This window comes from Tsukamurella sp. DT100 (assembly GCF_049844855.1).
Classification (GTDB): Bacteria; Actinomycetota; Actinomycetes; order Mycobacteriales; family Mycobacteriaceae; genus Tsukamurella.
In genome coordinates this window covers 1-217,279 of sequence record NZ_JBNCLV010000011.1, presented here as the reverse complement: position 1 = coordinate 217,279, position 217,279 = coordinate 1, and the positions used below count along the sequence as shown (strand labels likewise).

Annotated in this window: 212 protein-coding genes, 1 pseudogene and 1 riboswitch; of the genes and pseudogenes, 62 read left to right on the top strand and 151 right to left on the bottom strand. The window is 71.4% G+C overall.

Annotated elements, in window-relative coordinates:
• Positions 1-67: 67 nt before the first annotated feature.
• The 8 genes from ACLQ3K_RS23480 to mqo form a co-directional block, all read right to left on the bottom strand.
• The gene (locus ACLQ3K_RS23480; protein WP_426001869.1) at positions 68-2,398 is read right to left on the bottom strand and encodes an MFS transporter; all 2,331 of its coding nucleotides are present in this window, start codon (positions 2,396-2,398) and stop codon (positions 68-70) included.
• Between the two features lie 220 nt (positions 2,399-2,618).
• Positions 2,619-3,836 (bottom strand): uroporphyrinogen-III C-methyltransferase, encoded by a 1,218-nt coding sequence (cobA, locus tag ACLQ3K_RS23475; protein WP_426001868.1) that lies wholly within the window; start codon positions 3,834-3,836, stop codon positions 2,619-2,621.
• A 30-nt stretch (positions 3,837-3,866) separates the two neighbouring features.
• Entirely contained in the window at positions 3,867-4,454 is a 588-nt protein-coding gene (locus ACLQ3K_RS23470) for a DUF4822 domain-containing protein (RefSeq protein WP_426001867.1), read from the bottom strand.
• A gap of 63 nt (positions 4,455-4,517) precedes the next feature.
• Positions 4,518-5,867, bottom strand: a complete 1,350-nt coding sequence (locus ACLQ3K_RS23465; protein WP_426001866.1) for a cobyrinate a,c-diamide synthase — start codon at positions 5,865-5,867, stop codon at positions 4,518-4,520.
• 55 nt (positions 5,868-5,922) lie between these two features.
• Complete coding sequence (cobO, locus tag ACLQ3K_RS23460; protein ID WP_426001865.1) at positions 5,923-6,540, bottom strand: cob(I)yrinic acid a,c-diamide adenosyltransferase; 618 nt, start codon at positions 6,538-6,540, stop codon at positions 5,923-5,925.
• 105 nt (positions 6,541-6,645) lie between these two features.
• Positions 6,646-8,520 (bottom strand): VWA domain-containing protein, encoded by a 1,875-nt coding sequence (locus ACLQ3K_RS23455; protein WP_426001864.1) that lies wholly within the window; start codon positions 8,518-8,520, stop codon positions 6,646-6,648.
• Positions 8,513-8,962, bottom strand: coding sequence for a GNAT family N-acetyltransferase (locus ACLQ3K_RS23450; RefSeq protein WP_426001862.1), 450 nt, complete (start codon positions 8,960-8,962; stop codon positions 8,513-8,515). The genes ACLQ3K_RS23455 and ACLQ3K_RS23450 overlap by 8 nt, the downstream gene beginning before the upstream one ends.
• A 4-nt stretch (positions 8,963-8,966) precedes the next feature.
• The gene (gene mqo, locus ACLQ3K_RS23445; RefSeq protein WP_224649935.1) at positions 8,967-10,463 is read right to left on the bottom strand and encodes a malate dehydrogenase (quinone); all 1,497 of its coding nucleotides are present in this window, start codon (positions 10,461-10,463) and stop codon (positions 8,967-8,969) included.
• A 161-nt stretch (positions 10,464-10,624) separates the two neighbouring features.
• Between mqo and ACLQ3K_RS23440 the strand changes: the two genes are divergently transcribed.
• A complete protein-coding gene (locus ACLQ3K_RS23440) occupies positions 10,625-11,617 on the top strand; it encodes an alpha/beta hydrolase (RefSeq protein WP_426001861.1) in 993 nt (330 codons plus the stop codon).
• 1 nt (position 11,618) lies between these two features.
• Positions 11,619-13,028: a mycothione reductase gene (locus ACLQ3K_RS23435; protein WP_426001860.1), complete on the top strand. Its 1,410-nt coding sequence runs from the start codon at positions 11,619-11,621 to the stop codon at positions 13,026-13,028.
• A gap of 170 nt (positions 13,029-13,198) precedes the next feature.
• Here the strand turns inward: ACLQ3K_RS23435 and ACLQ3K_RS23430 are convergent, their stop codons facing one another.
• The 5 genes from ACLQ3K_RS23430 to ACLQ3K_RS23410 form a co-directional block, all read right to left on the bottom strand.
• Positions 13,199-14,032 carry an alpha/beta fold hydrolase gene (locus ACLQ3K_RS23430; protein ID WP_336670544.1) on the bottom strand — a complete coding sequence of 278 codons (834 nt, stop codon included), beginning with the start codon at positions 14,030-14,032 and terminating at the stop codon, positions 13,199-13,201.
• Between the two features lie 5 nt (positions 14,033-14,037).
• Positions 14,038-15,567: a cobyric acid synthase gene (locus ACLQ3K_RS23425; RefSeq protein ID WP_426001859.1), complete on the bottom strand. Its 1,530-nt coding sequence runs from the start codon at positions 15,565-15,567 to the stop codon at positions 14,038-14,040.
• A gap of 2 nt (positions 15,568-15,569) precedes the next feature.
• Positions 15,570-16,439 (bottom strand): type I methionyl aminopeptidase, encoded by an 870-nt coding sequence (gene map / locus ACLQ3K_RS23420; protein ID WP_336670546.1) that lies wholly within the window; start codon positions 16,437-16,439, stop codon positions 15,570-15,572.
• Positions 16,436-17,029: a GNAT family N-acetyltransferase gene (locus tag ACLQ3K_RS23415; RefSeq protein WP_426001858.1), complete on the bottom strand. Its 594-nt coding sequence runs from the start codon at positions 17,027-17,029 to the stop codon at positions 16,436-16,438. Before ACLQ3K_RS23415 ends, map begins: the two co-directional genes overlap by 4 nt.
• 258 nt (positions 17,030-17,287) lie before the next feature.
• The gene (locus ACLQ3K_RS23410; protein ID WP_224649919.1) at positions 17,288-19,126 is read right to left on the bottom strand and encodes a penicillin-binding transpeptidase domain-containing protein; all 1,839 of its coding nucleotides are present in this window, start codon (positions 19,124-19,126) and stop codon (positions 17,288-17,290) included.
• A 133-nt stretch (positions 19,127-19,259) separates the two neighbouring features.
• On the opposite strand from ACLQ3K_RS23410, the gene ACLQ3K_RS23405 reads away from it, so the two are divergent.
• On the top strand, positions 19,260-20,552 hold the full coding sequence (locus ACLQ3K_RS23405) for an acetyl-CoA C-acyltransferase (protein ID WP_426001857.1): 1,293 nt from the start codon (positions 19,260-19,262) through the stop codon (positions 20,550-20,552).
• Between the two features lie 86 nt (positions 20,553-20,638).
• Here ACLQ3K_RS23405 and ACLQ3K_RS23400 read toward each other — a convergent pair whose 3' ends face one another.
• Positions 20,639-21,370 carry an SDR family NAD(P)-dependent oxidoreductase gene (locus ACLQ3K_RS23400; RefSeq protein ID WP_426001856.1) on the bottom strand — a complete coding sequence of 244 codons (732 nt, stop codon included), beginning with the start codon at positions 21,368-21,370 and terminating at the stop codon, positions 20,639-20,641.
• A 73-nt stretch (positions 21,371-21,443) separates the two neighbouring features.
• Here ACLQ3K_RS23400 and ACLQ3K_RS23395 point away from each other — a divergent pair, with 73 nt between their 5' ends.
• The 4 genes from ACLQ3K_RS23395 to ACLQ3K_RS23380 all read left to right on the top strand — a co-directional run bounded on the left by ACLQ3K_RS23395 (position 21,444) and on the right by ACLQ3K_RS23380 (position 23,494).
• Positions 21,444-22,424 carry a hypothetical protein gene (locus tag ACLQ3K_RS23395; protein WP_426001855.1) on the top strand — a complete coding sequence of 327 codons (981 nt, stop codon included), beginning with the start codon at positions 21,444-21,446 and terminating at the stop codon, positions 22,422-22,424.
• 64 nt (positions 22,425-22,488) lie between these two features.
• Positions 22,489-22,794 (top strand): hypothetical protein, encoded by a 306-nt coding sequence (locus ACLQ3K_RS23390; protein WP_426001853.1) that lies wholly within the window; start codon positions 22,489-22,491, stop codon positions 22,792-22,794.
• 5 nt (positions 22,795-22,799) lie between these two features.
• Positions 22,800-23,099 carry a type II toxin-antitoxin system PemK/MazF family toxin gene (locus ACLQ3K_RS23385; RefSeq protein WP_426001881.1) on the top strand — a complete coding sequence of 100 codons (300 nt, stop codon included), beginning with the start codon at positions 22,800-22,802 and terminating at the stop codon, positions 23,097-23,099.
• Between the two features lie 20 nt (positions 23,100-23,119).
• Positions 23,120-23,494 (top strand): ion channel, encoded by a 375-nt coding sequence (locus ACLQ3K_RS23380; protein ID WP_426001852.1) that lies wholly within the window; start codon positions 23,120-23,122, stop codon positions 23,492-23,494.
• On the opposite strand, the gene ACLQ3K_RS23375 is transcribed toward ACLQ3K_RS23380, so the two are convergent.
• From ACLQ3K_RS23375 to ACLQ3K_RS23365, 3 genes are all read right to left on the bottom strand, one after another.
• Positions 23,491-23,967: a DUF456 domain-containing protein gene (locus tag ACLQ3K_RS23375; protein WP_426001851.1), complete on the bottom strand. Its 477-nt coding sequence runs from the start codon at positions 23,965-23,967 to the stop codon at positions 23,491-23,493. The two genes, ACLQ3K_RS23380 and ACLQ3K_RS23375, sit on opposite strands and share 4 nt — an antisense overlap.
• Before the next feature lie 34 nt (positions 23,968-24,001).
• Positions 24,002-24,565, bottom strand: coding sequence for a TetR/AcrR family transcriptional regulator (locus ACLQ3K_RS23370; RefSeq protein ID WP_426001850.1), 564 nt, complete (start codon positions 24,563-24,565; stop codon positions 24,002-24,004).
• Positions 24,566-24,686: 121 nt separating this feature from the next.
• Positions 24,687-25,793, bottom strand: coding sequence for an agmatine deiminase family protein (locus tag ACLQ3K_RS23365; RefSeq protein ID WP_426001849.1), 1,107 nt, complete (start codon positions 25,791-25,793; stop codon positions 24,687-24,689).
• Positions 25,794-25,930: 137 nt separating this feature from the next.
• Here ACLQ3K_RS23365 and ACLQ3K_RS23360 point away from each other — a divergent pair, with 137 nt between their 5' ends.
• Positions 25,931-26,245, top strand: coding sequence for a hypothetical protein (locus tag ACLQ3K_RS23360; RefSeq protein WP_426001848.1), 315 nt, complete (start codon positions 25,931-25,933; stop codon positions 26,243-26,245).
• 18 nt (positions 26,246-26,263) lie between these two features.
• On the opposite strand, the gene ACLQ3K_RS23355 is transcribed toward ACLQ3K_RS23360, so the two are convergent.
• From ACLQ3K_RS23355 to dxr, 4 genes are read right to left on the bottom strand one after another with little or no spacing between them, the layout of a single operon-like run.
• The gene (locus tag ACLQ3K_RS23355; protein ID WP_426001847.1) at positions 26,264-27,097 is read right to left on the bottom strand and encodes a GNAT family N-acetyltransferase; all 834 of its coding nucleotides are present in this window, start codon (positions 27,095-27,097) and stop codon (positions 26,264-26,266) included.
• 50 nt (positions 27,098-27,147) lie between these two features.
• The gene (ispG, locus tag ACLQ3K_RS23350; RefSeq protein WP_068524936.1) at positions 27,148-28,296 is read right to left on the bottom strand and encodes a flavodoxin-dependent (E)-4-hydroxy-3-methylbut-2-enyl-diphosphate synthase; all 1,149 of its coding nucleotides are present in this window, start codon (positions 28,294-28,296) and stop codon (positions 27,148-27,150) included.
• Positions 28,297-28,312: 16 nt separating this feature from the next.
• Positions 28,313-29,548 (bottom strand): M50 family metallopeptidase, encoded by a 1,236-nt coding sequence (locus tag ACLQ3K_RS23345; RefSeq protein ID WP_426001846.1) that lies wholly within the window; start codon positions 29,546-29,548, stop codon positions 28,313-28,315.
• 22 nt (positions 29,549-29,570) lie between these two features.
• A complete protein-coding gene (gene dxr / locus ACLQ3K_RS23340) occupies positions 29,571-30,722 on the bottom strand; it encodes a 1-deoxy-D-xylulose-5-phosphate reductoisomerase (RefSeq protein WP_426001879.1) in 1,152 nt (383 codons plus the stop codon).
• Positions 30,723-30,767: 45 nt separating this feature from the next.
• Here dxr and ACLQ3K_RS23335 point away from each other — a divergent pair, with 45 nt between their 5' ends.
• Positions 30,768-31,757: a DUF1707 SHOCT-like domain-containing protein gene (locus ACLQ3K_RS23335; protein ID WP_426001845.1), complete on the top strand. Its 990-nt coding sequence runs from the start codon at positions 30,768-30,770 to the stop codon at positions 31,755-31,757.
• A gap of 86 nt (positions 31,758-31,843) precedes the next feature.
• A complete protein-coding gene (locus tag ACLQ3K_RS23330) occupies positions 31,844-33,670 on the top strand; it encodes an SIP domain-containing protein (RefSeq protein WP_426001844.1) in 1,827 nt (608 codons plus the stop codon).
• Between the two features lie 13 nt (positions 33,671-33,683).
• On the opposite strand, the gene ACLQ3K_RS23325 is transcribed toward ACLQ3K_RS23330, so the two are convergent.
• Positions 33,684-34,229 (bottom strand): Uma2 family endonuclease, encoded by a 546-nt coding sequence (locus ACLQ3K_RS23325; RefSeq protein WP_224651524.1) that lies wholly within the window; start codon positions 34,227-34,229, stop codon positions 33,684-33,686.
• A gap of 75 nt (positions 34,230-34,304) precedes the next feature.
• Positions 34,305-34,622: a DUF952 domain-containing protein gene (locus ACLQ3K_RS23320; RefSeq protein WP_426001842.1), complete on the bottom strand. Its 318-nt coding sequence runs from the start codon at positions 34,620-34,622 to the stop codon at positions 34,305-34,307.
• Between the two features lie 122 nt (positions 34,623-34,744).
• Between ACLQ3K_RS23320 and ACLQ3K_RS23315 the strand changes: the two genes are divergently transcribed.
• The gene (locus tag ACLQ3K_RS23315) at positions 34,745-35,008 is read left to right on the top strand and encodes a DUF2631 domain-containing protein (protein WP_426001841.1); all 264 of its coding nucleotides are present in this window, start codon (positions 34,745-34,747) and stop codon (positions 35,006-35,008) included.
• A 1-nt stretch (position 35,009) separates the two neighbouring features.
• Here ACLQ3K_RS23315 and rlmN read toward each other — a convergent pair whose 3' ends face one another.
• A complete protein-coding gene (gene rlmN, locus ACLQ3K_RS23310; RefSeq protein ID WP_426001840.1) occupies positions 35,010-36,122 on the bottom strand; it encodes a 23S rRNA (adenine(2503)-C(2))-methyltransferase RlmN in 1,113 nt (370 codons plus the stop codon).
• Positions 36,123-36,225: 103 nt separating this feature from the next.
• Between rlmN and ACLQ3K_RS23305 the strand changes: the two genes are divergently transcribed.
• Both ACLQ3K_RS23305 and ACLQ3K_RS23300 read left to right on the top strand, forming a co-directional pair.
• Positions 36,226-36,660 (top strand): LapA family protein, encoded by a 435-nt coding sequence (locus ACLQ3K_RS23305; protein WP_426001838.1) that lies wholly within the window; start codon positions 36,226-36,228, stop codon positions 36,658-36,660.
• A gap of 66 nt (positions 36,661-36,726) precedes the next feature.
• A complete protein-coding gene (locus ACLQ3K_RS23300; RefSeq protein ID WP_426001837.1) occupies positions 36,727-37,986 on the top strand; it encodes an MFS transporter in 1,260 nt (419 codons plus the stop codon).
• A 23-nt stretch (positions 37,987-38,009) separates the two neighbouring features.
• Here ACLQ3K_RS23300 and ACLQ3K_RS23295 read toward each other — a convergent pair whose 3' ends face one another.
• From ACLQ3K_RS23295 to ACLQ3K_RS23250, 10 genes are all read right to left on the bottom strand, one after another.
• Positions 38,010-38,918, bottom strand: a complete 909-nt coding sequence (locus ACLQ3K_RS23295) for a phosphatidate cytidylyltransferase (RefSeq protein WP_374201371.1) — start codon at positions 38,916-38,918, stop codon at positions 38,010-38,012.
• 2 nt (positions 38,919-38,920) lie between these two features.
• Complete coding sequence (gene frr / locus ACLQ3K_RS23290; protein WP_224651509.1) at positions 38,921-39,478, bottom strand: ribosome recycling factor; 558 nt, start codon at positions 39,476-39,478, stop codon at positions 38,921-38,923.
• A gap of 46 nt (positions 39,479-39,524) precedes the next feature.
• The gene (pyrH, locus tag ACLQ3K_RS23285) at positions 39,525-40,295 is read right to left on the bottom strand and encodes a UMP kinase (RefSeq protein ID WP_224651508.1); all 771 of its coding nucleotides are present in this window, start codon (positions 40,293-40,295) and stop codon (positions 39,525-39,527) included.
• A gap of 1 nt (position 40,296) precedes the next feature.
• Positions 40,297-41,220 (bottom strand): SGNH/GDSL hydrolase family protein, encoded by a 924-nt coding sequence (locus ACLQ3K_RS23280; protein WP_426001835.1) that lies wholly within the window; start codon positions 41,218-41,220, stop codon positions 40,297-40,299.
• 10 nt (positions 41,221-41,230) lie between these two features.
• Positions 41,231-41,992 carry a helix-turn-helix domain-containing protein gene (locus ACLQ3K_RS23275; protein ID WP_426001834.1) on the bottom strand — a complete coding sequence of 254 codons (762 nt, stop codon included), beginning with the start codon at positions 41,990-41,992 and terminating at the stop codon, positions 41,231-41,233.
• Complete coding sequence (locus ACLQ3K_RS23270; protein ID WP_426001833.1) at positions 41,989-42,384, bottom strand: VOC family protein; 396 nt, start codon at positions 42,382-42,384, stop codon at positions 41,989-41,991. Before ACLQ3K_RS23270 ends, ACLQ3K_RS23275 begins: the two co-directional genes overlap by 4 nt.
• 198 nt (positions 42,385-42,582) lie before the next feature.
• Entirely contained in the window at positions 42,583-43,407 is an 825-nt protein-coding gene (tsf, locus tag ACLQ3K_RS23265; RefSeq protein ID WP_224651504.1) for a translation elongation factor Ts, read from the bottom strand.
• 44 nt (positions 43,408-43,451) lie between these two features.
• Positions 43,452-44,324, bottom strand: coding sequence for a 30S ribosomal protein S2 (gene rpsB, locus ACLQ3K_RS23260; RefSeq protein ID WP_336670565.1), 873 nt, complete (start codon positions 44,322-44,324; stop codon positions 43,452-43,454).
• 264 nt (positions 44,325-44,588) lie between these two features.
• On the bottom strand, positions 44,589-46,127 hold the full coding sequence (locus tag ACLQ3K_RS23255; protein WP_426001831.1) for an alanine/glycine:cation symporter family protein: 1,539 nt from the start codon (positions 46,125-46,127) through the stop codon (positions 44,589-44,591).
• 103 nt (positions 46,128-46,230) lie between these two features.
• Positions 46,231-46,827: a TetR/AcrR family transcriptional regulator gene (locus tag ACLQ3K_RS23250; protein WP_426001830.1), complete on the bottom strand. Its 597-nt coding sequence runs from the start codon at positions 46,825-46,827 to the stop codon at positions 46,231-46,233.
• Positions 46,828-46,919: 92 nt separating this feature from the next.
• On the opposite strand from ACLQ3K_RS23250, the gene ACLQ3K_RS23245 reads away from it, so the two are divergent.
• Complete coding sequence (locus ACLQ3K_RS23245) at positions 46,920-48,395, top strand: carboxylesterase/lipase family protein (protein ID WP_426001829.1); 1,476 nt, start codon at positions 46,920-46,922, stop codon at positions 48,393-48,395.
• Positions 48,396-48,416: 21 nt separating this feature from the next.
• On the top strand, positions 48,417-49,229 hold the full coding sequence (locus ACLQ3K_RS23240) for an alpha/beta fold hydrolase (RefSeq protein ID WP_426001827.1): 813 nt from the start codon (positions 48,417-48,419) through the stop codon (positions 49,227-49,229).
• On the opposite strand, the gene ACLQ3K_RS23235 is transcribed toward ACLQ3K_RS23240, so the two are convergent.
• Positions 49,218-49,847 (bottom strand): TetR/AcrR family transcriptional regulator C-terminal domain-containing protein, encoded by a 630-nt coding sequence (locus ACLQ3K_RS23235; RefSeq protein WP_426001825.1) that lies wholly within the window; start codon positions 49,845-49,847, stop codon positions 49,218-49,220. The genes ACLQ3K_RS23240 and ACLQ3K_RS23235 overlap by 12 nt on opposite strands.
• 58 nt (positions 49,848-49,905) lie before the next feature.
• Between ACLQ3K_RS23235 and ACLQ3K_RS23230 the strand changes: the two genes are divergently transcribed.
• Positions 49,906-50,811, top strand: a complete 906-nt coding sequence (locus tag ACLQ3K_RS23230) for a zinc-binding dehydrogenase (RefSeq protein WP_426001824.1) — start codon at positions 49,906-49,908, stop codon at positions 50,809-50,811.
• Here ACLQ3K_RS23230 and ACLQ3K_RS23225 read toward each other — a convergent pair.
• Positions 50,801-52,153, bottom strand: a complete 1,353-nt coding sequence (locus ACLQ3K_RS23225) for a dicarboxylate/amino acid:cation symporter (RefSeq protein WP_426001823.1) — start codon at positions 52,151-52,153, stop codon at positions 50,801-50,803. The two genes, ACLQ3K_RS23230 and ACLQ3K_RS23225, sit on opposite strands and share 11 nt — an antisense overlap.
• 43 nt (positions 52,154-52,196) lie before the next feature.
• Positions 52,197-52,682, bottom strand: coding sequence for a nucleotide exchange factor GrpE (gene grpE, locus ACLQ3K_RS23220; protein WP_426001822.1), 486 nt, complete (start codon positions 52,680-52,682; stop codon positions 52,197-52,199).
• Positions 52,683-52,727: 45 nt separating this feature from the next.
• Between grpE and ACLQ3K_RS23215 the strand changes: the two genes are divergently transcribed.
• The 6 genes from ACLQ3K_RS23215 to ACLQ3K_RS23190 are packed head-to-tail and all read left to right on the top strand — an operon-like array spanning position 52,728 to position 61,185.
• On the top strand, positions 52,728-54,407 hold the full coding sequence (locus ACLQ3K_RS23215; protein WP_426001821.1) for an Hsp70 family protein: 1,680 nt from the start codon (positions 52,728-52,730) through the stop codon (positions 54,405-54,407).
• Between the two features lie 12 nt (positions 54,408-54,419).
• Complete coding sequence (locus tag ACLQ3K_RS23210; RefSeq protein WP_426001820.1) at positions 54,420-56,543, top strand: hypothetical protein; 2,124 nt, start codon at positions 54,420-54,422, stop codon at positions 56,541-56,543.
• Between the two features lie 3 nt (positions 56,544-56,546).
• Positions 56,547-57,743: a multidrug effflux MFS transporter gene (locus ACLQ3K_RS23205; RefSeq protein WP_426001819.1), complete on the top strand. Its 1,197-nt coding sequence runs from the start codon at positions 56,547-56,549 to the stop codon at positions 57,741-57,743.
• Between the two features lie 10 nt (positions 57,744-57,753).
• Positions 57,754-58,821: a M48 family metallopeptidase gene (locus ACLQ3K_RS23200; RefSeq protein WP_426001818.1), complete on the top strand. Its 1,068-nt coding sequence runs from the start codon at positions 57,754-57,756 to the stop codon at positions 58,819-58,821.
• Positions 58,818-59,897, top strand: a complete 1,080-nt coding sequence (locus ACLQ3K_RS23195; protein ID WP_224650284.1) for an SRPBCC family protein — start codon at positions 58,818-58,820, stop codon at positions 59,895-59,897. Before ACLQ3K_RS23200 ends, ACLQ3K_RS23195 begins: the two co-directional genes overlap by 4 nt.
• Before the next feature lies 1 nt (position 59,898).
• Positions 59,899-61,185 carry a methyltransferase family protein gene (locus ACLQ3K_RS23190; RefSeq protein ID WP_426001817.1) on the top strand — a complete coding sequence of 429 codons (1,287 nt, stop codon included), beginning with the start codon at positions 59,899-59,901 and terminating at the stop codon, positions 61,183-61,185.
• A 1-nt stretch (position 61,186) separates the two neighbouring features.
• On the opposite strand, the gene ACLQ3K_RS23185 is transcribed toward ACLQ3K_RS23190, so the two are convergent.
• Positions 61,187-61,735: a Uma2 family endonuclease gene (locus tag ACLQ3K_RS23185; RefSeq protein ID WP_426001816.1), complete on the bottom strand. Its 549-nt coding sequence runs from the start codon at positions 61,733-61,735 to the stop codon at positions 61,187-61,189.
• A 140-nt stretch (positions 61,736-61,875) separates the two neighbouring features.
• Between ACLQ3K_RS23185 and ACLQ3K_RS23180 the strand changes: the two genes are divergently transcribed.
• Together ACLQ3K_RS23180 and zwf are read left to right on the top strand one after the other, a co-directional pair.
• Complete coding sequence (locus tag ACLQ3K_RS23180; RefSeq protein WP_426001815.1) at positions 61,876-62,385, top strand: M23 family metallopeptidase; 510 nt, start codon at positions 61,876-61,878, stop codon at positions 62,383-62,385.
• 137 nt (positions 62,386-62,522) lie between these two features.
• Entirely contained in the window at positions 62,523-63,998 is a 1,476-nt protein-coding gene (gene zwf / locus ACLQ3K_RS23175) for a glucose-6-phosphate dehydrogenase (protein WP_426001877.1), read from the top strand.
• A gap of 3 nt (positions 63,999-64,001) precedes the next feature.
• Here the strand turns inward: zwf and ACLQ3K_RS23170 are convergent, their stop codons facing one another.
• The 5 genes from ACLQ3K_RS23170 to ACLQ3K_RS23150 form a co-directional block, all read right to left on the bottom strand.
• The gene (locus tag ACLQ3K_RS23170; RefSeq protein WP_426001814.1) at positions 64,002-64,898 is read right to left on the bottom strand and encodes a tyrosine recombinase XerC; all 897 of its coding nucleotides are present in this window, start codon (positions 64,896-64,898) and stop codon (positions 64,002-64,004) included.
• 75 nt (positions 64,899-64,973) lie between these two features.
• On the bottom strand, positions 64,974-66,260 hold the full coding sequence (locus tag ACLQ3K_RS23165; RefSeq protein WP_426001813.1) for an MFS transporter: 1,287 nt from the start codon (positions 66,258-66,260) through the stop codon (positions 64,974-64,976).
• Positions 66,253-66,939, bottom strand: a complete 687-nt coding sequence (locus tag ACLQ3K_RS23160) for a methionine ABC transporter permease (protein WP_259139893.1) — start codon at positions 66,937-66,939, stop codon at positions 66,253-66,255. The genes ACLQ3K_RS23165 and ACLQ3K_RS23160 overlap by 8 nt, the downstream gene beginning before the upstream one ends.
• Complete coding sequence (locus tag ACLQ3K_RS23155) at positions 66,936-67,982, bottom strand: methionine ABC transporter ATP-binding protein (RefSeq protein ID WP_426001812.1); 1,047 nt, start codon at positions 67,980-67,982, stop codon at positions 66,936-66,938. The genes ACLQ3K_RS23160 and ACLQ3K_RS23155 overlap by 4 nt, the downstream gene beginning before the upstream one ends.
• Positions 67,979-68,848, bottom strand: coding sequence for a MetQ/NlpA family ABC transporter substrate-binding protein (locus ACLQ3K_RS23150; protein WP_426001876.1), 870 nt, complete (start codon positions 68,846-68,848; stop codon positions 67,979-67,981). Before ACLQ3K_RS23150 ends, ACLQ3K_RS23155 begins: the two co-directional genes overlap by 4 nt.
• A gap of 286 nt (positions 68,849-69,134) precedes the next feature.
• On the opposite strand from ACLQ3K_RS23150, the gene ACLQ3K_RS23145 reads away from it, so the two are divergent.
• The gene (locus ACLQ3K_RS23145) at positions 69,135-69,686 is read left to right on the top strand and encodes a YdeI/OmpD-associated family protein (protein WP_224650303.1); all 552 of its coding nucleotides are present in this window, start codon (positions 69,135-69,137) and stop codon (positions 69,684-69,686) included.
• Positions 69,687-69,752: 66 nt separating this feature from the next.
• On the opposite strand, the gene ACLQ3K_RS23140 is transcribed toward ACLQ3K_RS23145, so the two are convergent.
• From ACLQ3K_RS23140 to rpsP, 22 genes are all read right to left on the bottom strand, one after another.
• Positions 69,753-71,060 (bottom strand): mechanosensitive ion channel family protein, encoded by a 1,308-nt coding sequence (locus tag ACLQ3K_RS23140; protein ID WP_426001811.1) that lies wholly within the window; start codon positions 71,058-71,060, stop codon positions 69,753-69,755.
• A 272-nt stretch (positions 71,061-71,332) separates the two neighbouring features.
• On the bottom strand, positions 71,333-72,481 hold the full coding sequence (gene dprA / locus ACLQ3K_RS23135; RefSeq protein WP_426001810.1) for a DNA-processing protein DprA: 1,149 nt from the start codon (positions 72,479-72,481) through the stop codon (positions 71,333-71,335).
• 2 nt (positions 72,482-72,483) lie between these two features.
• On the bottom strand, positions 72,484-73,998 hold the full coding sequence (locus ACLQ3K_RS23130) for a YifB family Mg chelatase-like AAA ATPase (protein ID WP_426001809.1): 1,515 nt from the start codon (positions 73,996-73,998) through the stop codon (positions 72,484-72,486).
• On the bottom strand, positions 73,998-74,366 hold the full coding sequence (locus ACLQ3K_RS23125; protein WP_224650309.1) for a YraN family protein: 369 nt from the start codon (positions 74,364-74,366) through the stop codon (positions 73,998-74,000). The genes ACLQ3K_RS23130 and ACLQ3K_RS23125 overlap by 1 nt, the downstream gene beginning before the upstream one ends.
• Before the next feature lie 108 nt (positions 74,367-74,474).
• Positions 74,475-75,047: a TetR/AcrR family transcriptional regulator gene (locus ACLQ3K_RS23120; RefSeq protein ID WP_426001808.1), complete on the bottom strand. Its 573-nt coding sequence runs from the start codon at positions 75,045-75,047 to the stop codon at positions 74,475-74,477.
• Between the two features lie 39 nt (positions 75,048-75,086).
• Positions 75,087-76,256: an MFS transporter gene (locus ACLQ3K_RS23115; protein ID WP_426001807.1), complete on the bottom strand. Its 1,170-nt coding sequence runs from the start codon at positions 76,254-76,256 to the stop codon at positions 75,087-75,089.
• A gap of 200 nt (positions 76,257-76,456) precedes the next feature.
• On the bottom strand, positions 76,457-76,762 hold the full coding sequence (locus ACLQ3K_RS23110; RefSeq protein WP_040768524.1) for a DUF2469 domain-containing protein: 306 nt from the start codon (positions 76,760-76,762) through the stop codon (positions 76,457-76,459).
• 43 nt (positions 76,763-76,805) lie between these two features.
• Positions 76,806-77,489, bottom strand: coding sequence for a ribonuclease HII (locus ACLQ3K_RS23105; protein WP_224650315.1), 684 nt, complete (start codon positions 77,487-77,489; stop codon positions 76,806-76,808).
• 6 nt (positions 77,490-77,495) lie between these two features.
• Entirely contained in the window at positions 77,496-78,344 is an 849-nt protein-coding gene (gene lepB, locus ACLQ3K_RS23100) for a signal peptidase I (RefSeq protein WP_426001806.1), read from the bottom strand.
• A gap of 111 nt (positions 78,345-78,455) precedes the next feature.
• Positions 78,456-79,079: a hypothetical protein gene (locus ACLQ3K_RS23095; protein ID WP_426001805.1), complete on the bottom strand. Its 624-nt coding sequence runs from the start codon at positions 79,077-79,079 to the stop codon at positions 78,456-78,458.
• A 141-nt stretch (positions 79,080-79,220) separates the two neighbouring features.
• On the bottom strand, positions 79,221-79,562 hold the full coding sequence (gene rplS, locus ACLQ3K_RS23090) for a 50S ribosomal protein L19 (RefSeq protein WP_019203499.1): 342 nt from the start codon (positions 79,560-79,562) through the stop codon (positions 79,221-79,223).
• A 61-nt stretch (positions 79,563-79,623) separates the two neighbouring features.
• Complete coding sequence (locus tag ACLQ3K_RS23085; protein ID WP_224650322.1) at positions 79,624-80,601, bottom strand: hypothetical protein; 978 nt, start codon at positions 80,599-80,601, stop codon at positions 79,624-79,626.
• Between the two features lie 83 nt (positions 80,602-80,684).
• Positions 80,685-83,126, bottom strand: coding sequence for a Tex family protein (locus ACLQ3K_RS23080; protein WP_426001804.1), 2,442 nt, complete (start codon positions 83,124-83,126; stop codon positions 80,685-80,687).
• Between the two features lie 9 nt (positions 83,127-83,135).
• Positions 83,136-83,555, bottom strand: a complete 420-nt coding sequence (locus ACLQ3K_RS23075) for a hypothetical protein (protein WP_426001803.1) — start codon at positions 83,553-83,555, stop codon at positions 83,136-83,138.
• Complete coding sequence (locus ACLQ3K_RS23070; protein ID WP_426001802.1) at positions 83,539-84,423, bottom strand: hypothetical protein; 885 nt, start codon at positions 84,421-84,423, stop codon at positions 83,539-83,541. Before ACLQ3K_RS23070 ends, ACLQ3K_RS23075 begins: the two co-directional genes overlap by 17 nt.
• A complete protein-coding gene (locus tag ACLQ3K_RS23065) occupies positions 84,420-84,698 on the bottom strand; it encodes a hypothetical protein (RefSeq protein ID WP_426001801.1) in 279 nt (92 codons plus the stop codon). The genes ACLQ3K_RS23070 and ACLQ3K_RS23065 overlap by 4 nt, the downstream gene beginning before the upstream one ends.
• A complete protein-coding gene (locus ACLQ3K_RS23060; RefSeq protein ID WP_224650332.1) occupies positions 84,695-84,997 on the bottom strand; it encodes a YbaB/EbfC family nucleoid-associated protein in 303 nt (100 codons plus the stop codon). The genes ACLQ3K_RS23065 and ACLQ3K_RS23060 overlap by 4 nt, the downstream gene beginning before the upstream one ends.
• An 87-nt stretch (positions 84,998-85,084) precedes the next feature.
• Positions 85,085-86,137, bottom strand: coding sequence for a HAMP domain-containing sensor histidine kinase (locus ACLQ3K_RS23055; protein ID WP_426001799.1), 1,053 nt, complete (start codon positions 86,135-86,137; stop codon positions 85,085-85,087).
• 141 nt (positions 86,138-86,278) lie between these two features.
• Entirely contained in the window at positions 86,279-86,989 is a 711-nt protein-coding gene (gene trmD, locus ACLQ3K_RS23050) for a tRNA (guanosine(37)-N1)-methyltransferase TrmD (RefSeq protein WP_224650336.1), read from the bottom strand.
• Positions 86,990-86,997: 8 nt separating this feature from the next.
• Complete coding sequence (gene rimM / locus ACLQ3K_RS23045; protein ID WP_336670591.1) at positions 86,998-87,519, bottom strand: ribosome maturation factor RimM; 522 nt, start codon at positions 87,517-87,519, stop codon at positions 86,998-87,000.
• 4 nt (positions 87,520-87,523) lie between these two features.
• On the bottom strand, positions 87,524-87,772 hold the full coding sequence (locus ACLQ3K_RS23040) for an RNA-binding protein (RefSeq protein WP_013126270.1): 249 nt from the start codon (positions 87,770-87,772) through the stop codon (positions 87,524-87,526).
• The gene (gene rpsP / locus ACLQ3K_RS23035; RefSeq protein WP_426001797.1) at positions 87,773-88,240 is read right to left on the bottom strand and encodes a 30S ribosomal protein S16; all 468 of its coding nucleotides are present in this window, start codon (positions 88,238-88,240) and stop codon (positions 87,773-87,775) included.
• Positions 88,241-88,478: 238 nt separating this feature from the next.
• Here rpsP and ACLQ3K_RS23030 point away from each other — a divergent pair, with 238 nt between their 5' ends.
• The 3 genes from ACLQ3K_RS23030 to ACLQ3K_RS23020 all read left to right on the top strand — a co-directional run bounded on the left by ACLQ3K_RS23030 (position 88,479) and on the right by ACLQ3K_RS23020 (position 92,260).
• Positions 88,479-89,861 (top strand): glutamate decarboxylase, encoded by a 1,383-nt coding sequence (locus ACLQ3K_RS23030; RefSeq protein ID WP_426001796.1) that lies wholly within the window; start codon positions 88,479-88,481, stop codon positions 89,859-89,861.
• A gap of 230 nt (positions 89,862-90,091) precedes the next feature.
• Complete coding sequence (locus ACLQ3K_RS23025) at positions 90,092-91,342, top strand: acyltransferase (RefSeq protein ID WP_426001795.1); 1,251 nt, start codon at positions 90,092-90,094, stop codon at positions 91,340-91,342.
• A gap of 33 nt (positions 91,343-91,375) precedes the next feature.
• On the top strand, positions 91,376-92,260 hold the full coding sequence (locus ACLQ3K_RS23020) for a MerR family transcriptional regulator (RefSeq protein WP_224650346.1): 885 nt from the start codon (positions 91,376-91,378) through the stop codon (positions 92,258-92,260).
• A 3-nt stretch (positions 92,261-92,263) separates the two neighbouring features.
• Here ACLQ3K_RS23020 and ACLQ3K_RS23015 read toward each other — a convergent pair whose 3' ends face one another.
• The 15 genes from ACLQ3K_RS23015 to ACLQ3K_RS22945 form a co-directional block, all read right to left on the bottom strand.
• Complete coding sequence (locus tag ACLQ3K_RS23015) at positions 92,264-93,346, bottom strand: amidohydrolase family protein (RefSeq protein ID WP_426001794.1); 1,083 nt, start codon at positions 93,344-93,346, stop codon at positions 92,264-92,266.
• Between the two features lie 93 nt (positions 93,347-93,439).
• Positions 93,440-95,011, bottom strand: coding sequence for a signal recognition particle protein (ffh, locus tag ACLQ3K_RS23010; RefSeq protein WP_336670596.1), 1,572 nt, complete (start codon positions 95,009-95,011; stop codon positions 93,440-93,442).
• 9 nt (positions 95,012-95,020) lie between these two features.
• Positions 95,021-97,522, bottom strand: coding sequence for a [protein-PII] uridylyltransferase (locus tag ACLQ3K_RS23005; protein WP_426001793.1), 2,502 nt, complete (start codon positions 97,520-97,522; stop codon positions 95,021-95,023).
• Positions 97,523-97,527: 5 nt separating this feature from the next.
• On the bottom strand, positions 97,528-97,866 hold the full coding sequence (locus tag ACLQ3K_RS23000; protein WP_068524879.1) for a P-II family nitrogen regulator: 339 nt from the start codon (positions 97,864-97,866) through the stop codon (positions 97,528-97,530).
• 52 nt (positions 97,867-97,918) lie between these two features.
• Positions 97,919-99,187, bottom strand: a complete 1,269-nt coding sequence (locus ACLQ3K_RS22995) for an ammonium transporter (protein WP_426001874.1) — start codon at positions 99,185-99,187, stop codon at positions 97,919-97,921.
• 189 nt (positions 99,188-99,376) lie between these two features.
• Positions 99,377-99,916 carry an SRPBCC family protein gene (locus tag ACLQ3K_RS22990; protein WP_426001792.1) on the bottom strand — a complete coding sequence of 180 codons (540 nt, stop codon included), beginning with the start codon at positions 99,914-99,916 and terminating at the stop codon, positions 99,377-99,379.
• A gap of 36 nt (positions 99,917-99,952) precedes the next feature.
• Positions 99,953-101,233 carry an RNA polymerase sigma factor gene (locus ACLQ3K_RS22985; RefSeq protein ID WP_426001791.1) on the bottom strand — a complete coding sequence of 427 codons (1,281 nt, stop codon included), beginning with the start codon at positions 101,231-101,233 and terminating at the stop codon, positions 99,953-99,955.
• On the bottom strand, positions 101,230-101,565 hold the full coding sequence (locus tag ACLQ3K_RS22980; RefSeq protein WP_426001790.1) for a YciI family protein: 336 nt from the start codon (positions 101,563-101,565) through the stop codon (positions 101,230-101,232). Before ACLQ3K_RS22980 ends, ACLQ3K_RS22985 begins: the two co-directional genes overlap by 4 nt.
• A 7-nt stretch (positions 101,566-101,572) precedes the next feature.
• The gene (locus tag ACLQ3K_RS22975) at positions 101,573-102,838 is read right to left on the bottom strand and encodes an alpha/beta hydrolase (protein WP_426001789.1); all 1,266 of its coding nucleotides are present in this window, start codon (positions 102,836-102,838) and stop codon (positions 101,573-101,575) included.
• Positions 102,835-103,080 carry a hypothetical protein gene (locus ACLQ3K_RS22970; RefSeq protein ID WP_426001788.1) on the bottom strand — a complete coding sequence of 82 codons (246 nt, stop codon included), beginning with the start codon at positions 103,078-103,080 and terminating at the stop codon, positions 102,835-102,837. The genes ACLQ3K_RS22975 and ACLQ3K_RS22970 overlap by 4 nt, the downstream gene beginning before the upstream one ends.
• On the bottom strand, positions 103,077-103,787 hold the full coding sequence (locus ACLQ3K_RS22965) for a VOC family protein (RefSeq protein WP_426001787.1): 711 nt from the start codon (positions 103,785-103,787) through the stop codon (positions 103,077-103,079). The genes ACLQ3K_RS22970 and ACLQ3K_RS22965 overlap by 4 nt, the downstream gene beginning before the upstream one ends.
• A gap of 29 nt (positions 103,788-103,816) precedes the next feature.
• Positions 103,817-104,587, bottom strand: a complete 771-nt coding sequence (locus tag ACLQ3K_RS22960) for a maleate cis-trans isomerase family protein (RefSeq protein ID WP_426001785.1) — start codon at positions 104,585-104,587, stop codon at positions 103,817-103,819.
• A gap of 172 nt (positions 104,588-104,759) precedes the next feature.
• A complete protein-coding gene (locus ACLQ3K_RS22955) occupies positions 104,760-105,452 on the bottom strand; it encodes a TetR/AcrR family transcriptional regulator (RefSeq protein WP_426001784.1) in 693 nt (230 codons plus the stop codon).
• 42 nt (positions 105,453-105,494) lie between these two features.
• The gene (locus ACLQ3K_RS22950) at positions 105,495-107,039 is read right to left on the bottom strand and encodes an FAD-dependent monooxygenase (protein WP_426001783.1); all 1,545 of its coding nucleotides are present in this window, start codon (positions 107,037-107,039) and stop codon (positions 105,495-105,497) included.
• A gap of 9 nt (positions 107,040-107,048) precedes the next feature.
• On the bottom strand, positions 107,049-108,749 hold the full coding sequence (locus ACLQ3K_RS22945) for an AMP-binding protein (RefSeq protein ID WP_426001782.1): 1,701 nt from the start codon (positions 108,747-108,749) through the stop codon (positions 107,049-107,051).
• A 149-nt stretch (positions 108,750-108,898) separates the two neighbouring features.
• Here ACLQ3K_RS22945 and ACLQ3K_RS22940 point away from each other — a divergent pair, with 149 nt between their 5' ends.
• A complete protein-coding gene (locus tag ACLQ3K_RS22940; RefSeq protein WP_426001781.1) occupies positions 108,899-109,753 on the top strand; it encodes an alpha/beta hydrolase in 855 nt (284 codons plus the stop codon).
• A gap of 74 nt (positions 109,754-109,827) precedes the next feature.
• Here the strand turns inward: ACLQ3K_RS22940 and ftsY are convergent, their stop codons facing one another.
• Positions 109,828-111,399, bottom strand: a complete 1,572-nt coding sequence (gene ftsY, locus ACLQ3K_RS22935; protein ID WP_426001780.1) for a signal recognition particle-docking protein FtsY — start codon at positions 111,397-111,399, stop codon at positions 109,828-109,830.
• Positions 111,400-111,591: 192 nt separating this feature from the next.
• Here ftsY and ACLQ3K_RS22930 point away from each other — a divergent pair, with 192 nt between their 5' ends.
• The 8 genes from ACLQ3K_RS22930 to ACLQ3K_RS22895 all read left to right on the top strand — a co-directional run bounded on the left by ACLQ3K_RS22930 (position 111,592) and on the right by ACLQ3K_RS22895 (position 119,247).
• Positions 111,592-112,188 (top strand): hypothetical protein, encoded by a 597-nt coding sequence (locus ACLQ3K_RS22930; protein ID WP_426001779.1) that lies wholly within the window; start codon positions 111,592-111,594, stop codon positions 112,186-112,188.
• A complete protein-coding gene (locus ACLQ3K_RS22925; protein WP_426001778.1) occupies positions 112,158-113,156 on the top strand; it encodes a hypothetical protein in 999 nt (332 codons plus the stop codon). Before ACLQ3K_RS22930 ends, ACLQ3K_RS22925 begins: the two co-directional genes overlap by 31 nt.
• Positions 113,153-113,998: a hypothetical protein gene (locus ACLQ3K_RS22920; RefSeq protein WP_426001777.1), complete on the top strand. Its 846-nt coding sequence runs from the start codon at positions 113,153-113,155 to the stop codon at positions 113,996-113,998. The genes ACLQ3K_RS22925 and ACLQ3K_RS22920 overlap by 4 nt, the downstream gene beginning before the upstream one ends.
• A complete protein-coding gene (locus ACLQ3K_RS22915; protein WP_426001776.1) occupies positions 113,995-114,873 on the top strand; it encodes a hypothetical protein in 879 nt (292 codons plus the stop codon). The genes ACLQ3K_RS22920 and ACLQ3K_RS22915 overlap by 4 nt, the downstream gene beginning before the upstream one ends.
• Complete coding sequence (locus ACLQ3K_RS22910) at positions 114,870-116,357, top strand: ABC transporter ATP-binding protein (protein ID WP_426001775.1); 1,488 nt, start codon at positions 114,870-114,872, stop codon at positions 116,355-116,357. The genes ACLQ3K_RS22915 and ACLQ3K_RS22910 overlap by 4 nt, the downstream gene beginning before the upstream one ends.
• 1 nt (position 116,358) lies before the next feature.
• Positions 116,359-116,475, top strand: a riboswitch (cobalamin riboswitch).
• A 44-nt stretch (positions 116,476-116,519) separates the two neighbouring features.
• A complete protein-coding gene (locus tag ACLQ3K_RS22905) occupies positions 116,520-117,497 on the top strand; it encodes an ABC transporter substrate-binding protein (protein ID WP_426001774.1) in 978 nt (325 codons plus the stop codon).
• Complete coding sequence (locus ACLQ3K_RS22900; protein WP_426001772.1) at positions 117,494-118,222, top strand: (2Fe-2S) ferredoxin domain-containing protein; 729 nt, start codon at positions 117,494-117,496, stop codon at positions 118,220-118,222. Before ACLQ3K_RS22905 ends, ACLQ3K_RS22900 begins: the two co-directional genes overlap by 4 nt.
• Before the next feature lie 5 nt (positions 118,223-118,227).
• A complete protein-coding gene (locus ACLQ3K_RS22895) occupies positions 118,228-119,247 on the top strand; it encodes an LLM class flavin-dependent oxidoreductase (RefSeq protein ID WP_426001771.1) in 1,020 nt (339 codons plus the stop codon).
• Here ACLQ3K_RS22895 and ACLQ3K_RS22890 read toward each other — a convergent pair.
• The 22 genes from ACLQ3K_RS22890 to ACLQ3K_RS22785 all read right to left on the bottom strand — a co-directional run bounded on the left by ACLQ3K_RS22890 (position 119,213) and on the right by ACLQ3K_RS22785 (position 141,889).
• Positions 119,213-119,578: a hypothetical protein gene (locus tag ACLQ3K_RS22890; protein WP_426001770.1), complete on the bottom strand. Its 366-nt coding sequence runs from the start codon at positions 119,576-119,578 to the stop codon at positions 119,213-119,215. The two genes, ACLQ3K_RS22895 and ACLQ3K_RS22890, sit on opposite strands and share 35 nt — an antisense overlap.
• Positions 119,575-122,025 (bottom strand): AAA family ATPase, encoded by a 2,451-nt coding sequence (locus ACLQ3K_RS22885; RefSeq protein ID WP_426001769.1) that lies wholly within the window; start codon positions 122,023-122,025, stop codon positions 119,575-119,577. The genes ACLQ3K_RS22890 and ACLQ3K_RS22885 overlap by 4 nt, the downstream gene beginning before the upstream one ends.
• 94 nt (positions 122,026-122,119) lie before the next feature.
• Positions 122,120-122,710 (bottom strand): GNAT family N-acetyltransferase, encoded by a 591-nt coding sequence (locus ACLQ3K_RS22880; protein WP_426001768.1) that lies wholly within the window; start codon positions 122,708-122,710, stop codon positions 122,120-122,122.
• Between the two features lie 15 nt (positions 122,711-122,725).
• Positions 122,726-123,856 (bottom strand): HoxN/HupN/NixA family nickel/cobalt transporter, encoded by a 1,131-nt coding sequence (locus ACLQ3K_RS22875; protein WP_426001767.1) that lies wholly within the window; start codon positions 123,854-123,856, stop codon positions 122,726-122,728.
• Between the two features lie 16 nt (positions 123,857-123,872).
• Entirely contained in the window at positions 123,873-124,709 is an 837-nt protein-coding gene (locus ACLQ3K_RS22870) for an urease accessory protein UreD (RefSeq protein WP_426001766.1), read from the bottom strand.
• Positions 124,706-125,317: an urease accessory protein UreG gene (ureG, locus tag ACLQ3K_RS22865; protein ID WP_415677325.1), complete on the bottom strand. Its 612-nt coding sequence runs from the start codon at positions 125,315-125,317 to the stop codon at positions 124,706-124,708. The genes ACLQ3K_RS22870 and ureG overlap by 4 nt, the downstream gene beginning before the upstream one ends.
• 11 nt (positions 125,318-125,328) lie before the next feature.
• Entirely contained in the window at positions 125,329-125,937 is a 609-nt protein-coding gene (locus ACLQ3K_RS22860) for an urease accessory protein UreF (protein ID WP_426001764.1), read from the bottom strand.
• Between the two features lie 146 nt (positions 125,938-126,083).
• Positions 126,084-126,569, bottom strand: a complete 486-nt coding sequence (gene ureE / locus ACLQ3K_RS22855) for an urease accessory protein UreE (RefSeq protein WP_426001763.1) — start codon at positions 126,567-126,569, stop codon at positions 126,084-126,086.
• Between the two features lie 10 nt (positions 126,570-126,579).
• The gene (gene ureC / locus ACLQ3K_RS22850; protein ID WP_426001761.1) at positions 126,580-128,292 is read right to left on the bottom strand and encodes an urease subunit alpha; all 1,713 of its coding nucleotides are present in this window, start codon (positions 128,290-128,292) and stop codon (positions 126,580-126,582) included.
• A complete protein-coding gene (locus ACLQ3K_RS22845) occupies positions 128,289-128,633 on the bottom strand; it encodes an urease subunit beta (RefSeq protein ID WP_426001760.1) in 345 nt (114 codons plus the stop codon). Before ACLQ3K_RS22845 ends, ureC begins: the two co-directional genes overlap by 4 nt.
• Before the next feature lie 7 nt (positions 128,634-128,640).
• Positions 128,641-128,943 (bottom strand): urease subunit gamma, encoded by a 303-nt coding sequence (locus ACLQ3K_RS22840; RefSeq protein WP_224646215.1) that lies wholly within the window; start codon positions 128,941-128,943, stop codon positions 128,641-128,643.
• A 75-nt stretch (positions 128,944-129,018) separates the two neighbouring features.
• Positions 129,019-131,241, bottom strand: a complete 2,223-nt coding sequence (locus ACLQ3K_RS22835) for a heavy metal translocating P-type ATPase (protein WP_426001759.1) — start codon at positions 131,239-131,241, stop codon at positions 129,019-129,021.
• A complete protein-coding gene (locus ACLQ3K_RS22830; RefSeq protein ID WP_068524855.1) occupies positions 131,241-131,522 on the bottom strand; it encodes a DUF1490 family protein in 282 nt (93 codons plus the stop codon). The genes ACLQ3K_RS22835 and ACLQ3K_RS22830 overlap by 1 nt, the downstream gene beginning before the upstream one ends.
• 151 nt (positions 131,523-131,673) lie before the next feature.
• Positions 131,674-132,036, bottom strand: coding sequence for a universal stress protein (locus ACLQ3K_RS22825; RefSeq protein ID WP_426001757.1), 363 nt, complete (start codon positions 132,034-132,036; stop codon positions 131,674-131,676).
• A 1-nt stretch (position 132,037) separates the two neighbouring features.
• Entirely contained in the window at positions 132,038-133,546 is a 1,509-nt protein-coding gene (locus tag ACLQ3K_RS22820; RefSeq protein WP_426001756.1) for a tripartite tricarboxylate transporter permease, read from the bottom strand.
• A 2-nt stretch (positions 133,547-133,548) separates the two neighbouring features.
• Positions 133,549-134,061, bottom strand: coding sequence for a tripartite tricarboxylate transporter TctB family protein (locus ACLQ3K_RS22815; RefSeq protein WP_426001755.1), 513 nt, complete (start codon positions 134,059-134,061; stop codon positions 133,549-133,551).
• Positions 134,058-135,089, bottom strand: coding sequence for a Bug family tripartite tricarboxylate transporter substrate binding protein (locus tag ACLQ3K_RS22810; RefSeq protein ID WP_426001754.1), 1,032 nt, complete (start codon positions 135,087-135,089; stop codon positions 134,058-134,060). The genes ACLQ3K_RS22815 and ACLQ3K_RS22810 overlap by 4 nt, the downstream gene beginning before the upstream one ends.
• 149 nt (positions 135,090-135,238) lie before the next feature.
• Entirely contained in the window at positions 135,239-136,885 is a 1,647-nt protein-coding gene (atzF, locus tag ACLQ3K_RS22805) for an allophanate hydrolase (protein ID WP_426001753.1), read from the bottom strand.
• Positions 136,882-138,876, bottom strand: a complete 1,995-nt coding sequence (locus ACLQ3K_RS22800) for a 5-oxoprolinase/urea amidolyase family protein (RefSeq protein ID WP_426001752.1) — start codon at positions 138,874-138,876, stop codon at positions 136,882-136,884. The genes atzF and ACLQ3K_RS22800 overlap by 4 nt, the downstream gene beginning before the upstream one ends.
• Positions 138,873-139,472 carry an urea amidolyase associated protein UAAP2 gene (locus ACLQ3K_RS22795; protein WP_426001751.1) on the bottom strand — a complete coding sequence of 200 codons (600 nt, stop codon included), beginning with the start codon at positions 139,470-139,472 and terminating at the stop codon, positions 138,873-138,875. The genes ACLQ3K_RS22800 and ACLQ3K_RS22795 overlap by 4 nt, the downstream gene beginning before the upstream one ends.
• 28 nt (positions 139,473-139,500) lie before the next feature.
• Entirely contained in the window at positions 139,501-140,343 is an 843-nt protein-coding gene (locus ACLQ3K_RS22790; protein ID WP_336670634.1) for an urea amidolyase associated protein UAAP1, read from the bottom strand.
• Position 140,344: 1 nt separating this feature from the next.
• Entirely contained in the window at positions 140,345-141,889 is a 1,545-nt protein-coding gene (locus ACLQ3K_RS22785; protein ID WP_426001750.1) for an amino acid permease, read from the bottom strand.
• A 134-nt stretch (positions 141,890-142,023) separates the two neighbouring features.
• On the opposite strand from ACLQ3K_RS22785, the gene ACLQ3K_RS22780 reads away from it, so the two are divergent.
• Complete coding sequence (locus tag ACLQ3K_RS22780) at positions 142,024-142,698, top strand: TetR/AcrR family transcriptional regulator (RefSeq protein ID WP_426001749.1); 675 nt, start codon at positions 142,024-142,026, stop codon at positions 142,696-142,698.
• Between the two features lie 7 nt (positions 142,699-142,705).
• Here the strand turns inward: ACLQ3K_RS22780 and ACLQ3K_RS22775 are convergent, their stop codons facing one another.
• The 7 genes from ACLQ3K_RS22775 to ACLQ3K_RS22745 form a co-directional block, all read right to left on the bottom strand.
• Positions 142,706-143,305, bottom strand: coding sequence for a DUF3558 domain-containing protein (locus tag ACLQ3K_RS22775; RefSeq protein WP_336670637.1), 600 nt, complete (start codon positions 143,303-143,305; stop codon positions 142,706-142,708).
• A 1-nt stretch (position 143,306) separates the two neighbouring features.
• A complete protein-coding gene (locus ACLQ3K_RS22770) occupies positions 143,307-143,687 on the bottom strand; it encodes a hypothetical protein (protein ID WP_426001748.1) in 381 nt (126 codons plus the stop codon).
• A 138-nt stretch (positions 143,688-143,825) separates the two neighbouring features.
• Positions 143,826-145,268 (bottom strand): NADP-dependent phosphogluconate dehydrogenase, encoded by a 1,443-nt coding sequence (gndA, locus tag ACLQ3K_RS22765; RefSeq protein ID WP_426001747.1) that lies wholly within the window; start codon positions 145,266-145,268, stop codon positions 143,826-143,828.
• A gap of 108 nt (positions 145,269-145,376) precedes the next feature.
• Positions 145,377-146,246, bottom strand: coding sequence for a DNA adenine methylase (locus tag ACLQ3K_RS22760; RefSeq protein WP_426001873.1), 870 nt, complete (start codon positions 146,244-146,246; stop codon positions 145,377-145,379).
• Between the two features lie 23 nt (positions 146,247-146,269).
• Positions 146,270-147,778, bottom strand: a complete 1,509-nt coding sequence (locus ACLQ3K_RS22755; protein WP_426001746.1) for a hypothetical protein — start codon at positions 147,776-147,778, stop codon at positions 146,270-146,272.
• Between the two features lie 81 nt (positions 147,779-147,859).
• Positions 147,860-148,063, bottom strand: coding sequence for a helix-turn-helix domain-containing protein (locus ACLQ3K_RS22750; protein ID WP_426001745.1), 204 nt, complete (start codon positions 148,061-148,063; stop codon positions 147,860-147,862).
• Between the two features lie 281 nt (positions 148,064-148,344).
• Positions 148,345-151,431 carry a DUF3427 domain-containing protein gene (locus ACLQ3K_RS22745; protein ID WP_426001744.1) on the bottom strand — a complete coding sequence of 1,029 codons (3,087 nt, stop codon included), beginning with the start codon at positions 151,429-151,431 and terminating at the stop codon, positions 148,345-148,347.
• A gap of 59 nt (positions 151,432-151,490) precedes the next feature.
• On the opposite strand from ACLQ3K_RS22745, the gene ACLQ3K_RS22740 reads away from it, so the two are divergent.
• Positions 151,491-151,922, top strand: coding sequence for a (deoxy)nucleoside triphosphate pyrophosphohydrolase (locus ACLQ3K_RS22740; protein ID WP_426001743.1), 432 nt, complete (start codon positions 151,491-151,493; stop codon positions 151,920-151,922).
• Here the strand turns inward: ACLQ3K_RS22740 and ACLQ3K_RS22735 are convergent.
• Genes ACLQ3K_RS22735 through ACLQ3K_RS22705 form a run of 7 tightly spaced genes read right to left on the bottom strand, consistent with a single transcriptional unit; the run spans position 151,919 to position 159,173 of the window.
• Positions 151,919-152,317, bottom strand: coding sequence for a hypothetical protein (locus ACLQ3K_RS22735; RefSeq protein ID WP_426001742.1), 399 nt, complete (start codon positions 152,315-152,317; stop codon positions 151,919-151,921). The genes ACLQ3K_RS22740 and ACLQ3K_RS22735 overlap by 4 nt on opposite strands.
• Positions 152,318-152,346: 29 nt before the next feature.
• Positions 152,347-155,931 carry a chromosome segregation protein SMC gene (gene smc / locus ACLQ3K_RS22730; protein WP_426001741.1) on the bottom strand — a complete coding sequence of 1,195 codons (3,585 nt, stop codon included), beginning with the start codon at positions 155,929-155,931 and terminating at the stop codon, positions 152,347-152,349.
• 25 nt (positions 155,932-155,956) lie between these two features.
• Positions 155,957-156,415, bottom strand: coding sequence for a DUF350 domain-containing protein (locus tag ACLQ3K_RS22725; RefSeq protein ID WP_224646175.1), 459 nt, complete (start codon positions 156,413-156,415; stop codon positions 155,957-155,959).
• On the bottom strand, positions 156,412-157,617 hold the full coding sequence (locus tag ACLQ3K_RS22720; RefSeq protein WP_336670644.1) for a glutathionylspermidine synthase family protein: 1,206 nt from the start codon (positions 157,615-157,617) through the stop codon (positions 156,412-156,414). The genes ACLQ3K_RS22725 and ACLQ3K_RS22720 overlap by 4 nt, the downstream gene beginning before the upstream one ends.
• Positions 157,617-158,447, bottom strand: coding sequence for a hypothetical protein (locus ACLQ3K_RS22715; protein WP_426001740.1), 831 nt, complete (start codon positions 158,445-158,447; stop codon positions 157,617-157,619). The genes ACLQ3K_RS22720 and ACLQ3K_RS22715 overlap by 1 nt, the downstream gene beginning before the upstream one ends.
• A gap of 3 nt (positions 158,448-158,450) precedes the next feature.
• A complete protein-coding gene (locus tag ACLQ3K_RS22710) occupies positions 158,451-158,711 on the bottom strand; it encodes an acylphosphatase (RefSeq protein ID WP_426001872.1) in 261 nt (86 codons plus the stop codon).
• Between the two features lie 24 nt (positions 158,712-158,735).
• A complete protein-coding gene (locus tag ACLQ3K_RS22705; RefSeq protein WP_426001738.1) occupies positions 158,736-159,173 on the bottom strand; it encodes an OsmC family protein in 438 nt (145 codons plus the stop codon).
• Between the two features lie 93 nt (positions 159,174-159,266).
• Between ACLQ3K_RS22705 and ACLQ3K_RS22700 the strand changes: the two genes are divergently transcribed.
• Genes ACLQ3K_RS22700 through ACLQ3K_RS22685 form a run of 4 tightly spaced genes read left to right on the top strand, consistent with a single transcriptional unit; the run spans position 159,267 to position 161,689 of the window.
• Positions 159,267-159,806, top strand: a complete 540-nt coding sequence (locus tag ACLQ3K_RS22700; protein ID WP_426001737.1) for a DUF1648 domain-containing protein — start codon at positions 159,267-159,269, stop codon at positions 159,804-159,806.
• Positions 159,807-159,816: 10 nt separating this feature from the next.
• Positions 159,817-160,317: a DUF1648 domain-containing protein gene (locus ACLQ3K_RS22695; RefSeq protein ID WP_426001736.1), complete on the top strand. Its 501-nt coding sequence runs from the start codon at positions 159,817-159,819 to the stop codon at positions 160,315-160,317.
• On the top strand, positions 160,314-160,736 hold the full coding sequence (arr, locus tag ACLQ3K_RS22690) for an NAD(+)--rifampin ADP-ribosyltransferase (protein ID WP_426001735.1): 423 nt from the start codon (positions 160,314-160,316) through the stop codon (positions 160,734-160,736). The genes ACLQ3K_RS22695 and arr overlap by 4 nt, the downstream gene beginning before the upstream one ends.
• A gap of 50 nt (positions 160,737-160,786) precedes the next feature.
• The gene (locus ACLQ3K_RS22685; protein WP_426001734.1) at positions 160,787-161,689 is read left to right on the top strand and encodes an alpha/beta hydrolase; all 903 of its coding nucleotides are present in this window, start codon (positions 160,787-160,789) and stop codon (positions 161,687-161,689) included.
• 11 nt (positions 161,690-161,700) lie between these two features.
• Here the strand turns inward: ACLQ3K_RS22685 and ACLQ3K_RS22680 are convergent, their stop codons facing one another.
• The 9 genes from ACLQ3K_RS22680 to ACLQ3K_RS22640 all read right to left on the bottom strand — a co-directional run bounded on the left by ACLQ3K_RS22680 (position 161,701) and on the right by ACLQ3K_RS22640 (position 168,990).
• Positions 161,701-162,516 (bottom strand): alpha/beta fold hydrolase, encoded by an 816-nt coding sequence (locus ACLQ3K_RS22680; protein ID WP_426001733.1) that lies wholly within the window; start codon positions 162,514-162,516, stop codon positions 161,701-161,703.
• Between the two features lie 153 nt (positions 162,517-162,669).
• Positions 162,670-163,263 carry a PadR family transcriptional regulator gene (locus ACLQ3K_RS22675; RefSeq protein WP_426001732.1) on the bottom strand — a complete coding sequence of 198 codons (594 nt, stop codon included), beginning with the start codon at positions 163,261-163,263 and terminating at the stop codon, positions 162,670-162,672.
• 183 nt (positions 163,264-163,446) lie between these two features.
• Positions 163,447-164,304, bottom strand: coding sequence for a bifunctional DNA-formamidopyrimidine glycosylase/DNA-(apurinic or apyrimidinic site) lyase (mutM, locus tag ACLQ3K_RS22670; protein WP_426001731.1), 858 nt, complete (start codon positions 164,302-164,304; stop codon positions 163,447-163,449).
• Entirely contained in the window at positions 164,304-165,083 is a 780-nt protein-coding gene (gene rnc, locus ACLQ3K_RS22665) for a ribonuclease III (RefSeq protein WP_426001730.1), read from the bottom strand. Before rnc ends, mutM begins: the two co-directional genes overlap by 1 nt.
• Complete coding sequence (locus ACLQ3K_RS22660) at positions 165,080-165,658, bottom strand: YceD family protein (RefSeq protein ID WP_426001729.1); 579 nt, start codon at positions 165,656-165,658, stop codon at positions 165,080-165,082. Before ACLQ3K_RS22660 ends, rnc begins: the two co-directional genes overlap by 4 nt.
• A 57-nt stretch (positions 165,659-165,715) precedes the next feature.
• The gene (locus ACLQ3K_RS22655) at positions 165,716-166,507 is read right to left on the bottom strand and encodes a DivIVA domain-containing protein (RefSeq protein ID WP_224646157.1); all 792 of its coding nucleotides are present in this window, start codon (positions 166,505-166,507) and stop codon (positions 165,716-165,718) included.
• Between the two features lie 131 nt (positions 166,508-166,638).
• On the bottom strand, positions 166,639-167,112 hold the full coding sequence (coaD, locus tag ACLQ3K_RS22650; protein ID WP_068742524.1) for a pantetheine-phosphate adenylyltransferase: 474 nt from the start codon (positions 167,110-167,112) through the stop codon (positions 166,639-166,641).
• The gene (gene rsmD / locus ACLQ3K_RS22645; RefSeq protein WP_336670654.1) at positions 167,109-167,669 is read right to left on the bottom strand and encodes a 16S rRNA (guanine(966)-N(2))-methyltransferase RsmD; all 561 of its coding nucleotides are present in this window, start codon (positions 167,667-167,669) and stop codon (positions 167,109-167,111) included. The genes coaD and rsmD overlap by 4 nt, the downstream gene beginning before the upstream one ends.
• A 22-nt stretch (positions 167,670-167,691) precedes the next feature.
• Entirely contained in the window at positions 167,692-168,990 is a 1,299-nt protein-coding gene (locus ACLQ3K_RS22640) for an MFS transporter (RefSeq protein ID WP_374201288.1), read from the bottom strand.
• A 328-nt stretch (positions 168,991-169,318) separates the two neighbouring features.
• Here ACLQ3K_RS22640 and ACLQ3K_RS22635 point away from each other — a divergent pair, with 328 nt between their 5' ends.
• Positions 169,319-170,923: an alkaline phosphatase D family protein gene (locus ACLQ3K_RS22635; RefSeq protein ID WP_426001728.1), complete on the top strand. Its 1,605-nt coding sequence runs from the start codon at positions 169,319-169,321 to the stop codon at positions 170,921-170,923.
• Here ACLQ3K_RS22635 and ACLQ3K_RS22630 read toward each other — a convergent pair.
• Together ACLQ3K_RS22630 and ACLQ3K_RS22625 are read right to left on the bottom strand one after the other, a co-directional pair.
• The gene (locus tag ACLQ3K_RS22630) at positions 170,896-172,299 is read right to left on the bottom strand and encodes an LLM class flavin-dependent oxidoreductase (protein WP_224646153.1); all 1,404 of its coding nucleotides are present in this window, start codon (positions 172,297-172,299) and stop codon (positions 170,896-170,898) included. The genes ACLQ3K_RS22635 and ACLQ3K_RS22630 overlap by 28 nt on opposite strands.
• A 99-nt stretch (positions 172,300-172,398) precedes the next feature.
• The gene (locus ACLQ3K_RS22625; protein ID WP_336670656.1) at positions 172,399-172,779 is read right to left on the bottom strand and encodes a VOC family protein; all 381 of its coding nucleotides are present in this window, start codon (positions 172,777-172,779) and stop codon (positions 172,399-172,401) included.
• A gap of 40 nt (positions 172,780-172,819) precedes the next feature.
• Between ACLQ3K_RS22625 and ACLQ3K_RS22620 the strand changes: the two genes are divergently transcribed.
• The 5 genes from ACLQ3K_RS22620 to ACLQ3K_RS22600 all read left to right on the top strand — a co-directional run bounded on the left by ACLQ3K_RS22620 (position 172,820) and on the right by ACLQ3K_RS22600 (position 176,920).
• Positions 172,820-173,683 (top strand): PfkB family carbohydrate kinase, encoded by an 864-nt coding sequence (locus ACLQ3K_RS22620; protein ID WP_426001727.1) that lies wholly within the window; start codon positions 172,820-172,822, stop codon positions 173,681-173,683.
• A complete protein-coding gene (locus ACLQ3K_RS22615; RefSeq protein ID WP_426001726.1) occupies positions 173,680-174,558 on the top strand; it encodes a virginiamycin B lyase family protein in 879 nt (292 codons plus the stop codon). The genes ACLQ3K_RS22620 and ACLQ3K_RS22615 overlap by 4 nt, the downstream gene beginning before the upstream one ends.
• 109 nt (positions 174,559-174,667) lie before the next feature.
• Entirely contained in the window at positions 174,668-175,198 is a 531-nt protein-coding gene (ectA, locus tag ACLQ3K_RS22610; RefSeq protein WP_068524814.1) for a diaminobutyrate acetyltransferase, read from the top strand.
• 37 nt (positions 175,199-175,235) lie between these two features.
• Positions 175,236-176,534, top strand: a complete 1,299-nt coding sequence (ectB, locus tag ACLQ3K_RS22605) for a diaminobutyrate--2-oxoglutarate transaminase (RefSeq protein ID WP_426001725.1) — start codon at positions 175,236-175,238, stop codon at positions 176,532-176,534.
• Positions 176,531-176,920 carry an ectoine synthase gene (locus ACLQ3K_RS22600; RefSeq protein WP_224646148.1) on the top strand — a complete coding sequence of 130 codons (390 nt, stop codon included), beginning with the start codon at positions 176,531-176,533 and terminating at the stop codon, positions 176,918-176,920. Before ectB ends, ACLQ3K_RS22600 begins: the two co-directional genes overlap by 4 nt.
• A gap of 74 nt (positions 176,921-176,994) precedes the next feature.
• Here the strand turns inward: ACLQ3K_RS22600 and ACLQ3K_RS22595 are convergent, their stop codons facing one another.
• Positions 176,995-177,765: a CbiQ family ECF transporter T component gene (locus tag ACLQ3K_RS22595; protein ID WP_426001724.1), complete on the bottom strand. Its 771-nt coding sequence runs from the start codon at positions 177,763-177,765 to the stop codon at positions 176,995-176,997.
• Positions 177,762-179,753: an ATP-binding cassette domain-containing protein gene (locus tag ACLQ3K_RS22590; protein WP_426001723.1), complete on the bottom strand. Its 1,992-nt coding sequence runs from the start codon at positions 179,751-179,753 to the stop codon at positions 177,762-177,764. Before ACLQ3K_RS22590 ends, ACLQ3K_RS22595 begins: the two co-directional genes overlap by 4 nt.
• A gap of 92 nt (positions 179,754-179,845) precedes the next feature.
• On the opposite strand from ACLQ3K_RS22590, the gene ACLQ3K_RS22585 reads away from it, so the two are divergent.
• Positions 179,846-180,598 (top strand): isocitrate lyase/PEP mutase family protein, encoded by a 753-nt coding sequence (locus ACLQ3K_RS22585; RefSeq protein ID WP_224646145.1) that lies wholly within the window; start codon positions 179,846-179,848, stop codon positions 180,596-180,598.
• Positions 180,599-180,601: 3 nt separating this feature from the next.
• On the opposite strand, the gene ACLQ3K_RS22580 is transcribed toward ACLQ3K_RS22585, so the two are convergent.
• Together ACLQ3K_RS22580 and ACLQ3K_RS22575 are read right to left on the bottom strand one after the other, a co-directional pair.
• Entirely contained in the window at positions 180,602-181,207 is a 606-nt protein-coding gene (locus ACLQ3K_RS22580; protein WP_426001722.1) for a TetR/AcrR family transcriptional regulator, read from the bottom strand.
• A 26-nt stretch (positions 181,208-181,233) separates the two neighbouring features.
• Entirely contained in the window at positions 181,234-182,124 is an 891-nt protein-coding gene (locus ACLQ3K_RS22575) for a hypothetical protein (RefSeq protein ID WP_426001721.1), read from the bottom strand.
• Between the two features lie 97 nt (positions 182,125-182,221).
• Here ACLQ3K_RS22575 and ACLQ3K_RS22570 point away from each other — a divergent pair, with 97 nt between their 5' ends.
• Entirely contained in the window at positions 182,222-183,007 is a 786-nt protein-coding gene (locus ACLQ3K_RS22570) for a hypothetical protein (protein ID WP_426001720.1), read from the top strand.
• A gap of 78 nt (positions 183,008-183,085) precedes the next feature.
• Positions 183,086-183,769 (top strand): annotated as a pseudogene (locus tag ACLQ3K_RS22565) (SIMPL domain-containing protein); the annotation flags it as partial.
• Positions 183,770-183,808: 39 nt separating this feature from the next.
• On the opposite strand, the gene ACLQ3K_RS22560 reads toward ACLQ3K_RS22565, so the two are convergent.
• Positions 183,809-185,164 carry an MFS transporter gene (locus tag ACLQ3K_RS22560; protein ID WP_336670661.1) on the bottom strand — a complete coding sequence of 452 codons (1,356 nt, stop codon included), beginning with the start codon at positions 185,162-185,164 and terminating at the stop codon, positions 183,809-183,811.
• Between the two features lie 13 nt (positions 185,165-185,177).
• Positions 185,178-186,548 carry an MFS transporter gene (locus ACLQ3K_RS22555; protein WP_426001719.1) on the bottom strand — a complete coding sequence of 457 codons (1,371 nt, stop codon included), beginning with the start codon at positions 186,546-186,548 and terminating at the stop codon, positions 185,178-185,180.
• A 112-nt stretch (positions 186,549-186,660) separates the two neighbouring features.
• Between ACLQ3K_RS22555 and ACLQ3K_RS22550 the strand changes: the two genes are divergently transcribed.
• The 4 genes from ACLQ3K_RS22550 (at position 186,661) to ACLQ3K_RS22535 (ending at position 191,224) form a co-directional block, all read left to right on the top strand.
• The gene (locus ACLQ3K_RS22550; RefSeq protein WP_426001718.1) at positions 186,661-187,677 is read left to right on the top strand and encodes a magnesium and cobalt transport protein CorA; all 1,017 of its coding nucleotides are present in this window, start codon (positions 186,661-186,663) and stop codon (positions 187,675-187,677) included.
• 24 nt (positions 187,678-187,701) lie between these two features.
• The gene (locus ACLQ3K_RS22545) at positions 187,702-188,568 is read left to right on the top strand and encodes a Sir2 family NAD-dependent protein deacetylase (protein ID WP_374201287.1); all 867 of its coding nucleotides are present in this window, start codon (positions 187,702-187,704) and stop codon (positions 188,566-188,568) included.
• Positions 188,569-188,604: 36 nt separating this feature from the next.
• Positions 188,605-190,815 (top strand): glycoside hydrolase family 3 C-terminal domain-containing protein, encoded by a 2,211-nt coding sequence (locus ACLQ3K_RS22540; protein ID WP_426001716.1) that lies wholly within the window; start codon positions 188,605-188,607, stop codon positions 190,813-190,815.
• Between the two features lie 61 nt (positions 190,816-190,876).
• The gene (locus tag ACLQ3K_RS22535) at positions 190,877-191,224 is read left to right on the top strand and encodes a helix-turn-helix transcriptional regulator (protein ID WP_336670664.1); all 348 of its coding nucleotides are present in this window, start codon (positions 190,877-190,879) and stop codon (positions 191,222-191,224) included.
• 4 nt (positions 191,225-191,228) lie between these two features.
• Here ACLQ3K_RS22535 and ACLQ3K_RS22530 read toward each other — a convergent pair whose 3' ends face one another.
• The 3 genes from ACLQ3K_RS22530 to ACLQ3K_RS22520 all read right to left on the bottom strand — a co-directional run bounded on the left by ACLQ3K_RS22530 (position 191,229) and on the right by ACLQ3K_RS22520 (position 193,517).
• Positions 191,229-191,813 (bottom strand): ClpP family protease, encoded by a 585-nt coding sequence (locus tag ACLQ3K_RS22530; protein WP_426001714.1) that lies wholly within the window; start codon positions 191,811-191,813, stop codon positions 191,229-191,231.
• Complete coding sequence (locus tag ACLQ3K_RS22525) at positions 191,810-192,427, bottom strand: ClpP family protease (protein WP_426001712.1); 618 nt, start codon at positions 192,425-192,427, stop codon at positions 191,810-191,812. Before ACLQ3K_RS22525 ends, ACLQ3K_RS22530 begins: the two co-directional genes overlap by 4 nt.
• 103 nt (positions 192,428-192,530) lie before the next feature.
• Complete coding sequence (locus ACLQ3K_RS22520; RefSeq protein WP_426001870.1) at positions 192,531-193,517, bottom strand: AurF N-oxygenase family protein; 987 nt, start codon at positions 193,515-193,517, stop codon at positions 192,531-192,533.
• A gap of 191 nt (positions 193,518-193,708) precedes the next feature.
• Between ACLQ3K_RS22520 and ACLQ3K_RS22515 the strand changes: the two genes are divergently transcribed.
• Complete coding sequence (locus ACLQ3K_RS22515; protein WP_426001710.1) at positions 193,709-194,155, top strand: SRPBCC family protein; 447 nt, start codon at positions 193,709-193,711, stop codon at positions 194,153-194,155.
• A gap of 19 nt (positions 194,156-194,174) precedes the next feature.
• Here the strand turns inward: ACLQ3K_RS22515 and proB are convergent, their stop codons facing one another.
• From proB to ACLQ3K_RS22465, 10 genes are all read right to left on the bottom strand, one after another.
• The gene (gene proB, locus ACLQ3K_RS22510; protein WP_426001708.1) at positions 194,175-195,311 is read right to left on the bottom strand and encodes a glutamate 5-kinase; all 1,137 of its coding nucleotides are present in this window, start codon (positions 195,309-195,311) and stop codon (positions 194,175-194,177) included.
• Positions 195,308-196,768 carry a GTPase ObgE gene (obgE, locus tag ACLQ3K_RS22505; protein WP_426001706.1) on the bottom strand — a complete coding sequence of 487 codons (1,461 nt, stop codon included), beginning with the start codon at positions 196,766-196,768 and terminating at the stop codon, positions 195,308-195,310. Before obgE ends, proB begins: the two co-directional genes overlap by 4 nt.
• 124 nt (positions 196,769-196,892) lie before the next feature.
• Positions 196,893-197,156, bottom strand: coding sequence for a 50S ribosomal protein L27 (gene rpmA / locus ACLQ3K_RS22500; protein WP_224651862.1), 264 nt, complete (start codon positions 197,154-197,156; stop codon positions 196,893-196,895).
• 45 nt (positions 197,157-197,201) lie between these two features.
• The gene (gene rplU, locus ACLQ3K_RS22495) at positions 197,202-197,513 is read right to left on the bottom strand and encodes a 50S ribosomal protein L21 (protein WP_224651863.1); all 312 of its coding nucleotides are present in this window, start codon (positions 197,511-197,513) and stop codon (positions 197,202-197,204) included.
• 147 nt (positions 197,514-197,660) lie between these two features.
• Positions 197,661-200,735 (bottom strand): translation initiation factor IF-2 N-terminal domain-containing protein, encoded by a 3,075-nt coding sequence (locus tag ACLQ3K_RS22490; protein ID WP_426001704.1) that lies wholly within the window; start codon positions 200,733-200,735, stop codon positions 197,661-197,663.
• Between the two features lie 320 nt (positions 200,736-201,055).
• On the bottom strand, positions 201,056-201,469 hold the full coding sequence (gene ndk / locus ACLQ3K_RS22485) for a nucleoside-diphosphate kinase (protein ID WP_426001702.1): 414 nt from the start codon (positions 201,467-201,469) through the stop codon (positions 201,056-201,058).
• A 19-nt stretch (positions 201,470-201,488) separates the two neighbouring features.
• Positions 201,489-201,890, bottom strand: a complete 402-nt coding sequence (locus tag ACLQ3K_RS22480; RefSeq protein ID WP_426001700.1) for a DUF4233 domain-containing protein — start codon at positions 201,888-201,890, stop codon at positions 201,489-201,491.
• Complete coding sequence (gene folC, locus ACLQ3K_RS22475) at positions 201,887-203,305, bottom strand: bifunctional tetrahydrofolate synthase/dihydrofolate synthase (protein ID WP_426001698.1); 1,419 nt, start codon at positions 203,303-203,305, stop codon at positions 201,887-201,889. Before folC ends, ACLQ3K_RS22480 begins: the two co-directional genes overlap by 4 nt.
• Positions 203,302-206,013, bottom strand: a complete 2,712-nt coding sequence (locus ACLQ3K_RS22470) for a valine--tRNA ligase (protein ID WP_426001696.1) — start codon at positions 206,011-206,013, stop codon at positions 203,302-203,304. Before ACLQ3K_RS22470 ends, folC begins: the two co-directional genes overlap by 4 nt.
• Positions 206,014-206,074: 61 nt before the next feature.
• On the bottom strand, positions 206,075-207,469 hold the full coding sequence (locus tag ACLQ3K_RS22465) for a neutral zinc metallopeptidase (RefSeq protein WP_426001694.1): 1,395 nt from the start codon (positions 207,467-207,469) through the stop codon (positions 206,075-206,077).
• A 46-nt stretch (positions 207,470-207,515) separates the two neighbouring features.
• On the opposite strand from ACLQ3K_RS22465, the gene ACLQ3K_RS22460 reads away from it, so the two are divergent.
• Together ACLQ3K_RS22460 and ACLQ3K_RS22455 are read left to right on the top strand one after the other, a co-directional pair.
• Positions 207,516-209,159: a DUF2207 family protein gene (locus ACLQ3K_RS22460; RefSeq protein WP_426001693.1), complete on the top strand. Its 1,644-nt coding sequence runs from the start codon at positions 207,516-207,518 to the stop codon at positions 209,157-209,159.
• A 33-nt stretch (positions 209,160-209,192) separates the two neighbouring features.
• Positions 209,193-210,812 (top strand): ABC-F family ATP-binding cassette domain-containing protein, encoded by a 1,620-nt coding sequence (locus tag ACLQ3K_RS22455; RefSeq protein ID WP_426001692.1) that lies wholly within the window; start codon positions 209,193-209,195, stop codon positions 210,810-210,812.
• A gap of 76 nt (positions 210,813-210,888) precedes the next feature.
• Here the strand turns inward: ACLQ3K_RS22455 and clpX are convergent, their stop codons facing one another.
• The 4 genes from clpX to tig form a co-directional block, all read right to left on the bottom strand.
• Positions 210,889-212,166, bottom strand: a complete 1,278-nt coding sequence (gene clpX / locus ACLQ3K_RS22450) for an ATP-dependent Clp protease ATP-binding subunit ClpX (protein ID WP_224645541.1) — start codon at positions 212,164-212,166, stop codon at positions 210,889-210,891.
• 184 nt (positions 212,167-212,350) lie between these two features.
• Positions 212,351-213,016 (bottom strand): ATP-dependent Clp protease proteolytic subunit, encoded by a 666-nt coding sequence (locus tag ACLQ3K_RS22445; protein ID WP_304941264.1) that lies wholly within the window; start codon positions 213,014-213,016, stop codon positions 212,351-212,353.
• A gap of 15 nt (positions 213,017-213,031) precedes the next feature.
• Positions 213,032-213,625, bottom strand: coding sequence for an ATP-dependent Clp protease proteolytic subunit (locus tag ACLQ3K_RS22440; RefSeq protein WP_224645540.1), 594 nt, complete (start codon positions 213,623-213,625; stop codon positions 213,032-213,034).
• A gap of 135 nt (positions 213,626-213,760) precedes the next feature.
• On the bottom strand, positions 213,761-215,173 hold the full coding sequence (gene tig, locus ACLQ3K_RS22435) for a trigger factor (protein WP_259139755.1): 1,413 nt from the start codon (positions 215,171-215,173) through the stop codon (positions 213,761-213,763).
• Between the two features lie 181 nt (positions 215,174-215,354).
• On the opposite strand from tig, the gene ACLQ3K_RS22430 reads away from it, so the two are divergent.
• The 3 genes from ACLQ3K_RS22430 to ACLQ3K_RS22420 all read left to right on the top strand — a co-directional run bounded on the left by ACLQ3K_RS22430 (position 215,355) and on the right by ACLQ3K_RS22420 (position 217,209).
• Entirely contained in the window at positions 215,355-215,738 is a 384-nt protein-coding gene (locus ACLQ3K_RS22430) for a DUF1304 domain-containing protein (protein ID WP_426001690.1), read from the top strand.
• A 92-nt stretch (positions 215,739-215,830) separates the two neighbouring features.
• Positions 215,831-216,352 (top strand): spermidine N1-acetyltransferase, encoded by a 522-nt coding sequence (gene speG / locus ACLQ3K_RS22425; RefSeq protein WP_426001689.1) that lies wholly within the window; start codon positions 215,831-215,833, stop codon positions 216,350-216,352.
• Positions 216,353-216,453: 101 nt separating this feature from the next.
• On the top strand, positions 216,454-217,209 hold the full coding sequence (locus ACLQ3K_RS22420; RefSeq protein WP_224645537.1) for a YoaK family protein: 756 nt from the start codon (positions 216,454-216,456) through the stop codon (positions 217,207-217,209).
• Positions 217,210-217,279 lie beyond the last annotated feature (70 nt).

The window sequence follows — 217,279 nt, the reverse complement described above, 5'->3', positions numbered from 1 at the left end:
AGCTACAGCCCACCACCGAAACACCGATCCTGCTGGCACATCGAGGTGGCAGATCCCATCCTCACAGTCAGTCCTCGAGCCGGTGCCGGCGGGCGCGGCTCACGCGATCGGCCTGCGTCGTCTGCTCGGGGTGGTGCATGCCGTCGGGCTCGGGGGCCGCGTGCCGGCCGCTGCGCGCGCCGGCTGCGACGCCCTCGAACTGCGGCTGCGGCCGGTCGGCGCCGGGGCGCTGCACGGCACCGTCGGGCCGCGGCGCCGGCGGGTCCGCACGGTACTGCTGCGGTGCGGGGCGCGGCGGGCGGTAGTCGGGGACGGACGCCCGGGGCGCGGGCGGCACCGGCGGACGCGGCAGGTCGACGCTCTCCCGCTGGATCGGGCCGGACGGGCGGGCGATGCCGGCGAGGCCCTCGCCCGGGCGGGCGACGGGACGCGGCAGCGGATCGCTGGGATGCGAGTAGGCCTGCTGGGGGGCCGTCGGCGCCGGACGGGTCAGCGGATCGCTCGGCTGCGAGTACGCCTGCTGCGGGGCCGTCGGCTGCGGGCGCTGCTGCGGCCGGGCGACGGGGACCTGCTGCGTCGGGGGCTGCGGAGCCGCGGGCTGCGGGGCGGCCTGCGGCGGGCCCGGCTGGACCCCGAGGCCGGCGAGCGAGGAGACCGACTCGTCGACCTCGGCCCGCTTGATGGCCCGGAAGCGGTCGGTGAAGTACACCGGCTCGGGATCGCCGGGCTGCTCGTTGTAGGCGCGGTCGAAGTCCTCGCGGCGGATCGCGGCGAAGGAGCCCGAGGTGACGTCGCCCTCGAGGGGCTCCCAGTCGTCGTCGACATCGTCGTCATCGTCCTCGAAGGCCTGCGCCGGGAAGGACGTGGACGGGATGGCACCGCCGGACTCGCTGGACTCCTTGGCCGCCTGGCCCTCGGCGATCTCCTCCGGGGTGAAGCGCATGAAGGGGACGACGACGAGGCCTGCCAGGATGAGGATCGCGGCGCAGGCGATGAACGCGAGGCCGTAGCCGGAGGCCAGGGCGTGGATCTGGTCGCCGGTCAGCGAGTCGTGGCGCAGGTGCCCGGTGGTCGGGCCGCCCTCGGCCATGATCCGCGAGGTCACGACGACCTGCACCGAGGCGAGGCCGATGATGCCGCCGAGGTTCTGCGCGACCTCGATGAGCGCGGTCAGCGGCCCGATCTCCGACGGGCGGACGCCGGCGACGGCGCCGAGCGGCAGCGGCACGACGGCCATGCCCACGCCGATGCCGATGAGGAACACCGGGATCGCGATCTGCGGGAAGTAGTCGATGGTGGCCGGGGCCTTGCTCATCAGGGTCGGCACGTACAGGCAGGGCAGGAAGACGATGAGGCCGCCGACGGCCACGAGCCACCGCGCCTGGATCCGGCGCACGAGCGTTGCGCTGACCGCGACGGAGATGCCGAAGCCCAGGGCGAAGGGCAGCAGCGCGAGGCCGGACTGGAAGGGCGTGTAGCCCATGACCAGCTGGAAGGTCAGCGCGACGTAGAAGCCGAGGGTCGGGATCAGCGCGCCGCAGACCAGGATCGCGAGCATCGCCGCCACGCGGTTGCGGTTGTTGAACAGCGAGAACGGCAGGATCGGGTTCTTGGCGGTGCGCTCGACCCACAGGAACAGGGCGAGGCAGATCACGCTGACCACGGCGGCGACGTAGACCGACGTGCTCTGCCAGTGCGCCTCGGGGCCCGCGGTGAGGGCGTAGACACCTGTCACGCAGCCCGTGACCGCGAGCGCGGCGCCCTTGACGTCGAGGGCGTGCCGCCGATCGGCCATCGCCTCGTCGAGGGTGAACCAGCCGCCGATGGCGCAGGCGATGCCGACGGGGACGTTGATCCAGAAGATGAGGCGCCAGTCGATGGTGGCGAGCAGGCCGCCGGCGACGAGCCCGCCGATCGAACCGAGAGCCGCCATGGCGCCGAAGACGGCGAAGGCCTGGTTGCGGGCCTTGCCCGGCGCGAAGGTGGTGGCGATCAGCGCGAGCGCCGTCGGGCCGGCGATCGCGGCGAACAGGCCCTGCCCGACGCGCGCGGCCAGCAGCCACGCCTCGTTGGTCGCGAATCCCGCCAGCGCGGACGCCACGGTGAAGCCGATGACGCCGAGTAGGAACATCTTCTTGCGGCCGAAGGTGTCGCCGAGGCGGCCGCCGAGGAGGAGGAATCCGCCGAAGGTCAGCGCGTATGCGCCGAAGACCCAGACCTTGGTGGCGTCCGAGAGGCCGAGGGCGTCCTGGATCTCCGGCATCGCCACGAAGACGACGGTGCCGTCGAGCACCGAGAGGAAGATCATGCCGCACAGGACGAGGATCGGGATGCCGACGGCGCTGCCCTTGACGCGGTACGTCTGCGCCGGGCTGGAGGGCGCCATCGTGGAAGTCATGATGCCCGAGGCTACCGACTCCCCCGGCCGATCCGGAAGTCGAGAACGGTAACAATTGTGACGAGAGTTATTGAAGTGACAGTTTTCGCTTCTGCGAAAATCCCCTGAATCGGGCGATTCGCGCAGCCCAGAGCGCTGTTCCCCGCCTCGGTCGAGGTTTCCCGCGTGGGGGCGTCACATTTCGCCGACACACACGGAAACCCACACCCGGGGATGCGGGTCAGTCGCCCAACGCCGCCGTGAAGCCGGCCGTCGCACCCACGACGAGCACCGCAGGCGGCACGACGTTCGCGGTCGCGGCGTCCGCCGCGATGGTGGTGAGGGTTCCGCGGACCGTGCGCTGCCCGCCGGTGGTCGCGTTCTCGACCACCGCGGCCGGGGTCTCGGCCGGCCGGCCGCCCGCGATCAGCGCCTCGGCGATCGCCGCGAGCCGCTCCACCGCCATGAGCACCACGACTGTGCCGCGCAGCCGGCCGAGCGCGTCCCAGTCGACGAGGCTGTCGGGATGCCCCGGCGCGACGTGGCCGGAGACGACCACGAACTCGTGCGTCACGCCGCGGTGCGTCACCGGGATGCCCGCGGCCGACGGCGCGGCGATCGAGCTGGTGATGCCCGGGACGACGGTGACCGGGATGCCCTCGGCGGCCAGCGCCTCGAGCTCCTCGAAGCCGCGACCGAAGACATAGGGGTCGCCGCCCTTGAGCCGCACCACGAACTTGCCCTCACGCGCACGATCGATGAGGACCTGATTGATGGCCTGCTGCGCCATGGCCCGGCCGTACGGCACCTTCGCGGCGTCGATGACCTCGACGTGCGGGGCGAGCTCCGCGAGCAGGCGGGGCGGGGCGAGCCGGTCGGCGACCACCACGTCGGCCAGCCCGAGGAGCGCCCGGCCGCGCACAGTGATGAGGTCCGGGTCGCCCGGCCCCCCGCCGACGAGGGCCACGCCCTCGGGCTTGCGGGTGGGGCGCGCGGCCTCGTCGCCGGTCAGGACGGCGCGCAGGCTGTCGCGGACGGCCGCGGACCGTCGGTGATCCCCGGACGCCAGGACGCCCACCTGCAGCCCGTCCGTGGCGACGGTGGCGGGGGTGACGGCGGTGCCCTCGCGGGCGAGGTCGACGCGGACGCAGAAGGTGCGCTGCACCTCGGCCTCGGCGACGACGGCGGCGTTCACCGCCGGATCGTTCGTGGCGGCGAGGGCGTACCAGGCGCCCAGGAGGTCGCCGGAGGCGTACTCGCGGCGGTGCCAGACGATGCCGGGCGTCGATTCGACGGCGGGCGTGGCCTCGGGCGCGATGACGTGGACGTCCGCGCCCGCGGCGAGGAGGACCGGCAGTCGCCGCTGGACGACGGTGCCCGCCCCCACGACGACGACACGGCGCCCTCGCAGATCCAGACCGACGAGGTAGGGATCGTGCGGGGCGCCGTGGCTGTTCATTCCGCTCAGCTTAGTGAGCGGCCTCCGTCACTACGCGCGCGGCTCGGCGTGCTTGGTGGCGGTGTGCACGATGTCGTAGTACACGGCCTTGTTGGAGGCCTCGGGGTACACGCGGTACGTGAACTCCTTCTCGGTGAGGGTCACGATCTCGACGGTGCGCTTGTACTGGACGCTGCCGTCGGCGTTCTTGGCGACGATGGTGCGGGTCTTGCCGTCGGGCGAGACGGTCCAGTCGCCCTTGCCCTTGGCGGAATCGTCCAGGTTGTAGAGGGTGAAGGTGCCGTCCTTCTTGAAGTAGGCCCAGCCGACGTAGTTCTTGACGTTCTTGTCGGTCAGCGCGACCTTGGCGCCCTTCGCGTCCTTGGCGGCGGTGGTCTCCCACGCGGTCGAGGCGAGGATCGCGCTCGGGGTGCTGGCCTTGACCGGGGTGGGCTTCGAAGCCGACGGCTTGGCCGACGCGCTCGCCGAGGCGCTGGTGGAGGGCTTCGCCGACGCGCTGGGCTTGGCGGAGGAGGAGGGCGAGCCGGGTGCGGCGTAGGAGCCGGCGGCGCAGGCGGAGGTGGCGACCACGGCGGCGGCGGCGAAGGTGACGGAGACGAGCTTGATCGACTTGTGCATGAGGCTTTTGTACAGGAAGCTCTCAGCCCGCGCGAGGCCCCCGCTCAGGGTGAGACGAACTCCTCACGCGACCGCTCTGACCAGGCGTTCGACCGCCTCGGGATATCCGGCAGGATGCACGTGCAGATACGAGGAGTGCACTGTGGACGAAAGGAACCCATCGGTCGCGGGACATCCGTCGCCGTCCCTCCACCCCCATGCCGGCGCGGGCCCCGCGGCGAGCGCGGTGCGATGGAACTCGTGCCCCGTCACGCGCTCGCCGGGCGCGAACAACGGGCTCGCGCCGAGGGCGACGGCGTCACGGTAGCCCAGCGTCAGGCGCCGGGTGAAGGTCGCGGCACCCGGCACGATCCCGCACATGGGCACCCCGTCGAGCGATTCCGCGAGGTAGAGCTGCCCCGCGCACTCGGCGTGGATCGCGCCCCCGGCGTCGACCAGGGCGCGCAGCTGATCGCGCAGCGCCGCGTTCGCCGACAGTTTCTCCGCGTACACCTCCGGGAAGCCGCCCGGGAGCACCACGGCGGCCGCGCCGCCGGGCAACTCGTCGGTGAGCGGATCGAAGCGCTCGACCCGAGCGCCGGCGGCGCGCAGCAGCTCCTCGTGCTCGGCGTAGCCGAAGCTGAACGCCGGGCCGCCGGCCAGCGCGACGACCGGCACGCCCGCGCGCGCGACCTCGTCCGACGGTGACCACAGCGGCCCGTCCGCGACCGGCCGGGCCAGCGCGCGGATCCGCTCGACGTCGACGTGCCGCTCCACTAGCTCCGTCATCGCGGCGACCGCGGCGACGGCCTCCGCGCCGCGCTCCGCGGCGGGGATGAGGCCGAGGTGCCGCGCCGGCACCTCCAGCGCCGCGGCGCCGGGGACCGCGCCGACCGCCTCCAGGCCCGCGTGCGCGCAGGCGTCGCGCAGGACCCGCTCGTGCCGGGCGCTTGAGACGCGGTTGAGGATCACGCCCGCGAGCGCGATACCCGGCCGGTAGGTGGCGAACCCCGCGAGCAGCGCGGCGAGGGACTGCGAGTGCCCGCGGGCGTCGACCACCAGCAGCACCGGGGCGCCGAGGATCTGCGCGACGTCCGCGGTGGAGCCGATGCCCTCGGTGGCCGCGCCGCCGGGGCCGTCGACGATGCGTCCGTCGAACAGGCCCATCACGCCCTCGACAACCGCGATGTCGGCGTCGCGCGCGCCGTGCCGGTACAGCGGCGCGATGCGCTGCTCCCCGCAGAGGATCGCGTCGAGGTTGCGGCCGGGCCGACCGGTCGAGAGGGCGTGGTAGCCGGGGTCGATGTAGTCGGGGCCCACCTTGAACGGGGCGACGGTGCCGGTCCGCGCCAGCGCGCCCATCAGCCCCGTCGCGATGGTCGTCTTGCCGCTGCCCGACGACGGTGCGGCGATGACGACCGCGGGAGCTACCACTCGATCCCTCTGCTCTCCCCGGCCACCGCACCTCCCGGGACACGGGAGCCGTTCGTCACCACTCGATCCCCCTCTGTCCCTTCCTACCCGCATCCATCGGGTGCTTGATCTTGGTCATCTCGGTGACCAGGTCGGCGGCGTCCATGAGCGCCTGCGGCGCATCGCGGCCGGTGATGATCACGTGCTGGTTCCCGGGGCGGTTCGCCAGGGTCTCGACCACCTCGTCGACGTCGATCCAGCCCCACTTGAGCGGGTAGGTGAACTCGTCGAGCACGTAGAAGCGGTGCTGCTCGGCGCCGAGCCGGCGGGCGATCTCCCGCCAGCCGACGCGGGCGGCCTCGGCGTGGTCCTGCTCGGCGTCGTCGTCGCGGCGCAACCAGGACCAGCCCTGCCCCATCTTGTGCCACTCGACGGGACCGCCGGCGCCGGTGCGCTCGTGCAGCTCGTTCAGCGCGAGCATCGTCTGCTCCTCGCCCACCTTCCACTTCGCGCTCTTGACGAACTGGAAGACGCCGATGTCGAAGCCCTGGTTCCACGCGCGCATGGCCATGCCGAACGCGGCCGTCGACTTCCCCTTGCCCGGCCCGGTGTGCACGGCGAGCAGCGCCTGGTTGCGGCGCTGCCGGGTGGTCAGCCCGTCGTCGGGGACCGATTCGACCTTGCCCTGCGGCATGGCGTCACTCCTTCGGGTCGGGGCGCTTACGAGACTTCACTCCAGCGAGGCGCGGCGACGACTATCGCCGCGCCGCCCGCCAGGATTCGACTTTCGGAACATACGTCAGGCGACGCGGGCCAGATCCTGCGGGCTCAGGCCGCCGAGCGGGAGCATCGGCGCGCCGAGTGCGGCCGCGACCTTCGCCGCGAGGCCCAGCCGCACCATCGAGGTCTCGCAGTCCACGACGACCGTCGCGCGACCGTCGGCGTGCAGCCCCGCCGCCGCGGCGAGCGCGCGCGGCAACGGATCCCGGCCGGCCGTCGCGCGACCGTCGGTGAGCACCACGACCAGCGGGCGCCGGGCGTCGGGCCGCAGGTCCTCGCGGCGCAGCAGCTTCCGCGCCTCGATCAGGCCCTCGGCCAGCGGCGTCCGGCCGCCGGTGCGGGCCCGCGCCAGGCGCGCGACGGCCACGTCGACGGAGCGGGTCGGCGGCACGAGCAGGGTGGCCTCGGCGCCGCGGAAGCCGATGACGGCCACCTTGTCGCGCCGCTGGTAGGCGTCGCGCAGCAGCGAGACGGCGGCCTCGCCGACCAGCGCGATGCGTTCGCGCGCGGCCATCGAGCCGGACAGGTCCACGACGAAGACGACGAGGTTGCCCTCGGTGGCCTCGCGGATCGGCGACCGCAGGTCCGACGGCGCGAGGTGCAGCGGCCCGTCGACCCGGCCGCGCGCGGCCTGCGCGGGGGCGGCGGCGCGCAGCGTGGCGGCCAGGTGCAGGCCGGCTCCCGTGCCGGCGGGCGCGGCGCGCACGACGCTGCCGCGGTCGGAGCGCGACTTGGAGCGGCGGCCCGTCGCGCCCCCGGTTGCCGTGCCGGGCACGGTGAGCCGGCTGACGGTGCGGTGCCGCGCGGTCGGCAGCGGGGCGCCCTGCGGCTCCGGGTCCGGCGCGACTGCGTCGTCCTGCGACGGCGGTTCCGGCTGCCCGCCGTCGGGGCCGCCCTCGGGACCACCGTCCGGGCCCCCGTCGTCGGGTCCGTCCGGGCCGTCGTCGTCGGGGTCGGGATCGTCGGCCTCGCGGGCGTCGTCGAGGGCGCGGTCGAGCTCGGCGTCGTCGAGGCCGGGCTCGTCGAACGGGTCGCGGCGCTTGCGGTGCGGCAGTGCGAGGGCCGCGGCGACGCGGACGTCGTCCTCGGTGACCTCGGCGGCGCCGCGCCACGCGGCGTGGGCGCGGGCGGCGCGGGCGATGACCAGGTCGGCGCGCATGCCGTCGACGTCGAAGGCGGCGCAGACCGCGGCGATGCGGCGCAGCTCGGCGTCGGGCAGCGCGACGGCGGGCAGCCGGTCGCGGGCCTCGGCGATGCGGCGGGCCTGCTCGGCGTCGGCGGCGGCGTACTCGGCGGCGAAGGCGGCGGGGTCGGCCTCGAAGGCGAGGCGACGGCGCATCACCTCGACGCGGGCGTCGACCTCGCGGCTGGCGCGCACGTCGACCGCCAGGCCGAAGCGATCCAGCAGCTGCGGCCGCAGCTCCCCCTCCTCGGGATTCATGGTGCCCACCAGGACGAACCGGGCCGGGTACGAGCGGGAGACGGCGTCCCGCTCGACGGTGACCCGCCCCATCGCCGCGGCGTCGAGCAGCACGTCGACGAGGTGGTCGGAGAGCAGGTTGACCTCGTCGACGTAGAGGATGCCGCCGTCGGCGTCGGCGAGCAGGCCGGGCGTGAAGTCGACGCGTCCCTCGCCGAGGGCGCGGTGCAGGTCGAGCGAGCCGACGACGCGGTCCTCGGTGGCGCCGATGGGCAGCTCGACGAGGCGGGCGGGCGCACCGTCGGGACGGGGCGGCAGCAGTGGGGCGAGCGCGCGGGCGGCGGTGGACTTCGCGGTGCCCTTCTCGCCGCGCACGAGCACGCCGCCGACGGCGGGCGCGATGGCGCACAGGGTGAGGGCGAGCCGCAGCTCGTCGTGGCCGACGACGGCGCTGAACGGGTAGCGGTCAGACACCGGCGGGCCTCCTCATGGGGACGTGCGGGATGCCGTCCTCGATGAATTCGTCGCCCTCGCGCGCGAATCCGTACTTGGCGTACGTGCTCTCGAGGTGCGACTGGGCCTCGAGCAGGCAGGCCCGACCGTCGAGCTCCGCGAGCGCCGCGGTCATCAGTTCGCCGATGAGGCCGCGCCCGCGGTGCGACGGTGCCGCGCACACCCGGCCGATCGCGGCCAGACCCGGGCCCTCGTCGGTGACGCGCACCGTCGCGATCGCGACGTCGGTACCGCCGGGGGCGGCATCGTCGGGCAGCCAGAGGTGGACCGTCGACGGGGCGAGGTCGCGCCCGTCGACGTCGAGCCACGGGCTCTGCTGCTCGGCGATGAAGACCTCCGCGCGCAGCTTCAGCAGCGCGTAGAGGGTCCTCGCGTCGAGTTCGTCACCGGTGGCGCGGCGCACGGCGCTAGCCCTGCGCGTCGGCCTCGACGCCCGGCGACAGCTGCAGCGTGCGGTTGGTCCAGTCCCAGACCTGGCCGAACAGCTGCTTGTTGTCGTTGAGGGTGGTGCCGTACGACGGGATCATCTCCTGCAGCAGCGGCTTCCACGCCTGCATGTGCTTCGGGAAGCACTTGCCGAGGACGTCGAGCATGGCCGGGACGGCCGTCGAGGCGCCGGGCGAGGCGCCGAGCAGGCCGGCGATCGACTCGTCGTTCGCGGCGATCACCGCGGTGCCGAACTCGAGGTTGCCGCCGCCGGGGCCCTTGCGGATCACCTGGACGCGCTGGCCGGCGGTGATGAGCTCCCAGTCGCCGCCGGTCGCGCGGGGCACGAACTCAGACAGCGTCTTCACGCGGTCGGCGGGCGACTGCATGAGCTCGCCGATGAGGTACTTGGTCAGGCCCATCTCCTTGAGACCGACGGCCATCATCGGGAGCAGGTTGTTCGGCTTCACCGACAGCGGCAGGTCGGTGTACTGGCCGGCCTTGAGGAACTTCGGCGAGAAGCCGGCGTAGGGGCCGAACAGCAGGCCCTTGTTGCCCTCGATGACGCGGGTGTCGAGGTGCGGCACCGACATCGGCGGGGCGCCGACGGCGGCCTTGCCGTAGACCTTCGCGGCGTGGTGGTCGATGAGCTCCGGGTTGGTGCAGCGGAAGAACTGGCCCGAGACGGGGAAGCCGCCGAAGCCCTTGGCCTCCTTGATGCCCGACTTCTGCAGCAACGGCAGCGCGCCGCCGCCGGCGCCGACGAAGACGAACCGCGCGTCCACGTAGGAGATCTCGTGGGTGCGCAGGTTGCGCACGGTCAGGCGCCAGCCGTCCTTGGTGCGCTTGAGGTTGGTGACCTTGGTGCCGAAGTGGACGGCGCCGCCCTTGCCGACGAAGTTGATCAGCTTCTTGGTCAGCGAGCCGAAGTCGACGTCGGTGCCGCCCTCGTACCAGTTCACGGCGACCGGGTCGCCGAAATTGCGGCCCGCGGCCATGACCGGCAGGCGCTCGGAGAACGTGGCCGGATCGGTGAAGAACTCCATGCCCTCGAACAGCGTCTGGCCGGACAGCGCGTCGTAGCGCTTGCGCAGGTACTCGACGTTGTCGGCGCCGTGCACGAAACTGGCGTGCGGGATGGGGTTGATGAAGTCCGACGGCTCGTCGAGCACGCCCGCGTCCACGGCGTACGCCCAGAACTGGCGCGAGACCTGGAACTGCTCGTTGATCGTGATGGCCTTGGAGATGTCCACGGAGCCGTCGGCGGCCTGCGGGGTGTAGTTCAGCTCGCACAGCGCCGAGTGGCCGGTGCCCGCGTTGTTCCACGGGTCGGAGGACTCGGCGGCCGCGGCGTCGAGGGACTCGAAGACGTTGATCGACCAGCTGGGCTCCAGCTTGCGGAGCAGGGTGCCGAGCGTGGCGCTCATGATTCCCGCGCCGACGAGCGCGACGTCCGTGCTGATCACGTTACGGGCCATCTGGTAGTTCACTCCTCGACGTGGGGCGGGGCCACGCATCGGCCCCCTTCTGCGCGAGAACCTTACTCCGGGGCCCTCCGGTGGCGCGCGGCACACCGTGCAGTACCACCGGACCGTCCGTGCGGTGCACCGCCCCGCCCCGCCGTCATTACAGTGAAGCCGTGGCGACCACTGAGCTGACCTACTCCCCCGACATCCTCGGCGACGACTTCGTCGCGCACACCTTCGAGCTGGGCCCCGACCCGGACGGCGAGCCGGGCGGCGACGTCGTGGCCACGCTGGTCAAGCACGTCGTCGGCCCCGCGGATCCCCACCACGCGGTGCTGTGGGTGCACGGCTTCTCGGACTACTTCTTCCAGACGGCGGTCGCGGAGTTCTTCGCGGACCGCGGTTACGCCTTCTACGCGCTGGACCTGCGCAAGTCGGGGAGGTCCCTGCGGGAGGGCCAATCGGCGCACTACGCGACCGATTTCGCCGTCTACGACGCCGAGCTCGACCTCGCGGTCGCGGCGATCGAGCAGGAGCACCCCGGCCTCGGCGTCGTCGTCGCGGCGCACTCCACCGGCGGCCTGATCACCCCGCTGTGGCTCGACCGCCGCCGCAAGGCGGGCCGCACCGCACCGATCGTCGGCCTCGTGCTCGACAGCCCGTGGTTCGACCTGCAGGGCTCGGCGGTGCTGCGCGAGGTCGCGACGCCCGTCGTCAAGCTCATCGGCAAGGCCGTGGGCACCCGCGTCGTCCCGGTCGAGGCCGTCGGCGTCTACGGCCAGACGGTCCACTCCAGCGCGCACGGCGAGTTCGACTTCGACGTCCGGATCAAGCCGATCGAGGGCTTCCCGGTGCGCTTCGGCTGGCTACGCGCCGTCCGCGTCGCGCACAGTCTTCTGCACCGCGGCCTCGACGTCAGCGTTCCGTCGCTCGTGCTGCGCTCGACGAAGAGCTTCGCGCCCAAGGAGTGGAGCGAGGAGGCCGGCCGCGCCGACGTCGTCCTCGACACCCGGCAGATCGCGAAGTGGTCGGGCGCGTTGGGTGGGCGCCTCACGGTCGTGCCCGTCGAGAACGCCAAGCACGACGTCTTCCTCTCCGAGAAGGACGCCCGCGAGACCGCGTACGCCGAGCTGGGCACCTGGCTGGCCCGCGAGATCGAGGCCTGACATGGCCGAGCGCGTCTTCGATCTCGTCATCATCGGGTCCGGGGCCGGCAACACGATCCCCGACGAGCGGTTCGACGATCGCAGCATCGCGATCGTCGACAAGGGGCAGTTCAACGGCGCCTTCGGCGGCACCTGCCTGAACGTCGGCTGCATCCCGACCAAGATGTTCGTCTACCCCGCCGACGTCGCCGACGAGGCCCGCGACGGCGGCGCGGTCGGCGTGGACGCGGAGATCACCGGCACCCGCTGGGCCGACATCCGCGACCGGGTCTTCGGGCGGATCGACCGGTACGCCGCCGGCGGGCTGCGCTACCGCGAGGACAAGTGCCCCAACATCACCGTCTTCCAGCAGGAGGCGTGGTTCCTGCCCGGGTCCGGCGACGGGCTGCACCGCCTCGAGCTGGCCGACGGCACCGTCGTCACCGGACGCGACGTGGTGATCGCGGCCGGCTCGCGGCCCGTGATCCCGCCCGTCTTCACCGCCGACGGCGCGGCGCCCTTCCACACCAACGACACGATCATGCGGCTGGAGGCGCTCCCGGGGCGTGTGATCATCGTCGGCAGCGGCTACATCGCGGCCGAGTTCGCGCACGTCTTCGCCGGCCTGGGCGCCGAGGTCACCGTCGTGGCGCGGGGCGAGCGGCTGCTGCGCTCCCAGGACCAGACCATCTCCGAGGCCTTCACCGAGGCCGCCTCGTCGCGGTGGGACGTGCGCCTGAGCACCGAGGTCACCGCGACCCGGCCGGTGGGCGACGGCGTCGAGGTGGACCTCACCGACGGCTCGACGGTGGCGGGCGACGTCCTGCTCGTCGCGACGGGGCGCACGCCCAACGGCGACTCCCTCGCACTCCCTACCATCGGCATCGAGCTCGACGGTGCCGGTCGCGTCCCCGTGGACGAGCACCAGCGCACCCCCGTCCGCGGCGTGTGGGCCCTGGGGGATGTGAGCACGCGGTTCCCGCTGCGGCACGTCGCCAATCACGAGGCCCGGATCGTCGCGGAGAACCTGCTGTCGGGGTGGGACTCCCCCGCCGCGACGTCCGATCACCGGTTCGTGCCGGGCGCGGTCTTCTCCCGCCCGCAGGTCGCGTCGGTCGGGCTGACCGAGGCGGAGGCGCGCTCCCGCGGCATCGACGTGGCCGTCGCCGAACAGCGGTACGCCGACATCGCCTACGGCTGGGCCATGGCCGACGCCGAGGGCGTGTGCAAGCTCATCGCGGACCGGACGACGGGATTGCTGGTCGGTGCGCACATCGTCGGGCACCAGGCCTCGGCGCTGATCCAGTCGGCGATCACGGCGATGTCCTTCTCCATCCCGGCGCAGGAGTTCGCGCGCGGGCAGTACTGGATCCACCCGGCGCTGCCGGAGCTGGTCGAGAACGCGCTGCTGGGGCTGGCGAAGGACGCGTGATCCTAGGAGCTCCCCGGGGTAGAGTCACATGCATGACTCAGCATGATTCGAAGGTCCCCGGCTGCTCCAACCCGAACTGCACGTGCGAGAACTGCTCGTGCGGCGACAGCTGCACCTGCGGCAGCGACAAGTAGCCCGAGCCGCTCCGGGACGGCCGCGCGCGGGCGCGGTCAGTTCCGGAGCGTCCGCAGCGCGATCTCCGAGGCCAGGGCCGCGGGGGCGCGCAGCGGGAGCCAGTGGTCACCGTCGGGCACCTCGCTGAGCCGGTAGTCGGCCCGGAGGTAGTGCGCGGTGCCCTTGGCCTGCGCGGCGCCGGCGATGGCGTCGCGGGTGCCCCACACCAGGGTGGTGGGGACCTCGATCACGGGGCAGTCCAGCCCCTCCCCGCCCGGCGCGAGGTTCGCCCGGTACCAGTTCAGCGCCGCCGTGAGTGTCGGCTCGTCCGCCAGGGCGTCGATCCCGCCGCCGGGCGCCGTGGCGAGCAGCGTGCGCGCGTCGTTCGCGAGCAGCGCCTTCTCCGCCTCGCCGGACCGCAGGAACAGCTCCAGGTAGCGCGAACGCTGCCGCTGGTCCTGATCGTTGGCCATCGCGTCGCCGAACGCCGACGGGTGGCCGAACGAGACCGCCGTCAGGCTCATGGCGCGCAGCGGATAGGCGGCGGCGAAGTGCCACGCCACCGTCGCGCCGAGGCCGTGGCCGACGACGTGCGCGTAGGGCACCTCGAGCGCGTCGAGGATGCGCGCGGCGTCCTCGGCGAGGTGCTTCATCGTGTACTGATCGACCCCCACCGGGCGGGCGCCCGGGCTGTAGCCGCGCTGGCGGGGCGCGATGGTGCGCAGTCCCGCCTCGTGGAGGCGCTCCCGCACCTGGTCGAAGCACTCCTCGGTCTGCGGGAATCCGTGCAGCAGCAGTACGGGTACGCCGTGCTCAGACCCCCCGACCGACACGTCGAAGGTCCACGAGCCCGCGGGCACCTGCACCGTGTCAGCTGAATCGATCGGCATGGTGGTCAACGGTAGTCACTCATGATCCGGATGGTCGGCAGGATCGCCGAAAACGCGACAGGGGAATGCAAAGGACTCAGGATCGCGTCGATGTCGCAGTGTTCCTCGAGCGCGTCGGCGATGGCGTCGAGCTGGGCGAGGCGGGCACCGTCGAAGCTCGCTACGGGCCCGAGGTCCCGGCCGGGGAAGGTCCGGGCGAGGTACGCCCGGCGGAAATCGTCGGAGCCGAACAGTCCGTGCCAGTGCGTGCCGAGCACGCTCGGCGTGAGCGCCCCCTCCGGGCCGTCCGAGCCGTGCAGCGCAGGGTTTTCCGCGTTCCGGACGACGGTGCCGTGGTGGATCTCGTAGCCCGTCGCCGCCACGCCGAGCCCGGTTCCCGTGACGTTCCGCACGCATTTGGCACGCGCGAACTCGACATCGAGGTCGAGGATCCCGAGGCCGTCGACGCGGGTGCCGGGCGCCGCCTCGACGCCGTTCGGGTCGGCGATACCTCGGCCGAGCATCTGGTAACCGCCGCAGATGCCGACGATCGGGCCGCCTGCGGCCGCGCGACGGACGAGGGCGTCGGCGAGGCCGCGCTCGCGGAGCCAGCCGAGGTCGCCGACGGTGCTCTTGCTGCCGGGGACAACCACCAGGTCGGCGTCGGCGACGTCGGCGGGCCGCGTGGTCCAGCGGACCGTCAGGCCCGGCTCGCACGCGAGGGCCTCGACGTCGGTGGTGTTGGAGACGCGCGGCAGGGCGACCGCGGCCACGCGGATCGGGTCGGGGTGCGCCGATCCCCGGCCGACGAGGTCCGCGCCCAGCGCGGCGAGCGAGTCCTCGGCGTCGAGCCAGAGGTCGGTGAGGTACGGGAGCACGCCGAGGGTGGGTCGCCGGGTGATCTCCTCGAGCTGCTCGAGGCCGGGCGTGAGCAGCGAGACGTCGCCGCGGAAACGGTTGATGAGGAAGCCGTAGACCAGGCGCTGGTCCTCGGGCGGCATCACGGCGACGGTGCCCGCGAGGTGCGCGAGCACTCCCCCGCGGTCGATGTCGCCGACGATCAGCGTCGGCAGGTTCGCGGCCCGCGCGAGTCCCATGTTGGCGATGTCGGTGGCCCGCAGGTTGATCTCGGCGGGGCTGCCGGCGCCCTCGCAGAGCACCACGTCGAACTCCTCGCGCAGGGCCCGCAGCGTGGTGGTCACCTCGTCGAGCAGCCACTGCCGCCGGGTGACGTAGTCGCGCGCGCCCACGTCGCCGACCGGCCTGCCGTGCAGGACCAGCTGGCTGCGGCGGTCGCTGCCGGGCTTGAGGAGGACCGGATTGAACCGGGTCGACGGTGCCAGGCCGCACGCGAGCGCCTGGGTCGCCTGGGCGCGCCCGATCTCGCCGCTGGTGCCGTCGGCCTCGACGGTGGCGACGGAGTTGTTGGACATGTTCTGCGCCTTGAACGGCGCGACGCGCACGCCCCGTCGGGCTAGGAGACGGCAGAGTCCGGCCGTGACGGTGGACTTCCCGGCGTCGGAGGTGGCGCCGGCGAGGAGGAGTGCACCGCGCACGGTTACGCGGTGGGGGCGCTCGGCAGGGTGAGGATCTCGGCACCGTCGTCCGTGACGACGAGGGTGTGCTCGAACTGCGCGGTCCACTTCTTGTCGGTGGTGGCGACGGTCCAGCCGTCGGACCAGATCTCGTAGTCGAGGCCGCCGAGGTTGATCATGGGCTCGATGGTGAAGACCATGCCGGGCTCGAGCACCGTCTCGACGTTGGGCTCGTCGTAGTGCAGCACGACGAGGCCGTTGTGGAAGGTCTCGCCGATGCCGTGGCCGGTGAAGTCACGGACCACGGTGTAGCCGAAGCGATTCGCGTAGGACTCGATGACGCGGCCGACCACGTTGAGCTCGCGCCCCGGCTTGACCGCCTTGATGGCGCGCTCGGTGGCGATACGGGTGCGCTCGACCAGCAGGCGGTGCTCCTCGGAGACGTCGCCGGCGAGGAAGGTGGCGTTGGTGTCGCCGTGCACCCCGTCGATGTAGGCGGTGACGTCGATGTTGACGATGTCGCCGTCCTCGATCACCGTCGAGTCCGGGATGCCGTGGCAGATCACCTCGTTGAGGCTGGTGCAGCAGCTCTTGGGGAAGCCGCGGTAGCCCAGGGTCGACGGGTAGGCGCCGTGGTCGAGCATGTACTCGTGCGCCACCCGGTCGAGGTGGTCGGTGGTGACGCCGGGCGCCACCGCGGCGCCCGCGGCCTGCAGCGCGTCGGCGGCGATCCGCGAGGCCACCCGCATCTTCTCGATGGTCTCCGGGGTCTGCACCCACGGCTCATTGCCCTCGTTCGCCGACGGCTTGTCGACGTACTCGGGTCGCACGATCTTCGCCGGGACGGCCAGACGGGGTGAGACGGTGCCGGGAACGAGTGCAGCGCGGGTCATCCGTTCAGCGTAATCGGCGCCGCACGCTCCCCGTCCGGCCCGGTCGGGATCCAGTAGTGGCAGACGGGTTCGAGGAAGTCGTGGCCGATGCCGAAGTCGTCGACGGGGCGGATCCGGGTGAGCACGCCGCCGGCCGACTCCGCGGTGCGGCGCGAGGCGAGGTTGTTCTCGTCGCAGGTGACGAGGACCTCGGTCAGCCCGAATCCCGCGGCGCGCCGGACCACCTCGCGCAGCGCCGTCGCGGCGACGCCCTGCCGCCGCGCCGAGGGCCGCACGTGGTAGCCGATGTGGCCGCCGAGCTCGGCGAGCAGCGGGCTCAGCTCGTGCCGCAGCTGGATCGCCCCGAGGTACCGGTCACCGTCGACCATCCACCAGCTCGTGGCGGGCACGCGGTCGCCGCTGCGGTCGATCATCGCCTGCTCGTTGATGCGATCCACCCAGGTCGCGAAGTCCGACGGCGCCGTCAGGTCCAGGTCGCGCGCCAGGGCACTGCCGGAGCCCGGGTGGTGCGTCACGTCGCCCCACTCCGCGACGTTGCGCAGCCACTCGTCGTGCCAGTCGGCCGTCGGTGCCATCAGCTCGATGCCCATGTCGCCGACCCTGCCCGATCTGACTCGCACGGGCAATCGCATTTCCCCGGCGTGTGGTCCTGTTCGCCGAAGGGCGGCGCGGGGTCGCGCGCCGCCACATGGCTATGAAATCGTGACCGCCAGTGACAATTCGGACACACGGTCACCGCTGTCGGAATTGTCACTGACGGTCACGATGCCATAGGTCCGACACTGTCCTCCCCGAGCCGGAACGAACCCGCACCAGGTGGGCATTGATTCCCGGGTCGGCACCGATCCTCAGTTGGGCACGGCGGAGACGGGGGCGTCGAAGCGGTCGAAGAACTCCTTGGTGACCGCGACGGCGTTGTCGGAGCTGCCGCCGAGCACGACGAGGGTGGCGAAGGCCAGATCGCCGCGGTAGCCGACGAACCAGGCGTGCGAGCCACCGTCGACCTCCGCCTCACCGGTCTTGCCGAGGATGTCGCCGGAGCCCCGGATCAGCTCGGCGGTACCGGAGGCGACGACCTCGCGCATCATGGCGCGCACGCCGTCGGCGGCCTTCACGTCGAGTGGGGGCCGCTCCCCGTCGACCTTGGTGGGCTTGCCGAGGAGGAGCTGCGGGGTGACCGCGCCGCCGTGCGCGACGGACGCGACGGCGAGCGCCATGGCGAACGGGCTGACCAGCACCTCGCCCTGGCCGAAGCTGTCCTCGACCTGGTTGACCATGGCCTTGGGCAGCGGGTACTGCCCGGACGAGACGGGCAGACCGGCGATGGCGTAGTCGGGACCGATGCCGAGTTCGGCGGCCGCAGTGTTGAGCGCCTCGGGCTTGAGCTTGGCGCCGAGGAAGGCGAAGCTCGTGTTGCAGGAGCGGGCGAAGGCGCGCTGCATCGTCACGTCGCCGAGGGCGAAGCGGTTGTAGTTGGGTACCTCGCGCTCGCCGATGGTGAGGGTGCCCGGGCACGGGACGATCGTCTCCGGGGTGGCGATGCCCGCGGAGATCGCCGCGGTCGCGGTGACGATCTTGCCGGTGGAGCCCGGCGGGTACAGGCCCGAGGTGGCGAGCGAGCCGAGCTTGTCGGCCTCGGGGTTCTGCGCGACGGCGAGCACGTTGCCGGTCGAGGGCTGGATCACGACCATCATCGACTGCCGGTCGCGACGGGTGTTCACGGCTGCCTGCGCGGCGGCCTGCGCGATCGGCGAGATGCTCACCGACACCGCGGGCGCCGGCTGCGCCGCCGTGGTCGACAGCGTGGAGACCCGCGCGCCGGTGTCGGCCTGCGCGATCACCTCCCAGCCGTCCTTGCCCGCCAGATCGCCGGTGACGTTCTGCTTGATCGACGACATGAGCGCGGGCGCGAAGGTGCGGTCGGTGGGCACCAGATCGGCCTGCTCGACGAGGGTGACCCCCGGGAGCGACGTCACGTCGCCGGCGAGCTTGCGCAGGTCGTCCTGATTCACCGAGGCCACCGTGTACGGGGCGCTCAGCGAGGTGGCCTGCTCGGTGATCTGCACCGGGTCGAGGTTGGGCAGGATCGGCTGCAGCGCGCGGGTCAGCTGGCCGGCGACGTCGAGCACCGTCGTCGGCGCCGCGACCTTGGACGCCTCGATCCGGATCCGGGTGATGACGCCCGGCACGAGCACGGAGCCGCCGGACGCCGAGTTCACGGGCGCCTTGTCGGCGGGCAGGGCGCGGAGAACCATCGTCTGGTTCGCACCGAGCCGCGGGTGCAGCACCGACGGCGCCCACCGCACCCGCCACTGCCCGTTCTCCTGGACGCCGGTCAGCGTGCCGCGGTAGTCCCACGACCGGCTCGACCGCCCCTGCTCGGCGGGCAGGTCCCAGATGTACTCGTACTCGACCTGACTGGTCGCCCCGGTGGTCCGCACCTGACCGACCTTGAGCTGCACGCCCCGGGCCTGCAGCCCGGCGAACGCTGCCTGCAGCGCCTTCTTCGCCGACTCGGGCGTGGTCGTCAGCGCCGCCGCGGCGTCGAGGTCGTGGTCGGCGAGCGCGGCGCCGAAGCGCACCGCGAGCGGGCCCGGGCCGTTGGTGTTCGCCGGCGAGCAGCCGCCGGTCGCGACCAGCGCCACGAGGGCGACGATCACGACGGCGCGGCGCATCGGCTTCTTCACCGGCCCAGCGTAGGACGGTGCGCCGCCCGGTTCGGGTTGCCGCGCTGGGGTGTGACCGGTGGGGCGCAGGTGACGGCCGAAACGCCGTGACCGGGGTCACCCACGGGAACTGACTCGTGAGTAAGATCGCCGCATGACCACTCCACAGAGCCGTCGCGCCGTCATCGTCTCCGGCGCGCGCACCCCGTTCGTCCGCGCCTTCGGCGCCTACGTCCACCTCGACAGCATCGCGCTCGCGGACCACGCCGTCCGCGGCCTCCTCGATCGTGTTCCCGCCGTCGCCGACCGCATCGAGGCCATCGTCTGGGGCGGCGTCATCCTGCCCGCGGGCGCGCCCAACATCGCCCGCGAGATCGCGCTCGACCTCGGCCTCGGGCACGGCGTCGAGGGACACACCGTGACCCGCGCCTGCGCCTCCGGCCTCCAGGCCGTCACCACCGCCGCCGCGGCGATCGAGCGCGGCGAGTACGACGTGATGATCGCCGGCGGCTCCGACTCCGTCTCCAACGCCGCGGTCAACCTCCCGCAGAAGCTGGTCCAGGCCGCCGCTCCCCTCGCCCTCGGCAAGCCCTCGCCCCGCGCCTACCTCGACGCCGCGATCGGCCTGGCGCCGTTCACCGGCCTCCTTCCCAGCCGCCCGCGCATCGAGGAGCGGACCACCGGCGAGGTGATGGGCGAATCCGCCGAGAAGATGGCGCGGATCCACGGCATCACGCGAGAGGCGCAGGACGCGTTCGCCGCCCGCTCGCACGCCCGCGCCGCCGCGGCGATCGCCTCGGGCCGGTTCGACCGCGAGGTCGTGCCGGTGACCACGCCCGACGGGACGACCATCGCCCGCGACGGGCTCGTGCGCGGCGACACGAGCGCCGAGAAGATGGCGCGGCTGAAGCCCGCCTTCGAGCGCGAGGGCACCGTCACCGCCGGCAACGCCAGCCCGCTCACCGACGGTGCCGCCGCGGTCCTGATCATGAGCGAGGAGAAGGCCCGCGAGCTGGGCCTCACTCCCCTGGCCGCGATCCGCTCGTGGAGCTACGTCAGCGTCGATCCGGCCGACGAGGTGCTCATCGGCCCGGCGATCTCGATGCCCCGCGCGCTGGACAAGGCCGGCCTCAAGCTGGAGGACGTCGACCTCGTGGACATCCACGAGGCCTTCGCCGCGCAGACCCTTTCCGTCCTCGACGCGCTCGCCAGCCCGGAGTGGGCCGCCGAGCGACTCGGCCGCGACGAGGCCGTCGGCGAGATCGATCCGGAGAAGCTCAACGTGCACGGCGGCTCCGTGTCGATCGGACATCCGTTCGGCGCCACCGGCGCCCGCATGGTCACGACGATGGCCAACGAACTCGCGCTCTCCGGCAAGGACACCGCACTCCTCGGCATCTGCGCTGCGGGCGGGCACGGCGCGAGCGTGGTGCTCGAGCGCGTGTAGTCGTGAATCCGGCCGATTTCCGGTTCACGAGGGCGATATCGGCCTCCTGACGGAGAAATCGGCCGATTTCACGACCGGCCCCAGCCTCAGGTCACCGAGAGGCCGCCGTCGACGCAGAGGTTCTGCCCGGTCACGAAGGCCGAGCCGGGTCCGGCCAGGAAGATCGCCGCGGCGGCGAAGTCCGACGGTGCGCCGAGCGTCCCGGTGTGCGCGCGACGCCGGAAGTACTCGGCGCGTGCGGGATCCGCGAGCACGGCGGTGGTCATCGGCGTCGCGACCAGTCCGGGCGTCAGCGAGTTCGCGGTGACGCCCGACGGTGCCCACGCCTCCGACTGGGAGCGGGTGAGCCCGGCGATGCCGGCCTTGGCGACGCCGTAGGCGCCGCTGTTGCCGAACGCGCGGTGCGCCTGCGTCGATGCGACGTTGATGATCCGGCCCCAGCCCCGCGCGGCCATCCGCGGCCCGTAGTGCTGCCCGAGCTGGAACGGGGCGTCGAGGTTGACCGCGAGGATCTCGCGGTAGAGCGCGTCGTCGATGTCGCCGAGCGGCGGGCGCGGGTTGCTGCCGGCGCAGTTGACCAGGATGTCGACGGCGTTGGCCCGGGCGTCGGCCTGCTCGATCAGCTCAGCAGCGCCGCGCGTGAGGTCGGCGCTGATCCCGTCGGCGCCGAGGCGGTCGCGGTCGCGGCCCGCCCGGAGCACGCGGGCGCCGGCACCGTCGAGCGCCTCCGCGATGGCCGCCCCGATCCCCGAACTCGCACCCGTGACCAGCGCCGTGCGGCCGGTGAGGTCGAACAGTGCCGCCGTATCCCGATGCATGCCGTCACCCTACGGAACCGATCCGGCGGTCCGTGCGTCCAATTGGTAAGAGGAAGAGACGATCGGAGGACCCATGATCAACGAGGTGTCATTCGAGGGCGAGTTCGCGGTCGACCCGCCCCTCACTATGGAGGAGCGAGAGGCGATCGCCGCGCAGAGTCTGCCGGTGCCGGAGCGGGCGAAGGTTCCGCGTGGCGCATGCCACTGGGTGTCCAACCTGGACGGCACGACGATCGTCTGGGATCGGGACCCCGACTTCGATCGCTCGGCGGAGTGGCTCCGATTCCTCGTTCGCCACTACCTCAAGCCGATGGGTCACGTCATCAAGGGCACAGTCGTGGCGCAGGGTCCCGACGGATCGCGGTCGGAGATCCGCGCGACGAAAGCCAGCGTGACGACGCAGTTCCTCAACGGCCCGATCGCGCAGGAGTACGCGTTCGTGATCGGGCCCCGAGGCAGGCGCGAGGGATACGGCTACGACTCCTACGCGCGTAGCTACGAACGCAGCTACGAGTGCCGCGACTGCGGGAGCCGTGATCCGCTGGGCTACAACTACCACAACGGTTTCAGTCGTTCCGACGACCGCGACTACGGCCGCGAGTACGACGCCGCCTTCGATCGCGACCCGGACACCGAATCCCTGTTCAACGGCTACGGAGACTCGGATCGCGACGAGCAGCTCATGGCCGTCCGGCGATTCTGCGCCGACTACGCAGGTGGATTGCACCTCGTCCAGAACATGGAGGTCCGGTGGGGTCGACTCGATACCGAGATCTTCGCCGATGCCGAAAGTGGCGTCGTACTGGAGGTCCGCAAAGGCGGGATCATGGTGATCTCATTCCCGATCGCACCGAACGCGCACCGCATCACCGATGCCTTCGACGAGGTGCTGGCGTTCGCGAACGCGCTCGCCACCGAGTTGCACTGGGTGGTCTGGGACCCGGCGCAGCACCTCGCCGCGCGTCCCGGGACCCGTTTCCGCGACCGGGCCATCGCCTTCCTCGAGCATGGACGGCAGCCCGACTACCCGTTCCGGTCTCGTCGCGCGGCGTAGATGGTCGTGTCGGGCACTGGAATCGTGAACGATATGCACTTGATTCAGGTGTAAAATCATGGACATGAGCAAGCGTGTGAGCCTCATCCTCCGCGACTCGGACGAGGCCGCGATCAGCCCGTTCCTGACAGCAGGGTCGCCCGCAGCGGAGGCATTGCGCCGCTGGGCCTCCGAGCACGGTGCGGGCGACGTGAAGTCCGAGGCCTCCAGCCTCCGCGCCCTCCTCCAGGCCGGAGCGGCGGCGCTGCAGGAGCAGGCCGTTGAAGACGGGTACGCGCAACTCGCCGAGGAGTTCAACTCGTCGGAGCACAACGCCTCGCGGCGGGCCGCCCGCGATCGGTACGTCACGCGACGTGAGGCCGGACTGTGACGGCGTTGCGCGGCCAGGTGTTCCGCACCGACCTCGGATACGGCCCGAAGCCATGGGTGATCCTCAGCAACAACGCGCGGAACCGGAACCTCGACACTGTTCTCGCCGCGCGGATCACGACCACAGGGCGGAACTCGCACGTGCCGACCGTGGTCCCGCTCTCCACCGCCGACCCGCTCGTCGGCTTCGTGCTGGTAGACGACCTCGTCCAGCTCTACCAGGACGAGTTGACCGAGAACGCGGGCACGTTGTCGCCGCAGACCATGCAGATGGTCAGCGCCGCGCTGCGGATCGCCCTTCCCTGACCCGTGGATAGGCTGGGGTCGTGTTGGGGCTGACGCTGATGTTCAAGAGACTCGCGGGCGCGATCCGCACCAGCTGGCGGGAACCGGCGATGCGCGCCGCGATGCTGAGCCTCGTCCTCATCGTCACTGCGGCGACGGCCTTCTACACCCTCACCGAGAAGTGGTCGGTGATCGATTCGCTGTTCTACGCGGTCTCGGTGGGGCTGCCGATGGGCGGCGGGGCGCTGAGCCCCACGCTCACGATCTCGAAGATCTTCACCCTGGTCTACGCGATCCTCGTGGTCGGCCTGTTCGTCACCGTCGGCGGCTCGCTCGCGCGGTCGATCGTGCAGAACAACACGGACCGCGTGACGCGGCTGACCGACAAGCGCGCCCGCGACGAAGACGAGAACTAGGTCAGGACCGCCGCCAGCGAGATCGCGATGGCGCCCAGCGCCCCGGCCAGCTCGATGAGGATGAGCAGGCCCGCGGCCTTCGTGGCGGCGAGCGCCGCCTGCCAGCCGGCCTTCGCGTCCTTCAGCCGGATCGCCTCGGCGGCGAAGGTGCCGCCGATGAAGCCGATGATCAGGCCCACGACGGGGATCACGAAGAAGCCGATGATGCCGGCGATGCCGCCCACCACCAGCGACCACTTCCCCACCCCGGCCTTGGCCATCGTGCGGCCGCCGACGAGGTACTTCACGCCCCACGCGAGCACCATCACCGCCAGCGCTGCGGCGAACACCCACCAGGCGCTGCCGCCCGTGAAGATGGCCCAGATCAGGATGCCGAGCGCCACCAGCGACGACCCCGGAAGGACCGGGACGACGATCCCCAGCAAGCCGATCACCATCAGCGCGACGACCGCCGCGTACCCCCATGCGTTCACGCAGGAAGAGTAGCCGCGGGGCGCCGACCGCGGGTCACCGAACCGGACGCAGCTCCGACTCCACCGCGTCGATCAGCAGCGCCCGGGCCCGGTCCAGCGTGAGGGATCCGCTGTGCCACCGCTCGCTGAGCCCCTCCACCAGGGCCGTGAGCCGGGTCGCGATCCCCGCGGCATCGCGGCCCGCCGCCGCCGGGATCCGCTCGATCAGTGCCGCGACATCGCGGTCCCAGGAGTCGGTGGCCGCGCGCAGATCCTCCCGGAGCGCCGACTCGAAGACGGCGCTCGCGCGGAGCTCCCCCCAGGCGATGCTCGTGGTCCGCACATCGTCGGCGTCCTGGAGCTCGTCGAGCAGCATCGCCTGGAGCTGCTCGCGCGGACCTCCGGCATCGGCCCGCGGCTCCGTGTACGCCTCCGCGGTGCGGTTGATCTGCTCGAACGCCGCGCGCACGATCCCGTCGCGATCGTGGAAGTGGTAGTAGATCAACGCGGTGGAGACGCCCGCCTCGGCGGCGAGCTTCTCCACCCGGAGGCCGCGGACACCGTCGCGCGCGATGACGCGGACCGCGGCCTGCATGATCTGGGTCCGGCGGTCGCTCATGGGGCCTCACAGTATCGGAGCGCTGCCGCGCCTCCTGCCGGGCGCGACGGTGCCGGGCACGACGGTGCCGGGCACGACGGGATCCGGTACGCCCCCGCCCGGATGAACGGTGGCCGGTGCGTCACGCGGGCTCCTGCTGCGTCGTGCAGTGGATGCCGCCGCCGCCCGCCGCGATCCCGTCGATGTTGATCTGGACGACCTGCCGGTCCGGGAACAGCCGCTGCATCGTCGCGCGGGCCGCGGCGTCGGTGTCCTTCGCCCCGAACTCCGGGCCGATCACCGCGCCGTTGCACACGTAGAAGTTGATGTAGCCGCCGGCGAAGTCGTCGCTCGCGAACTCCTCGCGCACGGATGACGGGCTCTCCATCACCTCGACGCGCAGGCGGTTGCCGTGCACGTCCGTCGCGGCGCGCAGGATCTCCAGGTGCTTGCGGGTCACGTCGTAATCGAACGAGTCCCGGTCGGTCTCCAGCCCGGCGACCACGACTCCGGGCCGCGCGAAGCGCGCGTAGAAGTCGGTGTGCCCGTCGGTGATGTCCTCGCCCGCGATCCCCGGCAGCCAGATGATCTTCCTAATCCCGAGCAGCTCGCGCAGTTCGTCCTCCACCTCGGTCTTCGTCCATCCGCGATTGCGGTTGTCGTTGAGCACGCAGCTCTCGGTGATGATCGCGGTCCCCTCGCCGTCGACCTCGAGCGCTCCGCCCTCGAGCACCAAGTCGGTGCGCAGCGGGGGCACGCCGACCCGGCCGGTCACGAACCCGGCGACCTCCCGGTCGCGCCGGTGGCGCTGCTTGGCGCCCCAGCCGTTGAAGTTGAAGTCCACGCCGGCCTTCGCCGGCCCGTTCTTCACGAACGTCGGCCCGGTGTCGCGGACCCACAGGTCGTCGAGCTCGCGCGGGACGAGCTCGACGCGGGAGCCGCTCACGAGGCGCTGCGCCTGCGCCATCTGCCCCGGCGGCACGAGCATCGAGACCGGCTCGAACCGCGCGATGGTGGTCGCGATCAGCGCCAGGTCGCTCTGGACCGTGGGGACCAGGTCGGCACCCCAGATGCGATCGCTCGCGGCGAAGGCCATCCATGTCCGGGCGTGCCGGGTCCCCTCCTCGGGCATCAGCCAGGGCCCGCCGGCGCGGGGCTGCGGCGCGCCTGCGGCATCGTCGGCGCATCCGGTCAGGAGCAGGCCGCCGAGGGCGGCGATCGAGGTCTGCAGGAAGGTGCGACGTCGCATGGTGGGTGTTCCTCTTCGTCTCGTGCACGGCGGTCAGCACCGGTCGGGCCCCTGCCGTCCCTCCACGATATTCCTGACTGAATTTTCAGTCAAGTCGCGGCCGCTAGTCCTACCGCCGAGACGAAGGAGCGTGAAGCATGAGCGATCAGATCCGCGAGGCGCGCCAACCGATGGTGACGTCCCTCGGCATCATCCTGGGATTCCTGTTGAACTTCCTCGCCCAGTGGGCCATTCGCGTCGACGGCAAGGCGCCCGTCGAGAGCGCGACGGACTGGGTGATCGTGGTGACGCTGTTCGGCTCCGCGGCGCTGATGCTCACGGTGCTGGTCGGCGTGCTCAGCAACTCGTACGCGGAGGAGGACGCGCCCCGGCGCTATCGCCGGCTCCTCGTGATCTACGTCGTCGCGATCGCACTGGCCTTCGGCGGCATGGGGATCGCGCTGTTCATCTGACGTCGCCCGCGCGAAGGATCAGGCCAGCAGGACGGTGGCGAACGTCGCCACCTGGCGGAAGCCGACGCGCTCGTACGCGCGACGGGCCGCGACGTTGAAGCTGTTGACGTACAGGCTGGGCAACCGTCCCGAGCGGAGCACCGCCTCCGCGACCGCGGCGGTGCCGGCGCCGCCCAGCCCCTGCCCCCGCAGGTCGGGCCGCACCCAGACGCCCTGGATCTGCCCGACGGTCCGCGAGACCGCCCCGACCTCCGCCTTGAAGGCGACCTCGGCACCGTCGAACAGGACGTACGCGCGCCCGGCGAGGATGGTGTTGGCGACCCGGCGCCGGTAGGCCCGGCCCCCGTCGGCGCCCCGCGGGTCGATCCCGACCTCCGCGGTGAACATGGCGATCGCGGCGTCGAGGTAGCGGTCGAGCTCGGCGAGCCTGGCCGGCCGGACGCCGGCGTGCGCGAACCGGGAGGGCTCGCTCATCGTCATCAACGGCTGCTCGGGGCGGACCTCCCGGGCCGGGCCCCAGGAGCTCTCGAGCCCCTCCCACAGGGGCAGCACCATCTCGGCGCGACCGACGACCGACGCGGCGGTCCGGTGCCCGCGCCCGGCGCGGCCCGCGAAGTAGCGCACGTCCTCGAGGTCGCCGCGCAGCGGCATGAGGTTGGCGCCGGAGAAACAGAGCGAATCGCCCACATCGCGGTGGGTCCAGAGTTCGCCGCCGAGGCGGCCGGGTTCGGTGCCGCACTCCTGCACGCGGCCGGCGACCATGCACGCGGCCACGGGATCGTCGTCGAGGACGGCGAGCACCCTCGGCAGGTCCCGCGACGGGACCGGCCGTTCGTGCAGCATCCTCAACACTGAAGACTCCTCAACCCTGGCACGGCCCGCACGCAGCGGCGGGCCGCGACCTACGACACCGTGACGACCGGCGTTCCGCTCTCACTATCCCCCGACTCCTCCGCGATGCGCAGGGCTTCCTCGATCAGGGTCTCGACGATCTTGGACTCGGGGACGGTCTTGATGACCTCGCCCTTGACGAAGATCTGGCCCTTGCCGTTGCCGGACGCGACGCCGAGGTCGGCCTCGCGGGCCTCGCCGGGGCCGTTGACGACGCAGCCCATGACGGCGACGCGGAGCGGGACCTCCATGCCCTCGAGTCCGGCGGTCACCTCGTTGGCGAGCTTGTAGACGTCCACCTGCGCGCGGCCGCACGACGGGCACGAGACGATCTCCAGCTTGCGCGGGCGCAGGTTCAGCGACTGCAGGATCGCGTCGCCCACCTTGATCTCCTCCGCCGGCGGGGCCGAGAGGGAGACGCGGATCGTGTCGCCGATGCCGTCGGAGAGCAGGGAGCCGAAGGCCACGGCGCTCTTGATGGTGCCCTGGAACGACGGGCCCGCCTCGGTGACGCCGAGGTGCAGCGGGTAGTCGCACTGCGCGGCGAGCTGCCGGTAGGCCTCGACCATGATCACCGGGTCGTTGTGCTTGACGGAGATCTTGATGTCGCCGAAGCCGTGCTCCTCGAACAGGCTCGCCTCCCACAGCGCGGACTCGACCAGCGCCTCCGGGGTGGCCTTGCCGTACTTCTCCATGAGCCGCTTGTCGAGCGAGCCCGCGTTGACGCCGATACGGATCGGGATGCCCGCGGCGCCGGCGGCCTTCGCCACCTCGCCGACGCGGCCGTCGAACTCCTTGATGTTGCCGGGGTTCACGCGCACCGCGGCGCAGCCGGCGTCGATCGCGGCGAAGATGTACTTCGGCTGGAAGTGGATGTCGGCGATGACCGGGATGTTCGCCTTCTTGGCGATGATCGGCAGCGCATCGGCGTCCTCCTGCCGGGGGCAGGCGACGCGCACCATGTCGCAGCCGGACGCCGTGAGCTCGGCGATCTGCTGCAGCGTGGCGTTCACGTCGTGCGTCTTGGTGGTGCACATGGACTGCACCGAGATGGGGCTGTCGCTGCCGACGCCGACGCCGCCCACGTTGAGCTGACGGGTCTTACGACGGGGTGCGAGCGTCGGGGCCGGGGCTGCCGGCATTCCCAAACCTACGGACATTTCCTGCTACTCCAGTTCAGTTGAAGAGCTTGATCGGATTGACGATGTCGGCTGTGAGGACGAGCAACATGTACCCGCCCGCGAGCGCCAGGACGACGTACGTCAGCGGCGCGAGCTTCATGTAGTCGACGGGGCCGCCCTTGCGGCCGGTGACCAGGTCGCGGAGCTTCTCGAAGATCACCACTGCCATGTGACCGCCGTCGAACGGCGGCACCGGCAGCAGGTTGATCAGGCCCAGCATGAGGTTCAGGCCGGCGAGGAGCAGGAAGAACACGCTCCACATGTCGCGCTCGGCGACCTCGCCGCCGATCATCGACGCGCCGACCAGGGACTGCGGGGTGTCGAGGCCGCGCTCCTCCCCCTTGATCGCGTCGATCAGGGCGGGGATCTTCTGCGGCAGCTGGCCGATCGCGACGATCGTCTTGTGCCCCAGGTCCACGGTGAAGGCGGCGGTGCCGCCGATCGCGGTGATCGGGTTGTAGTGCTCGGTCACGCCGAGGGTGCCGACGCTGATGCCGATCGTCGGGCCGGAGACCTCGACGAGCTCCTTCCTGTCCTCGGACGGGCGCCACTTCTTGCTGGTCACGGGGTCGATGGAGACGGTCCGCTGCTGGCCGTCGCGCTCGATACCGAGGACGATCGCGCCCGACGTGTTCTGCAGGGCGTCGAAGACCGTGTCGGCGTCGACCGCGGTGCCGTTGACGGAGGCGATGACGTCGCCCCGCACCAGGCCCGCCTGCGCCGCGGGGCTCGGGCGGCACTCGCCGACCGGGCGGCTGGGCTGCTCCTTCGTCGGCTTGGTGGTGGCGTCGGCGACGCAGCCGGTGGCGGCGACGGCCGCGCGCGGCGTCGCGGTCGTCGACGGCAGGCCCGCGGTGACCGCGACGCCGTAGATCAACAGCGCGCCGAGGATGAAGTTCATCCCCGGGCCGGCGAACAGCACGAACAGCCGCTTCCACGCGGCCTGCTTGTACATCGCCTTCTCCTGCTCGACGGGCGTCTTCAGCTCGTCCAACAGGGTCATCCCGGCGATGTCGCAGAAGCCGCCGAGCGGCAGCGCCTTCACGCCGTACTCGATGCCGTCCTCCGTCTTGGGGCGGCGCACCGACCACAGGGTGGGCCCGAAGCCGATGAAATAGCGCCGGACCTTCATGCCGGTGGCCTGCGCCGCCCACATGTGCCCGCACTCGTGCCAGGCGATCGACGCCAGGATGCACAGCGCGAACGCTGCGATCCCCAGTGCGTACATCATGACGTCCAGAATACCGGGCGGATCAGACCAGCCCGACCAGCTCGGACGCCCGGCGACGGGCCCACTCCTCCGCCGCGAGCACGTCCGCGACGTCGCGCGGCTCAGCCCGCCACTGGGCACCGTCGGCGACGACCTGCGCGACGGTGTCGACGATGGCGAGGAAGGACGTGCGGCCGTCGAGGAAGGCCTGCGCGACGACCTCGTTGGCGGCGTTGAAGACGGCGGTGAGGCTGCCGCCGCGGGTGCCGGCGTCGCGGGCGACGGCGATCGCGGGGAAGGCCTCGTCGTCGACGGGGGCGAAGGTCCAGGTGTGCGGCTGGGTGAAGTCGCAGGCGGCGCTTGCGCCGGGCACCCGGTCGGGCCAGCCGAGGGCCAGCGCGATCGGCAGCTTCATCGACGGCGGCGAGGCCTTGGCGATGGTCGCGCCGTCGACGAAGGTGACCATCGAGTGCACGACGGACTGCCGGTGCACCGTGACGTCGATGCGGTCGTAAGGCACGCCGAACAGCAGGTGCGCCTCGATCACCTCGAGCGCCTTGTTGACCAGCGTCGCGGAGTTCAGCGTGATCATCGGCCCCATCGACCAGGTGGGGTGCTTGCCCGCCTGCTCGGGCGTCACGTCGGCGAGCTCGGCGCGGGTGCACCCGAAGAAGGGCCCACCGGACGCGGTGAGGATCAGTCGGTCGACCTCGGCCGCAGTGCCCCCGCGCAGACACTGCGCGATGGCGGAGTGCTCGGAGTCGACGGGCACGATCTGCCCCTCGGCGGCGCGCTTCAGGACGAGCGATCCGCCCGCGACCAGGGACTCCTTGTTGGCGAGCGCCAGCCGCGCGCCGCTGTCGAGGGCCGCGAGGGTCGGGCCCAGGCCGAGGCTGCCGACGACGCCGTTGAGCACCACGTCCGCCTCGACGGTCTCCACGAGGCGGGTCATGGCGTCCGGGCCGGTCAGCGCACCGTCGAAGCCGGTGGCGCGGGCCGGGTCCGCGATGCCGATCCGGGCCCCGTCGACGCCGACGGCGCGCGCCTGCTGCGCGAGGAGCTCGGGGTTGCCGCCCCCGGCGCCGAGGCCGACCACCTCGAACCGGTCGGGGTTCTCGGCGATCACCTCCAGCGCCTGGGTGCCGATGGAGCCGGTACTGCCGAGGATGAGGACGCGGGTGGTCACGGGGTTCAGCCTAGGAGTCGCGCCCCGTGCGGTCGCGAACGCTACGCTGAATGCATGTCGGAAAACTTCGACCCAACCCAGAGTGAATCGTCGGGGAAGCGGGCCCGCGACGCCGACCGCGAGCAGGTCATGGGCCTGCTCGACGGCGCGCTCGCCGACGGCCAGCTCGACGGTTTCGAGCATCGCGAGCGGGTAGCGCGAGCCCTGCGCTCGGGGACCCTGGGCGAGCTCGGGGCGACCGTCGCGGACCTCCAGGTCCCGACGCCGACCTTCCTCCTGCCGCCCGTGCAACCCCCGACCCCACCGGCGCCCGCCGTGGCGCCGCCGCGTCACCCCGCCCCGCCGGCCGCGCCGCGACCCGCAGCTCCCACCCCGGCGGGACCGTCGTCCGGGGGCACCGGGTCGGACCGGACGACCAGCACGGTCGCGTCGATGCTGGCCGCCGCGGCCGTCGTGATCGTCCTCATCGTGATCGGCGCGAACATCGGGAAGAGCGACGACACCGGCGTCGGCCCCCTCGGGGCGAAGCCGGGGTTCACGATGTGCGACGGTGACGGTAAGAACTGCAAGGACGAGAACGGCAGGTCGGTCCCCGACATGCCTCGCGACCAGCCGCCCATCGACGGCGTGGCCCTCGTGGGCAACCCCATGGCGTCGACGAACGTGCGGAAGGCCTACGAATCGATGGTCACGGCCCTCGCCCCGACCTCGGTGATCTCGCTGTCCGTCACGAAGTGGAGCGCCAACGCCGAAGTGGTGCGCGCGGACGATCCGTCGCGGAGCCAGAAGTGGACGCTCTCCGGCGGGGTGTGGAAGTACGCCCCGTACGACCGGGGCAACGCCGACGCGCCGGGCTTCGCACCCACGGCGATGAACCTCGATCGGATCACCGCCGCGATCGCGGACGCGCCGGGAATCACGCGCGCGGTCCGTGAGCCGACGTCGGTGGAGTTCGCCGCGAGCGCGGTGACCATCGCCTACAGCGGCCCGAACGACGCCTCCCCCACGCTGATCCTCGCCCCCGACGGCACCGTCGTCGACTGACGACCCCGCCCGACGGTCCGCCGTCGGCACCGGTTCAACAGGGCAGGCTAGCCTTGCACGGTAAACCGACGAAAGGGACGTCCACGATGGCCAGCACACTCCGCGACGGCGCGGTGTTCCCGATCTGCCTCCGCGAGTTCGACGTGCTGCGGGTGTCGGACGTGACGCCGGGGATGCGGCGCATCGTCGTCGGCGGCGACGCCATCGGGCCGCACGTGCGCGACGGCGTGGACCTTCCGGCGGTGCACAGCACCGGCTTCGACGACGACGTCAAGGTGCTGCTGCCGGACCTGCAGACCGGCGAGTTCCCCTTCGAGGTGCCCAAGAACACCGACCAGGGCCGCGTCGACTGGACCGACGGCTCGTTCGAGCACGCCCGCACGTACACCGTGCGCGAGTTCGACGCCGAGGCCCGCGAGATGACGATCGACTTCGTGCTGCACGGCACGGGCCTCGCGGCCACCTGGGCACGCCGCGTCGAGGTCGGGTCGAAGGTGCTGATCGCCGGCCCCAAGCACTCGGCCGCGCTCCCCCGCGACACCGACTGGCTGCTGATCGCGGGCGACGAGACCGCGCTGCCCGCGATCGGCCGCTGCATCGAGATGCTGCCCGCGGGATTCAAGGCGACCGCGGTGATCGAGGTGGCCGAGCCCGGGCACCACCAGGAGCTCGCCACCGACGGGGACGTCGAGTTCGTCTGGCTGTACCGCTCCGAGGCCGACGGCGAGTCCCGCATGGTCGAGGCGGTGCAGAACGTTGCGTGGCGCGGCGAGTGCCCCTACCTCTGGGTCGCCGGCGAGACCCTGGGCATCAAGCCCCTGCGCCGCTGGGCGAAGAACGACAAGGGCCTCGCCAAGGACCGCGTCGAGATCACCGGGTACTGGCGCCACCGCGTGGTCGCCACCGTCGACGGCGACGACCAGCTGGTGGACACCAGCCAGGACGAGAACATCCTCTCGGAGATCCACGAGATGACGGAGCTGTTGCCGCCCTTCGCGGTCCGCGCCGCGGTCACGCTGGGGCTGTTCGCCGCGATCGACGACGGGGCGAGCACGGCGGCGGCGATCGCGGCCGCGTGCGGCACGGACGCCCGCGCCACGGAGAAGCTGCTCCGGCACCTCGCCCTGATGGGCTTCGTCGCGCTCGGCGGGAACGGCTACGCCCTGACGGGCCGCGGCGAGTTGCTCACCGACCCCGACGAGCTCCTCGCCGGCAGCCTGCACCACGACCAGGTGCGCACCCGCCTGGACATGTCCTTCGTGCACCTGGTCGACGCGGTCCGCACGGGCACCGCGGCGCCCTTCGAGGGCGGGGATCTCCGCAGCTCGCGGGCCGCGGACGAGAACCTCGCCGAGCAGCTGCATTCCGTCGCGAGTCGCTGGGCCACCTACCGCGCGCCCGCCCTGCCCGAGGCGGTCGACTTCGCATCCGTGCGCACGGTCGCGGTCTTCGGCGACGGCGCCGGCGTGTACGCCGACAACCTGGCGCGCCTGCTTCCCGACGTGACCGTGGCGATCATCGGCATGCCGAGCACCGTCGAGCGGGAGATCGCGGTGGTCGCGCCCGAGCGCCGCGACCGGGTGACGGCGGCGCCCGGCACCGTCTTCGCCGCGCTGCCGCAGCGCTACGACCTCGTCGTGGGCATCGACCTCCTGCAGACGCTGCCGGACGCCGACGCCGAGCTGCTCGTCACCACGCTGCGCGGCAGCGCCGATCGAGTGGTCTTCGTCGGAAACGTGCTCGACCCGGCCACCACCGACGATCACGAGACCGAGGACGACCTGCGGAACCTGTGCCTCTACGGAGGGGGCCTACGGACGGCGGAGGAGCTGGGCGCCCTCGCGGGCGGCGGCGCGCACCGCATCGCACCGCTCGGCTGGGGCACTTTCGTCGTCGAATACAGCGGGGCCTGACCGGCTGCGGCCGTCAGTCGACGAGGTCCGCCGGCACCAACTCGACCGGGAAGGGCTGCTCGATGAGCACCCGTTCTCCGGGACGGACCACGGCCGCCTGCGTGTACTCGTCGTCGACGGGCTCGGTGTGGATCGTGACCGTGCCGTCGGCGTCGACGCGCCAGCAGGACGGAATTCCGGCCTCCGCGAACTTCGCCGCCTTGAGCGTCCGGTCCGTGACCCGCGTGGACTTCGATGCGATCTCGACCACGAGGGCGACGTCGTCGGATTCACTCCACTCCACGTTCGGAGCGGCGCCGGGTCTCAGAGCCACGATGTCGGGGATGAAGTTCCCACCCGGCACCCTGACGCCGATCTCGTAGAGCACGCGCCAACCGTCCGGCACGGCGAGGCGGAGCGCCATGAACAGGTTCCCGCCGATGCGTTGGTGGCCCTGTGACGGTGGTGGCGTCATGAGCAGGCTCCCGTCCACGATCTCGTAGCGGTGCCCGTCGTCCGGCAGATCCTCCAGATCGGCCTCGCCCCAGTAGTCGGGGAACGAGTACGTCGGCTGAGCCATGTCGGCACCTCCTCTCGTGGCGATGACGGTAGATCCTCGGTCTGACAGGTTTCGCCGGCTCAGTCTATGCCGCCATCACTCCGCCGACAGGGCCTCGACGCCGACCACCGCGGACACCGGGATCGGGCCGTAGACGTGCGGGAACAGCTCGTCGACGCCGGGCGCGGGCGGCTCGTACCGCACGTCGAGCCCCGTCGGGTCGATGGACAGCAGCACGAGGTCCGATGCGGGGAGGTCGGCGTAGAACCGGTCCCGCACGGCCCGCCACTGCGCGGCGGTGGAGCAGTGGACGAAGCCGACGTCGGCGAGCGTCGCGCCGCGCGTCGACACCGCGTACTCACCGGCCGCGCGCGCGGCGTCCCAGTCGGTCACGAGAGCCAGATGGAAGATCACCGGCGCCACGGTACCGAGGAATCGCCGCCCCTCGTACGACACACGGTCGTAGCGGGATAGGATTCATCCGTATCCCGGGCCCGGCCCGGTGCTCAGCTGAGGAAGCGACGAAGGAGAAGCGAGTGGCAACCACCGACCTGGAGCGTCAGACCACCTCGAAGGTCGACGAGGCCGACGTGCCGTCGCGCGACTGGGGCTGGAGCGGCAACGCCCCCAACGCGGCGAAGATCGCCGGCGTGCTGTTCGCGGTCCTCCTGCTGCTGATGAACATCGGCAACCACCAGGGCAAGACCGAGGACATCTTCCTCATCGGCTTCGCCGTGGCCATCCTCGGCGTGATCCTCATCAACTGGATCTCCACCCGCCGCAAGAAGTGGAAGCACTGAGCTAATTCTCCTCGGCGGCCAGCTGACCGCAGGCCGCCGCGATCTCCTGGCCCCGCGTGTCGCGCACGGTGCACGAAACGCCCTGCGCGATCACGCGGCGCACGAACTCGTCCTGCCGATCCTTCGGTGAGGCGTCCCACTCGCTGCCCGGCGTCGGGTTCAGCGGGATCAGGTTCACGTGCGCGAACTGCCCCAGCTTCTTGCGCAGCTTCTCGCCCAGCATGTCGGCGCGCCACGGCTGGTCGTTCACGTCGCGGATCAGCGCGTACTCGATGGACACCCGCCGGCCCGTCCGGTCGGCGTAGTACCGCGCCGCGTCCAGCACCTCGGCGACGCTCCACCGGTTGTTGACGGGCACCAGCGTGTCGCGCAGCTCGTCGTCGGGGGTGTGCAGCGAGACGGCGAGCGTCACCGACAGGCCCTCGTCGGCCAGCTTCCGGATCGCGGGCGCCAGGCCCACGGTGCTGACGGTGACGTGCCGCTGCGAGATGCCCATCCCCTCGGGGGCCGGCGAGGTGATGCGCCGCACGGCCTGCACCACCCGCTTGTAGTTCGCGAGCGGCTCCCCCATACCCATGAAGACGACGTTCGACAGCCGGCCCGGGCCGCCCGCCACGTCGCCGTCCTGCATCGCCTTCGCGGCGCTGCGGACCTGGTCCACGATCTCCGCGGTCGACAGGTTGCGGTCGAGGCCGCCCTGGCCGGTGGCGCAGAACGGGCACGCCATGCCGCAGCCGGCCTGGCTGGAGATGCACAGCGTCGCGCGGTCGGTGTACCGCATGAGCACGGATTCCAGCAGCGTGCCGTCGTGCAGGCGCCACAGCGTCTTGCGGGTGGTGCCGCTGTCCGTGGCGATGTGCCGCACGGGCGTCATCAGCTCGGGCAGGAGCGCCTCGCCGACGGTGCCGCGCGCCGCGGCCGGCAGGTCCGTCATCGTGGCCGCGTCGGCCTCGAGCCGGCCGTAGTAGTGGCGGGCGAGCTGATTCGCGCGGAACTTGGGCAACCCCAGGTCGACGACGGCCTGCTGCAGCTCGTCGTCGGTGAGGTCGGCCAGGTGGCGCGGGGGCTTGCCGCGCTTGGGCGCGTCGAATACCAGAGGCAGGGAGGTGCTCATAACTCCCCCATTCTCCCACGTCGACGGCGCGGCGCCGACCAGCGTGATCCGAGCCACCGCGCGTCCCCGCGTGAGGGCCCGCTCGAGGTGGCAGGATGGCGCCATGGCCAAGGACGAAGACCGCGTTCGAGACAGCGAAGAAGCGATCGGGATCCCCGATCCCGACGTCGACGCGCCCGACGCTCGGAACCTTCCCGCGGAGCGGGACGCCGTGGAACCGACCGCCGATCCGGCGGCGGCCGCACCGGCGACGAAGCAGCGGGGCGACACCCGCGACGCGTACGAACAGGTCAAGCACACCCGGTCGGCGTCGCTGTGGTCCGGACTCGTCGGTGGCGCCGTCATCCTGCTCGTGCTGCTCGCGTTCATCGTGCAGAACCAGCAGAACACGCAGATCACGCTGCTGTTCTGGGAGGCGAACCTCCCCCTCGGCGTGTCCCTGCTGATCGCCGCCATCCTCGGCGCGCTCCTCGTCGGCTCGGCGGGCGGCCTCCGCATCCTCCAGCTGCGCCGCGCCGCGAAGAAGCTCCGCGACTGATCTCACCGCGCACCGGTCCGACGGGTCGCGGTGCGGAGGCGGCGCCAGCGATGAAACGATGGGTCCATGCGCGCATGGGTCGTCTGGTCGGTCGCGACGCTCGCGTACGTCGTCGCGATCCTGCAGCGCACGTCCTTCGGCGTCTCCAGCACCGAGGCGGGTGAGCGGTTCGGCGCCGCCCCGGCGACGCTCGCCGCCTTCGTGGTGCTCCAGCTCGTGGTGTACGCGGGCATGCAGATCCCCGCGGGTCTGCTGCTGGACCGGTTCGGCTCCCGTCGCCTGATCGTGAGCGGGGCGCTCCTCATGGCGCTGGGCCAGCTGGCGCTGGCGCTCACGGAGTCCCTCCCCCTCGCCATCGCGGGCCGCGTCGCCGTGGGCAGTGGCGACGCCCTGACCTTCGTCTCGGTGCTGCGCCTCGTCCCGGCGTGGTTCCCTGTGCGCCGGATCCCGCTCGTCACCCAGTTGACGGGCATGACGGGGCAGCTGGGCCAGGTGCTGTCCGCGGTGCCCTTCCTCGCCCTGCTGCACGGCAGCGGGTGGAGCAGCGCCTACGCCTCCGCGGCGGCGCTCGGCCTGTTCGCCGCGCTGGCCGTGCTCTCGACGGTCCGCGACGCCCCGCCCGGCCGGACGGCCCCGCACATCACGGTGAGGGTCGCGGAGATCCCGGGGATTCTCCGCACGACCTGGATGCACCCGGGCACGCGGCTGGGCTTCTTCACGCACATGGGCACGATGTTCTCGGTGACCGCGTTCATGCTGATGTGGGGCGTGCCCTACCTGACGAACGCCCAGGGGCTCTCGTCGGCCACAGCGGGCGGCGTCGTCAGTTTCGGCGTGCTGGCGACGCTGGCCTCGGGCCCCGTCATCGGCTTCCTCACCGGCCGGTTCCCGGTGCGCCGCTCCTGGATGGTGATCACGATCATCCTCGCCAGCGCGGCGCTGTGGACGATCGTCCTGTTGCGCGACGAGCCCTCGCCGGTCTGGCTGCTCTCGCTGCTCGTGCTGGTGATCGCCGTCGGCGGCCCCAGCTCCGCGATCGGCTTCGACTACGCCCGCACGTTCAACACGACGCGGGTGCTCGGCACGGCACAGGGCATGGTGAACATCGGCGGCTTCCTCGCGAGCCTCGTCCTGATCCAGACGATGGGCATGATCATGGGCTCCGGCGCCGGCCTGACCTTCGACGGCTTCCGGGCCGCGTGGATGGCGCAGTACCCGCTGTGGGCGATCGCGCTGATCGGCGTGATCATCACGCGGCGCAAGGCCCGCCGTCGCGAGGGGGTCGTGCCGCGGCCGCTGCGCGAGGCGTTGCGCCGCCGCGCCTGACCCGCCTCAGGACACCATCGGCCTCAGGAGCCCATCAGCGCGGTCAACGCGGCCCACACCACGACGGCGCTGGGCAGCAGCGAGTCCAGGCGGTCCATGATGCCGCCGTGACCGGGTAGCAGGGTGCCCATGTCCTTGATGCCCAGGTCGCGCTTGACCTGGGATTCGAGCAGGTCGCCGAGCGTCGCGGTGATCACCACGACGGGGCCCAGCAGCAGGCCCCACACCGGGTTCACGTCGAGCAGGAACTTCAGCACGAGCACGGCGCCGACCGCGCCGGCCACCATCGACCCGGCGAAGCCCTCCCAGGACTTCTTCGGGCTGATCGCCGGCACCATCGGGTGCTTGCCGAAGACGACGCCCGAGGCGTAGCCGCCGACGTCCGAGCAGACCACGAGGATGATGAGCGCGGCCACGCGCTGCGGCCCGCGGTCCTCGGGGAGTACCAGCATCGCGCCGAAGGACGCGAACAGCGGGATCCAGGCGAGCACGAAGACGGTGGTCGAGATGTCGCGGGTGAAGGAGTTCGGCTCCGCGGTGCTCTGATGCCCCAGCAGTCGCCAGACGATGGCGACCAGCACGGTCGCCACGAACGCGGCGAGCACGCCCTCGGTCCCCAGCGGCCAGCTCAGCCAGATGATGGCCTGGCCGCCGATGAGCATCGGCCACAGCTCCAGGTTGGTGCCGGCGGCGCGGAACCGCTTGACCACCTCCCAGGTGGCGACCGCCATCGCGGCGGCCACGAGCGGCACCCACAGGTGCGGCGCGAAGTACAGGATCGCCACGATGAGCGCGCCCAGGCTCACGCCCACGCCGATGGCGGCCGGGAGGTCGCGTCCGGCGCTGATCTTGCGCTTCGCGGCCTCCTGGCCCGCCTCGGGCGTACCGGGGGTCGGAGCGTCGGAGCCGACCGAGTCGGGGGTATCCGGCACGGCTAGACCTCCATCAGATCGGCTTCCTTGCGCGCCACGAGGTCCTCGATCTGGGCGACGTACTTGGCCGTCGTCTTGTCGAGTTCCTTCTCGGCGCGGGCCACCTCGTCCTCGCCGGCGTCGCCGTCCTTGACGATCTTGGCGAGCTGGTCGTTCGCCTTGCGGCGCACGTTGCGGATGGACACCTTCGCGTCCTCGCCCTTGCTCTTGACCTGCTTGACGAGGTCCTTGCGTCGCTCCTCGGTGAGCTGCGGGATAGCGATGCGGATCAGCTGGCCGTCGTTGGTGGGGTTGACCCCGAGGTCCGAGTTGCGGATCGCGGTCTCCACCGGGCCGAGCTGGTTCGCCTCGTAGGGCTTGATCACCACGAGCCGCGCCTCGGGCGTGGAGATCGAGCTGATCTGGGTGATCGGCGTGGGGGCGCCGTAGTAGTCCACGACCACCTTGGAGAACATCGCCGGGTTCGCGCGACCGGTGCGGATCGACTGGAAGTCCTCCCGGGCCACCGAGACGGCCTTCTCCATCTTCTCCTCGGCGTCGAAGAGCGTTTCGTCGATCACTTGGGTCACACGTCCTTTGCTGCGAAATGAATGGTCGGGTCCGGCGTCACGGCCGGACGAGGGTGCCGATCTTGTCCCCCGCGACGGCGCGGGCGATGTTCCCCTCCTCCAGGAGATTGAACACCAGCATCGGCATCCTGTTGTCCATGCAGAGGCTGAACGCGGTCGCGTCGGCCACCTTGAGGCCCTTCTCGAGCGCCGCGCGGTGGGTGATCTCGTCGAACAGCTTCGCGTCGGGGTTGGTGCGCGGGTCACTGTCGTACACACCGTCGACGGCCTTCGCCATGAGCACGACCTCGGCGCCGATCTCCAGCGCGCGCTGTGCGGCGGTGGTGTCGGTGGAGAAGTAGGGCATGCCCATGCCGGCGCCGAAGATCACGACGCGGCCCTTCTCCAGGTGGCGCTTGGCGCGCAGCGGCAGGTACGGCTCGGCGACCTGCCCCATGGTGATGGCGGTCTGCACGCGGGTGTCGACGCCCTCCTTCTGCAGGAAGTCCTGCAGGGCGAGGCAGTTCATCACCGTGCCGAGCATGCCCATGTAGTCCGAGCGGGCGCGGTCCATGCCGCGGTTCTGCAGTTCGGCGCCGCGGAAGAAGTTGCCGCCGCCGATGACCACCGCGACCTCGTGGCCGCTGCGCGAGACCTCCGCGATCTGCTGCGCCACTGTGCTCACCACGTCGGGGTCGAGCCCCACTTCTCCGCCGCCGAACATCTCGCCGCCCAGCTTGAGCAGCACGCGCTTGTAGCCGTGCCGCACCTGATGCTCCGTGTCCTGATCCGTCTGCTGTCCCTGGGCCGTGTCCGTCACGACGACCATCCTATGCGGGCGGCGCAGTTCCTCGGAGCCGGTCCTCGATCAGGTTGCCCAACGCGCGCTGTCCGGCCACCGTCGGATGCAATCCGTTGGCCTCGGGCTCCTGCTCCTTGAGCTTGATGCCGCCCAGGCGCACGTAGGGATCGGGGTCGCAGGCGGTGCGGTCCATCGGGGGCTGGACGTACATCACCCGACGGTCCGCGGCGACCTCGCGGATGAGCCGGTCGAGACTGCGGTACCAGGTGCGCCAGTGGTCGACGTTCTCCGGCGGGATCCCGGCCCGGTCCAGGCAGGCGAGGTCGGGCGGACCGTCGAGCGGGAACAGCGGGAGGTAGCCGACGAGGACGACCCGGACGTCCGGCGCGGCGGCCTTCTTGATCGCGTCGACGGTGGCCGCGTACTGCGCGCGCACGAAGTTCCAGCCCTGCGAGCCCGGCAGGTCCTGGGTGGATGCGGCGGCGCAGCGGTCGTCGGGGTTGCCGAGGCAGTGCACGACGATGTTGCCGAAGCCCAGGGAGTTCGCGCCGATGATCACGGTGACCAGCCGCGTGAACGGCCCGACGCCGTACAGCTGCGGCGAGGTGTTCGGCTTCGGCGAGGGCTGGGTGAGGTCGTCGAGCGTGGCGCCGGAGCAGGAGCGGTCCGTGAAGGTGTTGGGTTGCAGCCGCTGCGCGAGGACGTGGCCGAGGTCGTCGCCGTTACGGGCGCACAGGTCCATCGGCCGCACCTTGGCGTGGGACCCGGACGCCGCGTAGCTGTCGCCCAGGGAGACGTACTGAGCCCCGCCCGGGAGGTCGGAGAGGTAGCTCACGCCGTTGGTCTGATGGTGCTCGTAGCCGCTGCCCCCGCCGATCGCCGTCGACGCCCCGACGGCGAGCACGAGGCACGCCACGAGGGCGAATGCGATCGCACGCCGGATCCAGGACACCCCGGCGACACTACACAGGCGTGAATTCGCCCCTGCGACGCGCGAGGTACGCGGACGGCGACTGCCCGAGGAAGGCCCGGACCTCGCGGCTGAGGTGCGCCTGATCGGCGTAGCCGGCCCGCACCGCGACGTCGGCGGCGCTCCCGCCCTCCTCGAGTGCGCGGCGCGCGGCGTCGAAGCGCATCAGGCGGGCCGCCTGCTTGATCCCCATGCCGAACTCGGCGGTGAACTTCATCGCCAGGTACCGGGCGGACCAGCCGGATCGCTCGACGAGCTCGGCGACGGTGACCCGTCCCTGCCGGGCGGCGAGGTGGGCCCACGCCGCCGCGGCGTCGGGCTGGACCTCGCGGCCCGACGTCGCGTACCGGGCCAGGACGGCGGCCGCGACGGCCTCCCGGTCGGCGGCGGGGGCCGCCGCCACGCGGCCGTACAGCTCGGCGGCGAGCCCCGGGGAGAGGTCGTCGAGTTCGACCGCCTCTCCCCCGAGCTCCGCCGCGGGGGCGCCGGTGAGGGCGCGGACAAGGCTCGGCTTCACGTCCACCTGGACGCCGCGCTGGAGCCCGTCGTGGTGCACCAGGTACGGCGTGGGGTGCATGCCGGAGAGGCAGAGCCGGAACGTGGTGCGGTCGGGCAGGCCCGGCCCCGTCAGGTCCAGGCCGTGCCCGAGGTCGATGATCATCGTGAGCGTCGGCGACGGGACGGCGAGGTGGGTGCCCGGGAGGACGCCGCTGATGTCGTAGGCGGCCGCGCGGGCGATCCCGGGTGCCGTCACCCCGCGTAGGTACCGAAACTCCACGTGTTGCCCTCCGGATCGGCGACGGAGAATCCCTTGGACCCATAGTCCTCCTCGCGCATCTCCCGCACCAGGCGGGCGCCGAGCTCCTGCGCGCGGGCGTAGACGGCGTCGGGGTCGGTGACGACCACGTAGACGCTGCCGCTGCCGCGCGGCGTGGAGAAGGTGGTGTCCTGCTTGCAGGTGGAGTGGACCATGACGCGGCCCCCGTCGGGCCAGAGCATCTCGGAGTGGACGACCTCGCCGTCCCCGTCGCCCTCGACGAGGATCCCCTCGTCGAAGCCGATCCCCCGCAGCCATGCCCGCGCGGCGAGCGCGTCGTCGTAGGTCAGTCCGGGCCAGATGTTCGTGTCGGTGCGTGTCGTGTTCATGCCTCCAAGACTGGCAGCCGACGGCACCGTCGGGCTTGAAGAAATCCGCACGCCCACCCGCCCCCCGATTGAACGACGTTCTGGAGAGGAAAACCCCAGGTCGGAATCTCCAGAACAGCGTTCAATCACACAGGGCCGACACACGACGAGGCCCGCACCGACGGATCGGTGCGGGCCTCGTGCGCGGGGACGGAGGAGTTACTCCTGGCCGACCTCGAAGCGGGTGAAGGCGAGGACCTTCACGCCGGACTCGTCCAGCACCTGCTGGACCGACTTCTTGTTGTCGGTCACCGACGGCTGGTCGGGGAGGACGGTGTCCTTGTAGTAGGCCACGGTCTTGCCCTCGACGATCTTCGACAGCGCCTGCTCCGGCTTGCCCTCGGCACGCGCGGTCTCCTCGGCGATGCGACGCTCGTTCTCGATGACGTCGGCCGGAACCTCGTCCCGGCTGGCGTACTTCGCCTTGAGCGCGGCGACCTGCATGCCGGCGCCGCGAGCGGCCTCGGCAGCGGCGTCACCCTCGCCCGAGAACGAGACCAGCACGCCCACGGCGGGCGGCAGGTCGGTGCTGCGCTTGTGCAGGTAGACGGCGACCGGGCCGTCGTACCGCGCGATGCGCCGCACGACCAGCTTCTCGCCCAGCTTGGCCGAAGCGGCCTCGATGCGCGCAGCGACGGTCTCGCCGTCGAGCGGCAGCTCCAACACGGCCTCGACGGTGGCGGCGTCCGACGCGGCAGCGGCGGCGACGATCGCGTCGGCGAGCTCCTGGAACTCCGCGTTCTTCGCGACGAAGTCCGTCTCGGAGTTGAGCTCGATCAGCACGCCGTCCTTGGCGGCCACGAGGCCCTCGGCGGTGGAACGACCGGCACGCTTGCCGACGTCCTTCGCGCCCTTGATGCGCAGCACCTCGACGGCCTTGTCGAAATCGCCGTCGGTCTCGGTGAGCGCGTTCTTGCAGTCCATCATCCCCGACCCGGTGAGGTCGCGGAGACGCTTGACGTCAGCGGCGGTGTAGTTCGCCATGTATGCGGCTCCTTGCAGTAGAAGGGAATCGGTCCGAAACCGGATCAGGCCTCGGGGGTCTCGGCGGGAGCCTCGGTCGCAGCGGCCTCGGCCACGGGGGCCTCAGCGGCGACGGCCTCAGCCGCGGGGGCCTCGGCAGCGACGGTGGCGGACTCCAGCAGCTCCTGCTCCCACTCGGCGAGGGGCTCGCCGGCGCCGGCCTCGGGCTTGGCATCGCCGGTGGCGACACCCGCGCGGGCCTGCACGCCCTCGGCCACGGCCGAAGCCACGACCTTGGTCAGCAGCGCGGCGGAGCGGATCGCGTCGTCGTTACCCGGGATCGGGTAGTCGACGAGGTCGGGATCGCAGTTGGTGTCGAGGATCGCGATGACCGGGATGCCCAGCTTGCGGGCCTCGCCGACGGCGATGTGCTCCTTGTTGGTGTCCACGACCCAGATGGCCGAGGGGACCTTGGCCATGTCGCGGATACCGCCGAGGGTGCGCTCGAGCTTGTTCTTCTCACGCGTGAGCATGAGGATTTCCTTCTTGGTGCGACCCTCGAAGCCACCGGTCTGCTCCATGGTCTCGAGCTCCTTCATCCGCTGAAGGCGCTTGTGGACCGTCTGGAAGTTGGTGAGCATGCCGCCCAGCCAGCGCTGGTTCACGTAGGGCATGCCGACGCGGGTGGCCTCTTCGGCGATCGACTCCTGGGCCTGCTTCTTCGTGCCGACGAAGAGGACGGTGCCACCGTGGGCGACGGTCTCCTTGACGAACTCGTAGGCCTTGTCGATGTAGGTCAGCGTCTGCTGCAGATCGATGATGTAGATGCCGTTGCGGTCGGTGAAGATGAAACGCTTCATCTTCGGGTTCCACCGACGGGTCTGGTGACCGAAGTGCGCGCCGCTGTCCAGCAGCTGCTTCATGGTGACGACAGCCATGATGCCTCTTTCGTAGTTGCAGTTGTACACGCCGCGACGACCCTCGTTTCCGCTGGTCAGCGGGCGAGAGGCGATGCGCGGTGTCCTGGTGCTCCGCCGCGCTGCACTCCTTCGAGAAGGAGACCGCGCTGCACGGCACGCCCATCGGGCGCCTGGGGAACACGCGTAGTCACCCCGCCATAGGGACGGAGTGCAAGAGCAAGTGTACGCCCGCCGCGCCGACCTGCGAAATCGCCGGGATTCCGCAGGTCGACGGTGCGCCGGCTACGCGTCGACGGGGTCGGCGCGGCGCGCGGCGGCGCGCTCCTCCCAGAAGGTCGCGTTGACGATGCCCAGCGGTGTCGGGTCGAACTGCGGGTCGACCCCCAGCTTCTGCTGCCGCTCGAAGTCGCGGAGGGTCTTGAAGGCCGCGTTCTGCAGGACCAGGATGCCGATGATGTTGAGCCAGGCCATGAGTCCGACGCCGAGGTCGCCCATCGCCCAGGCGTCCTTCGCGGTCGATACCGCACCGACCGCGACCGAGGCCAGGATCAGCATCTGCAGCAGCATCGTGAGGATGCGGCCGAGCGGGGCGCTGAGGACGGGCACGATCGCGGTGGCCGCGCGGCCGAGGATGAACCGCAGGTTCGTCTCGGCCATGTAGTAGTAGGCGACGATCGTCGTGAAGCAGAAGAAGGCCAGCGAGATCGCGATGAAGCTGGCGCCGGAGCCGTTGAAGACGGTGTCGAAGCCCTGCTGCGCGTACGCGGGACCGACCTCCGGGTCGCCGACGAGCGCGCCGCCGTCGGCGAGCACGCGGCCGGACGCGGAGTCGCCCTCGAAGACGCGGTAGGCGCCGGTGCTGAGGATGATGAACGCGGTGGCGGAGCAGACGAACAGGGTGTCGACGTAGACGGCGAAGGCCTGCGCGAGGCCCTGCTTGGCGGGGTGGCTGACCTCGGCGGCCGCTGCGGCGTGCGGGCCGGTGCCCTGCCCGGCCTCATTGGAGTAGACGCCGCGCTTGACGCCCCACATGACGGCGGTGCCGACGAGCGCGCCGAAGCCGGCGGAGAGGTCGAAGGCCTCGCGGACGATCAGTTCTAGGACGCCGGGGATCGCGCCGGCGTTGAAGGCCATGATGATCAGGGCCGCCGCGATGTAGAGGATGGCCATGAAGGGCACGACCACGGAGGCGAAGGTCGCGATCCGCTTGACCCCGCCGATGATGACGAAGGCCAGCACGATGACGGTGCCGAGGGCGGCGACCCAGGGCTCGATCCCCCAGGCGCTCTCCATGGCGACGGCCATCGAGTTCGCCTGCACCATCGGCATGAGCAGGCCGCAGGCCAGCACGGTGACCGCGGCGAAGAGCAGGCCGTAGACGTTCCCGACCACCGCGTACTTGCCGTGCGCGAAGGCGCGCCGGAAGTAGTAGGCGGGGCCGCCGCGGTACTCGCCGGTGAGCTGGTCGCGCTCCTTGTAGATCTGGCCGAGCGTGCACTCGACGTACGAGGTGGACGCCCCGAGGAAGGCCATCACCCACATCCACAGCACGGCGCCCGGTCCGCCGAAGGCGATCGCGGTGGCGACGCCGGCGATGTTGCCGGTGCCGACGCGGCCCGCCAGGGACATGGCGAGCGCCTGGAACGAGCTCACGCCCGACGCGGATTTCTCGCCGTGGATGAGTTGGCCGAGCATGGCGGGGATCTGGCGCACCTGCACCAGCCTCGAGCGGATCGAGAAGTAGACGCCGACCCCGAGGCACAGGTAGATCAGGGCGGGGCTCCACACGTACTCGTTCAGGGTTGCCAGCAGGTCAGACATGCGAGCAACCCTAAAGGGAACTCCAAGGGATCGGAGCGCATCGACGACCTTTGGTTACTCACAAGTAATCCCACCGCAAAGATTCGCCGTCGCACCGCGCCGCTCAGCGCACGAACAGGTCGTCGAGATGGCGGTCGATCGCGGCGAGGGCGTCGGCCGGCGCGATCACCCGCAGTTCCAGCAGGGGCGCCAGGCCGGTCAGCGCGAGCAGCCGGTCCGTCTCGGTCGATGGTGCGCGGTCCGCCGCGATCCGGCCGTCGGCGATCGCGGCACCGACGAGCTGCTCGACCTGCGCGCGCCCCCGGACCATTCCCTCGCGAGTGCGGGCGCGGATATCGTCGTCGTGCAGCGCCTCGAGGACGTAGGCGGCGTTCATCCGGCTGGTCGCGCGCGAATCCGGGTGCAGCGGGAGCATTTCGACGAGCACCAGGCGCAGCACGGCGCGCGGGTGCGGGTCCGCCCCGAGGTCCGCCAGCCCCTCCGCCACCCGCGCCCCGGTCTGCTCCGCGGCGAAGTCCATCGCGAAGCCGAGCAGCTCCTGCCGCGAGGCGAAGTAGTGCTGCACCTGGCCGTGCGACATCCCGGCCTCCTTCGCCACCTCGCGCAGGCTCAGCCGGAGGACGCCGGAGGCGTCCACCACCCGCCACAGCGCCCGCGCGATCGCCTCGCGGCGCTCCTGGTGATCGACCTGCTTCGGCACGGCGATTCCTCTCGTCCATTCCAATACACTTGAAATAATACAACTGGCTGATAACGTCGAGGGCAGGACACGCCGAGACCGAAGGAGCCGACATGCAGCAGCGACCGAGGATCAGAACGGCGGAGGGCGTCGTCGAGGGCGAACTCGTCGGAGGCACCGCGATCTTCCGCGGGATCCCGTACGCGCAGCCGCCCGTCGGGGCGCTGCGCTTCGCGGCGCCGGCGCCCGTCCCCCGCTGGGACGGGGTTCGCCCCGCGATCGAGTTCGGGCCCCCGCCTCCGCAATCCGGCCCCGGCCCCAAGGCCGAGGCCTCGGACGACGCGAACTGGCTCACCGCCACCGTGTGCACTCCTGACCCCGCGCGGTCCGGACTGCCGGTCCTGGTGTGGATCTCCTGCGGCGGCTACATGGCCGGCACCGCGGCGGATCCCATGTTCGACCCCACAGCCCTCGCGACCGAGGGCCTCGTGGTCGTGATCGCCCAATGCCGCATGGGCGCCGAGGGCTTCGCGTTGCTGGACGGCGCACCGTCGAACCGGGGCCTGCTCGACCAGATCGCCGCGCTCGAGTGGATCCAGCGGAACGTCGCCGCGTTCGGCGGCGATCCCGACGCGGTCACCATCTCCGGCACGTCGGGCGGTGCGGGATCGGTCGCCGCCCTGCTCACGATCCCGGCGGCGCGACCGCTGTTCCGGCGGGCCATCGCCCACTCGGTCCCGGGCCTGAACATCACTCCGGCGCTGGCGAAGGAGATCACAGACGCGCTCGCGGACCGCCTCGGGGTCGCGCCGACCGCGGCGGGGTTCGCGAACGTCGGGCCGCAGCGCCTCGCCGAGGAGGTCACCGCGCTCTGCGCCGACTCGCCCGCGCACAAGGACCGGTGGGGCCGGCTCGCCCACCTCGGGATCGTCGTCTGCCCGATCATCGACGGCGACCTGCTGCCGCAGACCCCGTGGGAGGCGTTGACCGACGGGAACGCCGCCGGCATCGAGCTGCTCGTCGGGCACATGCGCGACGAGTTCCGGCTGTTCAGCGTCATGATGGGCGTCCGCGGCACGTTCACCGAGGAGGACGCCGCGACGGCGCTGGCGGTGTTCGCGCCCGGCGACCCCGTCGAGTACCGCGCCGCGTACCCGGACGCGACGGCGGACGAGATGGTGGAGATCGTGTACTCGGACGCCACGTTCCGCATGCCGTCGGCGCTACTCGCCGCGGCGAACGCCGACGCCGGCGGCACCTCGTACCTGTTCGAGATGCAGTACGCCTCCGAGGTCTACGGCGCCTGCCACAGCATCGACGTCCCCCTCGCCTTCGGGACCCTCGACTGCCCCACCGGCGTCCTCCTCCTCGGCGCGGACGCGCCGGACGGTGCGCGCGCGGTGTCGGACGAACTGCTGCACACCTGGGTGCGGTTCTGCGCCACCGGCGATCCCGGCTGGCCCCGCTACGACGCCGACGGCCGGACGACTCGGCTCCTCGACGCCCCGTCGACGACAGCGCCGTATCCGGAGGAGCGCTCGCGCCGGATCTGGGAGAGCCGCCCGCCGCTGCCGTTCGCCCCCGCCTGAGCGGACCGTCGAGAAGCAGCGATGTCCCCACCGGTCCACGTCACCACCTGGAGGCCCATGGATCCGGGCCGCCGGGCCGCGACGCCCGCGATCTTCGTGCACGGTGTCTTCACCTGGGGCGACGACGACGCGTACGGCTTCGCCGCGCAGCGTCCGCTCGCCGACGAAAGGACGCTGCTGCTGGTCGACCGCCGCGGCTACGGCCGGTCCCCCGACACGGATCGGAGCGACTTCGCCACGGACGCCGAAGATCTCGTCGCGCTCCTCGACACCTGCCCGGACGGCGCGCACCTCGTCGGGCACTCCAACGGAGGGCTCGCGGCGATGCTCGCCGCGGCGCGGCGCCCGGAGGCCGTGCGCTCGCTGGCCCTGATCCAGCCGTCGGCACTGCGGGCCGCGGCCGACCACCCGACGGTGCGCGACCTCCTGGCCCGCGTCCACGCCGGGCCCGCGGCAGGCCCGCCCGACCTGGATCCGGCCGAGTTCCTCCGGCTCTCGACCGAGGGCATGGGGATGACGATGCCGGAGCCGACGCCGCAGCGGCTGCGCGCCGTGAGCACGTCGATGCGCGAACGCCCGGTCTGGGAGGCGGATCCGCCGCTGGAGCCGCTCGCCGCCGCGCCGTGGCCCTCGCTGGTCGTCACCGGCACGTGGGACGACGCTCCCGAGGAGTACCGGCGGTACGCGGGCGCGCCGCTCCTGGCCTGCGCGGACGCGGTGGCCGACCGGATCGGCGCCCGGCGCCTGCGCGTGGCCGGCTACTACCCGCACACCCAGCACCCCGCGGAGGTGAACGCCGCACTGCGCCGCCTGTGGCGGTGCTCAGCCGGGTAGCCGCGCGGCGAGACCGTCGAGCAGGAAACGCACGGCGTCGTCGAAGCGCTCGTCGGGCGCGCCCCACGCGGTCGGTCCGGCCTGTGCCGCGAGGGGGTACTCGTCCGCGCCGATCGCGGTCGCGCGCGCGACGGGGTCGTACCCCGCGGCGGGGGCACCGTCGGGCTCGAAGACCTCCTGCTCCTCGATGACGAACCCCACCACCAGGTCCCGCAGGGTGGACAGGGCGAGCGCGGCGTCGCGCAGCGGGAATCCGGCATCGACCAGCAGGCGCAGGGGCCGCTCGCTCGCGCGCACGACGGCGACGTCGGTGAACTTCGACCCGCTGAAGACCCGGGCGCCGTCGGTGTGCGCGCGGAGTGCGGCGCGCAGCCGACGGGCGCCGTCGGACAGCTCGGTCCGCCACTCGGACGCGGGCGGCCCCGCGGGCAAGGCGCGCCGCATCAGCTCCGTGGCCATCTCGTCGAGCAGGTCGCGCTTGGACGCGACGTGCCAGTACAGCGCCGGCGCCTTGACCTGGAGGCGGTCGGCGATCCGGCGCAGGGTCAGGCTCTCGACGCCGACCTCGTCGAGCACCTCCAGCGCCGCGGCCACCACGTCCGTCCGAGTGAGTCCCACCCCGACAGCTTAACGGTGTTAAGGTGATGTCGAATTTAACGCCGTTAAGGAGACTCGCATGAAGGCAGCACTCGCCACCTACGCCGACGCGCCCGTCTGGGCCGACGCACCCGATCAGGCCGCCGGGCCCGACCTCGTCGCGGTGTCGATGCGGGCCGTCCCGCTGCATAATCTCGCGCGCGGGATCGCGGACGGCCGGCACTACGCCGCCCCCGCGGCGCCGGGCTTCGTCATCGGCGTCGACGGCGTCGGCGTCACCGAGGACGGCCGCCGGGTCTACGTCGCGGCGCCCGGCACCGCGGCCCCGACGGTCGCGGTCCCCGCCTCCGCACTGGTCGAGGTGCCGGACGCGCTCGACGACCTGCAGGCGGCCGCCGCCGTGAACGCCGTCATGTCGTCCTGGATGGCGATGACGGTCCGCACCCGCGTCCGCCCCGGGCAGACCGTGTTGGTGCTCGGCGCCACCGGCGGCTCCGGCCGGCCCGCGGTGGCCGTCGCGCGCCACCTCGGCGCGCGCGTGATCGCCGCGGGACGCAACGCGGACGTGCTCGCGACGGTGGGGGCGGACGCGACGATCGACCTGGGCGCTCCGGAGGCGGAGATCGCGGAGGCGTTGCGCCGCGAGAAGATCGACGTGGTCGTCGACTACCTGTGGGGCCGCCCCGCGGAGCTGACCCTCGCGGCGCTCGAGAAGCGCGGACCTTCGGAGTTCGTGCAGATCGGCACGATGGCGGGCGCCGAGATCGCGCTGACCGGCGCGCTCCTCCGGTCGACCGACATCCGCCTGCTGGGCAGCGGCTTCGGCTCGTTCACCGCGCAGGAGGTCGCCGCGGCGCGGCCGCACATCCTCGCCGCGGTGGTCGAATTGGGGATCGCGATGGACGTCACCGCGGTGCCCGCGGAGTCCGTCGCCGAGGTCTGGCGGGCGGACACCGCGGGCTCGCGGGTGGTGCTCACGCTGTAGCGGGGACCCGGTCCTCGGCCGACTCGTCGACGTAGACGTCCTTGCGCGGCGCGTTGTAGGAGTCCTCGTCGAGGATGCCCTCCTGCTTGGCGACGATGGTCGGGACCAGCGCCTGGCCGGTGACGTTGAGCGCGGTGCGGCCCATGTCGACGATCGGCTCGACGGCCAGCAGCAGGCCCACGCCGGCCAGCGGCAGCCCGAGGGTCGAGAGGGTCAGCGTCAGCATGACCGTCGCGCCGGTGGTGCCCGCGGTCGCGGCCGAGCCGATCACCGAGACGACCACGATGAGCAGGTAGTCCGTGATGCCGAGCGGGACGTGGAAGAACTGCGCGACGAAGATCGCCGCGATCGCCGGGTAGATCGCCGCGCAGCCGTCCATCTTGGTGGTGGCGCCCAGCGGCACCGCGAAGGAGGCGTACTCGCGCGGCACGCCCAGGTTCCGCTCGGTCACGCGCTCGGTGACGGGCAGCGTGCCGATCGAGCTGCGGGAGACGAAGCCGAGCTGCGCGGCCGGCCAGACGCCGCTGAAGAACTGCTTCACCGAGAGGCCGTGCGCCCGGATGATCAACGGGTACACCACGAGCCCGACGATCAGCAGGCCCAGATAGATCGCGCCCGTGAACACGCCGAGGGAGCCGATGGCGTCCCAGCCGTAGGTGGCGACCGCGGTGCCGATCAGGGCGGCGGTGCCGATCGGGGCCAGGCGGATGATCCACCACAGCACCTTCTGGATGATCGCCAGCAGCGAGGCGTTGAGGGCGATGAAGGGCTCGGCCTTCTCCCCCACCTTGAGCGCGGCGATGCCGATCGCAGCCGCGACCACGAGCACCTGCAGCACGTTGAAGCTGAGCGAGACGGAACCGTCGGACGCCTTGGCCTGCAGGCCGAGGAAGTTCGACGGCACGAGGCCGGTGATGAAGGCCCACCACGAACCGGTGCTCGACGGCGCCTTGCCCTCACCGGTGACCGTGGTGTGCGCGCCGGGCTGCAGCACCAGGCCCAGGATGATGCCGATGATCACCGAGATGAAGGCGGTGATGGCGAACCAGAGCAGCGTCTTACCGGCCAGCCGCGCGGCGTTGGTCACGTTGCGCAGGTTCGCGATCGACGCGATGACCGCCGTGAACACCAGCGGCACGACGGCCACGGTGAGCAGCTTGACGTAGCTGGAACCGATCGTCTTGAGCGTGCCGACCAGCCAGTTCACGTTGCCGTCGGCCGCGGGCGCCATGTTCCGGGCGATCAGGCCCAGCACCACGCCGGCGACGAGGCCGACGATGATCTGGAAGCCGAAATTCTTCAGCAGCGCGGGTACGCGCGACGGGGTTTCCACAGAGGACATGTCGGGGTGCAACGACGCGCGGCCGACCCGTGTTCCCTTTCACTCACGCTGAGCGAAAGGCTCGCACCACCACCCGCGCGGGCCGTACATTGCGCGCCGGCACGCTGAGGCCGGGCGCCAGCACCTCCGCGACGGTCCGGTCCTCCCCCGCGTCCTCCGTCGCGACGACGTCGGCCGCCTCCATCACCGCCGGGTCGAAGGCCTCCCCCACCCCGGGGGTCACGACGGTGCCGCCCCGGCCGACGAGCAGTCGCTCGACCCGCACCGCGACCGCCACGAAGGCAGCCCGTTCCCGCTCGGACTCGGCGGTGTCGGCGCACGCCGTCACCTCGCCGAGGAGGGCGAACAGCTCGACCACGAGCGGCAGGTCGGCGCCGGCCCGGTCCCGGGCCTCCCGCGCGCCCTCCGCATCCGCCAGCCGCTCGACGGTGCCGGCCTGGCGGGCCAGGATCCGGGCCAGGTCCTCCACCCGCTCGGCGAGCCGATCGTCGCGGGGCCCGGGCTCCGTCGGGGCGTCCTCTGCGCTCATGCTCGCCAACCCTAGCGCGCCCCCTGCGCTGCTAATATCCCCGCCATGGGGGTCTATGGGATCGACCTGGGCACGACCAATTCTGCGATCGCGCGCATCGGCGCGGACGGTCGCCCGGAGATCGTCCGCGGGCTGGGCGGGGAGACGACGGTGCCCTCGGTGGTGCTGTTCGCGTCGGCCTACGACCACCTCGTGGGCGAGGGCGCCCGGCGCGAGGCGCGCCTCGACCCCGAGCACGTCTGCAGCCTGGTCAAGCGGCGGATGGGCGACTCGCAGTGGCGCTTCCGCGCGCACGGCGAGACCTGGTCCGCCCCGGCGGTGTCCGCGCTGATCCTCAAGAGCCTGGCGGGCGACGTCGCGTTCAGCGGCGGCGAGCCGGTGCGGCGCGTGGTGATCACCGTGCCCGCCTACTTCGGCGACGAGGAGCGCCGCGCCACGATCCAGGCGGGCGTCTACGCGGGCTTCGACGTGGCCGGCGTGCTCTCCGAGCCCATCGCGGCCGCCCTGACGTACGGCTTCGGGCGCCTCGACGGCGGCCTCGACCTCGGCAAGGGCGCCCCGCGCGAGACGGTGCTGGTCTACGACCTGGGCGGCGGCACCTTCGACGCCACCGTCATCGAGCTCGCCGACCGCCGGATCTCCGTGCTCGCGGTCGAGGGCGACCACCAGCTCGGCGGCGCCGACTGGGACGAGCGGCTCGCGCTGCACCTGTCGCAGCGGTTCTGCGAGGCCAACCCGGACGCGGAGGACCCGCTCGACGATTCCGCGGGCTCGCAGGCGCTGGTCCTCGCCGCCGAACGGGCCAAGCACGAACTGACCCTCGCCGACCGCACCGACGTGGTGATCGCGCACGACGGCGCCCGCGCGGTCGTCACGCTGACCCGCGCGGAGCTGGAGGAGATGACGGCCCCGCTGCTGCGGCGCACCGTCGACCTGGCCCGGGACTGCCTCAAGACCGCCGAGAAGCGGGGCGTGCACAAGGTCGACCGGCTGCTGCTCGTCGGCGGCTCCTCGCGGATGCCGGCCGTGGCCCGCGCCCTGCGCGAGCAGCTCGGCCTCGACGGCGAACTCCACGACCCGGACCTCGCCGTGGCCCGCGGCGCCGCCCTGTACGGCGAGAAGCTCGAGATGGAGCGCCTCGTCGCGGCCGATCTCGTGACCCGCGGCCTGTTGCCCGACGGCGCTCCCCCGCTGCACGCGCAGGCGGCAGAGCTGGAGAACTCGATCGCCCGCGTCGCGGCCTCCTTCCAGCAGCCCGTCTCGCTGGTGCGGCGGATGCTCGAGATCCAGGTCGACACCGTGATCTCGCGCGGCTTCGGCGTGCTCGCCGTGCACGATCACGGGGACCTCGGCGTGACGTGGCTGGTGGAGCGCAACCAGACGCTGCCGGTCCGCGTGCGCCGCTCCTTCGGCACCATGCGCGAGGACCAGCAGCAGATCGAGGTCACCGTCGTCGAGCAGCAGGGCCAGGTCGCCTCGCAGCGCCTCGGCGACGCGAAGCTGTTGGTGGAGGGCACGATCCGCGACATCCCGCCCGGTTACCCCGCAGGGAGCGAGGTGCGCATCACCTTCGAGATGGGCTTCGACGGTGTCCTGCACGTCACGGCGCACCACGTGGACGCCGACCTGCCGCTCACCCTGTCCGCGCAGACCGGGGCGATGCTCTCGCAGGCCGACGTGGAACGCGAGCTCGGCCAGGTGCAGCGGTCGCGGCGCCGCGACTGAGAAGGACCCGACATGACGCCGATGCCGCCGTTCGATCCCAACGGCTACCGCAAGCGGGTGCTCGCGGACGTCGCCCGACGTGGCGGCCCCGAGAACGCCGACGCCTTCGAGCTGTACGACCTGCCCCTGGACGATGCCGAGAGCCTCAGCGACGCCGAGGTCGCGGCGCGCCTCGACGAGGTGTGGGGCTTCTGGCAGCGCCAGCGCGACCACCCGAAGTACCGCACCCTGGTCGCGCGGCTCGTCGACGAACACGAGCAGCGCAGCGCCCCACTGCGGTCCGCCGCGAGCCGCGCGTCCGAGGCCGCGCGGGCACGCGCCGAGCGGGAGGATCGGGACGCCGCCCGGTACGAGATCCTCGACACCGCCATCGCGCGGCTCGTCGAACGCCACGCCGGCGTGCCCGCCGAGAAGGTCCCGGGCCTCGAGGAGATCGGCGCGCTCGGCGGGCTGACCGCGGCGGAGGTCGCCACCCGGCTGCGGCGCCATCGTGTGCTGCCGGGCACGGCACCCGCACCCGAGCCCGCGGGTCTCACCGCCCAGCGCCGGGCGCAGATCCGGGCCCTGCTCACGGAGTGGAGCGAGCTCTGCGGCGAGCCCGTGCCCACCCTGTTCGCCCTGCTCGGACTGGGGATCACCGACGCGCACGACGGGGTCGAGATCCGCGAGCGGGCCGACATCCTGCACCGCCGCGCGCGCGAGATGCGCGCCGGCCGGGGCCGCGCGGTGCTCGACGAGCTGGGCGTGCACGTGCGCGAGGTGCTCACCGCCGGCGGCCCGCTCGCCGACGCCTACGCCCGCGCCGTCGTCGAGGACGCCACGGAGGCGCTGCGTCCCAAGGTCCGCGCCGCGATCCTCATCGAGGACCGGCTCATCGGCCCCGACTACGAGTACCTCGCCACGGAGGGCGAGGAGCAGGGGCTCGACCGCGCCACCGCCGAGCGGGTACTCGCCGAGCTGGCCGCCGAGTACGGCGGCGGGGTCGGGCACGCGCCGCCCGCATCGACGCCCGCCCGCACCGCCCCGCCGACGACGTCACCCCGATCGGCACCGACGGCCGCCCCGGCTCCGGCGAGCGGTCCGCGGGCATGGGAGGCGCCGCTCAAGGCGGCCCGCGCGGCCCTGCGCCGCGGCCGCCCGGCGGAGGCGGCGCGCCTGGCCGCGGAGGCCCGGGCGCTCGACGACGGCACGGCCGGAACCCAGCTGCGGACCGTCGCCGACGAGGCGCAGCGCGTCCTCGACGACGCCGCGGGCCTGTGGCGCGAGGTCGCCGCCGCCCGCGCCGCCGGTCGGTACGCCGACGCCGCCCGCGCGCTGGCCCTGCTGCAGCGGCGGGCCCTCGACGCTCCCCCGCCGCCCGGCCAGCCGGCGCTGCAGGACGCCATCGACGAGGTCCGTCGCGCCCAGGAGGGCCCGGCGACCGGGCCCGCCCCGCACACCGCGACCGCGGTTCCCCCGCCGTCCCCCGCCCCGCCGGCGCCGAACTCGCCGGTGCCCGCGCCGCCCACGGCCGTCACCGCCCACCAGGTCGACGGTGCCGTGCTGGTCACCTGGTCGTCCCCGCATCCGGCGGCGGACTTCAAGGTCAGCCGGCAGCGGCCCGACGGTGGCTGGACGGTCGTCGGCCGCACCCGCGACACCCGGCTCGAGGACGGCGGCGCGCCCCGCCGCGCGGTGCCGGTCTACGCCGTGATCGCGATGGTCGACGGGGTCCCGTCGACCGAGGCCCGCTCCGACGCCCGCCCCGCCCCGGTGCCGGCGCCATCGGCTCCCGCACAGCCGCGACCCGTATCCCCGGCCCCGGGCCCGGCGCCGGCACCGTCGACACCGGCGGAGTTCCCGGCGATCGCGAACGTGGCACTCACCGACGGCCGGCTCACCTTCGACTGGCCGCCCGAGGTGACGGAGGTCTACGTGTCCTCGCGGGTCGGGGGGCCGCCGCGCTCGCCCGTCGACCCGACCGCACGGTCGTGGAAGGTGACCAACACGCGCTACCAGATCGACGGCGGCGCAGTCCTTCCCGGCGACCTGCCCCGCCCGGCCCACCTCGCCGTGGCCGCGTGCCGCCGCGGCCCCGACGGCGCGCTGCTCCTCGCACCCGATTTCGCCGCGTCCGCGCACCTGCGGTTGGATTGACGGGTGTCACAACCCCGCGCAGACTCCCGAGGAAACCTGCGGCTGGCCCTGATCCTGGGCTCGCTGTCGGCGTTCGGTCCCATCACGACCGACCTCTACCTCCCCGCCCTCCCCGCCGCCGCCACGGACCTCGGCGCCTCGCAGCCGGCGATCCAGGCCACGCTCACCGCGTGCCTGATCGGCCTGGCCGTCGGGCAGATCTTCGTGGGCCCGCTGTCGGATTCGATCGGGCGGCGTCGCCCGATGGTCGTCGGGATGGCGCTGTTCATCCTCAGCTCGCTGCTGTGCGCGGTCGCCCCGTCCGTGTACCTGCTCGACGTCGCCCGACTGCTGCAGGGCGCCGCGGGCGCGGCCGGGATCGTGCTGAGCCTCGCCATCGTCCGGGACCTGTTCGACGGTGTCGCCGCCGCCCGGATGATCGCCGCGCTCATGGCCGTCGGCGGCGTGGCCCCGATCGTCGCGCCGCTCGCGGGCGCCCAGCTGCTGCGGTTCATGGACTGGCGCGGCCTGTTCGTGGTGCTCGCGGCGCTCGGCGTGGCACTGCTCGTGATCGCCGCCGCCAAGGTGCCGGAGACGCTGCCGAAGGCGGACCGTCGGCCGGTGGGCTGGGCGTCAGTGGCGGGCGGCTTCGCGTCCCTCGCGCGGGACCGGCGCTTCGTCGCGCTCACGCTGACCGGCGGCCTCGCCTTCGCTGCCATGTTCGCCTACATCTCCACCTCCGCCTTCGTCTTCCAGAGCCACTACGGCTACACCGAGTCGCAGTTCAGCATCGTCTTCGCGCTGAACGCCGTGGGCCTGCTCACCACGAACCTCATCGGCGGGCGGCTCGTGGGCCGCGTGCCGGTCGCGTCGCTGGTGCGGATCGGGCTCGCGGGCATGGTGATCGGCTCGATCGCGTCGCTGGTCACGCTGGCGATCGGAAATCCGCCGCTGGTGATCGTCTCGCTGTTCGTCACCGTCTCGAGCCTCGGCCTCGTCATGCCGACGGTGGCGGCACTCGCCCTCGACGACCACGGGAACCTGGCCGGCACCGCCTCCGCGGCGCTCGGCGCGGCCCGGATGGTGCTGGGCGGCGTCGCAGCCCTGTTCGCCGGTATCGGCGGGAACCCGGTGGTGCTCGGCACGGTGATGGTGCTGTGCGCGGTGGGTGCCGCGCTCTCCTTCGCCGCCGCCAAGCGAGCGCCAACCGCGAGCCGGTAACGTGGCCGACATGACCGATTCAGTGTCCCGAAGCTACCGTTCGCTGCCCGGAATCAGCACCCGCGCGTGGGAGCACCCGGCCGACCGCGCGGCCCTCGTCGCGCTGCGCAACCTCAAGGGCTTCGACACCGTCCTCAAGGCCATCTCCGCGCTGCTGCGCGAGCGCCAGCACCGCCTGCTCTTCCTCGCCTCCGGCGTGCGCGTGGACGACCGGCAGTTCCCGCACCTGCACGATCTGCTCACCGACTGCGTCCGGGTGCTCGACGCCCCGTCGACGCCCGAGCTGTACGTCGTGCAGGACCCGACGGTGAACGCCATGACCATCGGCATGGACACGCCCTTCATCGTGATCAACACCGGCCTGCTGGACCTGCTCGACGAGGAGGAGCAGCGCTTCGTCGTGGGCCACGAGCTGGGGCACGCGCTCTCCGGGCATGCGGTGTACCGCACGATGCTCATGCACCTGCTGCGCCTCGCGGGCAGCTTCGGCTGGGTGCCGATCGGCGGCTGGGCGCTGCGGGCGATCGTCGCCGCGCTCATGGAGTGGCAGCGCAAGTCCGAGCTGTCGGGCGACCGCGCGGGCCTGCTGTGCGTGCAGGATCCCGACGTCGCGATGCGCGTGCACATGAAGACGGCCGGCGGCACCAAGCTCTCCGAGATGGACACGCAGCGCTTCCTCGCCCAGGCGGCCGAGTACGAGCGCACCGGCGACCTGCGCGACGGCGTGCTCAAGCTGCTCAACCTGGAGCTGCAGTCGCACCCCTTCTCCGTGCTGCGTGCGGCGGACCTCAACCGCTGGGTGGAGCGCGGCGACTACGGCCGCATCGTCGGCGGCGAGTACCCGCAGCGCGCCGACGACGACAAGGCCAGCCCCGCCAAGGAGTTCAAGGCCGCGGCGCGCGGGTACAAGGACGGCTTCGACGCCTCCGCCGATCCGCTGATCACCACCCTGCGCGACTTCGGTTCCTCCGCCGTGAACACCGTCGGCCAGGGCGTGACCGACGTCGCGACCGGCGTCGGCCGCAAGATCGACGAGTGGCGCCGGAACTCGGCGCGGAAGCGCGACGAGGACGAGTGAGCACGCCCCCGCTCGGGCCGGACGACGCGCCCGAGCCGCCGGAATCCCCGGAGCACGCCGAATCCTCGGCCAACGCGGAGTCCCCCGCACCTGACGCCGAGCCGGCCCCGGAACCGGAGCCGGCCGCTGAGCCGGAAGCGACCGCCGAGCCGAAGACCGTGCCGCTGAGCCGGCGGCCCGCCGTCCTCACCATGCTGGCGCTCATCGTGGTGTGCGTGATCGGCAGCCTCCTCATGCGGTCGATGAACGGCTGGCTCAACCAGACCTCGGTGTTCTACGTCGGGCTGCCGGCACTGTTGGCCGCCCTGCTGGTGATCTCGCGCCCGTCGACGAGCGCCTACGGCATCGTGCTCAAGGGCACGACCCTCTTCCTGCTGATCGCGACCATCTTCGCGGGCGAGGGCGTCGTCTGCGTCCTCTTCGCGGCCCCGCTCGTCTACGCCGTCGCGCTGCTGGTCGCGGCGCTCATCAACGCCGGGCGGAAGTCCGGGCGGGGCGCGCGGGCGATCGTCGTCCCGGCGGTGCTGCTCGCCGTCGCCTCGACCGAGGGCGCCGTGCCCGCGCTGACGCTCCCCGCCGAGAACACCGTCTCCGCCGAACGCATCGTGGCGGCCACGCCCGAGCAGGTCCGCGCCGCCGTCGCCGCGCCGCTGCGCTTCGCCGAGCCCTCGGGCGCGCTGGCGCTGGGCTTCCCCCGCCCGCTCGAGGATCACCCGGAGGGGCTCGATCCGGGCGACGCCCGGCACATCGTCTTCAGCGGCGCGCCGCAGCGCGCCGCGATGTTGCACGGGCACCACTGGGGCACGGCACCGTCGACCCTGACGCTGCGCGTGGCCGCGGCGGGCGACCGCTCCGTGGACTATGTCGCGGAGCACGACGCCACCCCGATCGCCACCTGGCTCACCTGGCGCGCGTCGACGGTGCGGTGGGAGCCGGTCGACGGCGGCACGCGCGTCACCTGGTCGCTCACGTTCGACCGGCGCCTCGCGCCGGCGGCGTACTGGACCCCGCTCGAGCGCACGGTCGCGCAACGCGCCGCGGACTACCTCATCGGCTCGCTGGCCCTGCCCTCCTGACGTGCCCACGGACCTCCCCCTCGACGTGCTGCGCCCGGCGGTCGCCCTGGTGCCGTGGCTCCTCGCGGCCGCCGCGGCGGTCACGGCGGACCGGCCGCGCCGGGCCGGGGCCGCGCTGGCGACGCTGTGGAACGCGGTGGCGCTGCTCGCCGTCAACGCCGCGGCGGTCCGGCTCGGCCTGTGGTCCTTCGGCACCGCCTCGCAGCCGGTCACGGGGTCGGTGTGGGCGGGCGTGCCGGTGGACGTCGTCCACGGCTGGGCGGTGTTGTGGGGCGCGGTCCCCGTCCTGCTCGGCGCGGTGGTGCGGCCCGCGCTCACCGGCGCGGTGCTCGTGGCCGGCGATCTGATCGCGATGGCCTCGCTGGCGCCGCTCGTGGTCCTGCGCCCCGGCTGGCTGTGGGGCGAGGCGGCGGCGGTCGCCGTGGCCCTCGTGCCGGGGCTCCTGCTGGGCGAACTGACGGCGCGCGGCCGCGCCGTCCGGGTGCGGTCGTGGCTGCAGACGGTGCTGTTCACGGCGATCCTGGCGTGGTGCCTGCCGACGGTCGCGCTGGGCTTCGCCCACCGCACCTGGGGCGAGGCGCTCGCCGCGTGGCCGCGGCCCGTCCTGTCGTTGTGGATCCAGGCCGGCGTGCTGCTCGCGATCGTCGCGCAGCGCGCGGTCGCAGAGTTCGCCGAGCACGGCGGCACGCCGTTCCCGTGGGATCCGCCGCCGCGCCTGGTCCGGACGGGTCCGTACGCCTACCTGGCCAATCCGATGCAGGCGTGCGCCGCGGCGATCCTGCTCGTCGAGGCGGCGGCCCTCCTCGAATGGCGGCTCGCCGCCGCCGCGATCGTGGCGGCGGTCTTCGCCGCGGCCCTCGCCGCGCGGCACGAGGACGACGAGCTGACCGCGCGGTTCGGCCCCGCCTGGGGCGCGTACCGGCGAGCCGTGCGCGCGTGGCGCCCCCGCCTCCGGCCGGTCGACGGGAACGCCCCGGCGGAGCTGTGGGTGTCGGCGACGTGCGCGGTGTGCGCGCCGGTCGGCGTGTGGTTCGCGCGTCGCGCCCTGGGACAGCTGACGATCCGTGCGGCGGAGGAGCATCCGGTGGGCCTGCGCCGTGTCCGGTACTCCCGACCGGACGGCACGGGCACCGCGTCGGGCCTCGCCGCGATCGGCCGAGGGCTCGAACACCTCGGCCTGGGCTGGGCGGTCGTCGGCTGGATCCTGCGCGCCCCGGTCCTCGCGCCGGTGCTCCAGGTCGCGGCCGACGCCCTCGGCGGCGGGCCGCGCGAGCTCCGAGGGCGGTAGCTCAGGCCTGCGGGCTCAGCGCGTTCAGGTCGATCCGCAGCGGGCACGGCACCGTCGCCGTGAACGCACCCCGCACGGTCTCAGCGCGGTAGGCACCGTCGACCAGCGTCAACAGGACGCCGGACGGCCCATCGTCGAGGTCGACGATCCAGTACGCGTCGATACCCGCCCGCTCGTATTCGGCGCGCTTGACCACCTGGTCCGTACGCCTGTTGTTCGGTGACAGGATCTCGACGACGAGGCGCACTCGCTCCGCGGGCATCGGCTGGCCGGCACCGCACTCGAACACCACCACGTCGGGTACGCGGATCGTGGGCCGCGCGCCGCCATCGATCACGACCTCGATCTCCGCCAAGCATCGGTGGCTGCGGTCGATCTGGCCCCTGATCTGGTGACACAGTCCGATCATCGCCTCCGCGTGATCCAGCCTCGGCCTCGGCGACACGTCCACGACCCCCCGCACCAACTCGAACCGCGCCGATGTGTCCTCCCCCAAGGCACACCACTGCTCCAGCGACATCGTCTCCGGATGCTGCGGCGCGGCGGTCATGGGTCGCAGTGTACGCCGCAACACCGACGGACCACGGTCCGAAAGAGGCGATCGCAACCGTCCTGTGGATGGACCGTTTTCCTCCACAGGCTCCCCGTTCCGGGCCGGTTCCCGACGGTGCCGTGCGGCACCGTCGGGACATGCGCACGGTCACCCGCTCGGCACTCGCCCTGATCCTCGCCGTCCTCGCCGGCGCCGCGCCCGCACGGGCGGCCGGCGACTACGACTGGCCGCTCGACCCCCGGCCGGCGGTCGCGCGGCCCTTCGCGAACCCGGAGAAGCGATGGCAGCCGGGGCACCGCGGCGCCGACCTCGCAGCCGCCCCCGGGCAGACAGTGCACGCCGCGGGCGCCGGGCGGGTGCACCACGTCGGGCGCGTGGACGACCGCGTCGTGGTGTCGGTGCTGCACCCGAACGGCCTGCTCACCACCTACGAGCCGATCGAGGAGCCCGCGGTCCGCGCGGGCGACGAGGTGGGGATCGGGACGCCGCTTGGACGGGTGGCCGCCGGACACGAGGGCTGCCCCACGGCCGCATGCCTGCACTGGGGGCTCCGGCGGGGCGCTGGCCACGCGGCGCAGTACTTCAACCCGCTCCTGCTCGTCGGCGCCGCCCCGGTCCGACTGCTCCCGGACGAAGGCACCGGCTGAGGACCGACCTACCTGCCGGACGGCGCGCGAGCACCGTCGTCGGGTGCAACGATGGGACCGTGACGGACGAGACCACGCCAGCAGCGGACACCGGCGAGACCGACGACGCGGCCGACCGGCTACAGGAGGCACAGACCATCGCGTACCCGAGCAGTTACTCCGGGCGCCAGCGCAAGGCACCGGAACACGACCCGACCGTGGTGGTGCTGTTCGGCGCCACGGGCGACCTGTCGCGCCGGAAGCTGTTGTGCGGCCTCGGTTATCTCGCCGTGTCGGGGCTCGGCCCGGACATCCGGGTGATCGGCACCAGCCTGGACGAGATGGACGACGCCCAATTCCGCGAGTTCGCCCGCACGGCGATCGACGACGTGGGCGCACGCAAGCTGACGCCCGAGCAGTGGGCGGAGTTCGAGCCCGACCTGTCGTACGTGAACACCACCGCCGGCCCCGAGGCGCTCGCCCGGGCCGTGGCGGAGAAGGAGCGCGAGCTCGGCGCCGACAAGGGCGTGCGCGTGCGCCGGCTGTTCTACCTGAGCGTGCCGCCGAAGGCGGCCACCACCGTGATCGACACCCTCGCGAAGGCGGGCCTCACCGAGGGCTCGCGCGTGATCATGGAGAAGCCCTTCGGCGAGGATCTGGAGTCGGCGCTGGCGCTGAACGCGGAGGTGCACAAAACCTTCCGCGAGAAGCAGATCTTCCGCATCGACCACTTCCTCGGCAAGGAGGCGGCGCAGAACATCCTCGCGTTCCGCTTCGCCAACGGACTGTTCGAGCCGATCTGGAACCGCAACTTCATCGATCACGTGCAGATCGACATCCCCGAGTCGCTGGGGCTCGACGCGCGCGCCGCGTTCTACGAGCCGACCGGCGCCTACAAGGACATGGTGGTCACCCACCTCTTCCAGGTCATGGCGTTCGTCGCGATGGAGCCGCCAACCGCGCTCGAGCCGCGGGCGATCTCCGAGGAGAAGAACAAGGTGTTCCGCTCGCTCGAACCCATCCACCCCGACGACGTGGTCCGCGGCCAGTACTCGGGCTACCGGCAGGAGAAGGGCGTCGATCCGGAGTCCGACACCGAGACCTTCATCGCCCTGAAGGCGCGCATCGACAACTGGCGCTGGGCCGGCGTGCCGTTCTACCTGCGCACGGGGAAGAAGCTGGCGCAGGGCATGCGGATCATCTCGATCGCCTTCAAGGAGGCGCCGAAGTCGATGTTCCCCGCCGGCTCGGGCATCGGCCAGCAGGGCCCGGACCACCTGACCTTCGACCTCGCCGACGAGTCCAAGGTGTCGCTGAGCTTCTACGGCAAGCGCCCCGGGCCCGGCATGCGGCTGGAGAAGCTGTCCATGCAGTTCTCCACCGAGGAGACCGACCGCGCCGACGACGTGCTCGAGGCCTACGAGCGGCTGATCCTCGACGCCATGCACGGCGACCACACCCTGTTCACCACGGCCGAGGGCATCGAATCGCTGTGGGAGCGGTCCATCCCCCTGCTGGACGATCCGCCGCCGGTCAAGCTCTACGAGCCCGGCTCCTGGGGGCCGAACTCGATCCACCAGCTGATCGCCCCGAACGCCTGGCGCCTGCCCTTCGAGGGCAACTGGCGCGACTGAGCGCTACGCGCGCGGGTGCGCCTGCTCGTGCGCGGCGCGCAGCCGGGCGACGGAGACGTGCGTGTAGAGCTGCGTCGTCGCCAGCGAGCTGTGGCCCAGGAGTTCCTGCACGACGCGCAGGTCCGCGCCACCGTCGAGCAGGTGGGTGGCGGCGGTGTGCCGGAGGCCGTGCGGCGCCACCTCGCGCCCGCCCGGCACCGACCCGGTGACCTGGTGCACGACGGTCCGCGCCTGCCGCGGGTCGAGCCGCCCGCCGCGCGCCCCGAGGAACAGAGCGGTGCCGGAGCGCTCGGCGACGAGGGTGGGCCGGGCCTCGTCGAGCCAGCGCCGCAGGGCCGCGGCGGCGGGTGCGCCGAAGGGCACCGTCCGCTCCTTGTCGCCCTTACCGATCACGGTGAGCACCCGCCGGCCGTGGTCGACGGACCCCAGGTCGAGCCCGCACAGCTCGCTCACGCGGATCCCCGTGGCGTAGAGGGTCTCCGCGATCGCGAGGTCGCGGACCGCGAGGGGGTCGCCCTCCGCCGCACCGGAGGCGGCGTTGCGCAGCGCCTGCCCGGCATCGTCGGAGGAGAGCACCGTGGGCAGGGTCCGGTGCGCGCGTGGGGCTTTGAGCCGGACCCCGGGGTCGGCGTCGAGGTGGCCCCGTCGGGCGGCCCAGGCGGTGTACGTGCGGGCCGACGAGGCCTGTCGCGCGAGGGTGGTCCGGGCGGCGCCGGCCGCGGCCCGCTCCCCCAGCCAGGCCCGCAGCGTCGCGAGGTCCAGACGGTCCGCCGCCACCCCGCGCTCCGCGGCGAAGGCGAGCAGGGCGGTGAGATCGGCGAGGTACGCGCGCACGGTGTGCTCGCTGCGGCCGCGCTCGAGCCGCAGGTACGTCTCGTACTCCGCCAGCGCCTCGCTCATACCCCCACCCTAGCCCCCGAATTGAACACCGTTTCGGACCGGAAAGCCGCAGGTCGCGATGAACAGGAACGGTGTTCAATCGGGCAGGGGCGTGTGCGCGGTCTCGCGGCAGCGGTGGACCACGGGCAGGGCGACGAGGTGGAGCACCACCAGGTAGACCGGGAAGGCGAGGTCGAGGCCGCGCTCGTGCAGCGCGGTGCCGATGGCGGGGATCGTGCCGCCGAAGATCGCGGTCGCGAGGGCGAAGGCGGTGCCGGTGGCGAGCACGCGGATCCGGGCCGGGAACATCTCCGCGAGGGCGGTGCCGAGGCTCGCCATCATGAGCGCGGTGATCACCATGCCGGCGCACTGCACGGCGAGCACCGTGACGAATGCGCCGGAGAGCGCGAGGAACAGCGGGATCGTCGCGACGGCCCCGACGACGAGGAAGGCGTACATCAGGGGCTTGCGGCCGATTCGGTCGGAGAGCAGGCCGAGCGGGATCTGGACGAGCCCGTACACGACGAAGGCGATCGCCGAGACGGTCACGGCGCTCTCCTTGTTCAGCCCCTCGGTGAGGATCGCCCACGTGGGCACGAAGGTGCTCCACGCGTAGAAGACCGCGGCCGTGGTCGAGGCGAGGACGAAGGCGCGACCGAAGTCGGCGCGGTGGCCGGTGAGGATCTCGCGGTACGGGTTCGTCCCGACGGACGCCCCGGGATCGGCGAGGGTCTCCGCGGCGCTGCGCCGGATCCACCAGGCGACCACCGCGAGGACGGCACCGAGGAGGAACGGGACGCGCCACGCCCAGTCCGCCATCGCGTCCGCGCCGACGGTCCCGACCAGCAGCGTGATGGCGAGCAGGCACAGCACCTTGCCGAGGCTGGAGCCCACGTTGACGATGCTCCCGTACGCGCCGCGGCGGTCGCCGGGGGCGGACTCGACGAGGAAGGCGGTCGCCGTGGAGAGCTCGCCGCCGGTCGACAGGCCCTGGATCAGGCGCGCCACCACGAGGATCACCGGGGCGAGCACGCCCACCTGCGCGTACGTCGGGGCGACGCCGATGAGCAGGCTGCCCAGCCCCATCATCGCGACGCCGACGGCCAGCGTCGGCCTGCGCCCGTACCGGTCCGCCATCCGGCCCATCAGGACGCCGCCGATCGGCCGCGCGAGGAAGCCCACCGCGAACACGGTGAAGGTCGCCAGCAGCGGCACCACCGACTCCGCGTCGCCCGGGAAGAACTGGCGGGAGAAGTAGATGGCGAGGAAGGAGTAGGCGCTCCAGTCGAAGTACTCGACGAGGTGCCCCACCGTCCCGGTGAGGATCTGCGTGCGCCGATTCGGTCCCGTCGCGGGCGACGTGACCGTGCCGGTCTCAGTCACGGTGCTGCAACCGGCGGGAGAGCCAGTTGCCGAAGAACTGCGCGATCTGCACCACGACGATGAGCACCACGATCACGACCAGCGTGAGCTGCCAGTTGTTCTGCTGGTAGCCGTACTGGCGGGCGAAGTCGCCCAGGCCGCCGCCGCCGACGTAGCCGGCCATGGCCGACATGTCGACCACCGCGACGAACATGAACGTGTAGCCCAGGGTGAGCGGCGCGAGGCCCTCCGGGATGACGACGGTCGCGAGCGTGCGGACCTTGCTCGCCCCCATCGACCGCGCGGCCTCGACCACGCCGGGATCGACGGTCACCAGGTTCTGCTCGACGACGCGGCCGATCACGAAGGTCGCCATCACGGTCATCGCGAAGGCCGCGGCCTCCACGCCGATCCGGGTGCCGATCACCTCCTTGGTGATCGGTGCGATCGCCGTGATGAAGATGATGAACGGGATGGGCCGGATGATGTTGACCAGCACGTTGAGCACCGAGAACACCGCGCGATTGGCGAGCAGGTTGCCGGGCCGGGTGGCGTAGAGCAGCGTGCCGTAGACGAGCCCCAGCAGGCCGCCGACGATCATCGTGATGCCGACCAGGCGGACGGTCTCGCCGATGGCGTCGATGAAGACGTCCTGCGTCCCGGGCGGGAAGACGTCGTCGAGGAAGGTCGGGTAGGTCATCGCACGATCTCCTGACCGGTCTGCGGGTCCTTGACGTGCGCAAGGGCTCCGAGCTGCGCGACCGCCGCGGCGACCGCGGCCTCGTCGCCCGTCACCGAGTAGGTCAGCGAGCCGAACGGGCGGCCGCCGACCTCGGCGACGCCGCCGTAGAGCACGCGCGCGCCGGTGCCGTGCGCGGCGAAGACCTCCGCCGCGTCGAGCGCGTCGGGCTCGTCCCGCACGTCGACGGTGACGACGGTGCCGGGTCGGGCCGCGTGCAGGCGCTGCAGCGTCTCCGGGGTGACGTCGTCGCCGACGGCCGCGTGGACCAGCGACGTGGTCGCGGGCGACGTGGGCGCGGCGAAGACGTCGTACACCGGGCCGTAGTCCACGAGCTTGCCGTGATCGAGCACCGCGACGGTGTCGCAGATGCGGCGGATCACGTCCATCTCGTGGGTGATCACGACGATGGTGGTGCCGAACTCGCGGTTGACCCGCAGCAGCAGGTCGAGGACCTCGCTGGTGGTGCCCGGGTCGAGCGCGCTGGTGGCCTCGTCCGCGAGCAGGATCTTCGGGTTCCGGGCCAGGGCGCGGGCGATGCCGACGCGCTGACTCTGCCCGCCGGACAGCTTGTTCGGGTACTGCTTCGCCTTGTCGCCGATGCCGACGAAGTCGAGCAGCTCCGCGACGCGCGTGCGGCGCTCGTCCTTCGACATGTCCCCCAGCGTGAGCGGGTACTCGACGTTCCCCGCCACCGTGCGCGAGTTCATGAGGTTGAACCGCTGGAAGATCATGCCCACCTGGGCGCGCAGCTTCTGCAGGTCGCGCTCGCCGAGCGTGCCCACCACGGTGTCGAGCACACGCACCTCGCCGGAGGTGGTGGACTCGAGGCCGTTGATGGTGCGGATCAGCGTCGACTTGCCGGCGCCGGACTGCCCGATCACGCCGGTGATCGATCCCTCGGGGATCGCGAAGCTGACGCCGTCGAGCGCCTTCGTCGTGCCGAAATCCCGGGTGGTGTCGCGGAACTCGATCGCCACCCGGGTATCGGTCGCGCTACTCACTTGCCGCGGGCCTTGACCTGCTCCTGCAGCTTGACCGTGATCTGCTGCAGCTCGTTCGCGGGCTTCTGGATGAGGATGAACGTGTCGCCCTTGTCCTTGCGCAGCGCCTCGACGACCTTCTGGTCCTGGTACAGCTTGGCCAGCTGCAGGTACTTCGGGTTGTCCTTGTCGGCCTCGCGGACGACGAAGGCGTTGATGTAGGGCTCCGACGCCGGGTTGGCCGGGTCGTCCTTGGCGATGATCAGGTTCTTGCCGAGCTTGGCGTTCTCGGCCGGATCGTTGTTGACGACGGCGCCGTCGACGCTGTCGAGGCTCAGCGCGGTCTGGTTGGCGTCCACCGTCTTGACGGTGACCTTCGACGCGGCGGTGTCGATGTCGGCCGGCGTGACGAACGGGTTCTGCTCGACCTTGAACTTCACGAGGCCGGCCGAGTACAGCACCAGCAGCGCGCGGGAGAGGTTGGTCGGATCGTCCGGGACGACGATGGTGCCGCCCTGCGGGATCTCGGCCACCGACTTGTGCTTCTTCGAGTACAGGGGCAGCGGGTAGATCGCGGTCGCGCCGATCGGCACCAGCTTGGTGTTGTTCTTGGCGTTGTAGTCGGCCAGGAACAGCAGGTGCTGGTACTCGTTGATGTTCAGGTCGCCGTCGTTGAGCGCGGCGTTGGGCTGCTTGTAGTCGCTGAAGTTCTTCAGCTCCACGTCGATGCCCTGGTCCTTCGCGAGGCCCTTGTAGACCTGCCAGAACGCCTGGGCACCGTCGGTCACGCCGATGGTGACGGCGTCACTGCTCGAGCTCGAGCCGCACGCGGCGACACCCGAGGCGAGGGCGATGGGCACGACCAGGGCGAGCGCGAAACGCTTCATCTTCACGGTTGATGTTCTCCAACTCGACGGCACCGGGGATCTCCCAGCTGCGTGAACGATACCTACTGGTTAGTACATCGGTGGGACAAGCGCGCGGTTGGGCCCGGCGCGCGGTTCCGTGACCAGGTTCGACGGTCCGCCGCCGGTTTCGCTCATGAGTGCACCGAATGATCGGCCGCCCCCGGACGGGCGCATCGGACCGGATCGATCACGAATCGAGAAGCCCGCCCGGTCGGCCGCTCGTAGTCTCGGTGGTGAACCCGAGGACCACCGCGAGGAGAGCACCATGACCGCCCGCAGCGCCACCGCCGTCCGCTTCACCGCCACCGCCGAGCTGCTCGGCGAACGGACCCTCGTCCGGCTGCCCGCCGAGGCCAGCGCGGCGCTCCCGTCGCGCGGCCAGGTCGCCGTGACCGGCACCCTCGACGGCGGGGACTTCCGCACCGTCGTCGAGCCGGACGGCCGCAAGGGGCACTGGATCGCCCTCGACGACGCCCCGGTCGAGGCAGGAGACGAGGTCGCCCTGGACCTCGTGCCGACGAAGGAGTGGCCGGAGCCGACGGTGCCCGACGACCTGCGGGCGGCCCTCGACGGTGCGCCGGACACCGCCGACGTGTGGAGCGACATCACGCCGATGGCCCGGTGGGAGTGGGTCCGGTGGATCGGCGCCACGAAGAACCCGGCGACCCGGGCCAAGCGCGTGGACGTGACGATCTCCAAGATGCGCTCGGGCAAGCGCCGGCCGTGCTGCTTCGATCTCGCCTCGTGCACCGATCCTGAGCTGATGAAGAACGGCGAGCTGATCGCGCCCGAGGACGCGGCGCTCCGCCCGGCGTAGCCCCCCGAACGCCGCACCGGCCGGTCCGCGAGATGCGCAGGCCGGCCGGTGAGCGGTCGTTCGGATTCAGTTCTGGGGTGGTTGCTGTCCGCCCGGGCGACCCGGATCCTGGGGGTCCGGGCCGGGCCAGCGCTCGGGGTCGGGTCCCGGCTGCCAGCCCTGCTGCCACCCCTGCGGCTCGGCGCCGGGATGGCCGGCGTGCTGCCCGGTGTGGGTGGTCTCGCCCGGCTGCCGCGCCGGAGGCTCGGGGACCTGCCGGTTCCAGGCGTCGGGCCCGCTCTGCCACCCCTGTGGGTCGACGCCCTGCTGCCACGCCGGCGATTGGCTCGGGGCGCTGTGCTGCGGCGCCCGGCCGCCGTACTGGTGCTGCCCGGGTTGGTGCTGGCCCGCGGGCTGCGCGGGCAGTCCGACGGTGGGCGGCTGCCCACCCTGCGCGACGGGTTCGCCGGTGCCGGGCGCGGCCTGCGGCACCGCCTGGGTCGCCTGCGCGGACAGCGGCGCCTGCGGGGCTTGGGGCGGCAGCGGGGCCTGGTAGCTCTGGGCCTGATAGGCCTGGCCCTGGTAGGCCGCCTGCGCCAGGGGCTGCTCCCCCGGTGCCGGCTGCGCCGTCGAAGGCTGCCCCGTCGCCTGCCCCGCCGGGCTCTGGGCCCTACTGGTGCGGGCGGCCTCCTTCGCGGCCTCCTCGCGCTCGGCGCGTCGGGCCGGGATCTCGGTCTCGACCTTGCTCAGCCAGCCGTCCCAGCGCTGCTGCATCGGCTTCACCAGTCCGCCGCCGACGCCCACGACGATGACGCCGCCGATCGTGGCGAGCACGGCGACGAGGACGGGGGTGGTGACCGTGGTGGCGACGCCGATCTGGTTCAGTGCCGCGATGATGCCCGCACCCCAGATGAACAGCGAGGCGATGGTCGCGAGCAGCGGGCCGTAGGAGGCGCTACCGAGCGCGCCGCCGACGATGTCCTTCACCGCCTTCGCGATCGCGGCGACGATCACGATGATGAGGATCGCGACGAACAGCTTGGGCAGCCACGCGACGAACCGGGACAACAGGTCCCCGATCGGATTGGGGCCGAAGACCCCGATCGCGAGCTGCAGCGTGATGAGCAGGACCGCGTAGTAGACGACCTTGGCGAGCAGGGTCGAGGCGTCGTAGTCGCTCTTGGCGAGGACGCCCTGCAGGCCGCTGCGCTCGGCGAGCCGGTCGAAGCCGACCTTGGCGAGGATCTTCGCGATGATCTTGGACAGGATCTTCGCGACGATCCAGCCGATGATCAGGATGACCAGGAAGGCGGCAAGTTTGGGAACGAAGGTCGCGACGGAGCTCCAGGCGTCCGAGAGCCCGGCCCCGTAGTCGATGGCGAGTTGGGAGGTCATGGGTTCACCTCTCGATCAGCGATACCCGGGCACGCCGAACGCGTGGCGGATATCCACGGGAAGGACTTGGGGACCACGCCGGTTACTGGACACCGCCACCCTGGGGCCAACCCTAGGCACTCCGCGTGCCGATCTCGCGTCAACACCCCCAACTCCCGCGACAAGCGATCGCATTCACGACATTTCACCCGGTCGCATCGGGTTCGACTGAGGCGTTTGCAAATTCCAGCGGGTGCGACTTCACCGGATCTACACCCCGCGGCGAGCACCGGTCAGCCGTCCAGGCGCCACAGTGCGCCGTCACGCCGCACCAACCCCTTCGTCTCGAGCAGGGCGAGCTGCCCCATGACCGCGCGGGCGGGCAGCCCCGCGATCACGGCGATCTCCGACACCGGCAGCCCTGATTTCGCCGGGAGCGCGCCGTGCACCCGCAGCGCCGCCCCGTCGAGCCCGTCCGTCGGACGCGCGGGCACCGGAAGCTCCAGCGCGAGCTCACCGATCCGGCCCACCTCCTCGATCACCTCGGCCGACCGGGTGACCAGCACGCCCCCCTCGCGGATCAGCTGATGGCAGGTCACGGAGGTCGCCGCTGTCACGGGGCCGGGCACCGCGCACACCGGCACCCCGCGACGCCGCGCCCACGTGGCGGTGTTCTTGGTGCCCGACCGGAACCCGGCCTCCACCACCACGACGCCGCCGGTGGCGGTGCCCACGATCCGGTTGCGGTTCAGGAACCGGTGCCGCGCGGGCACGCCGCCCGGCGGGTACTCGGAGACGAGGAGACCCGTCTCCGCGATGCGCCGGAACAAGCCGGCGTGGCCGGCGGGGTACGGCCGGTCCAGGCCGCCCGCGACGAAGGCCACCGTCGGGCCCTCCGCGGCGAGCGCCGCGCGGTGCGCCGCCCCGTCGATCCCGTACGCGCCGCCGGAGACGATCGTGAACCCCTCGGCCGCGAGGTCGCCGGCGAAATCGTCCGTCACCCGCTCCCCGTAACTCGACGGCGCGCGGGTCCCCACCATCGCGACGGACCGCTCCAGCAGCTCGTCGAGACGTCCCCGGCCGACCACCCACAGCGCCACCGGCCGCAGCTCGCGGACCTCGTCCTCGTGCTCGGTGTCCTCCGACGGCAGGCGCTCAGCGAGCCGCCGCAGGGCCTGCTCGGGCCACTCGTCGTCGTCCGGCGTCACGAGCCGACCGCCGAGGTGCTCGATGTGGGCGAGATCGGCGACGGCCCGATCCTCCTGCGCCCGGCCGACGGTGCCGTCGGCCACGTCCTCGAAACCGTCGGCGAACTCCCGGCGGCGCACCATGTCCGCCGCGGCCACCGGTCCCACCTCCTCGACGAGGGCGACCAGCGGCCCGCACGGCGGCTCCGCGACCCGGCTCAGATACGCCCACGCGCGCCTCACGTCGTCGGTCATCGTCACTCCTTGTCTCGGAACTGCAGGGCCTGCACCACTTCCGGCTCGCCCGGCTTGTCCAGGCCGAGCAGATCCGCGAGGGTCCACGACAGGCGCAGGCAGCGGTCCGCGCCGCGCGCCGTGATCTGCCCGCCCCGCAGGTAGAGCTCCAGCGGCCGAAGAGCCTTGGCCGAGAGCCGGAACCGACGACGCAGCACCACGCCGGGGACCTCCGAGTTCGTCAGCCAGCCCTCGGCACCCCAGCGGGCCGCCGCCGCCTCCCGCGCTCGGCGTACCCGGTCCCGCACCGTCGCACTGGATTCCTCCGCGACGCCGTCCTCGTGCAGCGCGCCGGTGCCGGGAGGTTCCATGCGCACCCACAGGTCCACCCGGTCGAGCAACGGCCCGGACAGGCGGCCCAGGTAGCGGCGGCGGACCGTCGCGGTGCACGTGCAGTCCTGGTTCCGGGCGGGCGCGCACGGGCACGGGTTCGCGGCCATGACGAGCAGGAACCGCGACGGGTACTTCACCACGCCGTCGCGGCGCGCGAGCCGGATCTGGCCCTCCTCCAACGGGGTCCGCAGCGCCTCGAGCGAGCGCGGCCCCATCTCGGCGCACTCGTCGAGGAAGAGCACGCCGCGGTGGGCGAGGGAGACGGCTCCCGGCCGTGCCAGCCCGGTGCCGCCGCCGACGAGCGCGCTCACGGACGAGGTCTGGTGCGGCGCCACGAACGGCGGCACCGTGATGAGCGGCCGGTCCGGCCGCAGGTTGCCGACGATCGAGTGGATCGCGCTGACCTCGAGCGCCTCCCGCCGTCCCAGCGCCGGCATGATGCCGGGCAGCCGCGACGCGAGCATCGTCTTCCCGATGCCCGGCGGCCCCGTCATCATGATGTGGTGCGCGCCGGCGGCGGCCACCTCGAGCGCGTACTTAGCCTCGGGCTGCCCCACCACGTCGGCCAGGTCCGCCACCGCGGGATCGCACTCCTCGGCGACGAGCGGCCCCGGCTCGGCGAGCCGCCCCTCCCCGGCGAGCCACGCCACGACCGCGGAGAGGTGCGCGGCGCCCAGCACCTCGATGCCGTCCACCAGGCCCGCCTCGTCGAGGTTGGCCAGCGGCACGACGGCGCGGGTGAAGCCGGATTCCTTCGCGGCGAGTACCGCCGGGAGCACCCCGCGCACCGCCCGCACGCGGCCGTCGAGGGCGAGCTCGCCGAGGAGGACGGCACCGTCGATCCGCCCCACGGGCACCCGCTCGGCGGCGACGAGGATCGCGATCGCCAGGGGAAGGTCGTAGACCGAGCCCACTTTCGGCAACGTCGCAGGAGACAGCGCGACCGTGACCCGCGTATCGGGGAACCTGATCCCGATGTTGACGATCGCGGCGCGGATCCGGTCGCGGGACTCCTTGAGCACCGTGTCCGGCAGGCCCACGAGGTGCACCGCCGGCAGGCCCGGGCCGATGCAACCCTCGATCTCGACCACCGCACCGTCGACCCCGGTGATCGCGACCGAGTGCACCTTGCTCAGCGCGGACATCACGCCACCCCGGCCCGGTACTCGAGCGTGACCGGGCCGCCCGGCGGCGTGTAGACCGACGCCACGTCGATGCGGACCTGCGCGAAGGCGCCCTCCGTCTCGGCCAGCCAGCGCGACGTGAGGGCCCGCAGCTGGGCCACCTTGCGCGGCGTCACCGCGTCGAAGCCGGTGCCGAACGCCGTGCCGGACCGCGTTTTCACCTCGACGATCGCGAGCATCCCGTCCGGCGCGCGGGCGATCACGTCCAACTCGCCGCGCAGGCCTCCGCCCGAGTACCGCCAGTTCCGCGCCAGCACCGTCCACCCGCGGTCCGCCAGGAAGCCGCAGACCACGTCCTCGCCGGCACGCCCCGTCTCGTTGTTCCCCATGGCCTGATCGTGCCGCCGGCGCACCACAGGCACCGTCCGCGAAGACGGTGCCTGTGGAGAAAAAAGGTTATGTACGCAAAATTGTGGATAACCGGCCCCGACGGGCGATCACTGTCGGACGAACCGCTCCGCGATCGACGCCACCTCACGACGGTCCGGAACGGCGCCCTGCACCAGGATCCGGAAGACGACCGGACCCACCAGCTCGGCCGCGGCCACCGTCGGATCGAGGTCCGCGGCCAGCCGCCCGGCGGACCGGTTGCGGTCGATGACGGCCCGGGCGGCATCGCCGAGCGGGTCGGCGCCGGCCATCAGTTCCGCGACCTTCGGATCGTGCTGCGCCTCGCCGATCAGGGCCCGGTAGGCCAGTCCGGCATCGGATTCCGTGAGGAAGACCACGACCGCGGCGAGGAGGTTCTCAACGTCCTCGCGCACCGTCGGCCGGGGCTCCACCGCGAGCTCGAGGACCGCGTCCGCCGCGCTCGCCTCCAGCAGGATCTCGGCCTTCGTCGACCACCACCGGTAGACGGTCTGCCGGCCGACCCCGGCGCGCTCGGCGATGCCCTTCATCGTCATCGCGGCGTAGCCCTCGTCGACGAGCATGTCGTCCACCGCCCGCAGCACCGCCGTGCGCGCCACCTCGCTGCGGGGCCGCCCGACCGGGCGCTCGGTCTGCGTCATCGCGTCACCGTAACAGCCGACTCCGCCCCTGATCCCCCGTCACGCATGCGACGCCAGGGCGCGGGCGCGCGCCGCCGACCGCGCCTCGACGGCGCACACGACCGCGCCCAGTGCTGCGACGACCGCGCAGAAGACCAACCCCGCGGTGCGCAGGCCGACCGCCGCGGAGAGCGCGCCGACACCGATCGCCGGGAAGGCGAGCATCACGTACAACCCCGCGAAGAAGGACGACGAGACCTCGGCGCGGTGCGCGGGCTCGACCTGCTCGACGGTGGTGGCGATGCCGGCGTTCATGCAGAGTCCGCCGAACAGGCCCAGCACAGCGGCCGACAGCAGCAGCGCGGCGACGGACTCCGCCGCGAGGGCGACGGCGAGCAGCGCCGCGGCCACCACCAGGCCGCCGCAGCCGACCACGAGCGCCGTGCGCGGCACCATCCGGCGGGCCACGAGCTGCCCGATCGCCATGCCCGCGAAGGCGAGGAAGACGACGAAGCCGGCGAGGGTGTGTCCGGGCAGGTGCAGGAAGCGCGCGAGGAAGATCGCGGAGACCGCGGTGAGCACACCGGTCACGGCGAACGCCGAACCGGCGGCGAGAACGGCCCGCACGAAGGCGCCGTGGATCTCGCTCGGCACCCGCAATCGCCGGGGACGCAGCCGCACCGAGCCGGCGACCGCGGTCCTCGGGGCGAACGCCCACAGCCCGGCGAAGGCGGCCACCGAGAGCACGAGGTGGACGACGAACGGCACGACCAGCGGCGACGCCGAAACGTCGGCGACGGCGCCCGCCAGCAGCGTGCCCACCGCCAGGCCGCCTGTGTTGACCGCGACAGCGAGGGTCCCGGCGGTCGCCCGCTTCTCAGGGGCGAACAGGTCGATGACCGCCGCGGTGCCGGTGCCGCTCATGAGCCCGGCCCCGAGGCCGGAGACGATGCGCGCCACGATGAGCAGCGGCAGCGACGGGGGCAGCAGGAAGAGCAGGGCACTGACGATCGCCAGCGTCACGGCGACGAGGAGCACCGGGCGGCGCCCGATCTCGTCGGAGAGCCGCCCGAAGACGGTGAGCGCGGCGACGACGCCGAGGGCGTACACCGCGAACAGCACGGTGACGGTGAGCGAGCTGAATCCGAACTGCGCGGAGTAGATCGAGTAGAGGGAGGTGGGGAGGGTGGTACCCCCATCATGACCACCAGGAACGCGAAGGCCGTGCACACCACGGCCGGCGCGACGCGGTAGGGAACCGCGGTCCGATCAAGCAACATGAGCTATTCCTTCTATATCGAGACAATGTGACTCGTTATGGAACGATAGCAGGTATGGTATTCGAGACACTGTGCACCGTTAATTTTCCGGCGGAGACGCCGCAGGCACCGTCCCCGACGGGAACGGTGCCTGCAGCAGGATCGACCGGCTCACTCCGGGAGTCGCAGCTCCGGCTTGTCGAGCTCCTCGATGTTGACGTCCTTGAACGTCACCACGCGGGCCTGCTTGAGGAAGCGCGCCGGGCGGTACATGTCCCACACCCAGGCGTCGGTCATCCGCACCTCGAAGTAGACCTCGCCGTCCGCGTTGCGCGGGATCAGATCGACCCCGTTGGCGAGGTAGAAGCGGCGCTCCGTCTCCACCACGTAGGTGAACTGGCTCAGCACGTCCTTGTACTCGCGGTACATGGAGAGCTCCATCGCGGTCTCGTACTTCTCGAGATCCTCTGCGCTCACGTCGTCCTCCTCACCTGATGTCATCTGTCGTAACCGCTCCAGATTACCGCGCCGCCGCGGTGTTCCTCGACGACGCGTCCAGCGCGGCCCGCACGTTCTGGTACCGCATGCGGTGCTGGGTGCTCGGCCCCAGCTCCCCCAGCGCCGTCATGTGCACCGCCGTCGAGTAGCCCTTGTGCACCGCGAAGCCGTATCCGGGGAAGTCGTCGTCCAGCTCCGTCATCACGCGGTCGCGTGTCACCTTCGCCAGCACGCTGGCCGCGGCGATGCACGAGGCGGAGGCGTCGCCGCCGATCACCGGCAGCGACGGGATGCCGAGGCCGGGCACGGTGAAGCCGTCGATGAGCACGTATCCGGGCCGCACCTGCAGGCCGGCGATCGCGCGCCGCATCCCCATGATGTTCGCGACGTGCACGCCGATCCGGTCGATCTCGGGGGCCGGGATCGACACGACCGACCAGCTCACCGCGAGGTCGAGGATCTTCGGATACAGCTGCTCCCGGGCGATCTCGGTGAGCTTCTTCGAGTCGTCGAGACGCGCCAACGACGGCGGTATGCGCGCCGGCAGGATGCAGGCGGCCACCGTCATCGGGCCCGCGCAGGCGCCGCGCCCGGCCTCGTCGATGCCCGCCACCGGCCCGAGCCCCGCCCGGCCGAGCACGGTCTCGAGCGTGCTCAGGCCCGACGATGCCCGCACCACCGGTCGCGGGGGCCATCGGTCGCGCATGTGCCCCTAGCCCTGCTGCGGGTTGATCGAATCCACCGTCTGCCAGCGGCTGAACGGGAAGATGATCGCGACGACCTTGCCGCGGATATCGGCCTTGGGGATGGTGCCCTGCAGTGGGTCGTTGTCGATGTGGAAGCGCGAGTCGCGCGACATGGTGCGGTTGTCGCCCATGGCGAAGACGTTGCCGTCGGGGATCGTGACCGGCCCGAAGGGCACGCCCCAGCAGGCGTCCTGCTCGGCCTGCTGCTTGGCGGCGTCGGCGAGGTAGGGCTCGACGATCTTCTTGCCGTTCACCGTCACGCCGGTCTCGGGCCGGCACTGGATGGTCTGCCCGCCGACCGCGATCACCCGCTTGACGAGGTCGTTCTCATTGGGCGGCTGCAGGCCCACGTACGACAGCGCCTCCTGGACACCGCGGATCACCGTGTTGTTCGAGCGCACCGGCGTCACGGGCGCGAGCCCCCAGGACTCGGTGGGCGCGCGGAAGACGACCACGTCACCCGGCTTCGGGTCGCCGGTGAAGTAGCTGATCTTCTGCGTGACGATCCGGTCGCCGGTGCAGCCCTCGCACCCGATTAGGGTGGGTTCCATCGACTCGGACGGCACGTACCACTGGCGGCCGACGAAGGTCTGCAGGCAGAAGCTGAGCACCAGCGCGACCAGCACGATGGCGCCGACCTCGAGCGGCCAGTTGGTCTTCTTGTCCTTCTTCGCCTTCGCGCCCTTCCCGTCCGTGGGCGCGTCGGAGCCGGTGGTCCCCCGCTCGTCGCCCGACGGTGCCGGGTCCGGTGCGGCGTGGCGGCCGCCCTTGCGCAACGGCTCGGGGGTCTCCGGGGAGTTCGTCTGCTCGGGCACGGGTACACACTACCGAGCAGGCGGTGCGGACATCCGATCGCGGAGCCGCTGGGCGGGCGAGTCTGCCGCCGCGGACAGCATCCGTCGAACGCCGGCGAATCCGCGTCGCCGTCACATGTGCGCGTAGACGATGCGTGGACGAGTCCCGATCGCGCGCAGGAGGTCGGCGTCGAGCCCGGGCACGAGCGACAGGGTCGGCCAGTTCCAGAGCGCGACCGTGCAGTCGGTGAAGTAGGTTCCGCCTTCGCCCTGCCAATCGCCGATGAGGCCCGTGGTTCCGCAGTTGTTGCACGTCACCGTCGGCTCGACGCGACTGTCGAACCACTGCTGGCACCACTCGCCCATCGGAATCTCCGTGAAATCGCGAGCGCATCCCGGGCATCGGGGATCGTCCGTGGCCTCCACGGCGGTGACGCAGCCGAAGCCCGGGTCGATCTCAGGGCGCTGCGGGTACATCGATCGCCACCGGGAGATGGCCAGTTCCTCCAGCGCGTCCGCGTCGTAAGCTCCGTCGCGGAAGTCGGGCGAGGCGTCGATGACGCCTCGATAGGCGTGCCCGCACAGTTCCATGATCCGCGGATCCGCTCGAGCCTCGTCGAGGCACCATCTGGCGTCGGCGAGCCTCAGCTCGGCCCCACGACGCTCCGCGATCTCCGCGACCGCCTCGGCGCGCGCCCGTCGTCCCGGGTCGCCCGGCGGTGCCACCGAGATCACGTAGATGCAGCTCTCGCTCAACTGCTCCCCCTTGCCCCGCGCAGAGTCCGTTCTCGCCGTCGAGCCTAGGCGGAGACAGACGAGCGCCCCACGATCCGCGGGATCGTGGGGCGCTCGGGAGGTGCTACGCGGCGGTCACTCGGATCGCCGGCGGCGCTGGTGTCAGCGCTTCTCCTTGATCTTGGCGGCCTTACCGCGCAGGTCGCGCAGGTAGTACAGCTTCGCGCGACGCACGTCACCACGGGTGAGGACGTCGATCTTGGCGATGTTCGGGGAGTGCACGGGGAAGGTGCGCTCCACACCGACGCCGAAGGACACCTTGCGCACCGTGAAGGTCTCGCGCACGCCGCCGCCCTGGCGGCGGATCACGACGCCCTTGAACACCTGGACGCGCTCCTTGCTGCCCTCGATGACCTTGACGTGCACGTCAAGGGTGTCGCCGGGGCGGAAGTCGGGCACATCGCTGCGCAGGGACTGCTGGTCAATGAAGTCGAGCGTGTTCATCGCTGGATCATCCGTTTCTTACATGTCTTCGTGAGCAGAGGACCCTGGCGGCCCGTCGCGACTACTGCCGCGGGGGTTCGACCGGTTCGTACTCCTGTCCTGCCGGCCGCTCCGCAGCCGGATACGCCCGGGTAGCACGCAGCCCGGGCAACCTGTTGATTGTGCCAGATCGCCGCCGGTTTCTCGAAATCGTGAGGCGCCGGGCCATCGACCGGGGCCGACGGGGCGGCGCCGGCGCGGGCACGACGGTGCGGTCCAGCTCCTTCTCCGCGTCCTCCCGCAGGTGCGGCAGCAGGTCCGGGCGGCCCGCCATGAGGTCCTGCACCGCGATCTTGGCGCGGATCAGCGGACGGCGGAGCCGGCGCTCGCGGCGCAGGGCGCGGAGCATGCGCCGCGAGTCCTGCTCGTACCGCCAGCGGGCCCACGGCGCGCCGGGACGCGAGAGCCGGATCGCGCCGATCAGCAGCAGCGGGAAGAAGAACAGGCCGATGAGGCCGGTCCAGATCTTGCCCTTGAGCAGCACGATCGCCGCCGTCCCGAGGCTGATCACGCCGAAGCCGATCTGCGCGGCCCGCTCCGGCGAGTCGCGGAACCCCGCGAAGTCCACCAGGTCCAGCGGCCGCAGTCCGAGGAGCAGCAGGCCGCTCATGGCGATCGCCACGAAGACGGCGTCCACGGAAGCGCGGCCCTCCTCCTGCCAGTAGACGTCGCGCAGGTAGAGGATCAGCGCGAACTCGTCGAGGATCAGCGCCGCCCCCAGCCCGAACACGCCCGCGAGCACCGCCGCCGTCGTCTGGGTCGCCTTGTCGAAGTTCGCGATGAGCCCGATCGCCGAGCCCAGGCACAGCACCACGCCGAACACCATGTGGTGCAGGTGCAGGCCGCCGGGCTTGACGTTGCCGAACCACCAGCTCACGTCCGCCCGGATCAGTCGCACGCTGATCCGGATCCCCATGAAGCCCACGATCAGACCGACGCAGAAGGAGAACAGCGGCAGCCGTCCCCCTGCGACGATGTCGTTCGCGAACCAGGTGGACATCCCTCCAACCTAGCGCCGCGCACCGTCGCCCCAGGTCGGAACGCCGCCCCCGATGCAGGCGCCCGCGCACGCGGCGCGCGGAACTACCTCCCGAAGCCGGCCTTGCGCAGGGCATCCGCCATCGACCCCGACGGTGCCGCCTGCGCGCCTCCGCGCGACGGCCGGTTCTGTCCGCCGCCCCGCTGCCCCTGGCCGCGGTTCTGGCCGCCCTGACCACCCTGCCCGCGCTGGCCACCACCCGGCTGCCCGCCGCGCGCGTCGCCGCGGGGACCGCCGCCCCGCTGGCCGCCGCCGCGCTGCGCTCCCCCGCCGCGGGGCCCGCGCTCCTTGGGGGCGGCGTCGTCGTTCAGACGCAGCGAGAGGCCGATGCGCTGACGCTCGACGTCCACGTCGACCACCTTGACCTTGACGACCTGGCCGGACTTGACCACCTCGTGCGGGTCGGAGACGTACCGGTCGGACATGGCGGAGACGTGCACGAGCCCGTCCTGATGCACACCCACGTCGATGAAGGCGCCGAAGGCCGCGACGTTGGTCACCACGCCCTCCAGCACCATGCCCGGCTTGAGGTCCGAGACCTTCTCGACGCCGGCGGCGAACGTCGCCGTCGCGAAAGCGGGCCGCGGGTCGCGGCCCGGCTTCTCCAGCTCGGCGAGGATGTCGGTCACCGTCGGGACGCCGAAGCGCTCGTCGGCCAGCTCGGCGGCGATGTCCGCGGGCCGCAGCTTCGCCAGCGCCGGGCCGTTGCCGATGAGCTCGGCGAGGGCCAGCCCGGAGCGATCGAGGATCTTCCGCACCACCGGGTAGGCCTCGGGATGCACGCCCGAGGCGTCGAGCGGATCGTCGCCGCCGCGGATCCGGAGGAAGCCGGCGCACTGCTCGAAGGCCTTGGGGCCGAGGCGCGGCACGTCCAGCAGGCCCTTGCGGCTGCGGAAGGCGCCGGCGCCGTCCCGGTGCGCGACGATCGCGGCCGCCAGGTTCTCGGTGACGCCGGAGACGCGCGCGAGGAGCGGCGCCGACGCGGTGTTGAGGTCGACGCCGACGGCGTTCACCGCATCCTCGACGACCGCGTCGAGCGACTTGGCGAGGCTGGCCTGCGAGACGTCGTGCTGATACTGGCCCACGCCGATCGACTTGGGGTCGATCTTCACGAGCTCGGCGAGCGGGTCCTGCAGGCGTCGGGCGATGGAGACCGCCCCGCGCAGGGAGACGTCCATGTCCGGCAGCTCCTGCGAGGCGTACTCCGACGCCGAGTAGATCGACGCGCCCGCCTCGCTCACGACGGCCTTCGCCGGCACCTTCGCACCGGCCTTCTTGATCTCGCCAAGCAGCTCGGTGGTCAGCGCGTCGGTCTCGCGCGACGCGGTGCCGTTGCCGATGGCGACCAGCTCCACGTCGTGCCGGGCGATGAGCGCCGCCAGCAGTGCCTTGGACTTGTCCCACTGGTTCTGCGGCTGGTGCGGGTAGATGATCAGCGTGTCGAGCACCTTGCCGGTGCCGTCGACGACGGCGGTCTTCACGCCGTTGCGGAAGCCCGGGTCGAGGCCCAGGGTGGGCCGGGTACCGGCGGGCGCCGCCAGCAGCAGGTCCTTGAGGTTGGTGGCGAAGACGTGCACGGCGTCGTCCTCGGCGCTCTGGCGCAGCCGGGTCCGCGCGTCGACGGTCGCGGAGACCATCAGCTTCGTGCGCCAGGCCCACCGCGCGACGGTGCCGAGCCACTTGTCGGCCGGGCGCCCCTGGTTCGAGATCCCGAGCGTGGAGGCGACCATCGCCTCGTAGTCGGCGTCCTCACCGCCGTCGAACTGCAGCGAGAGCACCTCCTCCTTCTCACCACGGAGCACGGCGAGCACCCGGTGCGAGGGCATCTGGTCGAGCGGCTCGGAGAACTCGAAGTAGTCGCGGAACTTCTGCGCCTTCTGCGGGTCGGCGCCCTCGCGCACGCCGGTGCGCAGCGTGGAATCGGCCCAGAACTTCTCGCGCACGGTGCCCACCAGCTCGGCGTCCTCGGCCGCCCGCTCGACGAGGATGTGCCGCGCGCCCTCGAGCGCGGCCGCGGCGTCGGCGACGTTCTCGCCGAGGAACTCCCCGGCCAGCTCCTCCGGAACCAGCGTGGGATCGGCCAGCAGGCGCTCGGCGAGCGGCTGCAGGCCGTTCTCCCTCGCGATCTGCGCCTTGGTGCGGCGCTTGACCTTGTACGGGAGGTAGATGTCCTCGACGCGAGCCTTGGTCTCGGCCGCGAGCAGCGCGGCGCGCAGCTCGGCGGTCAGCTTGCCCTGCTCCTCGATGGAGGCGATCACCGCGGCGCGGCGGTCGTCGAGCTCCCGCAGGTAGCCGAGCCGTTCCTCCAGCGTGCGCAGCTGGGCGTCGTCGAGGCTGCCGGTGACCTCCTTGCGGTACCGGGCGATGAACGGGACCGTCGACCCCTCGTCCAGCAGCCGGATCGCGGCGGCCACCTGGTTCTCCGCCACCGAGAGCTCCTCGGCGATGCGGGCGGATACGGACTTCACGGGCGCGCTCGAATTCACGCGGCCACCCTACCGGCGGGCACCGACGAGTTCGGCGATCACCGGCTCGGTGGCGCCGCACACCATCACCGCCTCGTAGGCGACGTCGGCCAAACCGGCGCCGCCGTCGCGCACGAGGAAGTGCAGCGCCGCCATCACCCGCGCGGACTGGAAGCCCAGGATGTAGCCGGTGTGGTCGCCGTCGAGGCGGCGCGCGTGCGCCTCGCGGTCCAGGCGGTCGGCCGCGGCCGCCAGACGGTCCGCCTCGCTCCCCCGCGAACCCGGCGCACGCCGCTCGTCGAGCAGCACCTCGCCCGCGGCGTCGAGAGCGGGGTCGGCGGCGCGGTCCAGGGCCCCGGCGACCAGCGCGACGCCCGCGGCGTGCCGCTGGTCGGCGGGCACCGCGGCGACGGCCTCGGCCAGGTCGGGCAGGCTAGTCGAGCGATGCATAGGCGTCCTCCCAGCCCACGGACCACGCGTCGGACGACCACATCGGCGCGAAGCCGGCGGCGCGCAGGTACTCGCACACGTCGGGCGGCGGTTCGACCGCGCCGACCACCGGCCCCGGCGCGAAACCGTGTGCTGCGCAGAAAGTCGCGATGGACAGCTCCGGCCAGACCTCGTTGCCGGCGGCGAGCTCGCCGTCGCGCAGGATCATGCCGGGACGGAGATAGCCGTCGAGCTCGGTGGTGCCGATCAGCCGCCACGGCCGCCCGGCCTCGTCGGTCACCTCGGCGACCGCCATCCGCACCCAGCCCCGCGCCGGCCCGGTCACGGCCCCGCACACCTCGCGCAGCCGCAGGTCGAGGTCAGCGGGAGCGGCGATGGGTACCGCGTACTGCGCCGCGCGGTGGGCACCGTCGGCGCCGAAGGACCTGCCGAGCATGCCCATCCCGGCCAGGGGCGCGAAGGAGCCGACCGCGGCGCCGTGCCCCGCGGCGAGTTCGGCGGACCGTCGGCGGGCCTCCTCCGCGGCGTCCTCGGTCTCGGCGCGGCCCCGCTCGTCCGCGAGGTCGGCGGACTGCTCGGCCCCGGGATCGCCGGGCGGGTTCTGCCCGCGGGCCTCCAGCCGGGCCAGGGCGGTGCGCGCGGCCACGTCGGTCATGCGGGCGCGGGTGTCGCCCACGAGGCGCGCGTAGTCGGCGTGGAACCGCGCCCGCGCCCCGTCCAGTTCGGCGGCCGTGACGAGCGCGCCCGACGGCGGGGGCATCCCGAGGCCGGCGGCGATCCGCCGCGCCGCGTCGTGCGCGGCGAGGAACTGCTCGCCCGTCGCGGCGTAGGGGCCGGGCTCCTGGGGCCAGAACGCGGGATCGGTCACCGGACGGCCTCGATCGCCTCGGCCGCGGCGCGGTCCGCCCCGGCCGCTCGGCGGGCCCGGTGCCGGATCAGCGCCGCGAACGCGCGCAGCTCGGCGACGGCGGCGGCGTGCAGCTCCCGCGCCGCGGCGTCGGACGCGCCGGGGACGTCGCCGAGGGCGCGCGCGTACCGGTCGTCGGGCAGCGGCAGGGGCTCCGGCGCCGGCAGGGAGTCCGCCAGCGCGTCGACGGCGCGCGCCTCCCGCTCCCACGCGTCCGGCTCGAGTTCGAAGATCATCGCGGCACGCGGGTCAGCTCGGCGCGTCGCTCGTAGTGCTCGCGCAGCGTGCCCGCCGCGCGGGCCGCGAGCTCGGCGATCAAGGGGCCCAGGCGTTCCGGCGGGTGCGCGCGCGGCGTCCCGGGCGCCAGGTCCACCTCGACGACGTGTCCTCGCACGTCGACGGTGACGGCGACGGTCCGGTCCTGCGACCGCGCCGTCACGCGGGCGGTGCGGAACTCCTCGTCGAGCCGCGCGAGCTCCGCCTCGCGGCGTTCGACGTCCGCGAGCAGCGCGGCGGCACCGCTGATCTCAGCCATGATTCCCCCGAATCCGCGGGCGCCCCCACGCCCGCTGCGACCATCATGCCGTGCGACCGCGCCCCCCGGGTGCGGATTCCGCGTCAATCAGCGCACGCCGGGCGCCGGGGACTCCCAGTCCGGCAGCACATCGCCCCGCACCGCGGGGAACTCCACCCGCAGGCGCGACCCGCCGCGCGGCGAGTCCTCGATGCGGATGGAACCGCCGTGCGCCCGGACGATCTCGTCGACGATGACCAGCGCGAGTCCAGTGCCGTCCGCGCGGAGCCGGTCGGGATCCTCGAAGGGCGCGAAGGCCCGCGCACGCTCGGCGGCGGGGATGGGCGGTCCGTCGTCGTCGACGCGGAGGACGACGGCGTCGTCGAACGTCGCGATCCGCAGCACGACGGCCGTCTCGGCGTGCCGCGCGGCCTCGTCGAGGAGGTACTGCATCAGCACGGTCAGGTGGGCGCGGGCGCCGAGCACCAGGGTCGCGAGGTCGCCCTCGACGGAGAAGGTCGCCCGGGCCGGGGCGCGCACGTCTGTCATCACCTCGAACCACGGGAGGATCTCGCGGCGCGGCCGGTCGCCCGCGCGGAGGCGGGCCAGCAGCAGCACGTCGGCGGCGGCGGTCTGCAGCCGGTCGGTGGCGGCGAGGCCCCGCTGGACCGCGTGCGCGGGGTCGGGGCCACCGGGCCGGGTCGCGGCGAGGAGGTCCGTGTGGACCGCGGCCAGCGGGCCGCGGAGTGCGTCCGCGGCGTCGCCGACGAAGTCGAGGCGCCGCTCGGCCCCGCGCTGGCGGCGGTCGAGGGCGTCGTTGAGCGTGCGCGCCAGGCGGGTGAGCTCGTCGTCGCCGGCTGGCTCGTCCACGCGCAGCCGGGGATCACCGTCGGCCAGTTCGCGGAACCGCTTCTCCAGCACGCCGACCCGCCGCAGGACCCGGTCCGCGACGAACCATGCGACGAGGGCGGCGACGAGGCCCGCCAGGACCGCGGTCGTCAGGACCGTGACGGCGGTGGAACCGGGGTGGGCGTCGGAGACCCGCAGGGTCGCCCAGGCGACGACCGCGGCGCCGAGGGCCACGACGGCCCCGGCGAGGAGCGGCAGGCGCGTGCGCGTCGATCCGAGCGCGGTCGCACCCGGCGCCGGTGTCCCTGCCACGCGTCCTCCTCCCGGGGCGCCGATCGCCGCGGCCGCGGCGGTGCGATCGCGTCGGCGCTGTTCCCCGGGTTGACGATACCGATCGGCGATCCGTTCCCGGCGTTGATCGCGCCGGGGACGTGCGGCGTGGCGGACCGTCGGTCAGGCGGTGGTCTCGCCCGCGCCGGGCGGCAGCAGGTCCGGTCGACGGTCCGCGGTCCGCGCGAGGGACTGCTCGCGGCGCCACTGCCCGACCTTGGCGTGATCGCCCGAGAGGAGGACCGGCGGCACGGTGAGGTCGCGCCAGGTCTCGGGCCGCGTGTACGAGGGCCCCTCGAGGAGGCCGCCGGCACCGTCGGAGAAGGAGTCGTCCTGGTGGCTGAGCTTGTTGCCCAGCACGCCGGGGATGAGCCGGCCGAAGGCCTCGACCATGACGAGGACGGCGACCTCGCCGCCGATGAGGACGTAATCGCCGATCGACACCTCGACCACCCGCACGCGGCGGGCAGCGTCGTCGAAGACGCGCTGGTCGATGCCCTCGTACCGGCCGCAGGCGAAGACGATGTGCTCCTCGCGGGCCCATTCGTGCGCCATGGCCTGCGTGAACGGGACGCCCGCGGGGGTGGGGACCACGAGCAGGGCGTCGTCGGGGCAGACGTCGTCGAGGGCGGGACCCCAGACGGTGGGCTTCATGACCATGCCGGGCCCGCCGCCGTAGGGCGAGTCGTCGACGGCCTTGTGCACGTCGTGGGTCCAGTCGCGCAGGTCGTGCACGCCGAACTCGAGCAGGCCCTTGTCGACGGCCTTGCCGAGCAGCGCCTGCCGCAGCGGCGCGAGGTACTCGGGGAAGATCGTCACCACGTCGATGCGCATGTCAGTCGCTACTCCGGATCGAGAAGACCCTCGGGCGGGTCGACGGTGACGACGCCGCCGGCGAGGTCGATGTCGGGGACGATGGCCGTGACGAACGGGATGAGGATCTCGCGGCCGTCGGGTGCCTTCACCGACAGCAGCTCTCCGCCGGGCGCGTGCAGCACCTCGGCGATGGTGCCGACGTCCTCGCCCCCGACGGTGCGGACGGCGAGGCCTTCGAGTTCGTGGTCGTAGAACTCGTCGGGGTCGTCGCTCGGTTCGACATCGGCGGAGTCGATGAGGAAGAGGGTGCCGCGCAGTTCGTCGGCGGCGGTGCGGTCGTTCACGCCCTGCAGACGCACCAGCAGCCTCCCGGAATGGTTCCGGGAGGCTGCCACGGTGTACGTCTGGGTGTTCGTCTCGCGGGGGCGCCGGCCGGTGAGGACCGCGCCGTCCGCGAAGCGGAGCTCGGGCGAATCGGTGCGCACGTCCACGACGATCTCGCCGCGGATGCCGTGCGACTTAGCGACACGCCCGATCACGAGCTCCATCGGGTCAGCGGACCCGATCGGTGTCGACGACGTCGATCCGGATGCCCTTGCCGCCGATGCCGGTGACGAGGGTGCGCAGGGCGGTGGCGGTGCGGCCACTACGGCCGATGACCTTGCCCAGGTCGTCCGGGTTCACGTGAACCTCGATCACGCGGCCGCGACGGCCGGTGATGAGGTCGACGCGGACGTCGTCCGGGTTCGACACGATGCCGCGCACGAGGTGCTCGACGGCATCAGCGACGACGGCACTCATTTACTCGCCCTCGGCCGGAGCCTCGGCGGCGGCCTCGGCCGGAGCCTCAGCAGCCTCGGCGGGAGCCTCGTCGGCCTTCTTCTCCGCCTTCTTCTTGGGCGTGGTGGCGGCAGCGGCCGGCTCGTTGTCGGCGGCCGCGAGGGCCGCGTTGAACAGGTCCAGCTTGGACGGCTTCTCGGCGGCCGTCTTCAGGGTGCCCTCGGCGCCGGGGAGACCCTTGAACTTCTGCCAGTCACCGGTGATCTTCAGCAGGGCGAGGACGGGCTCAGTCGGCTGCGCGCCGACGCCCAGCCAGTACTGCACGCGCTCGGAGTCGATCGCGATGAGCGACGGCTCCTCCTTGGGGTGGTACTTGCCGATCGACTCGATCGCGCGGCCGTTGCGGCGGGTGCGCGAGTCGGCGATGACGACGCGGTACTGGGGGTTGCGGATCTTGCCGAGCCGCGTGAGCTTGATCTTGACAGCCATGTGCCTGTGGTTCCTTCGTGTGTAGTCACGTGTGCAATTCAGCGATGCGTCAGGATGAACGCACCCGGTTTTGCCGTCTGGTTGCGTGACCGCCGGGGCGGTATCTCAGCCGCTGCCGGTCAGCAGCGTTCCATTCTGCCACGCCGTGCGACCGGCGCGAAATCGCGTGACCGCGCTCCCGCCGTCGTCCGCCGGTTCTCGGCCTGCCGCGGCGGGCTCGCGGCGGTAGCGTGCGGCCATGGGCACGAATCCCCTCGACGACGACGCCTTCCTCATCCCCGCTTACGCCGGACGGCTGGGTACCGACCCGCTCCCCCGCGCCCGGCTCGCGGACGGCGAGACCACGCCGTCGGAGGCGTACCGCTTCATCCACGACGAGCTCATGCTCGACGGCCAGTCGCGGATGAACCTCGCGACCTTCGTCACCACCTGGATGGAGCCGCAGGGCCAGGCCCTGATGTCCGAGTCCTTCGACAAGAACGCGATCGACCACGACGAGTACCCGGCGACATCCGCGATCGACGCGCGGACCGTGGCGATCGTGGCCGATCTGTTCCACGCCCCCGGCCTGGATCCCGCCGACCCCGCCTCCGCGACGGGCACGTCGACGATCGGCTCCTCGGAGGCCGTCATGCTGGCCGGTCTCGCGCTGAAGTGGCGCTGGCGGAAGGGGCGCCGGGCGCGGGGCCTGGACGCGAGCGCACCGAAGCTGGTCCTGGGGTCGAACGTGCAGGTCGTGTGGGAGAAGTTCTGCCGCTACTTCGACGTCGAGCCGGTGTACCTGCCGATCGAACCCGGGCGCTACGTGATCACGCCGGAGCAGGTGCGGGCCGCCGTCGACGAGAACACCATCGGCGCCGTGACGATCCTCGGCACCACGTTCACGGGCGAGTACGAGGACGTGGCGGGTGTCTGCACCGCGCTCGACGACCTCGCGGCACAGGGCGGCCCCGATGTCCCGGTCCACGTCGACGCCGCCAGCGGCGGCTTCGTCGCCCCCTTCCTCGACCCGGACCTCGCATGGGACTTCCGGCTGCCGCGGGTCGCGTCGATCAACGCCTCGGGCCACAAGTTCGGGCTGACGTATCCGGGCATCGGGTTCGTGGTCTTCCGCGACCGGGCGGCCCTCGACGACGACCTGGTCTTCCGTGTCAACTACCTCGGCGGCGACATGCCCACCTTCACCCTCAACTTTTCCCGCCCCGGCGCCCAGATCATCGGCCAGTACTACAACTTCATCCGCCTCGGCCGCGACGGGTACACCAAGATCATGCGCGCCCTGCGCGGAACGGCGACCTGGCTGGCGAAGGAGGTCGCCGCTCTGCCGCATCTGCACGTGGTCACCGACGGCACTGCGTTGCCGGTCGTGACGCTGACCGTCGACGACGACGCACCGTTCACCGCGTTCGACGTCTCCCACGAACTCCGCGCCTACGGCTGGCAGGTGCCGGCGTACACGATGCCCGCCGACGCGCAGGACGTGACAGTGCTGCGGATCGTCGTCCGGGAGGGTTTCTCCGGCGATCTCGCGGGCAAGCTCCGCGACGATCTCGCCGCCGCCCTCACCCGGCTGTCGCGGACCGACGGGCCGGAAGAGCAGCGGACCGCCTTCCACTACTGACTCCGCGACACGCGGCTCCGGGCCGCGATCCCGCCCGGCCGCTAGGGTCGAGGTGAAGACGGTCCCCATCGCGTGACAAGCGCCACTTCGGTGCCGATGTTGCGAAAGCAATGGTTACCGACGGGTAAACTCAACCCCGTTGTTGCCTGCGCGATGCACCGTCAGCCCGGTGTAGCCCCCTGCCAGGCCGCGTTCAGCACCCTCGCAGGAACGGACCGCAGACTCAGCCCATGGCCACGCATCTGGATCGACCCACGGCGTCCCCGGTAGTCACCGGGCGCGCGGCGGCCGCCCCGTCGCGCGGCGGCTATCTGTACCAGCTCGACTTCGTCCGCACGATCACCTTTCTGCTCGTGGTGTTCATCCACACGCTGACGAACACCAACGACGAGGTCAACGGCACCGTCACCAACGCGATCGCGATGAACCTGCACTTCACCCGCAACGCCTTCTTCGCGCTCACGGGCCTGGTGCTGGCGTACGGCATCGTGGAGCGCGGGGCGCGCCTGAGCCCCGTGCAGTTCTGGCGCAAGCGCCTCACCCTGGTCATCACGCCGTTCGTGCTGTGGGCGTTCGCCTACTGGGCGTACGACATGGTGGTCGCCGGCAACGGCGGCCGGATCCCCACCGAGCTGGGCGACTTCTGGAACAGCCTCAAGTGGGGCGGCACCAACGGCTACCAGCTGTACTTCATCTTCGTCACGCTGCAGATCTACCTGCTGTTCCCGCTGATCTTCGCGTTCGTCGAGCGGACCCGGCGGTTCCACGTACCGATCCTCGCCGTGAGCGCGGTCCTCCAGGTGGGCATCTACGTCGCCGCCACCTACTGGAACCCGACCACCGGGTGGTGGGGAGAGAACTTCTGGCACCTGTACGCCACGTTCGTGCCGTACCAGTTCTTCATCCTGCTGGGCGTCGTCGCGGCCTTCCACCGGGAGCGGATCGAGGCGGTCCTGCTGCGGCACGCCCCGCTGATCTTCGCGGCCGCGGCCCTCGTCGCGGTGGGCGCGCAGGTGCTCTACCGGGTGCGCCTGGGCGACGAGACCGCGCCGATCGTGGCGTCGGCCGTCTTCCAGCCGGCGAACTTCGTGCTCTACGTCGTGCTGGTGGCGGCGGTGTACACGGTGGGCCTGCTGCTGGCGCGCAACCGGCACCGACTGCCCCGGCTCACCCGCTTCGCCTCCTACGGGGCCAAGCGCTCCTTCGGCGTCTTCCTGGTGCACGTCATGGTCCTCGAGACGCTGCTGCTCCCCCGCACTGCCGACGGCGCCTCCTGGCTGACGACGGTGCTGCCCTCCCCCTTCGGCACCGCGGTCGCGTACGTGCTGACGATCGCGATCACGCTCGGCATCGTCGAGCTGCTGAGCCGCGCGCCGAAGGCGCAGTGGTGGGTCGGCCGGCCGAGGCCGAAACGGAAGCAGGCACCGTCGGAGCCGAGCGGGCAGAGCCTCGCCGGCATCGCCCGCCCCAGAACCCCTTGACTCTCCCCTCACTGGAGACCGCAGGCTGATCCCGTGACCGACGACAGCGCACTGTTCAGCATCGGCGACGTCGCGGCCCGGACCGGGGCGTCGGTGAAGACGATCCGGTTCTGGTCCGACGAGGGCCTCGTCCCCACCATCCGCAGCGCGGCCGGATACCGGCTGTACGACGCGGAATCGGTGGCGCGGCTCGAGCTGGTGCGGACGCTGCGCGCGCTGGGCCTCGACGTGAAGACGGTGCGTGCCGTTCTCGCGGAGCAGGTCGGCCTCGCCGCGGTGGCCGACGCGCATGCGAAGGCCCTCGACGCCGAGATCCGCACGCTGCGGATCCGGCGGGCGGTGCTGCGGTCGGTCGCCACCAGGAACAGTACGACCGAGGAGTTGAGAATCATGCACGAGATGGCGACATTGTCCGCGGCGGAGCGCCAGCGGATCATCGACGCGTTCGTCGACGAGGCCTTCGCCGGCATCGCCCCGGACGCCCCGGGCGCGCACATCGCGAACGGGATGCGGTCGATGCCCGCCGAACTGCCCGACGATCCGACGCCCGCCCAGGTCGACGCGTGGATCGAGCTGGCGGCGCTGGTCGCGGACGAGGGGTTCCGGGCCCGGGCCCGCGAGATGGCGGTCACGGGCGCCGCGGCGACGGAGGCGCCGGTGATGGTGGACCTCGAGGCCGCCCGCACGGCGGCGGAGAACGGGACCGCGCCGGATTCGGCGGAGGCCGCGGCGCTATTGGCGACGCTCCTACCGGAGGGCACGGACCGCGCCGCGATGGCCGATCAGATGGTGACCTTCACCGACGCGCGGGTCGAGCGCTACTGGTCGCTGCTGGGCGTCCTGAACGGCTGGCCGCCGCGCCCGGCGATGGTGCCGGCGGCGGAGTGGGTCATCGCCGCGCTCCGCGCGCACGCGTAGCGGCTACCGGGGCAGGTCTGCGAGCTCGCCCCGGACCACCACGGCCGACGGTGCCGGCAGGGCGCCGTGGGCGAGCGCGACGCGCGGGTCCTCGTCGTAGATCACCAGGTCGGCAGGGGCCCCGTCGTCGATGCCGGCGAAGCCGAGCCACTGCCGCGCCCGCCAGGACGCGGCGGCGATCGCCTCCTCCGGCGGCATGACGGCGGCGAGCGCCTCGATCTCCCGGGGCATGGCGCCGTGCACGTTGAAGCCGCCGGCGTCGGTGCCGGCGTACATGGCGACGCCGGCCTCCCAGGCCGCCCGGAACGTCGCCTTGCGACGGTCGTGCAGCGCCATCATGTGCCGGTGGTAGGTGGGAAACTTCTCCGCCGCGGGGGCGGCGATGGAGGGGAAGTTCTCGATCTGGATCATGGTGGGCACCAGGCCGATCCCCTTCTCGACCATGATCTCGATGGTGTCGGCGGCGAGGCCCGAGCCGTGCTCGATCGCGTCGACGCCGGCGGCCAGCAGCCCGGGGAGGGCGTCCTCGCCGAAGACGTGCGCGGTGATCCGGGCACCGGCGTCGTGCGCCACGGCGACGGCCTCGGCGAGCACGTCGTCGGGCCACAGCGGCGCGAGATCGCCGGCGGACCGGTCGATCCAGTCCCCCACCAGCTTGATCCACGGGTGTCCCTCGGCGGCGCGCCGGCGGACGGCGTCGACGAGCTGCGACGGGTCCTCGAGCTGCTCGCCGAGCCCGCGGGTGTACCGCTTGACCAGCGCGATGTGCCGGCCCATGCGGACGAACCGCGGCAGCCCCGGCTGTCCGTCCAGCGGCGACGTGTCGAGGTCGGAGCCGGGTTCGCGGATCACGGTGACGCCGACGGCGACGTCCTCCAGCGCGAGGGCGCGGCCGCGCACCAGGTCGGGCTCGCCCTCCTCGACGATGCCGACGTGGCAGTGCGCGTCGACGTAGCCGGGGATGGCGAAGCCGCGCAGCTCGGTGGCGGGACCGCCCGGATCCGACAGGTGGACGACACCGTCGGACACCCAGAACTCGCCCTCGCCGCCGGGTAGGACGGCGCCGGTGAAGTGCAGATCGCTCACCCGGGCAACCCTACGTCGTGAAACCGGGCGATTTCGACGGTACGAGGCCATTTGTGGCCTCGTACCGCAGGATTCCGCCGATTTCGCGAGGTGCTACCGCTTCTTGCGGAGCTGCTCCTCGAGCGCGGCCATGTCGATGCCCTCCAGGCCGGGGGGCAGCTGGTCGAGGCCCTTGGGCATGCTCGACAGGTCCATTCCGGCGGGCATCCCGGGCATCCCGGGGAAGCCGCCGCCCATGCGGGGCCCGGCGGGGCCGGTCTGCCGGGCGCGGTTGTTCTTCTTGCCCTGCTTGCCCTTCTGCTTGCGCTTGGACAGCCGCTTGGGGGCGCCGCCACCGAAGCCGGCCATCTGCGACATCATCTTGCGCGCCTCGAAGAACCGGTCCACCAGCTGGTTCACGTCGGTGACGGTGACGCCGGAGCCCTTGGCGATGCGCAGGCGGCGCGAGGCGTTGATGATCTTCGGGTCGCTGCGCTCGGCCGGGGTCATGCCGCGGATGATCGCCTGGATCCGATCGAGCTGGCTGTCGTCGACGGCGGCGAGGGCGTCCTTCATCTGGCCCGCGCCGGGCAGCATGCCCAGCAGGTTCCCGATGGGGCCCATCTTGCGGATCATCAGCATCTGGTCGAGGAAGTCCTCGAGGGTCAGCTCGCCGGAGGTGATCTTGGCGGCCGCCTCCTCCGCCTTCTGCTGATCCATGTGCTGCTCGGCCTGCTCGATGAGTGAGAGCACGTCGCCCATGCCGAGGATCCGGGAGCTCATCCGATCGGGGTGGAAGACGTCGAAGTCGTCGAGCTTCTCGCCCGTGGACGCGAACAGGATCGGCTTGCCGGTGATCTCGCGGACCGAGAGCGCCGCGCCGCCGCGGGCGTCGCCGTCGAGCTTGGTGAGCACGACGCCGGTGAAGTCGACGCCGTCGGCGAAGGCCTGCGCGGTGGTCACCGCGTCCTGGCCGATCATGGCGTCGAGGACGAACAGCACCTCGTCGGGGTCCACGGCGTCGCGGATCGCCTTGGCCTGGCCCATCAGCTCCTCGTCGATGCCGAGGCGGCCGGCGGTGTCGACGATCACGACGTCGTGCTGCTTGGCCCGGGCCTCGGCGATGCCGCCGCGCGCGACCTCGACGGGGTCGGCCGCGCTGACGCCGAGCTCGCCCTCGCCGCCGACGGAGGTGCCGGGGTGCGGCGCGTAGGTGGGCACGCCGGCGCGCTCGCCGACGATCTTCAGCTGGTCGACGGCGCCGGGACGCTGCAGGTCGCAGGCCACGAGCATCGGCGTGTGGCCCTGCTTCTTGAGGAAGGCGGCCAGCTTGCCGGCGAGCGTGGTCTTACCCGCGCCCTGTAGGCCGGCCAGCATGATCACGGTCGGCGGGGTCTTCGCCAGGTTCAGTCGCCGAGTCTCGCCGCCGAGGATGGCGACGAGCTCCTCGTTGACGATCTTGACGATCTGCTGCGCGGGGTTGAGCGCGGCCGAGACCTCGTGGCCCTTGGCCCGCTCCTTGACCCGGGCGACGAAGGCGCGCACCACGGGCAGCGCGACGTCGGCCTCGAGCAGCGCGAGCCTGATCTCGCGCGCCGTCGCGTCGATGTCGGCGTCGGTGAGCCGGCCCTTGCCGCGCAGGTCCTTGAGCGCGCCTGTGAGCCGATCGGAGAGGGATTCGAACATTGCTCCAGACTATCGGGTCGGCTCGTCGTCCGGTGGCGCAGGCGGCGCGGCCTCCGGCAGAACGGCGATGACGGCCTCCTCGGCGCGGGCCCGGACGGCCGCTTCGTCGCCGGGCACCGCGAGGCAGAAGACGTCGACGGCGGTGGCGCCGAGCGTGGCCAGCTTGGCCCACCGGACGTCGAGGTCGGCGTCGTCGAGGGCGCCCGCGACCCGCGCGAGTAGGCCGGGGGTGTCGCCGGACCGGACCTCGAGGACGACGGTGCCGGGCGCACCGTCGAACCAGCGCAGCCGGGGTGGGGCGGCCACCCGCAGCGGCGGGGCGGCGACGCTGCCGTCGACGGGGGCCGACGCGGCGCGCTCGCGGGCGCGCAGCTCGGCGAGCACGTCGGCACCGTCCAGCGCGGCGAGCAGCCGCTGCCGGACGACCGCCGGATCGGGCGGGTCGCCGAAGGTGGGCACCACGAGGAAGGTGTTGACCGCGGACTCCCCCACGGCGCCGACGGTGGCGCTCTGGACCCGCAGGCCGGCGAGTGCGAGCACGGCCGCCATCCGAGCGAGGACGCCGCGCCGGTCGGGGCCGACGACGGCGACGGTGAAGGTGTGCGGCCCCAGCGCGGGCGCGGGCGTGATCCGCACGTGCGTCCCGCCCGCCGCGGCGAGCGCCGCCACCTCCTCGGGCACGGGACCGGGCTGCGGCGCGGGCTCCCCGTCCAGCACCCGGTTGGTGCGGCGGACGAGCTCGCCGATGAGCCGCGACTTCCAGTCGCCCCAGACCCCGGGCCCGGTGGCGAGCGAGTCGGCCTCCGCGAGAGCGTGCAGCAGCTCCAGCAGCACGGGATCGTGGCCGATCTTCTCCGCGACCATCTCGATCGTCGCGGGATCGTCGAGGTCACGCCGGGTGGCGACGGCGGGCAGCAGGAGGTGGTGCCGGACCATCGCGGCGAGGAGGGCGGTGTCGTCGGCGGAGAGCCCGAGCCGGGCGGCGATCGCCTCGGCGAGGTCGGCGCCGATCACGCTGTGATCGCCGCCGCGGCCCTTGCCCAGGTCGTGCAGCAGCGCGCCGAGCACGAGCAGGTCGGGCCGGGCGACGTCGGTGGCGCGGTTGGCGGCGTGCGCGGCGGTCTCCATCAGGTGCCGGTCGACGGTCCAGGTGTGCACCGCGTCGCGCGGCGGGAGGTCGCGCACGGCGCCCCACTCCGGCACCAGCCGCCCCCAGAGGCCGGTGCGGTCGAGGGCCTCGATCACGGGCACGGCGCCGCGCCCGGCGCCGAGCAGCGCGAGCAGGTCGGCGACGGTCTCCGCCGACCAGGGGCTGCGCGGGGCGGGCGTGACCTCGGCGAGCCGGGCGAGGGTGGACGCCGACATGGGCAGTCCGGACGCAGCGGCCGCGGCGGCGACGCGAACGGTGAGGCCCGTGTCGCGGTCCGGCCGGGCGTCGCGGGCGAGCGCGACCTCGCCGGCGTGCTCGACGACGCCCTCGGCGAGGGGGCGCCGCACGGGCGGGCGGCGCAGCCGGGAGAAGCCGCGGCGCGGCAGGGCGTTCTGGGCGGTGCGGATGCCCACGTCGACGGCGTAGGCCACGGTGCGGCCGCTGTCGCTGATGGTGCGGGCCAGGTCGAACCGGTCGCCGAGGCGGAGCGCGGCGCCGATCTCGTCGGCCTCCTGGGCGCGGACCTGGTCCCGGGCGCGGCCGGCGATCCGGTGCAGCTCGGTGCGCACGTCGAGCAGCCGGGCGTAGGCGGCGGCCAGGTCGTTGCCGGTGGTGCCGCTCGGCGTGGCCGACGGGGTCGGGATCCCGTCGGTCAGCTGCGCGAGCGAGAGGGCTTGCAGGAGCTGCACGTCGCGCATGCCGCCGCGACCGTTCTTGAGGTCGGGTTCGGCGCGGTGGGCGATCTCGCCCGAGCGGCGCCACCGCTCGCGCGCCTGCTCGGCGAGGTCGTCGACGCGGGAGCGGATGTCGGCGCGCCACTGCCGGCGCACGCCGCTGATGAGCAGGTTCGTGATCTCCTCGTCGCCCACGATGTGCCGGGCGTCGAGCAGCCCGAGGGCCGCGGTGAGATCGGACTGGGCGACGCGGACCGCCTCGGGGACGGTGCGGACGCTGTGGTCGAGCTTGATGTGCGCGTCCCACAGCGGGTACCAGATGCTCTCGGCGACGGCCGTCACGCGTTCCGGGTCCAGCCCGTCGTCGTGCACGAGCAGGAGGTCGAAGTCACTGTGGGGCAGCAGTTCCCGACGCCCCAGGCCGCCGACGGCGACGAGGGCGAGCCCGCTGTCCGGACCGATGCCGGCGGCGGCGCCGTGGGTGGTGAGCCACACCTCGGCCAGGTCGGCGAGGGCGCCGCGGAGGGCGGCGGGCTCGAGCCGGTGCGGACCCGACGCCCGGTCGAGGAGGCGGGCGCGGGCGGCGACCAATTCCTTCGCGCCGCTGAGCCCGCCGCCCGTCTGCCCACCGCCCGCGGGCGACCCGCTCTCCCCGACCGTCACGATCGCCCTGTCCGGCACCGTCATCGTCGCTACAGGGCCTCGTTGCCGCGCTCGCCGGTGCGCACGCGCACGACGGACTCGACGGGCGTGACCCAGACCTTGCCGTCGCCGATCTTGCCGGTGCGGGCGCCCTCGACGATCACGTCGACCACGCTGTCCACGACGGCGTCGTCGACGACGACCTCGATGCGGACCTTGGGCACGAAGTCCACGGAGTACTCGGCGCCGCGGTACACCTCGGTGTGCCCCTTCTGCCGGCCGTAGCCCTGTACCTCGCTGACGGTCATACCGAGGATCCCGGCCTGCTCGAGGCCCGCCTTCACGTCCTCGAGCGTGAAGGGCTTGACGATCGCGGTGACCAGCTTCATAAGAGTTTCCTTCGCTTAAGTCGGTTGTGGATTCAGCTTAGATCCGGTCACCTCAGACCAGGTCGTACGCCGTCTCGGCGTGCTCGGAGTTGTCGATGCCATCGGCCTCGGACTCCTTGTCGACGCGCCAGCCGAGCGGCTTGAGCGCGAAGGCGATGACCGCGGTGAGGACGGCGGTGAAGGCCAGGGCGGCAGCAGCGATCACGATCTGCACGACCAACTGCTTGTAGTCGCCGCCGTAGAACAGGCCGGTGTCCTTGGCCAGGAATCCGAGGGCGACGGTGCCGATCACGCCGGCCACCAGGTGCACGCCCACCACGTCGAGCGAGTCGTCGAAACCGAACTTGGTCTTGAGGCCCACACCGAAGGCGGCGGCGACACCGGCCACGACGCCCAGGATGAGGGCGCCCACGGGGGTCACGTTCGCGCAGGCCGGGGTGATGGCGACGAGGCCGGCGACGACGCCCGACGCGGCACCCACCGTGGTGGCGTGGCCGTCGCGGAACTTCTCCACCGCGAGCCAGCCGAGCATCGCGGCGGCGGTGGCGGCGGTCGTGTTGACCCAGGCCAGGCCGGCCGTGGCGTTGGCGCCGAGCGCGGAACCGGCGTTGAAGCCGAACCAGCCGAACCACAGGAGCGCGGCGCCGAGCATCACGAACGGGATGTTGTGCGGGCGGTAGGAGTGCTTGCCGAAGCCGAGGCGCTTGCCGACGATGATCGCCAGCACCAGGCCCGCGATACCGGCGTTGATGTGCACGACGGTGCCGCCGGCGAAGTCGATGGGCGCCACGGCGGCCTTACCGTCCTCGTTCAGGCCGAACAGCTTCGCGGCGATGCCGCCCTCCGCGTTCGACAGCAGGCCGCCGCCCCACACCATGTGGGCCAGGGGCAGGTACACGATGGTGGTCCAGATGCCGGTGAACAGCAGCCACGTCCCGAACTTCACGCGCTCGGCGAGAGCGCCCGAGATCAGCGCGACGGTGATCACGGCGAAGGTCAGCTGGAAGCCGGCGAAGACGATCGCCGGGAGGCCGCTGCCCGCGGCGTTGAGCACCACCAGGGTGTCCTCGCCCGACGTCTTGGTCTCCATCAGCTGGTCCAGGCCGAAGTACTTGAAGGGATTGTCGAACATCCCGAGGTAGTTGCCCTCCCCGGAGAACGACATCGAGTAGCCCCACAGCACGTAGATCACGGAGACCAGGCCCAGCGAGCCGATCGACATCATCATCATGTTGAGCACGCTCTTCTGGCGGGACAGACCGCCGTAGAAGAACGCGAGGGCGGGCGTCATGAGCAGCACCAACGCCGCGGACATCAGCATCCACGCGGTGGTGCCGGAGTCGACCTTGCCGAACAGTTCGTCGGGCACAGAAGCCAAGAGCACGGGAAACCTCCTCGGGCGCGCCGCCGTTGCGGTGCGAGTGAGAACAGCTTCGGCGGCCGCGGTTTCCCTGCGGGGGCGCTCGTGTTGCTCGTGTGTAACCGGTCGGCCCGGGTTCGGGCCGTTCGGTTACGCCCGTGTTTCCGACGGTGCCGCCCCGCCGGCGCCGTCCGCGTCGGGATACCGGGGAATGGGCTGGCCCGCACCGGTCGTGACCAGCTGCGGGATGCTGGTGCGCACGTAGAAGCTCCAGCCGCGCGAGCATGCCTCGAAGCATTCCGACTCGGCGGTCAGACCGACGTGGGTGAGGCGCAGCTCGGTGCCGCGGTCCACCGGCGTGAGGTCGATGATCACGTCGGTGTCGCGCCATTCGTGGCGGTCCTCGATGAAGGTCATCTCACAGTCCACGGCGTGCCAGGCGACCCGGGTGGGGCTCACCTCGGTGATCCGGAACCGGCAGAACCGGATGCCCTCCTTGGTCCGGGAGGTCTCGCCGGGGTACGCGGCGTCGTCGGTGAAGACGAACTCGTCGCCGACGGCGGCGGAGTGGCCGATGAGGTTCTCGGTCCACCATCCGCGCACGTCCAGGACCGCGGCGAGGACGCGTTCCGGCGCGCGGTCGATCGTCACGGAAGCGGTCAGGTACTGGGTGTTCTCCATGGTCGACATGATCTGGCTCCTTCGGTCGGGGGTCGTCCACCCCACCTACGGATGGGAGCGCCCGGAATCGACATCCGCCGCGAAGAATTTCTCCGGCCGGTGTCCGCCGCGCAGCTCGCGCACCCGTCGGGCCAGGTAGGCGCGCTCGGGGTCGGTGGGCGCGAGCGCCAGGGCCTCCTCGTACGGCGCCAGGGCCTCGGTCGTGCGCCCGGCCCGCCGCAGCAGGTCGGCGCGGGTCGCGGGCAGCAGGTGGTAGCCGTCGAGGGCGCCGGTGTCGGCGAGCCCGTCCACGATCGCGAGGCCCGCGGGCGGACCGTCGGCCATGGCGACCGCGACGGCCCGGTTGAGCTCGACGACGGGTGACGGCGTCGTGCGGGCGAGCTCGGCGTACAGCACGGCGATCTGCCGCCAGTCCGTGCGCCGCGCATCCGGCGCCGACGCGTGGCAGGCGGCGATCGCCGCCTGCACCTGGTAGGGGCCGGGCCGCCCGGCGGCGAGCGCCGCGTCCAGCAGGGCCAGGCCCTCCTCGATCAGCGCCCGATCCCAGCGGCTCCGGTCCTGCTCCTCGAGCGGCACGAGCACCCCGTCGCGCACCCGGTGGGCGCGGCGCGCCTCGCTGAGCAGCATGAGGGCGAGCAGGCCGCGCGCCTCGGGCTCGTCGGGCAGCAGCCGGTCCAGCACGCGTCCGAGGTGCACGGCCTCACCGGTGAGGTCGCGGACGCCGTCGACCTCGTCGTAGCCCTCGTTGAAGATCAGGTACACGACGGCCAGCACCGCGGGGAGGCGCTGCGGCAGCAGGTCCGGCGGCGGGACGCGGTACGGGATCCCCGCCTCGGCGATCTTCCGCTTGGCCCGGACGATCCGCTGGGCCGTCGCCGACTCGGTGGTGAGCAGCGCGGCGGCGATCTCGCCGGTCGTGAGCCCGGCGAGGGTGCGCAGCGTGAGGGCGACGCGGGCGGCGAGCGGCAGCGCGGGGTGGCAGCAGGTGAAGATCAGGCGCAGCCGCTCGTCGGGGATGTGCTCCGGCGGCTCGTCCTCCCCCGGGTTCGCGAGCGCCGCGAGCCGGCGCGTCCGTTCGCGACCGGTGGCGTCGTGCCGCAGGCGGTCCCGCGCCTTGTTCCGGGCGGTGATAGTGAGCCACGCGCCGGGCCGCGGAGGGAGGCCGTCCCGCGTCCAGGTGGCGAGCGCGACGGCGAAGGCCTCCTGCGTGCAGTCCTCGGCGAGGTCCCAGTCGCCCGTGAGACCGATCAGCGTGGCGAAGACCTGGCCCCACTCGTCCCGGTACGCGTCGGCGACCGCGCGCTGCACCGCGTCGGGGGCGGTCATTCCCAGACGGGCCGGACCTCGACGCACCCGCGGGCCGCGTACGGGTGGTTCGCGGCGATCGCGAGGGCCTCGTCGAGGTCGGCGCACTCGACGATGTCGATCCCGCCGACGACGTCCTTGGTCTCCGCGAACGGCCCGTCGGAGACGAGGGTCTCGCCGCCGCGCACGCGGACGGTGGTGGCGTCGGCGACGGGCCGCAGCCGGGCCCCGCCGAGCATGGCCCCGCGGCGCCGGAGGTCCTCGTCGTAGGCGCGGTAGGCGGGGTCGGCGGCGATCTCCTCGTTGGTCGGCGAGCCGTCCTCGTCGTCGCAGATCAGCAGCACGTACTTCACGACTCGATTATGCGCCCGCGGTGCCGATCCCGCGGGCCCCGAGCCAGCGCTCGATCTCATCGCCGGCGAGCGCCGCGGCCGTCCGCTCGCCCGCCGTGAGGGCCGCGCCGAAGTGCTTCCCGCGCACCCGTACGTGCTCGACGTCGTCGGTCCCGAACGCCGCGACCATCGCGCGGGCGTCGTCGGGGAAGCACGCCTGATCGCCGGTGATCTCGACGAACAGGGTCGGCACGGTGACGGCGGGGGCGCAGCGCAGGAAGCCGGCGTTGCTGCTGAGCGCCGACCACGTGGACAGCCACGCGTCGGGGGTGGTCAGGCGCCCGAAGCCCACGACGCCGTAGTCGGTGAGGTCGGGCCGGGAGCCGAACAGCGAGCCGTAGGGCCGGTCGTTCGGGTCGAGCGACGGGTCGGTGCAGCGCAGGTCGGCGTCGGTGCGGTGCACCGTGATGAACTCGGTGGCCAGCGCGTCGCGGCGGTCGGCGGGGTCGCCGGACTCCGCGAACCGCTGCTGGGCGGCGCGGGCGCGGGCCACCCGCTCGCGCGCGAGGGCGTCGATCCGCTCCACCCGCGCGCGTTGCGCCGCACGGTAGCGCTGCACGAACTCGGGCGGGTAGGTGCTCGGGGCGGGCGCGGGCGCGTAGCCGTTGTCCGGGCTGAAGGGGTCGAGCTCGGGCAGGATCGAACGGGGGTCGTCCTCGTCGGCGACCGACGGGTCGATCATGCGGAGCAGCAGCTCGCCCTGTCCGGGGTGCGGCGCCATGAACACCGCGAGGTCGGGTGCGGGCATCCGCGCGTCACGCAGCTTCACGGGCTTGCCGCTCGGGGTCCGTGCGAGCCGTTCCTGGGCGGGCAGGCCGGCCTGTTCCAGGTAGAAGGCGGCCAGCGCGCCGCCGCCGGAGTGGCCGACGGCGATCACGGTGCCGAAGCCCTCGTCGCGCAGGAAGGCGTGGCCGGCGGCCATGTCGAGCAGCGCCTGCTCGTGCAGCAGCGTCAGGTCGTTGCCCTGGGTGCGGCTGCCCTGGGTCCAGACGGCGACGCCGCGGCGCAGGAATTCGGGCACCAGGACGTGGTGCGCGAAGTCCTGCCGGGGGTGCATGAGGAAGGCGACGGCGGTGGCGCCGGGCACGGTGCGGAGCAGGCCGGAGACCTTGGCCCCGTCGACGGTGCTCAGCTCGACGGGGGTGGTGACGGTGCCGTCGGGCACGGCCTCGGCGTCGAGGTAGCGGCCCGCGCCGAGGCCGGTGGCGGCGCCCGCGCGCTCGGCGGTGGTCACCGGTCCACCACCCGGAGCGCGTCCTTGTCGTGTTGCGCGACGCGCGAGTCCTCCAGGCCCGCGAGGGCGCTGTACCAGACGGCGTGCCGGCAGCCGGTGGCGCGGCGATCGATCGCGATCTCCTCCGGCCGGGTGATCCGGAAGTACGGACCGACCCGCACGATCTCGTTGCGCGGCTCGGCGCCCGTGACCTTGAGGACGCCCTCGTTCTCGGGGACGTCGAGGACGTAGATGCGGCTCATCGGACCTCGGCCTCCTCGTCGGCGTTCCACGCGGCGTCGCCGGTCGCATCGCCGGTCGCGACGAGCCCGGCCAGCTCCCGCTGCCGCTCCTCCCACCTCTCGGCCTTCTCCACGATCAGCTCGGCCTTGCGCATCAGGAGCGCGTCCATCGACGGTGCGCCGCCCGAGACCACGTCGCACAGCGCCTCCAGGGTGAGGGCGGCGTCCAGGTCCTCCTGGGGCGTCACGGGGCGCAGGGCGCGGGTGATCTCGATCATGTAGCCGTTGGGATCGTGGGTGTAGATCGACTCGATGGTCTCGTGCATCACCTGCATCTCGCACGGCCAGTCCGAGGCGTCGAGGCGGCGGCGGTACTCCAGCAGGTCCTCCTCGCCGTCGACGTGGATGGCGAGGTGGCGGGAGTTCTTGAAGAACTCGGGCGTGCCCTGGGGAAGGCGCGCCCAGGAGTCGCCGGGGGCGCTCTGGTCGCCGAAGGGCTCGAGCCCGAAGTAGTAGAAGAACGCCATCCGGTCGCCGTTGCCGATGTCGAAGAAGAAGTGGATGAAGTCGGGGTGGTTCTCGGGGCCCCAGCCCGCGGCGCAGATCGAGTGGACGATGGGGAACTTGAGCACGCCGTTGTAGAAGTTCACGGTGCCGACGGGGTCGAAGGTCGGGAAGGCGGCGTGGTCGACGCCCTGGACGCGGTGCTCGGAAGTGCTGGCGGACATGTCTTCTCCTTATCCGGTGGCGGGTGGGGTCAGGCGCCGGCGGCGGCCGGGGCGGCGGCATCGGCGCGCAGCAGCGAGCCGGCGCCGGGGATGTCGACGGTGGCGCCGACGGAGCGCAGGATGCGGTAGGCGCCGGCGGTGGCGGCGGTGATCACGGGGATGCCGAACTCGTCCTCGGCGGCCTGGACCAGGTCGAGCGAGGGCATCTGGACGCACGCGGAGAGCACGAGCGCGTCGACGCCGGTGAGGTCGAGGCCGCGCGCGGCCTCCATGACGCGGTCGCCGGGGATGCAGCCGACCTCGGCGTTGTCGGCCACCTCGAGGGCGCGCCAGTCGGTCACCGTCAGGCCCTCGTGCTCGAGGTACGCCATCACCTGCTCGGCGAGCGGGCGCAGGTACGGGGTGACGACGGCGATCCGCGTGGCGCCCATGTCGCTGAGGGCGTCCACGAGGGCGCCGGCGCTGGAGAGCACGCGGGCGTCGCTGCCGCCCTCCGAGAGCTGCTCGGCGATCTTCGCCTCCACGCCGTGGTGCTCGCCGAGGCCGGTGGACATGATCGCGACGAGGCAGGCGTAGAGCATCGCGTCGACGCCCGCGTCACCGAGCTCGATGACGCAGCGCTCGCGCTGGGCGTTCATGGCGCGCAACTGCTCCGGGGAGACCTTCTGCATCCGCATGCGGCTGGAGTGGAAGGTGAACGTCTCCTCCGGGTGCCGGCCGAGGATCCGCGGCATCTCGGTCTCGACGGTGACGTTCGAGCTGGGGACGACCAGTCCGATCCGGATGGGCTTGGCGCTCATGGTGCTCCTCTGCGTGTGGTTCGTCGTTCCCTTCCAGTATTCGACGCCTTCGTAAAATTGTCAACACTCATGTTCACATGTCTACGTCGCCGTCACGAACCGGCCCGAGAAACGCCACTCGCCCGGCCGATGCGGCCGGGCGAGTGCGTGTGTTCGGTTGTGGGAGCGGGCGTCAGATCAGGGGCTCCAGGCGGTCCAGGCGGTCCCGGATCTCCGAGAGCAGCCCGGCGGGCCCCGAGGCCCCGTCGCCGGACTCCGGAACGCACAGCATGCGCCGGGCCAGCGCGGCGACGGTGTCCACGATGGCCTTGACCTCGACGGCGTCGGCGGGCCGCGCCCACCAGGCCACCCAGTTGCACATGCCGAGCAGGCTCAGCGCCGCGGTGCGGGCGTCGACGGGGACGAACTCCCCCTTCTTGACGCCCTCCTCGATGATCGCGATCGTCTCGCGCAGCACCTGCCGCTTGGCGCGCGCGTGCACCGCGCCCGCCTCCTCCGGCAGCATCATCTCGGAACGGTCCAGGATCCGGAACTGGCTCGGGTGCTCGGCGCGCTGCTGGACCAGCTGCTCGGTGAGCAGCGTGATCTTCTCCGTCGGCGCCAGGTCCGACCGGTTGCGCAGTTCCTCGATCACGTCGGCGAGATCCTTGGAGACCCGCTCGACGAGCATGACCAGCAGGTCCTCCTTGCTGCTGAGGTAGTGGTACAGCGCCGGCCGCGAGACCCCCACCGCGTCGGCGATGTCCTGCAGGCTGGTCGCGTCGTACCCTTTGACCGCGAACAGGTCCGTCGCCGCGTCCAGCACGTCCCCGACGATCAGATCCCGCCGCCGCGATCCGCGGCCCGGTCTCTCCACTGTCGACATGTCGACGACCCTATCCCGCGGCGCGGCCGGCCGCCGGGACGCTCATGCCGTGAGCACCACCGCGTCGGCCCGCCCCACGGCGACGGCGGCGGCCGCCTCGGCGCGCAGCGCGTCCGGGACCTCCACCACCACGGTCTTGCCGGCCCAGCGGATCCGCTCGGCCAGGTCGATCCGCGCCCCCACCGCCGCCGGGTCCGACGGTCCGCCCACCACGACCACCGGGCCCGGGGCGGTGGCCGCGTCCGCGACGAAGGCGTCGTGCCCGGCCTCCCAGGCCGCGCCGCCGTTCCACTCGACCCGGGTCGCGTCCTGGAGTTCTTCGACGCCGATCACCTTCGACGGTGCGCGCAGCGCCTCGGTCTCCAGCGGCAGGTCCAGCACCCAGTCGTCGACGGTGCCCCAGTCCCCCGCCGGCTCGGCGCCCAGGCCGCGCAGCGCGACGGCCGCCGCCTCCGGGAACTCGGCCGCGTAGTGCTCGATCCCGAGGTTCCCCGCCCGGGTCATGTACGACAGCGCAGTGGCCTCCGGCGCCGCGCCGGCGCGGTCGCGGAAGCTGGTCCACCAGTTCTGCGAACGCGCGGCGAGGTGCTTGAACCGCTGCACCGAGGGGCGGCGGGCGGCCTCGTAGGCGGCGAAGGCCGCGTCGGTGTCGGCGTGCGCGGCGAGCGCGGCGGCGAGGGCGATGGCGTCCTCGATCGCCAGCTTGGTGCCGGAGCCGATCGTGTAGTGCGCGGTGTGCGCCGCGTCGCCGATCAGCACCACGTTGCCGCTGGACCAGCGGTCCAGGGTCACCGTCGGGAACTGCGCCCAGCGAGTGCGATTGGCGAGCAGCTCACCGCCGTTCAGCTCGCGGGCGAACACCCGCTCGAGGTGCCTCAGGCTCGCGGTGTCCGACTCCCCTGCGGGCGTCGCCGCTGCGTTGGCCGCGAGCCCCGCGGCCTCCCAGGTGATGTCGTCGGCCTCGATCAGGAAGGTGCTTCGGTCGTCGGCGTAGGGGTACGCGTGGACCACGAACAGCTCGTCGCCCTCGCCGCGCCAGGTGAAGTTGGCGTTGTCGACGGCGAAATCGGTCCCGCACCACATGAAGTGCAGTCGGCCGTAGTCGACGTGCACGCCGAGCCCGTCCGCCACGGCGTCGCGGACGGCACTGCGCGCGCCGTCGGCGGCGACGATCACGTCGGCCGAGACGTCGCCGAGGCCGGCCTTCACACCGCTGCGGATCTCGACGCCCACCTCGAGCGCCGCCTTGGTGAGCACCTCGAGGAGCGCGGCCCGGCCGATCGCGAGGTTCCGCGCGCCGTGCAGGCCCACGTCGCCGGCGTCGGTGCGCAGCACGAGCGAGTGGCCGCCGTGGCTGACCTCGCGCATCCGGTCCGCGGTCTGCGGGTCGACCTTGGCGAGGTTGTTCATCGTGGCCTCGGTGAGCCCGACGCCGAAGCCGAAGGTCTCGCTGCTGCTGTCGGTCCGCTCGTACACGGTGACGAGGGCGTTCGGGTCGGCGAGCTTGATCAGGCGCCCGGCGGCGAGGCCGGCGGGGCCGCCGCCGATGATCGCGACGGTGCGGCCGGGGGTGGTATGAGAAGTCATGGCGGTCTCCTATCGGGCGGTGGCGGACTGGTCGGCGGCGAGCTGCTCCGCGATGCGCTCGCGGAGGTCCTTCTTCGACACCTTGCCCACGTTGGACAGGGGGAACTCGGTGACGACCTCGATCCGCTCGGGCAGCTTGTACTTCGCGAGACCCTGGCCGAGCAGGAACTCGCCGAGGGTCGCGACGGTCGGGGCCTCGGCACCGTCGTCGACGATGAGGTAGGCGCAGGCGCGCTCGCCGAGCACCGGGTCGGGCATCGCGACGAGCGCGGCGCTGACCACGTCGGGGTGGCGCAGGATGACCTCCTCGATCTCCTCAGCGTGGATCTTCTCGACGCCGCGGTTGATCACGTCCTTGATCCGCCCCTCGATCGAATAGACGGTGACGCCGCCGATCACGTGCGCGCGAGCGAGGTCACCGGTGCGGTAGAAGCCGTCGGCGCTGAAGGAGTCGCGGTTGTGCCGGTCGGCGCGGTAGTAGCCACGGATCGTGTACGGACCGCGGGCGCAGAACTCGCCGATCTCGCCGGGCGCGACCGGATCGTCGCCGCCCACCTCGGCGATCCGCACCTCGTCGGCGGGCGAGACGGGTGCGCCCACGCTGTGGTGCCGCACGTCCTCGCCCGCGCCGCCGGGCGTCACCAGGAACATGCCCTCGGCCATGCCGAACATCTGCCGGACGGCGATGCCGAGCTCGTCGCGCAGTCGCTGCGAGACCTCCTCGGGCAGCGCCTGTCCGCCGACCACGAAGTCCGCGATCGACGTGAGATCGGTGGTGCGGCTGCGCGGATCCTCCAGCAGCCGCACCGCGACGGCGGGCGGGACCAGCGGCAGCGACGTCGGCCGCTCGGCGGCGATGAGGTCGAGCAGGTCGGAGGTCCGCGCGGACGGGGCGAGCACCAGCTGGGCGCCGGCGAGGATCGCGGGCTGCACCGCGAGGCCGATGCCGGCGTTGTGCATCACGGGCAGCGGGTACAGCAGCTTGGTGTCGCCGTCGTAGCCGAGCGCCTCCGCCCAGGCGAGCGAGTTGTGGACGTACTCCTCGTGCTGCCGGGCCGCCACCTTGGGCAGGCCCGTGGTGCCGCCGGAGAGCTGGAAGACGGCGATCTGCGCGGGATCCACCGCCGGCGGCGCGGGGGCGGTGGCGCCGAGCTCGGAGAGTCGCTCCAGCGTGGGGGTGTCGCCGATCGCGTCCCCGCGGGCCACGACGACCACGGGCAGGGCGCCGGACTCGTGCAGCGCGCGGGCGACGGCCAGGGTCTCGCCCGCGCCGTGGTCCGCCTGAACGATCGTCGCGCGGGCGCCGACGTGTTGCGCGAGCAGGCCGATCTCGCGCTCGCCGTGCTGCGGCAGGGTGCACACGGGGCGCAGTCCCGCGATCAGGGCGCCCAGGTAGGCCACGACGGTCTCGGCCACGTTCCCCATCTGGAACATCACCGGCTCGCCCGGCTCCAGGTCGGTGCCCGCGAGCAGGCCCGCGCCGAACGCCCGCGCCCGGCCGAGCAACTCGCCGTGCGTCCACCGGACCTCCGGCGTGACGAGGCCGGGACGGTCGGCGAACCGCGCGAGCGCGTCGGTCAGCTCGTCGGGCAGCGACCTGCCGCGCCACAGACCGTCCGCCCGGTAGCGGGCGACATACTCGTCGGGATAGGAGACCAACCCGGCCTCGTGCGCCGAGCGGGCTGGGGACTGCACATCGTTCTCTGACATGTTCGTCAATTTATCAACGTGACTGTTGACACACAAGGGGTCGGCGGAGTTTTCTTGACATTGCCGACGAAACTTCACCATCGGCGTAACCTCACTCGCGAACGCCGGCCGTCAACCGTCCGCGTCGACCATCCAAGGAGCACCGCATCATGACGACCACCTCCGCAGTTTCCTCCACGACCATCGACGCCGCAGGCGTTCCGCTCGCGGCACGCGTCGCGGAGGCGCCGGGCGATCCGCGCGCCCTGATCGTCGCGATCCACGGCGGCACTTATGATTCCGAGTACTTCCACGTCGGCGCGGATTCATTGCTCGCCCTGGCCCCGGAGCACGGGTACACGGTCGTCGCGATCGACCGACCGGGCTACGGCGGCAGCGCGACGGTCCCTGCGGAACGGCTCGGCTTCGACGAGCAGTCCACCCTCCTGGCGGCCGCTGTCGACGCGCTGCGCGCGCAGTACGACCTGCCGACGGTGCTCGTCGGCCACTCGATCGGCGGCATGCTCGCGCTGCTCACCGCCACCAAGACCGCCGAAGCACCCGCGGGCGTGGAGATCAGCGGGCTCGGCGAGCTGTGGCAGCCGGGCATCCGCGAGATGTGGGGCGGCCTGCGCGGCGACGCTCCCGCGATCGCGCTGCCGGCGGAGGCCCATGCCGGCGTCATGCTCGGACCCGACGGGTCGTTCACGCCCGCGCACGTCGCCCGCGACGCCGAGCTGCTGCGCCCGATGCCGATGCCGGAGCTCTGCGACGTGGTGGACTGGGCCGACCGCCTCCCCGCCGTCGGCGCGTCGGTCACCGCGCCGGTCCAGGTGACCTTCGCCGAGCACGACAAGATCTGGCGCTCTGACGACGAGGCACGGGCGGCCCTGGCCCGGCACTTCACCGCCGGCCCGATCGACGTGCGCGTGATGGGCGGCGTCGGCCACTCCATCGAGCTGCACAGCTGCGCGCGCGAGTACACGCTGGCCCAGCTGGACTTCGTGGAGCGGTCGATCTCCTGAACCGACGACGGCGCCCGCACCGGGATCCTCCGGCGCGGGGCGCTGTCGTGTGCGGGCCCGACGGGCCGCGTGCCCTACCCGAGCAGGGCGTCGACGAAGGCCGCCGGCTCGAACGGGGCGAGGTCATCGGCGCCCTCGCCGAGGCCGACGAGCTTCACCGGCACGCCGAGCTCGTGCTGCACGGCGTAGACGATGCCGCCCTTGGCGGTGCCGTCGAGCTTGGTGAGGACGACGCCGGTGATGTCGACGACCTCGGCGAAGACCTTCGCCTGCGCGAGGCCGTTCTGGCCGATCGTGGCGTCCAGGACGAGCAGCACCTCGTCGACCTTGGCCTTCTTCTCCACGACCCGCTTGACCTTGTCCAGCTCGTCCATGAGGCCGGTCTTGGTGTGCAGGCGGCCGGCGGTGTCGATGAGCACCACGTCGACTCCCTCCTCGGTGCCCTTCGCGACGGCGTCGAAGGCGACGGCGGCGGGGTCGGCCCCCTCCTTGCCTCGCACCACTTCTGCGCCCACGCGCTCGCCCCAGGTCTGCAGCTGGTCGGCCGCGGCGGCGCGGAAGGTGTCGGCGGCGCCGAGCAGCACGCGCCGGCCGTCGGCCACGAGCACCCGGGCCAGCTTGCCCGTGGTGGTGGTCTTGCCGGTGCCGTTCACGCCCACCACCAACAGCACCGACGGTGCGCCGGCGTGCGGCAGGGCCTTGATGCTGCGGTCGTACTCGGGGTGCAGCTCCTCGATCAACACCTGGCGCAGCAGTGCGCGCGCCTCGGCAGCGCTGGAGACGCCCTGCGTCGCGATGCGGTCCCGCAGCTTCTCGACCACGGCCATCGTCGTGGGGGTGCCGAGGTCCGCGAGGAGCAGCGTGTCCTCGATCTCCTCCCACGACTCCTCGTCGAGGTCGCCCGCGCCGAGGAGGCCGAGCAGCGACGCGCCGACCGTCGACTGCGAGCGCGCGAGCCGGCCCTTGAGCCGGTCCAGACGCCCCTCCGTCGGGGCGATCTCGTCCAGCTTCGGGGCCGACGGTGCCGCCTCGGCGGGGGCCTCCACCTCGACCGGCGCCTCCGGCGCAGCGGGCTCCACCGGCGCCGCAGGCGCGGTCGCCTCAGGCGCGGTGGTCGTCTCGGCCGGAGTCGCCGGCGCGGCGGGAGCCTCGGTCTCGGCCGGAGCTGCGGGAGTCTGCGTCTCGGCGGGCGCCTCGGGCGCCGCCTCCGGCGCCTCGTCCTCGATGTGCTCGATCTCCGTCGGCGCGGACGGCGCGACGTTCGCGATGCCGGGGTCGATCTCCTCGGCCTCGGCGAGGCGCGCGTCGGCCTGCGCCTGCGCCGCTTCGGCGGCCTCCTGCTCGCGCGACTCCTGCAGGTCCTTGAGGGACACGTGCGGCGCGGCGTCGGGCGCCGGCACCGTCTTCGGGGCGGGCGGGGCCTTCGGCACCAGCGGCGCGGGCTCGGCCTCGCGCGTGCCCTCACTGAAGGTGAAGCCACCGCCGGCCTTGTACCCGCCCGACTTGTCGAGGCTCTTGGGCTCGGCCGTCTCCTCCTTGAGCGAGACGCGCCGTCGCTTGTTGAGGTAGAGGCCGGTCGCCAGCGCCGTCAGAACGACGAGGACGGCGACGACGGCGATGATGATGGCGATGGCCGAAGTACTCACGCCACGACTCTAGTCAACGTGCCCGTCCCGTCCGGGGCGCCCGTCGCGACCGACCGACCACCGGACCCCGACGCGATCGAGATCACGTATCCCGGATCGCGGTGATCGGAACTCTTCGCGGACCGTACGACCGCAACTAGCGTTCAGCTTCCATCGGGCTCCTCCACCTCCTGACGAAAGCGAGATCGCCCCATGCGCACCACCTTCTCCCGCCGCGCCCTCGGCGCCGCCCTGGCAGTGACGGCCGCAGCGGCGGTCACCGCCGTCGCCACCCCCGCGGCGAACGCCGACACCCTCACGGGCACCTTCTCGATCGACTCCGGTTCGTACTTCCGGATGATCCTGCCGAGCGGCACCGCGTCCGGCCCGTTCCTCGCGAACGGCAACTCGACCAACTCGGACAAGACCATCACGCCGCTGTCCGGTTCGCTGACCTCCGGCTCCTACCAGGGGCAGGTCACCGCGGCGCGCACCTTCTTCGGCTCGGATTTCGTGACCTCGACGAAGGCGACCGACCCGCAGACCGGGTCCGCGACCGCGGTCCCGACCATCACACGCAACGGCTCGTCGCTGTCCGGCGACCTGTCAGCGTTCGGCGTCGCCTGGAACGGCCAGGTCTTCAACCAGGGCGCCCCGAAGCCCGGCGGCGGCCTCCCCGGCAAGACCAGCCGCGTGACCGGCACGATCAACGGCTCCAATTACTCGATCACGTGGACCAGCCAGATCGTGGGCGGACCGTTCAACAACTTCACCGGCCTGTGGCATCTCACCGGTACGTACAGCAAGTAGCGGCACCCGGCGCGGCGGCGCTCCTCGGGGGCGTCCCCCGGCTGCGCGCCGTCGCGCCCCCGCGCACCGCGGCGCTCCCCGCCGCCCGACGATGGCCGGCCTGGTTCCTGCTGATCGCGGGCATCGCCCTCGCCCTCGGCTCCGTCGCCGGCGGCCTCCCCACCACGACGGCGGGCGCGACGAAGATGCTCGACGCCTTCGCACCGCACCTGACCGACGAGTCCCTCGCCCGGCTCGACGGGGACGTCGACGCGATCGCCCGGTTCGGCGCGGCCGCCCGCGCGGAGGCCGCGGCCGGGAGGCTCGCGGCGGCGCCGCGGACCGTCGACTACGCGAACCGGTCCGCGGACGTCGAGGCGAACGCCCGGGAGCTGCTCGCGTCGGCGCGGGCGGCGAAGCCCGACGTCGACGCGCTGGCCCGGATCCGCGGCCTGAGCACGCTCCCCCAACTGCTCCTGCTGGTCGGGATCGCGCTGGCCGTGGCCGGGGCGGTCCTGCTCCGCTCCCGGTCCGCCCCGCCGCGTCGGTGGGCGACCGCCGCCGCGGCGCTCTGCGCGGTGGCGCTGGTGGTCCACCCGTTCGCCTCCGGCCTGGTCGCCGGTGCGCCGTCCGCCGGCCGGGTGGTCGACCGGTTCGCGCCGATCATGACCGAGCAGCAGGTGGTGCGCCTGCAGCGCGACTTCCTCGCGCTGGTCGGCGCGGTCGGCGAGATCGACCGCGGCACGACGGTCCGCCGCACCCCCGAGATCCGGGCCTTCACCACCTCCTGGCAGACGGTGTCCTCCGATCTCGCCTCGCTCACCGGCGCGATCAACGACAACCTCCCCGACTACCGGCGGCTGGCCTCCACCAACGCCGTCCTGCCGGTCCCCGGCGGCACCTTCGCGGCCCTGCCCTGGGCGGAGCTCGTCCTGGGCCTCGCCGTCGGGGGCGCCGTGCTGGGGACCCGACGAAAGGTCCTGCCGTGACATCCCGTCCGATCTCCCGACGGTCCCTCGCTCTCGCACTGGTGGCCGTCGCGGCGGCTGCATCCGCCTGTAGCACCGCGGCGCCGGCGCAGCCCGAGGTCGCCGAGCAGCTCGTCGGGCTGTTCCGGTTCACGCCGGGCGGTTTCGCCGACGGGAAGCCGACGGGCACGTACTTCAAGATGGCGATCGTCGGCGGAACCGCCGACGGGCCGTTCGTCAACAACGCCAACTCGCCGATCGACGAGGGCCGCGTGACGGCCCTGAAGCCGGGCACCGCGGGCGGGCTCCGCACCGGCGCCTACCAGTCCGAGGCGAAACCCGGTTTCCGCAACGGCGATTCGCTGTCCGGCTCGGTGATCACGCCGACGAAGTTCTTCGACGTGCTCTTCGGGATCTCCACGAACGCCGTCGATCCGCAGACGCGCGCCGCGCTGCCCGCGCCGTCGGTGACGCGCACCGGGACGAAGCTGACCGCGGACGTCTCCGCCTGGGCCGCCTCCTGGAACAACCAGGAGTTCAACCAGGGCGCGCCGAAGCCAGTGCCCCGCACCGACGCCGCCGCGGCGGGCCAGGAGCAGGTCGGAAAGGCCTGGGACGTCGTCTCGCAGCGCTGGCTCGCGCAGCCCGCAGCGGCGAAGGCCGACGGCCCCACCGCGACCGGCACCTTCGACCCCGCGACGCGGCGCTTCACCCTCGACTGGACCAGCCACATCCAGGGCGGCCCGTTCAACGACTTCACCGGCGTCTGGCACCTGGAAGGCGTCTTCGAACCCGGACCGCCGCCCACCGCGGCCGGCTCGACCGCCCCCGCCCACTCCTCCGCACCGAAGAAGGCCCCATGACCCGCATCCCGCCCGCGCTCGCCCGCACCGCCGTCGCCGCCGCGCTGGCCGTGACCGTCCCCGTCGCCGGTACCGCGGCGGCCGCGCCCACGCCCAAGCCCGCCCCGTCGCCGGGCAGCTCCCCCGCGTCGGCGAGCGCGGCGGCGAAACCCTCGGGACCGGCGACGCCCTCGGCGGCCAAGCCCTCCGGTGCGGCGACCCCGTCCGGCCCGGCGAAGCCCTCCGGCTCGGCTAAGCCCTCCGGCTCGGCGGCGACCTCGGGGGCGATCTCGACCGTCGTTCCGGGCGTGAACCCCGCCGACATCCAATGCCCGCTCGGCTGGCCGAAGCCGCGGGAGAAGGGCGGCCTCGCCTCGCTGATCCTGCTGGCGCCCGCCGCCGGCGCCTTCACCGACGAAGCCTTCGCGGCGGGCCAGGCCTACGATCCGATCCTCAGCCTGTTCGGCCCCTTCCTCGCCGCGATCAAGCCCGTGATCGAGCAGTCGCAGCCCGCCCTCGCCGGCCCCGTCCGCGCGCTCAACGCCGCGGAACAGGCGGTCTACGACGCGATCAAGCCCCTGTACGCGCAGTACCGCCCGAAGGTGATCGAGGCGCTCACCAAGGCCGGCGACGACCTCGCCCCCGCTCTCCAGGAGCTCGCCGCCACCCCGGCGGCCGCGTGCCTCGTCGCCTGGGAGGACCAGGTGCTCACCGGCCTGCAGACCGGGAAGTGGTCCCCCATCGCCACCGGCGGCCTGGCCGCGCTCGCCGAGCTCGCGGCCAGCGGCAAGGGCGGCGGTCCGGCGGCGGCGAAGCCCGGGCCCGCGAAGGCAGTGCCGACGAAGGCCGGGCCCGCGAAGCCCACCGGCCCGGCCGTCGCCGCGACGCCGCGGTGATCGCACTCTCCGGCGTCACCGTCCGCTACGGCGCGACGGTGGCCGTCGAGGACGTGACCTTCTCGGCACCGTCGGGCGAGGTCACGGGACTGATCGGCCCGAACGGCGCCGGGAAGTCGACCACCCTGCGTCTCATCGCCGGTCTCGAGCGGCCCTCGTCCGGCACGGTCACGATCGACGGTCAGCGGTACGACCGGCTCGCGAATCCCGGCACGACCGTCGGCGTGCTGCTCGACGCGGCCTGGGCCGCGCCGACCCGCACCGCGCGCGAGCACCTGCGGTGGATGGCGGCCGCGATCGGCCTACCGGACGCCCGGGTCGACGCCGCGCTGGACCTCGTCGGCCTCGATCGGGTCGCGAATCGCGACGTCGGCGGCTTCTCCCTGGGCATGCGCCAGCGACTCGCGATCGCGGGCGCCGTCCTCGGCGATCCGCCGGTGATCGTGCTCGACGAGCCGGTCAATGGACTGGATCCCGAGGCGATCGCGTGGATCCGCCGGACGCTGCGGGCGCTCGCCGACGACGGCCGCACCGTGCTGCTGTCCTCGCACCTGCTCAGCGAGCTCGAGCAGACGGCCGACCGCATCGTCGCGCTGCACGAGGGGCGCGTGGTCGCGGACGCCCCGCTGGCCGAGCTGGTCGAGCTCTCGTCACCCGGTCGTTCCGGGCTCGAGGCGCTCTACTTCCGGCTCACCGGCGACGACGAGGCCGCGGCTCCCGCACCCGCGCCGGAGGCCGTCGAACCGCGCGGTGTCGCCCGCCGGTCGGTGGCGGCCGAGGCCCGGAAGGCGCTGACCTCCCGCGGTTTCCGGGCCGCGCTCGGCGGCGCGACGGCCGTCGCGCTCGCGGTGGCCGTCGTCGTCGGCGTCTTCGCGCCGGTCTTCCACGACGCCTCGGTGACCACTGCGGGCTACGGCCTCGGGCTGGTGGGCGGCGCGCTCATCGCCGTCGCCGGGGCGCTCCTGATCGGGCTCGACCGGGACCACGGGACGCTCGCCCTCACCCGGATCCTGATCCCGCGCCCGCTGCTCGGGTACGGCTCGAAGGCTCTGATCGCGGCGGTGGGCGGTGCGGGAGCGGGGCTGGCAGGTGCCGGTTCGGCCGTCGTGGTCGCCGCGATCACGGGATTGCCCTCGCCCGCTGGGGAGGTCCTGCGGCTGCTCGTCATCGCGCCGGTCGCGGGCGCGCTGCTCGCGGTATTGGGTCTCGCCGTCGGGCACGTGGCGTCGTCGACGACCGCCGCCGTCGGAGCCGTCCTGGGCTGGTGGTTCCTCGTGGAGGCGATCGCGGTGCCCGCGCTCCCCTTCGGGCGGTCGCTCGCGGCGTGGCTCCCCGCGACGAGCTCTCAGATCGCGACGATCGGCGTGCCCGCGAACACGGCGACCTGGTCGCCCTGGGTCTCGCTGGCGATCCTCGCCGCGTGGACCGCCGTCGCCTCCGCAGGAGCGCTCGCCGCGGCGCGACGCGGGCCCCGGACCGCCTGATAGCGTCACGCTCGAGTCGGACATGGGGAACCCGGTGGGAATCCGGGACTGGCGCGCAACGGTGTGAGGCGGCGAAAGCGGCTTCGAGTCCGATACCCGCCGACTCGCAGCTGTCCACCGCCGCCCCCGCGCACGGAGCGGCCGACGAATCGAGTCCGACCCATGCGGCCCAGCGCCCTCGTCCCACCCCTCGCCCTGTCCGTCGCGGCGGCATTCCTCACGGGGTGCGGCACCGCACCGTCGACCCCCGCGGCGAGCCCCTCCGAGCGGTTCCCCGTCAGCGTCACCACCTGCGACTTCACCACGGAGGTCACGGCGGAACCGCGACGCATCGTGACCATGAACCAGGGCGCGACCGAGGTCGCCCTCGCGCTCGGCGTCGCCGACCGGATGGTGGGCACGGCGTACCTCGACGACGCGGTCGCACCCCGCTTCCAGGCCGACTACGCGCGGATCCCCGTGCTCGCCGCCAAGTACCCCACGCAGGAGAAGATGCTCTCGGTGCGGCCCGACCTCGTCTACGGCTCGTACAACTCGGCGTTCAGCGAGAAGAACGCCGGCGACCGCGCGCGGCTGCAGGGCCAGGGCATCGCCACCCTCCTCGCCCCGGCGGGCTGCGCCAAGAAGCCCGAGCGCGCCTCATGGGACCTCATCTGGGACGAGCTGACAGCCGCGGGCCAGGCTTTCGGCACCGAGGACGCCGCCGCGAAACTCGTCGCGGCGCAGAAGGACGAGCTCGGCAGCGCCGCGCTCAAGGGCGCGGCGCGCGGCCAGCGGATCTTCTGGTGGGACTACGGCGCGCAGTCCGGGCTCAACGTGGGCGCCGGCAAGGGCACGCCGCAGCTGCTCATCGAGTCGGTCGGCGGCGTGAACGTCTTCGCCCACCTGCCGGGCAACTGGGCCGAGGTCTCCCTGGAGAACGTGGTCGGTACGAACCCCGACGTCATCGTCGTGGCCGATACCGCGGGACACCCCGCGCAGGACCGGATCGACCAGGCCCGCAAGGACCCCGCCCTGAGCCAGCTGCGCGCCGTCCGGGAGAACCGTTTCGTCGTGATCCCGTTCTCGGAGACCACCTCCGGCGTCCGCCTGCTCGACGGTGCGCGGCGCGTCGCCGACGGCATCCGGGCGCTGCCGTGACCGCGATCCTCGTCGGCATGTCCGCCGGCGTCGACCCCGACGGCCTCACCGCCCTCGCCCACAGCGCCGCCGCTGAGCCCGCCTTCCTCCAGGTCCACGATCCGGCGCTGGTCGACGTGCTCACCGCGGTCGCCGACCGCGGCGCCTCCGACGTCCTGCTCATCGGCGCGGGCTGGGCGCAGCCCGGCCCCAAGCGGTCGTGGTTGCGCCGGGTGGCCGCGCACTGGCTCCGGGGCTACGACGGTGCGCCGACGCTGCGCCTCGCCCCGCAGCTGCTGGCCGAACCCGACCGCGACCTGCTCGCGGCCGCGATCGCCGCGGGCGGCGCCCCGATGACCGACGACGCCGCGCCCCTGCATTCGGCGGCGTGGGAGGAGGTGCCGCGGCACCGGCACCAGGTGCTGATCTGCCGCGGCCCGCGCTGCTCCGCGCTCGGGGCGTCGGCGCTGACCTCGGCGTTCGGCGACGAGCTGCGTCGCGCGGGCCTGGGCGACGACGACGCACTGGTCACGGTCACCGGGTGCCAGTTTCCGTGCAATCACGCTCCCGTCGTCACGGTCCAGCCGGACGACGCCTGGTACGGGCGGGTCACCATCGACGACGTCCCGGACCTGGTGGATGCGCACCTGATCCGCGAGAAGCGCGCCGCGCATCTCCTGCTCCCCCGGGAACGCTCCGAGGCCCGACGGTCCGCGGAATATTCGGACCGCAGTCCGGGGTTGTAGCGGCCATGAAGAAGATCGGCTTCCTGTCCTTCGGTCACTGGACCGATTCACCCGGCTCCCGTACCCGCACGGCGGCCGACGTCCTGCACCAGTCGATCGACCTCGCGGTGGCGGCCGAGGAGGTGGGTGCCGACGGCGCCTACTTCCGCGTGCACCACTTCGCGCGGCAGCTCGGCTCGCCGTTCCCCCTGCTCGCCGCGATCGGCGCCCGGACCTCGCGGATCGAGATCGGTACCGGAGTGATCGACATGCGCTACGAGAACCCGCTGTACTTCGCGGAGGACGCCGGGGCCGCAGACCTCATCGCCGGCGAGCGACTGCAGCTCGGCGTGAGCCGTGGGTCGCCTGAGCAGGTGATCGAGGGCTACAAGTACTTCGGCTACCAGCCCGACGAGGGCAAGACGGACGCCGACATGGGCCGCGAGCACACTGAGTTCATGCTCAAGGTGCTCGAGGGCGGCGGCTTCGCGCAGCCGAACCCGCGCCCGATGTTCCCCAACCCGCCGGGGCTGCTGCGGGTGGAGCCGCACTCCCCCACGCTGCGGGACCGGATCTGGTGGGGCGCCGCGTCCGACGCCACCGCCGAGTGGGCGGCGAAGCTCGGCATGAACCTCATGAGCTCGACGCTCAAGACCGACGAGTCCGGCGAACCCTTCCACGTGCAGCAGGCCAACCAGATCCGGAAGTTCCGCGACGCCTGGGCCGAGGCCGGCCACGATCACGAGCCACGGGTCTCGGTGAGCCGCAGCATCATGCCGATCATCGACGACGAGAGCCGCGCCTACTTCGGCCACGAGCGCTCCAGCGACGACCAGTTCGGCGTGATCGACGACTTCCGCGCCGTCTTCGGCCGCACTTACGCGGGCGAGCCCGACGAGCTCGTCGAGCAGCTCCGCGACGACGAGGGCATCGCCGAGGCCGACACCGTCCTGGTGACGGTGCCCAATCAGCTGGGCGTGGAGTACACTACCCGCCTGCTGGAGTCCCTGGTCAAGGACGTGGCTCCGGCGCTGGGCTGGCGCTGACCTCGATCACGGCCGCCACCACGCCGCGGACCTGCGAGGCCGCGGGCGAGAGCTCGTAGGCGTGGTGGTGGCAGTAGCCGCTCAGCTCGTACCAGGCCGCGGCGAGCACCCGCCCGGTCGCCGTCTCGTCGAGCGCCCGGAGCACCGCGATCCGGGCCTTCATCGTGGCGCCGGTGACGTCGGCGCCGGTCACGTCGCGGCAACGCGCGTCGATGAGCGACTCCACCTCCTGGCGAGCGAGGAAGGCGGCGAGCCGGGCGCTGTTGCCCGCGCCGGCAGGTGCGCCCGATTGCAGGAGCTCCTCGGCCCGCGCGAGCAGCCCGGAGGTCACCGTCCCTCCAGGACGTCGTCGACGGTGCGCCGCAGGTCCGTCAACGCGCCCACGAGGTCCCCGGTGCCGCTGTGCACGCCCCGCGCGCAGATCTCGATCGTCGGGAACCGCCAGTCGCGCCGGGACTTCCATCCACCCAGGTTGCCGCGGGGATCGCCGAGGACCGTGAGCGCGACCTTCTGCTGCGTCGTCAGCGCCGACTCCCACCGCGATTCGGACTCGTCGTACGGCACCCCGCGCCGGGAGCTCTCGGCGTAGAACCGCTGCTGCGCGGCCGCTTCCACCGCGAGCCGGAAGATCCCCGGCACCGCCTTGCGCTTGACCACGTCGTCGAGCGCCTCGTCGCGGACGAGCGCGGTCGCGTCGACGATGTACCGGTGCGCCGGCGTGTTCGCGGGCTTGGGCGCGACGATCGAGCCCGGCTCGCGCACCACCTCGATGAGGTTCGCGGGGATCGACGCGTTGCGGATGGCCTTCGCCAGCCGATCGTCGTGCGAGAACACGATCACCTGACGCTCGGCGGCGAGATCCTGCAGTACGTCGAGGAATCCAGCGACCTTCGCCGGGTCCATCGCCTGGATCGGATCGTCGAGCACCAGGAAGCGGAACGGGCTCGCCGCCGCGGTCGCCCGGGGGATGAACAGCGCCAGCGCGAGGGCGTGCAGCTCGCCCTGGCTCATCACCGAGAGCGTCCCGGCCGGCTTGCCGTCGACGGTGCCGCGCAGTTCGGCGCGCCGCCGCGTGGCGCTGCCCTCCAGTTCGATGGTGCCGAGGTCGACGTCGGACTCCTGCCGCAGCCGGGCCCAGATCGCCCTCGCCTGGTCGACGATCGGCGCGAGCCGGCGGCCGCGGAGCGTTCCCGCGTTCTCCTTGAGCCACGCGGAGGCCGTCTTCGCCGCTGCGAGAGCAGCGTCCTGTTCCTGCGCGGCGGTCTCGGCCACGACCCACGCGCCGACCTCCTGCGCCACGGGCGCCCAGGCGTCCTCGAGCTCCGAGGCGAGGTCCGCCGCGATCGGACGCAGGCGCTCGCCGACCTGTGCCAGTGCGCTCAGGCGATCGGTCAGGTGATCGGCCCACTCCGTGGACGAGGCGGGCAGCGCACGTGCGGCGGCGACCGCATCGTTCCACTCGGCGACGGCGTCGAGCGCGTGCCCGTCGACGGGACGCAGCTGCGCGAGGCCGGCGACCAGGTCCCGCGCGGCGCGTTCGGCGTCCGCAAGACGACGCTGTGCCGCCCGCTGGTCCGCGAGCTGCGAATCGGTATCCGCGAGTTCAGCCTCCACCCGGCTCCGCCACGCACCGTCGAGTTCACCCGCGGCGCACACCGGGCACGGTCCATCGCCGGTATCGGCGTGCAGCGCCAGCGCGTCCCGCAGCAGGGCGTTGCGGCGCTGCGCCACCGCCGTCGCGCCCGCGGACGCGGCGACCACACCGCCGACCGCGCTGCGGAGCGCGGCTGCCTCAGCGATACCGTCCGGCGCCGACACGGCGGCACACGTCCGCAGGGCCGAGACCGCCGCCGCCTGCGGTGTGGCGCTGCCCAGGGTGATCGCCGTGATGGCGGCGAGGTCGTAGGGCTTGCGAGCGATCAACTTCGTGACCTCCCCGGCACGCGCGTCGTCGCAGGCGCCGAGCGAGCGCTTGAGCAGGGCGCGATCGGCGTCGGCGGCCTTACGGTGCGGTTCGAGCTGCTTGATCAGCGCCTTGAGGGCCGCCTCCGCATCGGCCACCGCGACGAGCCCGAGCATGCGGTTGAGAGCGTCGTACAGCCCGGACGGCCCCTCCTCGAAGATCCCGCCGAGCTCGTCGTAGGAGAGCAGCGGACGGTACACCGCGAGCGGCTGCTCCCAGCCCAGGTCCGCCACGCCGGTCTGCTTCTCCGAGGCGACCTGTGCCCAGCGGCGCGCCTCGTCGAGGTCTGCGTCGTCGGCCCACTGCGCTCCCACCGTCAGCGTCCGCCCGCCGCCGGCCTGCTGCATAGCGAAATCCGCGGCGATCCGGGCCGCTCCCGAGTGGAGGTTCCGCCAGGCGCCGGCCCACTGCTGTGCGCTGCGCTTCTCCTTCCACCGGTAGCTCGTACCGGTGAGGGCGTACTCCAGCGCCTCGGCGAAACTCGACTTCCCCGAGCCGTTCCGGCCGCTGATCACCGTGATCCCCGGCCGCGCCTCGAACTCGAGGCGCGCCTCGGGGCCGATCCCTCGGAACCCGGCGACGGTGATCGTGCGTAGGAAGGCGACCACGGGGTCCGGGACGACCTCCGCTTCCTCGCCTGTCCCGGGTCGCTGCGGCGCTGTTGCGCCACCCGCCTGCGCGAACAGATGCGCCTCACCCTCGAGCGCGGCCGCGACCAGGTACATCGCCTGCTCGCTGATCGACTCGTCCGAGTCCAGCAGTTCCCACACCTCGCGGATCGTGTCCTGTTCGATCGCTTCCTCGATGGCCCCCATGTCGCCTCCCCTGCGGCTGGTTGTTGGGGCAACAATGGCACACGGCACCGACAGGAATGTGCGGTCCTGGCGCTCCGCCGTGGAACGTCGCGCCTCAGCGCTGCTGGTGGCCGGTCCAGTACCGCATCAGGACGCGCGTGAAGCCGTTCAGCACCGACGTGGTGTCCGTGACGTACTCGAAGCCCGCCCGCTCGAACAGCGGTCGGGTGCCGACGTAGGCCATGGTCAGGTCGACCTTCGCGCCCCGATTGTCCACGGGGTACGCCTCGACGACCCTGGCGCCGCGGGCGCGGGCGAACTCCACCGCGCCGGCGACGAGTTCGTGGCTGATCCCCTGCTTGCGGTGTCCGGGCCGCACTCGCACGCACCACAGCGACCACGGGTCCTCGTGCCCGTCGACCTGCGGGATGCGGCGGTTCGTCGCGAAGCTCGTATCCGCCCGCGGGTGGATGGCGGCCCAACCGACGGGGTCGGCACCGTCGTAGGCGAGGACGCCGGGCGGCGGGTCCTCCGCGCACAGTCCCCGGACCCGCTCGAACCGGTCGGGCCCGCGCAGGGCCTGGTTCTCCTTCGAGCCGATCCGGTAGGAGAGGCAGAAGCAGTTGCTGGAGGTCTGCTTCTTGGGTCCCAGCACAGCCGCCACATCCTCGAAGACGCTCGCCGGCCGCACCTCGATACCGCTCATGCGGCTCACGCTAACTCAGCGCACCGACCAGCGGTCCTCGATCCGCCCGTACCGCCAGATCAGCAGCGCCACGGCCCATACCGCCACGAACAGCCCGACGATCACGAAACCCGCGTAGTCCAGGTCGATCGAGGCGACCCAACCGAGCGGCCCGGACTCGACGTGCGCCCGCTCGGCCAGCACGCCCAGCAGTTCGACGGTGCCGATCGCCAGCGCCACGGCCACCGAGAGCGACGTGATCGTGATGTTGTAGTAGACCTTCCGCACCGGCTTGGCGAAGGCCCAGCCGTAGGCAGCGTTCATGAAGACGCCGTCGATGGTGTCCAGCAGCGACATTCCCGCCGCGAACAGCACCGGCAGCACGAGGATGCAGTAGAAGGGCAGGGTGAACGCGGCCATGCCGCCCGCGAGGACGAGCAGGCCCACCTCGGTGGCGGTGTCGAAGCCCAGGCCGAAGAGCACGCCGATCGGGTAGATGTGCCAGGGCTTGCGCACCGACCCGGACACCCCGCGCAGCAGGCGGTTCATGAGGCCGCGCTTGTTCAGCCGGTCCTCGAGCTCGGCCTCGTCGTAGCGCCCGGTCCGCATGTCCCGGAACACCTTCACGATGCCGATGAGCACCACCAGGTTGATGATGCCGAGGATCCACAGGAACACGCCGGAGACGGAGGTGCCGATGAAGCCGAGCACCGTTTGCATCGTCGAGTTCTCGTCCTCCACGGGGCCGACGAGGGCGCGGACGCCGAGCGCGAGCAGCGCGGCGAGGCCGAAGACGACGGTCGAGTGGCCGAGCGAGAACCAGAAGCCGACCGAGAGCGGCCGGCGCGGGTTGCGCTCCCCCGCGGCGATCCTCCCCTCGCGGTCGGCCAGCAGCTTCCGCGTGGTGTTGTCGATCGCGGCGATGTGGTCGGCGTCGAAGGCGTGGCGCAGGCCGAACGTGTAGGCGAGCAGGCCGATGCCGACGGTGAACTCGCCGCCATCGCCGATCCGGTAGTGGCCGGGTGCGATGAGCAGGATGAGCGCGCCGAAGCCGACGACGTGCAGCGCGATGACGGTCGCGGTCATGCCGAACAGCGACCGCCGGTCGCCGGGGCCCAGCGCGGTCCACGCCGTCCTGAGTCGTTCGGTGGTGCTCGATGTGGTCATGCCGGTGTCCTCCACCTCAGTACTTTCGCAGGTTCATGGGCGCCTGTCCGGTCCATCGGGATCGGAGCAGCGCGATGACCGCGTCGAACAGGCCGGCCAGCTCGGCGGTGTCGTCACCGAGGCAGCGGAGCACGAAGCCCGGGCCGGCGAGCGCGGTGAGCCCGCTCCGAACCGTCCCGACGGTCTCGGTGAGCGCGTGCACCTCGTCGAGCAGGTCCTCGTCGATGCGCGGGTCCACCGCGGTCAGCGATCCGACGTGCGTGCGCCCGTCGAGGAAGCCGATGCCGGACGGGTCGGCGCGGCCGGGTTCGATGAGCAGGTTGTCCACCGCGAGCAGCGCCCCGCCACGGTGGATCTCGGTGCGCATGCGCAGCTCGTCGTAGCGGAACCGCGCACCGTCGGGCGACCACCCGGGCGTCACGATCTCGGCCAGCACGAGCGACGCCGATTCGTCGAGCTCCACGGCGCAGGTCTGCCGGTAGGTGGCCTCGCGGTACAGGATCAGCGCGTCGGGCACGTACTCGAGGACGGCGCCGGCACCGAGCCGGATCCGCATGTGCTGCGCGGCGCCGCCGCCGGGCGTGCGGTAGACCTTGGTCGCCGACTGCGTGGTCACGACGGCCCGGGCGCCGGCCTCCAGCTCGATGTCGATCGCGTAGGCGTCGCCGCGCAGGCACCCGCCCCCGGGGTTCACCATGTGGTAGGTGACCTGCCCGGAGTCGTCGAGGTACATGGGCCGCAGGGTCTGCAGGGTGCCGGCGTGCCGCTGCGCCACGGCGACGGTGCGCTGCCCTCGCGGTGCGAGGGTCAGGGCGAGTTCGCCGGTGAGCGCGGGCACGGCAGCACCGCTCACGCGAGGTCGAGCATGAGGACGTCGCGGCGGATCCACTCCAGCACGCCGTCCAGGCCCTCGTCGGTCTTGAGGTTGGTCATGCAGAACGGGCGGTCGCCGCGGAACACCTTGGAATCGGCCGCCATGACGGACAGGTCCGCGCCGACGTACGGCGCGAGGTCGGTCTTGTTGATCACGAACAGGTCCGACTTGATCATGCCCTGCCCGGCCTTGCGCGGGATCTCCTCGCCCTGCGCGACGTCGATGAGGTAGATCGAGAAGTCCACCAGCTCGGGGCTGAAGGTGGCGGAGAGGTTGTCGCCGCCGCTCTCGATGAACACGATCTGCAGGTCCGGGTGGGCCGCGATCAGCCGCGAGACCGCGGCCTCGTTCATCGACGTGTCCTCGCGGATGGCGGTGTGGGGGCAGCCGCCGGTCTCGATCCCGACGATGCGGTCGCCGGGCAGCACGCTGTTGCGCGCCAGGATCTTCGCGTCCTCGGTGGTGTAGATGTCGTTGGTGATGGCCGCCATCGACACCTCGCCGTCGAGGTGGCGGGTGATGCGCTCCACGAGCTGCGTCTTGCCCGCGCCCACGGGGCCGCCGACACCGATCCGGATCGTCGTCATGGAATCTCCTCCTAGCTCATGAACATCCGCGCCCGCTGGCGCCGATGCCGCATCTGGGCGATCTCGAGCCCGGGCGATGCGGCGCCCAGGTCGTCGTCGGTCAGGGTCATCGCGGTGGCGACGGCGTCGGCCACCACGTCGTGCATCGAGCGCTGCACCCGCTGCCCCGCCGTCTGGCCGATCGGGATGGCGCGCACGGCGTTCTGGGTCAGCGACGTGACGGCGGCGAAGACGTGCGCCTCGATCGCCGCGGCCGGCGGGGCGTCCACCGCGTGCGCGAGCAGCGCGAACGCGACGGCGGGATGCCCGTGGCAACGCCCGGCGTCGAGCTCGGCGAGGTAGTCGCCGAGAAAGGACTCGGGCGCGACGACGGTGCCGACCTCGGCGGTGCGCCTGCCGATCGTGCCGGCCGCGGTGCGCACCTGTTCGGGCAGGGTGAGGGCCGCCAGCAGGCCGTCGAGCCGCCAGACGGCCTCCAGGTCGCCGAGGTGCAGGGCGTCGTAGACCATCCGGATCGCGAGGCCGTCCGTGTAGGCCAGTTGCCGGGAGACGTACGCGCGCAACCACGCAGCGAAGGTGCCCTCGTCCACGATGGTGCCGTCCGCGAGGTACGCCTCCATCCCGAACGAGTGGCTGAACGCCCCGGTCGGGAGGGCGGAGTCGCTGAGTTGCAGGAGCGGCAGCAGGTACCCCGGCGACGCCCCGGCCCCGATTGAACACCGTTCCTGTACGTCGCGACCTGCGCTTTCGCCGACCGAAACGGTGTTCAATGCGTGTGCTCCGCGTGGCGGAAGGGCGTGGGAAGAACGCGGTCCTGTCGCGCGAAGGGGACGCCGTGATGAACGAGGTAGTCCTCGACGGTGTGGTCGTACTGCACCACCATCACCTCGGCGCCGTACTCGGAGTCGGCGTCGAAGAACTGCGCCTGCAGGTGACGGTTGCCGAGTCCATGTGCGGTGCGGCCCATCTCGGTGATCGTGCGCGGGGCGATCACGAGCACGTCGGTCGCCAGCACCTGCACAGCGATGATGTTGCGCTCGTCGCGGTGCAGGATGTCGCCGTCGCGGAGGTCGCCGTCGGGCCCGACGGGCGCGGCCAGACGCAGCCCGATCTCCCGGTCGTGGTCGGTGCGCACCCGCTGGATCCGCTTCACGAGGTCGGCTCCGGCGAGCGGCACCCGCTCGACGTGCACGGCGTCCAGTTCGGCGGGGTCGAGGTCGGCGAGGTTGCCGGCGACGGTTTCGATGATCACTTCTCGCCTCTCAGAATAGGAAGTAGCGCTGGGTCATGGGCAGGGACGACGCGGGCTCGGAGCGGACGGGCGTCCCGTCGACGGCGACGACGTAGGTCTCGGGGTCGACGGTGATCTCGGGCGTCGCGCCGTTGTGCGGCAGGTCCTGCTTGCGGAGGGTGCGGATGCCCCGGACGGGCAGCGTGCGCTTGCGCAGCCCGAGCTCGCCGGCGACGCCGGATTCCACTGCCGCGGTGGACAGGAAGGTGATCGCGGCGTCGTGCACCGCTTTCCCCATCGACCCGAACTGCGGGCGCATGGTGCGCGGTTGCGGTGTCGGGATCGAGGCGTTGGCGTCGCCCATGAGGGCCGTGGCGATCTGACCGCCCTTGATCACCAGGTCGGGCTTGACCCCGAAGAAGGCCGGGTTCCACAGCACGAGGTCCGCGAACTTGCCCTCCTCGACGCTGCCGACGTACTCCGCGATGCCCTGCGCGAGCGCCGGATTGATCGTGTACTTCGCGACGTACCGCTTGATCCGGGCGTTGTCGCCGCCGTCGGGGTCGCCGTCGAGCGGCCCGCGCTGGCGCTTCATCGAATCCGCGAGCTGCCACGTCCGGGTGATCACCTCGCCGACCCGTCCCATGGCCTGGGAGTCGGACGAGGTGATGGAGATGATGCCCATGTCGTGCAGGACGCCCTCGGCCGCGATGGTCTCGGGGCGGATCCGCGAGTCGGCGAAGGCCACGTCCTCGGGGATGTCGGCGTTGAGGTGGTGGCACACCATGAGCATGTCGAGGTGCTCGACGATGGTGTTCTCGGTGAACGGCAGCGTCGGATTCGTCGATGCGGGAAGCACGTTCGGGTGCCCCGCGATGGCGATGATGTCCGGCGCGTGGCCGCCGCCCGCGCCCTCGGTGTGGAAGGTGTGGATCACCCGGCCGTCGATCGCGGCGACGGTGTCCTCGAGGAAGCCGCATTCGTTGAGGGTGTCGGTGTGGATCGCGACCTGCACGTCGTACTCGTCGGCGACCCGCAGCGAATTGTCGATGGAGGCGGTGGTCGAGCCCCAGTCCTCGTGCACCTTGAGGCCGATCGCGCCGGCGCGGATCTGCTCCGCGAGCGGCTCCGTCGCGCCGGCGTGCCCCTTGCCGAGCAGCCCGATGTTCATGGGGACGTCGTCGAGCGCCTGGAGCATGCGGGCGATGTGCCAGGGCCCGGGCGTCACGGTGGTGGCGTTGGTGCCGGCGGCGGGGCCGGTGCCTCCGCCGATCATGGTGGTCACGCCGGAGTTGAGCGCAGTGTCGATCTGCTGCGCGCTGATGAAGTGGATGTGCGTGTCGATGCCGCCGGCGGTGAGGATCCGCCCCTCCCCCGCGATGATCTCGGTCGCGGCCCCGATGGTGATGGTGATGCCGTCGCTGATCTGCGGGTTGCCGGCCTTGCCGATCCGGAGGATGTGGCCGTCGCGCAGCGCGACATCGGCCTTGACGATGCCTGTGTGGTCGATGATCAGGGCGTTGGTGATCACGGTGTCGGGGATGTCGTGTTCGCGGGTGAGCACCCCGTTCTCACCCATACCGTCGCGGATCACCTTTCCCCCGCCGAAGACGACCTCCTCGCCGTACACGGTGAGATCCTTCTCGACGACGGCGAAGAGCTCGGTGTCGGCGAGGCGCACGGCGTCGCCGACCGTCGGGCCGTAGAGGTCGGAGTACTCACGACGGCTCAGTTCGAAGCTCATTGCTCTCCCTCGTTCCCGGCGCGGCCCGCGGCTCCGTCGAGGGGTCCGTTGACGCGGTTCGCGAGGCCGTGGACTTCGCGGGCTCCGGCGAGGGCGACGAGGCGCACCGTCTTGCCGTCGCCGGGCTCGAACCGGACGGCGGTCCCGGACGGGATGTCCAGACGGTGCCCGTACGCCTCCGCCCGGTCGAAGTCGAGGGCGCGATTGACCTCGGCGAAGTGGAAGTGCGAGCCCACCTGGATGGGGCGGTCGCCGGTGTTGACGACGCGGACGGTGCGCGTGGGGCGGCCGTCGTTGCACAGGATCGGCGCGGACGCGAGGCGGAACTCTCCGGGGATCATGGCTCGCCTACCGGATCGGGTGGTGGACGGTGACGAGCTTGGTGCCGTCGGGGAAGGTGGCCTCCACCTGCACGTCGTGGATCATCTCGGGCACGCCCTCCATCACGTCGTCGCGGCCGAGGATCGTGGCCCCGTAGGCCATGAGGTCGGCCACGCTGCGGCCGTCGCGGGCGCCCTCCACCAGCTCGTACGTGATGATCGCGACGGCCTCGGGGTGGTTCAGCTTGAGCCCGCGGGCCTGGCGACGACGCGCCAGGTCCGCGGCGACGACGATGAGCAGTTTGTCCTGCTCGCGGGGCAAGAGGTGCATGAGAATTCACTCAAATCCCTTGCCCCAGCGGCCGTCAAGCCAGATCGTCAGGCGCAACAGGCTGGAAACACGAAGTTAACGTCGCCCGCTGGGGCCACCCCGGCGGGGCGGGCCGGCCGGTGGTCCCGACGGCGAATCGCTGGACTCGGCGAGCCGGTACCGGATCAGCCTGGAGCTGTTGAGCACCACCGCGACCGAGGAGGCGTTGTGCAGGATCGCGGCCAGGACGGGCGAGAGCGCGCCGCCCGCGCCGACCAACAGGCCGACCGAGTTGACCGCGATCGACATGCCGTAGTTCTGCCGGATCACGTCGACGGCCCTCCGGCCGAGATCCACGACGTCGAGGACGTTGCGCAGATCGTCCCCGGCGAGCGCCACGTCGGCGGTCTCGACCGCCACGTCGGTCCCCGCGAGGCCCATCGCGATCCCCACGTCCGCCGCCGCGAGCGCGGGCGCGTCGTTGACGCCGTCGCCGACCATCGCGACCACATGGCCCTCGTCCTGCAACGCCCGGACTTCGGCCAGCTTGTCCTCGGGCATCACTTCCGCACGCCATCGGGTGATGCCGAGTTCGGCGGCGATGGCGGCCGCCGTCTCCGGATGGTCGCCCGTCAGCATGACGACGGTGCCGATGCCCGCCGCCGCGACGGCGGCGAGGGTCTCCGCGGCCTCGGGGCGTACCTCGTCGCGCAGGCTGACGAGGCCGGTCAGGGCACCGTCCACCGCGAGGAGCAGCGGCGTCTCGCACTCGGCGCGGAGCCGCTCGACCCACCGCGTGGCGTCGACGCCCACAGCCACGCCGTGCTGTTCCAGGAGCGCCGGACTCCCCAGTAGGAGCACGCGGCCGTCCTCGGCCTGGGTCCGCATGCCGAGTCCGACGATGACCTCGCACTCCGCGTGGCTGGGGATCTCGATGTGCCGCTCCTCGGTGGAGCGGATGACGGCCTCCGCCAGGGGGTGCCGGGAGTGGATCTCGGAGCTGGCCGCGTGCGCGAGCACCTGCTCCGGCGTCCAGTCGTCGCGGAACGAGACGACGTTGGTCACCACGGGCCGCCCCGTGGTCAGCGTGCCGGTCTTGTCGAAGACCACCGCCGTGACCGAGCCCGCCGCCTCGAGGTGCGAGCCGCCCTTGATCAGGATGCCCCGCCGCGCACCGTTGCCGATGGCGCCGCTGATCGCCGTGGGCGTCGACAGGCCCACTGCACAGGGGCACGCGATGAGCAGCATCGTCATCGCGCGCCGCAGGTCTCGGGTCAGGAGCAGGGTGAGCCCGGACAGGAGGAACGACCCGGGGACGAAGCGGCGGGAGAAGTTGTCCCCGACGGTCTGGATCGGCGCCCGGTCCCGCTCGGCCTCCTCGACCCGCTCGATGATGCGGCCGATGGCGGTGTCGGCGCCCACGGCCGTGGCGCGCACGACGAGGCGTCCCGAGACGACCACCGCTCCCGCATGCACCGTCGCGCCCGGATCAATGGTGACGGGGAGCGTCTCCCCGGTGAGCGCGGCCTGGTCGACGACGGCGAGCCCGTCGACCACGACGCCGTCCACGGGCACCGCCACGTGATCGTGCACGATGACGACGTCGCCGACGTCGAGCGCGTCGATCGGGACCTGCACCTCGGCCCCGTCGGCGAGCCGCAGCCATGCCGAATCGGTGTTGCCGCGCAGCAGGTCCGAGATCGCGCGCCGAGTGCGGCGCAGCGTGAGGTCCTGGAGGAACTCGCCGATGTTGAGGAGCCACAGCACCGTCAGCGCGACGACGTTCTCGCGGAGGAGGAGGCTCGCGATGGTTGCCGCTGAGACGAGGGCGTCCGTGCCGGCGCGTCCGCCGCGCAACGATCGCAGGGCGCCACGCAGGAACGGGTAGCCGGTGAAGACGGTGATCGCGGTCGCCGCGGTCCGCGTGCCGGGCCCGAGCAGCGGCGGTCGGCGGAAGGCGTAGCGGCGGAGGCCGAGGAGCACCAGCGCCGCGGCGCCGAGACCCATCCGGAGGAGATCCGCATTGGTCACGTCCGCCGAGTGCGGCGCGTGCCGGGCGACGAGGGACGCATCGGCGGCGAGCCCCTCCGCGGCGGCCACGGCGATGCGCGCGGGATCGACGTCGCTGCGATGCCAGACCACGAGGGACCCGGTGTGGCTGTAGGCGTGCGCCGCTCGCACTCCGGGAATCGCCAGCACCGCGTCCTCGACCGCGATGCGGCGCTGCGGTGTCGCTCCGACGAGATCATCGAGCACCCAGCGCAGCCGGCCGGCGGCCTGCGAGACGACTCGTCCTGCCGGCTCGGACAGCGCGAACATCAGTGGTCGTGGTCGTGCGCGGCGCCGGTCGCCGGTGGGGTCGACTCCTCGCCGACCCGCTCCTTGGCCTCGGCCAGGATGTCCGCGGCGTTCAGTCGCACGTTCTCGGCGACCTCCTCGGCCTTGCGGCTGCCCTTGAGCCCCAGCGCCGTCGCGGCGACCGCGCTCTCGCGCAGCGGCGCCTTGGCGAGCGCCTTCTTGGTCGCCTCGTACGCCGCGGCGCCGACGAGGCCGGTTACGAGCGCGGAGCCCGCCTTGAGGAGTACCGCCTGCACCGCCATCGGATCGTCCCTTCGTCGGGCGGCTCACGCCACCTATCGAACATCATTTCCAACAGCGTACCGCGCCAGGCGGGACCGACGGAACGTAACGCACAACACGATAGGCCGCCCTGCGTGCATTCCCGGGACGAGACGGCGGGGGCGCCGCGTCTCAGCCCTGCGCGACCTTCACCGCCAGCACGGGGCACGTCGCGTCGAGCAGGATCCGCTGCGCCGACGAGCCGAACAGCAGCTTGCCCGTGGCGGTGCGATGCTTGATCCCGATCACCAGGACGGACGCGTCCAACGCGGTCGCGGCGTCGACGACGCCGCCCACCGGGTCCTTCTCGAACTCCTTCGGGCGTTCGACGGTGACGGTGAGGCCGCGTGCGGTGGCCTCCGAGAGGTCGGGAGCGTCACCGTCGAGAAGGAAGACGACGATGGGCTCCCCGGGCCTGCGCTCCGCCTCCCGATAGGCGGCCTCGAGTGCGGCGGCGCTCTCGGGGGTGGTCGAGTGGGCGACGAGGATCGTCATGTCAGATGTCCTTTCCGGTGCGGGCGGTCACGACCTGGCGCGCCTTGATGAGGAGCACGGCGATCAGCAGGGCGTAGAGGGTGATCGAGATCGGCGAGGAGACGAAGACGGAGTAGTCGCCGTCGGAGGAGAGCAGGGCGTCGCGCAGGCTGGTCTCGGCGAGCGGTCCGAGCACCATGCCGATGAGCAGGGGCGCGATCGGGATGTCGTAGCGCTTGAAGACGAACGCGAGCAGGCCGATCGCGAGGAACAGCAGCAGGTCGAACATCGTCGGCGACGTCGCGTAGATGCCGAGGCCGCAGAAGACCACGATGCTGCCGTACAGGTACGGCGCGGGGATCAGCAGCAGCTTCGCCCACAGCTGCGCAAACGGCAGGTTGATGATGAGCAGCACGACCATCGCGATGAAGAAGCTGGCGAGCAGCGCCCACACCAGGTCCGGCGAGTTGTCGAACAGCAGCGGCCCGGGCTGCAGGCCGTACTGCCGGAACGCGGCGAGCATGATCGCGGCGGTCGCCGAGACCGGGAGGCCCAGCGAGAGCAGGGCTCCCATCGCCATGCCCGTGGTGGAGTTGCCGGCGGCCTCCGGCGCGGCGAGGCCGCGGATCGCGCCCTTGCCGAACATGGGGACCTTACGGCGGCGGTCCAGGCGGCGCTCCACGTCGTAGGCGAGGAAGGTGGGGACCTCCGAGCCGCCGACGGGGATGACGCCGAAGGGCAGGCCGATCGCGGTGCCGCGGCCCCACGCCGGGAGGGCCTCGGTGAACTCGGCCTTGGAGAGCCAGGCGCGGCCCGCCTTGGCGCCGAGCGCCTTCGGGGCCGGATCGCGGCGGAAGCGCCCCGCGACGATGATGATCTCGCCCAGGGCCAGCATGCCGACGGCGACGATCACGAGCGAGATCCCGTCGAAGAGGTTCGCGGAGCCGAACGTGAAGCGCTCGGTGCCGGAGATCTGGTCGATGCCGACGGTGGCGAACATCAGGCCCATCACGAGCGACGCGAGCCCCTTGATCACCGACTCGGAGACGACGGAGGAGATCGCGCCGAACGCCAGGAGCGAGAGCGCGAAGTACTCGGCCGGACCGAACTGGGTGGACAGGTCCGCCATGAACGGGGCGAGGAAGACGACGAGGATCGAGGCGATCATGCCGCCGATGAACGCGCCGATCGCCGCGGTCGCGAGCGCCTGGGGCGCGCGACCGTTCTTCGCCATCTGGTGTCCCTCGAAGGTCGAGGCGATCGACGACGCCTGTCCTGGCGTATTCATCAGGATGGCCATCGTCGAATCACCGAAGAGGCCGCCGAAGTAGACGCCGGAGAAGAGGATGAACGCCGCGGTCGGGTTGAGCGCGAAGGTCATGGGGAGCAGCAGCGCCACGGCCATCGAGGAGCCGAGGCCGGGCAGCACGCCCACCGCGGTGCCGATGAGGCAGCCGATGACGACCCACATGAGGTTCGACGGTGAGAGCGCGCCGGCGAACCCGTCGAGCAGGAGTCCGAACTGGTCCATGGCTACAGTCCTCCCAGGATTCCGGACGGGAGCGGGACGTCCAGCAGGACGCCGAAGATCAGGAAGACGAGGCTGGAGAGCAACAGCCCGACGGAGACGTCGAAGAGGGGCCGCTTGCTGTTGAAGGCCCGTGTCACGCACCAGAACAGGAGCGCGGCGGCGAGGATCCAGCCGAGCACGTCGAGGAGCACCGCGAAGGCGATGAGTCCGCCGATGAGCCAGCCGGCGGCGGCCCAGTCGGTGTAGCTGCGGAACTTCGTCTCGGACCGGGCCAGCTCGTCCGGGTTGCGGAGGAAGTGCACCGCGAGCGCGGCGGCGAGCGCGTAGCCGACGATCGCCAGCAGCCAGGGGAAGAACGTGGGGCCGGGGCTGTCGTCGGACTGCACGTCCATGGTGAGGTTGCCGATCACCACGAGGGTGCTGGCGATGGCGAGGATCGCGGGGACGACGAGCGCGCCGAGCCCGTTACCGGTGCCCTTGGCCGCGGCGTCCGCTTCTTCTGCCTGCGCGGTCATTTGCCCAGCTCCTTGTACAGGCCGGCGATGACGCGGTCCTCGTCGGCGATGAAGGTGGTCAGCTCGGGACCTTCCAGCCACGCCCTGGTCCACTTGTTGTTGCGTTCGGCCTCGGCCCAGTCCTCGGTGCGCATGACCTCGTCGAAGACGTCGCGGATGTTCTTCACGTCCGCCGCGGAGATGTCGGGCGGACCGAACAGGGCACGCCAGTTGGCGAGCGTCACGTCGTAGCCGAGCTGGCGCAGCGTCGGGAAGTCCACGCCGTCGAGGGGCTCCTTGGCCGCCATCGCGAGGCCGCGGAGCCGGCCGGACTGGATCTGGTCGATGAGGTCGGCGTAGCCCGAGAACGCGGCCTTCGCGGTGCCGGTGACCAGGGCCTGGGCGACTTCGCCGCCGCCGGCCTTGGGGATGTAGGTGGTGTTCTTCGGGTCGATCCCGGCGGCCTTCGCGAACTGGGCCATGACGAGCTGGTCGAAGCTGCCGCCGCCGGTGAACGGGATCGAGTGCGGGTTGCTCTTCCAGGCCGCGACCAGGTCGTCGACGGACTTGTACGGGGAGTTCGAGGGGACGACGAGTACGTCGTACTCCTCGAAGATCCGCGCGACCGGGGTCACGTCGGTCATCTTCACCGCGGACTTGGTCTGCTGGACACCCGCGACGAGGCCCGTACCGCCGACCATGACGACATCGGCCCGGCCCGGCATCGAGTGCAGGCGGGAGAGTCCGATGGTGCCGGCGGCGCCGGGCACGTTGACGACCTGGATGTTGGTGGCGATCTTCTGCTCCCGCATGATCGCCTGCGCCTCGCGCATGACGAGGTCCCAGCCGCCGCCCGCGCCCGCGGGCGCGATCAGCGTGGCCTTGTTGCGGATGTCGGCGGAGAGGCCGCCGCGTTGGAAGGAGTAGAAGACCGCCATGGAGACCACCACCACGACGACGATCGCGTAGACCGCCAGTGCCACCATGTTGCGTTGCCCCGGTGGGCCTTTCGTCTGCCCCGCCTCGTCCGAGCTGTCCGTCACGATCATGGCCTCCTCGTCGAGCTGATGAGGACGCCAGATTATCGCCGCACCAACGGCGTATGACGGGAACGGAAAATCTCAGTAAAGAGCAGAATGCGCGAAATGCGCAGAACTCCCTGCCGTCGATGAGGCCGTTGCCCCGCAGTCGATTCCGGTCACCGGTCGAGCCAGTGGTCCACGGCGAGTGCACGGGCGTCGCTCAGCGCCGAGGCCTGACAGCTGAAGCCCACCACGGTGCGGCCGTCGTCGAGCACCACCGAGCCCAGGGTCATCGGGGCGGGCAGCCGGGTGAGGAAGCTCCCCAGCGCGGCGGGCGCGAGCCGCCAGAGCTCGCCGCGAATGCCGCGGCCGTGCTCGGTGTCGTGGACGAGGCCCGGCTTGGGCGGCGTCGTCGCCAGTTCGACCAGCCGGTACTCGCCGGCGGTCCGGATCTCCCCCGCCCAGTACGCCCCGAGCGAGGTCACCTCGTGCTCGAGCGGCTGGCCGCGCAGGTGCGCGCCGAAGACGGCCAGGTCGACCGCGCCGGCGAGGCCGAGGTTCCACGGCGCCACGGGCTGCGCGCCGGTGATCCGGGCGGCGAGGTCGAGCGCGACCCCGTCGTGCCCGGCGGGCGCGAGCACCGTGATGCCGAACTGCGCGCCGTCCGCGGTCTCCCCCGCCGGGACGGCGACGCCGCACAGGTCGAGGAGGTTGCAGAAGTTGGTGTAGGTCCCCATCTCGGAGTTCACCCCGACCGGGTCGGCGGCCACCTCGGCGAGGGTCGGGTGGCGGGGCGCGGTGGGGACCATGAGGCCGGCAAAGCCGTCGAACAGCGCCGCGGCGCGCGCGGCGATGGCGCGCAGCTCGGCCTGGTCGGAGGCCAGACGGTGCGCGGGAACGTCGCCCGCGGCGCGCACGATTCCGGCCACCGTCGGATCCAGTGCCGCGTCGTCGCCTGCCGCGGTGACGAACTCTCCCACCGCGCTGTATCGCTCGGCGACGAGTGCGCCGTCGTAGAGGAGCTTCGCGGCGGCGAGCAGCTCGGAGACGTCGACGGGTTTGACCCGCAGCCCGGCCGCCTCGGCGCGGGCGACGGCACCGTCGAAGGCCTCGCGCCAGGAGGCGGGCAGGGCGGGGAGCTCGGCGGGGATCGCGAGCGCCGCGTCGGGCGCGGCGGCGAACGGGGTGTCGGCGGCCCAGCGGCGGGCGCCGGTAGTGCCCATGACTGCCATGGCGCGGTTCGCCGTGGCGACGTCGCGGGCGAAGACCGTGACGCAGTCGTAGGACGCGCACGCGGGCACGACCCCGTCGGTGCTGACGGCGCCGATCGTCGGCTTGATGCCGACGATGCCCTGCAGCCCCGCGGGCACGCGGCCCGAGCCCGCGGTGTCGGTGCCGATCGCAATGTCGGCGTAGTCGAGGGCCACGGCGACGGCGGAGCCGGAGCTCGACCCGCCGGAGATGCGGTCGGGCCGCCGGGCGTCGCGCACGGCGCCGTAGGGGCTCCGGGTGCCGACGAGGCCGGTGGCGAACTGGTCGAGGTTCGTCGTGCCGAGCACCACGGCCCCGGCGGCGCGCAGGGCCGCGACGACTGCGGCGTCGGCCCCGGGGCGGTAGGCGTAGCCGGGGCAGGCGGCGGTAGTCGGAAGGCCGGCCACGTCGACGTTGTCCTTGACGGCGAGGACGACGCCCGCGAGCGGGCCGCCCGCCGCGAGCGACGCGGCGTAGTCGGCGGCGACCTCCGCCTCCGGCCGCAGCGCGAGGAACACCTCGGGGCGGTCGTCCGCGGCGATGCGCCGGTAGATGTCGGCGATGCGGGTCATGCTGCGCTCCTCGTGAACTCGCCGGCGGCCGCCCACCGGCCGCGCTCCTCGTCGCGGGCGATCTCCATCGCGGACCGTACCCGGGCGATGTCGTCGGCCTCGCGGGCCAGGAAGGCGCGGTGCGCGGAGAGCGAGAAGGATCCGGGCGTGATGTCCACCGAACCGCGGCCGGCGGCTGTGTCGGCGCGCAGGTCCGCGAGCTCCTCGGTGCCGACGGGATACCAGCTGATCCGGTCGAAGTGCCGCAGCAGCCAGGGGTGTTCGGGCTCGAAGCCGCCCGCCCTGAGCGGGTGCCGGTGGTTCCACACCTGCGTCGTCCGGCCCACGAACTGGTAGCCGCCGGGTCCCTCCATGCCGTAGATGCACAGGTACGCGCCGCCGATGCCGACGGCGTTCTCCGGCGTCCAGGTGCGCGCGGGGTTGTACTTGGTGGTCACCAGGCGGTGCCGCGGGTCGAGCGGGACGGCCACGGGCGCACCGAGGTACACGTCGCCGAGGCCCAGCACGAGGTACGAGGCGTCGAAGACGATCCGCTGCACGTCCTCGACGGAACGGAGGCCGTTCATGCGGCGGATGAACTCGATGTTCCAGGGGCACCACGGAGCGTCGCCGCGGACGCCGAGCACGTACCGCTCGATCGCCTCGCGCGTGCTCGGGTCGTCCCAGGACAGCGGCAGGGCGACGGTGCGGCTCGGCACGATCATGTCGTCGGCGGCGGGGAGCTGCGACTCCGCCTCACGGATCCAGTCGAGGGCCGCGGGCTGGCTCAGCGCGGTCGGGTCGAGCTTCACCTGCAGGCTGCGCACGCCGGCGGTCAGATCGATCAGCCCGCGCGGGGATTCGGCGCGCAGCCGCTGCTCGAGCGCGTGCACGCGCGCGCGGGACTCCAGGTCCAGCGTCATGGCGCCGTACTCGACGAGGATGTTGTCGTCGCCCGAGCGGCGGTAGGTGATGGTGGTCTCGCCGTCGACCGTCACGGACCGGGCCAAGACGCCGTCGTCGGCGTCGCCACCGGCGGACAGCACGACGGGCAGGTTCGCGCGGCGGGCAGCGCCCACGGCGCCGGGCGAGGCCGCGGAGGCCGCACGGACGGGGACGAAGCGCACACCGTCCCCGGGGCGGAGCTGGCCCAGTTTCCAGCGGTCGGCGGTGGTCACCGTGACCGGGCAGACGAAGCCGCCCAGGCTGGGACCGTCGGGGCCGAGCAGGATCGGGGTGTCGCCGGTGAAGTCCAGCGCGCCCACCGAATAGGCGTTGTCGTGGATGTTCGACGGGTGCAGCCCGGCCTCGCCGCCGTCGGGGCGGGCCCACTCGGGCTTGGGGCCGATGAGCCGGACGCCGGTGCGATCCGAGTTGAAGTGCACCTCGTAGGCCGTCTCGTACAGGGTCGCGATGTCGGCGTCGGTGAAGTACTCGGGGGCGGAATGCGGTCCGACGGTGACCGCGAGCTGCCACTGGGTGGTGAACGCGGGGACCTCGTCGTCGAGGATGCGGCGCGGAGCGGTGGCGGCGGTGGTGGTGCCGAGGGGTAGTTCGTCGCCGGCGATGAGGGTCCGGCCGTCGTGGCCGCCGAACTTCCCCAGCGTGAACGTCGAGGCGCTGCCGAGGTAGTCGGGCACCGTCACCCCGCCGCGGACGGCGAGGTAGACGCGCATGCCGAGCGATCCGGTAGTGCCGACGGCGAGCTGCTGCCCGGGGCGGAGCTCGACGGGCGCCCAGGTGGGGACGGGCATCCCGTCGACGGTGACGGTGACGGGCGCGCCAGTGACCGCGACGGTGGTGGCCTCGTCGACGGTGACGGCGAGGCCGCCGAGGGTGCACTCGAATCCCGGTGCGCCCTCGTCGTTGCCGACGGCGAGGTTGGCGAGGCGGAAGGAGAGATCGTCCATCGGGCCGGACGGCGGGACCCCGATCGACCAGTAGCCGGCGCGGCCGGGCCAGTCCTGCACGGTGGTCATCGGGCCGGGGCGGACGACGGTGAGGGTGGTCATGCGGCGGCCTCCGAGATCTCGAGTTCGACGGCGGTGGGGTCGAAGCCGTTGCAGGGGTTGTTGATCTGCGGGCAGTTGGAGATCAGCACCAGGGTGTCGATCTCGGCGCGCAGCACCACCTTCTTCCCCGGGGCGGAGAGGCCGTCGACGATGCCGAGCGTGCCGTCGGGGTCGACGGGGACGTACATGTAGAAGTTGACGTTGCCCACCAGGTCCCGCTTGCCGAGGCCGTGCCGGCTGCCCTCGATGAGGAAGTTCTCGACGCAGGCGTGCTGGTGCTTGGTGTGGTGGCCGTAGCGGAGCGTGTTGGACTCCTGGGAGCACGCGCCGCCGAGGGTGTCGTGGTGGCCGACCTCGTCGTCGACGATGGTCATCATCGGCCGCGACTCCTGGTCGCGGATCACGGTTCCGGCGCCCAGGAAGATGCTGCCCTGGCCGAGGATCGTCTGCTGGGCGCTGTAGCGGACGGTGCGGTCGTGCGCGCCGTAGAAGAGGGTGTCGACGGCCTGGTTGCCGTGCAGGTCGGTCATGGTGAGGGTGTAGCCGGCGGGGACGATGCCCGACCAGGGCGCCCGCGGGGTGACGGTGGCGATCATGGGTGGTCCTTCGGTCGGTGGTCGGCGATCAGCGCGCGGCGCGGTGGGCGTCCTCGGAGTTCGCCACGGCGCGCTGGTATTCGGGGTCGGTGTCGGTGGCGGCGACGAGCGCGGCCAGGTCGTCGTCGGCGCGCCAGGCCAGCACCTCGAGCAGGCCGGTGTCGAAGGTCGGCGACAGGTCGAGCGGGTGGGCGGTGTTCGCGACGGCGACGATGCACGGCAGGTGCAGCACGAGCTCCACCGTCTTGCCCGCCCCCGCGCTGCCGGTGGAGGCGAGGGCACCGTCGGCCTCCACGGTGACGCCGTGGAAGAAGGAGACGGACGGGGCGACGTCGGTGGGCGTGAGGCCGTGCTTGGCGGCGGCGAGCACGAGCAGTTCGCGGCCGGCGGGGCTGTCCGAATGCGCCTCCCCCGCGCCGTACTTGGCGGTGTTGGTGGCGAGCGTGGTGGTGCCGCAGAGGGCGTCGTGGCGGCCGGAGCCGTCGGCGACGACGGTGGCGAGCACGCGCCCCTGGTCGGAGAGCAGCGGGTGGCCCGCGCCGAGGTAGGCCTGCCACGGCACCTTGACGGTGTCGGCGACGTTGAGCCGCTCCCACGGGGCGTCGGCGCGCCAGAGGAGGATGTTCGCGCAGGCGGTGCCGACGGTGTCGGTCAGGCGGATTCGGGTGCCGCGCGCCAGCACCTTCGACGTGTAGCGGCCGCCCGGGACGGTCTCCGCCCAGGTGAGCGCGTCGGCGGGCACGCCCGCGGGCGGGTCGGGCCAGGCGGTGGCGGGCACCGTCGGCATGCCTTCGACGCGGGTGTCGGCCTGGGCGCGGGCGTGGTCGCGGGCGCCCTGGGTGGTGGCGGTGGTCTCGGCGATGGCGGTCACGTCAGATACCTTTCGTGGCGGGGAGGTTCGGGAGGACTGCGGTGACGGGGCGCGGGTGCGCGCGACGCGGGAAGCAGGCGATGCCGGCGAGGACGACGACCGCGATGGTGATCGGTCCGGCCCACTGCAGGATCGGGGATTGTCCTGTGGGGTCGTAGATCTCGGCGCGCGGCCACGCGAGGTTGATCACCATCGCGCCGCCGTAGAGTACGGCCGCGGCGTTGATCGGCACGCCCCAGCGACCCAGGGTGAAGACGGGCTTCCCCTCGGAGTCGCGGACGGTGGCGCCGTGCGGCCAGCCGCGGAGCCGCTGGTAGAGCATCGGCACCGTCACCGACAGGTAGGCGAGGTAGATGAGCACGATGCACACGCTGGCGAGGGTCGCGAAAATCGCGGGGTTGCCCACGTTGACCAGCAGGACGGCGACGCAGAGGACGCCGATGAGCACGGCCGGGGCGACGGGCGCCTGGGTGCGCGGGTTGACGCGGGAGAGCTTGTCCGAGAACGGGAGCCGGTGGTCGCGGGCCATGGAGAAGATGAGGCGGCTGCACGCGGTCTGGATGGCGAGCGTGCAGATGAAGACGGCCACGGCCACGTCGACCAGGAGGACCTTGCCCCAGAACGAGCCCAGGACGGACTGGAGCACGTAGGGCAGGCCGCCGGCGGCGAGCTCCTCCCCCAGCGTCGGTGCGGCCATCAGGGCCGTGATGAGCATGAGGCCGCCGCCGACCGCCGAGGCGGTGAGGGCGAACCGGATGGTGCGCGGCGCGACGCGGCGGGGGTTGACGGTCTCCTCGGCGAGCTCGCCCGCCGAGCCGAAGCCGACCATGACGTAGGCGGCCATGAGGCCGGAGACGATGAACGCGCCGAGGTAGCCGCCCGAGCCGGTGGTGGTCGCGTGCGAGGTGTCGAAGACGACCTGGGGGCCGCGCTGGGCGTGCATCGCGAGGGCGCCGATGACGGCGACCACGCCGACGAGCTCGCACGTGACGCCGATGGCGTTGATGCGGCTCATCCAGTGCACGCCGATGCAGTTGATGGTCGTGGTGACGATCAGGAGGATCGTGCCGAGCAGGACGGCGTTGGCCGCGCCGCTGGAGCTGGTGAGGGACGGGTCGTCGCCGATGATCTGGAAGCCCGACCACACGGTGGGCAGCACCACCTGCAGCGCGATCGCGGCCGCCGCGGCGGTGACGATCTGCGCGAGGATCATGAACCAGCCGCCGAACCAGCCGACCACCTCGCCGCCGAGGCGCCGCGACCACTGGTAGATCGCACCGGAGATCGGGTAGCGGGCGGCCATCTCGGCGAAGCACAGCGCCACGAGGAACTGGCCGACGTAGACGAGGGGCCAGGTCCAGAAGAAGGCTGCCCCGCCGAGCGAGTAGCCCAGGCCGAACAGCTGGAAGATGGTGGTGAGGATGGACACGAAGGAGAACCCGGCGGCGAACGACGCGAACGTCCCGAGCGAGCGGCGCAGCTGCGGCTGGTAGCCGAGCTCGGCGAGATCATCCGAATCATGGTGTCGGGGTTGGGTGGTTGTCATGGGCGGCTTCCCTGTCGGAGCTCTATCTGTCAGTTGATAGAAAACCGTTCTCCGGGGTCACCCGGATTGCCCCGCTGTAAGGACTGGGAAAACCGGCGCTACGAACATGTTTCGTGGCAGGTAGCCTGGCCGCTGTGACGGAGGCGAATGGCGGGGCCGGCGGTGGAGCCGGCGGCGGGGCGGAAACCGCAGGTAGGCGGGGTCGTCCGCGTGCGAACGACCCCCGCCGGCCCGGCGCCACCGCCGTCGAGGAGATCCTCGACGCCGCGGCCGAGCTGTTCACCCAGCGCGGGTACGCGGCCACCTCGACGCGGCAGATCGCCGAGGCCGTGGGCATCCGGCAGGCCTCGCTGTACCACTACTTCCCCACCAAGGGCGAGATCCTGACCGCGTTGTTGGAGGCGACGGTGCAGGCGCCGCTCGCGCTCGCACGCTCCGTGGTTTCCGCCGACGGTTCGCCTCTGGAGCGCCTACTGACGTTGGCCCGGTCCGATGCCGGGCAGTTGCTGGCGGCGCGGTACAACCTTGGGGCTCTGTATCACCTGCCCGAGCTGGCGGCCGACGAGTTCGCCGAGTTCCGCGCCGACCGGGCGGAGCTGGCCTCGCATTACCGTTCTCTGGCCACCGCTGTTCTGGGCGACGACGGTGACCCGCGCACGCTCCTGCCGTTCCGGCTCGTGGAGTCCGTGATCGGCCTGCGGTCCGACGGTGCCGTCGGCGCAGGTGCGGGCGGTGGTTCCGGGGCCGCGTTCGACGACGGTGATGTGGTGGACGCGATCTGTCGGGCGATTCAGCGGGTATTGACGTAGCCGCTGATCACGGCGCCTTCGAGATCGCCAGCGTCGCCCACTCGATCGCCTTGTTGCACTCTGCCACGAGACCCGCAGAAGGCTTGCCAGCACTGCCAATTCGGTAGCTCGAGTGCACGATTGCATCCTCCGACATGAAGGACGCGAAACAGCCCGTGTCGCGCTCGGTGGTGACAATCACTCGGCGCCCGTTGATAATTCGATCAGGCTGCCACGGCCGATAGCTCTGTTTGACCTTGTAGATGTCGAGCGACTTCTCATTGCCCAGAGTTTGACTGAAGAACGCGACGCGATCGGGGGACTGCCACCAACATCCACGAAAGTTGGGCGACACGGATATTGCGGCATCTTTCAACGTGCCGGGATCTGCGCCGAGAGCCCGCATCTCGTCGTCCGAGTATGCGGTACACGGCTCGAAGCTGGTGCCGTCATTTCTGTCGTTAGTCCTACCAGAAAATTCAGGTGTGAACGGCAATGGCCGAGCGGACATCGGGGCAGAGGGCGACTCGATGCTCTCTCCGGGAACCGCCTCACCACCAACCGAAACCGCGCATCCCCCAAAGAGTAGCGACGAAGCTACCAGGCACAGGCACCACCGCAGTCCCACTTCAGTCCAACCTCACCGCACCGATACCTTCAACGTTCCTGAGTTCCGTGCTCCCGATGTCCTTCGCAATCTGCCGCAGCGCCGCAGCGATGGTCCGCGCTTCACCGAGCTCGCGAGTAAAATTCTGCACCACCGAGTGCTCATGATCGTGCACGGCAACCCCGGTGTTGTGAGTCGCTGCGCGCCCCTCCACAGTGTCTCCGAGGTAGTTGTTGCGACCGACCCAGCCAAGAGATTCAATGATCGTCTCGAGCCTCTCCGCGTGCCGTTCGTGTGCCTTCGCGAGCTCCTCGATCGGGTCCCCCTTGAGCACCATGTTCGGACGGTCGGCGATGCGCTGCTGCGCCTCGTCGCGGATCTTGTCCGCTTCGGGACTCCCCATGATTCCTCCGATCGTCACCGGCAGGCGAGCACGCGCCCTCATCAATTGGACGCACCAGCTCGGCGATCGGTTCCCAACTCGTCCACCGAACAGAGAAGGGGCGCGGCCGATGCGGCCACACCCCTCCTCACGTTGAAATCAGTCCGTCTTGACCTCGCTGCGATCGCCGGACCACAGGGTGTGGAAGGTGCCCGGCTTGTCGACGCGCTTATAGGTGTGAGCGCCGAAGAAGTCGCGCTGACCCTGAACCAGCGCGGCGGGCAGGCGGTCGACGTTGAGCGAGTCGAAGTAGCTCAGCGCCGTCGCGAAGCCCGGGACCGGCACGGCGGCCTGTGTGGCGGTGATGACGACGCGGCGCCACGCCTCCTCGCCGTCGCGGATGGCCTGCGCGAAGTACGGGGCCTCGAGCAGGGTGTTGAGGTTGGGGTTCTCGGCGTAGGCGTCGGCGAGCACGTTGAGGAACTGGGCGCGGATGATGCAGCCGCCGCGCCAGATCTTGGCGACGGCGCCCTTGTCGATGTTCCAGCCGTACTTCTCCGCGCCGGCGATGATCGCGTCGAAGCCCTGGGCGTAGGCGACGATCTTGGAGGCGTAGAGGGCCTTGGCGACGTCGTCGACGAAGGAATCGTCGACCCGCGGCGCCGTGGGCCGCTCGATGCCGAGCGCGCGGACCGCGTCGCGCTGCGCTCGCTTGGACGAGACCGCACGGCCGAACACGGCCTCGGCGACGCCGCCGACCGGCACGCCCAGGTCGAGGGCGGTCTGCACGGTCCAGACGCCTGTGCCCTTGCTGCCGGCCTGGTCGGTGACGATGTCGACGAAGGGCTTGCCCGTCTCCGCGTCGACATGCTTGAGGATGTCGATGGTGATCTCGATGAGGTAGCTGTTGAGCGGCCCCTCGTTCCACGTGGCGAACAGGCCCGAGATCTGGGCGGGCGTGTAGCCGGCGACGTTGCGCAGCAGGTCGTAGGCCTCGCCGATGAGCTCCATGTCGGCGTACTCGATGCCGTTGTGGATCATCTTGACGAAGTGGCCGGCGCCGTCGGTGCCGACGTGGGTCACGCAGGCCTCCCCCTCCGCGACCGCGGCGATCGACGCGAGGATCGGGCCGAGCGTCTTGTAGGACTCGGCGGTGCCGCCGGGCATGATCGACGGCCCCTTGAGCGCGCCCTCCTCGCCGCCGGAGATGCCGGCGCCGACGAAGTGGATGCCCGTCGGCGCGATCTTCGCCTCACGGGCGATGGTGTCGTGGAAGTTCGCGTTTCCGCCGTCGACGATGATGTCTCCCGGCTCGAACCGCTCCTTGAGCTGCTCGATCACCGCGTCCGTGCCCGCACCCGCCTGCACCATGATGATCGCGGTGCGCGGCTTCGCGAGGCTGGCGACGAACTCATCGATGGTGTCGCTGGCAACGAAGTTCGCCTCGGGGTGGTTCTTGGCGACCTCGTGCGTCTTCTCCGGCGAGCGGTTGTAGATCGCGACGGTGTTGCCCTCCCGGGACGCCAGGTTGCGGGCCAGGTTGGAGCCCATCACCGCCATCCCCACCACTCCGATGTTCGCCTTGGCGTCGTTGCTGCTCATCGCTTGCTCGTCCCTCTTCCTCATGGTGGTTCACACTCGACCCCTACGTTACGTCCCCACGCCCGACGGTGTCCGATGCTACGTCTCGCGGTTCGCGATTCGTCGGGGTCAATCGGCGGCGGTGCCGGGCAAGAGATTCCACCCTTCACCGATCTCCGGCAATACGTCCGAAAGGACAGCGATCTCAGTGGCCTTTCCCACTCGATGGGCAGAATAATTCAACTCGAACTCACGCCTCCTCCGGCTCCCGTACAGGTCAGCAACCTTGGAGACGTTGTCGTAGGTAAGAAGCCAAGGCCGGCCAGCATGCTCGTTGAGGACTCGCGCCAAAGACTCATGGTCTGCTGGCGCGAAGGCGTTGAGGTACAGGGAACCGGCCTTCTCAAAGTATGGCGGGTCTGCATAGATAAAGGCATCGTCACGTTTCGCGTATTCATGGATTACATCTATGCCGTCACGCGAGGTAGCAACAATACTATCCGAGTATAGTGACAGGATTCTAATTCTCTCCGCCAGCCCTTCGCGATTGAACCGAGCGTCGATCTTATAATTGCCGGACTGGTCGAGGCCACCGATAGGCCCGCCGTTAAGGACGCCCGATCTATTGGTGCGATTGAGGTAGAAGGTAGCAAATCCGAGTTCTGCAAGCTGGGACGTGTCGGCGGCGGCGTATATCTCCCGTTGTCGCCTCCATTCCGCGACCCCGAGTTCAACCTTGTGAATTTTATCGATAAGCCATCCGGACTCACGCTGAACTGTCGACCAAAACGCATAAATTGCGGGGTCAAGGTCGTTAATAACAACGCGTTCCACTTGACCTGTTACCAGCAATCCGAGCCCCGCACCGACACCTCCCGCATAGGGCTCCACATAGGTGCATCCGGCAAGGTCCATGTCCCGTATGAGCCTACGTAGGCGCGAGTACAGCGCAGACTTACCGCCTGGATACCTGAGCGGTGAGACCCGTGGTCGTCGCATGGATACTCTGACGTTTGGCGCACTCATGGCTTCATCAGGTATCTCATCAACGAATCAATCGAGGCCCACATTGAGAACGCTTGGTCGGCATCGACCATGAAATGGTGATTGTGGTTTATCGCGTTCAACGAGTCGCCCGAGTTGGTATAGACAACGAGCTTTCCGGTCCGCACCCCCTCGATTACCTGAATCAGAAAGGTTGGCCCGTGTGTCTTTACGTAGTCGAGAAGCCACTTCAGGGCATGACTAAGTTGCACCCGTCCGTTCTGACTGTTGCCCGTCGCTTTGATATCGACAGATTTCGCCTCGGCGAACGCCTTGATAGACTTCTCCAGGACAGCGCGGGTCATTAGGAAGGTGCCGTTCGGGAACTTCTGGACATCAACTTCCGAGAGCTCTCCCAGGAGGAGCTTCAATGCCTCCGGGTATGCGTCCGGGGGCGTGACCTGGCCTAGGTCCAGATTGCGCGGCTTCTTCTTCTTGGAGGTTGGAGGCTTCTTCGCTGGCGGCTTAGCCGTCGGAGCAGAGCTCGCGGCTCCGCTACCCGTTCCCGTTGTTCCTCCCGAGCCGGCTCCGGCAGTGCCGGATGGCCTTCCGCCACCACCAGGCGAAGCTCCTCCTGGAGCTGAGCTCCCACTCGACGTGGGGCCTGGGGTCGAGCCTGCGCCATCGGCGGGCGGCGTGGGGTCGTTGGCGTCCGCCACGATCTGACGAAGTTCCTTCATCAACTGCGTATAGCGCGGACTACTGACAGAGTTCAAGCTGCGAGTGTTGATATTCTCCTCGTACATACCTCGCACGATGACCGTGGCCATCTCCTTGAAGGTGGCATCGGAGACGCCCTTCGAGATATTTCCGCGCGCGTCCATCGCGAGCCCGGTGAGCGCTAGAAAGTCCTTGGATTCGTAGATTCGAGCCAAGGTTGATAGGCCTCGTGCCCATTTTTTGGTTGCAAGGAAGTCTTGAAGCTCAGCATCGTCGTACCTGACCGACTTGAAGAGATTGATGACGTGGGCACGGAATACAAACTTGCGGACGTCAATTGTCGGATAGCGAATCAGTAGGTCGCTCAGCTTCCTCCCCGAATCGATCTGCGCTTGAAAGAAGGCCGCCTGCCTGCTCGGACTCCAAGGCTTCCTGAGATTGCCTGTATGAATGGCCGCAATGAGTTGATCGGCCACAGTCTGGTTGGGCGCAACCATGACTCGCACCTTCGCAAGGCGAGATCGGTCCGGTAGCGCGGACGCGTACGCGGCGATCCTGGCTTGAAAATCCGGCACCAACATGGGATTCTGAATAGCTTTGAGAGCCGCAAGACGACGGTTCCCCTCGACCATGACATACCTACCACGGCGCTTGAGAACCACAGGCGTCTCGTGCGTCAAGTAGCCGATCTTGCAGATGCCTTCAACTAGTCCCAAGGCATCCTCGTTGACGAACAGGTCCTCAATGATGTCGGCTTCAACCTTGGCATCGACTGTCTCAAGGCGAACGTTCTTTGGATCAAGATAGACCTCCTTCAGGACGTCCAACTCGGCTATCGGCCACAGCGATGTATCTAGCATGCGCCCAGCCCCGGCTCGGAACATGCACCGGACAACAAGCACAGCAAGTCAGTCGTCATGCAACTCGCCCCCTCTCTGTGTTCCTGCACCCCGGACGTAGTCGAGGACATCGCTTCTTACGAAGCGCCATGCCCTTCCGACCTTCTCCCCAGGAAGAGCTCCCGCGCGTGCGAGAGCAAGCACGGTCTTGGTAGAGACGCGCAACAGCGACGCTGCTTCATCCGCCGTAAGAACTTCCTGCTCATCCGTCATCTTCCCATAGCCTCCTTGAACGGGCCGCATCTTCACGATAGCAGAGTTGCCCCGTCCACCCCATCTGCTCGGCTGCAGCGATGTCTCGCTACATTCGCGGAGTCAGACCACGCGAGTTTCTGGGCCGTTCTTCCAGCCTTGCGGGTTCTGCGCGACTGTTCGGGCGCTGACAAGGATGGCACGGGCGCGGGCACATCGACCTTCTGTCTGATGCTCTGCGCTGTCGGGCCGAGCGGGTTCGATCGTCGGCGATCTGGTAGCATTCTTTTTGCACGAATCACTTACGCGTTTGCGTTCGATGCGCTTTGAAAGTACTCAGCCGTCATGGGGCGATCAAGCGCCCATGTGATAGCAATAGGACGCTCACCTTCGTGACGTATGCATTGGGCAACGCCAAGAAAGATGTAGGGTTCGGCGCCGCACCCACCAATTTTGTCGACACGAACAAATAGTAGAACAATACTACTTCCTTCAATATAGCGCCGCCCGGCCGCCGATTCAATGGCTGTCCTAGTCTGCGACTCCCAATGGAACTCGTCTCTACTAATCGGGTAGTCGCGGTACATCGTGGTCGGCGAAAACGTGTCGTCAGTCTTCACGAGATTGACAAACAGAGCATCGATGTTTCGCGCCGGGATCCACTTCACACCCGCAACGAAGGTTCCGGGCCGATCTGACAGTGATGCCTGCCCCAGACCCGCGAGGATCTCCTCCCGCGAATACCGCGCATGTACGCGAAGCGGCAGACCGGCAAGCTCTCCTTCTAGCGGGTACGTGACGCGTCTGGACGTGTCGTGCGCCAGATCCATGATCTCGAGGAACTCGCTCGTCGCCGCCTTCTCTTCGCGGAGTGCATCCAAGCCTTCGTCGTAGCTTGCGAACGCCGGCCTGCCACCGTTGGGCCAGATCGTGAAGAGCAGCATCTTCGCAAGTATCTGGTCAGTCTCGCTCATGTCGTCGTATGGGGTGTCATCTGCGATGATTCGCCTGTACCCATTGACCCGAACTTCATCGTCTACGTGAGCGAACACCTGACTACGTCGGAGCAGTTCTTTCTCGCGCGGCCCCGGCGGGTATGCCAGGTCGATGCCGGCCTCGCGGCAAAGACCGGTCCACGAGCGGTCGCCCTTGATCACAGAGGCGAGGTCGATCCCGGTCGCTTCGAGGAAGCCTGCCAGAGTGTCCTCGCCCGCAGAGCGGACCTCGGCGACGAGCTGGGGCCGACGGAGGTTGAGCTGGCGTTTCACGTTCTCGAGGACGAACGCCTGTGTATGGCGGTCCAGCTCGATACGGCATCCAGACGGCAGGTAGGGAAAGGCATATTCGACTTCCTTGACCAGTTTGCCTCGTGAAATGCCGGTCAAGGCGCGGAGGCGCTTGTCCCAGCGGAACTCCTCGCGCTGATGACCGACGAAGTCGAGGACCGTCAACACGGCCTTGTCTGGCGTGCGCCGGAGCCCCCGACCCAACTGCTGAAGGAAGATTGTGGCGCTCTCAGTCGGGCGGAGCATGAGGACGGTGTCGACTTCCTTGATGTCCAGGCCCTCGTTGAACACATCGACAGAGAAGATCGCGTTGATGCGACGGTCACGCAGGTCGGAGAGCGCCTGCCTGCGCGCATCGTCGCTGGTCTTCCCTGACACCATCACTGACGGTATGCCGGCCTCAGTGAACTTGTCGGCCATGTACTGGGCATGCTCGATCGAGACGCAGAAGCCCAGCGCACGCATCTGAGCCGGGTCAGCCAGCTTGTCCTGGATTGCCTTCAGAACCATCCGCACGCGGGCGTCGTTGCCGGTGTACAGCTGCCCAAGTGCAGTCTGATCGTACTTTCCGGCTTTCCACGCGATCGCGGTCAGATCCGTACCGTCGGCTATGCCGAAGTAATGAAAGGGGCAAAGGAGCTCGGCGCCAAGCGCATCCCAGAGACGGAGCTCAGTGGCGATTCGGCCGCCGAAATACTCGCGCACATCGAGGCCGTCAGCGCGTTCCGGGGTCGCAGTCAGACCCACCAACTCTTGAGGTGAGAAGTGGTCAACCAGGCTCCGGTAGGTGGGCGCCGCTCCGTGGTGAAACTCGTCGACCACGATTACCTCGAAATGTTCAGCTCCGAGCGTGTCGAGGGTGTCCTCCTTCAGAGATTGGACGCTCGCGAACACGTGGTCCCACCGCTGGGGCCGCTGGCCGTTGACCAAGAGCTCGCCGAACGCTCCGTCGGCCAGAACCTCGCGGAACGTGCGCTGTGCCTGAACCAGAATTTCGCGAGTGTGCGCTACAAACAACAGGCGCGGACGCTTGCCGCTCGCCGGAATCAGACGTCGGTAGTCCAGTGCCGCGAGGACGGTCTTTCCGGTTCCCGTCGCTGCCACCACGAGGTTCCGATGTCTGTCGTGTACTTCGCGCTCGGCCTGCAACTCGTCCAGCATCGTCTGCTGGTACCGGTACGGCCGGACCTCCAAGCCAGACACGTTGATCGTGACGTTGCCCGAGGAAGTGAGGCCGGAGGCCTCGCGAAGAGCGCGATCGAGCCGCTCGCCGTCCCGATCAGGGATGTACTCCTCGAATCCGGGGTCTTCGCTCCAGTAGGTCTCAAACGTCGCCCGGAACTTGTTCAGCAAGCTGGGAGTCGCGACCTTCGACAGACGCACGTTCCACTCGACTCCGTCGACCAGTGCGACGTTGGAAAGATTCGACGACCCGATGTACGCCGTGTCGAATCCCGAGTCACGGTGGAACATCCACGCCTTGGCGTGAAGTCGCGTACGCAGAGCGTCGTACTGCACTCGCACCTCAGCGCCATACTTCTCAGCCAGTCGATCGAGGGTCTTGCGCTCTGTGGAGCCGAGGTAGGTCGTAGTAATGACCCGGAACGGTTTGCCGGCCTCTGCGAGCGCCTGCAGCTCGGTCTCGAGGAGCCTGACCCCGCTCCACTTGATGAACGCGCAGAGCAGGTCGACACGGTCAGCAGAGGCAATCTCCGCCTTCAGTTCGTGACCGATGGAGGGCTCTCCTCTGCCGCTGTTCGTCAGCAGGGCAACCTCGGAGAGCGGCGTCTCGGGCCGAGTTGAGGTCCGATCGACAACGCCGGGCGCAGGCAACTGATAGAGGCGCGCAAGCTGGGTCGCCGGATCGAGAATCGGGCTGTCCAAGTCGCCCGCCACAGCCAGCAGACTGTTCGCGAGCTTTATCCGCTCCGACTCGTCCTTCTCCCCCGCGATCGCACGCTCCACGATGCTCGCCACGTGACGAGCGAGCACGTGCGGCTGGTCGGCCTTCTCTACCGCGCGCGTATCGCTTTGCAAGCCCGTCGCTTTGATCCGATCCCGAAGGTCCGCTGTGTGCAGCGACTCGTAGATCCCCTCGTCCATGGGCGCCAGTCTGGCACCTCCCTCTGACATGAACGGGCAAAGGTGCCAGAATCGCTGGCATGCACTCTGACGCTCCGCGGCTCGTCGTTGGCGCGATCATCGTGGACGACCTGGAACAGCCAACCAGAGTTTTCGCTGCGCGGCGCACAAGCCCAGTGGCGCTCGCCGGCCTCTGGGAGTTCCCCGGTGGCAAGACCGAAGTAGGTGAGACGCCCGAGGCTGCGCTCGTCCGCGAGATCCGCGAAGAGCTCAGTGCGACCATCTCTGTCGGTCCCGAAGTACCCCATGCATCAGGCGCATGGCCAATCTCGGACAAGTACGAGATGCGGCTCTACTTCGCAGCCGTCGCGCACGGAAAGCTCGCGCCGGGCGACTCCCACGACGAGTTGCGCTGGATGGCACCCAGCGACCTTGGATCCATCGCTTGGTTGCCCTCAGACGCAGGCGCGATCGAAACTATCCAAGAACGCCTTACGACCTGGGCTACTTAGACCTGGAGGATAAAGGGGCCGTGGATACCGCGGACTGCGGCGAGCTGCGGCGCGTATCTGGTATCGCGGATGTTGCTCGCGTAGACCGAGAGGTGCTCGCCGACCTCATCGTGTTCGATGCATGGATCGCCCCTCCCATCGCGAATCGCTGTGATGCACAACCCGTCTTGGTTCCAGTCGAACCAAATCGCGCGGGCGTCAGGCGACGCCTCTCTCACCAACCCTGCAATCAGATCCACAACGAGCCGGTTGATCTCGCGTTCCTTCGCCGGGCCAGGGGCAAGGCCGAATGCTCGATCCAACTCCCGGTCGAGAACCGCTCGTGTGTCCACAAACACCTCCACGCGTTCATCCAGCCGCGACTGGACGCGCCCGATTTTGTCACCCATGGTCACGGTTTCATACTGCCTGAACAGGCTCGCTCTCACACCGGCAGCGCGCCCAGCTCCTGGCCACGAATCCGCTGGGAGATGACCTGGGTGATGCCGTCCCCCCGCATCGACACGCCGTACAGCGCGTCGGCGACCTCCATCGTCGGCTTCTGGTGCGTGATCACGATGAGCTGGCTCTTGTCGCGCAGCTGCTCGAACAGCGAGATCAGGCGGCGCAGGTTGGTGTCGTCCAGGGCGGCCTCGACCTCGTCCATCACGTAGAAGGGTGAGGGCCGGGCTCGGAAGATGGCGACCAGCATGGCAACGGCGGTGAGGGACTTCTCGCCGCCGGAGAGCAGCGACAGCCGCTTCACCTTCTTGCCCGGCGGACGCGCCTCGACGTCGATGCCCGTGGTCAGCATGTCGCCCGGCTCGGTGAGGATCAGCTTGCCCTCACCGCCCGGGAACAGGGTCTTGAACACCTCGACGAACTCGCGCTCCACGTCCACCCAGGCCTCGGTGAACACCTGCAGGATCTTGGCGTCCACCTCCTCGACCACGCTCAGCAGGTCCTCGCGGGCCGACTTCACGTCCTCGAGCTGGGTCGAGAGGAAGTTGTAGCGCTCCTCCAGCGCCGCGAACTCCTCCAGCGCCAGCGGGTTCACCCGCCCGAGTGTTGCGAGGTCCTTCTCCGCGAGCTTGAGCCGGCGCTCCTGCACCGCCCGGTCGAACGGGAGACCCTGTGGCTTCACCACCGTCTCGCCGCGCTCGCGCGCCGCCTCGTACTCCTCCAACTCCAGAGCGGACGGGGGCAGCGGCACCTCCGGCCCATACTCGGCGACCAGATCGTCCGGCGACATCGCGAACGACGCCACCACCTGCTCCTCGAGCTGCTCGATCCGCAGCGCCGCCTGCGCACGCGCCACCTCGTCGCGGTGCACGGCATCGGTGAGCTGGGCCAACCGCGCGGTCAACGACGTCGCCTCCTGCCGGGCGACGTCCAGGGCGCCGGCGCGCTGCGCGCGTGATGCCTCCAGCGCATCACGGTGCGCAGCAGCCCTCGACACCGCGCGTCCCAACCGCGAGGTCACCAGCGCGGCGCCCTCCGCCACCGACGAAGCCACCGCCGCCGCCGACAGACGCGCAGCAGCCGCCGCCTCCGCCCGCTCCCGCGCGGCCCGCTCGGCAGCCGCGGCCCGTCGAAGCCCCTCGGCCTTGCCCCGCACGCCGGCCGCACGCTCCTCGGCGGTCCGGCGGGCCAGGCGCGCCTCCATCTCCACCGAACGCGCCGCCGACAGAGCCGAAGCCGCGAGATCGCGCTCCTCCGTCCCGACGGACACGGAATCGTCGGGCAACGCCTCGGCCAGCCGCAGGCGTTCCTCGTGCTCCACCAGCGCGGTCCGGGTCTCGTCCCGCGAGCCCTCGATCCGGGTTCGCTGCGCCACCAAGCGCTCGGCCTCGTCGCGCGCGCTCCGCGCGGCCTGCCCCAGTCGAGCCAGCTGCTCGTAGATCGCGCCGAGCTGCGCGTCCGACTCGTGCAGCGCCGCCAGCGCCGACTCCGTCACCTCGCGCCGCGATGCCAGTTCCTCGACAGCGCCGGCCAGAGCGGCCGACAGCGACTCCACCGACCGCCGGGTCTCCCCCAGCGTCGCCTCGGCGGCGTCGATCGACTTCTGCACCTCCAACGTCGACTGCCGCGCCGCAGAGCCGCCGGTCAGCACCCCGTGGGAGATGACATCACCGTCGGAGGTGACGGCCCGCAGTTCGGGCCGCGCGGCGACCACCGCCAGGGCGTCGTCGACGGACGAAACCAGCACGTGTCCGGCCAGCGCCGCCGTCACGGCACCCTCCAACGAGGGCGGGGCGGTCACGCACGACACAGCCCAGACGGCACCGTCGGGCAGGGGGCCCGTGGGCACCGTGCCGGGCGCGACGCCCTCGACGACGACGGCCGCCCGGCCCCCGTCGGCCTCGCGCAGCCGAGCAACTGCCGTCACGGCCGCATCGACAGAGCCCGCCGCGACGGCCTCCGCCACCGGTCCGAGCGCGACGGCGACGGCCTTCTCGTGGCCCGCACGGATGGAGAGCCGCGACGACACGGCGGCCGTCACACCGTCCACGTGCTCGGCGATCCAGGCGGCACCGTCGCCCCGGTCCAGATTCATCGACAGCGCCTCGATGCGCGCGACGAGCGAGGCCACCTTCTGCTCGGCCTCCCGCTCCGACGCGCGCAGCTCCTCCACCCGCGCGCTGGCGGCGTTGTAGGCCGCGACGCTGCGTTCGTGGTGCTCGTCGAGCGAGGCCTCGGAGGCGTCGAGCTCGGCGATCTGCCCCTGGACCTGCTCGAACTCGGCCTCTGCGGCCTCGGCGCGCTCCACCGCCTCGGCGATGGCGGCGGTGAGCCGCCCGGACTCCGCCTCCACGGACTCGGCGCGGGTCCGCAGCGTCTCGACCTGGCCGGCCAGGCGCGCGAGCCCTTCCCGACGGTCCGCGATCGCCGCGACCGCAGCCATGTGCGCCTTCTCCGCGTCCCGGGCGGACTCCTCGCGCGACGCGAGCTCCTCGGTGGCCTCCTCGAGGATCATGGCGGCCTCCTCGAGGGCCTCCATGAGCTCGGCCTCCTCCTCGGCGACGCGCTCGGCCTCGGCCTCCAGCTCGTCGGGGTCGCGGCCAGGAGCGTGCTGCACGGGCTCGGACAGCAGGCGGGCGCGCTCGGAGGCGATGCGCTCCGTCGACGAGACGCGCTCGGCGAGCGCGGACAGCGAGAACCAGCCTTCGCCCGCGGCCTTCACCGCGGGGTCGAGCTCGGCCACGGCCTCGGAGTGCTCCGCGACCAGCGCGTTCGCCTCGTCCAACTGGCCCGCGACGAGATTCTGCTCCTCACGCACCGCCGCCTCGTTACCGCTCTGATCGGCCAGCTCCGCGCGCCGGCGCACCAGGTCGTCGGCGGCCAGACGGAGCCGGGCGTCGCGGAGGTCGGCCTGGATCGTCTGCGCCCGACGGGCGACCTCGGCCTGCCGCCCCAGCGGCTTGAGCTGGCGGCGCAGCTCCGTCGTGAGGTCGGTGAGGCGGGCGAGATTGGCCTGCATGGAGTCGAGCTTGCGGACCGCCTTCTCCTTGCGGCGACGGTGCTTGAGCACGCCGGCCGCCTCCTCGATGAAGGCGCGACGTTCCTCGGGCTTGGACTCGAGGATCGCCGCGAGCTGGCCCTGGCCGACGATGACGTGCATCTCGCGGCCGATGCCGGAGTCCGAGAGCAGCTCCTGCACGTCCATGAGGCGGCACTTGGTGCCGTTGATCTCGTACTCGCCGGCGCCGTCGCGGAACATGCGCCGCGTGATGGAGACCTCGGAGTAGTCGATGGGCAGCGCACCGTCGGAATTGTCGATGGTGAGCGTGACCTCGGCACGGCCCAGCGGCGCGCGGCCGGAGGTGCCGGCGAAGATGACGTCCTCCATCTTGCCGCCACGCAGGCCCTTGGCGCCCTGCTCGCCCATCACCCAGCGCAGCGCGTCGAGGATGTTCGACTTACCCGAGCCGTTGGGCCCGACGACGCAGGTGATGCCCGGTTCGAGGCGCAGAGTGGTCGCCGAAGCGAAGGACTTGAAGCCCTTCAGTGTCAGCGACTTGAGATACACGAAACGCCAGTTTAGGCGGTGACCGTCAGAGGACGGCCATCGCCACTATCAGACCGAGCGCGACGTGCGACGCGGCGATGACGCGGGCCTGCGGCAGGAAGACCTCGGAGTACATGAGTTCCTCCATGTCGACGCCCGTGACCAGGTCGAGGACGCGCACGGAGACGATCTGCGCGATGATGCCGACTACGCCGTAGACCAGCGAGTAGATGACGCCGTCCAGCAGGTTGCCGCCGCCGGTGTAGTTGGCGTAGATCGCGACGACGATGATGAACGCCATCGAGAGCATGCCCGCGCCCGTGATGTAGGTGGCGTTGGGCTTGCCGGCCTTCACCAGGTCGCGCAGCTTGCCGGGAGTGGAGAGGTCGACGGCGTAGAAGCCGACCACCATGAGCAGCAGGCCGACGAGGGCGTACAAGCAGATCGCGCCGATGCCCTTGCCCAGGGTGCCCAGGTCTGCGGCGGCGAGGAGGGTCGTGTTCATGATGCGGTCGTGCCTTTCGGAGTGATGCGGTGCGGGATGAAGGCGGCACCGTCGTCGGTGATGAGTCCGGAGGTCTCGCGGATGCCGATACCGGCGGACTCGTCGCCGACGACCCAGGCGCCGATCACGGGGCGGTAGCCGTCGAACTCGGGCAGCGGGTCGAACATCTGGTACACGTAGCCCTCGGCGCCGTAGACGCCGCCGGTGGCCGTCTCACGGCCCGCGTCCACGATCGTGAGGTTCGCGCCCTCGCGCCCGAGCTTGGGCTTCTTCACGTACTCGGTGAGGAAGCCGGGGCTGTCGATGAAGGCGGGCAACAGGTTCGGGTGGTCGGGGTACATCTCCCACAGCACCGCGAGGATCGCCTTGTTGGAGAGGATCGCCTTCCACAGCGGCTCGATCCATGTGGTGGCGGGGATCGATTCGACGACCCGCTTGCCGAAGTCGTCCTCGAGGATCCACTCCCACGGGTAGAGCTTGAACACCGAATTGATCGGGGCGTCTTCGAGATCCACGAAGGTCTTGAGGTCGTGGTCCCAGCCGATGTCCTCGATGGGCAGGCCGACGGTGTCGAAGCCGGCCTCGGCGGCCGTCTCCTGCAGGTAGCCGGTGGTCACGTGGTCCTCGCCCGTCGCATCCGCGCCGGACCAGGTGAAGTGCAGCTCCGACGCCGGGATCACGTTGCGGATCTCGCCCCAGCGCGCGACGAGCGACTCGTGCAGGGAGTTCCACTGGTCGTAGCCGCCCTCGTCCCAGGAGCGCTTGTCCGGCGCGGTGTCCTGGAACCAGTACCACTGCACCACAGCGGCTTCCAGCAGCGAGGTGGGTGTATCGGCGTTGTACTCCAACAGCTTCGCGGGCCGCCGGCCGTCGTAGCGCAGGTCGAACCGGCCGTAGACGTGCGGGTCCTGCCGCTTCCACGACTCCTCGATCGGGCCCCACGCCCACTCGGGGATGCCGAAGTCGGCGTAACGCTCGGTGAGGATGACGTTCTCGACGGCCTTGAGGCACATGGAGTGCAGCACCTCGACCTGCGCCTCGAGGGCGAGCACCTCGTCCATGTCGAACTCGTAGAACACGGACTCGTCCCAGTAGTTCCGGCTGTCGCCGGCACCGTCGCGCGCGGGGGTGCCGAACACCAGGCCCTGCGATTCGACGGTCCGCTGCCAGCCCGCGCGGGGCGTTCCCCGCATGCGCCGCACTAGGAGCCGCTCGATCCGGAGCCGCCCTTGGAGCTCCCGCCCTTGCTGGAGGTGCCCAGGCCGCCGCGATCGATGTTCTTGCCGCTGGACCCGCTGTTGCTGCCGGCGTTGGTGTTCCCGCTGCCCGAGCCGCTCCTCGACCCGGTCCGCGAGCCGGCGGCGGGCGGCGCGGGTTTGCTCGCCGCGTTCGTCTGGCCGTTGGTGCCGAAGGAGGTGGTCTTGGCCGGGTCCACCGCGGCGCCCGAGGAGGTGCGGAAGGCGGTGTTGGCGGGCCGGTCGTAGCTGCCGCCGGTGATGCGGCCGTTGTTGTAGTTGCCGCCGTAGTTGTACCGGTAGCTCATGCCGTTGAGAAAGATGAAGCCGGTCACCGGGTTGTACGTGCCCCGCGAGCAGTAGTCGTCGGAGACAACCTGATCGCCGTCGACGGTGCAATACGCCGTCTGCGTGTTCACGTTCTGGGTGTTGTCGTTGTCCGGGATCGCGACGTAGAGGAGCGCGATCGCGCCCACCACGCCGACGCCGACCCCGGCGCCGATCATCTGCTTACGGCGGCGGCTCTTCTTCGCGGCCGCGGCGGCGGCTTCGGCGGCCTCGCGCTGCTCGTCCTCGGCGCGCTGGCGCTGGGCCCGCTGCCGGGCGCGGGCCTCGCCCACCGTCTCCGGGCGGGCCTGCGTGTTCTCGTCCTGCTGCCGCATCCGACCGGGCCGGCGCGGGGCCTCCCCCGTGTCCGGGAGATGCAGCTCCGGCGGCATCCCTGGGACGGGCATGTAGTTCGACTCCGGCCCGGGGATGTCGCCCACCGGGCGGTTCTCAGGGATGGGCGGCTGCATGCCTCACCTCTCCTCGAACGACGGGAGCCCGCCTCGCGCGGGCCCGAACAGTTCCACGACCAGATCGACCCTGCCCGGAGTATCCCTTGACCACAGGCGTTGCAGCAGAGTGTCGCATGCGGAGCGGTCTCCCTCGACCACGACCCGCACACGTCTGTCCGGCTGATTCGCAGCGTAACCGAGCAGGCCCAGTTCCAGGGCCTGAGTCTTCGTCCAGTACCGGAACCCGACGCCCTGCACGTGACCGTGCACCCACGCCGTCATCCGGGCCTGACCATCGGGCACGCGCTACCCCGAGGTGATGTCGAGATTGACCGTCGTGCCGGCCTTGAGCGTGCGGCCGACGGTGCACACCTGGTCGACGGCGCGGCGGGCCACGGTGATCAGCCGTTCCTGGGCGGCCTCGTCGAGCTCGGACAGGTCGAGCTCGAGGACCTCGTTGAGTTCGGGGTAGACCTCGTTCTGCCGGTCGGCGTCGCCGGAGACCCGGACGGTGGCGTCGTAGTCCTCCCCCAGGCGGCGGGCCAGCACGTGGTCGGTCGACATGCCGCTGCACGCGGCGAGGGCGATCTTGAGCAGCTCACCGGGGGTGAACACGCCCTCCACGTCCGCCGAGCCGACCAGCACCTCGGCGCCGCGCGAGCTGCGCCCGGTGTAGCGGCGCACGCCGGTGCGCTCGACCCAGAGTTCGGTGGACGGTGCCTGCGCGTTCGTGTCGTCGGCCATATGCCCCAATCTACGGCAGCACCGTCCGCGACCAGCGCTCGGAGGGCCGGGCTCGGCCGTCCCTATCGGCGGGAGACCGGTAGCGTTGTGAACATGCGTGCGCGGTGGTGGTCGTTCCTCGGAACAGTCCTCGCGTACGCGGCCGCCGCCTCGTGGGCGGCGGTCTCCGGACCGGACCCGTTCCCCACGCATTTCGGCCTGTCCGGACAGCCGGACTCGTGGACCCCGCGCGCCGAGGCGGTGTCACTGCACGCGGGCATCGCGGCGGGCGTCGCCGTCCTGATCGCGGTGCTCGCACTGATCGCGCCGCGGATCCCGACCTCGATCATCAACACGCCGCGGCGCGACTATTGGCTGTCCCCCGAGCACCGGCCCGCGTTCGACGACATCGTCTCCGGGTTCCTGCTCTGGGCGGGTGGCCTCTTCCTCGTCCTGCAGGGCGCAACGTTCGTGGTGACGGTCATCGACCCCGCGGAGACCGCCGCGAAGTCGACGCTCGTCATCCTCTTCCTCGTCGCGCTCGTGGGCTCGATCGGCTACCTGATCTGGCTGCTCACCCACCCGCCGAAGCGGTCGACGACGACGTCGCGGGGCGTCCGCCCGGGTCGCACCGGAGATCGTTCGTCGAGGTAACGTCATCCGCATGCGGCCTCGATGGTGGATCTTCGTCGCCGCGGTCCTGCTCTGCGGCGCCTCGCTCGCCTGGGCCGCGACGTCCGGCCCCGCCCCCTTCCCCACGCACTGGGGCGCCGGTGGGACAGCTGACTCCTGGAGTCCCCGTGGTTCGGCGGTCGGAATCTTGGCCGTCTCTGCGGCAGCCCTCGCGGCGCTGTTCGGCGTCCTCGCCGCCTGCACGTCCGCCCTCCCGGACGGCCTCATCAACCTTCCGCCCGCGGCCCGCGCGTACTGGCTCGATCCCGTGCATCGCCCCGGCCTCGACGCCCTCCTGCAGCGGTACGTGCTCACGGTCGGGACCGCGGTGCTCCTCCTTCTGGCCGTGTCGGTGACCGGCGCCATCGTCAGGCCCGAGGGGAATCCGATTCTCGGCATCGGCATCTGGGCCGTCTTCGCGGTCATCGCCGTGGGCAGCGGTCACCTGTCGTGGCGGCTGGCCCGGCCGCCGGCGGATAACCTGGCCGCATGAGTGCCTCCACGGAAACCGGCCCCTTCTTCCACGGAACCACCGCAGACCTCCAGCCCGGCGACCTGCTCAGCGCGGGCTTCGTCTCGAACTACCGCCCCGACGTGGTCATGAACCACATCTACTTCACCGCCCTGCGCGACGGTGCCGGGCTCGCCGCGGAACTCGCCTCCGAGCTCAAGTCCGACGGCGCCGCCCCTCGCGTCTACGAGATCGAGCCCACCGGCGCCTTCGAGGACGACCCCAACGTCACCGACAAGAAGTTCCCCGGGAATCCGACACGTTCCTACCGCAGCACCGAGCCGCTGCGCGTCGTCGCCGAGGTGACCGACTGGACCCGGCTCACCCCCGAGGCCCTGCAGATGTGGCGCGACACGATCGTCTCCAAGGCACCCGCCGACCGCGGCGAGATCATCAATTGATCACCTCCGGGTCCCGCGAGAACCGGCCCTCAGGCCGGCGGGCCTGAGGTATGGATTTCGCGCTGAACGGCCTCGTCGAATCGGTATCGGCCACCGACGCGGCGCTCACACGCGAGTTCTACGCGGCAAGGCCTCGTGGCTCGGCGATCGCGGGCTACGACGAGCTGATCGCGGTCCGACACGAACGAAACCTGCGGTTCGCCGGTTCCGTTCGCGCCGAAGCCGAGTCTGCGGATCTCGCCGGGCACGCCGTACCGATCCGAATCATCGAGCCGCAGCAGCGTCCGGCCGTCGGCGTTCTACTGCATTGCCCCGGCGGCGGGTTCTACATGAGCTCGGCGGTCGCCGACGACGAGCGGAACGCTCGTCGTGCGGATGCCACAGGGCTCGCGGTGGTCAGCGTCGACTACCGTCTCGCGCCGGAGCACCCGTGGCCGGCAGCCCCGGACGACTGCTGCGCAGCCGCCGAGTGGCTCATCGAACGCGCGTCAGAGCGCTTCGGAACGGACAGGCTCTTCATCAGCGGCTTCTCGGCGGGAGCGACGCTGGCGGCATGCGTCCTGCTGCGGTTGCGGGCAGGAGGACGCGGCGACGCTTTCCGCGGAGCGGTGCTGGAGGCCGGGACCTACGACCTGACCAGACTCAATCCGTCAGGGGCCGCTGTCGTCGACGACTACTTCGTCGAGGCGTACGTCGGCGAGGTGGAGGACCGCACCGATCCCGATGTGTCACCCGCGTACGGCGACCTCCAGGGGTTGCCGCCGACGTTGCTGACCGTCGGCAGCGACGACGTCCTTCTCCCCGACAGTCTGCTCATGGCGGCGAGGCTGGCGGCCGCAGGTAACGACGTGGATCTTCGCATCTATCCGGATGTGCCACACGGCTTCTCGAACCATCCCACGCCAGTGGGTCGCAGTGCCACCGCTGCCGTCGACGCATGGCTGCGCGCCTAAGCCAGGCCCACTCACTGCGTGAAGAACGTCGTCAGCACACGGGCCATGGATTCAGGGGCGACGACGTGTCCCTGCCCGTCCAGCGTGTGTTGTCCGGCCTGAGGGATGACAGCGGCTATCGCGCTCGCGGCGCGGACGAAGAAGTCGGTCGGCATGCCCGCCAGCTGGGGCTGGGTGATCGACCCCTCGGTGGTAACCAGGACCGACTGCGTGATGCGGGCGAGTCGGTCAGTAGGGATCGTGTAGTCATTGAGGACCACGGCGTCCTTGACGAGCGTGTGGGCGAGCACGACGGACGAGGTCCAGAGCGGGTGTTGCTTGCTGGCCGCGATGTCCGCGTCGGGTCCGCCGGTCAATGTCATGAACAGTTCCAGGAGCTCCTCATCCCGGCCGGCTTCGTCCGCCTCGCGGGTGTCCGCGAGGTACTGGTCGAACCTCGGCCGCAGGTCGTCTCCGATCGCGTACGGCACATCCCACACCGCGATCTTGTCGATCGCCGACCCTGCCGCAGCTGCCTCCAGCACGAGAGCACCGCCAGATGACGAGCCGTACACATGAGCTGAGCCGCCGGCCGTCGCAATCAGCGCGTCGAGGTCTTCCACCTCACGCGCGAGTGCGTACGGCGACGCATCGCCGCTGGCTCCCCGGCCGCGTCGTGCGTAGTTGTAGACCGTGAAACGGTCGGCGAGGGACCTGGCCAGCGGCGCGTTCTCAGCGCCGTCGTCCAGGGTGCCGCCGACGAGGATCACCGCCGGGCCAGCGCCTTTCCGGTCGTAGGCGATTCTCGTACCGTCGACGGACGTCACACGAAGTGTCATCTCGTTCATTGCTTCTCTCCTCTTATCGATGCGCGGTCGTCAGCGTCGGAGCATCGGGAGTTCCGGGCTTGGCACCGGTGGTGGCGTTGGCTGAGCGCCTGGTCTAGTCAAACTTGATTACTAGCTCAGAGTGCACCTCGAGGACCATCTAGTCAAGCTTGATTAGGAGCTCTTCTTGAGGTGATCAGGGACCGTTCGCCACGACCCCGGATCATCAGCCATGATGTAGGCACCCTCAGACAGGCGTTCGCTCAGGCTCTTCGCCCACTCCAGTTCGGTGCGTGCGTGCCCCGCCCACAGGTCGGCCTGCTCGCGGACGTGCTCCGGGGTGTCCCGATCGGGGTGCTTCCGCCACTCGGCCTGCGCTACGAGCTCTGCTTCCAGGCGCGCGACCCGCTCGTCGACTTGCGCGATGGCATCTGACCTGGTCAGCATGGGCAACATCGCGATCGCCGCGTTGAGCATGTCCGCGTCGTGGGTGCGCCGCAGACCGTCGCGGACCATGTCGCCCATCTCGTCACATCCCCGCGCTGTCACGCGGTACAGAACTCTCTCCGGCCCGGAATTGCCCGGCTCGGCGTGTTCGGTGAGGAGGCCATCAGCCGCCGCCTTCTTGAGCGCGTGATACACCGAGCCGGGATTGATCTTGGCCCACGTCTCCGCACCCCAGCTCTGCAGTTCGGACCGCACCTGGTAGCCATGCGCGCCGCCGGAGAGGTGCACGATGCCGAGTACCAAGAGCTTCGTCGCCGACATGCGCCCACCTTCGCTCAACCTGCTCGGACTCGCTCCGTGCTGCTCAATGAGTTCAATCGCCCCGGCAGCCAGCGCAAGCGCTGCCTGCGCTCGGTTCACTCATTCTTAGGCTCAAGCATATGAGCATCCCCGTACCGACCGCGATGAGCACGCCGAACCCGATGTGAGGCTGACCGTGCCTGGTCAACGCGGCGTGCGCTGACACGTCGGGCAGAAGTGGGAGCCGCGGTTCATGAAGGACTCACGCCGCATGATGGTGCCGCACCGACGGCAGGGCTCGCCGTCGCGGCCGTAGGCGTCGAGGCTGCGGGAGAAGTACCCGGACTGCCCGTTCACGTTCACGTACAGCGAGTCGAAGCTGGTGCCGCCCTGGTCCAGGGCCTGCCGCATCACGTCGGTGGCGTCGTCGATGAGCCGGCCGAGGGCGGGCTTGGTCAGCGCGGAGGCGCGACGGCGACCGTGGACGCCGGAGCGCCACAGGGCCTCGTCGGCGTAGATGTTGCCCACGCCGGAGATCACGGTCTGATCGAGCAGTACCCGCTTGACCTCGGTGTCCTTGCGCTTCATCCGGGCGATGACCGCGTCGCGATCGAACAAGGGGTCCAAGGGATCCCGGGCGATGTGCGCGACGGACGCGGGCACGAGCGTGCCGGCGACCTCTTCGAGCGGGTCGACGGCCCAGCCGCCGAAGGTGCGCTGGTCGACGAACCGGAGCACGGCACCGTCGGACAACCCTGCCCGGATGCGCAGGTGCCGGTCGTCGCCCGGCCCGACGAGCATCTGTCCGCTCATGCCGAGGTGCACGACGATCGCGGCGTCGGCGGGGGCGCCGCCGCGCGCGAGCGGCAGCCACAGGAACTTGCCGCGACGCTCCGCGGATTCGACGTCGGCGCCGGTGATCTGGCCGATCATGTCCGCCTCGCCGGCGGCGTGGCGCCGCGCGGCGCGCGGGTGGAGCACCTCCATGGAGGTGACGCCGCGGCCCACCAGGTGATCGACGAGGCCGCGCCGGACGACCTCGACCTCGGGCAGCTCGGGCATCAGGCCGGCTCGGGCGCCTGCTCGGCGTCGCTCGCAGCCGCGCCATCGGCCGCAGCCTCGGAGTCGTTCACGTCCAACGACTTCCACGCTGCCGCGGCGGCCTTCTGCTCGGCCTCCTTCTTGGTGCGGCCCACGCCCTCGCCGAGGTCGCTGGAGTCCACGACCGCGACGGCGGTGAACTCCTTGTCGTGGTCCGGCCCCGTCGACGTGATGCGGTACGCCGGCGCGCCGAGATCCCGCTCCGCGGCGAGCTCCTGCAGCGACGTCTTCCAGTCGAGCCCTGCACCCATCGACGACGAAGCCGTCAGCAGCGGCAGGAACAGCCGGAGCACCACCTCGCGGGCGGTGTCGATGCCGTGCTCGATGTGCACGGCCCCGAGCAGGGCCTCCATCCCGTCAGCGAGGATCGAATCCTTATCGCGGCCGCCGGTGAGCTCCTCGCCGCGGCCCAGGTACAGGTGCGCGCCGAGGCCGCCCTCCCCCAGCCCACGGGCGACGCGCGCGAGGGCGTGCATGTTGACCACGCTGGCGCGGATCTTGGCGAGCTCGCCCTCGGGCTTGTCCGGGTGGGTGACGTAGAGCCACTCGGTCACGGAGATGCCGAGCACGCTGTCGCCGAGGAACTCGAGCCGCTCGTTGGTGGGCAGCCCGCCGGCCTCGTAGGCGTAGGAGCGGTGCGTCAGCGCCAGGGTGAGCAGCTCGTCGTCGAGACCGACGCCCAGGGCTTCCAGCAGCGGGGCGCGGTCCGTGGCGGGCGGCGCGGGGAGGCGCTTGCTCACGTGCCGTCGGCCTCGCCCTCGGTGGCGAACTTCGCGAGGCCGGCCCAGCGGGGGTCGATCTGCTCGTGGTGATGGTCGGCCGGCAGGTCGGCCAGCTTCTCGCCGCAGCCCTGGCACAGGCCCTTGCAGTCGTCGGAGCAGACGGGGTCGAGGGCCAGCTCCATGCCGACCGCGTCGATGATGGCCTGCTCGAGGTCGATCATGTCGTCCTCGATGCGGTACATCTCGTCGTCGTCGGTGGTCTTCGCGGTCTCGCTGCCCGGGTAGGCGTACAGCTCCGTCACGAAGACGTTGAGCGCGCCCGACAGCGGGTCGAGACACCGGGCGCACTGGCCGGCGGTATTGGCGCTCACGGTGCCGGTCACGAGGACGCCCTCGGAGACGGCCTGCACTTGGAGGTCGAGATCGACCTCCTCGCCGGACTCGATGGCGATCAGGTCGACGCCGACGCGCTCGGGTGCGGCGACCGTGCGGTGCACCTGCGCAGAGGTACCAGGCCGACGCCCGAAGGCGCGGACGTCGAGTACGTACGGCTTACCGGCCGGCTGTCGCACGGCGGCATTGGGTTCGTTCACAACAATCCTCGGGAACTCGTCAGGTCAAGCCAAACACCCGATTGTACGTCAATCGGGCTACCGCGCGTCGACCCGCGACTCTGCGAACTCCTCGAGGTAGCCGTCGGTGGCGCCGTGATCGCTGTAGTCGTGCACGCCGGCGGCGGTGCGCAGCTGCTGGCGACCGCGGTTCACCGACCGCATCGTGGCGCCCAGCACCTCCTCGAACTGCGAGAGCTTGGTGTCGACGTAGACGTCGCACTCCCCGCGCAGGCGGTCCGACTCGGCGTGCGCTGCATCGATGATCCGGTCCGACTCGCCCTTGGCGGCGGCCACGACCTCGGTCTCGGCGACGAGGCGCTCCTGCTCGGTGATGCCCTCGGCGACGGACCGCTGGTACGCGGCGTTGCCGTCGGCGACCAGGCGCTCGGCCTCGGCGCGGGCGCGGCCGGTGACGGCCTCGTACTCGCGCTGGGCGCCGCGGCGGATCCGCTCGTCCTCGGCGCGGGCCTCGGCGACCAGGCCGGTGGCGTGCTGGTGCGCCTCGGCGACCATGCGGTCCGCCTGGGCCTTCGCGTCCGCGAGCAGGCGGTCGGCCTCGGCGCGGGAGCGGCTCAGGGTGGCGTCGGCCTCGGAGTTGGCCTGGGTCACCGTGGTGTCGTAGTGGGTGCGCGCCTCGCTGACCAGGCGGTCCTTCTGATCGAGCACGTCCTGCGCGTCGTCGAGGTCGGCCGGGAAGGCGTCGCGGATATCGTCGAGGAGCTCGAGCACATCACCGCGGGGCACGAGGCACCCGGCGGTCATGGGGACGCTGCGCGCCTCCTCCAGGATGGCGCCCAGCTCGTCCAGTGCTTCGAATACGCGGTACATACACCCATTGTGACGGGTGGGACCGATGTTTCGCCGTAACGCCGTCGCCGCGTGTCGAGTCGGTCGTGGAATCGGCTGATTCCCGACCTACGAAGCCCGATCCGGCCTCGTACCGCAGAATTCGGCCGATTTCACGACAGCTTGGCGCTGAGGGCGGTCTGCACGTTGGGCGGGATCAGGGCGGAGACGTCGCCGCCCAGCTTCGCGACCTCCTTGACCAGCGAGCTCGACACGTATGAGTACTGCGGCGCGGTGGTGAGGAACGCGGTCTCGACGTCGGTGAGGTGCATGTTCATCCCGGCCATCGGCAGCTCGTAGTCGAAGTCCGTCGAGTTGCGCAGGCCCTTGAGGATGCACGCGACGCCCTCCTGCCGGGCGTAGTCCACGAGCAGGCCCGTCCACCGGTCGACGGTGACGCCGGGCAGGTCCGCGACGTTCTCCTCGATCAGCGCGATCCGCTCGTCGATGGAGAACATGCCCTGCTTGTTGGGGTTCACGACGACGGTGATCACCAGCTCGTCGAAGATCCGCGCGGCCCGGCGGAAGATGTCCAGGTGGCCGTTGGTCATGGGGTCGAACGATCCGGGGCAGCACGCCTTGCTCATGCCCGGTCATCCTGCCAGACGGCGATCTCCACGCGGGTCTCCCCGTAGTCGCGCGTCAGGTCGAGCTCGAAGCCCTCGGGCCACGTCGCAGCGGGCGTCCGCGCGGAGCGCTCCACGATCACGTGAGCGCCCGGCGCCAGCCATCCCGCGGTCAGCGCGGCGACGTCGCCGTCGACGGTTTCCGCCGGCACGTCGTAGGGCGGGTCCAGGAAGACGAGGTCGTACGGCTCGGCCGGAAGGTCGAGGTACGCCCGCACGGCCCGACGGTGCGCCGTCGCCCCCGGCAGCCCGACGGCGCGCGCGTTCTGGTTGATCACCGCGACCGCCTTGGCGTCGGCGTCCACGAGCACCGCGCGGGCGGCGCCGCGGGAGAGCGCCTCGAAGCCGAGCGCCCCCGACCCCGCGTAGAGGTCGAGGACCGCGAGATCGTCGAAGTCGAGGCGCGACTGCAGCGCGCTGAACAGCGCCTCGCGGACGCGATCCGACGTCGGGCGAGTGCCGCGGGGCGGCACCGCGAGCCTGCGCCCGCGTGCCGCCCCGGCGATGATCCTCGTCATCGCTCCACTGTAATCAGTGCGGCTACTCGGCCTTCGCCAGCCGCGCCTCCTCGATGTGCGCGAGGCGCGTGGCGTCGGTGTCCGGGCCGGGCACCTCGGTGCCGCGGATCGAGCAGCCCTTCGTCTCCTGCAGGAAGGGCAGCGCGATCAGGCCGATCACGCAGGCGCCCATCATGTACCACGCGGGGAACAGGCTCTGACCAGTTGCTTCGATCATGGACTCGTTGACGTACGGGGCGGTGCCACCGAAGGCCGCGGTCGCCACGTTGTAGGAGATGGCGAACCCGGCGAACCGCACCGGAGTGGGGAACATAGCGGGGAACGTCGCCGTGATCGTGGCGAGCTGCGGGATGTACAGCACTCCCAGCACCACGAGTGCCACCATCGCCAGAACCGTTCCCTGCTCCATCAACTGGAACAGCGGCCACGAGAGAACGAGCAGGCCGATCAGCGATATCCACCACATCGGTTTTCGCCCCGTGCGGTCGGACAGGGCGCCGAAGAACGGAATCAGAGCCGCCATGATCACCTGGGCGACCAGCAGTACCTTGGAGCCGGTTTCGGGATCCATACCGATCGCCCCGTGCAGGTAGGTGGGCATGTACGCGATCAGTGTGTAGTTCGAGACGTTGAGCGCGATGACGAGCCCGAAGAGGACGAGAATCGGACGCCACTGCTGGGTGAGCAGCTGCTTGAGCCCACCGACCGCCGAATCCTGGTTCTGCTTGTTGTCCTTGAGCTCGACGAACACCGGGCTGTCGTGGATCTGGTTGCGGAGGTACCAGCCGATGAAGCCCATGGGCAGCGCCATCAGGAACGGGATTCGCCAGCCGTACTCCTGCATCTGCTCCTCGGAGAGGATGACCTGCAAGAGCAGTACGACCGCGGTGCCTCCCGCGAAGCCGCACATGGTTCCGAACTCGAGGAAGCTGCCGTACTTGCCCCGCTGCCGATCGGGCGAGTACTCGGCCATGAAGGTCGCGGCACCGCCGTACTCGCCGCCCGTCGAGAAGCCCTGCACCATGCGCAGAACGATCAGTAGGACAGCGCCGAGCCACCCCGCGACGGCGTAGGTCGGAAGGAAGGCGATCAACGTGGTCGACCCGGCCATCAGCAGGATCGTAGTGGCGAGCACGGCCTTTCTGCCGATCTTGTCGCCGAGCGGGCCCCAGACGAATCCGCCGAGCGGCCGCAGGACGAACGAGATCGCGAATCCGAGCAACGTACCGATCGTGCCGTTCTCGGGGAACAATGCGTTCGCGATGTAAACGGCCGTCGACGCGTAGACGCCGTAGTCGAACCATTCGGTGAAGTTGCCCATCGCAGACGCGCCGATGGCTTTGTGCAGCGACTTCTTTCGCTGCGTCTCGGTCTCCTGGAGGCCCGCGGACGAGAGCGGTGAACCTCCGGACGTTGTTGAGTTATCAGGCATGCAGATCAGCCCCTGGCGTTGGTCACCGTGCGGACCGGGCTTGCCTGTGGCTAGACACTGCTGGGCCCACCGGACGTGTGATTACCGCGCGTTCGACGTTAACAGAGTCAACGACCGGTTCTCGGGTGGACGGTTCACCTGGTGGACACTGTCCGGCATCCTCGCTGGTAACCCGGTGTTCGCCGCCCGGGAACCGGACTGCGGCATCGTTTCCGCAATGCCCCTCAGTGATTCGCACTTCTCGCGTCGTTCGCTCCTCAAGGCCGGCGCCGCCGGCGCCCTCCTCATCCCGGCCGGTTCGCTGCTCTCGGCCTGCGGCTCCTCGTCGGACGGCGCGGCGGCCTCGTCGTCGCCCGGCGTGGTCCGCGGCCGCCCGTCGCTCACCCACGGCATCGCGTCCGGCGATCCCCGCACCGACGGTGCGCTGGTCTGGGCGCGGTCGGACGCGCCCGCACGGATGATCGTCGAGACGGCCTCGTCGGAGTCCTTCAGCAACCCGCGCCGTTTCGAGGGTCCGCAGCTGAACCCGTCGTCCGACGGCGCCGGCCGGTTCCGCATCACGGGTCTCGAGCCCGGCCAGACGGTGCACTATCGCGTCACCCTCGAGGGCGAGAACGGCGCGACGTCCGAGCCGGTGGCCGGCACGTTCCGGACGGCACCGTCGGCGAACGGGAACGTGAGCTTCGCCTGGTCCGGCGACGTGGTCGGCCAGGGCTGGGGCATCAACCGCGACGGCGGGATGGCGATCATGGGCGCCATCGCCGACGCGCGGCCCGACTTCTTCCTGCACTCGGGCGACGCGATCTACGCCGACAACCCCGTGCCGGAGACCCAGAAGCAGAACGACGGCAACACGTACCGCAACGTCACGGCCGAGGCCAAGAACCAGGTCGCACAGACGCTCGACCAGTTCCGCGGCAACTACGCCTACAACCTGACCGACGAGCACTACAAGCGGTTCGCGGCGACCGTGCCGCAGCTGATCCAGTGGGACGACCACGAGGTGGTCAACAACTGGTTCCCGGGCGAGAGCCTGGCGGGGCAGAACCGCAAGGGCTACACCGAGACCGACGTGAACAAGCTCGCGGACTTCGCCTACCAGGCGTGGCGCGAGTGGCAGCCGGTGCAGCCCACGGAGGCCGCCGACGGGCGCCTGTACCGCAAGATCTCCTACGGCCCGCTCCTCGACGTCTTCGTGCTCGACATGCGCAGCTACAAGGACCCGAACCCCAACGCGTGGGCCACGTCCAACGACGCCGGCATCCTCGGCGACAAGCAGACCCAGTGGCTCATCGAAGGCCTCACCTCGTCGAAGGCGGTGTGGAAGGTGGTCGCGAACGACCTGCCGCTGAGCATCGTGGTCCCCGACGCCGCTACGAACCCCAAGGACGGCGGCCCGAAGTCGATGGAGGCCGTCGCGCAGGGCGACAACGGCGCGCCGCTGGGCCGCGAGATCGCCCTCTCGCGCATCCTCTCCCGCACCAAGGACGTGAAGAACGTCGTGTACCTGACCGCCGACGTGCACTACACCGCGGCGATCTCGTACCACCCGGACAAGGCGGCCTTCCAGGACTTCTCGCCGTTCTGGGAGTTCGTGTCCGGCCCGCTCAACGCCGGCGCGTTCCCGCAGAGCCCGCTCGACGGGACCTTCGGCGCGCAGTACGAGTTCGTGCACGCCCCCGACAAGGCGAACGTCTCCCCCGCCGAGGGCTTCCAGCACTTCGGGCACGTCACCATCGACGGCGGCACCCGGGCGCTGACGGTGCACCTGCGCGACGCCAAGGGCGCCTCGCTCTACGCCAAGGAGCTCGCTCCGGCGTAGTCCTGCGCGCCCGCGTAGCGGAAGCGCTGGGCGGGGTGATCGGCGGCGAGCCGGTCACCCTGCCCGAACAGCTTGTGCCGCAGCGTTCCCGGCACGTACTCCGTGGGGTACACGCCCCGTCGGCGCAGCTCCGGAACGATGAACTCGACGATGTCCTCGAAGGTGCCGGGCGTGATCGCGTAGGCCAGGTTGAAGCCGTCGACGTCGGTCTCCTCGACCCACTCCTGCAGCTCGTCGGCTACCCGCTCCGCGGATCCGACGAGCACGGGGCCCATGCCGCCGATGCGGCCCCACTTGCCGATGTCCTCGACCGTCCAGTCCTTGCCCGACGGATCCGCCTGCTGGAAGTTGGAGACGGCCGAGATGATGGCGTTGGACTTGACGTCGCCCACCGGATCGCTCGGGTCGTAGGCGCCCAGGTCGACGCCCATCCACCCGGACATGAAGACCAGCGAGCCCTCGATGCTGGCGTACCGGTGGTACTCCTCGAGTTTCGCCTGCGCCTTCGCCTCGGTCTCGTCCGTGACGATGGTCAGCAGCGTGTAGACCTTGGCCGAGTACGGGTCGCGGCCGTTGGCGACGAGGCCCTCGCGGATCGTGCGCACGACCTTCTTCAGGATGGCCTTGGTGGGCGCCGCCACGAAGATCGCCTCGGCGTTGCCGGTCGCGAACGCCAGCCCGCGCGGCGACGCGCCGGCCTGGTAGATCACGGGCGAGCGCTGCGGCGAGGGCTCGCCGACATGGATGCCGGGTACGTCGAAGTACTTGCCGTGGTGGTTGATCGGGTGCACCTTCGACGGATCCGTGAACACGCCGCTCTCCCGGTCGCGGATCACCGCGTCGTCCTCCCAGGAGCCCTCCCACAGCTTGTAGAGCACCTCGAGGTACTCGTCGGCGTGGTCGTAGCGCTCGTCGTGCTGCAGCTGGTCGAGCTGCCCCATGTTCTTCGCCGCCGACGGCAGGTACCCCGTCACCACGTTCCAGCCGATCCGGCCGTTCGTGAGGTGGTCGAGCGTGGTCAGCCTGCGGGCGAAGGGGAAGGGGTGCTCGAAGCCGGTGCCGGCGGTGATGCCGATGCCGAGGTGCTCCGTCGCGCCCGCGATGGCCGAGGCCAGCAGGATCGGATCCGACACGGGGACCTGCGCCGCGTGCTTGATGGCGGCGTCGCCGTTGCCGTTGTAGGAGTCGTAGATGCCCAGGACGTCGGCGATGAAGATGCCGTCGAAGGTGCCGCGCTCCAACAGCTTCGCCAGGTCCGTCCAGTAGCTCAGCTCCTTGTAGCGGTGCGACTGGTCCTTCGGGTGCCGCCACAGGCCCGGGGACTGGTGGGCGACGCAGTTCATGTCGAAGGCGTTGAAACGGATCTGACGGCTCATGGAGGCCGACGCTAGGCGGCCCGCCCGCGCCCGCCCAGGCTTGCGCTCAGCGTGACGCGAGGGCCGCCCCGCCGGCTCGCGCGAGGGTACGGCGCACCGTCAGGCCAGGTTGAGCTGCCAGGACACGCCGAACCGGTCCCCCACCCAGGCGAAGGCGGTGGAGAAGCCGTACTCGCCCAGCGGCATGTAGGTCTTCCCGCCCGCGCCGAGCGCCTCGGTGAGACGCTCCAGTTCCTCGCGGTCGTCGCAGTCCACGAACAGGGACGTCGACGGCGTGAAGTCGAAGGCGTGGTCGACGGAGCTGTCGCTGATGAGCACGTGCTCGCCCTTGATCACCAGCTCGGCGAGCTGGATGCCGTGCTTCGGATCCGCGTGCGGCACCGAGCTCAGGACCGCCCCGTCGAAGGTCGCGACGTACAGGTCGATCGCCTGCGCGGCGACCGCGCCCTGGAACATGAGGAACGGACGAATCATGGTCATGCGGCGAGCCTACGTCCGGCGCGCGCCGTAGGGTGCGGGCATGACATCGGTGGTCGTGGTGGGCAGCGTGAACCTGGACGCGATCACGGTGTGCGAGCGGTTCCCGCAGCCGGGCGAGACGGTGACGGGTGTCTCGGTCGCCTTCGGGCAGGGCGGCAAGGGCGCGAATCAGGCCCGGTCGGCGGCGCGGTCGGGCGCGGCGACCGTCTTCGTCGGCGCGGTGGGCGAGGACGACGCCGCGGGCACGGTGCTGGACTCCCTCGCGGGCGCGGGGGTGGACGTCTCCCGCGTCGCGCGCACGCCCGGGAGCACCGGCTTCGCGAACGTCACCGTCGACGGTTCCGGGGAGAACCACATCGTGGTCGTGCCCGGCGCGAACGCCGCGGTCCGCGTGGACGACGCGGCGCGCGCCGCGATCGCCGACGCGAACGTGCTCCTCCTGCAGCTCGAGATCCCGCTCCCCGCGGTCGTCGACGCCGCCCGCGCCGCGCGCGAGGCCGGAACCGTCGTCCTGCTCAATCCCTCGCCCGTGCAGCCCCTTCCCGACGAGCTCGTCGAGCTCCTCGACGGCGTGATCGTCAACCGGGACGAGGAGAAGGCACTCGCCGAGGTCGTGGGGCGCGTGCCGAACGTCGTCACCACCCTTGGCGGCGACGGTGCCCGCGCGACGGGACCCGACGGCACCGTCAACGCCCCGGGCTTCGCGGTCGACGTCGTGGACACAACCGGGGCCGGCGACGCCTTCGCGGGCGCGCTCGCGGCGCACTGGGACCTGCCATCCGCCGAACGGCTGCGCCGCGCCAACGCGGCCGGCGCCCTCACCGCCACCGCCGCCGGCGCGGCGGCCGCCCCCACCGCCGACGAGGTCGACGCCTTCCTCGCCAACCAGGAGACCGCCCGATGACGATCACCGTCCACGACGTGCCCGGCGACGGCCCGTACGCCCTGGCCACCGGGCCGGACGGGGCATTGTGGTTCACGCTCGTCGGGAGCGGCGAGATCGGGAGATACGACACCGCCACCGGTCAGACGGTGCGGTATCCCGTCGGCCCGGACACCGGCCCCACGATCATCACGACCGGGCCCGACGGCGCGCTCTGGTTCACCGAGTACCGCGCCCACAGGCTCGGCCGGATCACCGTCGACGGGGAGGTCTCGCACGTCGACCTCCCGCCCGGGTGCGGCCCTTTCGGCCTCGCGACGGGGTCCGACGGCGCGCTGTGGTTCACCGCGACGGCCACGAATCGGATCGGTCGGGTCACCGTCGAGGGAACGGTCACCGAGTTCGACCTGCCGATCCCCGGGGCCTTCCCCTCGGCGATCGCCGCCTGCCCGGACGGCGCGCTGTGGTTCCCGCTCAACCAGGCCGACGCGATCGGCCGGATCGACACCACCGGGACGGTCTCGGTGTTCGCCCTGGACTCCCCCGGCTGCGCGCCGGTCGGCATCGCCGCAGGGCCGGACGGGGCACTGTGGTTCGTCGAGATCGGGGCGGGCCGGATCGGCCGGATCACGCCCGACGGTGCCGCCACGCACTACCCGCTCCCCGACGGCGCCGCCCGCCCGCACGGCATCTGCGCCGGGCCCGACGGTCGCATGTGGTTCACCGAGTGGGCCGGCAACGCCCTCGGGTCCATCGACGCCGAGGGGCGAATCCGCAGGTACGAGCTGCCCGTGCCGGGCTCCGAGCCCCACGGCATCGCCCTCGGACCCGACGGTGCGCTGTGGACCGCGTTGGAGGCCGGTTCGCTCGCTCGACTGGCCCCACCACAGCCCTGATGTGACCCATCTCACATTGACCCGCCTCGCTGGGGATACCCCGGGGTTCCGCTGACCGATTCCGAAGCGCGGGTGACTTCCGCATTGCCGGTTGTTAGCGTCGAAAGTGATGAGCCCGTCTCACAAGAGCGATCCCACTGCCCCCGCAAAAACGGGGGTCACCACCCGTCGCCCGTCGATCGACGATGGAATACGACTGTGGGAGATCGCCCGGGACACCGAGGTTCTCGATCTCAATTCGACGTACGCGTACACCCTGTTGTGCCGTGACTTCGCCGACTCGTCGATCGTCGCCGAGCATGATGGCGCCGTCGCCGGTTTCGTCACGGGGTACCGCCGTCCCGACCGCCCGGACACCCTGTTCGTGTGGCAGGTGGCGGTGGATGCCGCCCATCGGGGCCACGGCATCGCCTCGCGTATGCTCATCGATCTGTTGGATCATCTTGCGGTGAGGGGCGTTTCACGCCTGGAGACCACGATCACCGCGTCCAACACGGCGTCCCAGGAGCTCTTCGGCTCCGTGGCGAAGAAGCGCCGTTCCACCCTCACGGTGCGCGATCTGTTCGCCTCGCACCACATCTCCCCCACTGAATCCGACCCCCACGAGCCCGAGCAGCTGTACATCATCGACCCCGCCTGACCGGCGGGGCCGCTGCCGGCCCACTAGGAGGATCACCATGTCCACCCTGACCGACGAGAACACCAGCACCGCCGATTTCGAGCAGCCCTCGATCTTCAGCACCCGCGAGTCGGAGGTGCGCAGCTACTCGCGCGGTTGGCCTGCCGTCTTCGATCGCGCCGAGGGTTCATGGCTCATCGATCGCGACGGCCGCCGCTACCTCGACTTCTTCGCGGGCGCCGGTGCCCTCAACTACGGGCACAACCACCCCAAGCTGAAGCAGGCCCTGGTGGAGTACATCTCCGAGGGCCACATCACGCACTCGCTCGACATGTCGACCGTGGCGAAGGGCGAGTTCCTGCAGACCTTCGAGGACAAGATCCTCAAGCCCCGCGGCCTGGATTACAAGGTCCAGTTCCCCGGCCCCACCGGCACCAACACGGTGGAGGCGGCGCTGAAGCTGGCCCGCAAGGTCAAGGGCCGCGAGTCGATCATCAACTTCACCAACGCCTTCCACGGCATGACGCTGGGCGCGCTGTCGGTGACCGGCAACTCGATGAAGCGCGGCGGCGCCGGCATCCCGCTGGTGCACGCCACGCCGATGCCCTTCGACAACTACTTCGACGGCGTCGCACCGGACTTCCAGTGGTTCGAGGCCGTGCTCGCCGACTCCGGCTCGGGCCTGAACAAGCCGGCCGGCGTGATCGTCGAGACCGTCCAGGGCGAGGGCGGCGTCAACGTCGCGCGCCCCGAGTGGTTGCGCGCGCTGGCCGACCTGTGCGAGCGGCACGACATGCTGCTCATCGTCGACGACGTCCAGATGGGTTGCGGCCGTATGGGTCCGTTCTTCTCCTTCGAGGAGGCCGGGATCACGCCGGACATCGTGACACTCTCCAAGTCGATCGGCGGCTACGGCCTGCCGATGGCGCTCACGCTGATGAAGCCCGAGCTCGACGTCTGGGGCCCCGGCGAGCACAACGGCACCTTCCGCGGCAACAACCCCGCGTTCGTCACCGCCAAGCACGCGATCGACGAGTTCTGGTCGGACGACGTGCTCGAGAAGGAGACCCTCCGCAAGGGCGCCCACATCGAGAAGCGCTTCGACGAGTTGTGCGCCGAGTTCCCCGAGCATCTCAGCCACCGCGGCCGCGGCCTGGTGCAGGGCCTGGTCTTCGCCGACGCCGACAAGGCGGGCGCGGTCTGCGCCGCCGCCTACCAGCAGGGCCTGCTCGCGGAGACGTCCGGCCCGTCGGACGAGGTGGTCAAGCTGCTGCCCGCGCTCACCATCACCGACTCCGAGCTCGATCTCGGCCTCGACATCCTCGCCACCGCGACCCGAAAGGCACTGTCCGCATGATCGTCCGCACCACCGATGAGATCACCGGCACCGAGCGCGACGTCGCCGCCGGGAACTGGCGCAGCAAGCGCATCGTGCTCGGCGGCGACCGGGTCGGCTTCTCCTTCCACGAGACCGTGATCGAGCCCGGCACCGTCAACGAGTTCCACTACGCCAACCACGTCGAGGCCGTATGGCTCGTGGAGGGCGAGGGCACGCTCCTGGACCGGGAGACCGGCGTCGAGTACCCGCTCGCCCCCGGCACCATGTACCTGCTGGACGGCAACGAGCGGCACACCGTCACCACGAGGACCCGCATGCGCATGCTGTGCGTCTTCAACCCGCCCGTCGTCGGCACCGAGGTGCACGACGAGAACGGCGTCTACCCCCTGGTCGCCGTCGACTGACCCCCTCAGCAATTGAACGACGTTATGGAGAGTAAAACCCCAGGTCGGGTTCTCCATAACGTCGTTCAATTGCGTTAGAGGGTGAGGGCGAGGGCGCAGACGGCGACGAGCACCAGCGCGGCGAGGGCGTCGATGCGGCCGGGGCCGTCGGCGCGCACGACGAGGCGGCCGGTGCCGCCGCGGGCGGCGATGGCCTCCCCCATCTCGGTCGCGCGGCGCAGGGAGACGACCATCGCGGCGACGCAGAGGTCGACCAGATCCGCACGGCGCGAACGCTTCACCGCGGGCGGCGGCTGGAGGCGGCGCGCCGCCGACAGCGTCCGGAACTCGTCGATCATCAGCGGGAACGTGCGCAGCGCCAACGCGAGCGTGACGGCCCACTCGTCCACCGGAATCCGCAACCGGCGCAACGGCCCGCACAGCCGCGCGACGGCGGGCGCCACGTCGGCAGGGTCGGTGGTCCACGCGATGAGCGCGCCGGCCCCGAGCAGCACCAACCCCAGCAGGATCACGCGCAGCAGGTTGAGCAGGCCGCCCAGGCCCACCGTGGCGCCGGCGACGTCCACGTGGGGCGCACCGCCGCTCGCCGCCATCAGGCAGCCGCCGATCAGCACCACCACGAGCACCCACCGCGGCACGGACGGCAGGACCGAGAGCGGGATCCTCGCCGCCGCCGCGGCCAGGACGAGCAGCGCGGCGAGCAGCCCGATCACCGGCCACCTCGGGTCGACCGTGAGCACGACGGAGATCGCCGCCACCGCCAGCAGTTTCGTGCCGGCCCAGAGGTCGTGCAGGTAGGAGCGGCGCGGCAGCGGCCGCAGCACCAACGACGTCGACCGGCTCATGCCACCTCCTCCGCATCGATCGCGCCGCCGGCGAGATGGACGGTCCGGTCGCACAGCCGGTCGAGGTGGTCGACGTCGTGCGAGATGATCACCATCGCCTGGCCGCCGTCGCGGATCCCGACCAACAGCTCGACCAGTTCGCGCTGCGATGGCAGGTCCAGCCCGGCGAGCGGCTCGTCGAGGATGAGCAGCCGCGGTGCCCTCGCGAGCAGGCCCGCGAGCGCCACCCGGCGGAGCTGGCCGCCGCTGAGCCGGTCGACGAGAAGCTCCGCCGTCGCTGCGGGGAGGCCGACGGAGGCGAGCGCCCGGGCGATCGCGGTGGCGTCGTCGCCGCGGAGGCCGGCCAGCGCGGCGAGAGCGTCGCCGGCGGTCCCGCGCACCAGCTGCAGGCGCGCCGCCTGCAGCGCGAGCGCCACCGCCCCGACGTGCTCGGCGACGGGCGCACCGTCGAGCTCGCAGGTGCCGGCGGTCGGCTCGAGGAGCCCGGCCATCACCCAGGCGAGCGTCGACTTGCCCGACCCGTTGCCGCCGCAGAGCAGCACCGCCTCGCCCTCGCGCACGGCGAGGTCGACGCCGCGGAGCGCGGTGCGCCGCCAGGGCGTCCCGGCGTCGTACTCGTAGTGCACGCCGCGCAGCACGAGCAGCGGCGCGCCGAGGGAGGGTCGGACGCTCCCGCCCTCGGTGGACGCGGGAGGGTCGGCACGCTGCGCGCTCCCGAGGTCGACGGTGCGGTCCGCTCCGGCCGCCTCCTCCGGGTAGTGGGTGATGTTCACCAGGCCCAGGTCGTGCTGCCGGGTCAGGCCGCCCAGCAGTGCCATCAGATCCTCGCGGCCGTCCCGGTCCACCATGGTGGTGACCTCGTCGGCGACGACGAGCGCGGGCCGCCGGGCCAGTGCCGCCGCGACGGCGAGACGCTGCGCCTCCCCGCCCGAGAGGCCGGAGGTGTCGCGGTCCCCCATGCCGCCGAGCCCGACTTCCGCGAGCAGGCCGTCGACGTCGACCTCCACCCCGTCCGGCAGGCCCCAGACGACGTCGTCCGCGACGCGGATCCCGAGCACCTGGCTGTCGGCGTGCTGCAGGACCAGGGCCGTGCCGCCGACCCGGCCGAGCGCCACGGCGCCGGGGCGATCGACGATGCCGGCCGTCGGCGGGAGCCCGGCCAGCACGCGCATGAGCGTCGACTTGCCGGTACCGTTGGCGCCGGTCACCGCGACGTGATCGCCGGGTTCCACGCCGAAGGAGACGCCGGAGAGCGTGTCGTGCCGGGCCTCCGGGTAGCGGAAGGCGACGTCCTGCAGCCGCATCGGCAGCGGGAGGGGCGCACCGTCCTCGGAGTCGCGGGGGAAGAGGTCGCGCGGCGCAGCGCTGGTGGCCTGGACCCGGCGGAGCACCGGGGTGAGGATGCGCCAGGCGAAGGAGCAGCCGATCACCACGATGAGCCAGACCGACACCCACACGAAGACCTGCCAGTGCTGCAGCCCGAAGGCCGCGAGACGCTGCAGCGCCGCCCCCGGTCCGGCGCCGCCCGGGAGCCGCAGCAGGAGCGCGCCCAGGCCGCGGACGTTCGCCGCGAAGGCGCCGAGCACCACCGTGCGGATCTCGGCGAGCGCCGCGAGGAAAGCGAACACCGCGGTCGCGACGACGACGCCCCAGAGGGCGGCGACGCCGAGCATGACGCCGCGCCCGCGGCCCCGCCGGCGCACCTGCCCGCAGATGACCCCCATGTACACGCACGTCCATGCGGAGACCAGGCCGCCGAAGCCCGCGAGCAGGAAGGCCACCGTCCCGGAGGCCATCGTCGTGGCGACCGCGACCCGCGCGCGGTGGTGGAAGGCCAGAACACCCATGGGAACGGCGCCGGCCCAGGCGAAGACGACGGCGCCCGGGACGACCATCGACAGCACCGCGATCGCCGACATGAGGGCGGCCGTGACCGCGGCGTGCGCGAGCTCGACGGGCCGCAGTGGGCCCGACTCGGTTTCCGACATCGAATCACCCTATCCGCGACCGCACATCTCGGTGGGGCGACGGGCCCGTCCGAATCAGTGCGCCGGGCGGGCGCATGGACCAGACTGGGGACATGACCTCGCTCGCCGATCTGGCCGTCACTCTCAAGTCCCTGCACCGCAAGGGAGATCCCGTCGTCCTGCCCACCACGTGGGACGCCTGGTCCGCCAACACCGCGGTCGCGGCGGGCTTCGCCGCGCTCACCGTGGGCTCGCACCCGATGGCCGATTCGATCGGTCGCCCCGACGGCGAGGGCATGAGCTTCGACGAGGCGATGACCCGCGTCGCGCAGATCACCTCGGCCGTCGACGTTCCCGTGTCCGTCGACATCGAGTCGGGGTACGGGCGGTCCGCGGAGCGGATCGTCGAGGGCCTCCTCAGCGCCGGCGCGGTGGGCCTGAACATCGAGGACACGGTGCACTCCGAGGGCGGCCGGTTCCGCGACGCGCAGGAGCACGCCGACCTGGTCGCCGCGCTGCGCGCCGCCTCCGACGCCGCGGGCGTGCACGTGGTGATCAACGCCCGCACCGACATCTTCAAGAGCCAGGTGGGTGAGGCGGAGGACCGCGTGGAGCGCGCCATCGCGCGGATGCAGCTGTGCGCCGACGCGGGCGCCGATTCGCTCTACCCGGTCGCGTTCCACGACGCGGCCACGCTCCGGCACCTCGCGGACGCCCTGCCGCTCCCCGTGAATGCGATCGCGAATCCGGCGACCGACGATCTGGCCGCGCTCGCCGCCGCCGGCGCGGGCCGGATCAGCTTCGGTCCGATCTGGCAGATGGCGCTCACCGAGCGGTCGAACGAGCTGCTCGCGCGCTGGCGCTGATCCTCATGTCTCGCGCGACGCCCTGGACGTGAGGAGCGCCAGGGCGTCGTCGACGCACCGGGTCACGAACGCGTCGTCCGGTGGTTCCCCGCCCACCAGCACGCGGAAGTAGACGGGCGCGGCCACGGACTCGAGCAGGTCGCGCGAGAGCACCCGGTCGGGGATCTCGCCGCGGGTGATCGCGCGCTCGATCACCGGCGCAGTGCTCGCGAATCGCGCGTCCCAGAAGCTGATCCGCGCGGCGTCGACCTCGGGGTCCTGCGACATCGCGAGGGTGGTTCCGAGGAGCCGCGCCAGTCCGGGCTGTTCGAGGAGCGCGGTGATCTGCCGCGCGACCTGGAGAAGGTCCTCGCGCAGATCACCGGTGTCCGGGGCGGGATTGCCCTGCGCCGCGAGCTCACTGACCGCGTCGGCGACGAGGGCCGTCGGTGTGGGCCACCGTCGATAGACGGTGGTCTCCGCGACGCCCGCCCGGGCCGCGACCTCCGCGATGCGCAGGCCCTCGAAGCCGTGCTCGGCCACCTGCGCGAGCGCCGCTGCCAGCACCGCCTCGCGAACACGCGCCGATCGACCTCCCGTCCGCCGACGGGGCCCTGCCTCCTGGTCCATACCCCAGTTCTACGCGACCGACGCCGTCACACCGAGGCGAGGTAGCCGTCGACCCAGTTGCCGAACTCGGCGGCGAGATGCCACTGGTGCTCGGTGATGTACAGGCCCGGCACCGCCGCGGGGAAGGCGACGCGGAGCCGGCTCCGGAACCCGCCGCCCGGGAGATCGCGGAACTGGTGGCGCACGCCGCCGATCATCTCCCCCGTCGCGAGCGACGCCGTACCGGCGATCTCGAGCGGATACGAGGGGTCGCGCGGGATCGGGACGCCACGCACGTCGGTGTAGTCGACGAAGAAGCGCAGGGGCAGCACCGCACCGCCGGTCACCTCGATCACCTCCTGTCTCCCGTCGGCGCCGGTGACGATGACGTAGTGGTCGGGGCACGCACCGGTCCACGTCGGGCGGTCGTCCGTGGTGCGCTCGCGGGTGAACCACTCCACCATGCCCGCGGCGGTGCCCCGCGGCGCCGTGATCTCGGTGTCCGCGATCGCCCAGCGGCCTCCCGACGCGGCCTTGGCGGCGAGCGTCGCGGCGCCAGCGAGCGCGGTCTCGGGCGCGAGCAGTTCGCGGATGCGGTCCACCCCGAGCCGCTCGCGCGTGCGGGCGAGCGCAGCACGCGCGGCCGGCAGATCCGACGGGGCCGCGACGCCGCGGTCCACCAGCGCGCGCAACTCCCCCGCGGCGACACCCGGGGAGTCCCGCAACAGGCGCGCGGCGGCGATCGGCACGCGGCGGCGCTCCCACGCCTGAACGCTCGATCGGGAAACGGGTGCGCCGGCGAGACGCGTCCGGAGCCCCGCCTGCCCGGCGGGTTCGGAGAGCGCCCGGCCGGCGCCCTGCGTCACGACGGCCGCCGCGATCCCCGCTCCCACTGCCCCGGCGAGGAACCCCCGCCTCGTCGGCCTCGACACCGTCATCGTGATCTCCCTCTCTTAACGCTTGAGCTAGTAGCGTTAGTGGATAGACTGGGGTGACAGCGATCACTTGTCAAGACTCGAGGAACGGGCGACACCCATGACCGACCACACCGGCATCAGGACATTCATCGACGACCGCGCGGTCGCACCCGAGGCGGTGCGCGCGTGGGAGGAGCGCCGGCTCCGCGCCGTGTTCCGCAGGCTCGCCTCCGGGCTCGGCGCCCGCGCGACCGCCGAGCTGCTGCCCGACGAGTCGATCGCGGACGTACTGCGCGCACCGATCCAGGTGCAGCGGGACACACTCACCGCGATGAAGACGCGCCTGGGGCACGCCGAGACCTACGCCCTCCTCCGGCGCGAGCTCGCTGTCTCGGAAGCCACCACGCGCGCGACCGTCGCGGTGAGCCGCGGCCGGACCGCGACCTCGGTCACGCGTCTCGAAGCACCGGGCGTGTCCGCGGAGGGCTTCATGGAGTGGTTCGACGACCTCACCGCGTCGAACCGCGAGGGCGCGATGCTCGCCGCGTGCCCTGATCACTACCTGCTCCGCGGCCTCTCCGACGGCCGTCAGGAGGTCGTCGAGACCACGGGCGGCACGCCCACCGCGTCGCGGTTCCTCGTCGACTACACGCGCAGCGACCGGCTGACCACCGCCGCCGACCCCGCGTACCCGATCCAGATCGCCGGCCTCGCGCTCCTGGACGACGGGACGTACATCGGCGGCGTCCGGCACCAGCTGCGCGATCGCGACGGCGCCCTCGACGCGCTGCTCACCGTCGAGTTCCCGGCGGCGGTGCCTGCGCACTTCCTCCGGCAGCACCAGTGGCACCTCGCCGTCGAGTTCGGCAACTGGATCTCCGCCGCTGCCCGCGAGATCGGCTGACCGCGACCGCGGAACCTGTCAGCGCCGCGTTCTAGTGTCCGTGACCATGAACACGCCAGTTGATTCACGGTCCGCGGCCGGCACGAGGTCCCGGTTCCGGCGGAGCGCGCGACGATCCACCTGACGATCCGGCACGTCGGGGCCAGTAAGCGCCGGATCTTCGACGACACCGCCGCGGCCGCGGAGCAGGTGAGCACCGAGCTCCGCTACCTACACCACCCGGACACCGGACCGGTGACCGACTGGACCGCGTCGGATCTCGAGCTCGGCGCTCATCAGCGCTGGACGAAGCACGGCGATCGGCTCGACGACGAGCACTACGCGAGCATCCGGATCTCCGCCGAGTTCTCGGACTTCGACGCCCTCAACCGATTCACCGGGGCGATCGCCCAGGTCGACGGGGGCGCGATCGATCGCACCCGGTGGAGCATCACGGAGGCGAGCCTGGCCGCAGCGGAACGGGAGGCGCGAGCGGGAGCCGCACGCGACGCTCGGGACCGGGCCCAGGTCTATGCGGATGCCCTCGGCCTCGGCACGGTGCGCGCCGTGTCCCTCGCCGAGCCCGGGCTCCTGCGCACGTCGTCCCCGGCGTCCGCGCTCGGCGGTCCGCCCGGGGGTCCGGGCGACGGCGACGCGGGCCGGATCCTTCCGGCCCCGCTGGGCTCCGAGCCGGCCCCGCGCCGCTACATCGAGCAGACACCCGAGGACACCGCGGTGTCCGCCGCCGTGGAGGCCCGCTTCGTCGCCGACCACCCCTCCTGACCGGCCCGCCCGAAGCCTGCGGCAGCGCCGTCCGGGGTGCTACCGCGCACCGTCGGGCACCCAGGCGGAGCCCCGCTCCCGATCGAGGTACGTCTCGGACTTGTTGTGCAGGAAGAAGATGTAAACGAAGAGCGAGATCGCGATGGTGATCGTGACGTAGGCGATGAACCAGGGCACGTGACCGGACTTCTTGGCGGCCTCGTAGATCAGCGGCGCGGTGCCGCCGAAGATCGAGTTGGCGAGGGCGTAGCCGATGCCCACGCCGAGCGCCCGCACGTGCGAGGGGAACAGCTCCGCCTTCACCAGCGCGTTGATCGACGTGTAGCCCGTGATGATGATGTAGCCGGCGCACACCATCGCGAGCGAGCCGATCGCGACGTGGATGTTCGGCAGGAACGTGATGAGGAAGTACGTGTAGAAGACGCCGCCCACGCCGAAGAAGATCAGCATCGGCTTGCGGCCGATCCGGTCGCTGATCATGCCGCCGATCGGCTGGATGAGCATGAGGAAGATCAGGCCGATCAGATTCACCCACGTCGCCGTCAGCGCGTGATCGGTGTAGGCCGTCTTGACGATCGCCGGGGCGTTGACGCTGTAGACGTAGAACGCCAGCGTGCCGCCCATCGTGACGAGGAAGCACAGCACCAGCTGTCGCCAGTAGCCGGTGAGCAGCTCGCGCATGGTGCCGGAACTGGTGTCCTCGCCGTCGCGGATCGCGGCGAGCTGCTCCTCCGACAGGGACTCGTCCATCGTGCGCCGCAGCCAGAAGACGACGATCGCCGCGATGCCGCCCACGAAGAACGCGATGCGCCAGCCGAAGTCGGACACCTGCGCCTTGGAGAAGATCCCCAGGAGCACGAGCAGCATGAACTGCGCGAGAACGTGCCCGCCGACGAGCGTGACGTACTGGAACGAGGAGAAGAAGCCGCGCCGCTCGCGGGTGGCCGCCTCCGACATGTACGTCGCCGAGGTGCCGTACTCGCCGCCCGTCGCGAAGCCCTGCACCAGGCGGCAGAGGATGAGGATCACCGCGGCCGCCATGCCGATCGTCTCGCGGCCGGGGACGATCGCGATGACGAACGAGCACGCGGCCATCAGCGAGACGCTCATCGTGAGCGCCGCCCGTCTGCCCTTGCGGTCGGCGTACCGGCCGAAGAACCACGAGCCGACGGGTCGCATCAGGAAGGTCACGGCGAAGATCGCGTAGACGTAGACGGTCGAGTTCTTGTCGGCCTTGTCGAAGAACTGGCTCTCGAAGTACGTCGCGAACACCGTGTAGACGTAGACGTCGTACCACTCGACCAGGTTCCCGGAGCTGCCGCGCAGCGTGTTCCAGATCGCCCGGCGGGTCTCCGCCCGCGACGAGACGGGCTTCGTCGCAATCGATTCCGTCATGATGCCTTCCGTCCTAGACCTCGTCGGCGGAGCGGCCCGTGCTCCGATGACCGAGGGCGGCCACCGTGATCATCAGGGCGAGCATCGCCGCCGCCACCACCGCGAACACCCACACGCTGCCACGCTCGTCGAGAATCGGAAGCAGAACGAACGGAAGAAACGCGGTCACCAGCTTCGACAGCGAGTACGCGGAGCCGGCGGCCGTCCCCCGGATCGCCGTGGGGTAGGAGTCCGCGAGATACACGTGGTACGCGTTGGAGAACAGGTTCGACGAGAGCGTGTAGAGGAACCCGGCGAGCACGATCTGCACCGGACTCGCCGCGAAGCCGAACCACAGGCCGAAGACGGCCATCAGACCCGCCGAGCCGATCACCAGGTACCGGCGTTCGATCCGCTCGACGATCGGCACCGCGAGCGCGGCGCCGAGCGGGTAGCCGATGTAGGACAGCGCCACGAACAGTAGCGAGGTCTGGATCGAGTAGCCCTTGGCGAGCAGGACCAGCGGCGCGATGGTGCCGAACCCGTAGTAGCCGAAGACCTCCAGCGCGGAGACGATCCACAGCATGACGGTGCGCCGGCGGAACGGCGGGCGGAACAGGGCACGGATGGTGATCGCGTGGGACTTCACCGGGCGGAGCGCCGCGTCGGGCTCCGCGAGCACCTTCCCCTCGGCGACCGCTTGCTCCTCCAGCCTGCGGACGATGGCGTCGGCCTCGTCGTAGCGCCCCTGCGCCTCCAACCACCGGGGCGACTCGGGCAGGCCCCGTCGGACCAGCCACACCAGCAGCGAGCCGAGCGCGCCGAAGACGAACAACAGCCGCCAGCCCTGCACCTCCACCCCGCCGAGATCGAAGACCTGCGGGGTGAGCCAGCGCGCGGCGAAGCCGACGACGGGGACGCCGAGGAAGGACACCACGTAGGCGAGCGAGATGTACTTGCCGCGCACGTTCTTCGGCAGGATGTCCGAGAGGTAGGAGTCGGCGAGCGCGAACTCGCCGCCGATGCCGATGCCGGCGACGAACCGCGTCACCACGAGGAACGCGGCGTTGGGGCTGAACGCGCCCGCGAGCGACATCGCCGAGTAGAGCGCGAGGTTGATCATGAACGCGGTCCGCCGGCCGTAGCGGTCCGCGAGGCGGCCCATGAACAGGGCGCCGATGAACTGGCCGATGAAGGCGGACGCCAGGAGCAGTTTGAGTTCGTCCGGCCCCAGCGCGAAGTCCTTCTTGAGCACCGTCGCGATGGTCGCGGCGAGGAAGTTCTCGTACTGGTCGAAGAACAGGCCCAGCCCGATGACGCCGACCGCGGCGAAGTGCAGCCTGGTCATCGGCAGCCGGTCCAGGCGCGCGGCGATCGACGGCGCCTGCGAAGTCTCGGTGGTCATCGTCGAAATATACTTCGGTAAACGAATACACCGGTGTCGGGGCGGTGACCGCCAGGCGAAACAACGGTGCGATCCCGCGCGCGAGCGCCCGCGGAGGAGTTGAATCTCCGGAGTGATCGTCGATTGCGCCCACTACCTGGGCGGCGCCCGGCAGGCCGAGGAGACCCTCGCCCCGCTGGACGCCGCGCGCCTGTGCACCGAGGACGGCTTCGTCTGGCTCGGCCTGTTCGAGCCGACCCCCGCGGAGATGGAATCGGTGCGCGAGGCCTTCGACCTGCACGAGCTCGCCGTCGAGGACGCGCAGGACTACCACCTGCGGCCCAAGGTCGAGGACTTCGAGGCCTCGGTGAAGCTGGTGATCCTGCGGACGGCGCGCTACGACGACGCCCGCGAGGAGGTCGACTTCGGCGAGATCAGCGTCTTCGTCGCGAAGAACTTCGTCATCACCGTGCGGCAGGGCGTCGCGAGCGAGCTGCACCAGGCCCGGGCCCGGCTCGAGCAGAAGCCGGAGCTCCTCGCACTCGGCACCGACGCGGTGCTGTGGGCGATCCTCGACCAGGTCGTCGACGGTTACGAACCGGTCGTCGCCGGCCTGGAGCACGACATCGAGCAGATCGAGGCGACGGTCTTCTCCGGCGCGGTCGCGCCCACCGAGCGGATCTACCTCCTGCGGCGTGAGGTGACGAACTTCTACCGCGCCGCCCACCCCCTGCTCGCCGTGGTCCACTCGGTGGGCAAGGGCCTCGGCGAGGAACGCCTCTCCCCCTACCTCCGCGACGTCTACGACCGGCTGCAACTCGTCAACGAGGAGGTCTCGGCGCAGCGCGACCTGCTCGGCACGATCCTGCAGGCCAACATCGCCGTGGTCTCGGTGCAGCAGGCGCACTCCGCGGCGCGGCAGAGCTCGACGATCGAGCGGCTCACCGTGCTCTCCACCATCTTCCTGCCGCTGACCTTCGTCACCGGCTTCTTCGGCCAGAATTTCGGCTGGCTCGTCGACCACATCGGCGGCCCCTGGCAGTTCCTGGTCTTCGGCGTCTGCGGCCTGTTCGTGCCGCTCATCGCGCTGCGCCTGTGGCTGCGCCGCAAGGAGTCGATGCCCGACAATCCGCTGGGCAGCACCGACTGACCCCGCGCGACGTAGCCTGGACGGGTGCGCACTGCGATGCCAGCCTGGGAGCCCGCGGAGGCGACCGCGCCGGACCCGGACTACGCCGACCGGCTCGACCGGGCCCGCGCCCTGCTCCGCGGCCGCCGCATCGTCGCGCTGACCGGCGCAGGGATCTCCACCGCGTCGGGCATCCCCGACTACCGCAGCCCGGGGGCGCCCCGTCGGAACCCGATGACCATCCAGCAGTTCCTCGGCTCGCCCGAGTTCCGCCGGCGGTACTGGGCCCGCAACCACCTCGGCTGGCGGCACATGGACGCCGCGCTGCCCAACCCCGCGCACCGGGCGCTGACGGAGCTCCCCGGTATCAGCGGGGTCATCACGCAGAACGTGGACCTGTTGCACCTCAAGGCGGGCTCGCGCGGCGTCATCGACCTGCACGGCAACTACGCCCAGGTGCGGTGCCTGAGCTGTGAGAACCGGATCAGCCGGCACCACCTGCACGCACGGCTCGAGCCGCTCAACGCGGACTTCGCCGCGCGCATCGCCGATCGCGGCGCGGTCGAAGTGGCGCCCGACGCCGACGTCGTGGTCGAGGACACGACGGACTTCACCATGGTCGACTGCGGCACCTGCGGCGGCATCCTCAAGCCCGACATCGTCTACTTCGGGGAGTCCGTGCCCAAGCCGCGCGTCGAGCGCGCCTTCACCATGGTCGACGGTGCCGACGCCCTCCTCGTGCTGGGCAGCTCGCTCACCGTGATGTCGGGGCTCCGGTTCGTGCGGCACGCGCACAAGCAGGGCAAGCCCGTCGTCATCGTCAACCGCGGGCGCACGCGGGGCGACGGGCTGGCCGACGTCACCGTCGACGTGGACGTCGCGACGGCGCTGCGCCGCCTCGTCGCCCCCTGAACCCACTGAATCCCGCCCCGACCGAGAGGACATCCCGTGAGCACCGCCGCCGACCTGCCGCTCGAGGACCGCGCCCGCCTGCTGACCGGCGCCGACTTCTGGACCACCGCCGCGGCCCCGGGCGTCCCGTCGATCGTGCTGACCGACGGCCCGCACGGCGTGCGCCGCCAGGTGGGCGCGTCGGATCACCTGGGGCTCAACGCCGCCGCCCCCGCGACCTGCTTCCCGCCGGCGGTCGCCGTGGGATCGAGCTGGAATCCGGACCTGGCGCGGCGGATCGGCGGGGCGGTCGCGGCGGAGGCGCGGGCGCTGGGCGTCGCCGTGGTGCTCGGCCCCGGCGTCAACATCAAGCGGCATCCGCTGTGCGGCCGGAACTTCGAGTACTACTCCGAGGATCCGCTGCTCGCCGGCGCGCTGGGCGCCGCCCAGGTGCAGGGCCTGCAGGACGGCGGCGCGGGCGCGTCGGTCAAGCACTTCGCGCTGAACAACCAGGAGACGGAGCGCATGCGGGTCAGCGTCGACGCCGACCCGCGCACCGTCCGCGAGATCTACCTGCCAGCGTTCGAGCGGATCGTCAAGGACGCGGCGCCCGCGACCGTGATGTGCTCGTACAACCGCATCGACGGCGTGTACGCCTCGGAGAACCCCTGGCTGCTCACGACGGTGCTGCGGGACGAGTGGGGCTACGACGGGCTCGTCGTCTCCGACTGGGGCGCGGTGCACGACCCGGTCGCCGCCGTCCGCGCCGGCCTCGACCTCGAGATGCCGCACGGCCCGAACAGCGCGGCGAAGATCGTCGCCGCGGTCGGGTCCGGCGAGCTCGACGAGGCCGTCGTCACGCGCGCGGCGCAGCGCGTGATCGACCTGACGCGCTGGGCGCCGTCGGACGACGAGCCGGCGCCGGACCTGGACGTGCACCACGCCCTCGCGCGGGAGGCCGCGACCGAGTGCGCCGTCCTGCTGCGCAACGAGGACGCCGCGCTCCCCCTCGGTCCCGCGTCGGGGTCGGTCGCCGTGATCGGCGAGCTGGCCCGCACGCCGCGGTACCAGGGCGGCGGCTCCAGCCACATCAATGCCACCCGCGTCGACGTCCCGCTCGACGAGATCGCCGTGCGCGGCGCCGATCTGGGCGTCGCGGTGGAGTTCGCGGCGGGCTACGGCCTCGGCGACGAGGACCACGCCGCTCTCCTCACTGAGGCCGTCGCGGCGGCCGCGCGGTCCGGGACCGCGGTGGTCTTCGCCGGACTCACCGAGGCCGAGGAGTCCGAGGGCTTCGACCGGCCGGATCTCGCGATCGACCCGCGGCAGGTGGAACTGCTCCGCGCCGTCGCCGCCGCGGCGCCGCGCACCGTCGTCGTGCTGGTCGGCGGCGGCGTGATCGAGTTGGAGCCCTGGCACGACGAGGTGGACGCGATCCTCGAGGCCTTCCTCCTCGGGCAGGGCGGCGGCGCGGCGATCGCCGACCTGCTGTTCGGCCTCGCGGCACCGTCGGGCAGGCTCGCGGAGACGGTCCCGCACCGCCTGGAGCAGACGCCGGCGTTCGGGAACTTCCCCGGCGAGCTGGGCACCGTGCGCTACGGCGAGGGCCTCCTCGTCGGCTACCGCTGGTACACCTCCCGGGGCATCGCGCCGCGGTACCCGTTCGGGCACGGCCTCGGCTACACCACGTTCGCGGTCGACGGCCTCGCCGTGCTGGCCACCGGGCGCGACTCCGCGACGGCCACGGTCCGCGTCACGAACGCCGGCGACCGGGCGGGCAGCCACGTGGTGCAGCTGTACGTGGGCGGCGGGCCCGGTCCGGTCTTCCACCCGCGCCGGTCGCTGGCCGCCTTCGACAAGGTCGCGCTCGAGCCCGGCGCCTCGACCACGGTGACCCTCGACCTGCCGCGGCGCGCCTTCGCTCACTGGGACGGGCCGCGCGACGACTGGGTCGTCTCGCCCGGCGACTACCTGATCGAGGTGGGTCGCAGCAGCGCGGACATCGACGCGGACGCCGTCCTCGCGCTCCACGGGGACGTGCTCACCCAGCGGCTGGACATGGACTCGACGATCTCCGAGTGGGCCGCGCACCCCGTCGCGGGCGGGGGCTTCCGCGCGACGCTGGCGGGGGCGGCGGGCGGCATGCCCGTCGACCAACTCCTGGAGCTCGCCGGATCCATGCCGATCGGGAAGGCCCTCGACATGCTGCCCGGCGAGGCCGGCGACGAGGCCCGGTCCCGGCTGGAGGCCGCGATCGCCGCGCAGTGACCGCGCTGCTCAGAGCGGATCCGACGGTGCCGCACGCCCCCGGCGTCGTAGCGTTGCCGGTATGACGATCGGCGGCGAGGCACTGTTCCGGCACGAACTGGGCGGTGTGCTGCGGCGTCGTCGCCAGGAGCGGGGCGAGCGGCTTGCCGACACCGCGGCGCGGGCGGGGATCTCGCCGCAGTACCTCTCCGAGATCGAGCGCGGCCTCAAGGACCCGTCGAGCGAGATGCTGGCGGCGATCGCCGGCGCACTCGGCACCGGCGTCGGCGCGCTCGCCGTCGAGGTGGGCCGCCGCCTCGGTGCCGCGCGCCCGGTCCTGCGCCTCGATCGCACCGCGCGGCCGGCGGCGGGCCCCGTCTCCCCCGAGCCCGCCGCCCCCGCTCCGCGCCTGTTGGCGCTGGCGGCCTGAGGCGTCAGGCCTCCTCGATCACCTCGTCGATGAGCCCGTAGTCGACGGCCGCCTCGGCGGTGAAGACGCGGTCGTGGTCGGTGTCGGCGCGCAGTTCCTCCGGCGTTCGCCCCGTGTGCCGGGCGAGCACCCGCTCCATCTGCGCGCGGACACGGATCACCTCGTCGGCCTGGAGGATCAGGTCCGGGATGGTGCCGCGGCCCTGCGCGGAGGGCTGGTGCAGCACCACCCGGGCGTGCGGCAGCGCCATCCTGCGCCCGGGCGCACCGCCCGCGAGCAGCAGCGCCCCCACGGCGACCGCCTGCCCGACGCACGTGGTCGCCACCGTCGGGCGGATGTAGCGCATGGTGTCGTAGATCGCCAGCGCCGCACTGGGATCGCCGCCCTCGCAGTTGATGTACAGCTGGATCTCGCCGTCGCCGTCGGAGGCGAGGAACAGCAGCTGCGCGACGATCGCGTTCGCGACGCCCGCGTCGATCGCGGTGCCGAGGTAGACGACGCGCTCGGAGAGCAGGTGCGAGTAGACGTCGGTGATCCGCTCGCCGTTCGGGCGCCGGTCGATGACGTTGGGGATCGTGTAGGTGCTCATCGTGCTGCTCCCGTCAGGTCGAAGCCGGCCCGGCGCCGGCCCGGCACCACGGTGTCGAAGGACTCCACGATCTCGTCGATGAAGCCGTACTCGCGGGCCTGCTCGGCCGTGTACCAGCGGTCGTGCAGCGAGTCCTCGAAGATCTGCTCCAGGGGCCGGCCGGTGTCGTCGGAGATCAGGCCGAGGACGGTGTCGCGGGTGTGCCGCAGGTCGCCGGCCTGCAGCTCGATGTCGACCGCGGTGCCGCCGATGCCCGCGGAGCCCTGGTGCATGAGGACGCGGGCGTGCGGCAGCGCGCGACGCTTGCCGGGCGTGCCGGCGGAGAGCAGGAACTGCCCGGCGCTGTACGCGATGCCGAGGACCAGCGTGGAGACGTCGCACGGCACGAGCCGCATCACGTCGCGGATCGCGAGCATCGACGGGACGGAACCGCCCGGCGAGTGGATCCACAGCGCGATGTCCGCCGAGCTCGTGGACGCGAGCGAGAGGATCTGGGTGGCGAGCAGGGAGCCGTTGTCGTCGTCGAGCGGACCGTCGAGGACGACGACGCGGCGGTCGTAGAGCTCGCGGCGCACCCGTTCGGTGAAGTGCGGGATCTTGGGGTTTTCACTCATGCGCCCATCGTGGCGCCGATCCGCTCCCCTGGATAGACGAATCCGCCTGGGGCGGAACCGCTCACGGCAGCTCCGCTCCAGGCGGATCGGGTCGGTCGGGAGGTCAGCCCGCGGAGTACGCGGGCTCGCTGCGGAAGCGGGAGACGCGACCGTCAATGCCGAGGACGCGCCACAGCACCCGAGAGACGGGGTTCATCAGCTTCGTCTTCTCGGCCAGCAGTCGCACGTCGCCGAAGACCTCGCGCTTGACCGCCTGCGACTCCGGGGAGCGCCAGTACATCTGCTTCCACTCGGAGCGCGGGATCTCGAACCGCTTACGGAACTCGCGCGGCGGCACCGCGATCGCGGTGAGCAGCGAGCGCATCACCAGCGGCAGCGCCAGCGAGAGCAGGAAGCGCGGGAAGGCGCCGCGGGTGGGGATGCGGTGCTCCAGAAGCTGGTGTGCGAAGGAGATGTGGCGCGCCTCCTCCGCCACGTGGATCTGCATGACCGCGGTCATCGTGGGGTGCTGCTCGATACCCGAGCGCAGGAACTGCTTCTGCACGTGGTCGATCGGCTCCTCGCCGCCGAGGACGCCCATGTAGAAGATCATCGGGAAGGTCGTGGCCGCCAGCGGGATGATCGGCGACAGGCGGCGGAACCACAGCGGGCCGCCGGGCACGTCCATCCCGATCCGGTTGACGAACTCCTGGAACATCAGCGTGTGCTGGCACTCCTCCTTCGCCTCATGGGTGGCGTAGCGGAACTCCGGCGAGTTGTTCGGCTGCAGGGCCGTGTACTGCATGATGCCGCGGATCAGCACCGACTCGAACTGCAGACCGACCTTGGCCACGTTCGCCTGGCGCCACATGCCCATCTCGATCTGCTTCGCGCGCGGCTGCGACTGGTACCACTCGGTGCGGCCGATCGGGTCGAAGCGGGAATCGAGGATCCACCGCGGATCGTCCGGCGTGACCGCCAGCTCCGGCGAGTCCCAGTCGATATCGACGTAGGGATCGAAGTTGCGCTGGACGGAGGCCTCGGAGAGGTCCTGCAGGGTCTGCTCGTACTCCGCCTGCCCGGCGAACGGGCGGCCTCGGGTGCGCCCCATGTGGGTGATGTGCAGTGCCACGACGGACTCCTCCTGCTGGCTGACACAGTTCTGGCAAAAATGTACCACGTTCGTGGACATTTCCTACCTGTCTGTATGAATGCCCTGGTCGCACCTGTAGGGTCGCCGGTGATCACCCGGGACACCGGGTCCCATGTGTTCGCTGTTGCTCGCCCAGACCGGAGGCCTCCATGACCACCATCCACCACACCGCGACCGCGTCGGTGCCGCTGAGCACCGCGTTCGCCCACGTCGCGGATTACCGGACCGTGCCGCAGTGGTTCTTCGGGATCAGCAGGTTCGTGCCGCAGGGCGAGAAGGACTACGGCCTCGGCGCGACCTACGACTCGGCGGTGAAGATCGGCCCGAAGGAGATCGGCTCCGTCGTCGAGGTCACCGAGTTCGAGGAGGATCGCCTGATCACCCTGAAGTCCATCGCGGGCTTCAAGACCACGTCGCGCTGGACGTTCAGCGCCGTCGGCGACGCCGCCACCAAGCTCGCGGTCGAGTTCACCTACGAGCTGCCCGGCGGCCTGGCCGGCAAGGCGCTCGGCATGATCATCGAGCCCTTCGCCGTGCAGGCCGTGAAGGCCTCCGAGGCCGCGCTCCGCCGTGACCTCGAGGGCGCCCAGGTCTGAGGATCGACGCCCACGGGCGTCAGCGCACGGGCACCAGATCGTCCGCGTGGACGACGGGGCGACGCAGGCCCTCCGGCAGGTCGGTGGTGTCGCGACCGAGCATCATCTCGAGCTCGGTGTGGTCGTATGCGGCCACCCCGCGGGCCCGCACGGTGCCCTGCAGGTCGCGCAGGTTCACCACGTCGCCGCCGGAGAAGGTGCCGCTGACCGCGGTGACGCCGGCGGGGAGCAGCGAGCGGCGCCGGTCGACCACCGCGGCGACGGCACCGTCGTCCAGCATGAGATCGCCGTGCACGTCGGCCGCGTGCCGCACCCAGAACCGCCGCGCCGACAGGCGCACGGCCCGGGGCCGGAAGACGGTGCCCACGTCGGCGCCGTCGAGCGCCCGGTCGGCGAACGCGGCGGCGGTCAGCAGCACGGGTACGCCGGCGTCCGCCGCCAGGCGGGCCGCCGAGAGCTTCGAGGCCATGCCGCCCGTGCCGAGCGCGCCGCCGGAGCCCGCGACGACGCCGTCGAGATCCTCGGGGCCGTCGACGGCCGCGATCAGCGACGCGTCGCCCTTGCGGGGGTCGCCGTCGTAGAGCCCGTCGACGTCCGACAGCAGGACCAGCGCGTCGGCGCCGGTGAGGTGCGCGACGAGGGCCGCGAGCCGGTCGTTGTCGCCGAAGCGGACCTCGTTCGAGGCCACCACGTCGTTCTCGTTGATGATCGGGACGGCGCCGAGCGTGCGCAGGCGGTCCAGGGTGCGCTGCGCGTTCGCGGCGTGCACCCGCAGGCCGATGTCGTGCGCGGTGAGCAGCACCAGCGAGACGATGCGCTCGTACCGACGGAACGACGCACCCCACGCGTTGGCGAGCTGCAGCTGCCCCACGGACGCGACGGCCTGCTTGGTGGCGAGGTCGGTCGGCCGGCGCTTGAGGCCCAGCGGCGCCATGCCCGCGCCGATCGCGCCCGACGAGACCACGATGACCTCGGTCCCCCGGTCCAGTCGCGCGACGATGGCGTCGGTCAGCGCGTCCAGCCGGTCGGAGGCGAGGCCGTGCTCGAGGTCGGTCAGCGCGGAGCTGCCGATCTTGACGACCAGCTTGCGGGCACCCGCGACCGCGGCGCGCATGTCGCCGGCGAGGAGATCACCGGTCGCGGGCGCCGCCGTCATTCGTCGTCCTCGTCGTCGCTCGCGAGGCCGCGACGCACGTCGTGCTGGTGGCGCCGCTCGGCCGCGCCCACACGCTCGTTCTGCTCGAGGCGGATGTCGGTGCCGCGGCCCGTGACGGGCACGTCGTCGATGGTGCCCAGCGAGGGCTCCCAGTTGAAGCACACGTCACCGATGGTGACGGGGCAGCCGGGCTCCGCGCCGAGCTTGAGCAGCTCCTTCTCGACGCCGAGCCGGTTGAGCCGGTCCGCGAGGAAGCCGACGGCCTCGTCGTTGTCGAACGGGGTCTGCTTGATCCACCGCTCCGGCCGCGGGCCGCGCACGATGAAGCCGCCCGGCTGATCCGGGTCGGAGATGACCTCGAAGCCGGACTCGTCGATCGCGATGGGCCGGATGACGGGGCGGCGCGCGACGGGCGTGCCGAGCTCGGCGCGGTACTTCTGCACCAGGTCGGCGAGCGCGAACGTGAGCTCGCGCAGGCCGGTGTGCGCGACCGCGGAGATCACGAAGACGGGCCAGCCGCGCGCCTCGAACTCGGGGCGCACCATCTCGGCGAGCTCCTCGGCGTCGGGCACGTCGGCCTTGTTGAGCACCACGATGCGCGGGCGCTCGGACAGCTCGCCCAGGCCGGTGTCGGCGGCCAGCGCGGGCTGGTAGGCGGCCAGCTCTGCCTCCAGCGCGTCGACGTCGCTGACCGGGTCGCGGCCCGGTTCCAGGGTCGCGCAGTCCACGACGTGCGCGAGCACCGCGCAGCGCTCGAGGTGGCGCAGGAAGTCCAGGCCGAGGCCGCGGCCCGTCGAGGCGCCGGGGATGAGTCCGGGCACGTCGGCGATGGTGAAGGTGGTCTCCCCCGCCGAGACGACGCCGAGGTTGGGGGCGAGCGTGGTGAAGGGGTAGTCGGCGATCTTCGGCTTCGCGGCCGACAGCACCGAGACCAGCGAGGACTTGCCCGCGGACGGGAACCCGACGAGGCCCACGTCGGCCACGGACTTGAGCTCGAGCACCAGGTCGCGGGCCTGGCCCTCCTCGCCGAGCAGGGCGAAGCCGGGGGCCTTGCGGGCCTTGGAGACGAGCGCGGCGTTGCCGCGGCCGCCGCGGCCGCCCTGCGCGGCGTCGAAGCGGGTGCCGGCGCCCACGAGGTCGGCCAGCATCTTCCCGTCCGTATCGAGCACGACGGTGCCGTCCGGCACCTTGAGCACGATGTCCTGCCCGGACTTGCCCTCGCGGTTGCCGCCCTCGCCGGGCTTGCCGTTGGTGGCCTTGAGGTGGGGGCGGAAGTGGAAGTCGAGCAGGGTGTGCACCTGCGGATCGACCTCGAGGACCACTGAGCCGCCGCGGCCACCGTTGCCGCCGTCGGGGCCGCCGAGCGGCTTGAACTTCTCCCGGTGGATCGAGGCGCAGCCGTGGCCACCGTTACCGGCCGTGACATGCACCGTCACCCGGTCGACGAACCTGGACATGGGAAACCTCTTTCTACCTGTGTGCCCTGCGCCGGTGGGCGCGGGGCGGAAAAGCCGAAGGCGGGCGGGTCACCTGATGGAGACCACACCCGCCTTCGAAAAGACTCGTACTGCCGCTGCGGGACTAGGCCTCCACAGCGACCGGCACGATGTTGACCGTCTTGCGGCCACGCTTCGTGCCGAACTCCACCGCACCCGCGGCGAGGGCGAACAGGGTGTCGTCGCCGCCACGGCCGACGAGGACGCCGGGGTGGAAGTGGGTGCCGCGCTGGCGGACCAGGATCTCGCCGGCGCTGACCTTCTGGCCACCGAACCGCTTGACGCCCAGTCGCTGGGCGTTGGAATCACGACCGTTGCGCGAGCTGGACGCGCCCTTCTTGTGTGCCATCTGGCTACTCCTGTACTAGGGGTGTTCGTTGTCTGGGTTCGCCGGTCAGGCGATCGCGGTCACCTTGACGACCGTCAGCTTCTGCCGGTGGCCCTGACGCTTGTGGTAGCCGGTCTTGTTCTTGAACTTGTGGATCCGGATCTTCGGGCCCTTGACCTGATCCACGACCTCGCCGGTCACGGAGATCTTCTCCAGCGCCGCGGCGTCGGTGGTGAGGTTGGCGCCGTCGACGACCAGAGCGACGGGCAGCTGAACGCTGCTGCCGACCTCACCGTCGATCTTCTCGACCTTCACCAGGTCGCCGACGGCGACCTTGTACTGCTTGCCGCCGGTCTTGACGATCGCATACGTGGCCATCTTCGGACTTACCTCTTCTTACACATCTCGTAGTTCAGCGCGCGCCAGGTGCGCGGCTCGTATCACGCGGGTACTCCGGAACACGCACGCACGAGCGCGCCGCCGGAAAAGCGACCTTCCCAGGTTACGGGAAGGCCGGCGACAGGGTCAAACCGGCTGGTCCGCCTTGTCGGCTCCGTCACTCCCGGCACCGCCGGCCGCGGGGCCGGCAGGGCGGGCGGCGGCCCGTCGACGGGCCCGCTTGCGCGCGGGCTCCGCCACCGAGGCACCGGCACCGTCGGCCGCGGCGGCCGTGACCGCCGGTGCGTCGGGCGCGGGGGCCGCGATGTCGACGACGATCGTCTGCGGTGCCGCGGACGTGGTGGTGGGCGCCTTGCGCGCCACCCGCCGGCGCCGGGGCGCCGACGGTGCCGCCGCCTCGGTCTGCTGCGCCGGAGCGGTCTCGACCGGCGCCTCGGCGGCGGCCTGGGGCGCCTCCGCGACGGCCTCGACGACCTGCTCGACGACCGTCCGCTCGACGGTCGCGACCTCGGGTGCATCGGCGGCCGACATCTCGGCGACCTGCGCCGCGGCGACCTCGGTGTCGTCAGCGGGCGCCTCGTCGTCGTGGTGCGCGGCCATCGCCCGGAACATGGGGTGCTCGCCCTTGTGCACGGCGGGCTCCTTCGCGGGCGCCGGCGGGGCAGGCGGCGTCGACGGGGCCTGAGCGGCACCGTCGGACTTGGTGCGCTTGCGCTTCTTGCGACCCGAGCCCTCCGCCCTGTCGCCGGAGCGGCCGCCGTCCTCGCCGCCGCCCGACGACTCGACGGGCGCGTCGTGGACGATGATGCCCCGGCCCGAGCAGGCCTGGCACGGCGTGGAGAAGGCCTCGACGAGGCCGGTGCCGATCCGCTTGCGGGTCATCTGCACCAGGCCCAGCGAGGTGACCTCGGAGACCTGGTGGCGGGTGCGGTCGCGGCCGAGCGCCTCGGTGAGGCGGCGCAGCACGAGGTCGCGGTTGGACTCGAGGACCATGTCGATGAAGTCGACGACGATCATGCCGCCGATGTCGCGCAGGCGCATCTGCCGCACGATCTCCTCGGCCGCCTCGAGGTTGTTCCGGGTGACGGTCTCCTCGAGGTTGCCGCCGGCGCCGGTGAACTTGCCGGTGTTGACGTCGACGACGGTCATGGCTTCGGTGCGGTCGATGACCAGCGTGCCGCCCGACGGCAGCCAGACCTTGCGGTCCATCGCCTTGGCGAGCTGCTCGTCGATGCGGTAGGTCGCGAAGACGTCCGGCGCATCGGCGTGGGCCTTCTCGAACTTCTCGACGCGGGGCAGCAGGTCGGGCGCGACGGTGGAGACGTACTTCTCCACGGTGTCCCAGGCGCGGCCGCCCTCGATGACGAGCTTGCTGAAGTCCTCGTTGAACAGATCGCGCACGACCTTGACCAGCAGGTCGGGCTCCTCGTAGAGAGCCTTGACGCCCTTCTGCGAGGAGGCCTCCTCGATCTCGGCCCACTGGGCCTGCAGCCGCGCGACGTCGCCCGCGAGCTCCTCCGCGCTGACGCCCTCGGACGCGGTGCGGATGATCACGCCGGCATCGGCCGGGACGATCTCCTTGAGGATCTCCTTGAGGCGCTTGCGCTCGGTGTCGGGCAACTTGCGCGAGATGCCCGCGGAACCGCCGCCGGGCACGTAGACCAGGAAGCGGCCCGCGAGGGAGATCTGCGTGGTGAGGCGAGCGCCCTTGTGACCCACCGGGTCCTTGGACACCTGCACCAGCACCTGATCGCCGGGCTTGAGGGCCTGCTCGATCTTGCGGGCGTTGCCGTCCAGGCCGGCGGCGTCCCAGTTGACCTCGCCGGCGTAGAGGACGCCGTTGCGGCCGCGGCCGATGTCGACGAAGGCGGCCTCCATCGAGGGCAGCACGTTCTGCACGCGGCCAAGGTAGATGTTGCCGACCATCGACGCCGAGCTCGACGACGTGACGAAGTGCTCCACCAGTACGCCGTCCTCGAGGACGGCGACCTGGGTGTAGTCCTGCGGGTGCGGGACGGTGTGGCCGTCCTGGCCCTCCGACGGGCCGACGCCGGTGCGCTCGCGCACGACCATCACGCGGTCGACGGCCTCGCGACGGGCGAGGAACTCGGACTCGGTGAGGATCGGCGGGCGGCGGCGGACGGTGTCGCGGCCGTCGCGGCGGCGCTGGCGCTTGGCCTCGAGGCGGGTCGAGCCGCTGATGCCGCGCACCTCGTCGCGGCGCTGACGCTGCCGCGGCTCACGCTCGTGCACGACGGTGTTGGGCGGGTCGTCGGACGGGGTCGCCTCCGCACCGTCCTCCCCCGTGCCGCGGCGGCGGCGACGGCGACGGCGGCGACGCGAGCCGCCGTCGGTCACGTCCTCGACGTCGTCCCCGTCGGCATCGTCCGAGGCCTCGTCGGTCTTCTCGTCGTCGGCCTTCTCGGCCTCGGACTGGTCTGCGTCGGCCTTCGGTGCGTCGTCGCGGGCGGGCGTCTCGGCGGCCTGCTCGCCGCCGTCGGTCTCCTGGCCGTCCTGCTCGTCGGCGTTCTCCCCGCGGCCGCGGCCCCGGCCCCGGCGTCCACGGCGGCGGCGACGGTTGCCAGCGGCCTCGTCGTCGTTCTGCTCGGTCGACGCTGCCGCGTCGGTCGTCTCAGCCTCGGCCTCGGCGGCCTCGGGCTGCTCCGCCTCGGGGGTGGCGGTCGCCTGGGGCTTCTCAGGCGCGGTCGCGGGCTTCTCGGCCTCGGGCTCGTCGGCCTCGGAGGCCGGCGCGGCGTCCTTCTTGGCGGCGCGCGCCTTCCGCGGCGCCTGCTCGACCTGCTCGGGCTGCAGGAACAGCGGCACGTTCGCGTCGAAGGACGACGGTGCCTGCTCGACCACGGGCTCGGCGGCCGCGGCGGCGGAGAAGAGCGAGGGCGTGCTGCCCACCGCGGTCGCCTCCGGCGCGGCCTCCTCGGCGACGTCGGGCGTCACGGGGGTGTCGGCCTCCGCCGGCTCCGTGGCACCCGCGCCCTCGGCGATGCGATCGCGCACCCGCTCGGCGGCGCTGCGGTCGATGCTCGAGTGCGCGCTGCGCGCGACGAAGCCCAGCTCACCGAGGTGCGCGAGCACCTCCTTGCTGGTGAGGCCCAGCAGACGCGCCAGCGCGTGGACGCGCAGCTTCTGCGGGAACTCCTCCCGAGCTTCGTTGTTCTGTTCTTCCGGCGACGTGTTGTCGGCCACTCAATATCTCCTACCGACCCCCGGGCGCGATCACTGCTGGTCGCGGCCACGCGGGGGCGTGTCATGTGGTGCGGGCGAAGGAATTCTCCTACCGCCCCACGTTTGTCAAGGTCTGCACGTGTCTCGTGCGTGGCGCACGCTGGCTCGACGATCTGTGAGCCAGCCGGGCCGGTCGGTGCCGCGCGGTTGCGCGCGCCGACGTGCGTCCGACGTCAGTATCCCACACGCCACAGGCAGTGCGGAAAAGTATCGGGCCCGCGCCGCGCGATGTCGCGCGGGCGGGCCCGTGGGTTCAGGGGTGTGGAACAGGTTCTGGCAGGTCAGGCGAGGCCGGAGAACCAGAGGGCGATCTCGCGCGCGGCGGACTCGGGCGAGTCGGAGCCGTGCACCAGGTTCTCCTGGGTCTCCAGGCCGAAATCGCCGCGGATGGTGCCGGGCACGGCCTTCTCGACCGGGTCGGTGCCGCCGGCGAGCTGGCGGAACGCGGCGATCGCGCGCGGGCCCTCCAGCACCGCGGCCACGACCGGCCCGGAGGTGATGAACTCGAGCAGGGAGCCGAAGAAGGGCTTCTCCTTGTGCTCGGCGTAGTGGCCCTCGGCCACCTCGATGGAGACGTGCTTGAGCTCGAGGGCCGCGATGGTGAGGCCCTTCCGCTCGATACGCGCCAGGATCTCCCCGGAGAGGCCGCGCCGCACGCCGTCGGGCTTGATGAGAATCAGAGTCCGCTCAGTCACGGCAACAGCGTAACGGGCCTCACTCGGCGATCGGTTCCTGCCCCGGCAGGCGGCCCTGCTCCATGCGCTGCTTCACGTCGCGCTCGATGAAGGCGATGTAGGCCCAGACGATGCCGAAGACGATGCCCACGGCGCCGATCCCCCAGTGCACGACGAAGCCGGCGACGACGGCGACCTGCAGCGCGAGGAAGGCGGGGACGGCCCACGGCTTCTTGACGACCACGCAGCCGGCGAACATCAGCGCCGCGAGGATCAGGACGTACGCGATCTTGAGCCAGGACAGGCCGGGCGAGAGGCGGACCACCACGGGCAGGGCCAGCAGGATCACGATCATCTCGAGGATCAGGGTGCCGGAGAGGATGCCGCGGAAGCTCTTCCACGGGTCCTTGGGCGGCGGGGTGAACCGCTGGGGCTCGGTCACTGGGGTTCCTTTCCGAACAGCGAGCGCGCGGCGCCGGCGGTGACCACGGAGCCGGTGATGAGGACGCCGACGCCGGAGGCGTGGCCTTCCTCGTCGTCGGACTCCTGGTCGGCGAGGGCGACGGCGGTCTCCACCGCGTCGACCATGGTGGGCGAGGTGACCACGCGGTCCTCGCCGAAGATCTCCTCCGCGATGGCCGCCAGTCGCTCGACCTCGAGTGCGCGGGGCGAGCCGTTGTGGGTGACGACGACGGTGTCGAGCACGGGTTCGAGCGCCGTCAGCACGCCCACGGCGTCCTTGTCGGCGAGCACGGAGACGACGCCGATCAGGGTGCGGAAACCGAACTCGGTCTCGATGGTCCGGGCGAGGGCCTGCGCGCCGTGCGGGTTGTGCGCGGCGTCGATGAGCACCGTCGGGGCACTGCGGACCCGCTCGAGGCGGCCGGGCGAGGCGGACTTCGCGAAGCCCTCCCGCACCGTGTCGATGTCGAGCTGCTGGTCGGCGCCGGCGCCGAAGAAGGCCTCGACGGCGGCGAGGGCGACCGCCGCGTTGTTGGCCTGGTGCTCGCCGTGGAGCGGCAGGAAGACGTCGTCGTAGACACCGCCGAGCCCCTGGAGGGTGAGCTGCTGCCCCCCGACGGCGACGCGGCGTTCGACGACCGCGAACTCGGATCCCTCGCGCGCGACGGCCGCGTCGGCCTCGACGGCCTTGCGCAGCAGCACGTCCATTGCCTCGGGCTCCTGCTTGCCCACGATCACCACGGTGTCCTTAGGGATCAGCCGCTCCGGCGCGCGCTTGACGATGCCGGCCTTCTCCCCCGCGATCGACGCGAGATCGGGGCCGAGGATCTCGACGTGGTCGAGTCCGATCGGGGTGATGACGGCGACCTCGGCGGTCACCACGTTGGTCGCGTCCCAGGTGCCGCCGAGCCCGACCTCGACGACGGCCACGTCGACGGGAGCCTCGGCGAAGGCGGCGAAGGCCATCGCGGTGAGCACCTCGAACTTGCTCATCCGCGGGCCGTCCGCGGCCTCGGACTGCGCGTCGACGAGCTCGATGAAGGGCTCGAGCTCCCGGTAGGTCTCCACGTACTGCCTCGCGGTGAGCGGCGCACCGTCGATCGCGATCCGCTCGGTCGCGAGCTGCAGGTGGGGGCTGGTGATCCGGCCCGTGCGGCGGGAGAAGGCCACCAGCAGCGAGTCGATCATCCGCGTGGTCGAGGACTTGCCGTTGGTCCCGGCGACCTGGATCGACGGGTACGCGTCCTGCGGCGAGCCGAGGAGCTGCATCAGCGCGGAGATCCGGGCGAGCGAGGGCTCGATCTTCGTCTCCGGCCAGCGCTGATCCAGCTCGGCCTCGACCTGGGCGAGTTCGGCGAGGTCGTCGGGGTCGGCCGCGAAGGCGGGCACCGTCACGCGGCGCCCCCGCCCAGCTGCGCGATCCGGGCGGTGAGGCGCTCGACCTCCTCCTGTGCGACCGACTGGCGGCCGCGGATCTTGTCGACGACGGCGTCGGGCGCCTTCGCGAGGAAGGCCTCGTTGCCCAGCTTGGCCGACGTGCCGTCGAGCTCCTTCTGCGCGGCCTTGAGGTCCTTCTCGAGGCGGGCCCGCTCGGCCCCCAGGTCGACGGTGCCGGAGGTGTCCAGCTCGACGGTGACCGTGCCGCCCACGAGCCGGACCTCGAGCGAGGCGGTGGCGGCGAAGCCGTCCTCCGGCGGGGTGAGGCGGCACAGGTTCGCGGCGGCGGCCGCGAGGGACGTCAGGCCCGCCTCGTCGAGGCCGGTGAGCCGCGCGGAGACCCGCTGGCCGGGCTTGAGCAGCTGGTCGCTGCGGAACCGGCGGATCTCGGTGACCAGGCGCTGCAGGTCGGCGAAGCGGCGGGCGGACTCCACGCCGTCGGCGGGGATCTCGACGGGGGCCCAGTCGCGCGACGGCCAGTCGGCGATCACCAGCGAGGTTCCGCCGGTGAGGGCCTTCCACAGCACCTCGGTGACGAAGGGCATCGTCGGATGCAGCATGCGCAGGACGACGTCGAGGGCCTTGCCGAGCACGAGGCGGGTGTTGTCGGCGACCGCCGCGTCGTCGCCCTGCAGCTGCAGCTTGGAGACCTCGAGGTACCAGTCGCACAGCTCGTCCCAGGCGAAGTGGTAGAGCGCCTCGCAGGCCTTGCCCAGCTCGTTGGCGTCGAAGGCCGCGTCGGCCTCGGCCTGGACGGCGGCGAGGCGGTCCAGGATCCAGCGGTCGGCGTCGGTGAGGGCGGCGCGGTCCGGCAGCTCGCCGACGCGGGCGTCGTTCATCAGGGCCAGCTTGGTGGCGTTGAACAGCTTGGTGGCGAACTTCCGGCTGCTCGCGGCCGCGTCGGCGCCCACGTTGAGGTCGGCACCGGGGATCGTGCCGCGGGCCAGGGTGAAGCGCAGCGCGTCGGCGCCGTACTCCTCGACCCAGTCGAGGGGGTCGATGCCGTTGCCCTTCGACTTCGACATCTTGCGGCCGAACTCGTCGCGCACCAAGCCGTGGAGCAGGACCTCGTGGAAGGGCACCTTGCCGGGGGCGTTCGGCTCCTCGCCGAGGAAGGTGCCGAACATCATCATCCGGGCGACCCAGAAGAAGATGATGTCGTAGCCCGTGACCAGCGTGGACGTGGGGTAGAACTTGTCCAGGTCGGCGGTCTGCTCGGGCCAGCCCATCGTCGAGAACGGGAACAGGCCGGAGCTGAACCACGTGTCGAGGACGTCGGGGTCCTGCTCGTAGCCGGCGGGCGGCACGTCGTCCGGCCCGCAGCAGACCACGTCGCGGTTGCCCTCGGCGTCGGCGGGGCCGTACCAGACGGGGATGCGATGGCCCCACCACAGCTGGCGGGAGATGTTCCAGTCGTGCATCTCGTCGACCCAGTCGAAGAACCGCGGCGCGAGGGACTCGGGGACGATGGTGGTGTCGCCGCTGCGGACCGCGTCGCCCGCGGCCTTGGACAGGCGGTCGACCTTGACCCACCACTGCATCGACAGCCGCGGCTCGATCGGCTCGCCGGAGCGCTCGCTGTGGCCGACGCTGTGCCGGTAGGGGCGCACCTCCTTGACGATGCGGCCCTGCTCGGCGAGCGCCTCGCGGATCGCCTTGCGGGCGGCGAAGCGGTCCAGTCCGTCGAACTGCGTTCCGGTGCCGACGATGTGGGCGGTCTCGTCCATGATCGTGGGCATCGGCAGGTCGTGGCGCTGGCCGAGCGCGAAGTCGTTCGGGTCGTGCGCGGGGGTGATCTTCACGGCGCCGGAACCGAACTCGGGGTCGACGTAGTCGTCGGCGACGATCGGGATCCGGCGGTCGAGGAAGGGGTGCTCGAGGGTGGTGCCGACGAGGGCGCGGTAGCGCTCGTCCTCGGGGTGGACGGCGATCGCGGTGTCGCCGAGCATCGTCTCCAGGCGCGTGGTGGCGCAGACGATGTGGGGCTCGTCGTCGTTCAGCGAGCCGTAGCGGAAGGAGACGAGCTCGCCGTCGACCTCCTTGTGGTCGACCTCGAGGTCGGAGATGCCGGTCTGCAGCACGGGCGACCAGTTGACCAGGCGCTCGGCGCGGTAGATCAGGCCCGCGTCGAAGAGCTGCTTGAAGATGGTCTGCACCGCGCGGGAGAGGCCCTCGTCCATGGTGAACCGCTCGCGGGACCAATCGACGCCGACGCCGATCCGGCGCATCTGGCCGGTGATGTTGCCGTGGCTGGCCTCCTTGAACGCCCACGCGCGCTCGAGGAACTTCTCGCGGCCGATCTCGCGGCGGGTGGTGCCCTCGGCGGCGAGCTGCTTCTCCACGAGCGACTGGGTGGCGATACCGGCGTGATCGGTGCCGGGGAGCCACAGCACCTCGTAGCCCTGCATCCGCTTGCGGCGGCACAGCGCATCGGTGATGGTCTGGTCGAGCGCGTGGCCCAGGTGCAGGCTGCCGGTCACGTTCGGGGGCGGCAGGACCACGGAGAACGAGGGCTTCGGCGAGGTGTTGTCGGCCGTGAAGTACCCCGCGTCGACCCAGCCGCGGTAGATGTCCGCCTCTACCGCACCGGGCTCCCAGGCGGCGGGAAGTCGGTCTGCGGCGGTGCCCGGATCGGCCGGGGCGGCGTTCTGCGGCTCAGTAGTCACAGCACGATTCTAGTCAGCGGGTGCGAGCGCTTTCCGTGGGGCGTTTACGACGGTGCGCGGCTCACGCCACGTCGCTCGACGACGCCGCCCACGTGTTGCACTGCGCCAGCCGGTTGCTCTGATATCCGGAGTTCCACCACGCCTGGTAGTGCACCGAGCTTCCGTGGTCGCGCGGGTTGCCCGGCTTGTCGCCGCGCTCCTGGTCCTCGTAGACGGTGCGGAAGTCGCCGCTGGTGAACTGACCGCCGGTATCGCTCACCGATTTCACGAACAGTCCGCTGAAGCACTGTGCCTGCAGCTCGAGGCGACGAGAGGATTCCAGCCCGGTCTCGGAGGTCCGCCCGTCCTGCCGTTCCACACGCACCTGAGCCGGCAGGATGCCGCTGATCATCTGGACGTGGTGGCCGTACTCGTGCGCGAAGACGGCGAGGTAGATCACCGGCTGGTTGCCGTAGTGGCTCACGCCGAGCCCCGTCAGCGGCATGTACAGGGTCTCGTTGCTCGAGCAGTAGAACGCCGCGACGTCCTCCGTGGAGAGGTCGGTCGTGCCGCACGGCGAACTGATCTGCGATCCGGTGGGCACCACCACCGCGGGAGTGCGGTAGCTGAGGCCGGCGGCGGTCATCGCCGCGCTCCACGCCCGGTCGAGACAGGGCGCGAGGCTGTCGAAGAAGCGTTTGCCCGTTGTGCTGTTGGAGGGCCAGCCGACGGCGGTGCACGGCTGTGTGACCAGGCCGGCCGAGCTGCCCCCGTACAGCGGATTACCCTGCAGCGCAGCCGTCCCCGTGGGCGTGGCGCCGGCCGTCGGGACGGCGCTTCGCGAGCGGGTCGACGTGGTCGACGTGGTCGGTTCGGTGGTGGTCGCCTCCGCGGCGGTCGGGACCTCGACGGTCGTGCTCGTCGTGGCCGGTCCTGCCTCGGTGCTGGTGCTCCCGACGACGGCGACCGCGGTGCCGAGGACGAGAGCGATCAGCGCCACGAGCGCGATCACCAGCACCGCGATCCACGGGCCGGCCCCTCCCGACGCCGGTGGGCGCGGCGTCCAGGCGGGCTGCGGGTAGGAGGGCCGCGGATACGGGGAGACCCGGCCCCCGTACGGCGCGGGCGCGGGCATGGACCACTGGCCGTACGGCACGCCCCGGGGCGGCGCGGCGGGGCCCGGGCGCGGCGGCACGGGCCGGTACTGCGGAGGCGCCTGGGTCGCCGCCGGCCCGTACGTCGGGCGGTAGGGGCGGACCGGGGCGCGGGGAGGCACCGTCGGGCGGCGCAGTCCGGACGCGATGCGGTACTGCCCGGAGCCGCCACGCGCCGGGGCCGGTCGCGGGGAGGCGGGAGGCGGCGGGACCGGGACCCGGGCAGCCGGTGCGGGGGCGTGCGGGTACTGCGGGCCGCCCCGCCCGGGCGGCGGCATCCGCGGGCCGCCGCGGTACTGCCCCGGCCCCTGTGGATTCCCCACGCCGGTCCCCCTCTCCACCCCCTGGTTTCGGTTACTGTACCGAGACATGTGGGAGGACAGGGGAAAGGCGGCTCGACCGCTGGCGCGGGCCCTGGCGGCAGCGGCGACGGTGGCGCTCGTGATGCTGCTCGGGGCGGCACCGGCGAGCCCCGCGCCGGACGGGATCACCGTCGACGTGGCTCTGGACCTCCGCGAGGACGGGGCCCTCGTCGTGAGCACCGTCATCACCGCGCCGAGCGGGCGGGCGGTCGCCCAGCGGCTCCCGCTGGACGTCCCCGTCGAGGGCGACCGCACCCAGCACTACACCGTCGCTGATGTGAAGGCCGAGAACGGGACCGCCACCGTCGCCGACGGTGCGCTGCAGGTCTCCGCTCCCGGAGGCACCACGAAGGTCGGCTACACCGTGCGGGGCTCCGTGGAGAACGGCCCCGAACTCCAGCAACTCACCTGGCCCCTCGCGGCCGGGTACACCGCCGACATCACGACGCTCACGGCGAGCTTCGTGTCCCCCACCCCCACACCGGATTCGCCGCTCTGCGGCATCGGGCGCACCGGGGAGCGCCGCCTCTGCACGCTCACCGAGACGGCCGCCACGGGCCGGGTGACCATGCAGCAGAACGGACTTCCGAAGGGGCGCGTGGCCGTGTTCACGGTGCTGCTCCCGGCGGGCACCGTCCCCGCGGACGCACGATTCACGGGCTCGTCCGCGCCGTCGGACGAGCGCAGCACGCTCGCGCTCATCGCGCTGTCGGTGGCCACCGTCATCGCGCTGGCGGTCGCGGGCTTCGCGTTCCTGCGGCGGCGGGCCGACGACGCGGCCTCCGGCTCCGTCGGACCGACCGCCGATCTGCTGGTCACCACCGGTTCGGTCGTGGCGAACGGCGGGACCGCGGCCGTCGCCTTCGCCTCGCCCGACGGGGTCCTCCCGGGCCAGGTCGGGGCCCTCCTCGACGGGCGTGTGCGCGCCGCCGACATCGGGGCGACGGTGCTCGACCTCGCCGTGCGCGGCTACCTCTGGATCGCGGAGCTCCCCGGTGGTGACTATCAGATCTCCCGCCGCGCTCCGCAGGACGGCGCGGTCACGCCGGCCGAGCGCGCCGTCGTCGACGCGATCCTGCCCGACGGGGCCGAGTCGACGACGACCGGCGAACTCGTCGGCGGCGAGCGCCGGGTCGAGCTGGCGGCCACCCGCGCCGCCGTACGGCGATCGGTCATCGAGCGCGGCTGGCTCCGCGGCACCGGCCGGGCACGACGCACCGCGGCCGCCTTCGCCGTCGCCGAGGTGGGCGCGATCGCAGCGCTGGTCTGCGCCTTCGTCGGAACGACGGTGCTGTACGCCGTCGCGGTCATGATCGTCGGGCTGGGCCTGACGGTGGCCGCGCTCATCCTGCCGGACCGCACCGTCGCGGGCAGCCGGCTCGCCGCGGGCGTCGGCGGAATGCGCCAGTACCTCGTCGCCACCGACGTCGGCGCTCTCCCGCCCGCGGAGCGCGCGCTGCTCTTCGAGCGGGCGCTGCCGTACACGCATGCGTTCGGCGACCTCCGCGGATGGGTCGGGACGTGGGGCGGCACCGTCGCCTCGCCCCTCGACTGGTACCGGTCCGCGCACGGCCCGGTCTCCGGCCTCACGACACTCGCCGCCGTCCTCGACGGCGTGGCGGCGCAGTCGGCCGCGGCGGAAAACAGGTAGCGCCCCTGCCCGTCCCCCCGCAGGATAGGACGAATGGGACATCTCGAGGCGACACACGTGGAGTACTTCCTGCCCGACGGGCGGGCGCTCCTCGGCGACGTCTCGTTCCGGATCGGCGACGGCGCGGTGGCCGCGCTCGTCGGCCGCAACGGCGCCGGCAAGACCACCCTGCTGCGGTTGCTCGCGGGCGAGCTGGAGCCGCACGGCGGCACCGTGACCTCCAGCGGCGGCGTCGGGGTGATGCCGCAGTTCATCGGCTCGGTGCGCGACGACCGGACCGTGCGCGACCTGCTGCTGTCGGTGGCCGCGCCGCGCTTGCAGTCCGCCGCGCAGGTGCTGGACGCGGTCGAGCTGGCGCTGATGGACGACGACGGCGATGCCAATCAGATCCGCTACGCCACGGCGCTCGCCGAATGGGGCGACGCGGGCGGTTACGCCGCCGAGACGCTGTGGGACGCGTGCACCGTCGCCGCACTGGGCGTCCCCTACGACCGGGCGCAGTGGCGCGGCCTGACCTCGCTGTCCGGCGGTGAACAGAAGCGGCTGGCGCTGGAGGCACTGCTGCGCGGCGACGCCGAGGTCCTACTCCTCGACGAGCCGGACAACTACCTCGACGTGCCCGGCAAGGAGTGGCTCGAGGAGCAGCTGCGGCAGACGCCGAAGACGGTGCTCTTCGTCAGCCACGACAGGGAGCTGCTCTCCCGCGCGGCCACGCGGATCGTCGCCGTGGAGCCCGCGCCCGGCGGCTCGGACACGTGGGTGCACGGCGGTGGCTTCGCGACCTTCCATCGGGCGCGCGACGAGCGCTTCGCGCGGTTCGACGAGCTCCGCCGGCGCTGGGACGAGCGGCACCAGCAACTCAAGAAGCTGGTGCTGACCCTGCGCGAGCAGGCGAAGTTCAACGACGGGATGGCGTCGCGGTACCAGGCGGCGCAGACCCGACTGCGCCGGTTCGAGGAGGCCGGTCCCCCGCCCGAGCCGCCCCGGCGGCAGGAGATCACCATGCGGCTGCGCGGCGGCCGCACCGGCGTGCGGGCCGTCACGGCGAAGAACCTGGAGCTCACGGGCCTGATGCAGCCCTTCGACCTCGAGGTCTTCTACGGCGAGCGGGTCGCGGTGCTGGGCTCGAACGGTTCCGGGAAGTCGCACTTCCTGCGGCTGCTCGCGGGCGAGGAGGTGGCGCACACCGGCGACGCGACGCTCGGCGCCCGCGTCGTGCCGGGGCACTTCGCCCAGACGCACGCGCACCCGGAACTGCAGGGCCGCACGCTCGTCGAGATCCTCCGGCACGAGCACGCGGCGGACCTCGGCCGGTCGATGCCGGCGCTGCGCCGGTACGAGCTGCAGGGGCAGGCCGACCAGCGCTTCGAGAGCCTGTCGGGCGGCCAGCAGGCGCGCTTCCAGGTGCTGCTCCTGGAGTTCGCCGGGAGCACCGCCCTGCTGCTCGACGAGCCGACGGACAACCTGGACCTGGAGAGTGCCGAGGCGCTGCAGGACGCGCTGGAGGCGTACGACGGCACGGTGCTGGCGGTGACGCACGACCGGTGGTTCGCGCGCTCCTTCGACCGGTTCCTGGTCTTCGGTTCCGACGGTGCCGTGCGCGAGGCCCCGGAGCCCGTCTGGCACGAGACGCGGGTGCAGCGCGCCCGGTGACCCCTGCGCCGCCATCGGCGATCGGAAACGACTGCGCCCCCGGCCGATTCGGCCGGGGGCGCAGTCGACGCGCGGGTTACGCGCTCTTCTCGCGACGCTCGTCGCGGGAGCGCTTGCGGGGCACGATGGTCGGCAGCACGTTGTCGCGCACCGTCTCCCCCGTGACGACGACCTTCGCCACGTCGTCGCGCGACGGGATGTCGAACATGACGGGGTTGAGGACCTCTTCCATGATGGCGCGCAGGCCGCGGGCACCCGTGCCGCGGTGGATGGCCTGGTCGGCGATGGCGCCGAGGGCGTCCTCGTCGAACTCGAGCTCCACGCCGTCCATCTCGAAGAGGCGCTGGTACTGCTTGACGAGCGCGTTCTTCGGCTCCGACAGGATCGAGACCAGCGACTCCTTGTCGAGGTTCGAGACGGAGGCGATGACGGGCAGGCGGCCGATGAACTCGGGGATCAGGCCGAACTTGATGAGGTCCTCGGGCAGCACGTCGGCGAAGTGATCGACGGTGTCGACCTCCGCCTTGGTGCGCACCTCGTTGCCGAAGCCGAGGCCGCGCTTGCCGATCCGGTCGCCAACGACCTTCTCCAGCCCGGCGAAGGCGCCGGCCACGATGAACAGGACGTTCGTCGTGTCGATCTGGATGAACTCCTGGTGCGGGTGCTTGCGGCCGCCCTGCGGCGGGACGCTGGCCTGCGTGCCCTCGAGGATCTTCAGCAGGGCCTGCTGCACGCCCTCGCCGGAGACGTCGCGGGTGATCGACGGGTTCTCGCTCTTGCGGGCGATCTTGTCGACCTCGTCGATGTAGATGATGCCGGTCTCGGCGCGCTTGACGTCGTAGTCGGCGGCCTGGATCAGCTTCAGGAGGATGTTCTCGACGTCCTCGCCCACGTAGCCGGCCTCGGTGAGCGCCGTCGCGTCAGCGATGGCGAAGGGCACGTTGAGCATCTTCGCCAGGGTCTGCGCGAGGTAGGTCTTGCCGCAGCCGGTGGGGCCGAGCATGAGGATGTTGGACTTCGCCAGCTCCACGGCCTCGCCGCGCGCGTCCTTGCGCTCGCCGGCCTGGATGCGCTTGTAGTGGTTGTAGACGGCCACGGCGAGGTTCCGCTTCGCGGAGTCCTGGCCGATGACGTAGTTGTCCAGGAAGTCGCGGATCTCGACGGGCTTGGGCAGCTCGTCCAGCTTCACGTCACTGGTCTCGGCCAGTTCCTCTTCGATGATCTCGTTGCACAGGTCGATGCACTCATCGCAGATGTACACGCCGGGACCCGCGATCAGCTTCTTGACCTGCTTCTGGCTCTTTCCGCAGAAAGAGCATTTCAACAGGTCTGCGCCGTCCCCGATCCGTGCCATGCCCTGTGCCTACTTCCCTTGCCGATGACTCGCCTGCCGCGTTGCTCAGCAGGTGGGGTCTGTTGTCGACGGTACCCGCGAACTTCCGTCCCGGCGACCGATATGAATAGCTTGCTAGAGGTGGCACCGGGGGCCGCGGAACCCGCTCACGCGGCGTGTCGCGACCCCCGGTGTCCTGCTGGAACTACTTCGCGGACGCCTTGCGGTACGGGAACACCGTGTCGACGATGCCGTACTCCTTGGCCTGGTCGGCCGTGAGGATGTTGTCCCGGTCCGTGTCCTTGCGGATCGTCTCGACGGTCTGGCCCGTGTGGCCCGCCAGGATCTCGTCGAGGCGGTTACGCGCGCGCTCCATCTCCGCGGCCTGGATCTCCAGGTCGGAGACCTGGCCGCGCATCGAACCGCCCGTGCGGGGCTGGTGGATGAGCACCGTCGAGTTGGGGAGCGCGGCGCGCTTGCCCGGGGTGCCGCCGGCGAGCAGGATCGCCGCGGCCGAGGCCGCGGTGCCGAGCACCACCGTCGCCACGTCGCAGTGGACGTACTGCATCGTGTCGTAGATGCCGAGGGCGTCGTACAGGCTGCCGCCGGGCGAGTTGATGTAGATCGTGATGTCGCGGTCCGGATCCTGCGACTCGAGCACCAGGATCTGGGCCATCACGTCGTTCGCCGAGACCTCGTCGATCTGGTTCTTGAGGAAGATGATGCGCTCGTCGAACAGCTTCGAGTACGGGTTGGTGACGCGCTCGTTGCCGTTCGCCGCGCGCTCGATGAACGACGGGACGTCGTAGCGGCCGGTGGCGGGGACGTGCAGGCCCTGGGCCGACATCGTGGTGGGGTAACCCTCAGTCATGGAAGTGTCCTCTCGCTACTTGACGGAGCTCGCGCGGCTGACGACGTGGTCGACGAAGCCGTAGTCGCGGGCCTCCTCGGCCGTGAACCACTTGTCGCGGTCGGCGTCGGACTCGATCCGCTCGATCGGCTGGCCGGTGAACTGGGCGTTGAGCCGGTTCATCTCCACCTTGGTCTTGCGGAACAGCTCCGCCTGGATGGCGATGTCGGACGCGGTGCCGCCGATGCCGGCGGACGGCTGGTGCATCATGATCCGCGCGTGCGGCAGCGCGTAGCGCTTGCCCTTGGCGCCCGCGGCGAGCAGGAACTCACCCATCGAGGCGGCCATGCCCATCGCGTAGGTCGCGACGTCGCACTCCACGAACTCCATGGTGTCGAAGATCGCCATGCCGGCGGAGATGCTGCCGCCGGGCGAGTTGATGTAGAGGTTGATGTCCTTGGTCGGATCCTCCGCGGACAGCAGCAGCATCTGTGCGCAGAGCTGGTTCGCGATGTCGTCGTTCACCTCGCTGCCGAGGAAGATGATCCGCGACTCCAGGAGGCGGCTGTACACCGAATCGTTGAGGTTCAGGCCGGCAATTCCGGCCCGCATGGTGGGGTTGGAGTTCATCCGCTGCTCCCTGCCTTTCTTTCTGACATCGACAGTAACGAACGGAACCGACCGAACCGTCCCCCGGCACGCTCGGCTCCGCTGAGGGCAGAAACGCCCCGCAGCCGGATCGGCTGCGGGGCGCTCCGCGGGGTTCTACTTCTCGTCGGCCTCGGCGGTGATCTCCTCGGCCTCGGCGACCACGTCCTCCTCGGAGGCGGCCTCCTCCGCGAGCGCCTCGCCGGCGTCCTCGCGGTCGAACAGCTCCTTGGTGTCGACGACGTTGCCGTCGGCGTCCTTGACCGCGACCTCGAGGACCACGTCCGCGAGGCCCTTGCCGCGACGGACCTCCTGGAAGAGGGCGGGCAGCTGGCCGGCCTGCTGGATCTGCTGGATGAACTCGGCGGGCTGCATGCCGTAGCGCTGCGACTGGAACAGGATGTGCTCCTGCAGCTCCTGCTGGTCGACCTGCACGTCCTGCGCGTCGGCGATCGCGTCGAGGAGCAGCTGCACCTTGACCTGCTTCTCGGCGGACTCGCGGGCCTGGGTCTCGAACTCCTCGCGGGTGGTGCCCTGCGCCTTGAGCGCGGTCTCGAGGAGCTCCTCGTTGTGGCCCACCTGGTGCAGCACGTCGTGCACGTTGGCGTCGGCCTGCTCCTTGACGACGGCCTCGGGCAGCGGCACCTCGACGGCCTCGAGCAGCTTGTCGAGCACGGCGTCACGGATGTCCGCGGCCTGGCCGAGCTTCTTGTTCTGCTCGACGCGCTGGCGCAGGTCGGCGCGCAGCTCGTCGACGGTGTCGAACTCGCTCGCCAGCTGGGCGAACTCGTCGTCCAGTTCGGGCAGCTCGCGCTCCTTGACGGAGTCGACGACGACGGTCACGTCCGCCTCCTGGCCGGCGAACTCGCCGGCGACGAGGGTGGTCGTGAACTCCTTGGACTCGCCCGACTTCAGGCCGACGACGGCCTCGTCGAGACCGTCGATGAGGTTGCCGGAGCCGACTTCGTGCGACAGGCCGGTGGTCTTGGCGTCCTCGACGTCCTTGCCGTCGACGGTCGCCGACAGGTCGATGGTGATGAAGTCACCGGTCTCGACGGCGCGGTCGACGCCCTTGAGGGTGCCGAAGCGGGCGCGCAGGCCCTCGATCTGCTCGTCGATGTCGGCATCGGTGACCTCGAGCGACGGGACCTCGACCTCGATGGACGAGTACTCGGGCAGCGTGATCTCGGGACGCACGTCGACCTCGGCGGTGAACGAGAAGGCCTCGCCGTACTCGAGCTTGTCGATGTCGATCTCGGGCTGACCGAGGGCCTTGATCTCGGAGTCCAGGACGGCCTGGCTGTACTTGCCGGGCAGCGCGTCGTTGATCACCTGCGAGAGCACGGCGTCGCGGCCGACGCGCGCCTCGATCAGCTTCGCGGGGGCCTTGCCCTTGCGGAAGCCGGGGATGTTGACCTGGTCGGCGAGCGTCGCGTAGGCGCGCTCGAAATCGGGCGCGAGCTCGTCGAAGGGAACCTCGACGCTCAGGCGGACGCGAGTCGGGCTCAGCTGCTCGACGGTGCTCTTCACTCGTTCTCCTCGGGTTGGTATCAGCAGGAGGGCCGCCTGATGTGCGGTTTCCTGCGGGCAGCACGGGACCCCGTCGGGCCCACGGCACTCGGATCAGCGTACGCGACGGTGCCCGGCCCGTGACAGCCCGGGCGGGGGTGCCGAGGACCCGGGCGGCCCGGCGATCGGCCATGATGAGCGCATGATCGTGGTCGGACTCGTCCTCGCCGCCGTTGCGGCGCTCGTGCACTGCTTCATCTTCTACCTGGAATCGATCGCGTGGACCTCGCCGCGGTCCCGCGCGACCTTCGGCACGACGCCGGAAACTGCGGAGATCACCCGCCCGCTCGCGTTCAATCAGGGCTTCTACAACCTCTTCCTCGCGATCGCGGTGCTCCTGGGGCTGGCGCTGTTCGGCGGGCAGCGCGCGGTCGGCGCGACGCTGGTGCTCGTGGGCGTCGGCTCGATGCTCGCGGCGGCGCTCGTCCTCGCCCTGTCGGACCGGACCAAGCTCCGCGCCGCCGCCGTCCAGGGCACGGCGCCACTCCTCGCCGTCCTGTTCCTGGGCATCGGCCTCGCCGCGTAGTCGCACCCGCGCGACGCCGAACGCCCCGTCGGACGCCGAGCGGCGGCCGGCGGTTCGGCACGACGCGGGCGGGATCGTTCTACCCTGAGGTGGTGGAACTGAAGCTGCGCGCCACGGAGCGCACGGACCTGCGGTTCGTGCACGGCCTGTTCAACGACAGGGCGGTGATGTCGTACTGGTTCGAGGAGCCCTTCGACGCGCTGGCCGAGCTCGAGGACATCTACGAGCGGCACATCCACGACGAGCGCGAGCGGCGTTTCATCATCGAGTACGACGGGCTGCCGGTGGGCCTGGTGGAATTGGTCGAGATCAACGTCATCCACCGCAACTGCGAGTTCCAGATCATCGTCGCCCCGTCCGCGCAGGGCAAGGGCTACGCGGCGCCGGCCACTCGGAAGGCGCTCGACTACGCGTTCCGGATCCTGAACCTGCACAAGGTGTATCTCTACGTGGACGTCGCCAACGAGAAGGCCGCGCACGTCTACGAGAAGCTGGGGTTCGCCGAGGAGGGGCTGCTCCGCGAGCAGTACTTCTCGAATGGCGAGTACCGGGACGCTCGGATCATGGGCCTGTTCCAACGCGACTTCCTCGCAACGGACCCGCCGCCCGCCTGACCGCCGCAGTGCGCACATTGTGATGTGCCTCCCACCGAGGTGGGAATGTGAATCGGTGCGGGCGCACGGCGAAGGATGCTTCCCGTCGGTAACCATGGGGAATGACCACCTCGACGGAGCAACAGCCCACGAAGCAGCCGCCCCGCCCGGTCGTCTCCCGGGACGCCGCGATCGGCCCCGACGCCCGCCTGTCCTGGCTCCTCGCCGGCATGGCCGGCATGGTCGGCGCGGTCGCCTTCCTGCACTCGGCGGGGTATTTCGTCACCTTCATGACGGGTAACACCGAACGCGCGGTGCTCACGTGGTTCAAGGCGTCCGACGCGCAGCAGATCCCGGGCGCGGGCGCACTCGCCGCGACGGCCCTCATCGTCGCCTTCGTGACCGGCGTGGTCGTCGCGTCGATCTGCCGCCGCTACTTCTGGCACAACCACCCGCACGGCCCGACGGTCCTGACCACCGCGGGACTCCTCATCGCCTCGGCGACGGACTTCGCCCTGGACGGCTTCGACGAGCCCGAAGTGCGTTTCGTCCCCATCCTCATCATCACCTTCTCGCTGGGCGCGCTGAACACCTCGTTCACGAAGAACGGCGAGGTCTCGGTGCCCCTGTCGTACGTGACGGGCACGCTGGTCAAGCTCGGCCAGGGCATCGAGCGGCACGCGACGGGCAACGGCACCGTCTTCGACTGGCTCGGCTACGCGCTGGTCTACGTCGGCTTCGTCCTCGGAGCAGCCGTGGGCGGCGTCATCGGGTCCTTCGTCACCGGCCCGCAGGTGATCCTCGTGGCGGGCCTGTTGTGCGGCGCCATCACGCTGGTCACGTTCCTGCACTCGGATCGGCGGAAGTTGCTGGGCTGACTGTGAGGATGGGATCTGCCACCTCGATGTGCCAGCAGGATCGGTGTTTCGGTGGTGGGCTGTAGCTGAC

Coding starts and splice junctions, on each gene's coding strand:
- ACLQ3K_RS23480 (WP_426001869.1), bottom strand. CDS start 2,398: ATGACTTCCACGATGGCGCCCTCCAGCCCGGCGCAGACGTACCGCGTC.
- cobA (WP_426001868.1), bottom strand. CDS start 3,836: ATGAACAGCCACGGCGCCCCGCACGATCCCTACCTCGTCGGTCTGGAT.
- ACLQ3K_RS23470 (WP_426001867.1), bottom strand. CDS start 4,454: ATGCACAAGTCGATCAAGCTCGTCTCCGTCACCTTCGCCGCCGCCGCC.
- cobO (WP_426001865.1), bottom strand. CDS start 6,540: ATGCCGCAGGGCAAGGTCGAATCGGTCCCCGACGACGGGCTGACCACC.
- mqo (WP_224649935.1), bottom strand. CDS start 10,463: ATGGCCCGTAACGTGATCAGCACGGACGTCGCGCTCGTCGGCGCGGGA.
- ACLQ3K_RS23435 (WP_426001860.1), top strand. CDS start 11,619: ATGGCCGAGCGCGTCTTCGATCTCGTCATCATCGGGTCCGGGGCCGGC.
- ACLQ3K_RS23430 (WP_336670544.1), bottom strand. CDS start 14,032: ATGCCGATCGATTCAGCTGACACGGTGCAGGTGCCCGCGGGCTCGTGG.
- map (WP_336670546.1), bottom strand. CDS start 16,439: ATGACCCGCGCTGCACTCGTTCCCGGCACCGTCTCACCCCGTCTGGCC.
- ACLQ3K_RS23415 (WP_426001858.1), bottom strand. CDS start 17,029: ATGGGCATCGAGCTGATGGCACCGACGGCCGACTGGCACGACGAGTGG.
- ACLQ3K_RS23405 (WP_426001857.1), top strand. CDS start 19,260: ATGACCACTCCACAGAGCCGTCGCGCCGTCATCGTCTCCGGCGCGCGC.
- ACLQ3K_RS23400 (WP_426001856.1), bottom strand. CDS start 21,370: ATGCATCGGGATACGGCGGCACTGTTCGACCTCACCGGCCGCACGGCG.
- ACLQ3K_RS23395 (WP_426001855.1), top strand. CDS start 21,444: ATGATCAACGAGGTGTCATTCGAGGGCGAGTTCGCGGTCGACCCGCCC.
- ACLQ3K_RS23390 (WP_426001853.1), top strand. CDS start 22,489: ATGAGCAAGCGTGTGAGCCTCATCCTCCGCGACTCGGACGAGGCCGCG.
- ACLQ3K_RS23370 (WP_426001850.1), bottom strand. CDS start 24,565: ATGAGCGACCGCCGGACCCAGATCATGCAGGCCGCGGTCCGCGTCATC.
- ACLQ3K_RS23365 (WP_426001849.1), bottom strand. CDS start 25,793: ATGCGACGTCGCACCTTCCTGCAGACCTCGATCGCCGCCCTCGGCGGC.
- ACLQ3K_RS23360 (WP_426001848.1), top strand. CDS start 25,931: ATGAGCGATCAGATCCGCGAGGCGCGCCAACCGATGGTGACGTCCCTC.
- ispG (WP_068524936.1), bottom strand. CDS start 28,296: ATGTCCGTAGGTTTGGGAATGCCGGCAGCCCCGGCCCCGACGCTCGCA.
- ACLQ3K_RS23345 (WP_426001846.1), bottom strand. CDS start 29,548: ATGATGTACGCACTGGGGATCGCAGCGTTCGCGCTGTGCATCCTGGCG.
- ACLQ3K_RS23335 (WP_426001845.1), top strand. CDS start 30,768: ATGTCGGAAAACTTCGACCCAACCCAGAGTGAATCGTCGGGGAAGCGG.
- ACLQ3K_RS23330 (WP_426001844.1), top strand. CDS start 31,844: ATGGCCAGCACACTCCGCGACGGCGCGGTGTTCCCGATCTGCCTCCGC.
- ACLQ3K_RS23325 (WP_224651524.1), bottom strand. CDS start 34,229: ATGGCTCAGCCGACGTACTCGTTCCCCGACTACTGGGGCGAGGCCGAT.
- rlmN (WP_426001840.1), bottom strand. CDS start 36,122: ATGAGCACCTCCCTGCCTCTGGTATTCGACGCGCCCAAGCGCGGCAAG.
- ACLQ3K_RS23305 (WP_426001838.1), top strand. CDS start 36,226: ATGGCCAAGGACGAAGACCGCGTTCGAGACAGCGAAGAAGCGATCGGG.
- ACLQ3K_RS23300 (WP_426001837.1), top strand. CDS start 36,727: ATGCGCGCATGGGTCGTCTGGTCGGTCGCGACGCTCGCGTACGTCGTC.
- pyrH (WP_224651508.1), bottom strand. CDS start 40,295: ATGGTCGTCGTGACGGACACGGCCCAGGGACAGCAGACGGATCAGGAC.
- ACLQ3K_RS23270 (WP_426001833.1), bottom strand. CDS start 42,384: ATGAACACGACACGCACCGACACGAACATCTGGCCCGGACTGACCTAC.
- tsf (WP_224651504.1), bottom strand. CDS start 43,407: ATGGCGAACTACACCGCCGCTGACGTCAAGCGTCTCCGCGACCTCACC.
- rpsB (WP_336670565.1), bottom strand. CDS start 44,324: ATGGCTGTCGTCACCATGAAGCAGCTGCTGGACAGCGGCGCGCACTTC.
- ACLQ3K_RS23255 (WP_426001831.1), bottom strand. CDS start 46,127: ATGTCTGACCTGCTGGCAACCCTGAACGAGTACGTGTGGAGCCCCGCC.
- ACLQ3K_RS23245 (WP_426001829.1), top strand. CDS start 46,920: ATGCAGCAGCGACCGAGGATCAGAACGGCGGAGGGCGTCGTCGAGGGC.
- ACLQ3K_RS23240 (WP_426001827.1), top strand. CDS start 48,417: ATGTCCCCACCGGTCCACGTCACCACCTGGAGGCCCATGGATCCGGGC.
- ACLQ3K_RS23230 (WP_426001824.1), top strand. CDS start 49,906: ATGAAGGCAGCACTCGCCACCTACGCCGACGCGCCCGTCTGGGCCGAC.
- ACLQ3K_RS23225 (WP_426001823.1), bottom strand. CDS start 52,153: ATGTCCTCTGTGGAAACCCCGTCGCGCGTACCCGCGCTGCTGAAGAAT.
- grpE (WP_426001822.1), bottom strand. CDS start 52,682: ATGAGCGCAGAGGACGCCCCGACGGAGCCCGGGCCCCGCGACGATCGG.
- ACLQ3K_RS23215 (WP_426001821.1), top strand. CDS start 52,728: ATGGGGGTCTATGGGATCGACCTGGGCACGACCAATTCTGCGATCGCG.
- ACLQ3K_RS23210 (WP_426001820.1), top strand. CDS start 54,420: ATGACGCCGATGCCGCCGTTCGATCCCAACGGCTACCGCAAGCGGGTG.
- ACLQ3K_RS23200 (WP_426001818.1), top strand. CDS start 57,754: ATGACCGATTCAGTGTCCCGAAGCTACCGTTCGCTGCCCGGAATCAGC.
- ACLQ3K_RS23185 (WP_426001816.1), bottom strand. CDS start 61,735: ATGACCGCCGCGCCGCAGCATCCGGAGACGATGTCGCTGGAGCAGTGG.
- ACLQ3K_RS23180 (WP_426001815.1), top strand. CDS start 61,876: ATGCGCACGGTCACCCGCTCGGCACTCGCCCTGATCCTCGCCGTCCTC.
- ACLQ3K_RS23170 (WP_426001814.1), bottom strand. CDS start 64,898: ATGAGCGAGGCGCTGGCGGAGTACGAGACGTACCTGCGGCTCGAGCGC.
- ACLQ3K_RS23160 (WP_259139893.1), bottom strand. CDS start 66,939: ATGACCTACCCGACCTTCCTCGACGACGTCTTCCCGCCCGGGACGCAG.
- ACLQ3K_RS23150 (WP_426001876.1), bottom strand. CDS start 68,848: ATGAAGCGTTTCGCGCTCGCCCTGGTCGTGCCCATCGCCCTCGCCTCG.
- ACLQ3K_RS23145 (WP_224650303.1), top strand. CDS start 69,135: ATGACCGCCCGCAGCGCCACCGCCGTCCGCTTCACCGCCACCGCCGAG.
- ACLQ3K_RS23140 (WP_426001811.1), bottom strand. CDS start 71,060: ATGACCTCCCAACTCGCCATCGACTACGGGGCCGGGCTCTCGGACGCC.
- dprA (WP_426001810.1), bottom strand. CDS start 72,481: ATGACCGACGACGTGAGGCGCGCGTGGGCGTATCTGAGCCGGGTCGCG.
- ACLQ3K_RS23130 (WP_426001809.1), bottom strand. CDS start 73,998: ATGTCCGCGCTGAGCAAGGTGCACTCGGTCGCGATCACCGGGGTCGAC.
- ACLQ3K_RS23125 (WP_224650309.1), bottom strand. CDS start 74,366: ATGGGGAACAACGAGACGGGGCGTGCCGGCGAGGACGTGGTCTGCGGC.
- ACLQ3K_RS23120 (WP_426001808.1), bottom strand. CDS start 75,047: ATGACGCAGACCGAGCGCCCGGTCGGGCGGCCCCGCAGCGAGGTGGCG.
- ACLQ3K_RS23105 (WP_224650315.1), bottom strand. CDS start 77,489: ATGCGCGACCGATGGCCCCCGCGACCGGTGGTGCGGGCATCGTCGGGC.
- rplS (WP_019203499.1), bottom strand. CDS start 79,562: ATGAACACGCTCGACTTCATTGACCAGCAGTCCCTGCGCAGCGATGTG.
- ACLQ3K_RS23085 (WP_224650322.1), bottom strand. CDS start 80,601: ATGTCCACCTGGTTCGCGAACGACATCGTCGCAGGGGGACGGCTGCCG.
- ACLQ3K_RS23075 (WP_426001803.1), bottom strand. CDS start 83,555: ATGCATCGCTCGACTAGCCTGCCCGACCTGGCCGAGGCCGTCGCCGCG.
- ACLQ3K_RS23065 (WP_426001801.1), bottom strand. CDS start 84,698: ATGATCTTCGAACTCGAGCCGGACGCGTGGGAGCGGGAGGCGCGCGCC.
- ACLQ3K_RS23060 (WP_224650332.1), bottom strand. CDS start 84,997: ATGGCTGAGATCAGCGGTGCCGCCGCGCTGCTCGCGGACGTCGAACGC.
- trmD (WP_224650336.1), bottom strand. CDS start 86,989: ATGCGCATCGACGTGGTGACGATCTTCCCCGAGTACCTCGCGCCGCTG.
- rimM (WP_336670591.1), bottom strand. CDS start 87,519: ATGGAGCTCGTGATCGGGCGTGTCGCTAAGTCGCACGGCATCCGCGGC.
- ACLQ3K_RS23040 (WP_013126270.1), bottom strand. CDS start 87,772: ATGAGTGCCGTCGTCGCTGATGCCGTCGAGCACCTCGTGCGCGGCATC.
- rpsP (WP_426001797.1), bottom strand. CDS start 88,240: ATGGCTGTCAAGATCAAGCTCACGCGGCTCGGCAAGATCCGCAACCCC.
- ACLQ3K_RS23030 (WP_426001796.1), top strand. CDS start 88,479: ATGGGCACGAATCCCCTCGACGACGACGCCTTCCTCATCCCCGCTTAC.
- ACLQ3K_RS23025 (WP_426001795.1), top strand. CDS start 90,092: ATGGCCACGCATCTGGATCGACCCACGGCGTCCCCGGTAGTCACCGGG.
- ffh (WP_336670596.1), bottom strand. CDS start 95,011: ATGTTCGAATCCCTCTCCGATCGGCTCACAGGCGCGCTCAAGGACCTG.
- ACLQ3K_RS23005 (WP_426001793.1), bottom strand. CDS start 97,522: ATGACGGTGCCGGACAGGGCGATCGTGACGGTCGGGGAGAGCGGGTCG.
- ACLQ3K_RS23000 (WP_068524879.1), bottom strand. CDS start 97,866: ATGAAGCTGGTCACCGCGATCGTCAAGCCCTTCACGCTCGAGGACGTG.
- ACLQ3K_RS22995 (WP_426001874.1), bottom strand. CDS start 99,187: ATGCTGATGTCCGCGGCGTTGGTGCTGCTCATGACGCCCGCCCTCGCG.
- ACLQ3K_RS22990 (WP_426001792.1), bottom strand. CDS start 99,916: ATGTCGACCATGGAGAACACCCAGTACCTGACCGCTTCCGTGACGATC.
- ACLQ3K_RS22985 (WP_426001791.1), bottom strand. CDS start 101,233: ATGACCGCCCCCGACGCGGTGCAGCGCGCGGTCGCCGACGCGTACCGG.
- ACLQ3K_RS22970 (WP_426001788.1), bottom strand. CDS start 103,080: ATGAGCCGCATCTACGTCCTCGACGTCCCCGAGAACGAGGGCGTCCTC.
- ACLQ3K_RS22965 (WP_426001787.1), bottom strand. CDS start 103,787: ATGTCCGCCAGCACTTCCGAGCACCGCGTCCAGGGCGTCGACCACGCC.
- ACLQ3K_RS22960 (WP_426001785.1), bottom strand. CDS start 104,587: ATGAGCGCCAAGCCCATCCGGATCGGACTGGTCGTCCCCAGCTCGAAC.
- ACLQ3K_RS22955 (WP_426001784.1), bottom strand. CDS start 105,452: ATGTCGACAGTGGAGAGACCGGGCCGCGGATCGCGGCGGCGGGATCTG.
- ACLQ3K_RS22950 (WP_426001783.1), bottom strand. CDS start 107,039: ATGACTTCTCATACCACCCCCGGCCGCACCGTCGCGATCATCGGCGGC.
- ACLQ3K_RS22945 (WP_426001782.1), bottom strand. CDS start 108,749: ATGTCAGAGAACGATGTGCAGTCCCCAGCCCGCTCGGCGCACGAGGCC.
- ACLQ3K_RS22940 (WP_426001781.1), top strand. CDS start 108,899: ATGACGACCACCTCCGCAGTTTCCTCCACGACCATCGACGCCGCAGGC.
- ACLQ3K_RS22930 (WP_426001779.1), top strand. CDS start 111,592: ATGCGCACCACCTTCTCCCGCCGCGCCCTCGGCGCCGCCCTGGCAGTG.
- ACLQ3K_RS22915 (WP_426001776.1), top strand. CDS start 113,995: ATGACCCGCATCCCGCCCGCGCTCGCCCGCACCGCCGTCGCCGCCGCG.
- ACLQ3K_RS22905 (WP_426001774.1), top strand. CDS start 116,520: ATGCGGCCCAGCGCCCTCGTCCCACCCCTCGCCCTGTCCGTCGCGGCG.
- ACLQ3K_RS22895 (WP_426001771.1), top strand. CDS start 118,228: ATGAAGAAGATCGGCTTCCTGTCCTTCGGTCACTGGACCGATTCACCC.
- ACLQ3K_RS22885 (WP_426001769.1), bottom strand. CDS start 122,025: ATGGGGGCCATCGAGGAAGCGATCGAACAGGACACGATCCGCGAGGTG.
- ACLQ3K_RS22880 (WP_426001768.1), bottom strand. CDS start 122,710: ATGAGCGGTATCGAGGTGCGGCCGGCGAGCGTCTTCGAGGATGTGGCG.
- ACLQ3K_RS22875 (WP_426001767.1), bottom strand. CDS start 123,856: ATGACCACATCGAGCACCACCGAACGACTCAGGACGGCGTGGACCGCG.
- ureG (WP_415677325.1), bottom strand. CDS start 125,317: ATGACGACGATCCGGATCGGTGTCGGCGGCCCCGTGGGCGCGGGCAAG.
- ACLQ3K_RS22860 (WP_426001764.1), bottom strand. CDS start 125,937: ATGGAGGCGTACCTCGCGGACGGCACCATCGTGGACGAGGGCACCTTC.
- ureC (WP_426001761.1), bottom strand. CDS start 128,292: ATGAGCTTCGAACTGAGCCGTCGTGAGTACTCCGACCTCTACGGCCCG.
- ACLQ3K_RS22845 (WP_426001760.1), bottom strand. CDS start 128,633: ATGATCCCCGGAGAGTTCCGCCTCGCGTCCGCGCCGATCCTGTGCAAC.
- ACLQ3K_RS22840 (WP_224646215.1), bottom strand. CDS start 128,943: ATGCACCTCTTGCCCCGCGAGCAGGACAAACTGCTCATCGTCGTCGCC.
- ACLQ3K_RS22835 (WP_426001759.1), bottom strand. CDS start 131,241: ATGTTCGCGCTGTCCGAGCCGGCAGGACGAGTCGTCTCGCAGGCCGCC.
- ACLQ3K_RS22830 (WP_068524855.1), bottom strand. CDS start 131,522: ATGGCGGTGCAGGCGGTACTCCTCAAGGCGGGCTCCGCGCTCGTAACC.
- ACLQ3K_RS22825 (WP_426001757.1), bottom strand. CDS start 132,036: ATGACGATCCTCGTCGCCCACTCGACCACCCCCGAGAGCGCCGCCGCA.
- ACLQ3K_RS22820 (WP_426001756.1), bottom strand. CDS start 133,546: ATGGACCAGTTCGGACTCCTGCTCGACGGGTTCGCCGGCGCGCTCTCA.
- ACLQ3K_RS22815 (WP_426001755.1), bottom strand. CDS start 134,061: ATGACCGCGCAGGCAGAAGAAGCGGACGCCGCGGCCAAGGGCACCGGT.
- ACLQ3K_RS22810 (WP_426001754.1), bottom strand. CDS start 135,089: ATGATCGTGACGGACAGCTCGGACGAGGCGGGGCAGACGAAAGGCCCA.
- atzF (WP_426001753.1), bottom strand. CDS start 136,885: ATGACCCGCATCGCCGACATCTACCGGCGCATCGCCGCGGACGACCGC.
- ACLQ3K_RS22800 (WP_426001752.1), bottom strand. CDS start 138,876: ATGACCACCCTCACCGTCGTCCGCCCCGGCCCGATGACCACCGTGCAG.
- ACLQ3K_RS22795 (WP_426001751.1), bottom strand. CDS start 139,472: ATGATCGCCACCGTCACCCCGCGGGCGCCCTGGTCGGGCATCGTCCCC.
- ACLQ3K_RS22785 (WP_426001750.1), bottom strand. CDS start 141,889: ATGACAACCACCCAACCCCGACACCATGATTCGGATGATCTCGCCGAG.
- ACLQ3K_RS22770 (WP_426001748.1), bottom strand. CDS start 143,687: ATGGGGAGTCCCGAAGCGGACAAGATCCGCGACGAGGCGCAGCAGCGC.
- gndA (WP_426001747.1), bottom strand. CDS start 145,268: ATGAGCAGCAACGACGCCAAGGCGAACATCGGAGTGGTGGGGATGGCG.
- ACLQ3K_RS22760 (WP_426001873.1), bottom strand. CDS start 146,246: ATGCGACGACCACGGGTCTCACCGCTCAGGTATCCAGGCGGTAAGTCT.
- ACLQ3K_RS22750 (WP_426001745.1), bottom strand. CDS start 148,063: ATGACGGATGAGCAGGAAGTTCTTACGGCGGATGAAGCAGCGTCGCTG.
- ACLQ3K_RS22745 (WP_426001744.1), bottom strand. CDS start 151,431: ATGGACGAGGGGATCTACGAGTCGCTGCACACAGCGGACCTTCGGGAT.
- ACLQ3K_RS22740 (WP_426001743.1), top strand. CDS start 151,491: ATGCACTCTGACGCTCCGCGGCTCGTCGTTGGCGCGATCATCGTGGAC.
- ACLQ3K_RS22725 (WP_224646175.1), bottom strand. CDS start 156,415: ATGAACACGACCCTCCTCGCCGCCGCAGACCTGGGCACCCTGGGCAAG.
- ACLQ3K_RS22715 (WP_426001740.1), bottom strand. CDS start 158,447: ATGCAGCCGCCCATCCCTGAGAACCGCCCGGTGGGCGACATCCCCGGG.
- ACLQ3K_RS22710 (WP_426001872.1), bottom strand. CDS start 158,711: ATGACGGCGTGGGTGCACGGTCACGTGCAGGGCGTCGGGTTCCGGTAC.
- ACLQ3K_RS22705 (WP_426001738.1), bottom strand. CDS start 159,173: ATGGCCGACGACACGAACGCGCAGGCACCGTCCACCGAACTCTGGGTC.
- ACLQ3K_RS22700 (WP_426001737.1), top strand. CDS start 159,267: ATGCGTGCGCGGTGGTGGTCGTTCCTCGGAACAGTCCTCGCGTACGCG.
- ACLQ3K_RS22695 (WP_426001736.1), top strand. CDS start 159,817: ATGCGGCCTCGATGGTGGATCTTCGTCGCCGCGGTCCTGCTCTGCGGC.
- arr (WP_426001735.1), top strand. CDS start 160,314: ATGAGTGCCTCCACGGAAACCGGCCCCTTCTTCCACGGAACCACCGCA.
- ACLQ3K_RS22685 (WP_426001734.1), top strand. CDS start 160,787: ATGGATTTCGCGCTGAACGGCCTCGTCGAATCGGTATCGGCCACCGAC.
- ACLQ3K_RS22680 (WP_426001733.1), bottom strand. CDS start 162,516: ATGAACGAGATGACACTTCGTGTGACGTCCGTCGACGGTACGAGAATC.
- ACLQ3K_RS22675 (WP_426001732.1), bottom strand. CDS start 163,263: ATGTCGGCGACGAAGCTCTTGGTACTCGGCATCGTGCACCTCTCCGGC.
- mutM (WP_426001731.1), bottom strand. CDS start 164,304: ATGCCCGAGCTGCCCGAGGTCGAGGTCGTCCGGCGCGGCCTCGTCGAT.
- ACLQ3K_RS22655 (WP_224646157.1), bottom strand. CDS start 166,507: ATGTACCGCGTATTCGAAGCACTGGACGAGCTGGGCGCCATCCTGGAG.
- coaD (WP_068742524.1), bottom strand. CDS start 167,112: ATGAGCAAGGCGTGCTGCCCCGGATCGTTCGACCCCATGACCAACGGC.
- rsmD (WP_336670654.1), bottom strand. CDS start 167,669: ATGACGAGGATCATCGCCGGGGCGGCACGCGGGCGCAGGCTCGCGGTG.
- ACLQ3K_RS22640 (WP_374201288.1), bottom strand. CDS start 168,990: ATGGGCAACTTCACCGAATGGTTCGACTACGGCGTCTACGCGTCGACG.
- ACLQ3K_RS22635 (WP_426001728.1), top strand. CDS start 169,319: ATGCCCCTCAGTGATTCGCACTTCTCGCGTCGTTCGCTCCTCAAGGCC.
- ACLQ3K_RS22630 (WP_224646153.1), bottom strand. CDS start 172,299: ATGAGCCGTCAGATCCGTTTCAACGCCTTCGACATGAACTGCGTCGCC.
- ACLQ3K_RS22625 (WP_336670656.1), bottom strand. CDS start 172,779: ATGACCATGATTCGTCCGTTCCTCATGTTCCAGGGCGCGGTCGCCGCG.
- ACLQ3K_RS22620 (WP_426001727.1), top strand. CDS start 172,820: ATGACATCGGTGGTCGTGGTGGGCAGCGTGAACCTGGACGCGATCACG.
- ACLQ3K_RS22615 (WP_426001726.1), top strand. CDS start 173,680: ATGACGATCACCGTCCACGACGTGCCCGGCGACGGCCCGTACGCCCTG.
- ectA (WP_068524814.1), top strand. CDS start 174,668: ATGAGCCCGTCTCACAAGAGCGATCCCACTGCCCCCGCAAAAACGGGG.
- ectB (WP_426001725.1), top strand. CDS start 175,236: ATGTCCACCCTGACCGACGAGAACACCAGCACCGCCGATTTCGAGCAG.
- ACLQ3K_RS22600 (WP_224646148.1), top strand. CDS start 176,531: ATGATCGTCCGCACCACCGATGAGATCACCGGCACCGAGCGCGACGTC.
- ACLQ3K_RS22595 (WP_426001724.1), bottom strand. CDS start 177,765: ATGAGCCGGTCGACGTCGTTGGTGCTGCGGCCGCTGCCGCGCCGCTCC.
- ACLQ3K_RS22590 (WP_426001723.1), bottom strand. CDS start 179,753: ATGTCGGAAACCGAGTCGGGCCCACTGCGGCCCGTCGAGCTCGCGCAC.
- ACLQ3K_RS22585 (WP_224646145.1), top strand. CDS start 179,846: ATGACCTCGCTCGCCGATCTGGCCGTCACTCTCAAGTCCCTGCACCGC.
- ACLQ3K_RS22580 (WP_426001722.1), bottom strand. CDS start 181,207: ATGGACCAGGAGGCAGGGCCCCGTCGGCGGACGGGAGGTCGATCGGCG.
- ACLQ3K_RS22575 (WP_426001721.1), bottom strand. CDS start 182,124: ATGACGGTGTCGAGGCCGACGAGGCGGGGGTTCCTCGCCGGGGCAGTG.
- ACLQ3K_RS22570 (WP_426001720.1), top strand. CDS start 182,222: ATGACCGACCACACCGGCATCAGGACATTCATCGACGACCGCGCGGTC.
- ACLQ3K_RS22560 (WP_336670661.1), bottom strand. CDS start 185,164: ATGACGGAATCGATTGCGACGAAGCCCGTCTCGTCGCGGGCGGAGACC.
- ACLQ3K_RS22555 (WP_426001719.1), bottom strand. CDS start 186,548: ATGACCACCGAGACTTCGCAGGCGCCGTCGATCGCCGCGCGCCTGGAC.
- ACLQ3K_RS22535 (WP_336670664.1), top strand. CDS start 190,877: ATGACGATCGGCGGCGAGGCACTGTTCCGGCACGAACTGGGCGGTGTG.
- ACLQ3K_RS22530 (WP_426001714.1), bottom strand. CDS start 191,813: ATGAGCACCTACACGATCCCCAACGTCATCGACCGGCGCCCGAACGGC.
- ACLQ3K_RS22525 (WP_426001712.1), bottom strand. CDS start 192,427: ATGAGTGAAAACCCCAAGATCCCGCACTTCACCGAACGGGTGCGCCGC.
- ACLQ3K_RS22520 (WP_426001870.1), bottom strand. CDS start 193,517: ATGGGGCGCACCCGAGGCCGCCCGTTCGCCGGGCAGGCGGAGTACGAG.
- ACLQ3K_RS22515 (WP_426001710.1), top strand. CDS start 193,709: ATGACCACCATCCACCACACCGCGACCGCGTCGGTGCCGCTGAGCACC.
- proB (WP_426001708.1), bottom strand. CDS start 195,311: ATGACGGCGGCGCCCGCGACCGGTGATCTCCTCGCCGGCGACATGCGC.
- obgE (WP_426001706.1), bottom strand. CDS start 196,768: ATGTCCAGGTTCGTCGACCGGGTGACGGTGCATGTCACGGCCGGTAAC.
- rpmA (WP_224651862.1), bottom strand. CDS start 197,156: ATGGCACACAAGAAGGGCGCGTCCAGCTCGCGCAACGGTCGTGATTCC.
- rplU (WP_224651863.1), bottom strand. CDS start 197,513: ATGGCCACGTATGCGATCGTCAAGACCGGCGGCAAGCAGTACAAGGTC.
- ACLQ3K_RS22460 (WP_426001693.1), top strand. CDS start 207,516: ATGTGGGAGGACAGGGGAAAGGCGGCTCGACCGCTGGCGCGGGCCCTG.
- ACLQ3K_RS22455 (WP_426001692.1), top strand. CDS start 209,193: ATGGGACATCTCGAGGCGACACACGTGGAGTACTTCCTGCCCGACGGG.
- clpX (WP_224645541.1), bottom strand. CDS start 212,166: ATGGCACGGATCGGGGACGGCGCAGACCTGTTGAAATGCTCTTTCTGC.
- ACLQ3K_RS22445 (WP_304941264.1), bottom strand. CDS start 213,016: ATGACTGAGGGTTACCCCACCACGATGTCGGCCCAGGGCCTGCACGTC.
- ACLQ3K_RS22440 (WP_224645540.1), bottom strand. CDS start 213,625: ATGAACTCCAACCCCACCATGCGGGCCGGAATTGCCGGCCTGAACCTC.
- ACLQ3K_RS22430 (WP_426001690.1), top strand. CDS start 215,355: ATGATCGTGGTCGGACTCGTCCTCGCCGCCGTTGCGGCGCTCGTGCAC.
- ACLQ3K_RS22420 (WP_224645537.1), top strand. CDS start 216,454: ATGACCACCTCGACGGAGCAACAGCCCACGAAGCAGCCGCCCCGCCCG.